Genomic DNA, 229,033 nt, shown 5'->3' on the forward strand with positions numbered 1-229,033 from the left:
CCCTTCTTCAAGTCGCCGCTGCGCGACGGCGGTTACGACGTCTCCGACTACACCGCCGTCCTGCCCGAGTTCGGCGACCTCGCCGACTTCGTCGAATTCGTCGACGCCGCCCACCAACGCGGCATGCGCGTCATCATCGACTTCGTCATGAACCACACCAGCGACCAGCACCCGTGGTTCCAGGAATCCCGCGCCAACCCCGACGGCCCCTACGGCGATTACTACGTCTGGGCCGAGGACGACAAGCAGTTCCAGGACGCCCGAATCATCTTCGTCGACACCGAGGCCTCCAACTGGACCTTCGACCCGGTCCGCAAGCAGTACTACTGGCACCGCTTCTTCTCTCACCAGCCGGACCTCAACTACGAGAACCCGGCGGTCCAGGAGGAGATCATCTCCGCGCTGCGGTTCTGGCTGGACCTCGGCATCGACGGCTTCCGCCTCGACGCGGTGCCGTACCTCTACCAGCAGGAGGGCACCAACTGCGAGAACCTCCCGGCGACCCACGAGTTCCTGAAGCGGGTCCGCAAGGAGATCGACGCGCACTACCCGGACACGGTGCTGCTGGCGGAGGCGAACCAGTGGCCCGAGGACGTCGTCGACTACTTCGGCGACTACCAGTCCGGCGGCGACGAATGCCACATGGCCTTCCACTTCCCCGTCATGCCCCGCATCTTCATGGCGGTCCGCCGCGAATCCCGCTACCCGGTCTCCGAAATCCTCGCCAAGACGCCCGCGATTCCGTCCAGTTGTCAGTGGGGCATCTTCCTCCGTAACCACGACGAGCTCACCCTCGAAATGGTCACCGACGAAGAACGCGACTACATGTGGGCCGAATACGCCAAGGACCCCCGCATGCGCGCCAACATCGGCATCCGGCGGCGGCTCGCGCCCCTCCTCGACAACGACCGCAACCAGATCGAACTGTTCACCGCCCTCCTGCTGTCCCTCCCCGGCTCGCCGATCCTCTACTACGGCGACGAGATCGGCATGGGCGACAACATCTGGCTCGGCGACCGTGACGCCGTACGCACGCCGATGCAGTGGACGCCGGACCGTAACGCAGGTTTTTCCTCCAGTGATCCCGGGCGGCTGTATCTGCCGACCATCATGGATCCCGTCTACGGCTACCAGGTCACCAACGTCGAGGCCTCCATGAGCAGTCCGTCCTCGCTGCTGCACTGGACCCGCCGCATGATCGAGATCCGCAAGCAGAACCCGGCGTTCGGCCTCGGCTCCTACACCGAACTCCAGTCGTCCAACCCGGCCGTGATCGCGTTCCTCCGCGAGTACGAGGACGACCTCGTCCTGTGCGTGCACAACTTCTCCCGCTTCGCGCAGCCCACGGAGCTGGACCTGAGCACGTTCAACGGTCGGCATCCGGTCGAGCTGTTCGGCGGGGTGCGATTCCCGGCCATCGGGGAGCTGCCGTACTTGCTGACGCTGGCGGGGCACGGCTTTTACTGGTTCCGGCTCCGCAAGGACGCCGTCTGAGAGCCCGGCGGGGCGGAGTTCCTCGGTTTCTCCCGTCCCGCCCGGGGCACGCATCAGTAACACCCCGTCCACCCGGGGAAAGGACGCGACGCCATGTCGGAAGCCGTCACCCGTACCGCCACGACAAGCCCCGCCCTCCTGGCGTCACTTGATCCACTGCTGCGGGAGTGGCTGCCGAGGCAGCGCTGGTTCGCGGGCAAGGGCCGTCCCGTCACCGGGTTCACCCTGGTCGCGGCGACCGAACTGCTTCCGGCCGACGGCAAGCTGGGCCTGTACCACCTCCTGGTCCAGGCCCATCAGCCCATGACCCGCGGCGACTGCTACCAGCTCCTCATAGGGGTGCGCGAGGCGCTGCCACCCCATCTGGCGCCCGCGCTGATCGGCCACCTGGAGGAGGGCCCGCTCGCCGGACGCACGGTGTACGAGGCCCTGTACGACCCCCGGCCCGCCGAGGTGCTCCTGGAGGCGCTGCGCTCCCGGGCCCGGATCGGCGGGCTGCGCTTCGAACGGGACCCGGGCCAGGAGATCCGGCCCGGTCTGGTGCCCCGCGTGCTGGCCGCCGAGCAGTCGAACTCGTCGGTCGTCTACGGAGATACGTTCATCCTGAAACTCCTCCGCCGGATCGTGCCCGGCGTCAACCCCGACCTGGAACTCCCGCTCGCGCTGGCCCGCGAGGGCTGCCCGCGGGTGCCCGCGCCGACGGGGTGGATGCTCGCCGAGCTGGACGGGGAGTCGTACGTCCTCGGGGTGCTCCAGCCCTTCGTGAAGGGCGCGGCGGACGGCTGGGAGCTGGCGCTGCGCGAGCTGGCCAAGGGCGAGGACTTCACCGCGGAGGCGCGGGCGCTGGGGCGGGCCACCGCCGAGGTGCACACGGCGCTCGCCCGCGCGCTGCCCTCGGTGACCCTCGGCCACGCCCAGCTGCGGCTGCTGGTCGACGGCATGATCGAGCGCCTCGACGCCGCCGTGCAGGCGGTGCCCGCGCTGCTGCCGTACGCCGCCGGGCTGCACTCGGCGTTCACGGCGCTGGACGACCTGGCCGCCGAGGGCCGTACCTGGACCGCCCAGCGCATCCACGGCGATCTGCATCTCGGGCAGTGCCTGCGCTCGCCCGCCGGGCCCTGGTCGCTGATCGACTTCGAGGGCGAACCGTCGAAGCCGCTGGCCGAGCGCCGGATGCCGCAGCCTCCGGCCCGGGACGTGGCCGGCATGCTGCGCTCCTTCGACTACGCCGCCCTCTCCGCCGACCCGCCCGCGCCCGGCTGGGCCCACGCCTGCCGGGCCGCCTACTGCTCCGGGTACGCCGAGGTCGCCGGCGCGGATCCGCGTACCGACCCCGTGCTGCTGCGCGCCTACGAGACGGACAAGGCGATCTACGAGGTCGTCTACGAGGCCCGGCACCGCCCCGACTGGCTGCCCGTGCCGCTGGCCGCGATCGAGCGGTACGCCACATCCGACCTGATCTGATCCGACCCGCACAGCCGAGGAGGCTCCACCAGTGACCCCCCGCCCCCCGTCCAGCGATCCGGATCCGAAGAAGTCGGCCAAGAAGGCCGCGAAGAGCGTGAAGAAGGCAGCGGAGAGGGAGACGTCGGCGGTCAAGAAGGCAGCTGCCAAGACGCCCGCCGTGAAGAAGGCAGCTGTGAAAAAGGCCGCTGTGAAGAAGGCCGTCGCCAAGAAGGCCGCTGCCAAGAAGGTCGGCACGAAAAAGGCAGCCACCGAAAAAGTCGCCTCACCCACCCCTGCGCTGCCGCCGGAGGCATCCGCCCTCGACGCCCACGACCGCGACCGCCTCCGCGCCGGCACCCACCACGACCCGCACGCCGTCCTGGGCGCCCACCCGCTGCCCGGCGGCATCGCCTTCCGTGTGTTCAAGCCGTACGCCCTGTCCGTCACGGTCGTCGCCGACACGTTCCGGGCCGAGTTGCACGACGACGGGGACGGCTTCTTCTCGGGCCTGCTGCCGCTGCGGGAGGTCCCGGAGTACCGGCTGCTCGTGGCGTACGAGGGGAGCGCGCAGGACACCGAGGACGCGTACCGTTTCCTGCCCGCGCTGGGCGATCTGGATCTGCATCTGATCGGCGAGGGCCGGCACGAGGAGCTGTGGCGGGCGCTGGGCGCGCAGCCGATGACCCACCAGGGCGTGCCCGGCACCCGGTTCACGGTGTGGGCGCCGAACGCGCGCGGGGTGAGTCTCGCCGGCACCTTCAACTTCTGGGACGGCACCGGATATCCGATGCGCTCGCTCGGCTCCTCCGGGGTCTGGGAGCTGTTCGTGCCCGGCATCGGCGAGGGCGAGCTGTACAAGTTCGAGATCACCCGGCCGGACGGTTCGAAGACCCTGCGCGCGGACCCGCTGGCCCGCCGCACCGAGGTCCCGCCGAACACGTCGTCGATCGTGCAAGCCTCGCACCACGAGTGGGGGGACGCGGCGTGGCTGGAGCAGCGGGCCGAGACACCCGCGCACGAGGGGCCCTTCTCGGCGTACGAGGTCCATCTGCCCTCCTGGCGCCCCGGGCTGACGTACCGTCAACTGGCCGAGCAGCTCCCCGCGTACGTCAAGGATCTCGGCTTCACGCATGTCGAGCTGATGCCGGTCGCCGAGCACCCCTTCGGCGGGTCGTGGGGCTACCAGGTCACCGGGTTCTACGCGCCGACGGCCCGGCTGGGCACGCCGGACGACTTCAAGTACCTGGTGGACGCGCTGCACCAGGCCGGGATCGGCGTCATCATGGACTGGGTTCCGGCCCATTTCCCGCGCGACGACTGGGCGTTGGCGGAGTTCGACGGGCGGCCCCTGTACGAGCACGAGGATCCGCTGCGTGCCGCGCACCCGGACTGGGGGACGCTGGAGTTCGACTTCGGGCGCCGTGAGGTGCGCAACTTCCTGGTGGCGAACGCCCTTTACTGGTGCGAGGAGTTCCATATCGACGGGCTGCGGGTGGACGCGGTCGCCTCGATGCTCTACCTCGACTACTCGCGCGAGCCGGGCCAGTGGCTGCCGAACGAGCACGGCGGCCGGGAGAACCTGGACGCGGTCGCGTTCCTGCAAGAGATGAACGCCACCGTGTACCGGCGGGTGCCGGGCGTGGTGACCATCGCCGAGGAGTCGACGGCCTGGGACGGCGTCACGCGGGCCACCCACCACATAGGCCCGGGCGGTTTCGGGGGTCTGGGGTTCGGGCTGAAGTGGAACATGGGCTGGATGCACGACTCGCTGGACTATGTGCAGCATGAGCCGGTCCACCGCAAGTACCACCACAACGAGATGACGTTCTCGATGGTGTACGCGTACAGCGAGAACTATGTGCTCCCGATCTCGCATGACGAAGTCGTGCACGGCAAGCGGTCGTTGGTGTCGAAGATGCCGGGCGACTGGTGGCAGCAGCGCGCCAACCACCGCGCCTATCTCGGCTTCATGTGGTCTCACCCGGGCAAGCAACTCCTGTTCATGGGCCAGGAGTTCGCGCAGGGAGCGGAGTGGTCGGAGGCGCACGGCCCGGATTGGTGGCTGCTCGACCCGGCGTACGGGGCGGAGGCGGATCACCGTGGCGTCCGGGACCTGGTCCGCGACCTCAACATCGTCTACCGCCACACCCCGGCCCTGTGGCAGCGGGACACGACCCCCGACGGCTTCCAGTGGGTCGTCGGTGACGCGGCGGACGACAACGTCTTCGCCTTCCTGCGCTTCGACGCGGAAGGGGTCCCCCTTCTGTCCGTCTCCAACTTCTCCCCCGTCGTCCGCCCCGACTACCGCCTCGGCGTCCCCGACGACATCCCCGCCTGGCACGAGTCCCTCAACACCGACCTCGCCAAGTACGGCGGCGGCGACGTCACCAACCCGGACGCCGTGAAGCCGGAGGCGACACCGTGGCACGGTCACCCGGCCAGCATCCAGCTGACGCTGCCGCCCCTGGCAACGGTCTGGCTACGGCCCGCGTAGCCGCGAGCGGCGCTTCCTTAGAGTGGTCCGGGTCGATGTCCGTGCCCCACGGGGGAGTTGAGGGCTCATGCGATCCGGAGGCAAGCGCGGGGCGGCCGCGGCCGCCCCGCTCTGCGCGCTCGCCGTACTGCTTCTCGGCGCGTGCGGGACCCAGGTGGCGGGCCAGGGCGGCCCCACCCCGTCGGCCACCGAGCCGCACTGGACGCTGTCGGCGCCCACGCGCTCCCAGATCACCGGCGCCGAACTCGGTACCGACGGACGCACGGTGACCATCGCCGTGGACGTGCCCAGTGGCCCGAACCCGTGTGTGCGCGACCTCAAGGCGGAACTCACCGAGCCCGTCGCGAACACCGTGCCGGTCCAGGTCACCTTCACCTCGCCGTCCGGGGACCGCGGCTCCGGCTGCACGAAATCCACCACGGCGAAGGCCCGGGTCAAGCTCCCCGAACCCCTGGGAGACCGCGAGCTGGTGGTCGGCTACCCCGGCGCCGTCTTCACCGCCGACGGCGCCAAGCCGCCCGCGCTGCGACTCTGCGGCGATCTGGGCTGCACGCCGGCGGCCACCGGCTGCACCACCGGCTCCTACGAGCAGGCGGTGAAGGCGGTCGACTCACCCGCCCACACTTACCGCGACGCGGAACACTGCGACGGCAAGTGGCTGGTCCTGGACATCTCCTGGCCCACCGGCCCGGTCTGCGGCGACCCCGGGAACGACGGTTGCGCGCCCCATCTGGGCGACCGCTGGTTCTACAAGGCCGAGGAGTCGGGCTGGAAGCCGTTCTTCCGGACCGCGACAGGGGGCTGCCAGGCGGTGCAGGACAGGGAGCCGGACTTCCCGACCGCCCTGTGCGCGCCCCTGGAGCCCCTCGCCCCGTCCCTGCACCCGAACTACGCCTCCTCGGCGCCCCCGTCCTCCTGATCGGCCAGCGCCCTGGGCAACCGCCCCGTGTGCAGCACCCCCAGTCGCTGCGTGGCCCGGGTCAGCGCCACGTACAGGTCGCTCGTGCCGTACAGCCCCGGCTCGACCACCAGCACCGAGTCGAATTCGAGGCCCTTGGACTGCCGGGGGTCGAGGAGGACGACGGTCCGGGTCAGGTCGGGCTCGGCGCCCGCGGTCACTCCGTCCAGGTGGGCGGCCAGCCTGCCGTGGAGATGGCGTGGGGCGATGACCGCGAGCCGGCCCTCGGCGGGGGTCAGCTCAGCGACCGCCTTGGCGACGGCGCCGGGGAGGTCGTCGGTGGCGCGCACCCAGGGCCGTACGCCTGTCGAGCGGACCGAACTCGGCGGTTCGAAGTCGGGGTGCTCCGCCCGTACGACGGCCGCCGCCAGCTCCATGATCTCCGCGGGCGTGCGGTAGTTGACGCCGAGGCGGGTGTGCTCCCAGCGGTCCTCGACATACGGTTCCAGGATCTTCCGCCATGACCCGACGCCCGCCGCCTCCGCGGTCTGCGCGGGGTCGCCGACCAGGGTCATCGAGCGCGTGGGGCTGCGCCGCATGAGCAACCGCCAGGCCATCGGCGACAGTTCCTGCGCCTCGTCGACGATGATGTGCCCGAACGCCCAGGTCCGGTCGGCCGCCGCGCGTTCGGCGGCGCTGCGGTGGTCGTCCTCCTCCTGCCGCTCGGCGAACCGCTCGGCGTCGATGATGTCGTGGGCCGACAGCACCTCGGAGTCCTCGTCGTCGATGTCCTCGAACTCGTAGGTCCGGGAGGCGTACGACACGTCCAGCACGCCCTGCGCGTAGGCGACCTGCGTCTCCCGCTCGCGCTCGGCCCGCGCCCGCGCCAACCGCTCGTCCACGCCCAGCAGTTCGGCGGCCTCGTCGAGCAGCGGTACGTCGGACACGGTCCACGCGCGGGTCACCGGGCGGCGGATCGCGGCCGCGTCCTCGTCGGGGAGGTAGCCGACCGGGTCGGCGAGGAAGTCCGCGACCAGGCGCTGCGGGGTCAGGCGCGGCCACAACTGGTCGATGGCGGCCCAGACTTCACGGTTCTCGGCGAGCTCGTCCCGGATCTGCGTGATGTCGCTGGCGTCGAGCAGGCTGGAGCCGTCGTACGGGTCGGTGCCGACGCGCTCGGCGTACAGCTCGGTGAGGGTGTTGAGGATGTGGCCCTCGAAGTGCTCGCGGGCGACGTTGTGCGGCAGCTCGGCCTCGCGTGTGCGTTCGCGGGCCACCCGCACCAGGTCGTCGTCGAGCATGAGGATCTCGCGTTCGTGCTCGATCGCGATCACCGGGTCGGGCAGCGACTGCCAGTCGCGTACGGCTTCGGCGAGCACGTCCGCCATGTCGGCGCGGCCCTTCACCGCGGCCGCCGCGCGAGTGTCGGCGGCCTTCGCCCGTACGCCGGGGAAGAGTTCGCCGACCGTCGCCAGGAGCACGCCGGTCTCGCCGAGTGCGGGCAGCACCTCGCCGATGTAGCCGAGGAAGGCGGGGTTGGGGCCGACGATGAGGACGGCGCGCTTGGCGAGCAGCTCCCGGTGTTCGTAGAGGAGATACGCGGCCCGGTGCAGGGCGACGGCCGTCTTGCCGGTGCCGGGGCCGCCCTCGACGACCAGGATCCCGCGGTGCGGGGCGCGGATGATCTCGTCCTGTTCGGCCTGGATGGTCTGCACGATGTCGTGCATCCGGCCGGTGCGGGCGGCGTCGAGCGCGGCGAGCAGCACGGCGTCGCCGGTCGGGTCCTCGTGCCCGGTGCGCTCCTCGTCGCCGAGGTCGAGGATCTCGTCGTGCAGGGCGGTGACCGTCCGGCCCTCGGTGGTGATGTGCCGGCGCCGCCGCAGGCCCATCGGGGTGTGCCCGGTGGCGAGATAGAAGGGCCGGGCGACATCGGCCCGCCAGTCGATCAGGACCGGGGTGCGTTCGGCGTCGTCGGTGCGCAGCCCGATGCGGCCGATGTGGTGGCTCGTGCCCGGGGTCAGGTCGATCCGGCCGAAGCACAGCGACCCGTCGACGGCGTTGAGCGCGGCGAGCAGCCCCGACCGCTCGGCGACCAGGATGTCCCGCTCCAGGCGGGCCTGCATGGGCGTGTTGCCCTGGGCGAGGGCGTCGGTGACTCCGGCCTCGGTGTGACCGCGCAGGGCGTCCACGCGCGCGTACAAGGTGTCGATGAATTCCTGCTCACGCCGCAATTCATCGTCTGGAAAACCGGTGTTTGACAATTCCACTCCCGCCCGGATATACTGTGCCTACTGAACTTCTCCACGACTCAATTCCCGTAAAGTCGCGAACCATTGAGTCTAAGCAAAAGAATCCCCCCGGCGCAATTGCCGAGGGGATTTTTTCGTTATGCGGGTAGCTAGATGACGTCGGCTAGTTCCTCCAGCAGACGGCGCTTCGGCCGGGCCCCCACCATGGACTTCACGGGCTCACCGCCACGGAAGACCATGAACGTGGGCATCGAGAGAACCTTGTAGGCATTCGTGGTCAGCGGATTGTGGTCCACGTTCAGCTGGACGACCTTGAGCCGGTCGCCCTCCTCCGCCGAGAGCGCGCGCAGCACGGGCCCCATCTGCCGGCACGGCGGGCACCAGTCCGCCGTGAACTCCACCAGCACCGGCAGATCGGCGCCGATCACTTCCGCCGCGAAATCCTCGTCCGTCACATCGATCACAGCTCATGCCCTCCCAGTTCGCACACAGGTGGTTCGCCATCGGCCGCGGCCAGCCGTACGCCGATCTGCGCGCGCACGGTCTGCAAGTCGCCGATCAGCTCGTCCAGTTCCGCCAGCTTGCGCCGGTACACCGCGATCGACGCGGGGCACGAGTCGCCCTCCGGGTGCCCGGAGCGCAGACACTCCACAAAGGGGCGCGTCTCCTCCAGGTCGAACCCGAAGTCCTGGAGCGTCCTGATCTGCCGCAGCAGCTTCAGGTCGCTCTCGTCGTACGTCCGGTATCCGTTGCCGCCCCGCCGGGCGGGCAGCAGTCCGCGTGACTCGTAGTACCGCAGCGTCCGGGTCGTGGTCCCGGCCCGCGCGGCCAGCTCGCCGATTCGCATGTCCACGAACGTAATCCTTTACGCCGACGTCAAGGCAACAGCGGTTTCCGCTCCACCGGAGAGGTCAGCACGATCGAGGTCGTGGTGCGGCCCAGCGCGGACACCTGCTCCAGGACCTCCTCCAGATGGACGGTGTCCCGGACGGCGACCTTGAGGATCCAGCAGTCCTCGCCGACCGCGTGGTGCACCTCGATGATCTCGGGGCGTTCGATGAGCTCCAGGGTCCTGGGGTGCTTCAGGTTGTAGCCGCCGTGCGGATTGACCCGGATGAACGCCTGGATGCCGTACCCGAGCCGGCCCGGCACGACATGGGCGCCGTACCCGCTGATCACCCCCGCCGCCTCCAGCCGCCGCACCCGCTCGGTGACCGCCGCCGGACTCAGCCGCACCCGCCGCCCCAGCTCGCTCAGCTTGATCCGTCCGTCGGTCTGGAGGAGCTGGAGGATCTGCCGGTCCAGCTCGTCGAAGGCCACCGAGGTTTCGCTGGCGGCGGGGCGCAGATGCCGGGGTTCTTTCGGTACGGCGGCCGGAACTCCCATGGTTCCCCCTTCAGGACGTGGATGTACGCCGGGAGAATTATGGTCATGGAAGAGGCACGGGAGATACTGGTCATCGGCGGCAGCCGCTATTTCGGCAAGCGGCTCATCACACGTCTGCTGGCCGCCGGGGACCGGGTGACGGTACTGAACCGCGGCTCGTCCGCCCCGCCGCCCGGCGTGACACACCTCGTCGCCGACCGGAACGACGAGAGGTCCCTCACCGAGGCGCTCGGCTCCCGCACCTTCGACGTCGTCGTCGACCAGGTCTGCTACACACCGAGGCAGGCGGAGATCGCCCGGCGGGTCTTCACGGGACGGACCCGGCGCTATGTGATGACGTCGACGGTCGAGGTGTACGAGTACGAGGACTCCATCACGCCGGTCCGCGAGGACGCCGTCGATCCGCTGACCGTGCCCGTCGATCTCGAACTCCCCTGGGAGGACCCGGAGTTCCTCGACTCCCACTACGGCGAGGGCAAGCGGCAGGCGGAGGCGGTGTTCGCGGCCGCCCCGGACTTCCCGTACGTGGCGGTCCGGGTGGCCCATGTGCTGGGCGGGGCCGACGACTTCACGGGCCGTCTCGACCACTACGCCTCCCGGATCCGGGCCCGCGAGCCGATCGCCGTGCCCTTCTCCAACCAGCCCGCCACCTACATCCACGTCGAGGAGATCGCCGACTTCCTGGTCTGGGCGGCCGGCGCGGACTTCACGGGCCCGGTCAACGCGGCCTCCCACGGCCCGCTGACCACCGTCGACCTGTGCGAGGCGATCGTCGCGCACATACCCGAGGGCAAGGTCGTCCTCCAGCTCGTCGAGGTCGGCGAGGTCTCCCCGTTCTCCTTCTTCCGCTCCTACGGCATGGACAACTCCCGCGCCACGAAGCTCGGTTTCGTCTTCCGCGCCGCACCGGCCTGGCTGTCGGCAGCCGTCGCGGAGACCCTCGAAAAGGACGACAACTGACATGCGGTACCGCGCACTTGGCGACCTGAAGGTGAGCGCCGTGGGGCTCGGCGCGATGCCGCTGTCCATCGAGGGGCGGCCGGACGAGGAGCGGGCTCTGGCGACCGTACGGGCCGCCCTGGACGCCGGGGTGACCCTGTTCGACACCGCCGACTCCTACCAGCTGCCCGGCGCCGAACCCGGCCACAACGAACGGCTCGTGGCCCGCGCCCTCGCAGATGCGGGCACGGAGGTCCTGGTGGCCACGAAGGGCGGCCGGGGCCGGCCGGCCGACGGCAGCTGGACGGTGAACGGCGACCCCCGGCATCTGAAGCGGGCCGCCGAGGGATCCCTGAAGCGCCTCGGCGTCGAGGCCATCGGCCTCTACCAACTCCACAAGCCGGACCCCGCCGTGCCCTTCGAGGAGTCGGTCGGCGCCCTGCTCGAACTGCTCGACGAGGGCAAGATCCGGCTGGCCGGGGTCTCCAACGCGGACGCGGAGCAGATCCGTACGGCCCGAGCGATCCTCGGTGACCGTCTGGTGTCGGTGCAGAACGAGTACTCACCGGCCGTACGGTCCGCCGAGGCGGAGCTGCGGCTGTGCGCGGAGCTGGGGCTGGCCTTCCTGCCGTGGAGTCCGCTGGGCGGGATCTCGCGCAGTTCGCTGGACGGGCCGTCGGGGCTGCCGGGGACGGGGCGGGTCGGGCGGTACGGGCGGTTCGGGGCCTTCCACGAGGTCGCCGGCGAGCGCGGGGTCAGTCCTCAACAGGTGTGCCTGGCCTGGCTGTTGGCGAAGTCACCGACTCTGATTCCGATCCCGGGGGCGAGCCGTCCGGAGACGATCCGGGACTCGGCGGGGGCGGCGGAGCTGGTGCTGAGCGCGGAGGAGCTGGCGCGGCTGGACGCGGTCTAAGCGCTCCGCTGGATGTGCGGCGACGTGTCGGCGTTCGTCTGCGGCGCCGTCGTGGCTGGTCGCGCAGTTCCCCGCGCCCCTTAGCGGCGCTGCCGTACCGCAGCCGACTTCACCGGGTCCGCTTAGAACGAGGGCGGTGGGCCAGGGGGCCGTGGGGGGTGGATGCGAGGCGGACCGGAGGGCGGCGGACCGAAGGGGGGCGGGTCGTAGAGCGGCGGCTCGTGGGGAGGCGGGTCGTGGGGAGGCGGACCGTAGACGCGGGCGGGGGCCGAGCCGCCGCGGGCGTGCGGGCCCGTGGGCTCGGGCGGCTCATCCCCCGGCATCCAGTACTGGCCGCCCTCGACGTCCTCGTCGCCCTCGACGTCCTCCGCGCCCCGCACCCCGAGCAGCCGCCGCGTCAGCCGGTCGTGGTCGGACAGCAGCTCGTCGAGGGCCTCGCGGACGTCCCGCGGTTCCGTACGCGCCGACTCCCGCTCGGCGGCGACGAGCACGGACCGCCGTACCAGCTCCTTGGTGAAGGAGGCGGTCGTGCCCTCCGTACGGGCCACCACTTCTCCGACGATCTCCGCGTCGAGGCCGAGCCCGCGGCCGTAGAGGTCGAGGAGCCGGGCCCGGCCCTCGGCGTCGGGGAGCGGGATCTCGACGGCGAGGTCGACGCGGCCCGGGCGCTGGGCCAGGGCGGGTTCGAGGAGGTCGGCGCGGTTGGTGGTGAGGAGGAAGGCGACGTCGGCGTCGTCGCCGAGGCCGTCCATCTCGTTCAACACCTGGAAGAGCAGGGGCTGTTCACCGCCGCCGAAGTGCCGGGCCTCCGCGATGAGGTCGCAGTCCTCCAGGACGACGAGGGCGGGCTGGAGCATCCGCGCCAGGGCGCAGGCGGGGGCGATCGCGCCGATGGTGACGCCGGAGAGGATGACGGCCGTGAACTCCGGGAGGTGGGAGAGGAGATAGCGGACGGTGTGGGTCTTGCCGGTGCCGGGCGGGCCGTAGAGGAGAAGCCCCCGGCGCAAGTGCTGCCCGGCCGCGCGCAGTTGCTCGCGGCGCCGGGCCACACCGACGACCTGCCGGTCGACGCGGTCCAGCAGACCGGTCGGCAGCACGATCTCCGCACGGGTCAGGCCGGGCCGACGGTGGAAGCGGAACGGTCCGAGGCCGTGCCCGAACTCCGAGCCCTCGAAGGACAGCACCTGACCACGGAAGACGTTGAGTTCATGCACGAGCACGTCGATCTCGGCGAGCACCCGGTCCGAGAACTCCTTCTCCGCCGCGATGACCTCGATCTCGACCTTGTCGCGCCCGTACTCGTCGGCGGGCCCGCGCAGCAGTACGGCGAACCGCTCACCGCCCTCCTCTCCGAGGAAGAACCCGCAGGACACGCAGGCGAGTTCGGCGTCCGGGGAGACCGGCAGATGGGCGTACTCGACGGCGCCGATGGTGAACCGGTCGTGGCGGTCGGCGGACTCGATGATGTCACCGAGGGAGAGATCACCGCGGTGCCGTGAGCCGCGCAGCCCGACCAGCTCGTGGCAACGGCCGTCGGCGGCGAACCAACTCTCCAGCGCGAGATGCACGTTGGGAAGGTCGTACGACGGATAGGCGGCCTTGACGACGGGCCACCCGGACGGATCCGACCCCAGATGGTCCCGCAACCGCCGGCTCAGATTCCGGCCGTCCTCCCGAGCCTGATCCACCGGCCGGGCGACCGCCATGAGGAACTCCGTGAACAGTTCCTCGATCCGGTCGAGCGACTGCGCCGCGACGGGCTCCACCGCCCCCACGGACACGACCGCATGCCCCGCCCCCGTCCCCGTCCCCTGCGTGGCCCCATACACCTCGGACTCCCCCATGGCCGCCTCCGTACGTCCGGTGCCGAGGCTTTCCAGCGTGCGGCCGAACGGGCGGGCGGGTCAAAGGATGTGGGGCAAGTGGCGGCGAAGGGTCCGGAAAGGGGCGGGAGGTGTCGGCCGACATGTCACTGAGGAACTGACCGAGGGCGTCACCGACGGCGTCAGCGACGAGGCAAGTGAGGACGTCACCGGGGAGCCATGCCCCCCGTCCACGGCTCCCCGGCGCGCTCGGCCCACTCGCGGGCCGCGTCCGGGCGGCCGGTGAGCAGGAGCAGCAGTGCCGAGACGGGACCGCTGATCTCCGCCCCCTCGCCCCGCGTCCACTCGATGTCCGTGGCGACGAGCCGTGCCTTCGGCAGGGGCCAGGGCCGGGGCGGGAAGCGCATGGTCCACACGCGGTCGGCGGAGTCGCGGGCGGCGGTCGGGGGCATCTCGCGGTGGTGGCCGAGGGCGAGGGCGATGTCCTGGCCGTGGACGAGGAGGTCGAGGAGGGGTTCGCGGGGTGAGGTGGTGGGGGCGAGGCGGCGGGAGCCGACGATCGAGCGGAGGTTGCCGACGATGTCCTCGACCGGCAGCGCGGCCTCGCGTACGGCGGAGTCGTGGATCATCCGGTTCCAGTCGCCACGGGCCCGGAGCATCTCCCGTACGACCTGCCCGTAGGTGAAGCGCGCGGCGATCGTCAGATGCGCGGCCACGTCCCGGACCCGCCAGTCACCGCACCGCGTCCGCGTCTCCCACTCCTCCGGGCTCAGCCCGTCCAGCAGATCGGCCAGGCTCTCCCGCTCCCGGTCGACGATCTGCCAGAGCTCGTCGGTGTCCAGCGCGGCTTCCGATACGGCACCCATGGGAATCACCCACCCAAGTGGTAAGCTTCTCTGACCAAATTAGTCAGAGACTCTGACCAATGTCAAGCACCTGAACTGGAGACGGCGACCATGGCGACGGAGAGCGACCTCAACACGGGCGTGCTCCTGTTCCTCCCGTACCGGGCCCTGGAGAACCGCGTCTTCGCCGCCCTCGCCGAGGCCGGTTTCGACGACTTCACGCCCGCCCAGGCCCGGGTCATGCAGCGCATCGGCCCCGAGGGCACGCGGCTGACCGAACTGGCCGAACAGGCCCAGATCACCAAGCAGACCGCGGGCTTCCTGGTCGACCAGCTGGAGAAGACGGGCTATGTACGACGCGTCCCGGACCCGACCGACAAGCGGGCCCGGCTGGTGTGCGGCGCGGAGAAGGCGTGGGCGGCGAAGGAGGTCGCCGACGGGGTGGTCGCCGCGGTCGAGAGGGAGTGGGAGGAGCATCTCGGCAAGCGGCGGATGAAGCAGCTGCGTGAGGCGCTGGCGTTGTTGCGGGAGATCACTGACCCCTGGGCCTGACGTCCCGCCGGGTCAGGCGGGCACCTTCGCCGCCTCCTCGACCTCCAGCAGTGACGCGCTCCGCCGTTCCGCCTCGAAGGCGCGGTGGCCGCCGCGCAGCCCGAACAGCCGCTTGGCCAGCAGGATGTAGAGGACGGCGAGGATGTTCAGGACCAGCGTGCCGATCTTCAACCAGCTGATGTGCTCGGTGAGTTCGTAGATCTCCAGGGGGAGGAAGGCGGCCGTGGCGACCACCGTCAGATACTCCGCCCAGCGCTTGGCGTACCAGAGGCCGACCGCCTCGACGAGTTCGATCACCGCGTAGGCGAGCAGCAGCACCGCCACCAGGACAAGGGTGTCGTGGCGGTAGCCGAAGGTCTTCTGGAGGGTGCCGACGACCGGTGAGTGGTCGAGGTCGTAGTGGAAGTGCTTGAACACCGGGCGGAAGACGTCCAGGTACTCGTCGAAGAGCCGGCGCACCGCGTCCTGGCTGTTGCTGAACTTCCACACCGCCAGCGCCACCAGCACGATGAACACCCCGCGCACCGCCCGCTCGACCGCGAGGAAGCGCAGGACGAACAGGTCGCGCAGCACCTTGCCGCGCGGCACAAGCGGGGCCTCGGAGGCCGGTCCCGAACCATGCGGCTCGCCCAGCGCGAAGTCCCCGCAGCGCAGACAGCGCCAGACCTCCCCGAGCGCGGTCTCGGCGTGCAGCCGGATCCGCAGCCGGGGGTCGTCCGGCGCGTACGTCACATGCCCGCGCCGCGCACACGTCCGCCGGTCCCAGTCGATCGCCATCCCCCGTGCCTCCACCGAACGAACGTGCCGCGCCTGTACGGACTACTGACAGACGCGGCACGCTAGTGGGAGCGGGTAAGAGTTCGGTGAGTCAGCGCCTGCCGGCCGGCTCCTTCTCCTTCGCCTCCTCCGTCGGAGCCTCCGTCGACGCCTCCACCGGCTCCTCCATCGACTCCGCCCCCTTCTTCCGCCCCGGCAGCAACACCGCGACCAGGACGGTCCCGACGCCGAGGATCACCGCGCCGATGAGGCTGGTGTGCGCGACCGCGTCCGAGAAGGAGGAGCCGACGGCCTCGGCCATCTGCCGTGCCCCGCCCGCGAGTTGCTCGGCCTGCGCCTTCAACTGGGCCGCCTGCTGGGGGTCGGTGGCCTGCGCCGCCTGCCCTGCCAGCTGCTGAGCCTTCTCTCCGATGCCCTGCGCGACCGCGTACCCGGCGCCGACCGAGTCCTGGGCCGTGGCCAGGGTGGACGCGGGGAGCTTGCTGCCGCTCGTCGCGTCGGACAGGTGGTCCGCGTACGAGGTCGCCAGCAGCGAGCCGAGGATCGCGATGCCGAGCGAGCCGCCGAGTTCGATCGAGGTGTCGTTCACCGCGCCGCCGACCCCCAGCTCGGACTCCGGGAACGCCCCCATGATCGCGTCCGTGGCGGGTGAGAGCGCGAGCCCGATCGCCAGGCCCAGGACGATGAGAGGGGCGACGAAATCGCCGTACGACGAACTCGCGTCGACCTGCGTCAGCAGGGCGAGCGCCGCCGTGCCGCCGACCATGCCCGCGGTGACCGTCCACTTCATGCCGACGCGCGGGGTGAGGAACCCGGTCAGGGCCGAGCCGGCGAAGACGGCACCGGCGAGGGGCAGCATGCGCAGGCCGGTCTCCAGGGCGCTGTAGCCGAGGACGAACTGGAGGTGCTGGGTGAGGTAGTAGAAGGCGCCGAAGACGGCCAGGAAGAACAGCGCGACGGCGAGGTTGGAGCCGGCGAAGCCGCGGTCGGCGAAGCGGCGGACGTCGACGACGGGACGCGGGTGGCGCAGCTCCCAGACGACGAAGGCCAGCAGTCCCGCCCCCGCCACGACCGCCGCGGTGATCGCCTTCACGCCCCAGCCGAAGTGCGGCCCCTCGATGATCATGTACACCAGCGAGCCGATCCAGATCACCGACAGCAGTCCGCCGACGTAGTCGATCCGGCCGTGCTTCGCGGCCTTGGACGGCGGTACGAGGGCGAGGGCGGCGACGATCGCGACGGCGGCGATCGGGACGTTGATCAGGAACGTCGACGACCAGCTGTAGTGCTCCAGGAGCGCGCCCGCGACCAGCGGACCGGCCGCGATCGCGACGCCCGAGGTGGCGGTCCAGACGGTGATCGCCTTGGCGCGTTCGGCGCGCGGGAAGGTGGCCGCGAGCAGGGAGAGCGTCGCGGGCATGATCATCGCGGCGCCGAGTCCCATCACGGCGCGGGCCGCGATGACCGTCGTAGAGCTGTCGGCGAAGTAGCCGAAGACGGATCCGCCGCCGAAGACGGTGAGGCCGAGGAGGAGGGCGCCGCGGCGGCTGTACTTGTCGCCGATCGCGCCGAGCAGAAGCATCAGCGCGGCGTACGGGACGGTGTAGCCGTCGATGACCCACTGGAGGTCCGCGCTGGAGAGGCCGAGGTCCTCGGTCATGGCGGGCGCGGCGACCGTGAGGGCGGTGTTGGCCATCACGATGATCAGCAGGCTCAGGCAGAGGACCAGGAGTGCCCACCAGCGGCGGGCGTAGGGGCGGTCCGTCCTCTCGACCGGTTCGGTCATGACGAGTCGCATGGCAGGGGTGGCCTTCCTCAGCGGACTTGCACAGGGCTGTGCATTTTCACAACAGTGTGCAATGTACGCCGATTGCACAGCGGTGTGCAAGTCCATGGGCGAGAGGGCACAATGGCGTCCATGACCACGGGTAACACCAGCCGCGCCGACGCCAACCGCCGTCGCATCCTCGACGTGGCGCTCGCCGAGCTGCTGCGCGACCCCGACGCGTCCATGGACCAGATCGCACGCGCCGCGGGGGTCGTACGGCGGACCGTGTACGGCCACTTCCCCAGCCGGGAGGCGCTGGTCGGCACCCTCGTCGACGGCGCGGTCGAGGCGGTGGCGGCGGCGCATGCGGCCGGGCGCGGGGACGCGGAGGATCCGGAGCGGGCGCTGGCCGGGTCGACCCTGGCGGTCTGGGAGGTCGCCGACCGCTACCGCATCCTCGTCGCGCTGGCCCAGCGGAGCGTGACGATGCAGGGCATCCGGGAGCGGCTCGCCCCGGTGCGGGAGTCCTGCGAGGCGCTGCTGCGGCGCGGTCTGGAGGAGGGCGTGTTCGACTCCCCGCTGCCGCCGGCGGCCCTCGCGTACGTCCACGAGCAGCTGCTGTTCGCCGTGATGGAGGCGGTGAACGACGGCCTCCTCACAGCCGAAGAGGCGGGCCGCTCCGCCGCGGTCACTGTCCTGACCGCGGCGGGCGTACCCGCCTCTCGTGCCACCGAGCTGGTGGCGAAGCTGAGCGATTGAGTTGTTGCTGTAGGGGATGCCCGGGCGGCTGAGCGACGGGGGAGCAACTCAGCCGCCCGGAGTCTGTGGAACTAGGCCTTCGCCAGTTCCTTCTCGCCGCCCTGCTCCGGTACGTCCGCGTGCTCCTGGTCCTCGTCCAGCAGTGTCTTCTCGTCGAAGGGGAGGTGTCCGGCGAGGACCTGGTCGACGCGCTGGCGGTCGATCTCCTTGGTCCAGGTGCCGACCAGCACCGTGGCGACGGCGTTGCCCGCGAAGTTGGTGAGGGCGCGGGCCTCGCTCATGAAGCGGTCGATGCCGACGATGAGGCCGATGCCGTCCACGAGGGCGGGCTTGTGGGACTGGAGGCCGCCGGCGAGGGTCGCGAGACCGGCACCGGTGACACCCGCGGCGCCCTTGGAGGCGACGAGCAGGAAGAGCAGCAGCGGGATCTGCTCACCGATCGACATCGGCGTACCCATGGCGTCGGCGATGAACAGCGAGGCCATGGTCATGTAGATCATGGTGCCGTCGAGGTTGAAGGAGTAGCCGGTCGGGACGGTGATGCCGACGACGGGCTTGCTGACGCCGAGGTGCTCCATCTTCGCGATGAGGCGCGGCAGCGCGGACTCGGAGGAGGAGGTCGACAGGATCAGCAGGAACTCACGGCCTAGGTACTTGAAGAGCGTGAGGATGTTGAGCCCGGCGACGACCCGCAGCAGCGTGCCGAGGACGATGAAGACGAAGAGGAAGCAGGTGACGTAGAAGCCGAGCATCAGGACCGCGAGATCCTTCAGCGCGTCCACACCGGCCGAACCGACGACCGCGGCCATCGCGCCGAAGGCACCGATCGGGGCCGCCCACATGACCATCGCGAGGATGCGGAAGACGAGGCGCTGGATGTGCTCGACGCCGCGCAGGATCGGCTGTCCGGCGGAGCCCATGGCCTGGAGCGCGAACCCGGCGAGCAGCGCGATCAGCAGGGTCTGGAGGACCTCGCCCTCGGTGAAGGCGGACACGAACGTCGTCGGGATGATGCCGAGGAGGAACTCGGTGGTGTCCTTGGCCTCCGCGTCGACCTGTGCGTGACCGACGTCCTTGACCGCGTCGGTGACGGCGAGGCCGGAGCCCGGGTCGAGGATGTTGCCGACGATGAGGCCGATACCGAGCGCGACCAGCGACATGACCAGGAAGTAGCCGAGGGCGATACCGCCGACGGCGCCGACCTTGGCGGCCTTCCGTACCGAGCCGATGCCCAGGACGATCGTGCAGAAGATGATCGGGGAGATCATCATCTTGATCAGGGCCACGAACCCGGTGCCGATCGGCTTCAGCTCGACGGCGAAGTCCGGCGCGACCATGCCGACGACGATGCCGATGGCGACCGCGACGATGACCGCGATGTAGAGATAGTGGGTGCGGTCCTTCTTGACTGCGGTTGCCGTATCGGGGGATGCGGGGGTGCTGGCGGCCACGGCTGCCCTCCTTCTGACGTCTTCGTCGGCACAGACCGGAGTGCGGCTCACGTCCGGGCTTTTGAGGAATGCCGTGACTATCTCCTGCCCTGTGAGGGCGGTCACCCTTCCGTTCATTTAGTTCACACTTAACCTGCGAGGCACACTGACGACATGCGCATCCCCGTCCCGAGACCCCGCAGCCTGGCAGGCCAGCTCTTCGCGATGCAGGCCGTGCTGATAGCGGTGCTCGTCGCGGGCTACGCGCTCTTCACGTACGTCAGCGACCGCAGCCAGGCCGAGGACGCGGCGGGCCGGCAGGCCATGGGCGTGGCCCGCGCGGTCGCCGACGCCCCATCGGTGCGGGAGGCCATCCGTACGCCGGACCCGTCGGCGAAGCTCCAGCCGTATGCCCTGCGGGTCATGCACGACGCCGACGTCGACTTCGTCACGATCATGGATCCGAAGGGCATCCGCTGGACCCACCCCCGCGAGGACCAGATCGGCAAGCACTTCCTGGGCAACATCAACCCCGCCCTCGGCGGCGACTCCTTCACCGAGACCTATACGGGCACCCTCGGCCCGTCGGTCCGCGCGGTCACCCCGATCAAGGCGAACGGCCAGGTCATCGGCCTGGTCAGCGCGGGCATCAAGGTCGAGGCGATCAGCAAGCGGGTGCAGGGCCAGCTGACGGCCCTGCTCGGGGTCGCCGGGGGCGCGCTGGCGCTGGGCGCGATGGGCACGTACATCGTCAACGCCCGGCTGCGCCGCCACACCCACGGCATGAACGCGACCGAGCTCAGCCATGTGCACGACTACCACCAGGCCGCGCTGCACGCGGTGCGCGAGGGCCTGCTGATGCTGGACGGCCAGTACCGGGTCGCGCTGATCAACGACGGCGGCCAGGAGCTGCTGGGCGTCGCCGGTGACGTGGTCGGCCGCTCGGTCGCGGAACTGGGCCTGCCCGCACCGCTGACGGGCGCGCTGCTGGCCTCGGAGCCGAGGGTGGACGAGGTCCATCTGACGGCGGACCGGGTCCTGGTGGTGAACACCTCCCCGGTCTCGGGCGGCGAACGCCGGGGCACGGTGGTCACCCTGCGCGACGTCACCGAACTCCAGTCGCTGATGGGCGAGTTGAACTCCGAACGCGGCTTCACCCAGGCCCTGCGCTCCCAGGCCCACGAGGCCGCGAACCGCCTCCACACGGTCGTGTCCCTCATCGAACTGGGCCGGGCGGAGCAGGCGGTGGACTTCGCGACGGCCGAACTGGAGCTGGCCCAGGCCCTCACCGACCAGGTCGTGGCGGCGGTGAGCGAACCGGTGCTGGCCGCCCTGCTGCTGGGCAAGACGGCCCAGGCGAACGAGCGGGGCGTCGAGCTGGTGGTGTCGGAGGACAGCCGCCTCGACGACGGTCTGCTCCCGGAGTCCCTCCCCGCCCGGGACCTGGTGACGATCCTCGGCAACCTCATCGACAACGCCGTCGACGCGGCCCAGGGCAGCGTCCGGGCCCGGGTGACGGTGACGGCCTACACGGACGGCAGCGAGCTCGTCCTACGGGTCTCCGACACGGGCGAGGGCGTGGACCCCGCGCACACGGAGGCGGTGTTCCAGCGCGGCTTCTCGACGAAGCCTGCGGGGCCGGGCGGACGCGGGCTCGGCCTGGCCCTCGTGCGGCAGGCGGTGACCCGGCACGAGGGGACGCTGACGGTGGCGGAGGCGGCCGGGGGCGGGGCGGAGTTCGAGGTGCGGGTGCCGCTGCGGGGGGACGGGGTGCGGGGCGAGGGCGCGCGGGCCGGAAGGGGGGCCGGGGGTGCGGCGCGGACGGGCGTGCCCGAAGATGCGTCGACGACAGGTGCCGAGCCGCGGGACACCGAGCCGCACGCCCCGGAGCCGGAGGGCGCGGGCACGCGAGGCACCGGTCCGCATGGCGCCGGTCCGTCCCGGCGTACCGCTTCTGGAGGTGACGCATGACGGGTGAGCAGGGTGTGCAGCCCATCCGTGTCCTGGTCGTCGAGGACGACCCGGTCGCCGCCGACGCCCACGTCATGTACGTCAACCGGGTGCCGGGCTTCACGGCGGTCGGCAAGGCGCACACCGGCGCGGAGGCCCGCCGCCTGCTGGACCGTACGCCGGTCGACCTGCTGCTCCTCGACCTCCACCTGCCGGACGTCCACGGCCTCCAGTTCGCGCGCTCGCTGCGCGCGGCGGGCCACCAGGCGGACGTAATCGCGGTGACGTCGGCACGGGACCTGACGGTGGTACGGGAGGGGGTGTCGCTGGGCGTGGTCCAGTACGTCCTGAAGCCGTTCACCTTCGCGACCCTCCGAGACCGGCTCGTGAGGTACGCCGAGTTCCACGCGGCGGCGGGCGAGGCGAGCGGCCAGGACGAGGTGGACCGGGCGCTGGCGTCCCTGCGGGCACCGGGCCCGGCGGCACTGCCGAAGGGCTTGAGCGCGCCGACGCTGGAACGCGTGACATCGGCGCTGCGGGACTCGACGGAAGGGCTCACGGCGACCGGCCTGGCGGAGGTCGTGGGCATCTCCCGCATCACGGCCCGCCGTTACCTGGAACACCTGGTGGACGCGGGACGGGCGGCACGGGCCCCGCAGTACGGGACGGTCGGCCGCCCGGAGCTCCAGTACCGGTGGGTCAAGGGCCAGCGGTGACCTGCGGCTGCTGCCCGAACGGCCGCGCGTAGAGCACGACTTGGACCCCGAGCCCGATGACGCTGAGGGCTTCGAGCACGGACAGGAAGAGCAGCCCGGCGACACCTCCCCCGGCAGCCCAGTAGACGGTGAGCCCGGCGAACGGCACGACACAGAAGGCGAGCAGATCGATCCCGCACTGGATAACCTTGCGGGAACGCCGGCGCGGGTCGGACCGATGGGCGACCTCCCACCCGAACACACCCTCCGTCTGCGCGAGTTGGGCGAGCCGAGGCCCGAGCCCCTCCCGTATGTGCTTGCCGATCGCCGAGATCTTCTCGTCGTTGACGAGATAGGTCCACCCGAGGACCACACACACCGGCGGCAGCGCGAGCAGCATGTCCGGCCGCTTCGCCTGCGCGGTGGCGGCGATGACGGCGGCGACGACGGTGAGCGTCACATAGAGCAGATTGTCCCGGAACCCGATCCGTGTCTTCTGCTCCTCCTTCGCGGTCTGGTACTCGGCGAGGAGCAGCTGCCCGACGGTGACGTCGTTGGGGCTGGGCATGTCGTACGTCCTCCTCATGTCTTACGTGTCTTACGTGTCTTACGTGCTCCTCGGTCGGCGCCAACCACGTCCCGCCGCAGGTCACTTGGCCGTACCTTATGGGAGTGACTCGACCCATCGTGGCGGTGCTGACCGCGTTGTCGCTGGAGTACACGGCCGTACGACAGCACCTGACGGACGTCCGGAAGACCGAGCACCGCCGGGGCACCCGCGCCGAGGTGGGCCGGTTGCCAGGCACCCCATGGTCGGTGGCGCTGGTGGAGATGGGCGAGGGAAATCTGACGGCCGCCGCGCTCACGGAGCGGGTGATGTCGTGGCTGGAGCCGGAGGCGGTGTTCTTCGTCGGGGTCGCGGGAGGCCTGAAGAGCGACATCGCGTTGGGGGATGTGGTGGTGGCGACCAAGGTGTACGCCGTCCACGGCGGCAAGGAGACCCCGGACGGCTTCCTCGTACGACCGGACGCCTGGCGCGCCTCCCACCGGCTGGCCTCGGCGGCGCGGGACGCGTTGCGGGACGATCCCCGGGCGCACCTGAAGCCGATCGCCGCGGGGGATGTCGTACTGGCCGCGGGGTCGTCGTCCGCGCTGGCCGAGCATCTGCGCAGGAACTACAACGACGCCGCCGTCATCGAGATGGAGGGCGCGGGGGTGGTGAGTGCGGTGGACCTCGCGGGTGGGGACGCGTTGGTGATCCGGGGGATCAGCGACCGGGCGGACGGGGACAAGTCCCGGGCGGACGGGGAGGGTTGGCAGCCCCGGGCGGCGGCGAGCGCGGCGTCGGCGGTGGTGGCGGTGTTGCGGGAGCTGCGGCCGTTTCGGGGGCGGGGCGGCTCCGCCGGTTCGGGTGAGGCCGAGGACTCTGAGGAGGGGCCCCATCGCGGAAACGGCGTTCGCGGGTCCGGGTCCGTCTATGGAGGGGACCACTTCGACTTCCGGAACAGCACGTTCTTCGGGCCGTACGTGGCCAAGCGGGTGGAACGGGGCGAGCGGGGGGACGGGGAGCGGTAGACGGGGTGCCGTGCACGGACCGGTGCCGGTGGCCACGGCCGCGTTGCCCGCGGTGCCGGCGGGGTTCACCGGGCGGGAGGAGGATCTGGCTCGCTTGATGCCGGTGCTGGATCCGGGGAGTGCCGAGTCCGATCTGCCGGTGGTGATCTGTGCGGTGTCGGGGTTGGGCGGGATCGGGAAGACGTCGTTGGCGTTGTGTGCGGCGCATCGGGCGGTGCGGGAGGGGTGGTTTCCCGGGGGGACGCTGTTCGTGGACTTCCGGGGGTACGACGAGGATCCGGTGACGGCGGATCAGGCGGTCGTGGCGTTGTTGGACGGGATGGGGGTTCGGGGGGCGGAGCTGCCGCAGACGGTGGCGGGCCAGTACGGGCTCTATCGGCGGCTGTTGGCCGAGGAGGGGCGGTCGATGCTCCTGATCCTCGACAACGCGTCGGACCCGGGACAGGTCGCTCCGCTCTTCCCCTGGACCGATCACCACCGGGTGCTGATCACATCACGGGACCGGCTGACGAACCTGGACGCACGGCTGCTCGACCTGGACGTCCTCAAGCCGGAGGCCGCGGCTCTGGCTGTCGACCGGCTGCTGCGGCTGGCCGACGGTGGAGATGACCGGGCCGCCCGAGAGCCGGAGGCCATCGCCGAGCTTGCCGAGCTGTGCGGGCATCATCCGCTGGCGCTGCGGATCGCGGGAGGCATGCTGCGCAAACGCCGGTACCGGACCATCGCGTCCCTCGTGGACGAGTTGCGGGAGGCCGAGGATCGGGCGGGGGCCTTGGGGGTCAGGCCGGTCTTCGAAGTGGCGTACGAGCAACTGCCGCCGGAGCAGGCGAGGTTGCTGCGTCTGGTGTGCCTGGCTCCTACCGCCGAGGTCAGTGGTGAGGCGGCGGAGGCGCTGGCGGGGCTGGGGGGTCAGCGGACGGTCGGGCTGTTGGAGGAGCTGGCCTCCTCGCATCTTGTGACGCCGGTGCCGTCGGGTGGGGATGTGCGGTGGCGGTTGCATGACCTGGTGCGGGCGTTTGGGATGGCTGTGGTGGCGGGGGACGCCGGGTTGCGGGAAGAGGGAGAGCAGGCGCGGGAGCGGTTGCTGGGGTTCTACTGGCGGCGGGCGAATGCGGCCAATGACCGGTTGCGGTGGCTGCCGGGGAGGCCCGAGCCGGAGCAGTTCGGCGACCGGGCGGGGGCGCTCGCGTGGCTGGACGGGGAGCGGGCCGGACTGGTGGGGGCGGTGGACTGGGCGGGTGAGGAGCGGCATACGCGGCATGCGGTGCGGTTGGCCATGTGTCTGGACACGTATTTGCAGTGGCGGAGGTACTTCGATGACGCGATCGCCGTGGCGCGGGCTGCTCGGGAAGGTGCCCACCGGATCGGGGATCGCGCATGCGAGGCAGGAGCGTGGAACAACCTCGGCAGCGCCCTGCAGGATGCGGGCCGGACGGACGAGGCGATCGACACCCTCACCCAAGCCCGGGACCTGCATCAGACCGCCGGGGATCGCCAGCGCGAGGCCAACGCAATGGCCCTCCTCGGCCTCGCCCTACGGGATGCGGGCCGGGGAGAGGAAGCGATCGAGACTTACACCTGTGCCCTCGACCTGTACCAGGTTCTGGGGGATCGCCGTGGCGAGGGCATGGCGTGGAACAACCTCGGCAACCTCCTGCAAGATGCGGGCCGGTTGGAGGAAGCAATCGATGCCCACGTCCGCGACCGCGACGTGTGCCAGGTTCTGGGGGATCGCCATGGCGAGGGCGCAGCGTGGAACAACCTAGGCGTCGCCCTGCAGGATGCGGGCCGGGTGGAGGAAGCGATCGAGGCGTACGGCAAGGATCTGGAGATCTGTCGTGAGTTCGGGGACTGGTACGGGACCGGCCAGACCCTCAGCAACCTGGCCCGCGCCAACCGGGACGTCGACCGCCCCGCCGAAGCCCGCGCCTACTACCTCCAAGCCGCCGACGCCTTCACCCAAGCCAACGCCCCCACCGAAGCCGCCAACGCCCAATCCGCCGCAGACGCATTGACCTGACTAGACCACCCCACCTACGTTCACCAGGCACCCATCCCGCGCGACACCCCCACGTGAGCCCGCAGGAGGTCATGCCCGTGCGCCCCACCGCCGTCCGCTCCGCGCTCCCCGCACTCCTCGTCACCGCCGCCCTCACCGCAACGACCCTCACGGCCTGCGGCAGTTCGGGAAGCGACCCGGACACGCTGAAGGTCTCCTTCAAGCAGTCCACGGACAACTCGATCAAGGTGATGGACGAGTTCCTCGCCGGCGTCAAGAAGCAGTTCGAGAAGGAGAACCCGGGCAAGAAGGTGGAGTTGATCCCCATCAAGGCCCCGGACTCGGAGTACTACACCAAGGTCCAGCAGATGCTCCGCTCCCCCAAGACGGCGCCGGACCTGGTCTACGAGGACACGTTCCTCATCAACTCCGACATCACCAGCGGCTACTTGAAGCCCCTCGACGCCTACCTCGCCAAGTGGCCGGACTGGAACCAGTTCATCGACACGGCGAAGACGGCGGCCAAGGCCGAGGACGGCAAGACGTACGGCGTCCCGGACGGCACCGACACCCGGGGCCTCTGGTACGACAAGGGCATCTTCGCCAAGGCAGGCCTCCCCACCGACTGGCAGCCGAAGACCTGGGACGAGGTCCTGGACGCGGCCCGCACGATCAAGAAGAAGGTCCCCGACGTCACCCCGCTCAACGTCTACACCGGCAAACCCGCAGGTGAGGCGGCGACAATGCAGGGCTTCGAGATGCTGCTGTACGGCACGGGCGACGGCACCACGGACCCCCTCTACGACTCGGCGACCAAGAAGTGGATCGCCGGAGGCGAGGGCTTCAAGGACGCCCTGTCCTTCGTCGAGACGGTCTACAGGGAGAAGCTCGGCCCGGACATCGAGACCGCCCTCGACCCCAACATCCAGACCATCGTCCGCGGCGACCTCCTCCCCCAGGGCAAGCTCGGCATCGACCTGGACGGCTCCTGGCTCCCGCAGGACTGGCTGGCGGGCAGCGGACACGAATGGCCGGAGTGGTCAAAGAAGTTGGGCCTCGCCTACATGCCCACCCAGCACGGCCAGGCCCCCGGCAAGGTGAGCATGTCCGGCGGCTGGACCTGGGCGATCCCCGCCAAGGCGGCCAACCCCGACCTGGCCTTCGACTTCATCAAGACGATGCAGACGAAACCGAACGCCCAGAAGTGGTACATCGCCAACTCCGGCATCGCCGTCCGCAAGGACGTCGCCGCCGACCCGTCGTACGCCGAGGCCCAGCCCGGCATCAAGTTCTTCACGGACCTGGTGGCCAGCACCCACTACCGCCCGGCGTTCCCGGCGTACCCGAAGGTGTCGACGGCGATCCAGGAGGCGATGGAGGGAGTGACGACGGGCGATAAGTCAGTGGAGGAGGCGGCGAGGGATTACGACGAGGAGCTGAAGACAGCGGCAGACAACCAGGTGATCGAGAAGTGAGCCGCGCGCGATGAAGCGAACCGTCGCCCGCGCCCTCCCTCACGCCCTCCCCCGCCCCGTCCTCCGGGCCCTCCCCCTCACCCCCGCCACAGCCCTCCTGCTCCTCTTCCTCGCCGGCCCCATCGCGTACTGCGCCTACATCGCCTTCACCGACCTCCAACTCACCGGCCAGGCCCAGGAGTCGTTCATAGGCTTCGAGAACTTCCGCACGGCGTTCAAGGACGAGGCATTCCTCAACGCGGTATGGCTGACGCTCCTCTTCACGGTCATCTCGGCCCTGCTCGGCCAGAACACCCTGGGCCTCGCCCTGGCCGCCCTGATGCAACGCGCCTCGAAGCCCGTCCGCACGCTCGTAGGCGCGGTGGTCATCACGGCCTGGGTCCTGCCGGAGGTGGTCGCCGGCTTCCTCCTCTACGCCTTCTTCCGCCGCGAGGGCACGTTGAACGCCATCCTGGACTGGCTCCATCTCCCCACCCAGAACTGGCTGTTCAGCCTCCCGATCCTCGCGGTGTCCTTCGCAAACGTCTGGCGGGGTACGGCCTTCTCAATGCTGGTCTACTCAGCAGCCCTGAACGAGATCCCGAGGGAAATCACCGAGGCGGCAGAGGTGGACGGCGCGGGCGGCTGGCGCCGCATGTGGCACATCACCCTCCCCATGATCCGCCGCTCCATCGGCACGAACCTCATGCTGATCACCCTCCAGACCCTGTCCGTCTTCGGCCTGATCTGGGTGATGACGAGGGGAGGCCCGGGCGGCAAGAGCCAGACGCTCCCGCTGTTCATGTACGAGGAGGCGTTCCAGAAGAGCATGATCGGTTACGGCACGGCGGTCGCGCTGCTCCTGCTGCTGGTGGGCTCACTGTTCTCGCTGCTGTACATACGCCTCCTGCGAACGGAGGTCTGAGGCTGATGCCGTCCCGCAGAACCACGACCCACCGCCTGGCCGCAGACGCGGTCCTCTTGCTGCTGGCCGCCGTGTTCCTGCTCCCCTTGGCGTGGGTGCTCCTGTCCTCGGTGGACCCGGAAGCGAACCTGAAGGTGAAGCTGCCGTCGGGAGTGACCCTCTCCAACTTCGACGCGATCCTCACCCCGGAGATCACCTTCACCCCCCTCCTCAACAGCCTCCTCCTGTGCGGCGGAGGAACGGCCCTGACGGTCGCCTGCGCGGCGCTGGCGGCGTACCCGCTGTCCCGCTACCGCTCCCGCCTGAACCGCCCCTTCCTCCTGACGATCCTCTTCGCAACAAGCCTGCCCATCACGGCCATCATGGTCCCGGTCTACGCGCTGTTCGTCCGCGTGAACCTCATCGACACCCTCCAGGGCACGATCTTCTTCTTCGCCGCCTCCCAACTCCCCTTCGCCATCTGGCTGATGAAGAACTTCATGGACGGCGTCCCGAAGGAGTTGGAGGAGGCGGCATGGACGGACGGCGCATCGTCGTTCCAGGGGCTGGTACGGATCGTGCTGCCGCTGATGGGGCCGGGCGTGGCGGTGGTGACCGTCTTCTCGTTCGTCATGATGTGGGGCAACTTCTTCGTCCCGTTCATGCTGCTGCTGACGCCGGAACAGATGCCGGCGGCGGTGAGCATCAACGAGTTCTTCGGGAACCGGGGGATGGTGGCGTACGGGCAGTTGGCCGCGTTCTCGGTGATCTACTCGACGCCGGTGGTGCTGCTGTATGTGCTGGTGGCGCGGCGGGTGGGTGGGGGGTTTGCGTTGGGTGGGGCGGTCAAGGGGTGAGGAGTTTGGATGCTGCGGCTTGGGCTGCGGCAACCCCGTCGGGGGCGTTGGCTCGGCCAAACGAGGCTGCAGCTTGGAGGTAACAGATGCGGGCATCAAGAAGACGGTGAGTGGCCGCATGAGCGAGGGCCAAGTTGAAGAGCGTCTGTCCCGCCCTGTACCAGTCCTCAAATTCCCTGAAGATCCCCAGGGCCCTGCCGTATGCCTCGACTGCATGCTCGATTCGACCCGCATGCCGCAGGGCGAGGCCGAGGTTGTGCCACGCACTAGCCTCGCTATGGCGCCCCCCAGCGACCTGACACAAGTCGCGGGCACGCGTATGGGCAACGATCGCCTCCTCAAGCCGACCCACCTCGTCCAGGGAGCTGCCGAGATTGTTCCAGGTATCGGCCTCGCGGACCCGGTCGCCGACTTCCCGGTAGAGGTCGCGGGCTCGGATGTGGGCGACGATTGCCTCCTCGGCTCGCCCAGCCGTCAGCAGAGCGTTGCCAAAGTTGTTCCAGGCAGTGGCCTCACCCTCTCGATCCGCATTGGCCCGATGCAGATCGAGAGCGTGTCTCAGTGCGTCGAGCGCCTCCTCTGCCCGCCCCACCTCCCGAAGGGCGAAGCCGAGATCGTTCCACGCGCAGGCTTCCGCAAAGCGGTCCCCAGCATGGTGGGCAGCCTCCAGAGCGACACGCGCCACCGTGGCCCAGTCGTCGAAGTACCGCCGCCACTCAAGGTACGACCCGAGACACCCAGCCAGAGCAACTGCCCTCTGCCTATGGGCCTCCTCGTTCGCCCACTGGACCGCTGCCACCAAACTGGCCCGCTCCCCATCCAGCCAAGCCAACGCCTGTCCTCGGTCCACGAAGCGAGCCGGCACAGATCTCCCCGGAAGCCACCGCAGCCGATCATCCGCCGCGCCCGCCCACCGCCAGTAGAACCTCAGCACCCGCCCCCGAGCCTCCTCACCCTCCTTCATCCACCCTGCATCCCCCGTCACCACACCCACCCCAAACGCCCGCACCAAGTCATGCAACCGCCACCGCCGGCGCCCACTCTCCCGCCCTCGCTCAACGAGATGGACCCGGACCAGGGCCTCCAGATCCTGGATCGGGGTGTCGTCCACCCCGACAAGCACGGCGACCACCTCATCAGCTACATCCGGCCCCGGCGCCAGGGCCAGCAGCCGCAGCAGCCGGGCTTGCTCGGCCGGCAGCCGCTGATAGGACAGGTCGAAAGCCGCGCGGACATTGCGCTCGCCATCGTCGAGGTGGCCAAGCAGATCACGGGACGCGGCCAACTCAGCGGCGAGTTCGGCGACCGGTTTGTCCGAATCCACCACCAGTTGCGCCGCCGCGATCTGAAGGGCCAGCGGCAGGTGCCCACAGAGGGCAGCAAGTCGCGCAGCCTGCTCCGAGTCGTCCGTGACGCGGCTGTCCGCAGGTCGGGCGGTCCGCAGGGCAAGGTCGAGCAGCTCGTACGCCTCCCCCGGCAATAGCTCGCCCAACGCCAGTAGCCGTCCCCCCAGTTGGGGCAGCCGCCCCCGAGAGGTGACCAGCAGCCGATGCCCCGCACCACCACCAGGAAGCAGCGGCCGAACCTGAGCCGACGAGGACGCATTGTCGGCCAGGATCAGCACCGCCCCCCGTTCACGGGCCCGCGCAGCCAGCACCGAGCGAAAAAGCCCAGCCCGCGCATCCACCCCGCCCGGAATGTGCTCCGGCTCCGTGCCCAGCGCCCGCAGCAACGCCTCCAGGGCCTGCTCCGCCGTAACAGGTTCCTCGTCATACCCATGCAGGTCCACGAAGAGCACACCACCCGGGAACCAGCCCTTCCCGCGCGCTGCATACCCCGCCTCGATCGCGAGCGCGGTCTTACCGATGCCACCAAGCCCGGAGACCGCAGCGACCACAACCGCCTCTGGTCCGCCCGCTGCCACCGAGGGGTCGAACGCATCGAGCAGTTCCCCCAGTTCACCGCCCCGACCGGCGAATCCGACGGCCCGCGCAGGAAGGGCGTCCAGCGCAGTGGGCGCCGCGGCACGCTCGCGGTACTCCGCTTTCGCAGTGAAGGGCCCCGTGAACTTCGCGCCCCCGAAGTCAAGATGATCCCCGCCATACCCGTTAGCCATCACGCCGTCCCCCATGCAGCCTCACCCGACATCAAGGTACTGCCGCACCACCCCGCCCAACCCTCCCTCCGCGAACCCCACTTGGCAGTACCGTAAAACCGTGTCGGAGACAGAACCCACGGTCGTGATCCTGACCGCCCTCCCCTCGGAATACGACGCCGTACGGGCCCACATCCCGGACGCGGAGGAACGCGTACACGACGAGGGAACATACGTGGAGTGGGGCCGCCTCCCCGACACCCCCTGGCACGTAGCCATCGCCGAACTGGGCCCAGGCGCCCTGAACGCAGCCGTCCTCACAGAGCGAATCGTCAACTGGCTGCACCCCGACGTCCTGCTGTTCGTCGGAGTCGCAGGCAGCCTGAAGAAGAAGGACATCAAACTCGGCGACGTCGTCGTGGGCACCAAGGTGTACGGCATCCACGGCGGCAAGTACACCTCCGACAACGGCTTCGAGGTCCGCCCAGAAGCCTGGCACTCCTCGCACCGCCTGGAACAGGCAGCCCGCTTCGCCCTGCGCGGCAAGGTCCATCTCAAGCCGATCGCAGTGGGCGACGTAGTCCTGGCCGACGCGAAGTCGGACATCGCCGAACACCTACGCAAGCACTACAGCGACGCCGCCGCCATCGAGATGGAGGGCTCGGGCGTAGTCCACGCGGCGCACCTCAGCAGCGGCTTGGACGCCCTGGTGATCCGAGGAATCAGCGACTACGCCGACGCCGGCAAGTCACGGGCCGACGCGAAGGGCTCCCAACCCCGCGCCGCCGACGCGGCAGCCGCAGCGGCGGTAGCCATCCTCCGCAAACACCGCCCGACCAGAGGCCGCGCCCCCGCACCGACCGCCTCCGACGACCCTCAGGAGGGCCCCTTGCCCCCTGCCACCTACGCCGGCGACCACCTCGACTTTCGAGGCACCACCATCACCGGACCCTTCACCGCCAAGTCCGTCAACCACCGCCGGGACGACACCGACTAACCACGGCCCGGTTCCGGTCGCGACGACCACCCTCCCACCCCGTCCGGCAGGCTTCACGGGCCGAGTGGCAGCGCTGTCCCGCCTCCGCCCCCACCTCGAACCGGCCCCGGAGGGTACGCCCGCTCCCCCGCTCCTCATCTTCGCGGTGACCGGCATGGGCGGCATCGGCAAGACGGCACTGGCGTTGGAGGCGGCCCACCAGGCACGTTCCGAGGGATGGTTCCCGGGCGGGACGCTCTTCGTCGACCTGCGCGGGTACGACGACAACCCGGTGACGTCAGACCAGGCGGTATTGGCGCTGCTGGACGCGCTCGGCGTACACGGGACGGATCTGCCACCGACGGCCGCACGGCAGTACGACATGTACGGCACGCTGCTGGCAGAGCGCCGGGAGCGCATGCTGATCATCCTGGACAACGCGTCGGACCCGTCTCAGTATCTGCCGCTGTTGCCCGCCATAGACCACCACCGAGTGATCATCACGTCCCGCAACCGCCTGGATTCCCTCTCCGTGCGGTACGTCGATCTGGAGACACTGGACCCGGCGGAGTCGATCGCCCTCATCACCACCGCCCTGAGCAACGACCCGGACGACGACCGCCCGTCCCACGAGCCGGAGCCTCTCCGTGAACTGACCGACCTGTGCGGCCACTTGCCCCTGGCGCTCCAGATCGCCGCCGCGATGCTACGCAGACGCCGGCACCGTGACATCTCCATGCTGGTCGCCGAGATCCAGGCAGCCGCGGACCCAACAGCGGTCCTCATCCACGACGGCGGCCGAGGCACCGACCAGTACGGCCGCTCCCTCACCCTGCGCCCGGTACTGGAGACCTCGTACCGTCGCCTGCCGCCCGACCTGGCCCGACTGCTGCGCCTCCTCGCCCTCGCGCCCGGCGCCGACACGAGCACGGAGGCTGCGGCAGCGCTGACGTATCTGGACGAGGGTGCCGTCACGGGGTTGTTGGAGGACTTGGCTGCCGCTGGGCTCGTCACTGCCACGAGGGCGGGTGGGGGTGTGCAGTGGCGGTTGCATGACTTGGTGCGGGCGTTCGGGGCGGGTTTGGTGACGGGCGATGCGGGGTTGCGGGAGGAGGGGGAGCAGGCGCGGGAGCGGTTGCTGGAGTTCTATTGGCGGTGGGCGGATGCGGCGGATGACCGGTTGCGGTGGCTGCCGGGGTTGCCGGAGCCGGAGCGGTTCGAATACCGGGCGCAGGCGCTGGCGTGGCTGGATGGAGAACGGGCCGGGTTGGTGGGGGCCGTTCAGTGGGCGGGCGAGGAGCGGCACGCTCGGCAGGCAGTGGGACTGGCCGGATGCCTGAGGGTGTATTTGGAGTGGCGACGGTATCTCGACGACTGGATCGCCGTTGCTTGGTCCGCAAGGAAGGCTGCCCACCGGGCCGGAGACCGCGAGGGCGAGGCCATCGCATGGAACAACCTCGGCCTCGCCTTGCGGGAGGCGGGCCGGACAGACGAGGCGATCGACGCCCACACCCACGCCCACGACCTGCACCAAACCACCGGGGACCGCCAAGGCGAGGCCGACGCGTGGAACAACCTCAGCGTTGCCTTGCGGGAGGCGGGCCGGACAGACGAGGCGATCGACGCCCACACCCACGCCCACGACCTGTACCAAACCACCGGGGACCGCCAAGGCGAAGGCATGGCGTGGAACAACCTCGGCAACGCTCTGGAGGAGGCGGGCCGGACAGACGAGGCGATCGACGCCCACACCCACGCCCACGACTTGCACCAAACCATCGGGGACCGCCACAGCGAGGGCATGACATGGAACAACCTCGGCGTCACCCTGTGGAAAGCGGGCCGGACAGACGAGGCGATCGAGGCGTACGGAAAGTCTCTGGAGATCTTCCGCGAGTTCGAAGCCTGGCATCGGGCCGGCCACACCCTCTTCAACCTGGCTCTCGCCCACGAGGGCATGGACAGTCCCGACGAAGCCCGCGCCTACTACCTCCAGGCCGCCGACGCGTACACCCGCGCCAACGCCCCCGCGGACGCCGCTGACGCTCGCACTCAGGCCGACTCCCTCCCCTAATCACCCCATCCCCCCGCCACCCCCACCCGCGGCAAAACCACCCACATCCGAGTCCCACCCCCAGGCTCCCGAGCCTCCCCGAACCCCCACTCCCCCTCACACACCCGCACCACGCACCCCAACACCCGCAACGCCGCCCGCCTCCGCGCATCGCAAGCCTCGACAAGCCGCGGATGACTGTGCCGCGGATGCCCGTCATAGAGGCTCACCCGCAACGCCCCGTCCCGGAACCGCAGCGACACATACACCTCGGCATCAGGCGTGAACCGACAAGCACAGGCGGCGAGTTCGGCAACGACCTGCACGGCGGCGTCGCCCATGTCCTCCAGCTCATGCACTTGCAGGACAACCCGAGTCGCCGCCCGGGCAACCCGCGAACTCATGGGCCCAGCAGGCAACGTGAAGCTGTAGGCGAGCGACTCGGGCGACGGCGGCGCGGCCTCCCGTACGTCGTCGGAGAGCGGGCAGGCGGAGACGGACGAGACGGCGGACATGGCAACTCCCTTGTTCCCGGCGGACATTTGACGGCCGGCGCAACACCCGGTGGCCTGTCGCACGAACGCAGGCAGGCTCGCGCGATGCACTTCCGGACGACGCCGCACCGTAAGCACCTCGTCACCGAAGGTAGAGCATTCAGGGGAACGTGTGCCACATGAACTCCCGCATTACCTCCGGCGATTTGGCCCCTCCCACCCGAACCATGCAGACTTAGCCCGTCCACGACGGGGAGGAAGGTGCTGATGCCAACAAGGCCCGCACCGACGGAACGCCAGAAGCGCCTGGGCGCCGAGCTGCGCAAAATGCGGCTCGCGGCGGGCCGGACCACGGAGTACGCCGCCGGGCTGCTCGGTCTGGACCGCACGAAGGTGTCCAACATGGAGTCGGGAGTACGGGCCACCTCACCCGAGCGAGTGCGCATACTCGCCAGCAACTACGACTGCGCCGACGATGCTTACATCGAGGCGCTGGCCACCATGGCTGACGCGCGAAAGCGCTGCTGGTGGGACCAGTTCAGGGGAAACCTGCCACAAGGCCTCCTGGACGTGGCCGAGTTGGAGTGGTTCGCCTCCCGACTGCGCAGCTACCAGACCGTCCACATTCCCGGCCTGCTCCAGCTCAGCAGCTACGCCCGCGCCATCTTCGCGGCAGCCCTGCCTCCGCTGCCGAAATCAGAGGTGGAACTGCGCGTGATGCAGCGCATGCAGCGGCAGCAGGTCCTCGACCGGGACACCCCCGTCGACTACGTCGCGTACGTGCACGAGTGGGCCCTGCGCATGCAGTTCGGAGGCCGCCGCGCCATGCGTGAGCAGCTGCTGCACCTGTGCGAGATGTCCGAGCACGACAACATCGAGCTACGCGTACTCCCCGTCGAGGCCGGAGCCTTCCCAGGCGCCGGACATGCGGTCCTGTACGCCGAAGGCCCCGTACCCCAACTCGACACCGTCCAGCTCGACTCCGCGCACGGCGGCGAGTTCACGCACAGCGACGCCCAACTCGGCAAGTACCGCGCCCATATGGAGTGGTGGCACACCCACACCATGAACCCGCAGGACTCACGCGACCTCATGCACGCCATCGCCCAGCAACTCTGAGGAGATCCCCCATGCCCGAGATCACCTGGGAAGAGCCCTTCTGCGCCGAAGGAAACAACTGCTTCCGCCTAGGCACCGACTCCCAAGGCAACGCCTACATAGCCATAGCCGGCCGCGAGCACGAACCCCTCACCGACACCCGCGAAGCCCTCCGCACCCTCATCCAAGACATCAAGGCCGGCAAAGCAGACCACCTACTCTGACCCGCCCGCCCCCTCCCCCAGCACCCCCGCCCGAAACGGCTCCACCCCCACAACCCTCCGCACCTTCACCGGCTCGATCAACAACATCACCCGCCGCTCCCCGGGAAGAAGCCACGGATACCGCTCCTCCCCGATGTACTTCCGCGTAAGCCGATCCATAGACCGCTCCGCTTCCTCCCCCTCCACGAACCGCACCACCCGCCCCCGGATCTCCACCCGGTCATAAGGGTTCTCAGGGTCATGGTGAGAAAGAGAAACGGCGGGATTGCGCCGAAGATTCTCCTCCTTCACGCGCCCGATCGCCGTGTTGACCATGACGTACTCCCCTTCGAGATCCGCCCACATGGGCGAGACCTGCGGAGACCCGTCCGCCCCGACCGTCGCGAGGTGCCAGAAGTTCGGCGCCAGCAGTCGCTCGCGAATATGCCCCTCTACCTTGCCATTCACCTCGTACACGAAGATCCACGCACCTTCCCGGCCACCGGAACAACCGACTCCGCGCCATCCTCGCGACCGCCTCCACCTCCCGACAGACGATCTTCAGCCACCCCCACCAGGGCCGAAACCGTACGTTCCTACAATCCGTGATCCTGGCCGAACAGACCGTAGTCACCACAGCCCCGCACCCCTACGTTGTGCCCGTGCGCCGACCCCCAGCCCTACCGAACCAGCCAGGCCCTCCCTTCAACGCCCCCGCCGCCCGCCGCCTGAGAGCCGCCCTGAACATGGGCCCCGAACATGTCGCCTACGGCATGCGGGCCTCGTACGGTCTCCCCTACGTCACCCCGGACCTGGTCATCGCCTGGGAACGCGGCATGACGAACCCCACCAGCCCTGAACTCACCGCCCTCGCAGGCGTGTTGTGGTGCTCCCCCGGTGAACTCATCGGCAAGCCCCGCACGTTGCGCGAACACCGCATCAGCCGCGGCCTGGCCCCCGAGGACATCGCCCACGCCCTCGGCCTCGAACTCCTCGCCTATCTACGCATGGAGGAGAACAACGACTGGCGCGGCAACGACCGTCAGTCCGCCGTCCTCGCCGAGACACTCGACCTGTCCCTGCCGGACTTCGTCACGGTCACCGGGCGTGAGGCCAGACTCGCCGAGCACCTCCGCAGCTCCGTCACCACCCGCTGGCAGGCCTACGTCCGCCCCATCGCCAAACTCATCCCCCTGGACCGGCGCCTCCTGGAGGACGTCCTCCAGGGGCTGCACTCGGACTACCAGGGGCAGATGGTCGCCACGCTGAGCTGGGGAGAAGGAAACGCGGCCGGTGACTCCAGTCACTCGGGCCGCGACTTCCTCGACAGGATCGTCGATAACTTCTGGACGAACGTCCAGAAAATCACCGGCTAAAGGGCCGGGGAACCCCCGGCAAAAGACCCCCAGGCAAACAGCCCTTAGAAGACCGACTCCGCCTCGTCCATCCGATCCTTCGGCACCGTCTTCAACTCGGTCACCGCCTCCGCCAACGGCACCATCACGATGTCCGTCCCGCGCAGCGCGGTCATCCGCCCGAACTCCCCCCGATGCGCCGCCTCCACCGCATGCCACCCGAACCGCGTCGCCAGCACCCGGTCGTAAGCCGTCGGCACGCCACCCCGCTGCACATGCCCCAGAATCACCGGCTTGGACTCCTTGCCGAGCCGCCGCTCCAGCTCGTACGCGAGCGCCGTACCGATGCCCTGGAACCGCTCATGTCCGAACTGGTCGATCTCACCCTTGCCGTAGTCCATCGACCCCTCGGCGGGGTGCGCGCCCTCGGCCACGCAGATCACCGCGAACTTCTTGCCGCGCGAGAAGCGCTCCTCGACCATCTTCACCAGGTCGGCCGGATCGAACGGGCGCTCGGGCAGGCAAATACCGTGCGCTCCCGCCGCCATCCCCGACTCCAGCGCGATCCAGCCCGCGTGGCGGCCCATGACCTCGACGACCATCACCCGCTGGTGGGACTCGGCCGTCGTCTTCAGGCGGTCCATCGCCTCCGTGGCGACCCCCACCGCCGTGTCGAAACCGAACGTCCGGTCCGTCGACGAGATGTCGTTGTCGATCGTCTTCGGGACGCCCACCACCGGCAGTCCCGCATCGCTCAGCATCCGCGCCGCCGTCAGCGTGCCCTCGCCGCCGATCGGGATCAGGGCGTCGATGCCGAAGTCGCGGGCGATGTCGGGCGCGTTCTCGCAGGCCTCGCGGAGGCGGTCCCGTTCCAATCGCGAAGACCCCAGAATCGTGCCGCCGCGGGCGAGGATGCCGCTCACCGCGTCGAGGTCGAGGGTGCGGTAGTGGCCGTCCAGGAGGCCCGCGTACCCGTCCTCGAAGCCGATGACCTCGTCGCCGTACTGCGTGACCGCTCGGTGCACGACCGACCGGATCACTGCGTTCAGGCCGGGGCAGTCGCCGCCTGCGGTGAGAACTCCGATACGCATCGTGCTGTGTCTCCTGCTCGCTGTTGATACCGGTGAGCCAGCACGATTGTTTCACGATCCTCAGGTCGATGACGATTCCGTACGGTTTCCGTACGGTCCGTCCTGGTAGGCCCCGGAGGCCTTTCGTCCGGTCTCCGGGCCCTTGGTCCTGACGGGCGCCTTATCTACCTGCGGGGGTACCGTCAAGAGGGTCCCGCTCACCCCGGTGGGCGATTTTTGTGGCCCTCTTTGTGAACTGTGCCCCCTCTTTTGAACTGCGCCCCCTCTTTCTGAACGGAGAGCACGCGTGACCCGCAGCGTGTACGTGACCGGAATCGACCGCGGCGACGGCCGCCAGGTCGTCGAGCTGGGGGTCATGGAACTCCTGACCCGGCAGGTCGACCGGGTGGGTGTCTTCCGGCCCCTCGTCCACCACAGTCCCGATCGCCTGTTCGAACTGCTGCGCGCGCGTTATCGCCTCTCCCAGGACCCGGCCACCGTCTACGGCATGGACTACCACGAGGCGTCCGCCCTCCAGGCCGAACAGGGGACGGACGAGCTGGTCTCCACGCTCGTCGACCGGTTCCATCTCGTCGCCCGGGACTACGACGTCGTACTCGTCCTGGGGACGGACTACGCCGACACCCAGCTGCCCGACGAGCTCTCCCTCAACGCCCGTCTCGCCAATGAGTTCGGCGCCTCCGTGATCCCCGTCGTCGGCGGCCGCAAGCAGCCCGCCGAGTCCGTGCTCGCCGAGACCCGCAACGCCTACCGCGCGTACGACGGCCTCGGCTGCGATGTCCTCGCCATGGTCGCCAACCGGGTCGCCCGCGAGGACCGCGATCTGATCGCCGAGCGGCTGGACTCCTCGCGGCTGCCGGTGCCCTGTTACGTCCTTCCCGACGAGCCCGCCCTCTCCGCGCCGACCGTCTCCCAGATCGGCCAGGCCCTCGGCGCCAAGGTGCTGCTCGGCGACGACTCGGGGCTCGCCCGGGACGCGCTCGGGTTCGTCTTCGGCGGCGCCATGCTGCCGAACTTCCTCGGTGCCCTGACCCCCGGCTGTCTCGTCGTGACCCCGGGCGACCGGGCCGACCTCGTCGTCGGCTCGCTCGCCGCGCACAGCGCCGGCACCCCGCCGATAGCCGGCGTCCTGCTCACCCTCAACGAGGTCCCCAGCGACGACGTCCTCACCCTCGCCGCCCGCCTCGCCCCCGGCACCCCGGTCCTCTCGGTACCCGGCAACAGCTTCCCCACCGCCGAGCAACTCTTCGCCCTGGAAGGCAAGTTGAACGCGGCCACCCCGCGCAAGGCGGAGACCGCGCTCGGCCTCTTCGAGCGGTACGTCGAGACCGGCGACCTCCTCAAGCGGGTCTCCGCGCCCAGCAACGACCGCGTCACGCCGATGATGTTCGAGCACAAGCTCCTCGAACAGGCCCGCTCCGACAAGCGCCGCGTCGTCCTCCCCGAGGGCACCGAGCCCCGCGTCCTGCACGCCGCCGAGGTGCTGCTGCGCCGCGGGGTCTGCGAACTCACCCTCCTCGGCCCCGTCGACCAGATCCGCAAGAAGGCCGCCGACCTCGGCATCGACCTCGGCCAGGCCCAGCTGATCGACCCGGCCACCAGCGAACTGCGCGACTCCTTCGCCGAGAAGTACGCCGCCCTGCGCGCCCACAAGGGCGTGACCGTGGAGCTGGCCTACGACGTCGTCAGCGATGTGAACTACTTCGGCACGCTGATGGTCCAGGAGGGGCTCGCCGACGGGATGGTCTCCGGGTCCGTGCACTCCACCGCCGCCACCATCCGGCCCGCCTTCGAGATCATCAAGACCAAGCCCGACGCCGACATCGTCTCGTCCGTCTTCTTCATGTGCCTCGCCGACAAGGTCCTCGTCTACGGCGACTGCGCCGTCAACCCCGACCCCGACGCCGAGCAGCTCGCCGACATCGCCATCCAATCGGCCGCCACCGCCGCGCAGTTCGGGGTGGAGCCGCGGATCGCGATGCTGTCGTACTCGACGGGTACGTCGGGGTCGGGCGCCGATGTCGACAAGGTGCGCGAGGCGACCGATCTGGTACGGCTGCGGCGGGCCGATCTGAGGATCGAGGGGCCGATCCAGTACGACGCCGCCGTCGAGCCGACCGTGGCCGCCACCAAGCTGCCGGAGTCCGAAGTCGCCGGTCAGGCAAGCGTGTTGATCTTCCCCGACCTCAACACCGGCAACAACACCTACAAGGCCGTGCAGCGTTCGGCCGGCGCGATCGCCGTCGGCCCGGTCCTCCAGGGGCTGCGCAAGCCGGTCAACGACCTGTCCCGGGGCGCCCTCGTCCAGGACATCGTCAACACCGTCGCCATCACGGCCATCCAGGCCCAGTCCCCCGCCCCGTCCCCGACCGAGAAGGCAACCGCCCAGTGAGCTCGTCCCGCGTCCTCGTCCTCAACTCCGGCTCCTCGTCGGTGAAGTACCAGCTGCTCGACATGAGCGACAGCAGCCGGCTGGCCGTGGGGCTCGTCGAGCGGATCGGCGAGGAGACCTCCCGCCTCAAGCACACGCCCCTCACCACAGGCACCGCTCGTGAGTGGACCGGGCCGATCCCCGACCACGAGGCCGCGCTGAAGGCCGTAGCGGAAGAACTCGCCAAGGACGGGCTCGGGCTGGATTCGCCGGAGCTGGCCGCCATCGGGCACCGGGTCGTGCACGGCGGGCAGACCTTCACCGCGCCCACCGTCATCGACGACACGGTCCTCGCCGAGATCGAGCGGCTCATCCCGGTCGCCCCGCTGCACAACCCGGCCAACCTCACCGGCATCCGCACCGCCCAGGCGCTCCGTCCCGACCTGCCGCAGGTCGCCGTCTTCGACACCGCGTTCCACACGACGATGCCGGAGTCGGCCGCCCGCTACGCGATCGACACCGCGACCGCCGACCAGTACCGCGTCCGCCGTTACGGCTTCCACGGGACCTCGCACGCGTACGTCGCCCGGGCGACCGCGAAGCTGCTCGGCAAGGCGCCCGAGGACGTCAACGTCATCGTGCTGCACCTCGGCAACGGGGCGTCCGCCTCCGCCGTACGAGGTGGTCGTTGCGTGGACACCTCCATGGGGCTGACGCCATTGGAGGGGCTCGTGATGGGTACGCGCTCCGGTGACATGGATCCGGCCGTCATCTTCCATTTGATGCGTGTTGGCGGAATGTCCACGGACGAGATCGACACTCTTCTCAACAAGAAGAGCGGTCTCATCGGGCTGTGCGGGGACAACGACATGCGGGAGATCCGCCGCCGGGTGGACGAGGGTGACGAACAGGCGCAACTCGCCTTCGACATCTACATTCACCGTTTGAAGAAGTACATCGGCGCGTATTACGCCGTGCTCGGCCGGGTGGACGCGGTCGCCTTCACAGCGGGAGTCGGGGAAAACGCGAGCCCGGTGCGAGAAGCTGCGGTGGCGGGCCTGGAGGAGCTGGGCCTCGCGGTGGACGGCGAGCTGAACACCGTACGGAGTGACGATCCGCGGCTGATCTCGCCGCCGCACGCGCGCGTGGCCGTAGCCGTGGTGCCCACCGATGAAGAACTGGAGATCGCGACACAGACCTACGCACTGGTCGGAATGAACACTTGAGGGATTACACGGCAGTAACACGACTGAGCGCATTGCCGCCCATTTGTATCTTCCACCAGACGGAATATTCCGTAGCGAAACAAACCGATAGGATCGCCCCATGCGCCGTTCGAAAATCGTCTGTACTCTCGGCCCCGCGGTCGACTCCCACGAAATGCTCGTGTCCCTGATCGAAGCCGGCATGAACGTGGCCCGCTTCAACTTCAGCCACGGCTCGCACGCCGAACACCAGGGGCGGTACGACCGCGTCCGCGCCGCCGCCAAGGAGACCGGCAAGGCCATCGGTGTCCTCGCCGACCTCCAGGGCCCCAAGATCCGTCTGGAGACCTTCGCCGAGGGCCCGGTGGAGCTGGAGCGCGGTGACGAGTTCGTCATCACCACCGAGGACGTCCCGGGCGACAAGTCCATCTGCGGGACCACCTACAAGGGCCTGCCGGGCGATGTCTCGCGCGGCGACCAGATCCTCATCAACGACGGCAACGTCGAGCTGAAGGTCCTGGACGTCGAGGGCCCCAGGGTCAAGACGATCGTCATCGAGGGCGGTGTCGTCTCCGACCACAAGGGCATCAACCTGCCCGGCGCGGCCGTCAACGTGCCCGCGCTGTCCGAGAAGGACGTCGAGGACCTCCGCTTCGCGCTGCGCATGGGCTGCGACATGGTCGCGCTGTCCTTCGTCCGGGACGCGAGCGACGTGCACGACGTGCACAAGGTGATGGACGAGGAGGGCCGCCGGGTCCCCGTCATCGCCAAGGTGGAGAAGCCGCAGGCCGTGGCGAACATGGAGGACGTCGTGATGGCGTTCGACGCCGTGATGGTCGCCCGTGGTGACCTCGCCGTCGAATACCCGCTCGAAAAGGTCCCGATGGTGCAGAAGCGGCTCATCGAGCTGTGCCGCCGCAACGCCAAGCCGGTGATCGTGGCGACCCAGATGATGGAGTCGATGATCACCAACTCCCGCCCCACCCGCGCCGAGGCCTCCGACGTGGCCAACGCGATCCTGGACGGCGCGGACGCGGTCATGCTGTCGGCGGAGTCCTCGGTCGGCGCGTACCCGATCGAGACCGTCAAGACGATGTCGAAGATCGTCCAGGCGGCCGAGCAGGAGCTGCTCTCCAAGGGCCTCCAGCCGCTCGTCCCGGGCAAGAAGCCGCGCACGCAGGGTGGTTCGGTCGCCCGTGCCGCCTGCGAGATCGCCGACTTCCTCGGCGGCAAGGGCCTCATCGCCTTCACCAAGTCCGGTGACACCGCCCGCCGGCTGAGCCGCTACCGCGCCGCCCAGCCGATCATCGCCTTCACCACCGACGAGGGCACCCGCAACCAGCTGGCGCTCAGCTGGGGCGTGGACTCGTACGTCGTGCCGTTCGTCAACAGCACCGACGAGATGGTCGACCTGGTCGACGGCGAGGTCTCCAAGCTGAACCGCTTCAGCGAGGGCGAGATCGTCATCATCACCGCCGGCTCGCCCCCCGGCGTCCCCGGCACCACCAACATGGTCCGCGTCCACCACCTGGGCGGGGAGAAGTAAGCCGCAAAGGCTGCTGTACGGCGCTGAGGGCGCCCCCTGGATCAGGGGGCGCCCTCAGGCGTGTTGCGGCTCCCGAACGGGCTTGTGGGGACGCTCAGTCGGTCTGGTAGCTGTGCAGCCCGGGCACGTGCAGGGTGCCACCGAACTGGCCGGCCTGCACGACCGTCACCTTCGTGAAGTAGATCAGCGGGATGTTCAGCGGCGGCGGGTTCTCCGGGCTGAACGTGATCGGGATCAGGCCCAGCAGATTGCCGGAGATGCTCTCCGTGTACATCACCGTGTCACCGTCACGGATCGTCGACGTGGAGCCCTTGGCCGCCTGCACGTGGTAGGTCTTGCCGGACTGCTTGTCCTTGACCGTCTGGTGCAGGTCGCCGATGTCGGTGCCGTCGGAGATGACGTACTTCAGCACCTCCTTGGTGGTGCCGTTGGCCGTCTTCACCTTGACGATGCCCTTGTAGTCGGCACCCTTCAGCAGCAGCGAGCTGGCGTTGAGGTACCAGGGGTCGTCCGGCAGCGGAACGACGTTGTCGACACCGCCCTCCGCGTCCGTGGCGATCGGGCAGTCGTCCGGGTCCGTGGTGGAGCTCGCGGACGGCGACGGGCTGGCGGTCGCCTCCTCGGCGGCCTCCTTCACCGCGTCGGTGGTGTCCTCGGCGGCCTTGGACGCCGCGTCGGTCGTGTCCTTCACGGTGTCCTCGACCGTGTCGGTGACCTTCTCGGTGGTGTCCTTGACGGCGTCGTCGGCATCGTCCGTCGCGGAGGCCGAAGCCGACGGGGTCGGGCTCGCGCTCGCGCTCGCGGACGGGGACGCGCTCTCGCCGCCCGTGAAGATGCCCGTGATGGCGTCGCCGATCTGGTCCAGCACGTTCTCGCTGCTCTCGGAGGCCGAGGGCGTGGGCGTGGCCGTGGAGCCGGACTGGGTCCCGCTGGACGCGCTCGCGGAAGCGGACGGCGTGGGCGTGGCCTCGTCGTCGGAACCTGAATCCGACGAAGAGCCGCTGCCCGAGTCGGAGGAGTCCGAGGAACCGGACGCCGACGCGGAAGGGGTCGCCTCCGTCTCGTCGTCGTCCTTCGACTCACTGGCGCTCGCGGACGGCGAGGCCGACGCGGAGGCGCCGTCCTCCAGGGCCGCGACGCAGTCCTTGTACTCGTCCGCGGTGAGGCTCTTGGCGGCGGGCTGGTCCTCGGCGTTGGCGAGCGTCGGCGTGAATCCCATCCCCATGAGGACCGCCGTCGGCATCGCCGCCAGGGCTATCGCCTTTCCTGCCGGCATGTGGAACCGGGTGAACAGCGGCTTCTTGGGTGCCGCATGGCGCGGCCCGGTTCTCGCACGGGACTCGTCCACATCAGTCCCGTGGGTCACCTTGTCAGCCGGCACTGTGCCTCCCGTTCGCCCCGTTCGCCGGGCTCGTTCCTGACAGATCGTTCGGCTCACCGCCGTCGTACGCGTCCTTGGAGAGCGTGGGGACCGCTCCCTGGGGCGCGTCGTCCTCCTGCGTGGTGGCCTCCGGCGCCGGCTGCGCCTCGGGCTCCGCACCCGGGACCCACGCCACGGCCATCGCTCCGCCGATGAGGGCGAAGAGGAAGCCGATGAGGAAGCCGCCGAGGTTGGACACGGGGATCGACACCAGGGCCAGCAGGATCGCCGCGACGCCCGCGAAGGTGCGGACGTGCTTCTGGAACCAGAGGCTGACACCGAGGACGACCAGCAGCACGCCGATGATCAGGGAGCCCGCGCCCGCCGTGGTGGCCATCGCCAGCGTCAGATGGCCGACCTGGAGGTGCGCGTACGGGAAGTAGGCGATGGGGAGTCCGCCGAGCATGACGAACAGGCCGGCCCAGAACGGACGCTCGCCCCGCCAGGCGCGGAACTTCCGCTTGATGACCCGGATGTAGTGCTCGTCGCGGCCGGGTACGGCAGGAGTCTCGGCGCTCATGGAAAACAGCTCCCTGTTACGGCGTTGCTGTGGTGGTGAGTTGTGCTGTGTGCGGCCGCTTGTGGAGAACCTGCGAACAGCGGCCGGAGAGTGGACAGGCGGGGGCGCCATCGGCTCCCCCGCCCGTCACGGAGTGCTTAGTAGCACTCCTTGGTGCCCGTCGACAGCGACATCTTCAGGCCGCTGAGCTTGAAGGTTCCAGCGGTGGTCGCCCACGCCGTCTGCTTCACGTCGGTCAGCGTGGCCTTCTCGGCCTGCTGAGCGAATCCGAACGGGTTGGCCGTGTCGCCGCTCTTGATGCCCGGACCCTTGCTGGCGTCCTTGGCCGCAACACCGATGTCGATGTTGGTGAACGTCGCGTTGGCCTCGAGTTCCTCGATGTCGACATAGAGGTTCTCGGCCTCGACCGGCGTACCGCCGCCGCCGGCCTTCAGCGTGAGGCTGACGGTACCGAGGAGCGGGATGTTCGGGGTGACCACCGACTGGCACATGTTGGTGAGCTCCGCGCTCTTGAACGCGGAGACCGCGACGGGGTGAGCCGTCTTCTTGCCGTCGAGGGTGTACCCCGAGTCAATGGCGCCGTACTGGGCGAAGCCCGTACCTTCGAGCTTGTCGGCCGTCACCTTGAACGACTGACCCGACACACTGAACGACGCGGCGAGAGCGCCCTGCGCGAGGGCGACACCTATCGCGGCCGTGGCGGCCACGCTGGGCACCATCACGACGGCGAACCGCTTCCATCTGGTCCCGCCACGCACCTGGGACTCCATATTTCCTCCTTCTCGGACGTACATCTCCTGACCCTGACTGCCCCTGTCGAACAAGACGGCCCAGCCGGGCAGGGATGGGAGAAGTGCTACGTCCTCGGTAAGGAGAGCGCCCGTACTCAGGCGCGAATCGCGCACCGATCACCGGCGATCACCCCCGAGCGACAACCACTGGTCGCGCCTGACGCACATCACGCACAACCTTGCTGGACAGGCTTCGCCGGAAGGCGAAGACCCCCCTGCCCAAGAGCCGGCGCCACTGCCGCCGGCTCTGCTCGGTGGGGACCCAGGAGTTCCCGCGGTCCCGACCGGCTGTCGGGGATACGGGAATGGACCGAGCGTCGCCGATCGTGGTGCATTCTCGCCGCCCGCACAAGGGGCTTCGTTACTCGGTAGTAACGGGCGGATAACCGAACAACGACCCGCTGGTCTCGGACGACGACTCTGGGTGGTCCGTGGGGGCCGGACAAAGACGTTGATGATCGGACAGAATCCGACAGAACAACGCCCAGAACTTACTTGCAGTAACAGCGGCCGCGATTACCAAGATTTGGTAAAGCGCGGCCGCAGTGACGCTCCGACGGCAAATCTTTCACTCGGGCACCACAAGCCCGGGTGTTTAGGGACTGGTCAGAACGGGGCTCGCACCCCGGTCAGAACAGCGCGCGAGCGAGGGCCCGCCGCGCCGCGACCACCCGCGGATCATCGGCCCCCACGACGTCGAAGAGCTCCAACAGCCGTACACGTACGGCATCCCGGTCGTCACCGAACGTGCGCCGCACGGTGTCGATGAGCCGCCCGAAGGCGTCCTCCACATGTCCGCCGACGAGATCCAGGTCGGCCGCGGCGATCTGCGCCGGTACATCGGCCGGCTTCTCGGCCGCGTCCTTGCGCACCTGCTGCGGGTCGAGCCCCTGCACCCGCTGGAGCAACTCGGCCTGCGCGAGACCGAGTTTCGCCTCGGTGTTGCCCGGGTCGTCGCTCAGCACGTTCTTGTACGCCTGCACCGCACCGCCGAAGTCCCCCGCGTCCAGGGCCTGCACGGCGGCTTCGAGGAGCGCGTCGTACGGTCCCGCCGGTACGGCCGGGGCGGCGGCCCGCTCGGCACCGGGCTCGGCGTCGGGGTCGACGGTCAGGCCGGTCAGCCCGAACCGCTGCTCGGCGACCTGCACCAGCTGGTCCAGGGTCTGCGCGATCTGCTCCTTGCCGGCGGCGCCCTGGAAGAGCGGCAGGGCCTGCCCGGCGACGACCGCGAAGACGGCCGGGATCCCCTGGACCCCGAACTGCTGCATCAGCATCTGGTTGGCGTCGACGTCGATCTTGGCGAGGAGAAGGCGTCCGTTGTACTCGAGGACGAGCTGCTCAAGCACGGGGCTGAGCTGCTTGCAGGGCTCGCACCACTCGGCCCAGAAGTCGATGACGACGGGCACCTCGGTGGAGCGCTGAAGGACGTCACGCTCAAAACCGGCCTCGTCGACGTCGATGACGAGATCGGCGGGCGAGACGGCGCCGGGGCCACCGCCCTGCCGGGCGGCCTCGGCCCGCGCCTGCTCCGCCTTCGCCTTGGCCTCTTGGGCCGCCTTCACCGCGGCGAGGTCGACGACTCCGCTCATGGACATGTTCCGTGGCTGCATGCCGTCTATCCTCCCCCGTCGGCGCGCGCAAGCGAAAAGCGTTGAGAAAAGCCGGTCCTGCTTCGATCGTGCTGCGGTCGTGCTGCGGTAGTGCTCGACGTCGGGTCCCCACCCACGCCAGTGGTTTCGCTACGAGTCGTAGCGTAATGGCACTGAGTGCCTCCGGGACACCACTTGCTGGTGATCTCCCTCACGGCCTCACAGGAACCGCCGGTTATGGTCTTGGGATGCAGAGCCGCACTCCCACCCCACGCGTCACAGGACGCCCCCGCAGCGCCGCCGCGGACGCCGCGATCCTGGCGGCCACCCGGGAGGCGCTGGTGGAGCAGGGCTGGTCCAAGCTCACACTGGGAGACGTGGCGACGCGGGCCGGGGTTGCGAAAACGACGATCTACCGCCGCTGGCCGGGCAAGAACGAGCTGGTCGTGGACGCGGTAGCGGAACTCTTCGACGAGTTGGAACTCCCCGACCGCGGCACCCTCGCCGCCGACATCGAGGGCGTGGTCCTCCAGTTCGCGGCCCTGCTGGCCCGCCCGGAGGCGAAGAGCGGCCTGATGGCGGTGGTGGCGGAGTCGATCCGCGACGACGCGCTCCGCGAACGCATCCGCTGCTCCATCGTCGAACGCCAGAAACGCCTGGTCCTGGAGGGCCGCGCCCGAGCCGAGGCCCGCGGCGAACTCCCCCCGGAATCCGACCCGTCCGAGGCCGCCCGCACGGTCGACCTCATCTTCGACGTCGTCGCGGGCGCGGTGGTCCACCGCACCCTGGTCAGCGCGGAACCGGCGGACGAGGAGTGGGCCCACAGCTTCACGAGGGTCCTGCTCCTCGGCCTGACCGGCGCCGCGTAGAAGTCTCGGAGTCCGGGACGGTCAGAACCCGGCGGGCTCCGTGTACACCCCCCACTCGTCCCGCAGCACCCCGCAGATCTCCCCGAGCGTCGCCTCCGCCCGTACGGCGTCCAGCATCGGCCCGATCATGTTCCCGCCGTCCCGCGCGGCAGCGAGCATGGCATCGAGGGCTTCCCGTACGACGACGTCGTCCCGCGCAGCCTTACGGGTCCCGAGTTCCCGTACCTGCTCCCGCTCCACCTCATGGCTGACCCGCAGGATCTCCAGGTCCCCGGTGACGGACCCGTGATGGACATTGACGCCCACCACCCTCTTGTCGCCCTTCTCCAACGCCCGCTGGTACTGGAACGCGGACTCGGCGATCTCCCCGGTGAACCACCCGTCCTCGATCCCCCGCAGAATCCCCGAGGTGATCGGCCCGATGGGGTGCCGCCCGTCCGGATGCGCCCTGAGCCCGCGCTCCTTGATCTGCTCGAAGATCTTCTCGGCGTCGGCCTCGATGCGGTCGGTCAGCTGCTCGACGTACCAGGAACCCCCCAGCGGATCGGCCACGTTGGCGACCCCGGTCTCCTCCATGAGCACCTGCTGCGTCCGCAGCGCGATCTCCGCGGCCTGCTCGCTCGGCAGCGCGAGGGTCTCGTCGAGGGCGTTGGTGTGCAGCGAGTTGGTACCGCCGAGCACGGCGGCGAGCGCCTCGACGGCGGTGCGTACGACGTTGTTGTAAGGCTGTTGGGCGGTGAGCGAAACTCCCGCGGTCTGCGTATGGAACCGCAACCACTGAGCCTTCTCGGACCGGGCCCCGTACACATCCCGCATCCACCGGGCCCAAATCCTCCTGGCGGCCCGGAACTTGGCGATCTCCTCGAAGAAGTCGACGTGGGCGTCGAAGAAGAAGGAAAGGCCCGGAGCGAACACATCCACATCAAGCCCGCGGGAGAGCCCCAGCTCCACGTACCCGAACCCGTCGGCGAGCGTGTAGGCGAGCTCCTGAGCGGCCGTCGACCCCGCCTCCCGGATGTGATACCCGGACACGGAGAGCGGCTTGTAGGCGGGGATCCCGGCGGCGCAGTACTCCATCAGATCCCCGATGAGCCGCAGATGGGGCTCGGGCTGGAAGAGCCACTCCTTCTGGGCGATGTACTCCTTGAAGATGTCGGTCTGAAGCGTCCCGTTGAGCACACGAGGGTCAACCCCTTGCCGCTCAGCAGCAACGAGATACATACAGAAGACGGGAACAGCGGGCCCACTGATGGTCATGGAGGTGGTGACGTCCCCGAGCGGGATGTCCTTGAACAGCACCTCCATGTCGGCGGCGGAGTCGATGGCGACCCCACAGTGCCCGACCTCCCCGAGCGACCGCGGATCGTCGGAGTCCCGCCCCATGAGGGTAGGCATGTCAAAGGCCACGGACAGCCCCCCACCCCCATTCGCGAGGATCATCTTGTACCGCTCATTGGTCTGCTCGGCGTTCCCGAACCCGGCGAACTGCCGGATCGTCCAGGTCCGCCCCCGATACCCGGTCGCGTAGAGCCCCCGCGTGTACGGAAACTCCCCGGGCCACCCGATCCGCTCGAACCCCTCGTACCGATCCCCCGCCCGAGGCCCGTACACGGGTTCCACCGCATCCCCGGACAACGTGGTGAAGTCCGCCTCCCGCTTACGAGAGGCGTCAAACCGGGCCTGCCACCGTCGGCGGCCCTCTTCGATGGCGTCAGCGTCCATGCTTCGAATTTACTAGGACGTCCTAGTAAATGTCGATGGACAACCGCCGCGAGTCCTCTCGCGGCGGTGGAGTTACGCCTTGGCGACGGCCGCGTCGGCCTCGGCGACCTGGGCCTCCAGCTCGCGGGTGACCTGGCGCTCCACGAAGAAGGCCGCAGTCGGAATCGTTCCTGCGAGCAGGACCCAGAGCTGCTTCTTGACCGGCCACTTGGCCTTGGAGCCCAGGTCGAAGGCGAAGACCAGGTAGATGACGTACAGCCAGCCGTGGGCGATGCCGACGACGCTGGTGAAGCTGTCCGCGCCGTCCATCTCAAGGAGGTACTTGGCGATGACGCCCAGGGTCAGCAGGACGAGCAGCACGCCGGTGACGTAGGCCATGACGCGGTAGCGGGTCAGCACGCTCTTTTTCATGGAGACGAGCGTAACCGCCGGTTTCGAACGATCTTCCGGCACCCCTGAGAGGCCCTGGGTGTGTCCGTCAGTCCTCGTCGAAGTCGTTCGCCGAGACCCGGAGCGGGCGGAGCATGGCGAAGATCTCTCCGCATTCCTCCGCGTCGTAGACGCCGAGGCCGAAGTCCATGGCCATGAGGTCGCGGGTGGCGGATTCGACGACCTCGCGGCCCTTGTCGGTGATGACGGCGAGGGTGCCGCGGCCGTCGTTGGGGTTGGGTTTCTTGTCGACCAGGCCCGATTTGACCAGGCGGTCGACCGTGTTCGTCACCGACGTCGGGTGGACCATCAGGCGTTCGCCGATCTTGGACATGGTCAGCTCGCCCGCCTTGGAGAAGGTGAGGAGGACCAGGGCCTCGTAGCGCGCGAAGGTCAGTCCGTAGGGCTTGACCACCGCGTCGACCTCGGCCAGCAGAATCTGGTGAGCGCGCATGATCGACGTGATCGCGGCCATGGACGGCACGTTTCCCCAGCGCTGCTTCCAGAGTTCGTCGGCGCGGGCGATGGGATCGAAGGGGAGACTGAGGGGCTTCGGCACGGCACCAGACCTTACCGGCCGGTCACATCGTGGTCAGCCCCGTCTTGTCATTCGGTCCGCCGAGCGGCCACGGCCAGCAGCACACAGCACGCCGTCCCCATCAGCCCCGCCCCGGCCACGGTCGCCGCGACCCCCGCGAACTCCGCCACCACCCCCGCCAGCGCCATCCCCACCCCCTGGATCGTCATCAGCCCGGCCGTGAGCAACGTCATCGCCCGGCCCCGCACCTCCTCCGGCACCGCCCGCACGAACCACTGGTCCAGGCCGAGCGTGTACGCCGACCCCGCCCCCGACAGCAGCAGCACCAGCAAGGAGACGGGCAGGTTCAGATGCAGCGCGTACGCCGCGTACGGCACCAGCGTCACGCACACCAACGGCAACGCGATCCGCTCCCGCGCCGTCGGCCGGAGCCTCGCCCCCGCCCACAGCTCCCCCGCGATCGTCCCCACCGGCAGCGCGCACATCAGCAGCCCGAGACCCACCGACCCCGCCCCCAGCTCGTCCGCGTACGGCGCCGCCAACGCCTCCGGCACCACCGAGAACATCGGCGGCAGCCAGAACAACAGCAGCAACACCCGGACCCTGCGGTTCGCCAGCACCTGCCTCGCGCCCCGCAACGACTCCGTCACCAGCGCTCCCCCGCCCACGGCCCGCGCCGGCCTGCGCCGCGTACCGAAACGCAGCAACAGCGCCGACGCGCAGAACGTGCCCACCGTGATCAGCAGCGCATGACGTGGGGACACGACCGTCAGCAGCAGCCCACCCACCCCGTACCCCGCCAGCAGCGCGCTCTGCGACACGATCCGCAGCAGCGAACGCCCGAGCACGAACAGGTCACCGTCCCCCAGGATGTCCGCCAGCGTCGCCATCCGCGTCCCCTGGAACACCGGCGCCACCACCGCCAGCGCACACCGCAGCGTCAGCAGCAGCCCGATCCCCATCCCGGGCGCCGTCATCGGGAGCACGCACGCCGCGCACACCAGGTCGAACACCACCAGGACCCGCCGGGCCGGGAAACGGTCGGCGACCCCCGCGAGAAGGGTCCCGCCGACGACGTACGGCAGAAAACCGAGCGCGAACGCCAGCGCGCTCATCAGGGGCGAGCCTGTGAGCTCGTAGACGAGGACGGAGAGCGCGATCTCGCTGATCACGACACCGAGGAGGGAGAGGATGTGGGCGGTGAAGACCGCCCGGAACTCGGGTACGGCGAAGACCCGGGCGTATCCGGTGGGGGGTGGGGCGGTCGTGGTGGCGGTCGTGTCGTCCGTCGTCATGGGCAGCAGCGTGCCTACGGCCCGGGCTACCGCCTAAAGTTTCGGGCACAGCCGAATCTTCGCCCTCCTCCCGACCATCGACCATCGACCATCGACCCTCAACCATCCACGGATCTCCATGCCCTCCCGTCTCCACTTCCGCGAGGACGACTTCCTCCGGTGCCGTTTCGCCATCTCCCCGCTCTGGGAGACGCTGGAGGTCGTCCGCACCCTCAAACGGCCCGAACGGCACGGCTATCACGCGCCCTGGCTGCGCCGGATCCGTACCGCGGCCGCCGGGCTCGACCTCACTCCGCTGTGGCTGCTGATGCCCCGGCGCGGTCACTCCCCGGACTGGCTGGGGGCGCCGCCGCTCGGGCCCGGGGCCACCTTCGAGGAGGAGATCGCGGCCGTGCGGGCGAGTGATCCGGTGGCCGCGCGCGAGGACACCGCGAAGTCGCTCGTGTGTACGCCGGGCGCGCTGGAGTCGGCGCACGGGCAGGCCTGGATGCGGGATCCCGTACGGATGGTGCGGGAGCTGTCCGACGCCACGGAGGAGGTCTGGCGCACGCTCGTCGCCCCGGACTGGCCCCGGCTCCGGGCCCTCCTGGAGGCCGACGTCGCCTTCCACTCACGGCGACTGGCCGAGGTGGGGCTCGGTGGGCTACTGCCCGAGATCCACCGGGGGTTCGGGTGGGAGGCGGGGACGCTGACCGTCCAGCACCGGGGCGAGCACGAGCGGCGACTGGATGGGCAGGGGCTGGTGCTGATGCCGAGCGTCTTCATCTGGCCGGACGTCGTCAGCACCTTCGATCCGCCGTGGCAGCCGACGCTGGTGTATCCGGCGCGGGGCATCGGGGGGTTGTGGACCGAGCCCGACGAGCGCACGCCGGACTCACTGGTACGGCTCCTGGGGCGGGGGCGGGCCACGGTCCTGACAGCCCTGGACGAACCGGCCACGACAACGAGCCTCGCCCACCGGCTGGGCCTGGCCCCGTCGTCGGTGTCCGCGCACCTGACGGTCCTGAGGGAAGCGGGACTGCTGACGGCGAGGCGATACGGCCACCAGGTCCTGTACGAGCGGACACCTCTGGGGATGGCCTTGAGCCGAACTAGTTAGGGGCGCGAGGAACTGCGCGACCAGCCACCACGCACCCGCACCCGCACCCGACACACGACCCTCCCGGCGGTGCGTCATCCCACTCGGACATGTGATCCATGTGACGATTAGTAACACACCCTTACCCACCGTTACTCTCGCGCAAGGGAGCAGCATGCCCCGGCTGACCCACACCCTCGCGGCCCTCACCACCCTCGCCCTCGCGACCGGCTGCACAGCCTCGTCCGACGTGGACGAAGCCTCCATCGCCGCCGCGGCGAGCGGGAAGGCGAGCCCCGACCCGGCCTCCCCCTTCTGGGTGGACCCGAACAGCTCCGCCGCCGAGCAGATCCAGCTGTGGCAGCGGGAGGGCCGTACCGAGGACGCGGCGCTGCTCCAGAAGATCGCGGACCAACCGGCGGCGCTGTGGCCGGCCGGGGAGATCGACCCCGGTCCGACCGTGCGGGCGGCGACCGCGTCGGCCGCGGCGGAGGACCGTACGGCGCTGTTCGTGGCGTACAACATCCCGCACCGGGACTGTGGTCAGCACTCGGCGGGCGGGGCGGCGGACGCGGACGCCTACCGGGCGTGGATCGGGAAGTTCGCCGACGCGCTGGGCTCCGCGAAGGCGCTGGTGGTGCTGGAGCCGGACGCGGTCGCGCACATCGTGGACGGCTGCACGCCGGGTGAATACCACGCGGAGCGGGAGCAGTTGCTGAGCGAGGCGATCGACCGGCTGAAGCAGCAGCCGAACACGAAGGTGTATCTGGACGCGGGCAACCCGTCCTGGATCAGGGAGCCTTGGAAGCTGGTCGAGCCGTTGCAGCGGGCGGGGGTGGAGAAGGCGGACGGCTTCTCGCTGAACGTCTCCAACTTCCAGACGGACGCGGTGACGAAGACGTACGGGCTGCATCTGTCGAAGGATCTCGGCGGCAAGCACTTCGTCATCGACAGCAGCCGCAACGGCAACGGGCCGCTGCCCGGGGCGTGGTGCAATCCGCCGGGCCGGGCGCTGGGCACCCGGCCGACGACGAACACCGGGGAGTCGGCGCTGGACGCCTATCTGTGGGTGAAGCGGCCCGGCGAGTCGGACGGGACCTGCGAGGGCGGTCCGGACGCCGGGCAGTGGTGGCCGGAGTACGCCCTGGGGCTGGCGCGCAACTCCCCGACCCGGTAGATCACTTCACCTGGATCCACTTCGCTTCCGACGGCGTCCCGTCCGCGTCCGTCACGAACAGCATGTACCAGCCGGGCGGCACGAGGGCCGGGTCCTTGGGTACGTCGAAGGTGACGGCGTTGGCGTTCTTGGTGACGCCGAGTTCGATGGAGCGCTGCTCGACGTCGGTGGTGTGGGTCACCGCGCTGGGCCGCATCAGGCGGGCCTTGGTGATCCGGTCCGCGTCGTCGGTGCGGAAGGTCGCCCGGTGGTCCTCGTCGAGTTCCTTCGGTCCGTCCTTGAGTACGGGGCGGTCGGCGCCGCCTCGGTGCAGGGCGGGCGGGGTGAAGATCTCCATGCGCTGCTCGAAGTGGCCGAGCTTGGTGTTCTGCTGGTCGTCGTAGAGCGGGTCGGAGCCGAAGCTGGCGACCCGTCCGTCGGGCAGCAGCAGCGCCTCGGAGTGGTAGTTGCGGCCGACCGTCGGGGACGCGGCCTCGTGGAAGACGTTGCCCTTGGGGTCGTAGAACTGCGCCTTGAGGATGTTGCTGGCGCTGCGGCCGCGGTAGTCCTCGGAGCCGTTCGAGGTGAAGACGGTGTCGTCCGGCATGATCACGCTGTTCAAGTACCGCGTGCCCTGCGGGAGGTTGGGGCCGTCCTCGAAGACGGGGTTGTCCTTCTTGAGGTCGACGACGGCCGTGCGCGGGGTCGACTTCTTGGACTCGCCGACGCCTCCGCCGCCGAGGATCATGACCTTCTGGTCCTGCGCGGGCGGGAGGAGCAGGGAGGCCGAGGTCTCGGTCTCCTCGGGGTCGCGCAGGCCGGGGACCTTGGTGAAGGTGTTGGTCTTCAGGTCCCAGAGGCCGGGCTCGCGGCCTTGGTCGGCGGGCCCGTAACCGGCGTTGGAGGCCGGGTAGAAGAGCTTGCCGCCCTTGGTGAGGAAGAGGGCGGGGTACGTGGGGAAGTACCGCTTGGGGCCACGTGACCACTTCTTGGTCTTCGGGTCGTAGATCTCGTTGTCGCCGGGGTCGATGACGCCGACGTCGTCCAGGCCCGAGACGGCGAGGACACGGCCGTCGTCGAGGCCGACGAGGGTCGGGTACCAGCGGGCCTTGTCCATCGGGTCGACCGGGATGTACTTCTCGGCGACCGGGTCGAACTCGTAGGCGGCGCGGATGCCTTGGAAGTCCTGCTTGTCGAGGGTGATCTTCTCGGAGAGGCCGTAGGCGTTGTCCGCGTCCTTGCCGGTCAGGCCCACGATCTCGTACTGGGCCTGCTTCTCGGTGACGGACATCGGGCCCTTCTCGGCGGCCTCGACGAAGACGCGCGCCTCGGCGGCGGTCACCTTGGTCTGCCAGGGCTGCATGACGCCGCGGGCGTTGTAGGTGACCTTGAAGGACTTCTTCGCCTTGGGGACGGTGACGTCGAACTTGGTGACGTACTCGACCCCGGCGGGCGAGCGGAAACGGGTGCCCTTCTTCAGGAACACCGCCTTGTCGGGGCTCTCGTTCTTCACCCGCATACCGCCGCCGGCCCGGTCGACCTCGCCGTCGAGGAGCTCGTAGCGGGCGGTGCCGCCGGCCACGAGGAGGCGGCCGTCGGGGAGTTGGGCGTGGCCTGAGCAGAAGAAGTCGTCGGGGGTGGGGATCTTCTTGAACGTGTTGGCGACCGGATCCCAGAGGACGGTGTCGAAGGAGCCCTCGTCGAATTTCTTCTGCTCGTTGCCGGAGCCCGCGACGATGAGCACCTTGCCGGTGTGCAGGAGCGCCGCGTGGATGGCGTTGGTGCGGTACTCCTCCGGGATGTCGACGCGGTTCCAACTCCCGTACTTCGCCTTGTACTCGGGCTGGGCGATCTTGTACGCGTTGTACTGCTCGCCGGCGAAGTCCAGTGCGGCCGGGGCGTTGAGGCCGGCGAGGATGGCGATGCCGCCGATGCCGAGGACGGTCTTCTTGGTGCGTTGGGACGGCTGGTAGGCCATGGCCTAGTTGCCTCCTGTCGTGGTGCTGGAGGTGGTGGCGAGGGCGGGCTCGGCGCCGTCGACGGAGCGGGCGGTGGCGGTGGCCGTGGAGCGGTGGGCCTGGCGTTCCTTCAGCCGCGTGGAGAGCCACACCGCGACCGGCGCCAGCGAGATGGCCATCGCCAGGACCGCCCAGGTGCGCATCGCCACGTGCGTGTGGTCCAGGACGACCGAGGCGGCGAGGGAGGTCGCGAGGAGGGTCGCCCAGAAGAGGTGGATGCGGAAGGTGAGCAGGCGGTCGGGGCTGGCGTCGGCGCCCTTGGGGGTGACGACGAACCGGCTGGGCCGGCGGATGAGGGCTTCCCCGAAGGACTTCAGGTAGATCGGCGCGGAGAGGGCCGACATCGCCATGCCCGCGAGGCCGCCCGAACCCTCGGGTTCGTGGGGCGAGACGTTGTGGCGGCGGTTCCAGAGGTAGAGGCCGATCTGAAGGGCGGCGGCGTCGCTGTAGAGCATCAGCCATACGGAGGCGGCGACTTGGGTGCCGGACGCGCCGAACCAGAGGAAGAGGAAGCAGCTCAGGATGCCGAGGAACCAGTTGACGGCCGTCATCGGGTAGTAGACGAGCATGAGGGTGTACGAGAACAGCCGCCCGGGGGGCATCGTGAACGGAGCCTTCCAGTACTGCTTGAGAAGCGTCTCGTACGTGCCGCGCGACCAGCGCATCTGCTGCGTGAAGAAGTCGGTCCAGGAGGCGGGGCCCTCGCCGACGGCGAGTACGTCGGGGGTGTAGACGCTGCGCCAGTGGTGCCGGGTCTTCGGGTTGCGGTGGCGGTGGAGCTCGAAGCCGGTGGCCATGTCCTCGGTGATGGAGTCGTAGAGTCCGCCGATCTGCTTGACGGCGGCGATGCGTACGACGTTGTTGGTGCCGACGAACATGGGTGAGCGGTAGCGGTTGCCGGCGCGCTGGATGAGCGCGTGGAAGAGGAACTGCTGCGACTCGGCGGCCTTGGTGACGGGGTTGTGGTAATTCCCGTACACCTGCGGTCCGACGACGAACGCGACGTCCGGGTCCCTGAAGTAACCCATCATCCGCTCAAGGAAGTTGGGGAGCGGGACGTGGTCGGTGTCGACGGAGGCGAAGAAGTCGTAGTCGCCGCCGTGCATCGCGATCCAGGCGTTGTAGTTCCCGTGCTTGGTACGGGCCTTGTGAACACCCTTGGGCCGGTTCCACTCGGGGATGCCGCTGCGGGTGAAGTGGCGGACGCCGAGTTCGGCGCAGAGGGCTTTCGCCTGTTCGTCATCTCCCTCGTCGAGGAGCCAGACGTCGAGCGGCCCGGTGTGGGTGATCTTCGTGGCGCCTTCGAGGGTGGCGCGGACCATGGAGAGGGGTTCCTTGCCCGGGACGTACGTCGTGAGGAACGCGACGCGGGTGCCGGGTTCGGGGGTGACGGGGACGGGGTCGCGGGCGACGAGGGTCGCGTGGGCCACGGAGGCCACGTTGACGACCATGAACAGCTCGATGAGCCCGATGGCTATCAGCATCGCGATGTCGAGCCAGACCATCCACCGGTCACCGCCCTCGCGCTCGACCCAGTGGGTCGGCCACACGAGGTAGACCAGCAGGACGCCGGTGAGGATCGGCGCGAGGGTCATGAGCAGGATCGCCCGTATTCGATGCGGCTCGCCCGAGAGGAGTGAGGTGTACTGCACCCGGTAGTCCTCGGCGGACGGCTCCGTGAGCGGTCCGGCAAGTCGGCTGTGGGTGTCGTAGTCGTAGCCCTCCGGCCGCACAGCGCCCTCCAGTTTTCGAACGAGCCGATATCCACACACAAGTGGAGATTCCCGGGCGTGTCGAACTGGGGGGGTCCAGGTGGGTGTGCGGGCGCCTCCGGCGGCGCGACGGTGATGATCTGCGGGGCGGTGGGGGCGGGCGTTCGCGGTGGGACCGTGACGATCTGCGGGTCGGTGGGGGCGGGCGTTCGCGCAGTTCCCCGCGCCCCTGAAGTGCCTGCGGCGGCCTGCTCGGGTCCAGTGGGGGTTCGCGTCGCGCACCACCGTTGCGTTGGGGGTCGGGGCCGCGCCGGGGGGTGTCCGTCCTCGGTCGGGCGGCTCGGTCTCTTGAGGGGTGCGCGGCGCTTGACGCCCGCCGCTGCGGGCGGACACCCCCCGACACGTCCCCTGCTCGCCGTTGCGCCGGTGCGGGTGGCGTCCCGCCTGGGGCCGGGCGAGCCAATCGACGCCGGTCCGGTCCGCATTGTTCAGCCCGTCCGACCTCCGGGCGGAGGTCAGGCCGTCCCGAACCCCCACCCACCCGCTGGCGGCCGAGCTGCTCAACGCCGGTCCAGGCTTCTCAGCCGGTTCGGCGTCCGGGGCCGGGGCTTTGCCGTCCCGATCCCCCCACCCACCCGCTGGGGGCTGAGCTTCTCGCTGCCGGCCCAGTTAACTTCAGCCCGTCCGGCGTTTGAGGCCGGGGCTTTGCCATCCCTATCCCCCACCCACCCGCTGAGGGCTGAGCTTCTCGACGCCGGCCCAGGTAACTTCAGCCCGTCCGGCGTTTGAGGACGAGGCCCCTTCAGGGCCGAAAAGGCGGGGTCTGGGGGCGCAGCCCCCAGGGAGCGGCGGGGTTGAAGGGGCGGCAGCCCCTGGGGATGGGACGGGTAGGGGCGGCGGGGGCGAGGAAAGGACAGGTCAGCGGCGGGTCGTGCGGCGCAAGTGGTGGCGTACCGCCCGCTGGGCCACCGGCCCGAGTTCCTCCAACGCGGCGACAAGGACGCCTAGTTGCTCCAACGCATCCAGCGCGGCCGTAGCCCCCGGCATGTCCACGCCCTCGTACAGCTCGATGCCCACGAAGGACGCGGCGACCGCCTTCGCCAGCCCCGCCGGATCGGTGAACTCCCCGAAGGGCGTCCCGGCGAGCACCCTCCGCAGGACCTTCTCGATCTCGACGATCCAGGACTCCAGCCCCGCCGCCGTGGCCACCGCGAGGCTCTGATGGGTCTGCGCGCCCGCCAACAGCTGGCCGAGGAGGGCTACATGACCCCCGGAGCGCTCCTCTTCATGGATCTGCCGTCCCACCACCAGGAGTTCGGACAGCGAGCCCACCTTGTCGAAACGGGGGCGGTAGCGGGACACCGCCTGTTCCGCGCCGTATCGGCAGGCCGCCGCGAGGAGTTCGTCGACGGAGCCGAAGTGGTAGAAGACCAGCGCCTGGTTGACGCCCGCCGCGGAGGCGATCGTACGGGCCGACGCCTTCGCGATGCCCTGCTCGACCAGCGTCCGCAGGGCCCCTTCGAGAAGCTTCGTCTTCGTCTCCACGGACTTCGCCGTCTCCGGACTCACGCGCGCGACTCCTCACGGACGGGCCGCAGACCACGCCGGACCCCGCACGCGCGGATGTCCGTGTACGTCGCCTCGAAGCTGCCCGAGTAGCCGAAGAGGGGCCCGAAGTAGTCGTTGACGACCCTGACCTGGATCCGGAAGCGGTCCGTCGCGTCGTCGTACGACTCCCGGACCTCGGCCGTCGCCCCGATCAGCTCCGGTACACGCACGTCCACCACACCCTCCCGGAACCGGTGTTCCCCGGACCGGATGAGCAGCGAACCGTCCGGCTCGGCGTGGAAGTGGAGGTCGCTGGCCAGGTGCTGATGGGTGCCGAGGTAGTCGAGGATGCGGTCGCCCTTGGGGCTCAGGACCATCTGGGCGTCGAAGCGGCGGGGCCGGCCGGGGAGGTGGAAGGTGCGCACGAAGGTCACCGTCTCACGGCCGTAGGTGTCGGCGTAGGGCACGTTCTCGATGACGAAGGGGACGTTGCGGCCGGTGCGCGGGACGAGGATGTTGCGGGTGGCGCCGAGGGCGAGGAAGGGCTTCACGAAGGCGCCGCCGTGCCAGATGTGGTCCATCACGCCTCGGCCGACACACGCTTCGCCGCTGACGAGACCCACCGAGAAGCGGCGCTGGAGCTGAGGGTGGAGGTCTTCGAAGGCCGCCCCCATCACCGTACGGAAGATCGAGGTCATCGCGGCATCTCCAGGGTGCGCAGGAGGCGAGGGGCCCGGGCCCGGCTGGGAGGCCGGCGGAGGCAGCGGCGGGCCGCGGGGGTGCAGGGGAGCGGCGGTGCGCAGAGGGCCGTGAAGAACGCGACCGTCAGGAGCAGGGGCCAGCAGAACGCCATCAGCACGGCGAGCGGCCCGAAGGCGGGGAGTACGGATTCCGCGACGAGACCCGCACCGGTCGCCATCAGGGTCAGGGACCGGACGAACAGTTCCACCAGCCAGTTCAGGCGCGCCCGTTCGGGGCTGATGCCCTGCTCCAGCCACAGCCTCAGCCGGTCGAAGGACCACGCCGTCGCCCACCCCATCAGCGGGCGGAACACGCAACGGTCGGCCACCGCGCCGAACACGCCCCACCGCGGGCGGTAGTCGTACCCCGTGAGAAAGCGCACTCCCTCGCCGTCGGGGACGTAACGCCAGTAACCGCTGCCCTCGGCCAGCAGCGACAACGGATGCGGCGAGCTGAAGCGGAGCGCAGAGGTGCGGGTGCCGTCCGGACGTTCCTTCTCCCCCGCCGAGACTCCGGTCCCGGCGATCGTGAGGCCGGGCAGGACACGAGTGGCGTACCGGAAGCGCTGCGGCTCCCCCTCCACGCGCGCGAGGTAGTCGATCTCGCTGAAGCGGAGGTCCCAGCGCTGGTGCTGGCCCGGGTCCTGGGTGCGGATCCAGAGGTCATCGAGATCGGCGTGAATCCGTGCCTCGACGTAGAGCCCCTTGTACTGCCCCATGCGAATCCCCCTGTGAGCTGCTCTTCTCAGTGCCCTCAGTATTTTTTGAGCGACTGCTCAAACCTTATGAACGGGACCGTACACCTCTTTGAGCGATCGCTCAAACATGGGACACAAGAAAACCCCGGTCCGCGCGGGACCGGGGTTCACTGGGCGCAGGTACGTACTCTCGCCGCGCCTACTCGGCGAGGAGGTGCCGCTCCACAGTCGCCACCTTCGAGCTGAGACCGTCCGTGACACCGGGACGGATGTCCGCCTTGAGGACGAGTGACACGCGCGGGGCGCGCGCCTCGACCGCGGCGACGGCACGCTTCACGACGTCCATGACCTCGTCCCAGTCGCCCTCGATGGAGGTGAACATCGCGTCGGTGCGGTTGGGCAGGCCCGACTCACGGACGACACGCACGGCGTCGGCGACGTACTCCCCGACGTCCTCGCCGACCCCGAGCGGGGTGACCGAGAAGGCGACGATCACGAGGTCTTCACCGCCTGCTCCTGCCGGGCACGGGAGGCGATGACCGCGTCCTCGGCCTCACGGCGCAGCTTGCGCTCGGCGAAGAAGCCGCCGGTGGGCAGGACCGAGAGGACGAAGTAGAGGGCGGCGGTACCGAGGGACCACTTCGCCCGGCTCCAGGCGTCCGCCCAGAAGATCACGTACAGGATGAAGAGGACGCCGTGGACCATGCCCATCACGGGCACCGCGTTGAAGTCCGTGGTCCGCTTCAGCACCGAGCAGACGAGCAGAAGGAGGAACGAGACCGCCTCGGGGGCGGAGACGAGGCGGAGGCGGCGCAGGGCGCCGGCGGTCTTGAGGTCCACAGGTCACCTTCGGTGGAGAGGCATCGACGCTTTGTGAATGCGTGCACAAACGTTCGTCCATTGTGGCAAACGCCCGACGGCATCCGGGCAGGGGGGCCACGAGCCGCGAGCCGCGTACGGCGCGCAGGGGCCGGGGTGGGGGGTGTCCGCCCGCAGCGGCCGGCGTCCGTCATCCAGCACATCCCGACAGACCGAGCCGCCGGACCGAGGACGGACACCCCCCACCCCGGCCCCGACCCACCCACCGCCCCCGACGCGCTCCACCAGCCCCCACCGAGCCCGCGGCTGCGCCGCAGGCACCCAGGGGCGCGGGGAACTGCGCAAAACGCCCGCCCCCACCGAACCCGCACACACCCCCGAGCCCCGAAGCCGATCTCAGGGTCCCCCTCCACCCGTTCTCAGGGTCCGTCTCCACCCACGGACCCTGTCGGCAAGGCCTTTCACCGGGCTACCGTCACCCCGTGGCGATGTTCCGACTTCAAGGCACCAAGGTGCTAGCCGTCGAGATGACCGGGGACTTCGTGAAGGCGAAGAACGGCTCGATGGTCGCGTACGACGGACAGATGGCGTTCAAGAAGCTCAGCGGCGGCGGTGAGGGCATCCGGGGAATGGTGACCCGGCGGATCACCGGTGAGCAGATGACGGTGATGGAGGTGAGAGGCCAGGGCACCTGCTGGTTCGCCGACCGCGCCTCCGAGATCAACCTCGTCGGCCTCCAGGGCGACAAGCTCTACGTGGAGTCGAGCAACCTGCTCGCGACCGACGGCGGCCTCAGGACAGGCACGAGCTTCACCGGCCTGCGCGGCGCCTCACAGGGCAACGGACTGTTCACGACCACCGTCGAGGGCCACGGACAGGCGGCGATCACCTCGGACGGCCCGGCCGTGGTGCTGCGGGTCAGCCCGCAGTACCCGCTGAGTGTGGACCCGGGGGCGTACATCGCCCACCAGGGCAACCTCCGGCAGTCCTTCCAGTCCGGTGTGACCTTCCGCACCTTCATGGGAGAGGGCGGCGGCGAGGCCTTCCAGATCCGCTTCGAGGGGGACGGTCTGGTGTACGTACAGCCCAGCGAGCGCAACACGATCGCGGGGGACGTCTGACATGGCCTTCCGGGAACTCAACTCGAAGATGGTCGAGGCGACCGTCATGCCCGGCCAGCGCCTGTTCAGCCAGCGCGGCGCCATGCTCGCCTACAAGGGCGAGGTGTCCTTCACACCCAACATGAGCGGCGGTCAGGGCGGGATCATGTCGATGATCGGCCGCCGGGTCGCCAACGAGGCGACTCCGCTGATGACCGTGGAGGGCAGCGGGACCGTGCTGTTCGGGCACGGCGGCCATCACGTCCAGGTGATCAACCTCACCGGCGACACCCTGTACGTCGAGGCCGACCGGCTCCTCGCCTTCGAGGGCACCCTCAACCAGGGCACGATGTTCATGGGCTCGCAGGGCGGCGTCATGGGCATGGTCCGGGGCCAGGTCACCGGGCAGGGCCTGTTCACCACCACCCTCAAGGGCCACGGCTCGGTGGCCGTGATGGCCCACGGCGGTGTCATCGAGCTCCCCATCACCCCCCAGCGCCCGGTCCATGTCGACCCGCAGGCCTATGTCGCCCACCACGGGGACGTCCGCAACAAGCTGTCGACGGCGCTCGGCTGGCGCGACATGGTGGGCCGCGGCTCCGGCGAGGCCTTCCAGCTGGAGCTCAGCGGCAACGGAGCGGTGTACGTCCAGGCCTCGGAGGAGAAGCTGTGAGCACCTACCCGGGCGCGGGGCCGACCGTGTACGACCCCGCGACGCTGCCCGTCGACGACAACGTCAACAAGTACACCTTCTGCGTGGAGCTCAAGGGGAGCCAGTGGTTCCTGCAGAAGGGGAAGATGATCGCCTACTACGGCTCGATCGACTTCAACGGCATCGGGCACGGGCGACTGGACCGACTTGTCCGTACGTCCTTCCATTCGCCTCTGCACGCGAGCGACTGGGTCGTGGCCGAGGGCTCGGGCAAGATGCTCCTCGCCGACCGGGCCTTCGACGTGAACTCGTACGACCTTGAAGACGGCAACCTGACCATTCGCTCGGGCAACCTCCTCGCTTTTCAGCCAAGTCTCGCGCTCAAGCAATCGATCGTGCCGGGTTTTCTGACCCTGATCGGAACCGGAAAGTTCGTGGCCGCATCTAACGGTCCGGTGGTGTTCATGGAACCGCCGATCAGGGTGGACCCGCAGGCGCTGGTCGGCTGGGCCGACTGTCCGTCGCCGTGCCATCACTACGACCACGGTTACATGACCGGCCTGATGGGCGGTCTACGTGCGATGACGGGCCTCGGCGGGGCCTCCGGGGAGGAGCATCAGTTCGAGTTCGTGGGAGCCGGAACCGTGCTGCTGCAATCGTCCGAGGTGCTCATGGCGGAGCAGGCCACGGGCGCGGTCCCGCAGCAGGCCGGAGTCCCTGGTTCCGGGGTACCGTCCACAGGCCCCGCACAGCAGCCCGGGGTACCGCGCCTTCCCGGACAGCTGGGAGACCTCCAGCGTCGCTTCGGGCTGTGAGCGGTAGTCTGCGGAGTGTGACGTCGAACGTGTGCACGCCGTCACATCAAAACCCTCACTAGTTCGCCTTTCAACTTCTTAGGTAGACTTCATTCATGGAGACCGAGACGGCCACGCGCTGGCTGACCGATGCGGAGCAGTGCGCCTGGCGCACCCACCTGGAGGTCAACAGGCTGTTGACGTACCAGCTCGAAAAGGACCTGCAGCCGTTCGGCCTGACAATGAACGACTACGAGATCCTGGTGAATCTCTCCGAGGCGGAGGATGTACGACTGCGGATGAGCGACCTCGCGTCCGCCACCCTCCAGTCCAAGAGCCGCCTCTCGCACCAGATCACCCGCATGGAGAACGCGGACCTGGTGCGCCGGGAGAACTGCGAGTCGGACCGCCGCGGTCTGTACGCGGTCCTGACCGAGCACGGCATGGAGACGATGAAGAAGGTCGCGCCACACCACGTGGCGTCCGTGCGGCGGCACTTCATCGATCTGCTGAACCCCGACTCCATGGCGGAGCTCGACAAGTCCCTCAAGCCCATCGCGGAGCACCTGCGCGGACAGCGCGGGCGTCCATAACCCACCTGGTCAGACGGCGAGCGGCAGGCGGAGTTCGAACAGGGCTCCGCCTGCCGGCGCGTCACGGACCGTGAGCGTGCCGCCATGGCGGGCGGCCACGTCCCGGGCGATGGCCAGCCCGAGCCCGGCACCGCCGTCGTCCCGGCTGCGCGCCTCGTCGAGCCGTACGAACCGCTCGAAGATCCGCTCCCGGTCGGCCCCGGGCACCCCGTCCCCGTCGTCGGCGACCTCCACGACCGCCCACGCCCCGTCCCGCCGCACGCTCACCGTGACCGCCGAACGGGCGTGCCGCTGACCGTTGTCGAGCAGATTGCCGATCACCCGCTCCAACTGCCCCCGGGACCCCGCCACTTCCACACCCTCGGATTCCACACCCTCGGAAGCCTCCACCGTCACACCGTCCCGCCCCCGCGCCTCCCGCCGCGCCACCTCCGCGAGGTCGAGCCGCGTGGCCCCGGGCCCCTCCCCCGCGTCCAGCCGGGCGAGCAGCAACAGATCGGCGGCGAGCCGCTGAAGTCGTACGGTGTCCTCGACCGCGCCCGGTACATCCAGCAACTCCGGGTGTGCGGCGCCCACTTCGAGCTGGGTGCGCAGGGACGCGATCGGGCTGCGCAGCTCGTGCGAGGCATCGGCGACGAACCGGCGCTGCCGCTCCACGGAGGTCTCCAGGGCGGCCAGCGTCTGGTTGGTGGTGCGGGCGAGGCGGGCCACCTCGTCGTGGGTGTCCGGCTCGGGCACCCGGCGGGCCAGGTCCTCGGAGGCGGTGATCGCGGCCATCTCGCGGCGGATGCCCTCGACGGGGCGCAGGGCGCGGCGGGTGACGAGCCAGGTCGCCGCCGCGACGACGCCGAGCAGCAGCGGGAAGCCGATCAGCATGACGGTGAGCGCGGTGTTCACGGCGCTCTCCTCGGTCTCCAGGGACTCACCGGCGTAGACGGTCAGCCGGTCCCCGTCCCGCGTCTCCACCTGGAGGGCGGCGAAGCGGTAGTCGGAGGTCTCGCCCTCGACGGTCGCGGTGCCGTCGGTGAACGTGGCCTCGTCGTCGATCTCGCCGGGTTCGAGTGCGGTGTCGCCATCCGAGTCATCCGCGTCGTCGTCGGAGTCGCCGTCACCGGAGTCACCCGTACCGCCGGCCGACGCCACCGGCTTCACCGCGTCGGTCGCCGTGCCGCTGATCTCCTCCAGACCGTCGCTGACCGCGAGCAGCGTGCCGTTCGCGGCGACGACCTGCACCGGGTTGTCCTCGTCCAGGTCCAGCTTGTCGTACGCCGTCCCGTTCGAGAGCAGCCCGGCGACGCTGCGCGCCGAACGCTCCGCCTGGGTGTCCGCCTGGTCGATGAGGTTGGACCGCAGCGACAGCAGTACGGCCGCCCCGGCCATCGCCAGCGCCACGGCCACGACGAGCGCGGCCCCGAGCGTCGCCCGCGCCCGTACCGACCCGAAGAGGCGTCTCATCGTTCCGTCTCCAGCCGGTATCCCGCGCCGCGGACCGTCTTGATGAGCCCGGCGCGCAGTTTGCGGCGCAGGGTGCTGATGTAGACCTCGACGATGTTGGGGTCGCCGTCGTAGGCGAAGTCCCAGACGTGCTCCAGGATGTGCGCCTTGGACACGACCTCGCCGGGCCGCGTGACGAGCTGCTCCAGGACCGCGAACTCCTTGGCGGTGAGGGTGACTTCGCCCTCCCCGAGGAAGACCCGGCGGGCCGCGCTGTCCACCTTGAGGTCGCCGTGCACGAGCACGGGCGAGGCCCCGGCGCCGCCCTGCGCACGCCGCCGCAGCAGCGCTTTGACGCGGGCGACGAGGACGACGTACGAGAACGGCTTGGTCAGGTAGTCGTCCGCGCCGGTGTCCAGGCCCTCCGCCTCGTCGTACTCGCCGTCCTTGGCGGTGAGCATCAGGATCGGCACGTCGTGCCCGGCCGCGCGCAGGGCGCCGCAGACCTTGTAGCCGTTGAGGCCCGGCAGCATGATGTCGAGGATCACGAGGTCGTACGCCCCCTCGGAGGCCCGGTGCAGGCCCTCCCGGCCGTCGTGGACGACATCCACGGCGTATCCCTCGGCGGCCAGCCCCTTCGCGAGCGACAGGGCCAGCCGCTTCTCGTCCTCCACGATCAACAGGCGCATGGGTAAAGGGTCGCAAAGCGAAGCTGAAGATCCCTTCAGGTGGCTTCAGGTTCCGCTCAGCGTCGGTCGGCGATGTTGGGTCATGTCGAAAGCGAGCGAATCGCTGAAAGCCGATCCAAGTCGACTGAAGAGGCAGGAATCTCCATGAAGCGGAACATCGTCATCGCCACCCTCACCGCCGCCGTCCTCGCCACCGGCGGCACCGTCGCGGCCTTCGCGGCGGGCGACGACGAGACGGCGACCCAGCGGCACACGGCCACCGGCACCGGCACCGGCACCGGCACACAGGTGGTGGCCGACCGGGACGACGACACGGACGACGCCGACGACCGTACGGACTCCGAGGACCGTACGACGGTCAGCGCCGCGAACGTCACCGCCGCCGACGCCATCGCCGCCGCCCTGAAGCACACGCCGGGCACCGTCGTCTCCGCCGAGCTGGACGACGACGGCCGTGACGCCTGCACCTGGGACGTGGACGTGGTGAAGGGCGACGGCACCGAGTACGGCGTCGAGGTCGCCTCGGACACCGGCAAGGTCCTCGGCGCGCACCGCGACACCGACGAGGACGACGACGCCGACGACCGCGCCGAGCTGGCCGCGCTGAAGGGCGCCGCGTTCGACGCCCGCGAGGTCGCCCTGGCGGCCGCGGCGAAGGGCACGGTCACCGAGATCGGCGCCGACGACGACCACGGCACCGTGGCCTGGTCGGTGGAGACGGTGAAGGGCGGCACGGCCTCGGAGTGGAAAGCCGCCCTGGACACGGGCGAGCTCACCCAGGACCAGGACGACTGACCTCCCTCTCCTCCACCGCGGCCGTACCGGCCCGAAGGGCGCCCTTCCCCCGGGCGCCCTTCGCCGCGATCGGCGCCACCAGTACGACGGCCGCGCCGGCCAGCGCGAAGCACACGGCGACCGGAAGGCGCCCGGCGAGAACACCGGCCGCCGCCGTTCCCGCCGTGCTCCCGGCGTTGATCGCCGTGTTGACCCAGGCGCCGGCCCGGGTGCGCGCCTCGTCGGTGACCCTTTCGTCGGCGATGAGGTAGGCGGTGGTGATGGCGGGCGAGACGAAGAGTCCGGCGATCGTCATGGTCAGGGTGAGGAGGCCGAGGCCCGGGGCGAGAGCGGCGCCGAGCAGTGCGGCGCCGAGGCCCGCCGTGAGCAGGGCGAGCCGGGTCGGGGCGGGCGTACGCCAGTCGACGGCTCCGTTGAGCAGGCCGCCGACGGCGCTTCCGGCGGAGAGCGCGGCCAGTACCCAGGCCACGCTCGCCCCGCTGTGGTGATGCCGCTCGGCGAACACCACGACCAGCAGGTCGAGCACGCCGAGCGCGACGCCGACGGCCAGGGCGGCGGTGACGGGCCGGGCGATGCGCCGCAGCACGGGTCGGCCGGCCTTGCCGTGAGCGGACGTCCCGGCGCCCCCGGCGGGTGCCATGTCCCGCACCGCCGGTGACGACACGAACCCCACCGCCCCGGCCACCATCAGCACTGCGCCCACGACGATCCCGGCCGCGGGCACGGCGACCCCGACCAGCACCCCCACCAGCAGCGGCCCGGTGACGAAGAGGAGTTCCTCGGCGACGGCGTCGAGGCTGTAGGCCCGTTGCAGCAGCGCCCGGTCCGGGGCGAGCCGGCCCCAGACGGTCCGCATGGTCGGTCCGAGCGGCGGTACGCAGGCCCCCGCGAGGGCGGTGAGGGCGCCCAAGAGGTACGCGGGTGCGCCCGGACGCCAGACGGCCGCGGTCAGCAGGGCCAGCGAGGACGTATAGGCGACGAGCAGCGGCACGAGTGCGCGGCGCGGGCCGTGCCGGTCGATCAGGGCGGCCCGCGCGGGGGCCAGGAAGACGACGGTGCCGCCGAAGAGCGCCATCACGGTGCCCGCGACGGCGTACGAGCCGGAGGCGCGGGTGACGGAGAGCATCACGGACAGCGGGACGATGCCGTAGGAGAGCCTGCCGGTCAGGGCGGCGGCGAAGGTGCGGCGGGCATGCGGGAGGCGCAGCACGCGCGCGTAGGACGCGGACATGGTGGGTTCCTCGGAGAAGAGGCGGAAGAGGGGACACCGAGGAGCCGAGGGAGCGGTGGGCTCGACCTCGGCTCGGTGTGCGCTCTATGCCAGGAGGAGGAACATGTGGATCAACGTATCAGCGGCGTCCGGGGGTTGACGAGGGGCCGAGGCCGGGATCCGGCCCGGCTCAGGCCTGCGTCAGGCCCGTCACCAGTTCGTCCGAGGCCCGGTAGGGGTCCAGTTCACCGGCGACGATCTTCTCCGCGAGGGTGTCGAGCCGGCGGTCCCCGTGCAGGTCGCCGATCCGCTGCCGCAGGGCCGTGACGGCGATGGTCTCCACCTCGCGGGCGGCACGCGCGCGGCGGCGCTCGGCCAGGACGCCGTGCTCCTCCATCCACGCGCGGTGCTTCTCCAGCGCCTCGACGACCTCGTCGACACCCTCCGCGCGCGCGGCGACCGTCTTCACGATCGGCGGGCGCCAGTCGCCGGGGCCGCGGGACTCGCCGAGGCCCAGCATGTGGTTGAGCTCGCGGGCGGTGGCGTCGGCCCCGTCCCGGTCGGCCTTGTTGACGACGTAGACGTCGCCGATCTCCAGGATTCCGGCCTTGGCGGCCTGGATGCCGTCGCCCATGCCGGGGGCGAGGAGGACGACGGAGGTGTCGGCCTGGGAGGCGATCTCGACCTCCGACTGCCCGACGCCGACCGTCTCGACGAGGACGATGTCGCAGCCCGCCGCGTCGAGGACACGGATCGCCTGGGGGGCGGCCCACGCCAGTCCGCCGAGGTGGCCGCGCGTGGCCATGGAGCGGATGTAGACGCCGGGGTCGGAGGCGTGGTCCGACATCCGTACCCGGTCGCCGAGCAGGGCGCCGCCGGAGAAGGGCGAGGACGGGTCGACGGCCAGGACGCCGACCCGCTTGCCCTGCTTGCGGTACGCGGTGACGAGTGCGGAGGTCGAGGTGGACTTGCCGACGCCGGGTGAGCCGGTGAGGCCGACGACGTAGGCGTTGCCCGTGAGCGGGGCCAGGGCCGCCATGACCTCACGCAGCTGCGGGGACGCCCCCTCCACGAGGGAGATCAGCCGGGCCACGGCCCGTGGCCGGCCTTCCCTGGCCTGGGCCACCAGGGTGGAGACGTCCTGCATCACAGCTCCGTTCAGCTAGAACGCGTACGAGTCACCGGGTGGAACGCGTACGGGTCACCGGGAAAACGTACGAGACCTCAGGCCTTGGGTACCCGCACGATGAGCGCGTCACCCTGACCGCCGCCGCCGCACAGCGCGGCCGCGCCGACCCCGCCGCCGCGCCGCTTGAGCTCCAGCGCCAGGTGCAGCACCAGACGGGCGCCGGACATGCCGATCGGGTGGCCCAGGGCGATGGCTCCGCCGTTGACGTTCACCGTTTCGGTGGACACGCCGAGGTCCTTCATTGACTGGACCGCGACGGCGGCGAAGGCCTCGTTGATCTCGATCAGGTCGAGGTCGGAGACGTCCAGGCCCTCCTTCTTCAGGGCGTGCAGGATGGCGTTGGACGGCTGGGACTGGAGGCTGTTGTCCGGGCCCGCGACATTGCCGTGGGCGCCGATCTCGGCGATCCACTCCAGGCCCAGCTCCAGCGCCTTGGCCTTGCTCATCACGACCACGGCGGCGGCGCCGTCGGAGATCTGCGAGGACGTGCCCGCGGTGATGGTGCCGTCGCGGGTGAAGGCCGGGCGGAGCTTGCCGAGGGACTCCACGGTGGTGTCGCCGCGGATGCCCTCGTCCTTGCTGAAGACGACCGGCTCGCCCTTGCGCTGCGGGATCTCGATCGGGGTGATCTCGGCCTCGAAGATGCCGTTCTTCTGCGCGGCGGCGGCCCGCTGGTGGGACAGGGCGGCGATCTCGTCCTGCTCGGGGCGCTGGATGCCGAGGCGGGTGTTGTGCTTCTCCGTGGACTCGCCCATGGCGATGTTCTCGAAGGCGTCGGTCAGGCCGTCGTACGCCATGGCGTCGAGCATCTCGATGGCGCCGTACTTGAAGCCCTCGCGGGACTTCGGGAGCAGGTGGGGGGCGTTGGTCATGGACTCCTGGCCGCCCGCGACGATCACGTCGAACTCGCCGGCGCGGATCAGCTGGTCGGCCAGCGCGATCGCGTCGAGGCCCGACAGACACACCTTGTTGATGGTGAGCGCCGGGACGCCCATCGGGATGCCGCCCTTGACCGCGGCCTGGCGCGCCGGGATCTGCCCTGCCCCGGCCTGGAGCACCTGGCCCATGATCACGTACTGCACCTGGTCGCCACCGATCCCCGCACGGTCGAGGGCGGCCTTGATCGCGAATCCGCCCAGATCCGCGCCGGAGAACGACTTGAGGGAGCCCAGCAGCCGACCCATCGGGGTACGGGCGCCCGCGACGATGACGGACGTCGTGCTGTTCGAACCAGACATGAGGTGCGATCCCCTTTCAGCTGCACAGCTGAGGAGTGAACGAGGGTTTACTTCGAATGTACTGAGTGGCACTCCGTGCCGTCACCGGGCCGTCGGTGTGATCGCGCGCACGTTGCGTAACCACCGCTTCAGCGCTCCACTGAACTCCATGCTGACGCGAATCGACCACATCGGGATCGCCTGTTTCGACCTGGACAAGACCGTCGAGTTCTACCGGGCCACCTACGGCTTCGAGGTCTTCCACTCCGAGGTCAACGAGGAGCAGGGCGTGCGCGAGGCCATGCTCAAGATCAACGAGACCTCGGACGGCGGCGCCTCCTACCTCCAGCTCCTCGAACCGACCCGCGACGACTCCACGGTCGCGAAGTGGCTGGCCAAGAACGGCGAGGGGGTCCACCACATCGCTTTCGGTACGGCGGACGTCGACGCCGACGCCGCCGACATCAAGGACAAGGGCGTACGCGTTCTGTACGAGGAGCCGCGACGCGGCTCCATGGGGTCACGGATCACGTTCCTGCACCCAAAGGATTGCCATGGCGTACTGACAGAACTGGTCACTTCGGCGCCTGTTGAGTCACCTGAGCACTGACCCTCGTACATATGGGCCGGTAGGGTTGGGGGCGGTCGCCGCTCGAGCCAGGGCGATCGCTTGCCGGGGTCCGGTTTTCGGGGGACGAGCGTCGGGGCTGCAGCCCATGCTCCGCCGTTGATCTGACACCATTCCCCGGGGGCCCCGTTCGGCGGATGGACGGAGCTCGTTTGGCCAGACATGCGACCAGGGGACGGATGGGACCGCGCAGTGCGGGGCTACGAACGCCAGGAGCGAGAGCCGGCGGCTGACGTCGACCACCTCTCTCGGTTCGAGGCCGAGATGGATCGGCTGAAGACCGAGCGGGAGAAGGCGATCCAGCACGCCGAGGACCTCGGCTACCAGGTCGAGGTGCTGCGCGCCAAGCTGCACGAGGCGCGCCGCACCATCATGTCCCGGCCCGACTTCGCCGGCGGTGACATCGGCTATCAGGCCGAGCAGTTGCTGCGGAACGCGCAGATGCAGGCCGACCAGCTGCGCCAGGACGCCGAGCGCGAGCTCAGCCAGGCCCGCGCGCAGACCCAGCGGATCCTCCAGGAGCACGCCGAGAACGCGGCGCGCCTCCAGGCGGAGCTGCACCAGGAGGCGGTCACCCGCCGCCAGCAGCTGGACCAGGAGCTGGCCGAGCGCCGGCAGACCGTCGAGTCGCATGTCAACGAGAACGTGGCGTGGGCCGAGCAGCTGCGCGCCCGCAGCGAGCAGCAGGCCCGCCGGCTCCTGGAGGAGTCGCGCGCCGAGGCCGAGCAGGCCGCCGCGGCCGCCCGTGCCGAGGCCGAGCGGCTCACCAGCGAGGCCCGGCAGCGCCTTCAGTCCGAGGCCGAGGCGGCCCGCGCGGAGGCCGAGCAGCTGCTGCGCCGGGCCCGCACCGACGCCGAGCGGCTGCTGAACGCGGCGTCCACGCAGGCCCAGGAGGCCACCGACCACGCCGAGCAGCTGCGCAGCTCCACGGCGACCGAGTCGGACTCCGCCCGCCGTCAGGCGACCGAGCTGAGCCGTGCCGCCGAGGAGCGGATGGCGGAGGCCGAGGAGGCGCTGCGCAAGGCGCAGGCCGAGGCCGAGAAGCTGGTCACCGAGGCGAAAGCGACCGCCGAGAAGTCGCTCTCCAGCGCCGAGTCGGCGAACGAACAGCGCATGCGGACGGCCAAGGAGCAGGTCGCCCGGCTGGTCAACGAGGCCAACCAGGAGGCCGAGACCACCAAGGCGGCCGCCGAGGAAGTCGTCGCGGACGCGCGCGCGGAGGCCGAGAAGATCGTCGCCGAGGCCTCCGAGAAGGCCCGCACGATCACCGCCGAGGAGACCGCGTCCCAGCTGGGCAAGGCGGCCAAGACCGCCGAGGACGTCCTGAACAAGGCATCCGAGGAGGCCCGTAACACCACCAAGGCGGCCGCCGAGGAGGCCGAGCGGATCCGTTCCGAGGCCGAGGCCGAGGCGGACCGGCTGCGGGCCGAGGCGCATGACATCGCGGAGCAGCTCAAGGGCTCGGCGAAGGACGACACCAAGGAGTACCGGGCCAAGACGGTCGAGCTCCAGGAGGAGGCCCGCAGGCTGCGCGGCGAGGCCGAGCAGCTGCGCGCCGACGCGGTCGCCGAGGGCGAGAAGATCCGCGCGGAGGCCCGCAAGGAGGCCGTCCAGCAGATCGAGGAGGCCGCCAAGACCGCCGAGGAGCTGCTCGCCAAGGCCAAGCAGGACGCGGACGAGCTGCGCCAGACGGCCACCACGGACAGCGAGAAGGTCCGCACCGAGGCCATCGAGCGCGCCACGACGCTGCGCCGGCAAGCCGAGGAGACCCTGGAGCGCACCCGCGCGGAGGCCGAGCGGCACCGCGCGGAGATCGTCGAGCAGTCCGAGGGCATCAAGGCGGACGCCGAGCGGGCCGCCTTGGAGCTGCGCGAGGAGACCGAGCGGGCGATAGAGGCCCGTCGTGTCGAGGCCGCCGATGAGCTGACCCGCCTTCAGACGGAGGCCCAGGACCGTCTCGTCGCCGCCGAGCGGGCGCTCACGGAGGCCCGTGAGGAGGCCTCGCGGATCCGTCGTGAGGCCGCCGAGGAGACCGAGCGGCTGCGTTCCGAGGCCGCCGAGCGGATCCGCACCCTCCAGCAGCAGGCCGAGGCGGAGGCCGAGCGGCTGCGGGACGAGGCCGCGTCCGACGCGTCCGCGTCCCGCGCGGAGGGCGAGGCCATCGCCGTACGCCTGCGTTCGGCGGCGGCGGCCGAGGCCGAGCAGCTGAAGGCGGAGGCCCAGGACACCGCAGACCGGGTGCGCGCGGAGGCGCAGGCCGCCGCCGAGCGGCTGGCGACGGAGGCGTCCGAGACGCTGGCTGCCGCCCAGGAGGAGGCCGCCCGGCGCCGCCGTGAGGCGGAGGAGACCCTCGGTTCGGCGCGTCAGGAGGCCGACCAGGAGCGTGAGCGGGCCCGCGAGCAGAGCGATGAGCTGTTGGCCGCGGCGCGAGGCCGCGTGGAGGAGGCGCAGGCCGAGGCGCTGCGGCTGGTCGAGGAGGCCGACCGGCGCGCCACCGAGATGGTGTCGGCGGCCGAGCAGCACGCCCAGCAGGTACGGGACTCCGTGGCCGGGCTGCACGAGCAGGCCCAGGAGGAGATCACCGGGCTGCGCAGTGCCGCCGACCACGCGGCGGACCGCACCCGGCGCGAGGCCCAGGAGGAGGCCGACCGCGTCCGTGCGGACGCCTACTCCGAGCGGGAGCGGGCCACCGAGGACGCCAACCGCATCCGGCGTGAGGCGAACGAGGAGACCGAGGCCGCCAAGGCGCTGGCCGAGCGCACCGTCTCGGAGGCGATCGCGGAGTCCGAGCGGCTGCGCTCGGAGACCGCCGAGCACGCCCAGCGGGTGCGCACGGAGGCCTCGGACGCGCTCGCCGAGGCGGACGCGGCCGCGTCCCGGACCCGTGCGGACGCCCGTGAGGACGCCAACCGCATCCGTTCGGACGCCGCCACGCAGGCCGACACGCTCATCACCGAGGCCCGTAACGAGGCCGAGCGGCTCACCACCGAGACGATCACCGACACCGACCGGCTGCGCCAGGACACGGTCGCGGAGGCGGAGCGGCTGCGCCAGGACACGGTCGCGGAGGCGGAGCGGCTGCGTCTGGAGACCGCGGCCGAGGCCGAGCGGGTGCGCAACGAGGCGGTCGCCAAGGCCGAGAAGCTCATCGCGGACGCCACCGGGGACGCGGAGCGGCTGCGCGCCGAGGCCGCCGACACCGTCGGCTCCGCGCAGCACCACGCCGAGCGGATCCGCAGCGACTCCGAGCGTCTCAAGTCCGAGGCGGCGGCCGAGGCCGAGCGGCTCGTCAACACCGCGCGCGAGGAGGCCGAGCGCACCCTCGACGAGGCCCGCAAGGACGCCAACAAGCGGCGCCAGGACGTGGCCGAGCAGGTCGACACGCTCATCACGGAGACCACGGCCGAGGCCGACAAGCTGCTCACCGAGGCGCAGCAGCAGGCCCACAAGACCACCGCCGAGGCGGAGGCGCAGGCCGACACCATGGTGGGCGCGGCCCGCACGGAGGCCGACCGGCTGGTCGCGGAGGCGACGAACGAGGGCAACGCCCGGGTGGAGAAGGCCCGTACGGACGCGGACGAGCTGCTCGTCGGTGCCCGCCGGGACGCCACCGCCATAAGGGAGCGGGCCGAGGAGCTGCGCGACCGGATCACGTCCGAGATCGAGGAGCTGCACGAGCGGGCCCGCCGCGAGGCCGCCGAGACGATGAAGTCGACCGGCGATCGCTGCGACGCGCTCATCAAGGCGTCCGAGGAGCAGCTGGCGAAGGCTCAGGCCAAGGCGAAGGAGCTGGTCTCGGAGGCCAACTCCGAGGCGGGCAAGGTCCGGATCGCCGCCGTGAAGAAGGCCGAGGGGCTCCTGAAGGAGGCCGAGCAGAAGAAGTCGGCGCTCGTGCGGGAGGCCGAGGAGCTCAAGGCGGAGGCGATCCGCGAGGCCCGGCGCACGGTCGAGGAAGGAAAGCGCGAGCTGGAGATCCTGGTGCGGCGCCGTGAGGACATCAACGCCGAGATCTCCCGTGTCCAGGACGTCCTGGAGGCGTTGGAGTCCTTTGAGGCCCCAGCGGCGGGCAAGGACGGTGGCGTCAAGGCAGGCGTCTCGGTCGGCGCCCCTCGTTCGGGTAAGCCTTCGGACAGCTAACCGACAGGTTGAATTCCGGTGTCATCTGGGGCCTTTGACCAGGTTTTTGGCAAGCCGTCCAAGGGTTAGCCACTCAAAAGGGGTGTCATTCTCCAGATCAAACACGTATCCGCTCGATGACACACCGCTTCGGCCCCTAGGATTCCCCCTATCACCTCACCGGTCTCATTTGACAGGAACCCCATGAGCGACACTTCCCCCTACGGCTTCGAGCTTGTGCGGCGTGGGTACGACCGCGCTCAGGTGGACGAACGGATCTCCAAGCTCGTCTCCGACCGTGACAGCGCTCTCTCCCGCATCACCGCTCTGGAAAAGCGCATCGAGGAGCTCCACCTCGAAACGCAGAACGCCCAGGCTCAGGTCTCCGACGCCGAGCCGTCGTACGCGGGTCTCGGCGCGCGTGTCGAGAAGATCCTCCGCCTCGCCGAGGAGGAGGCCAAGGATCTGCGCGAGGAGGCCCGTCGGGCGGCCGAGCAGCACCGCGAGCTCGCCGAGTCGGCGGCCCAGCAGGTGCGCAACGACGCGGAGTCCTTCGCCGCGGAGCGCAAGGCCAAGGCCGAGGACGAGGGCGTCCGGATCGTCGAGAAGGCGAAGAGCGACTCCTCTCAGCTGCGTCAGGAGGCGCAGAAGGACGCGCAGCAGAAGCGCGAGGAGGCGGACGCCCTCTTCGAGGAGACCCGCGCCAAGGCCGCCCAGGCCGCCGCGGACTTCGAGACCAACCTGGCCAAGCGTCGCGAGCAGTCGGAGCGCGACCTGGCCTCGCGTCAGCAGAAGGCCGAGAAGCGCCTCGCGGAGATCGAGCACCGCGCGGAGCAGCTCCGCCTGGAGGCCGAGAAGCTGCGCACGGACGCCGAGCGCCGCGCCCGCCAGACGGTGGAGACGGCTCAGCGCCAGGCCGAGGACATCGTGGCCGACGCCAACGCCAAGGCCGACCGCATCCGTTCGGAATCCGAGCGCGAGCTGGCCGCCCTCACCAACCGCCGCGACAGCATCAACGCCCAGCTGACGAACGTGCGCGAGATGCTCGCCACGCTCACGGGCGCCGCGGTGGCCGCGGCCGGTTCGCCGGCCACGGACGACGAGCCGATCTCTCGTGGGGTTCCGGCTCAGCAGTCCCGGTAATCAGCAGTACCGCTGGTCAGTAGTACCGCTGGTCAGTAGCGCGTTCCAGAGGCCCGTACCGTCTCCCCCGAAGGTGCGGGCCTTTGGCGTGCCAGCGGCAGGAACACGTCGTCGACGATCCCTTCCAGGGTGGCTTCCGTGACCGGCTCCCGGCTCAGCAGGATCTCGTGCCGCAGCAGATCCGCGGGCAGGGTGAGGACCCGCGCGGGCAGTTCGGCCGTCTGGATCTCCCCCCGCGCGGCGGCCCGCTCCACGATCGTCCGCAGCACGCCCCGCATGATCCCGAAGAACGACGGATCCACGTCCCGCGCCTCCGCGAGCAGCCCGTGCAGCGTGTCCGGCCCGATCTCCCGCTGCCGCTCCGCGCCCGCCCGCAGCACTTCGAGTACGTCGTCCCGCAGCGCGCCCGTGTCCGGCACCCGGTCGGCGATGGACCCGGTGCGGTGCCGCATGGCGGCGATGACGAGTTCGGCCCGATTGCTCCAGCGCCGGTAGAGGACCTGCTTGCCGGTACGCGCGCGTGCGGCGACGCCCTCCATGGTCAGCCGGGCGTAGCCGACCGCCTGCAACTCCGCCCAGGCCGCGTCCAGCAGATCGGCCTCCAGGGCGGCACCGCGCCGCCGCGTGTTCTCCACGGACGCCTCCTCAAGACACCTTAAGAGACCTTGCGTCTCCTACCCGGGCAAGCCTATCGTCGACCTTAGAGACGGAACGTCTCTTAAGGAGTGCTCATGCCCTCAAGCGTGTACAAACTCGCCGGCATCCTCGTCCTCGGAGCCATGGCCCCGCTCCTGGACAGCACGATCGTCTCGATCGCGATCCACACCCTCGGCCACGACCTCGACGCCTCCACCACGGCGGTCCAGTGGGTCAGTACGGCGTACCTGCTGGCCCTCGCCGCCGTAGTCCCCGTCTCCGGCTGGGCCGTCGAGCGCTACGGCGCCCGGCGCGTGTGGCTGGGCTCGCTGAGCCTCTTCCTCACCGGGTCGATGCTGTGCGGGCTCGCGTGGAACATCGGCTCGCTGGTCGTCTTCCGGATCGTGCAGGGCGTCGGCGGCGGGATCATGCTGCCGGTCCTCCAGACCCTCGTGATGCGTGCAGCGGACGGCCGTAACCTCGGCCGCCTCATGGCCGTGATCACCCTGCCCGCACTGATCGGCCCGATCCTGGGCCCCGTGCTCGGCGGCCTGATCGTCGGCCACCTCAGCTGGCGCTGGATCTTCTACGTCAACCTGCCCCTGTGCCTGCTCGCCCTCGCCCTGGCTCGGCGAGGCATCCCCAGGGACGGCCCGGGCCCCGCCCACCGCCTCGACACGACCGGCCTGCTGCTTCTCTCCCCCGGCCTCGCGGCGCTCGTGTACGGCCTCTCGGAGGACGGCACCGTCCGGGCGACGGCGATCCCCCTGGGCGCCCTGCTCGTCGCCCTCTTCACCGCCCACGCCCTCCGCTCCCCCGCCCCCCTCGTCGACCTCCGCCTCTTCCAGGACCGCGCCTTCGCCGTCTCCTCGACGCTGATGTTCCTGGGCGGCCTCGCCCTGTACGGCGGGATGTTCCTGCTGCCCCTCTACTACCAGCAGGCGCGCGGCGAGAGCGTGGTCGCCGCCGGCCTGCTCCTGGCACCCCAGGGCCTCGGCAGCCTGCTCGCGCGCGTGACGGGCCCGCTCACCGACCGCGTCGGCCCCCGCCCGGTCGTCCTCGGCGGGATGCTGCTCTCGGCCCTCGGCACCCTCCCCTTCGCCCTCCCGCACCCCGCGCCCGCCCTCCTCCCCGCCGCCCTGGCCGTCCGCGGCCTCGGCATGAGCGCCGCCAACCTCGCCGTGAACGTCGGCGCCTACCAGGGCCTGAGCCCCGACCGCATCCCGCACGGCAGCACCACCGTCCGGATCGTGCAGCAGCTCGGCGGCTCCTTCGGCACCGCGGTCCTGGCCGCCGTACTCGCCCGGGGCGGTTTCCCGTCCGCCTTCCGCTGGTCGACGGCCTTCACCATGCTCGCCGCACTCGCCGCACTCGCCCTGCCCGCCCACAACACATGAGCACCGCCCACCTCCCCAGCAACGTCCGCGCCCACCAGAGCCTCACCCCCGACCACACGCGCCGTCCTGGCCGCCGTACTCGCCCAAGACGGCTTCCCGGACGCCTTCCGCTGGTCGACGGCTTTCACCGTTCTTGCCGCTCTCGTCGGGCTCTGTTTGCCCGCACGAGTGGCAGCCGCAAAGACCCCGTCTTAGCGTGGCCGCATGATCGAGCTCGAGGGCCTGACGAAGCGGTACGGCGAGAAAGTCGCGGTGAACAACCTGACCTTCACCGTCAGACCGGGCATCGTCACGGGCTTCCTCGGACCCAACGGCGCCGGCAAGTCGACGACGATGCGGATGATGCTCGGGCTCGACCGGCCGACCGCCGGTGACGTGCGGATCGACGGACAGCACTACGACCGTCTGAAGGACCCCCTCAAGTACATCGGCGCCCTCCTGGACGCCAAGGCCATGCACGGCGGCCGCAGCGCCTTCAACCACCTCCTCTGTCTCGCGCAGAGCAACGGCATTCCCCGGAAGCGGGTCGACGAGGTCCTCGACACCGTCGGACTGACCTCCGTGGCGAAGAAGAAGGCCAAGGGGTTCTCGCTCGGCATGGGACAGCGGCTCGGCATCGCGGGCGCGCTGCTCGGGGATCCGCGGATCCTGATGTTCGACGAGCCGGTCAACGGGCTCGACCCCGAGGGCATCCACTGGATCCGCAATCTGATGAAATCGCTGGCCGCCCAGGGCCGTACCGTCTTCGTCTCCTCCCACCTCATGAGCGAGATGGCGCTGACCGCCGACCACCTCGTCGTCATCGGACAGGGGCGGCTGCTCGCCGACACCTCCATGGCCGAGTTCATCGAGCAGAACTCACGGTCGTACGTCCGGATCCGCTCGCCCCAGCGCGAGCGGCTGCTCGATGTGCTGCACGGGGCCGGGATCACGGTCGTGGAGACCGGGAACGGCTCGCTGGAGGTCGACGGCGGCAAACCCGAGCACATCGGGGAGCTGGCCGCACAGCACCAGATCGTGCTGCACGAGCTGAGCCCGCAGCAGGCCTCCCTTGAGGAGGCGTTCATGCAGCTGACCGCGGAGTCGGTCGAATACCACGCACACGCCGACACACCCGTCGCCGCCGCGCCTCCGCAGCAGTGGGGCGACGGCTGGAAGGGGAACTGACCATGGCGGCGATCCAGGTCGTACGGTCCGAGTGGACCAAGATCCGGTCGGTGGCCTCCACGGTGTGGACGCTCTCCCTGGCCGTGGTCGTCACCATCGGGCTCGGGATCCTGATCTCGGCCCTGTCGAAGAACGAGTTCGACAAGATGAGCCGCAAGGACCAGCTCTCCTTCGACCCCACCTTCATCAGCTTCGCCGGGATGAGCCTCGGTCAGCTCGCGATGATCGTGTTCGGGGTGCTCGTGGTGTCGAACGAGTACAGCACCGGCATGATCCGCACCTCGCTGGCCGCCGTGCCGCAGCGCGGCACCTTCCTGTTCAGCAAGATCGCGGTGGCGACCGGGCTCTGCCTCGCCGTCGGCCTGGCCACCAGCTTCGTCACCTTCTTCCTCGGGCAGGCGATGCTCGGCGACCACCGCGCGGAGATCGGCGACCCGGGCGTGCTGCGGGCGGTCATCGGCGGCGGGCTCTACATGACCCTCATCGCCGTGTTCTCGATGGGCGTCGCCGTGATGCTGCGCTCGCCGATGCTGTCGCTGGGCATCCTGATGCCGTTCTTCTTCCTGATCTCCAACATCCTCGGCAATGTCTCCGCGACGAAGAAGATCGGCCGGTATCTGCCCGACCAGGCCGGCAGCAAGATCATGCAGGTGGTCACGCCGATCGACGACGACACCCCGTACGGGCCGTGGGGCGGGCTCGCCATCATGGTGCTCTGGGTCGTCCTGGCGCTCGCCGGCGGTTACACCCTGCTGAAGAAGCGCGACGCCTGAGGCTTTTCTGCTGGGGGTCCGGGGGTTATCCCCCGGGAAGATGCAGCGCTCGCTCTTGAGTGGAACCGTCAGCGCCCCGATAAGCTCCTAACCCTTACGGGGGCGTGCGCCCTGCTGTCCTGAACCTTTCGATGGGTGCGGAGCATGATCGAGGCAGTCGGCCTGACCAAGCAGTATGGCGACAAGACCGCTGTGTACAACCTTTCCTTCCAGGTGCGGCCCGGTGCCGTCACCGGCTTCCTGGGCCCCAACGGCTCGGGCAAGTCGACGACGATGCGGATGATCCTCGGCCTGGACAACCCCACCTCGGGGCAGGTGACGATCGGCGGCTACCCGTACCGCAAGCTGCCCAACGCCCCCCGCCAGGTGGGCGCGCTCCTCGACGCCAAGGCCGTGCACGGCGGCCGGCACGCCCGTAACCACCTCCTCTGCCTGGCCCAGCTGTCCGGCATCCCGGCCCGCCGGGTCGACGAGGTGCTCGGTGTGGTCGGCCTCCAGGACGTGGCGCGAAAGCGCTCCAAGGGCTTCTCCCTCGGCATGGGCCAGCGCCTCGGCATCGCCGCCGCGCTGCTCGGCGACCCCCAGGTCCTCCTCTTCGACGAGCCGGTCAACGGCCTCGACCCCGAGGGCATCCTCTGGGTGCGGAACCTGATGAAGTCGCTGGCCGCCGAGGGCCGTACGGTCTTCGTCTCCTCGCACCTCATGAGCGAGATGGCGCTGACCGCCGACCACCTGATCGTGATCGGCCGCGGACAGCTCCTCGCCGACATGGGCGTGCAGGACTTCATCGCCGCGAACTCCGCCGGCTTCGCGCGCGTGCGCACCCCCGACACCGACCTGGAGCTGCGCGAGAAGCTGACGTCCGCGCTGACGGAGGCGGGCGGCCACGTCCTCCCGGAGCAGGACGGCGCGCTGCGGGTCACGGGCCTGCCCCTCCCCCGCATCAGCGACATCGCCCACGACACCGACGTACGCCTGTGGGAGCTCTCCCCGCACCAGGCTTCCCTGGAAGAGGCGTACATGCGGATGACCCAGGGCGCCGTCGACTACCGCTCGACGATCGACCAGAAGGCGGGCCTCCAGCAGCCCCTCCCGCCCGGCGCCCAGCCCCCGATGCCGGTACCGGGCCAGGGCCAGCCGGGCTGGTACGCCCCTCCGCCCCCGCAGCAGGGCGGCCAGCCGTTCGCAGCGCCCGCAGGGGCGTACGGCGCCGGGCAGCCCCCGGCAGGCCCGTACGGCGCCCCGGCCGCCCCGGGAGCCGGCAACCCGAACCCGTACGCCCAGGGCGCGCCTCAGGCGCCTCAGGCGCCGCAGGGACAACCTCCGGCCGCCGCTCCCGCCGCCCCCGCGCCGTCGGCCCCGCCCGCCGCAGGCGCCCCCGCCGCCGACCTGACGAAGCCCGAGGACGCCCGATGAGCACCCCCCAGCCCCCGATGCCGCAGGCCGCCGCGCCCAACTGGCAGGCGGCGCCCGCCCCGTCGTACCCCTCGTACACCTCGCCGATCCCCGTGGTGCGGACGCATCTCGGGCATGCGCTCGCCTCGGAGTGGACGAAGATCCGGTCGGTGCGCTCGACGATGTGGACGTTGGGCGTGTTCGTGCTGCTCGTGGTCGGGATCGGGCTGCTCGCCGCCGCGGTGGTGTCCAGCAGCGCGGGCGAGACCGATCTGTCCGGTGAGAACCCGCTGTCGTTCGGCTTCTTCGGGCTGCTGCTCGGCACGATGTGCATCATCACGCTCGGCGTGCTGACCACCGCCTCCGAGTACAGCACCGGCATGATCCGCACCACGATGACCGCGTGCCCGAGCCGTGGCCGGGTGCTGGCCGCGAAGGCCATCGTGTTCTTCCTGGTCGCCTTCGTCGTGACGTTCGCGTCGGTCCTGCTGGTCGCCCTCGCCGACGTGGCCCTCCTCGACAGCACCGGCGTCAAGGACCCGTCCGGCAGCGAGTGGCTCAAGGGCACCTTCGGCATCTCGCTCTACATCGCGCTGCTCGGCCTGCTCTCGCTGATCGTCGGCTCGATCATCCGGCACTCGGCGGGCGCGATCACCATCATGATCGGCCTGGTGCTGGCCCCGCTGGTCATCGCGCTGTTCATGTTCTCGTCCTCGCTGGAGGACCTGCGCACGGCCCTGTTCGAGTACTCCATCCCGAACCAGCTGAGCGTCTTCTACTCCAACTCGCTCACCGAGACCGGCCCGTCCGGCTGGGACCCGCTGTGGATCATCACGGGGGTGACGGCCGCGGCTTTCGCGGGCGCGTTCGCCCTGCTGAACCAGCGGGACGTATGAACCAGCGAGACGTATAGAGCGCGCTCAGAATCTCGGCGCGTTACGGGACCGCTGCACCCGCGAGGTGCGGCGGTCCTTCGCGTTCCAGCACGCCTTGTGCCAGTGCCGGCGCTCGTCGACCCCCGAGTGGTCCGGCCAGGCCACCACATGCGGGACCCCGTCCGGGATCAGCTGGTCGCAGCCCGGGCAGCGGTACGACTTGCCCTGCGAACTCGCCCCCGCCACATGCCGGACGTTCCACTCCTCGCCCTGCCAGCTCTCCGTGGACTGGAAGCCCCCGTAGCGGCCGGAGCGGTCGTCCCCGCCCGGGCCTGACGGGTCGGCTCCCTTGGGACGGTTGCGACGCGGGGACACGGAACACCTCACGGGGCTATACAGGAAGCACGGGCCGTGTCCAGCCTACGCGGCGCGAACCGGGGTACGCGTAGGGGACCAACCCCCACAAGTGCCCCGTCACTCGGATCGATTCTGAAGACAATCCGAGTATCTCCGCGCCAAGCCGTGTCCTCGGCACGTGTCAGACGGTTATGCCGGGTGGGGGAGCTCCGCGTCGGAGCCAAGGAAGCAGGAAAAGCACTATGCGCGTTGGAAGTTTCGTGTTGGCGGCCCAGTTCCCGGGGCAGGGCCAGGGGGAGGCGCTGCACCGCGCGGTCCGCTCCGCCGAGGTCGCCGAGGAAGCCGGTCTCGACTCGGTCTGGCTGGCCGAGCACCACTTCGTGCCGTACGGCACCTGCCCGTCGGCCATCACCCTGGCCGCGTTACTGCTCGGCCGCACCCACCGGCTGAGGGTCGGCACAGCGGTGAGCGTGCTGCCCACCGTCCACCCGGTGCACCTCGGCGAACAGGCCGCGCTGCTGCACATCACCTCCGGCGGACGGTTCTCGCTGGGCGTGGGACGCGGCGGCCCCTGGGTCGACCTGGAGGTCTTCGGCTCGGGTCTGGAGGCGTACGAGAAGGGGTTCCCGGAATCACTCGATCTGCTGGTGCGCTGGCTGCGCGAACCCTCCGTCGGGGCCTCCGGCGAGCACTTCAACTTCCGTGAAGTGCCCGTCGTACCGCGCCCGTCGGAGTCGCTGTCGGAGGCGCCGGGCCCGGAGGTCGTCGTCGCCTGCACCTCCCCGGCGAGTGTCCGGCTGGCCGCCGAGCGCGGGCTGCCGATGCTCCTGGGGATGCATGTGGGGGACGAGGAGAAGGCCGAGATGGTCTCTCTTTGGCGCAACCACGCGCGCGCTGCGGGCCGTTCACCGGAGGAGATCCAGGGCGCGGCCCATGTCTCCGCCGGGGTCTGCCAGATCGCGGACCGGCGCACCGACGCGGTCGAGACCCTGGTGAAGGCGATGCCGGGCTGGCTGCGGCAGGGCCTGGAGGCCCATGTCACGGTCGACGGCCGCCATCGCTCGATGCGCGACCCGGTGGCGTACACCGAACTGCTCTGCGGACTGCACCCGGTGGGCACCCCGCGGCTCTGCGCCGACCGGCTCGCGGCGACCAGCGAGCGCACCGGAATCTCCCGCTTCGCCCTGCTCATGGAGGGCTCGGGAGATCTCGCGGCGACCGAGGAGAACGTACGGCGGCTGGGCGCCGAGGTGCTCCCCCACCTCGGCTGACCATGCGTACCGCACCCGACGTGCCTGCCGCCCCGGTACTTTGATGCACCTCCCGCGTACGGAGCGGCAAGCATGCGGCCCGCTGACTCAGCAGTCCCGGAACTCCGGTGACTGGTTGAGCAGCTGGCTACGGACGGAGGTGAAACGGGCCAGCGTCTCGTCCACCGAGGCGTCCAGCGGGAACACCGCCACTCGGTGGCAGTTCTGGAAGGCCAGTCGCACTCCGAAGTGCCGTTGCAGCGCGCCGCGTATCGCGTCACTCGCAAGCGCACGCAGCAGCTGACCGCGTGCCCGCTCGTCCGGCGGAGGCGTCTGGTTGTCGGCGAACGCACCGCCGTCGACCTTCAGCTGGGCCACCAGGGAGCTGATCATCTCCCATGCGTAGGGCAGGGAGGTCCGGACGCAGTCGACGAATTCCGCTTCGTCGACCTCGCCTCGCTCGGCCTTCTCGAGTAGGGCCGGTGAGACGTCGAGCGACATGGGTTCTCCTCTCGCACCCCCGAACAGGCATTCAGGGGTTGCCGGACAGGTAAGGGAGTTCGCGAATTCGAACACGCTGAGTGCACGCACCGCGACCTCCCGGTTACTACGGTAAGCAACGGACGGTGACGGCACCAGGAGAATGCGTACATACAGCGCCCTGGTTGGGCCCACAATCGGCCACAAACGAACATCGCGTTTCTGGGGCGAATCGCGTGGACCCACGCCCGTCGAGTAGCGTTGCCGACCATGCGTCTCGTCATCGCCCGGTGCTCCGTCGACTACGCGGGCCGGCTCACCGCCCACCTCCCGTCCGCGCCCCGTCTCATCCTCGTGAAGGCGGACGGCAGTGTGTCGATCCACGCGGACGACCGGGCCTACAAGCCCCTGAACTGGATGTCGCCGCCCTGCACGTTGAAGGAGGAATCGGGGGACTTTCCCGAGGGTGCCGTCGGCCTCTGGACCGTCGTCAACAAGGGCGGCGAGAAGCTGATCATCACGATGGAGGAGATCCTCCACGACTCCTCGCACGAACTGGGCGTGGATCCCGGCCTGATCAAGGACGGCGTGGAAGCACACCTTCAGGAGCTCCTCGCCGACCGCATCGAAACCCTCGGCGACGGCTACACGTTGATCCGCCGCGAGTACATGACCGCCATCGGCCCCGTCGACATCCTCTGCCGGGACTCCGAGGGCCAGACCGTCGCGGTCGAAATCAAGCGGCGCGGCGAGATCGACGGTGTGGAGCAACTCACCCGCTATCTGGAGCTGTTGAACCGCGACCCCCATCTCGCCCCGGTCCGCGGCATCTTCGCGGCCCAGGAGATCAAGCCCCAGGCCCGCGTCCTCGCCACCGACCGCGGCATCGGCTGCACGGTCCTCGACTACGACGCGCTGCGCGGCATCGAGGACGACAAGCTGCGCCTGTTCTGACGGGTTCCCCGCTCCCGGGGTTCTTCTTCTACGACGACGAGGGCCGGGTCCTGTTTCCAGGACCCGGCCCTCTCTGTGCTGTGCTGCCGTACCGGCGTCAGATCACCGCGTTCGACGCCGAGCCCGAGGCGCTGGGCGTACCCGCCGAACTGCTCTCCGGGGCGCTGGCCGAGGTACTGGCCGGTGCGCTGGAGGAGGCGGGGCCGCTCGCGGAGTCGGAGGTGGACGGCTCCGACGGCGAGCTCGTCGGAGTCTCGGACGGGTCCGCCGACGGGGAGGCCTCGGACTCGCTCGGCGTCGGGTCCGGCGACGCCGAAGACGACGGAGACGACGGACTGGACGACGGCGGCTTCGACGTGGGCGACTTGGTCGGCGAGCTGGACGAGCCTCCGCCGGTCCCCTTCGTCCCACTCGGGTCGTCCGAAGGCTCCGCCGTGTCCGTAGGCGTCGGGTCGTCGGACGTGCCGTAGGTGCCGTCGGGGCCCGGGTCGGTCGGCCGGCTGGTGGCTTCGCCGGTGTCGCCGGAGCCGTCGTCGTTCTTCGGGACGTCGGCGCCCAGGCTGCCGTCGTCCGCGCCCTGGCTGGCCGACGGGTTGACGCCGACCTTGGTGGACGGGTCGTCGCCGTCCTGGTTGGACGTGGCGCCGAGGGTCACGACCGTGCCGAGCACGGCGGCGAGCAGGGCGCCCGCGCCGGCCGCGACGAGGTTGCGGCGGGCGAGGCCCTTGAGGCCGCCCCGGGCCTTGCGGTTGGGGGCGGAGGACGCCGGGACCCGGTTGGTGACGAGGGTCGAGTGGTCGAGCGGCGACTGGAGCGGCGGGAAGCCGGCGAGTGCGGTCGGCACACCTCCGGGCGGCGACTGCGACTCCTCATGACGGGCGTCGGGCACTTCCTCGCCCGCCGTGGCGGATATCCCGAGCGGCGTGCCGGAGCGGTCGGAGACCAGCGCGAGCGCCCGGCGTCCGGCGACCGTGCCGCGCTTGTCGGCGAGAGCCCCGCGCAGCCCGAGGGCGGCCTCCAGCTCGGCGCGGGCCTGGTCCAGCTGCCCGGAGCAGAGCGCGAGGACGCCCAACTCATGGAGGAAGTAGGCCTGTTCGGCGACCTCGCCGGAGACCCGGGAGGCCTCGGCGCCGAACCGCAGGGTCCGCTCCCAGGCGCTCCAGTGCAGTCCCGCGGCGAACGCGGGCGCCGCGGTGCGGGCCAGCTGGACGCTGACGCTCTCCTCCCCGTCGACGGGCGGGACGGCGGCCGGCACCAGGACGGCGAGGGCCGCGAGCACGGCGTCCGCCTCGGCGCACACGCGCTCGGGGGTGACCGAGGGGTGCCCGGTCCACCAGGCGTAGTGCTGGGCGGCGGCCAGGGCCTTGGCCTCGATGTCCTCGCCGTATCCGGCGGCCGCGAGCTGGGCCTGGACGCCGGCGGCGAGCCGGTAGCGGGAGCCGACCGGGGAGACCAGGGCGCAGCCGAGGAGTTCACCGAGGGCGGCGTCCGCGTGGGTGTCGCCGACGAGGGCGGGCAGATGCGCCTGGTGCGGCACCTCGCCGCCGAGCGCCACGGCGAACCGCAGCGCGGCGCGCGCCGAGTCGCTGAGCCGGGTGGCGAGCAGGGCGGCGGGCGCGGCTCCCTCGGCGATCGAGGGCAGCGGGACGTCGTGTCCGTCGCCGGCGTCGAAGGGGGCGTCGACCTGGGCTTCCTGGAAGACCCCGAACTCGTCGAAGGCGTCCGCGCTGGCCCGCAGTTCGTCGCGCTGCCGCAGCAGGGCGCCGGCCTGGACGAACCGCAGCGGCAGGCCCTCGGACTCGAACCAGAGGTCGCCGGCCCAGTTGGACTCCTCCTCGGTGAGGACCCGGCCGACCCCGCGCTCCAGGAGCTCGACGCCGCCGGCCCGGTCCAGGCCGCTGAGGAAGACCTCCTCCAGGGCCGAGTCGGCGGACGGGGCGGGCACGTCCGGCGTCGCGGCGACGAGGAAGGCGCACTCGGGGGTGGCATCGAGGAACTCGTCGAGCGCGGCGCCGCCGAACTCGATGTCGTCCAGGACGACGACCGCGCCGATCTCGCGGACGTACCCGAGCAGCTCGTCCCGGTCGGGCCGGTGCAGGGGGGCGCCGAAGACGGCGTAGAAGAGGTCGTAGAGCAGGTCGTCGGGGGTGCGGTGGAAGCCGCTGAGCCGGACCACGCCGTCGGGGGCGAGGTCCGAGCAGTCCTCGGCGACGAGGTCGAGCAGGCTGGTGCGGCCGGAGCCGGCGGGACCGGTGAGCCGTACGGAACGACCGCGGGCGAGCAGCCGTACCAGCCGTTCGCGTTCCTCCTGGCGGGCCAGGAGGTGGAGTCTGGGCCGGTTGAGACCGGCCGGTACGGGCGGCCTGGCCGCGCGCTCGGCCTCGGCGCGTTCGGCGGCGCTGAGCTTCTGGGGCCGCGAGGGCCTCTCGCCCGGCGGGCAGGCCTCTATCTCGCTGCCGTCGACGGGGTTGACGGTGAGCAGGTAGTCGCCGGACACCAGCTGCACCGTGCGGGCCAGGGCGGGCGTGCTCTGGCCGAAGTCGGGTGTGAGGGGGTCCCTGGGCGGGCGCTGGCGCGGCGCTGTGCCGTCACCGTCATGGCCGTACTCCTCGGGTCCCCGGTTGTTCGGGTCCATAGGTTCAAGCCCCCCAAAAGCGTCGTGTGCCGAGCCCCTCCCGGCCTTGCTGCACACCGCGCTGTCGCTTCTGGTCCGGGCCCGCTCATTCAGGGATGTTCACTCAGCGGGCGACCGAACCCTAAACCTTCGCACAGTATCTACGACAGCCCGGGGTACCGCGCCGTCCGAGACGTCACAGTCTCGTGAGGATTGTGCGCGACCTGCGTTTCACAGAGGCCGCACCCGGCCCTCACACCGCGTCCACACAAGGGTTCACACCCGGGGAAGTGACTCCACCCCGATACCGCCCTCGATCGCCAGGATCCGGTGCAGCCGGGTGGCCACCAGCAGGCGCTGCATCTGCGGCGGTACGTCGCGCAGCACCAGGCGTCGGCCACAGCGGCCCGCCCTGCGATGGGCCCCCATGATCACCCCGAGTCCGGTGGCGTCCCAGGAGTCGAGCTCGGACAGGTCCAGCACGAGATCGCCGACTCCGTCGTCGACGGCCGTGTGCAGGACCGTACGGGCGTCCGCCGCGCTGCGGACGTCGAGGCGGCCCCCGACGACCAGCTCGGCGTGGTCGCCCCTGATGAACATATGCGCTCCCCGTGGTGCGTCTCGTGCTCCGCGAATGTGATGTCCGGTGACGCAACCTCTGACTGCCCGAGGCGGTCAGAGGTTGCCGTCTGTAAGCGAACCGATACCGAATTCACCCCTGGGTGTGAGACTCCAGGGACGTGTGCGGTTTCGGTGCTTGGTCTTGGTGCCTGATGGTGCTGATGCTCAGTGCTTGTAGAAGCCCTGCCCGCTCTTGCGCCCGATGTCACCGGCGTCAACCATCCGGCGCATCAGCTCCGGAGGGGCGAACTTCTCGTCCTGGGTCTCGGTGTAGATGTTGCTGGTGGCGTGCAGCAGGATGTCGACGCCGGTGAGGTCGGCGGTGGCGAGCGGGCCCATGGCGTGCCCGAACCCGAGCTTGCAGGCGAGGTCGATGTCCTCGGCCGTCGCCACGCCGGACTCGTAGAGCTTGGTGGCCTCGACGACGAGGGCGGAGATGAGCCGGGTGGTCACGAACCCGGCCACGTCCCGGTTGACGACGATGCAGGTCTTGCCGACGGACTCGGCGAACTCCCGTGCGGTGGCGAGGCTTTCGTCGCTCGTCTTGTAACCGCGGACCAGCTCGACGAGCTGCATCATCGGCACCGGCGAGAAGAAGTGCACACCGACGACCCGCTCGGGGTGCTCGGTGGCCGCCGCGATCTTGGTGATCGGGATGGCGGAGGTGTTGGAGGCGAGGACGGTGTCCTCTCGCACGATCTTGTCGAGCGCGCGGAAGATCTCGTGCTTCACTTCCAGCTTCTCGAAGACCGCCTCGACGACAATGTCGGCGTCCGCAGCGGCGTCCAGATCGGTGGTCGCGGTGATCCGGCCGAGGGCGGCGTCGGCGTCGTGCGCCTCCAGCTTGCCCTTGCTGACGAACTTGTCGTACGAGGCCTTGATGCCGTCGGTGCCACGCCGGAGAGCCTCGTCGGTGACGTCCCGCAGGACGACGTCCCAGCCCGCCTGCGCGGAGACCTGGGCGATCCCGGAACCCATCAAGCCGGCGCCGATGACGGCTAGCTTCCGTGCCACTGTCGCGACTCCCCTTTTGGTACGCCTTACCCGCTGTTTACGTATCCCTCTTCGGCGGACCTTAGCGGGAGTGAGGTGCTGTGTGACCGGTTAGTAATGCGCGTCACGTCTGCTTCCCGTGTGTGCTTCGTCGCTGCTGCACGGACGGGTGAATTCGCGCTGCGCCCTGTTGAGCTTGTTCGCTCTCCGCAAGTGCTGGAGTCCTGGACCGGCAGTCTGGTCCGGTGGCGATCGGTCCGTTCCTGGATGAGCTGCCGCACCCTCATATGTGGGGTGTACAGGGTGATGTCGGTGTCACCGTCTCGTTCCAGGACGTTGATCGCTGCCGCGTGGTCTGCCTGCCACACCGCCCCGCACCGGGTGCAGTGAAGCCGGTCCCCTTTGCGCGTGCCGAGGATCCGACAGCAGGGGGCGACTTGTGAGGTGTAGGCCGCGTTGACCAGCGACAGCGCAGAACCTCTGCGCTCCGACAAGCTGTTGAGCGCCTCGGCCGTGACGCCCTTGGTCCAGGCGGCGAGGCGGCGGTTGGTGTCCTTGCCCAGCTTCTTCCTCGTCGGGATGGTTCGCGTGAGGTCCTCAGCCACCACATGGTTCGCCATGTCGAGCACGGCGTGAACAGCGGTGAAGGTCACCGTGCGGACTCTGGCCTCGAAGGCGCGGCGTCGGCGGTTGCGTTTGGTGGTGCCGAGGTTGTTTCGAATGATCCGGTCGGCCTTCGCTGAATCACCGGCTGCACGAGCCTTCTCGGCAATGGCCTGAATCTTGGCTCGGCGAGCGTTCTTGGTCTTGAGGAAGTCCGACTCCACCTGCAGCAGGCCACCGAGTTCCTGGCCGTGGTGGTTGCCTTCGGAGTCCGTGAGGACTTCCGAGTACCCCTTGTCGACACCTACCTTGGCGGTCCCGCAAAGCCGCTGGCTGGACTTCAGGGAGCGTCCGTCGATCTGATAGTGCACTTCCACCCGGCCATCGCGCAGGATCAGTCGCAGCGTTCCCGTGGGGGCGACCGTTGTGTTCAACGGGATGACGATCTGCTGTCGCCGTACCAGCGAGGGCACAGCAAGCCAGACATCACCGCCCTCGGCCAAGGTGAACGTGCGGTACAGGTCGGAGCGGACCACAATCTGATTCGCTGTCCGGTTGCGGCCGTGCTTCCAGTGCTTGCGCATCAAGCGCGAGAGGTACGGATCGTCCATCCATTGATCGCACTTGAGCACAGTAAAGAGGCGTTTCCGCTCGCCCTGGTCACTAGTGCGACGCCAGATTGCCTGCCGGACCGAGACTTTGGCAGCCTCACGGTTCGCCTTGACATCGGCAACCGCGTCCCTCAGCGTCTCCTTCCAAGCGTTCGCCAGCACCCCGAAGGTGTCCGCGGTACCGTCCTTCATCCACTGATCCCGAATGCCCCGGTCGCCGACACCGACACCGGCCAGCGCCCCGTACTTCCGCCACACCAGGGACCGCACCTGCCCAAGACGGCGGGCCTGCTCGGCAAGCTGCTCGTACTTCTGGGCGTTCAGGTTCTTGCTGTACGCGATGCGCGTGACCTTCACCAGCCGCCTCCCCTGTTGCCCCCGAAGCTCCGTCACCGCATGCAACGATGAGCCACGCCAAAGGTCACCCGTTCGCCACACGAACTCTCATTCCCACTCCATGACGAACGGATGTTCCGGTGTCTCTGGTGGCGTCTACGCTGACCTCATGGTCAATCTGACACGCATCTACACCAGGACCGGCGACCAGGGCACCACCGCCCTCGGCGACATGAGCCGGGTCGCCAAGACCGACCTGCGGATCTCCGCGTACGCCGACGCCAACGAGGCGAACGCGACGATCGGCACGGCGATCGCGCTGGGCGGGCTGGACGAGGAGGTCGTCAAGGTCCTCACCCGTGTCCAGAACGACCTCTTCGACGTGGGCGCGGACCTGTCCACGCCGGTCGTGGAGAACCCGGAGTTCCCGCCCCTGCGGGTCGAGCAGTTCTACGTCGACAAGCTGGAGGCGGACTGCGACCGCTTCAACGAGCGCCTGGAGAAGCTCCGGTCCTTCATCCTGCCGGGCGGGACGCCTGGTGCCGCGCTCCTGCATCAGGCCTGCACGGTCGTGCGGCGTGCGGAGCGGTCGACATGGACCGCGCTGGAGGTCCACGGAGAGGTCATGAACCCGCTGACGGCGACCTATCTGAACCGGCTCTCGGACCTACTGTTCATCCTCGCGCGCACCGCCAACAAGGACGTCGGGGACGTGCTCTGGGTCCCGGGCGGGGAGCGCTGAGGCCGGTTCCCTCTTGGGCCAGAGGGTGTACGACAGGGCGATCAGGCCGTAGACGCCGACCGCCCGCAGCGCCACCCACTGGAACGAGCGCAGTGAGCTGACATCGCCGGAGTCCCCGACGTACCAGACGGCGAGCTGGAGGAGCCCGGCCGCCACCGCGCCCCCGTACACGGCCCGCAGCCACAGCTTCGCCTCGTGGGCGGCGCGGGCCCGGCCGTACCGCGGAGGCTTCGGCGGCCGCGGGCCCCCGGCCAGCCGATGCGCGGCGTGGCCGTCCAGCCAGCGGATCGTGTAGTGGCCGTACGCGACGGTGTAACCGATGTAGAGCGCCGCCAGCCCGTGCTCCCAGCTCGGTTCGGCGCCGTTCTTGAGGTCGATCGCCGTCACGGCGAACAGGACCAGCTCCAGCACCGGCTCGCACAAGAGCAGCGCCACACTGGTCCGGCGCCGCTTCAGCAGGTACCGGACGGCCAGGCCCAGGGCCAGCAGCACCCAGAAGCCCACTTCACAGGCGATGACCAACGTGACGACCACGACTCGCTCCTCACCGGGGATGCGGGGGATTCACCCGCCCTTCCAGGCTCCCGTCGGCAACGGCCCCTCTCGTCGTCGGCGGTGACGAACTCGCGGTACATCGAAAGATGCAGTCCAGGACCCGTCCTGGGCATCAGGCGGAGCGCCCGGCTCGCGTGTTGGATGGGGTCATGGCCGTACGACTCCCCCGCCCGCACCGGTTCGACGTGTACGTCGCGGCCGGCGGGCTGCTCGGCGGTCTGCTGCTCGTGCTCCTCGGCCTCGGCACGCGGCGGTCCGACGACCCGATCACCCTCTTCGACGGCCCCTGGCCGGTGCTGCTGCCGCTCACCGTGCTGGCCGGCTGCGAGCTGCTGCGCCGCAGCGCACCGCGCGCGGCCCTGCTGACCGGCACGGTCGCGATCTGCGCGGACCTGGTGACCCAGGGCAGCCTGGCGTCGGTGCTGATGTTCACCGACCTCGTCTACGCCGCCGTCCTGTACGGCCCGCTCGCCTCGGCCCGCCGCATCCAGTGGATCACCGGCCTGCTCACGGTGGTCGCGACGCTGGTGCCGTTCGCGGTGTGGCGGGTGCCGGAGGCGCTGCTGATCGGGGTGGTCGTCGGGGTCGTGGCGTACGGGCCCGCCGCCACCGGCTGGATCGTCCGCAACCACCGTGACGCCGCCGAGGCCGCCCGGCTGCGCGCCGAACAGACCGCGCTGCTCGCCGAGATGGACCGCGCCCAGGCCGTCACCGCCGAACGCGCCCGGATGGCGCGGGAGTTGCACGACATGGTCGCCAACCACCTCTCCGCGATCGCCATCCACTCCACGGCCGCCCTGTCGATCGACGACCCCTCGACCTCCCGCGAGGCCCTCGCGGTCATCCGCGAGAACAGCGTCGAGGGACTCACCGAGATGCGCCGCCTCATCGGCATCCTGCGCGACACCGGCGGCGACACCGAACCGGCCGCCGCGCCCACCCTCGACAGCCTGGACACCCTGGTCGAGGGCGCCCGCGCCAACGGCCTCGACGTCCACCTGGACACCGCGCACGGTACGGCGGTCGCGGCGGCCCCCGCCCCCGTCGAACTGGCCGCCTACCGGATCGTCCAGGAGTCCCTGACCAACGCGCTCAAGCACGCCTGCCCCGGCCGTGTCACCGTCACCCTCGCCCGCCGCGACGGCTCGCTCGACGTGCTCGTGACCAGCCCGTACGGCCACCGGGACGGCCCGCGCGCCCCCGGTTCCGGTGCCGGTCTGGTCGGGATGCGGGAGCGGGTCGCGCTGCTGGGCGGCACATTCGAGGCGGGCCCCGAGGGCGACTCGTGGACCGTACGGGCCCTGCTCCCGCTGACCGAAGGAGACGCCGCATGATCCGCGTGCTGGTGGCGGAGGACCAGTCCGCCGTACGCGCCGGGCTCGTCCTCATCCTGCGCAGCGCACCCGACATCGAGGTGGCCGGTGAGGCCGCCGACGGGGAGCAGGCGGTGGCGCTGGCCCGGGAGCTGAGGCCGGACCTGGTCCTCATGGACATCCAGATGCCACGCCTGGACGGGGTGTCGGCGACCCGGCAGGTCACCGAGGAAGGGCTCGCGGACGTCCTCGTGCTGACCACCTTCGACCTCGACGAGTACGTGTTCGGGGCGCTGCGGGCGGGGGCGGCGGGTTTCCTGCTGAAGAACACCGAGGCGAAGGCGCTCATCGACGCGGTGCGTACGGTCGCCCGCGGCGAGGGGATCGTCGCGCCGGCCGTCACCCGCCGTCTGATCTCGGAGTTCGCCGCCAAGCCCGTACGGCGGCCGGGCGTCGATCCAGCGGTCCTCGACGCTCTCACCCGGCGTGAACGCGAGGTGCTGTCCTGCCTGGGCGAAGGCCTGTCCAACGCGGACATCGCGAGCCGCCTCGACATGGCGGAGGCGACGGTGAAAACGCACGTCAGCCGACTGCTCGGGAAGCTGGAGCTGCGCAGCCGCGTACAAGCCGCCGTGCTCGCCCAGGAGTTGGGGATCTAAGCGGTCGCATACAAGAGTGGTCCAGACCTATTGACCTGTGGTCCAGACCTTTCTATTCTCGCCGCACCGTGGCGTGAAGGCTCAGTCACGCCCCTACACCCCCAAGGAGGCGCGGCATGCGCTTCAGACACAGAGTCGCGGCAGGGATCGCGACCCTGATGCTCCCGTTCGCCGGCCTCGTCGGCCTCGCGAGCCCCGCCGAGGCGGCGACGTCCGCGACCGCGACCTACACCAAGACCCAGGACTGGGGCACCGGTTTCGAGGCCAAGTGGACGGTCACCAACACCGGTACCACCAGCCTCAGTTCCTGGACCGTGGAGTGGGACTTCCCCTCCGGCACCTCGGTCACCTCCGCGTGGGACGCCGACGTCACCTCCTCCGGCACCCACTGGACCGCCAAGAACAAGTCCTGGAACGGCACCCTCGCCGCCGGCGCCTCCGTCTCCTTCGGCTTCAACGGCACCGGCTCCGGCTCCCCCTCCAACTGCCTCCTCAACAGCGGCAGCTGTGACGGCGGCACCACGAACCCGACCGACAGCGCGCCGAGCGCCCCCGGCACCCCGACCGCCTCCGGCGTCACCAACACCTCGGTGACCCTGTCCTGGAGCGCGGCCACCGACGACAAGGGCATCAAGAACTACGACGTGCTGCGCAACGGCACCAAGGTCGCGACCGTGACCTCGACGTCGTACACGGACACGGGTCTGACCGCCGGCACCTCCTACTCGTACACGGTCCAGGCCCGCGACACCGCCGACCAGACCGGCCCGGCCAGCGGCGCGGTCTCCGTGACCACCACGGGCGGCACCACCGACCCGGGCACCGGCAGCAAGGTCAAGCTCGGCTACTTCACCGAGTGGGGCGTCTACGGTCGCAACTACCACGTGAAGAACCTGGTGACCTCGGGCTCCGCCGCGAAGATCACCCACATCAACTACGCGTTCGGCAACGTCAAGGACGGCAAGTGCGTCGTCGACGACACCTACGCCGCCTACGACAAGGCCTACACCGCCGACCAGTCCGTCTCCGGCGTCGCCGACACCTGGGACCAGCCGCTGCGCGGCAACTTCAACCAGCTGCGCGAGCTGAAGGCCAAGTACCCGAACATCAAGGTGCTGTACTCCTTCGGCGGCTGGACCTACTCCGGCGGCTTCGCCCAGGCCGCCGCCAACCCGGCCGCGTTCGCCGCCAGTTGCAAGTCCGTCATCGAGGACCCGCGCTGGGCGGACGTCTTCGACGGCATCGACATCGACTGGGAGTACCCCAACGCCTGCGGTCTGACCTGTGACACCTCCGGTGCGGCGGCCTTCAAGAACCTGATGTCCGCGCTGCGTTCGGAGTTCGGCAGCGACTACCTCGTCACCGCCGCGATCACCGCCGACGCCTCGGACGGCGGCAAGATCGACGCGGCCGACTACGGCGGCGCCTCGGCCTACGTCAACTGGTACAACGTGATGACGTACGACTACTTCGGCGCCTGGGACAAGACCGGCCCCACGGCCCCGCACTCCCCGCTCACCTCGTACTCCGGCATCCCGAAGGCCGGCTTCAACTCGGCCGACGCGATCGCCAAGCTGAAGGCGAAGGGCGTGGCATCGAGCAAGCTGCTCCTCGGCATCGGCTTCTACGGCCGCGGCTGGACCGGCGTCACCCAGGCGGCTCCCGGCGGTACGGCGACGGGCCCGGCGACCGGCACCTACGAGGCGGGCATCGAGGACTACAAGGTCCTCAAGACGTCCTGCCCCGCCACCGGCACCGTCGGCGGCACGGCGTACGCCTTCTGCGGCAGCAACTGGTGGTCGTACGACACCCCCGCCACCATCGGCACCAAGATGACCTGGGCCAAGAACCAGGGTCTGGGCGGGGCGTTCTTCTGGGAGTTCAGCGGTGACAGCTCCAACGGCGAGCTGGTCAGCGCGATCAACAGCGGACTCAGCTAGCGGTAACTAGGCGACATTGACGCGCTGACCGGGCGGGGCTGCTTCCAGCCACGCGAGAAAACCGGTCAGCGCGTCTTCGCTCATGGCGAGTTCAAGACGCGTGCCCCGGTGCAGACAGGTCAGGATGACGGCGTCGGAGAGCAGCGCCAGCTCCTCCTCGCCCTCGGGCAGCCGGCGCCCGGCCACCTCGATCGCGGCGCGCTCCAGGACGCGGCGCGGGCGGTAGGCGTAGGAGAAGACCCGGTACCACTCGATGCGGTCGCCGTTGTAGCGGGCGACGCCGTAGCTCCAGCCTTTGCCGCTGGTGTCGGTCTTCTCCGGGACGTCCCAGCGCAGCGAACAGTCGAAAGTGCCGCCGGAGCGCTGGATGAGCCTGCGCCGAAGGCCGAAGACGAACAGTCCCAGCACCACGAGCGCCACGACGATTCCGCACACAGTCAGAGCGAGGACCATCGGCACCGACCTCCTCGTCTACTCGGTAACGGAATGGAAAAAACATCCACATTTGCCTCAGCCGCGACCAGGGCCGGATTCCTCCGGTCCCAGCCGCGGCTGAGTCACGTCATAAGCGAACGCGCTGGGGTCAGCGCGTCGCCGCCGCACGGATACGTACGTCCGCACGGCGCTCGGCGGCGGCGTCACCCTCCGCCTTCGCACGCTCCAGCTCGCGCTCCGCGCGCTGGACGTCGATCTCGTCCGACAGCTCGGCGATCTCGGCCAGCAGCGACAGCTTGTTGTCCGCGAACGAGATGAAACCGCCGTGCACCGCGGCGACGACCGTTCCACCATCACTCGTACGGATGGTCACCGGGCCCGACTCCAGCACACCGAGCAGCGGCTGGTGACCGGGCATGACGCCGATGTCGCCGGACGTGGTGCGCGCGACGACAAGGGTGGCCTCGCCGGACCAGACCTCTCGGTCGGCCGCGACCAGCGCGACGTGCAGCTCAGCAGCCAAGGTGGCTCCTCGGGTCACCACCCGGCGGTTGTGCCGGGTGTTGGTTACAAGTCTAGTAGGCGTGAAAGAGGGGGCGGGACGTACCCCGCCCCCTCAGTCGAACTCGGTCAGCGAGTTCAGGAGACGCCGAGCTCCTTGGCGTTGGCCTTGAGGTCCTCAATGCCACCGCAGAGGAAGAACGCCTGCTCCGGGAAGTGGTCGTAGTCGCCGTCGATGATCGCGTTGAACGCGGTGATCGACTCGTCCAGCGGCACGTCCGACCCGTCGACGCCGGTGAACTGCTTGGCGACGTGGGTGTTCTGGGACAGGAAGCGCTCCACGCGACGGGCACGGTGGACGACGAGCTTGTCCTCTTCGCCCAGCTCGTCGATACCGAGGATCGCGATGATGTCCTGAAGGTCCTTGTACTTCTGGAGGACCGTCTTGACGCGCATCGCGGTGTTGTAGTGGTCCGCCGCGATGTACCGCGGGTCGAGGATGCGGGACGTCGAGTCCAGCGGGTCCACGGCCGGGTAGATGCCCTTCTCGGAGATCGGACGGGAGAGAACCGTCGTCGCGTCGAGGTGGGCGAAGGTGGTGGCCGGGGCCGGGTCGGTCAGGTCGTCCGCGGGGACGTAGATCGCCTGCATCGAGGTGATCGAGTGACCACGGGTCGAGGTGATGCGCTCCTGGAGGAGACCCATCTCGTCGGCCAGGTTCGGCTGGTAGCCCACCGCGGAGGGCATACGGCCGAGCAGGGTCGACACCTCGGAACCGGCCTGCGTGAAGCGGAAGATGTTGTCGATGAAGAACAGCACGTCCTGCTTCTGCACATCGCGGAAGTACTCCGCCATGGTCAGACCGGCGAGGGCCACACGCAGACGGGTGCCCGGGGGCTCGTCCATCTGACCGAAGACCAGGGCGGTCTTGTCGATGACGCCCGAGTCGGCCATCTCCTCGATGAGGTCGTTGCCCTCACGCGTGCGCTCACCGACACCGGCGAACACGGAGACACCGTCGTGGTTGTTGGCGACGCGGTAGATCATCTCCTGGATGAGCACCGTCTTGCCGACGCCGGCACCACCGAACAGACCGATCTTTCCACCCTTGACGTACGGGGTGAGAAGGTCGATGACCTTGACGCCGGTCTCGAACATCTCGGTCTTCGACTCGAGCTCGTCGAAGTTCGGGGCCTTGCGGTGGATGCCCCAGCGCTCGCCCTCGTACTTCTCGTCGACGTTCAGCACCTCACCGAGGGTGTTGAACACCTTGCCCTTGGTGAAGTCGCCGACCGGGACCGTGATGGAGGTGCCGGTGTCGGTGACCGGGGCCTGGCGGACCAGACCGTCGGTGGGCTGCATCGAGATGGTGCGGACCAGGCCGTCACCCAGGTGCTGGGCGACCTCCAGGGTCAGCGTCTTCTTCGCGCCGTCCTGGGCCGGGTCGGCCACCTCGACGTGAAGGGCGTTGTAGATGTCGGGCATGGCGTCGACGGGGAATTCCACGTCGACGACCGGGCCGATGACCCGGGCGACGCGGCCCGTGGCAGCGGCCGTCTCAACTGTCGTCGTCATTACCTGTCACTCCCCGCGGTCGCGTCGGCCAGGGCTGCGGAGCCACCGACGATCTCGCTGATTTCCTGGGTGATTTCGGCCTGGCGGGCCGCGTTGGCAAGACGGGAGAGCGTGGTGATCAGCTCGCCCGCGTTGTCGGTCGCCGACTTCATCGCGCGCCGCGTGGCGGCGTGCTTCGAAGCGGCCGACTGGAGAAGCGCGTTGTAGATGCGGCTCTCCACGTAGCGCGGCAGAAGGGCGTCGAGGACGTCCTCCGCCGAGGGCTCGAAGTCGTACAGCGGAAGGATCTCGCCCTTGGGCGCGGCCTCCGCGGCGACCTCTTCGAGGCTGAGCGGCAGCAGGCGGTCGTCGAGCGCCGTCTGCGTCATCATCGAGACGAACTCGGTGAAGACGATGTGGAGTTCGTCCACGCCGCCCTCGGCCGTGTCCTTCTCGATGGCCTCGATCAGCGGACCCGCGACCTTCTTCGCGTCCGCGTACGTGGGCTCGTCGGTGAAGCCCGACCACGACTCCACGACCTTGCGCTCGCGGAAGTTGTAGTGAGCCAGACCGCGGCGGCCGACGATGTACGTGTCGACCTCCTTGCCCTCGGCCTCAAGACGCTCCGTCAGCTTCTCGGCCACCTTGATGGCGTTGGAGTTGAAGGCGCCGGCGAGACCGCGGTCGCTCGTCAGGAGCAGCACCGCGGACCGCGTGACCGTCTCGGCCTGCGTGGTCAGCGGGTGCTTCGTGTTCGAGCCGGTACCGACCGCCGTGACCGCGCGGGTGAGCTCGGTCGCGTACGGCGTGGAGGCCGCCACCTTGCGCTGCGCCTTGACGACGCGCGAGGCGGCGATCATCTCCATCGCCTTGGTGATCTTCTTGGTCGCGGTGACGGTTTTGATGCGACGCTTGTAGACCCGGAGCTGCGCTCCCATGAGTCAGGTCCCTTCCGTCGTCACTTGCCGGCGGCGGCCGGGGCGTCCTCGCCGAGAAGCTTGCCGTCCGAGGTCTCGAACTGCTTCTTGAACTCGGCGATCGCGTCGGCAACAGCGGTGAGGGTGTCGTCCGACATCTTGCCGCCCTCCTTGATGGAGGTCATGAGGCCCTGCTCCTTGCGGTGCAGGTACTCAAGCAGCTCCTTCTCGAAGCGGCGGATGTCGGCGACCGGGACGTCGTCCATCTTGCCGGTGGTACCGGCCCACACGGAGACGACCTGGTCCTCGGTCGGCATCGGCTGGTACTGAGCCTGCTTGAGCAGCTCGACCAGACGCTGACCGCGCTCCAGCTGGGACTTCGACGCGGCGTCCAGGTCGGAACCGAAGGCGGCGAACGCCTCCAGCTCGCGGTACTGGGCCAGGTCGAGGCGCAGTCGGCCGGAGACCTGCTTCATCGCCTTGTGCTGCGCGGAACCACCGACTCGGGAGACGGAGATACCGACGTTCAGCGCGGGGCGCTGACCGGCGTTGAAGAGGTCCGACTCCAGGAAGCACTGGCCGTCGGTGATGGAGATGACGTTGGTAGGGATGAACGCCGAGACGTCGTTGGCCTTCGTCTCGACGATCGGCAGACCCGTCATCGAACCGGCGCCCAGGTCGTCCGAGAGCTTCGCGCAGCGCTCCAGCAGACGGGAGTGCAGGTAGAAGACGTCACCCGGGTAGGCCTCACGCCCCGGCGGGCGGCGCAGCAGCAGCGACACGGCGCGGTAGGCGTCGGCCTGCTTCGACAGGTCGTCGAAGATGATGAGGACGTGCTTGCCCTCGTACATCCACTGCTGACCGATGGCCGAACCGGTGTACGGCGCCAGGTACTTGAAGCCGGCCGGGTCGGACGCCGGGGCGGCGACGATGGTCGTGTACTCGAGCGCGCCGGCCTCTTCGAGGGCGCCACGCACGGAGGCGATGGTCGAGCCCTTCTGGCCGATGGCGACGTAGACGCAGCGGACCTGCTTCTTCGGGTCGCCGGAGCGCCAGTTGTCGCGCTGGTTGATGATCGTGTCGACGGCCAGGGCGGTCTTGCCGGTCTGGCGGTCACCGATGATCAGCTGACGCTGGCCACGGCCGATCGGGGTCATCGCGTCGACGGCCTTGTAGCCGGTCTCCATCGGCTCGTGCACCGACTTACGGGCCATGACGCCCGGAGCCTGCAGCTCAAGGGCGCGACGACCGCTGGTCTCGATCTCGCCGAGGCCGTCGATCGGGTTGCCGAGGGGGTCGACGACACGGCCGAGGTAGCCCTCGCCCACGGCGACCGACAGGACCTCGCCGGTACGCGTGACCGGCTGGCCCTCCTCGATGCCGCTGAACTCACCGAGGACGATGGCGCCGATCTCGCGCTCTTCCAGGTTGAGCGCGAGGCCGAGGGTGCCGTCCTCGAACTTCAGCAGTTCGTTGGCCATGGCCGAGGGGAGACCCTCGACCTTCGCGATGCCGTCGCCGGCAAGGGTGACCGTACCGACCTCCTCGCGCGAGGCCGCGTCCGGCTTGTACGACTGGACGAAGTTCTCCAGCGCGTCCCGGATCTCCTCCGGCCGGATCGTGAGCTCCGCCATCTGGGTTCCCTGCTCTCCTTGTTGGGCCCGAAGTTTCAACTTGGGGGGATGGGGACTCCCCCTCAAAGAAGGTGAATCCTCTGCACGGCCCAACCGGGCCGTCTGTACGTACTGCTTATGAAGTTGCTGCTCAGCCCGCCAGGCGGCGGCCGGCGTCCTCGATACGGTCCGCGAGGGAGCCGTTGATGACCTCGTCACCGACCTGCACCCGGATACCGCCGAGGACCGCGGGGTCCACGTCGATGTTGAGGTGCATCGTGTGGCCGTAGAGCTTCGCGAGAGCGGCGCCCAGGCGCTGCTTCTGCGTGTCGCTCAGCGGCACCGCCGAGGTGACGACGGCGACCAGCCGGTCGCGGCGCTCGGCGGCGAGCTTGGACAGGGACTCCAGTCCCGTCTCCAGGCTACGTCCCCGCGGCGCGGTCACAAGACGCGTCACCAGACGCTCGGTGGTCGCATCGGCCCGGCCGCCGAGCAGGCTGCGCAGCAGCTCGCCCTTGGCCGACGCCGTCGCGGCGCGGTCGGTCAGCGCGGAGCGCAGCTCGGTGTTCGAGGAGACGATCCGGCCGAACCGGAACAGCTCGTCCTCGACGTCGTCGAGCGCGCCGCCCTGCTGTGCGGCGGTGAGGTCGGCGATGTTCGCCAGCTCCTCCAGGGCGTCCGCCAGGTCGCGGGACTGCGACCAGCGGGAGCGCACCAGGCCGGCCACCAGATCGGCGGTCTCGCCGCCCACCTGGCCGCCGAGGAGGCGCTTGGCCAGTTCGGCCTTGGCCTCGCCGGCCTGCGCCGGGTCGGTGAGGACCCGACGCAGCGACACCTCGCGGTCGAGCAGCGCGGTGACGGCGGCCAGCTCGTCGGCGAGCGTGCCGGCGTTCACGGACGTGTTGTCCGTCAGCGCGTCGAGACGCTCACGTGCCGAAGCCGCAGCCTCGCGGCTCGCTCCGTGCGCTGTCATCGAGCCGCCTCGGCCTTCTCCTCGAGCTCGTCGAGGAAGCGGTCGATGACGCGGGACTGCCGGGCGTGGTCCTCGAGGGACTCGCCGACGAGCTTGCCGGCCAGGTCGGTGGCGAGCTTGCCGACGTCCTGGCGCAGCGCGGAAGAGGCGGCCTTGCGGTCGGCCTCGATCTGCGCGTGACCGGCGGCGACGATCTCCTCGCGCTGCCGCTGGCCTTCCGCGCGCATCTCGGCGATGAGCGTGGCGCCCTGCTCCTGCGCCTCCTGGCGCAGCCGCGCGGCCTCGTGACGGGCCTCCGCCAGCTGGGCCTTGTACTGCTCGAGGACGCTCTGGGCCTCGGTCTGTGCGGCCTCGGCCTTCTCGATACCGCCCTCGATGGCCTCGCGCCGCTCTTCCAGAACCTTGTTGATGGTCGGGAGGAGCTTCTTGGCGAGGAAGCCGAAGACGATGACGAAGGCGATCAGGCCGATGACGAGCTCCGGCCACGGCGGAACGAGGGGGTTCTCCTTCTCCGCCTCGGCCGCAAGCTGAACCAGTGCGTGGTTCACATCAGTGCCTTTCGTCGAATGGGGCTGTCGTCAGGGCTCGTCTTAGTAGACGAACGGCATGACGAGGCCGATGAGGGCCAGCGCCTCACAGAACGCGAAGCCGAGGATCTGGTTGGCGCGGATGAGGCCGGCCGCCTCGGGCTGGCGGGCGAGAGCCTGGGTGCCGTTACCGAAGATGATGCCGACGCCGACGCCCGGGCCGATCGCGGCGAGGCCGTAACCGATGGAGCCGAGGTTGCCTTCGACCGCAGCGAGGGTCTGGAGAGCGGACATGCCGGTTCTTCCTTCTCTTTCAGTGACCGGTGGGGGTTGGCCACCGGATGTCTCTGGGGGGGGTGTTGCGGGGCGGGCGGTGCTCAGTGGTGCTCGGCGAGCGCGCCCTGGATGAAGGTGCAGGTCAGGAGGACGAAGACGTACGCCTGAACCGCCTGGATGAAGAGCTCGAAGGCCGTCATGATGATGACCATCACGAAGGAGACCGCCGAGTAGGCGATACCGATGCCGTTGAGCATGTACCAGCTGGCGATCGTGAACAGCAGCAGCAGGGTGTGACCGGCGAACATGTTCGCGAAGAGTCGCACCGCGTGCGTGAACGGACGGACGATCAGGTTCGAGAAGAACTCGATGGTCATCGCGAGCGGGAGCACCGGGCCCAGCGACTTGTCGTAGCCGGTGAAGTTCTTGAAGGCACCGACGAAGCCGTGACGCTTGAACGTCAGCGGGACCCAGACCAGGTAGACGACCGCCGCCAGCACCATCGGGTAGGCGATGATCGAGGTCACCGGGAAGGAGGCGAGCGGCACGATGGACCAGAGGTTCATGATCCAGATGAAGAAGAACAGCGAGACGGCGAGCGGTACGTACTTCTCGCCCTCCTTCTTGCCGATCGTCTCGTAGACGATGCCGCGGCGTACGAAGTCGTAGCCGGCCTCGGCGACCATCTGGAGCTTCCCGGGGACCAGCTTCGGCTTCGCGAACGCGGCCCAGAAGAAGCCCACGATGATGATGGAACCGAGGAGGGCCAGCAGCATCGGCTTGTTGAAGTAGAGGCCGTTGCCGTCGGCGTCGCCCCAGAGCGGCTCGAACAGGAACGAGTGCAGGCCCGGAGCCGGGAAGCCGCACCCGTCGAACAGGTGACAGCTCGTGTCGAAAGCGAGCGTCTGCGTCGGGTCAGCACTCACCGCGGGCTCCTTCATCGTGGCGCATAGGTACGGCAACCTCGTTGTGTCGGCGCGGCGCGGGGCCGCGATTCGGCACGGGACTGGTGTTACGGATGTGGGGGCGGCTGGGGGGCATCTCGCCTCGCGATTGAGCAGGCGTCAGCTCAGATGCCCGCGCCCGCGATGCCGCAGTTGGCACCGGACGATAGCAGGGTCTCTCATGCACATTTATCCCGCCCCTACCTCTCACGACGAGTGCCCGGACTTTTCGGACTTGTTGCCCGAATCGGGTTCGACGTAGAGGATCTTGGACTTCATGTGCGCACGCGTCTGTGCGGCGATCCACGTGAGGGTGCCGACGACGAGCGTGAGAGCGAAAGCCTTGGGGTGGAACAGCGTCGTGTTCTTGAACGCCGCGACAAAGATGAACAGCAGCAGGATCTGAGCCGCGTAGAGCATCAGACCCATCGCCTGGAACAGGTGCGGAAGCGATTTGGCAGTGCGCTGCAGAACGTAGAGGCCGATCCCCATGAAGAGGATCACGATCGCTGTCGCGACGAGCGCCCCGATGGCCCCTTTGCCGCCGGCGACCACACCACTGACGACGGCGGCAATCGCGCCGACGGCAGCCGTGGGCACGGCAGCCTGGGCCAGGATCCGGACGTCGTTGGACGGCATGGCGGCAACTCCGCTTTCAAAGGGGGAAGGGGTGTCGTCATGGACGAGCGTAGTCCCGGACTGAGAGGGGACCTCACACCAATGGACCGTCGCACTACGGTCCTTCGGCTCTACCCGGGGTTCTCGTGAACCGTATCACAAACTATTTGATGAGGTCTTTACCTGGTTGGTGTGCTCGCTGTCACACATGAGAGTGACCGTGCGCGTCTGTGCGGAAACAGGGCCAACTTGTCTGGTATTGGAGCGCTTTGCTCCCCCACGACTTGGCAATGCTCTAGTCAGATTCTTACCTTGCCGCGTCAGCGCGACGACCCGGCTTTCCGCCTGTCCAGGAAGCGCGAACGGGCGCCGATGGCGGTCGCTCCGTTGACGCCGGATACCCCAGAGACACTGACGGCGACCGGCGTGCGCTCCTGCTCCTCCTCCAACACCGGGGCGACCGGGGCGGGTTCCACGGCGGCCCTGCGGCGGCGGTAGCGCGGCGGCACGAACGCCTGGGCCCACTTCGGGGCACGCGGCGTGAAGCGCGGCAGCAGCAGGAGGATCAGCCCGATCGCGCTGAGGAACACCACACCGAGCACGATCCACATCGACGCCGAGTTCACGGAGTAGGCGAGCGCGCCGAACGCGATCAGCGCCGACCAGAAGTACATGATCAGCACCGCGCGGCTGTGCGAGTGCCCGATTTCCAGGAGCCGGTGGTGCAGATGCCCGCGGTCGGCGGCGAACGGCGACTGACCGCGCCAGGTGCGGCGCACGATGGCGAGGATCAGGTCGGCGGCCGGGATCGCGATGATGGTCAGCGGCAGCAGCAGCGGGATGTAGACCGGCACCGTCTGCTGCACGGCCTCGCGCTCGGACCCCGCGAACAGCTTCAGCGCGTCCGGGTCGACCTGCCCCGTGATGGAGATCGCACCGGCGGCCAGCACCAGGCCGATGAGCATCGAGCCGGAGTCGCCCATGAAGATCCGCGCCGGGTGCATGTTGTGCGGCAGGAAGCCCAGGCACATGCCCATGAGGATCGCCGAGAACAGCGTCGCGGGGGCGGCGGCCTCGATGCCGTACGACACCCAGACCCGGTAGGCGTAGAGGAAGAACGCGGCGGACGCGATGCACACCATGCCCGCGGCGAGGCCGTCGAGGCCGTCGACGAAGTTGACCGCGTTGATGGTGATGACGACCAGCGCCACCGTCAGCAGGGTGCCCTGCCACTGGGTCAGCGCGACATTGCCCACACTCGGGATCGGCAGCCACAGGATCGTCAGACCCTGCATGACCATGACGCCGGCGGCGATCATCTGGCCGCCCAGCTTGATCAGGGCGTCGATCTCGAACTTGTCGTCCAGGACGCCGATCAGCCAGATCAGCGCGGCGCCGCTGAGCAGCGCCCTGGGCTCGTTCGACTTGTCGAAGACCTCACTGAGGTTGGTCAGGTGGTCGGCGACCAGCAGTCCGGCGCACAGGCCGAAGAACATGGCGATACCGCCGAGCCGCGGAGTCGGTTCCCGGTGCACGTCACGGGCCCTGATCTCCGGCATCGCTCCGGCCACGATCGCGAACTTCCGTACCGGCCCTGTCAGCAGATACGTCACCGCGGCCGTGATGCAGAGCGTCAGCAGGTATTCACGCACGGGCTTCCCCACAGGTCTCGCTGGCCATCTCAGCCCCACACCCTAGCGATGCGCGCATATGGATGGGGACTTCCGGGTAGCGACGATGGTTGCACGTGTGGCTGTGCGCCCAGGTTGCATCCAGGTGTACGAGGGTGCGGTTACCCCCGCTCAGCCGGGATACGGCGGAAATCCCCCGACCAGCTCCCGCACTTCTTCACGTACTTTCTGGGCCTCGCTCTCGCCCCGGAGCACCCCCGCGAGCAGGACGGCGATCCGCGCCGTCTCCGCCTCCCCCATCCCCTGCGTGGTCGTGGCCGCCGTGCCCAGCCGCAGGCCCCGGGCGTCCGCGTGCGGCAGCGCGCAGCAGTCGAGGACGACCCCGGCCGCCGCGAGCCGCCCTCTGGCCGTCCGTCCGTCGACGCCGAGCGGGGCGGGGTCGGCGGTGACCAGGTGGGTGTCGGTACCGCCCGTGGTCACGACGAGCCCCTCGGCGGCCAGCCCCGCCGCGAGAACCCTCGCATTGGCGACCACCTGATGGGCGTACGCCGTGAAGGCCGGTGTTGCCGCCTCGCCGAACGCGACGGCCTTGGCGGCGATGGTGTGCATCTGCGCGCCGCCCTGCGTGAACGGGAACACCGCCCGGTCGACCCGCTCGGCCAGCTCGCCACCGCACAGGATCATGCCGCCGCGGGGGCCGCGCAGCACCTTGTGGGTGGTCGCGCAGACGACATCGGCGTACGGCACCGGGCTGGGCGCGGCTCCCCCGGCGACGAGCCCGATGGGGTGGGCGGCGTCGGCGATGAGATAGGCGCCGACCTCGTCGGCGACCTCGCGGAAGAAGGCGTAGTCGATGTGGCGTGGGTAGGCGATGGACCCGCAGACGATGGCCTTGGGCCGGTGATTCCGTGCGAGCGTGCGCATCTGCTCGTAATCGATGAGCCCGGTCTCCGCGTCCACCCCGTACGGCACGAAGTCGAACCAGCGGCCGGAGAAGTTGGCGGGCGAGCCGTGGGTGAGATGCCCGCCGTAAGGCAGCCCGAGGGCGAGGACGGTGTCCCCCGGCCGCAGCAGCGCGGCGTACGCGGCCAGCACCGCGGAGGACCCGGAGTGGGCCTGCACATTGGCGTGCTCGGCCCCGAACAGCGCCTTCGCCCGATCGACGGCGATCCGCTCGGCGACATCGACGATCTCGCACCCACCGTGATGCCGGGCCCCCGGATACCCCTCGGCGTACTTGTTGGCGAGCGGCGACCCCAGAGCCGCCAGCACCGCCGGCGAGGAGAAGTTCTCGGCGGCGATCAACTGCAACGACGTCGACTGCCGGTCCAGCTCCCCGAGCAGGATCTCCGCTAGCTCGGGGTCCTGCCGCCGCAGGGCGTCAACGGTCTCGGGGGCATGGGTGACCGACATGATGGACTCCGGGGCGTCGACGGTGACGTACGTCCAATGTAGGCCCGGGACCCGTGGGGTGCTCGGTCGTCACGTCCTCGCAGGTACTCCAGTGAGCGCAGTGACCACCGGAACCCAATCCCTGACTCGGCTCCGGCCCGCGTCACATCCGCGCAGGCACACCCGTCAGCGCCGTCACCACCGGATCCACCGCCTGATGTATCTCGTCCCCGATCGACCTAAAGAACGTCAGCGGTGCCCCGTACGGGTCGTACACCTCGTCCGCCTCCGCCGTCGGGGCCAGAAGCCACCCGCGTAGAGCCGCCGCCGCGCGTACCAGGGCGCGGGCGCGGGCGACCACGCCGTCCTCCAGAGGGGGCAGCGTGGTGGGGTCTATCGCGCGGACCAGGCGGGTGAACTCCTTCAGGGTGAAGGTGCGCAGGCCCGCCGAGTGGCCCATGGAGATGACCTGCTGGCGGTGGTCGCGGGTGGCGGTGAGGACGAGGTCGGCCATGATGACGTGTTCGTCGAGGAGCTCGCGGCCGGTGAAGCCGGTCGCGTCCGCGCCGAAGTCGGCCAGCACGGTCTCCGCGTTGGCCTCCATGGGCGCGCCTTCGTGACCCCAGGTGCCCGCGCTCTCCACGAGCAGCCCGCCGCCGAGGACGCCGAGCCGCTGGTGCACGTAATGGCGGGTGAGGCGCTCGGTGATGGGCGAGCGGCACACGTTGCCGGTGCTGACGTGGAGGATGCGGAAGGTGTCACGCGGGAGGCCCACGAACGTGGTCGTGATCTCCGCCGCGCTTTCCCCGTTGCCTATGCCACGCCCCGCTTCAGGGGCTGTCAATTGGCCACCTCGAGGTCTGGTACGACCTTCCGCAGCTCCTCCGCGGAGATCGCGCCCGCGCGAAGGAGCAGCGGTACCTCGCGCGTCACGTCGACGATCGACGACGGGACGTTGCCGGGGGTGGGGCCGCCGTCCAGGTACACCGAGACCGAGTCGCCGAGCATCTCCTGCGCGGCGTCACAGTCCTCGGGGGCGGGGTGGCCGGTCAGGTTCGCGGAGGAGACCGCCATGGGGCCGACCTCCGTCAGCAGCTCGATCGCCACCGGGTGCAGCGGCATACGGACGGCCACCGTGCCCCGCGTGTCCCCCAGGTCCCACTGGAGCGACGGCTGGTGCTTCGCCACGAGGGTCAGCGCGCCCGGCCAGAACGCGTCGACCAGCTCCCAGGCCCGCTCGGAGAAGTCCGTGACCAGACCGTGGAGGGTGTTCGGGGAGCCGATGAGGACAGGGGTCGGCATGTTGCGGCCCCGGCCCTTCGCCTCCAGGAGGTCCTGGACGGCCTCCGAGGAGAACGCGTCGGCGCCGATGCCGTACACCGTGTCCGTCGGGAGGACCACCAGCTCGCCACGGCGGACGGCGGACGCGGCTTCGCGCAGACCGGTCGAGCGGTCGGTCGCGTCGTTGGTGTCGTATCGCCGTGCCATTTAGCGGGCCTCCTCGTACACGTACTGCTGGCTGAGAGTCTGGGGGACGGTCACGGCAGCGCCTTGCGGGCCGTCGCGAACCGCGGGCGGTTGTTGAGGTCCGGGTGGTCGGCCGCGTCGGCCCAGCCCCGTTCCTCGGTGAAGATCCACGGCACCTGGCCGCCCTGGGTGTCGGCGTGCTCGATGACGACGACGCCGCCCGGACGCAGGAGCCGGTGGGCGGTGCGTTCCAGGCCGCGGATCAGGTCGAGGCCGTCCTCCCCTGAGAACAGGGCGAGTTCGGGATCGTAGTCCCGCGCCTCGGGAGCGACGTACTCCCACTCGGTCAGCGGGATGTACGGCGGGTTGGAGATGACCAGGTCGACCTGGCCGTCGAGGTCCGGGAAGGCGTCCAGGGCGTTGCCCTGACGCAGGTCGACCCTGGACCCCTCGACGTTCTTGCGCGTCCACCGGAGGGCGTCCTCGGACAGCTCCACGGCGTGCACGCGGGAGCGCGGGACCTCCTGGGCGAGGGCGAGAGCGATGGCGCCGGAGCCGGTGCACAGGTCGACGATGCAGGGCTCGACGACGTCCATGGCGCGTACGGCGTCTATCGCCCAGCCGACCACGGACTCGGTCTCGGGCCGGGGCACGAAGACGCCGGGGCCGACCTGGAGCTCCAGGTAGCGGAAGTAGGCGAGGCCGGTGATGTGCTGGAGCGGCTCGCGCTGCTCACGGCGGGCGATGACCTCCCAGTACCGGGCGTCGAAGTCCGCGTCCTTCACGGAGTGCAGCGCGCCCCGCTTCACACCGTGCACGAACGCGGCGAGCTCCTCCGCGTCGTTGCGCGGCGAGGGCACGCCGGCGTCGGCCAGCCGCTGGGTGGCCTGGGCCACCTCTGCGAGCAGCAGGTTCACGCAAGTCCTCCGTGTCGTACTCGGTCGTACGTTCTTACGCGGCCGCCAGCTTCGCCGCCGAGTCCGCGTCGACGCAGGCCTGGATCATCGCGTCGAGGTCGCCGTCCAGGACCTGGTCCAGGTTGTACGCCTTGAAGCCGACGCGGTGGTCCGAGATGCGGTTCTCCGGGAAGTTGTACGTACGGATCTTCTCGGAGCGGTCGACGGTGCGGACCTGGCTGCGGCGGGCGTCGGCGGCATTCTTCTCCGCTTCCTCCTGCGCCGCGGCGAGCAGCCTGGAGCGCAGGATACGCAAGGCCTGCTCCTTGTTCTGCAGCTGGCTCTTCTCGTTCTGGCAGGAGGCGACGACTCCGGTGGGAATGTGCGTGATGCGCACGGCGGAGTCGGTCGTGTTGACGGACTGGCCGCCGGGACCGGAAGAGCGGTACACGTCGATACGGAGGTCGTTCGGGTTGATCTCGACGTCGACCTCCTCCGCCTCGGGGGTCACGAGGACACCGGCCGCGGAGGTGTGGATACGGCCCTGGGACTCGGTCGCCGGCACGCGCTGCACGCGGTGCACACCGCCCTCGTACTTCAGCCGGGCCCAGACGCCCTGTCCGGGCTCGGTGGCGCCCTGGCCGCCCTTGGTCTTCACGGCGACCTGGACGTCCTTGTAGCCGCCCAGCTCGGACTCGGTGGCGTCGATGATCTCGGTCTTCCAGCCGACGCGCTCGGCGTACCGCAGATACATGCGCAGGAGGTCGCCGGCGAACAGGGCCGACTCGTCGCCGCCCGCGCCCGCCTTGATCTCCAGGATCACGTCCTTGTCGTCGCTGGGGTCGCGCGGCACCAGGAGCAGCCGCAGCTTCTCCGTCAGCTCCTCGCGCGTCCGCTCCAGGTCCTTGACCTCGGCGGCGAAGTCGGGATCGTCGGCGGCGAGTTCCTTCGCCGTGTCGATGTCGTCGCCGGTCTGCTTCCAGGAGCGGTACGTGGCGACGATCGGGGTGAGCTCGGCGTAGCGCTTGTTCAGCTTGCGCGCGTTGGCCTGGTCGGCGAAGACCGACGGGTCGGCGAGCTTCTTCTCCAGGTCGGCGTGCTCACCGACGAGTTCCTCGACGGCCTCGAACATCTTGGGGCTCCTGTACTGCGGATGAAGGGGAAGGCGGGCGACCAAAAACGCCGGTCCCGGCGCGCCTGTGAAGGGCGCGGCCGTGGACCGGCGAATTGGAGCTCGCTACTTCTTGGCAGCAGCCTTGCCGAAGCGGGCCTCGAAGCGGGCCACACGGCCACCGGTGTCGAGGATCTTCTGCTTGCCCGTGTAGAACGGGTGGCACTCGGAGCAGACCTCGGCGCGGATGGTGCCGCTCTCGATCGTGCTACGGGTGGTGAACGACGCGCCACAGGTGCAGCTGACCTGCGTCTCGACGTACTCGGGGTGGATGTCGCGCTTCAAGGTGTCTCCTAGTTTCGGGAGGGCACCGGGTCGCCGTCCGCGGGCTGCGGGGGCGTGAACCGGGGCCGACGTACCAGTCTGCCAGGACTGGCCGCATCCCCCAAAACGGGGGGCGGCCGTGATCTATTCCCGGCGGCCCTCGACGCCCCTACGACGCGGTCACGACGCCCTTGGCCTGGCCCGTGGCGGTGCCTTCGGTGGCCGACTTCGGGATCGCCTGGTCGTTCTCCAGCGCCTTCCAGACCAGGGCCGCCTTGTCCTTGTCCACGAGGACGCGGTTGCCGTCGGCGGGGTCGTACTGGACGGGCATCGTCACCATGGTCATGTTCTTCGAGCTGATGCCCTTGAGGCCGTTGGCGAAGGACATGAGCTTGTTGACCGAGCCGAGGTCGGAGTCGGTGGTGACGGTCTTGGTGGCGGTGTCGGCGAGGTCGTACAGCTTCTTCGGGTTGCCGAACACGTCGACGTTCTTGATCTGGTTGATCAGCGCCTTGATGAACGCCTGCTGGAGCTGGATGCGGCCGAGGTCGGAGCCGTCGCCGACGCCGTGCCGGGTGCGGACCAGGCCGAGGGCCTGCTTGCCGGTGAGGGTGTGGGTGCCGGCCTTCAGGTTCAGATGGCTCTCGGAGTCGCTGATGTCCTGGGTGGTGGTGACCTTGACGCCGCCGAGCTCGTCGATGAGCTTCTGGAAGCCGGAGAAGTCGACCTCCAGATAGTGGTCCATGCGAATGCCGGTGAGCGACTCGACGGTCTTCACGGCACAGGCGGCGCCGCCCGTGGAGTACGCGGAGTTGAACATCACGCCGGTCGCGGCGTCGTGGACGGTGCCGTCGGTGTCGGTGCACTCGGGGCGGTCGACGAGGGTGTCGCGGGGTACGGAGACCACGCTGGCCTTCTTGTGGCCCTCGTAGACATGCACGATCATCGCGGTGTCCGAGCGGGCGCTGCCGTCGTCGGTGCCGCCGCCGAGCTTCTTGTTGGAGCCGGAGCGGGTGTCGGAGCCCAGGACGAGGATGTTCTCGGAGCCGTTGTCGACCTTGGTGGGCCGGTCGGTGCCGAGGGCCTGGTCGATGTCGACGCTCTTGATGTTGCCGTTGAGCTTGAAGTACAGGTAGCCGGCGCCGGTGCCGCCCAGCACGACGATGCCCGCGGCGGTCCAGGCCGCGATCACCAGGCCCTTGCGCTTGCCGCGGGTCTTGCGGCGGCGGCCCTTGGCGCGGTGGCGCGGGCCTGCGGTGCCGGTCTCATCCGGTATGCCGGACTCCGGCGTGCTCTCGGGGGACATGTGCTCCTCGTTCTTCGTCCGGTCGGTTACCCCCTGCTTTCAGGGTCAGACGTGGTCGTTACGACCCGAACCTCACCATGGTCGCTCCGTCGGGTCAGACGGGGAAACCGGAGAAAGGGTTGCACAACGCACTGTGCCCACCCGGTGGACGGGTGGGCACAGTGCGTAGTCGTCGAACGCGGGCGTACCGCGCTCACCTGCTATTTCATCCGAAGATGTCGTACTGCTTGAAATCGGTACCGACGGAGATCCTTGTGGCGAAGATCTCGCTGGTGGCCTTGCCGGTGCCCTTGTACAGGTAGAGCGTGCCGCCGGGCGTACGGGCCAGGAAGTCGGCCTTGCCGTCGCCGGTGATGTCACCGATGGCGTCGAAGGCGTTGTACGTCGTGTTGCTCCAGGTGCGGACCTTCACGCGGGCGGAGAAGGGGCTGGTGGCCTTGCCGGTGCCCTTGTACAGGTAGATCGCGCCGGTGCTCTTGTTGCGGGCGATCAGGTCGGCCTTGCCGTCACCGTTGAAGTCACCCTTGCCGCGCAGCATGTTGTACGAGTTCCAGCCCGTGCCCGTACCGATCTGCTTGCGGGCCGCGAAGGTGCCGTCGCCGTTGCTCGGGTACAGCCACGCCTTGCCGGCGGAGTCCACGGAGACCAGGTCGGGCTTGTAGTCGCCGGTCAGGTCGCCAGGGGTGATGATGCGCGTGCGGGTCTTCCAGCCGGAGAAGATCTTCTTCTCGGACCACGAGTCAGTCGACCACACGTAGCGCAGCCAGTAGACGTCACCGGTGGAGCTCTGGCGGTACACGATGTCCTGGACGCTGTCCCGGTTCAGGTCGGTCTGGACGACGAGGTTGACCCCGCCCCAGTCGCCGAGGGACTGGCGGGCGCCGAACGAGGTGCCCTTGGAGTCCTTCTCGAAGGCCTCCTTCGTCGACGACTTGCGCACGAACAGGTCGGCCTTGGCGTCCGTGTAGCTCAGGTTGGCGTCCTCGACCTGCGCGTAAGCGGCGCCGAGGTAGGTGCTGACCTTCGAGAAGACGCTGTAGGAGCCCTTCTCGACACAGTCCACGACACCCCACGAGACGACACCCACGATGCGGCCGCCCACGACGAGCGGACCACCGGAGTCACCGTTGCAGGCGGACGTCGTGCCCGTGTCGCTGCCGGTGGCCGGGGTGCCGGCGCAGACCATGTGGCCCTTGATGAAGTCGGCACCGTAGTAGCCGGCGCACGTGGCGTCCGACTGGATCGGCAGCGTGGCCGTCTTCAGGGTGTCGGAGACGTCCTCGGTGGTGGAGGTGGTACGGCCCCAGCCGTAGACCTTCGCACTGGTCCCGGCCTTGTACGAGGTGGTGTCGGTGGACGTCGTCATACGGATCGGCGTCGCCTTGACCGGGTGGTTCAGGGTGATGACGGCGATGTCGTTGTCGATGGTCCGCGAGCTGTACGACGGGTGGCTCCACTGGCGCACCGCACCGGTGACCGTGCCGTTGGTGTTGCCGGCCGCGTCGGGCATCGTCGTGGTGCCGGTGACGACCGCGCCGTACTTGGCCCAGTTGTAGCCCTTGACGCAGTGCGCGGCCGTGAGGATCTTCGTCGGCGAGACGACGGCGCCGCCGCAGAAGAAGTTCACGTTGTTGGTGGAGTCCTGGTAGAAGAGCTGAGCCATCCAGGGCGCCGAGCTGATCGTCGTGGTGGTACCGCCGATGATCTTCGCGTCGACGGTGCCGCTGCTGGTGCTGGAGCTCAGCGACGACTTCGAGGTCGTCTGCCCCGCGATGTCACCACCGGCGAGACCCCCCGCGACCCGGGCCTGAAGCTCGGCCTGCGACACCGTGCTGATGGCGGGCGTCTTGAGCGTCCGCTCGGACGCCGTGGCCGCCCCGGCCGACGTGGTGACGAGCGCGGCCGCGACAGCGGCGGCTATCCCGGCCGCGGCGACCGGCAGCCCGATCCTCAACCGCCGTCTGTGCCGCCCGCCCCCGGACATGGCTGTACCCACTCAAGTCCCCCCTCGGGATCAGAAGTTCAGTGGTCGAAAAAGCGACCGAAGAGCGAGATCGTACACCGCCCCGCTGACAGCCAAGCGGGCCACCCTGACAACAGAGAGGGCCACCCTTTCCACAAGGGTGGCCCTCTCAGGAAAACTCGCGTCAGTCACCGTTACCGGGCGTCGGCGTCGTCTTCTGGATCTGCATCAGGAACTCGGCGTTCGACTTCGTCTGCTTCATCTTGTCGAGGAGCAGTTCGACCGCCTGCTGCTGGTCGAGCGCGTGCAGCACCCGGCGCAGCTTCCAGACGATGGCGAGCTCGTCGCTGGCGAGCAGGATCTCTTCCTTACGGGTACCGGACGCGTCCACGTCCACCGCCGGGAAGATCCGCTTGTCGGCGAGCTTGCGGTCGAGCTTGAGCTCGGCGTTGCCGGTGCCCTTGAACTCCTCGAAGATGACCTCGTCCATGCGGGACCCGGTGTCCACCAGGGCGGTGGCGAGGATGGTCAGCGAGCCGCCGTCCTCGATGTTGCGGGCCGCACCGAAGAAGCGCTTCGGCGGGTACAGGGCGGTCGAGTCGACACCACCGGACAGGATGCGGCCGGAGGCGGGCGCGGCGAGGTTGTACGCACGGCCCAGACGCGTGATCGAGTCGAGCAGCACGACCACGTCGTGGCCCAGCTCCACCAGACGCTTGGCGCGCTCGATGGCGAGCTCGGCGACCGTGGTGTGGTCCTCGGCCGGGCGGTCGAAGGTCGAGGAGATGACCTCGCCCTTCACCGACCGCTGCATGTCGGTGACCTCTTCCGGACGCTCGTCGACCAGGACGACCATCAGGTGGCACTCGGGGTTGTTGTGCGTGATCGCGTTGGCGATCGCCTGCATGATCATGGTCTTGCCGGTCTTCGGCGGGGCCACGATCAGACCGCGCTGGCCCTTACCGATCGGCGCGACGAGGTCGATGATGCGGGTGGTGAGGATGCCCGGGTCCGTCTCCAGACGGAGGCGGTCCTGCGGGTACAGCGGCGTCAGCTTGTTGAACTCCGGCCGCCCGCGCCCGGATTCGGGCGCCATGCCGTTGACGGAGTCGAGGCGCACGAGCGCGTTGAACTTCTCGCGGCGCTCGCCGTCCTTCGGCTGACGGACCGCACCGGTGACGTGGTCGCCCTTGCGCAGGCCGTTCTTGCGGACCTGGGCGAGGGAGACGTACACGTCGTTGGGGCCCGGGAGGTAGCCCGACGTACGGATGAAGGCGTAGTTGTCGAGGATGTCCAGGATGCCCGCGACGGGGATCAGGACGTCGTCGTCGGCGAGCTGCGGCTCGGCGGCGCCACCCATCTCGTCACGGCCACGACGGCCCCGACGGTCCCGGTAGCGGCCGCGACGGCCACGGCGGCCGCCGTCGAAGTCGTCGTCGTCCTGCGGGCCGGCGTTGCGGTCCTGACGGCCGCCGCCCTGCTGCTGGCTCTGCTGCTGGCCGCGCTGGCCGCCCTGCTGCTCGTCGCCCTTGCGACGGTCGCCGCGGTCACGGCCGCGGTCCCCACGGTCGCCGCGGTCACGGCGGTCGCGACGGCCACGGCCCTCGCCGTCACCGGCGTCGCCCTTGGGCTCGCCCTGCGCCTGCGCGGGCGTCTCGGCCTTCGGCTCGCTCTTCGCCTCGGCGACCACCGTCTCGGGGCTGCCGGCGTCGGCCGTGGCACGGCGACGGCGGCGCTCGGCGGGAGCGTCGTCGGAGGCCGGCTGGCCGGGGATCTCGATCTGCTGCTGGGCCACAGCCTTGTCGGCGGGGGCCTCGGCCTTCGCCTCCGCCTTCTTCTCGGCGGCCTCGCCGGTGCGGGCCTTGGAGGTGGCGCGGCGCTTGGGCTTGGTCTCGGCAGCGGCATCGGCCTTGGGGGCCGCGGCACCGCCTCCGGCCTGCGCCTCCTTGATGACCTCGATCAGCTGGCTCTTGCGCATCCGCGCGGTGCCCCTGATGTTGAGGCCCGAGGCGACCTGCTGCAGCTCGGCCAGCACCATGCCCTCGAGGCCGGTACCGCGGCGCCGCCGGGAGCCCGCACCACTGGCAGGCGCGGCGTCCGTGGCGGGCGCGGCAGCGGTGTCCTCGACACGTGCGCCCATCAGATCGGTGGTGTCGCTCACGAAGGGTCCTTCCCTGGAGCGGACGTCGGCCTGTCTGGCTCGGCGACCGGTTGTGCTGTCCGACGTCGGTCCCATCCTTGTGGACCGTGCCGGGGCGGTGGTCCGCCTGGGCGGCGGAGGAATCTGGTGATGGCGCTTCCCAAAGCAGTGACACCGACGGTCTGTGTCACGAGGCTTGGTCGCACCGGTTCCGGAGCGTGCCCGGCAAGTCGCTCAGTGCTCGCGTACGAGGTACTGCCCGCGTACGTCGTACGAAACACAGTGCGGCTTGGGAGGCTCCCGGAAGAATGTCTGTCCCGGACGGGGACGTGAAGCACCTCGCCATGGTGGGGTCGGGTGCAGACTTGAGGTTAACACTACCGGATCCAACAAACATTCCCCCTCTCCAAATCCGGCAACCGCCGGCTTCAGATGTCACTGCTTCAGATGTCACTGCTGGAAGCGAGCGGCAGCACGCTCGCCCCCTGGGCATCGAGTGCGAGCCGGTTCGCGGCCCAGCCCTCGCCCGCCAGATGGGCCACCTTGTCCGCGCTGGCCTCGTCGACCAGTGCGAGAACGGTGGGACCCGCTCCGGAAATCACCGCCGGGACTCCGTCCGCCCTCAAGCGCTCGACGAGCGCGGCGCTCTCCGGCATGGCCGGAGCCCGGTACTCCTGGTGCAGCCGGTCCTCGGTCGCGGGCAGCAGCAGCTCGGGGCTCCTGGTGAGGGCCTCGACGAGCAGTGCGGCGCGGCCCGCGTTGGCGGCGGCGTCGACATGCGGCACGGTGCGCGGGAGGAGGCCGCGCGCGGTCTCCGTCAGTACCGGCTTTCCGGGCACGAAAACCACCGGAACGATGGAATCGGAGGGCTCCAGCCTGATGGCCCGGGCGGCGCCGGACTCCATCCAGGCGATGGTGAAACCGCCGAGCAGACACGGGGCCACGTTGTCGGGGTGGCCCTCGATCTCGGTCGCGAGTTCAAGGAGCGCGGTGTCGTCGAGCTTGGACTCGCCGCCTATGGTCACGGCGCGCGCGGCGACGATGCCCGCGCAGATGGCGGCGGAGGAGGAACCCAGGCCGCGGCCGTGCGGAATGCGGTTGGCGCACACGATCTCCAGACCGCGCGGCTGTCCGCCGAGCAGGTCGAAGGCGGTGCGCAGGGACCGTACGAGGAGGTGCTTCTCGTCGCGCGGGAGGGTCTCGCTGCCCTCACCGGCGATGTCGATGTGCAGCCCTGAGTCGGCCACCCGGACGACGACGTCGTCATAGAGCCCCAGCGACAGGCCGAGGCTGTCGAAGCCCGGGCCGAGGTTGGCGCTGGTGGCGGGGACGCGCACCCGGACGGCGGCGGCGCGGAACGCTGGACCGGCCATCGCTCGATGACTCTCCTTGAGCTGCGTGATTGTCGAATGACATTCGATACGTACGGGGAGACCCTCAGGCCACTGTCGACGAGCCCTGTAAGACCGCTGTCGACGGCGCGGCACCGCGGCATATGCGGCGGGCGGGTTCAGTACAGCCTATCGAAGGAAGGTTCTGTGGCGACATAGGGCGCACAGGAGGCGCACGATGCGTGTCGTAAGCCCCCTGTGCACCCCCTATAGGGATGTCGTGGGGATGTCGCCCGATGGTCCCGCTATGCGAGGCCGAGGCGGTCGGCCGCCGTGGCCGCGTCGACCGGGACGGTGACCGGCTGCGGGGCGCCGGCGACGGCCCAGTCGGGGTCCTTGAGGCCGTTGCCGGTGACGGTGCAGACGATCTTCTGCCCCGGGTCGACCAGGCCCTGCTCGGCGGCCTTCAGCAGACCTGCCACGGACGCGGCCGAGGCGGGCTCGACGAAGACGCCCTCCTGCGCGGCCAACAGCCGGTAGGCGCGCAGGATCTCACGGTCCGTCACCTCGTCGATGAGGCCGCCGGACTCGTCGCGCGCGGCGAGCGCGTACTGCCAGGACGCCGGGTTGCCGATGCGGATGGCGGTGGCGATGGTCGACGGGTCCTTGACGACCTCGCCGCGCACGATCGGGGCACTGCCGGAGGCCTGGAAACCCCACATTCGGGGGGTCTTGGCGGCGATGCCGTCGGCGGCGTACTCCTTGTAGCCCTTCCAGTACGCGGTGATGTTGCCCGCGTTGCCGACCGGGAGGACGTGGATGTCGGGCGCGTCGCCGAGCATGTCCACGATCTCGAAGGCGGCGGTCTTCTGACCCTCGATACGCACCGGGTTGACCGAATTGACCAGTGCGACGGGGTAGTTGTCGCTCAGGGCGCGGGCGAGCGTGAGGCAGTCGTCGAAGTTGCCGTCGACCTGGAGGATCTTCGCGCCGTGGACGAGCGCCTGGCCCATCTTGCCGATCGCGATCTTTCCCTGCGGAACGAGTACGGCGGAGACCATGCCGGCGCGCACGGCGTACGCGGCGGCGGAGGCCGACGTATTGCCGGTGGAGGCGCAGATGACCGCCTTCGCGCCCTCCTCCTTGGCCCTGGTGATGGCCATGGTCATACCGCGGTCCTTGAAGGACCCCGTCGGGTTGGCGCCCTCCACCTTGAGGTGGACCTCGCAGCCCGTGCGCTCGGAGAGCACCTGCGCGGGCACGAGGGGCGTGCCGCCCTCACGGAGCGTCACGACCGGGGTGCTGTCGGAGACGGGCAGCCGGTCCCGGTACTCCTCGATGATTCCGCGCCACTGGTGGGTCATTGCTGGTTACTCTCCTTCAACCCGCATGATGCTGGCGACACCCCGCACGGTGTCGAGCTTGCGCAACGCCTCGACGGTCCCGTTCAGGGCGGCGTCGGAGGCCCGGTGGGTGACGACGACGAGGGAGGCCTCGCCGTCCTTGCCCTGCTGGCGAACCGTATCGATCGAAACCCCGTGCTCGGCGAACACGGTGGCAACCTGGGCGAGAACACCCGGTTTGTCCGCCACGTCAAGGCTGATGTGGTACCGCGTGACGACCTCGCCCATGCCCGAGACGGGCAGGGCGGCGTACGCGGACTCGCCGGGACCGGTCGCGCCATTGAGCCGGTTGCGGCAGACGGCGACGAGGTCGCCGAGGACTGCGGAGGCGGTCGGGGCGCCGCCGGCGCCGGGACCGTAGAACATCAGCTGGCCGGCCGCGTCGGACTCGACGAAGACGGCGTTGTAGGCGCCGCGCACGGACGCGAGCGGGTGGCTCAGCGGGATCATGGCGGGGTGCACGCGCGCGGTGACGGAGCCGCCGTCCTCGGCCCGCTCACAGATGGCGAGCAGCTTGATGGTGCAGCCCATCTCCTTCGCGGAGGCGAAGTCGGCGGCGGTGACCTCGGTCATCCCCTCGCGGTAGACGTCGTCGAGACGCACGCGCGTGTGGAAGGCGATACCGGCGAGGATGGCGGCCTTCGCGGCGGCGTCGAAGCCCTCGACGTCGGCGGTCGGGTCGGCCTCGGCGTACCCCAGGGCGGTGGCCTCGTCGAGGGCCTCCTGGTAGCCCGCCCCCGTGCTGTCCATCTTGTCGAGGATGAAGTTCGTCGTCCCGTTGACGATGCCCAGCACCCGGTTGACCTTGTCACCGGCGAGGGACTCGCGCAGCGGGCGGATCAGCGGGATGGCACCGGCGACGGCGGCCTCGTAGTAGAGGTCCGCGTCGTGCTCCTCCGCCGCCGCGTGGAGGGCGGCGCCGTCCTGGGCGAGGAGGGCCTTGTTGGCGGAGACGACGGAGGCGCCGTGCTCGAAGGCGGTGGTGATGAGGGTCCGCGCGGGCTCGATACCGCCGATAACCTCGACGATGACGTCGATGTCCCCGCGCTTGACGAGAGCGGTCGCGTCGGTGGTCACGAGGGCCGGGTCGATGCCCTCACGGACCTTGGACGGGCGTCGTACGGCGACCCCGGCGAGCTCGACGGGGGCGCCGATGCGCGCGGCGAGGTCGTCGGCGTGCGTCGTCATGATGCGCGCCACCTCTGAGCCGACCACTCCACAGCCCAGCAGCGCCACCTTCAGCGGACGCGTACGCATCATCCGACCTCGTTTCCTCATACCGTCTACGGTTGGACCAGTCTCACTCACCGGACGGGAGTTTCTACCCTTCGTCCGGATCGTGAGATATCTATTTCATGTGTACGGGCCCGGAAGACAGGAGATCTTCCGCTCCCCGGCTCCGCCTTCGCCCGACTCACCCGACGTCGAGCCGCAGCAGATCCTCCTCCGTCTCACGCCGGACGATGACCCGGGACGCACCGTCGTTGACGGCGACGACCGGGGGCCGCAGCACGTGGTTGTAGTTGCTGGCCATGGACCGGCAGTACGCGCCCGTGGCCGGTACGGCGATGAGGTCGCCCGGCGCGACATCGGCCGGCAGGAACGCGTCCTTGACCACGATGTCCCCGCTCTCGCAGTGCTTGCCGACGACGCGCACCAGCATGGGCTCGGCGTCGGAGGTGCGGGAGACGAGGGCGACGCTGTACTCGGCGTCGTACAGGGCGGTCCTGATGTTGTCGGACATGCCGCCGTCGACGGAGACGTAGGTGCGCAGGCCGTCGAGGGGCTTGATGGTGCCGACCTCGTAGAGCGTGAAGGCGGTGGGGCCGACGATGGCGCGCCCGGGCTCGACGGAGATGCGCGGCGTGCGGAGCTTGGCCGACTCGCACTCACGGGTGACGATCTCGGTGAGCGCCTTGGCGATCTCGTGGGGCTCGCGGGGATCGTCGTCGCTGGTGTAGGCGATACCGAGCCCGCCCCCGAGGTCGATCTCGGGCAGCTCGACGCCGTGCTCGTCCCGGATGTCCTTGAGCAGCCCGACGACGCGGTGGGCGGCGACCTCGAATCCGGACATGTCGAAGATCTGTGAACCGATGTGGGAGTGGATTCCGATGACATCAAGGGAGTCGAGCTGAAGGGCGCGGCGAACGGCTTCGGCGGCCTGTCCGCCGGCGAGCGGGATCCCGAACTTCTGATCTTCATGGGCGGTGGCGATGAACTCGTGCGTATGTGCTTCCACGCCGACGGTGATACGGATCTGGACGCGCTGCCGCTTGCCGAGCTCCCGGGCGATGTGGGCGACGCGGACGATCTCCTGGAAGGAGTCGAGAACGATACGGCCGACACCGGCGTCGATGGCGCGGGTGATCTCGTCGACGGACTTGTTGTTGCCGTGGAAGGCGATGCGGTCGGCGGGCATACCGGCGGAGAGGGCGGTGGCGAGCTCGCCGCCGGAGCAGACGTCGAGGTTGAGCCCCTCCTCGTGCAGCCAGCGGACGACGGCGCGGGAGAGGAAGGCCTTGCCGGCGTAGAAGACGTCGGCGTCATGCCCGAAGGCGGTCCGCCAGGCGCGGGCGCGGGCACGGAAGTCGGCCTCGTCGAGGATGTAGGCGGGCGTGCCGTGCTCCTCGGCGAGGGTCTTCACATCGATGCCGCCGACGGTGACGACGCCGTCGGTGTCACGCGCGACCGTCTGCGCCCAGACCTTCGGGTCGAGGGTGTTGAGGTCGGCCGGCGGAGCGGAGTAGTGGCCCTCGGGAAGGACGTCGGCGTGACGAGGCCCGGCGGGGTGTGCGGAACGGCTCATGGTCTGTGGCTGGCTCTCTAGATGTGGTCGGGTGCGTCGATGCCGAGCAGGGTCAGGCCGCCGGCCAGCACCGCCCCGACGGCTTCGGCGAGCGCGAGCCGGGCACGGTGGGCGGCCGAGGGTTTCTCGTCGCCGCGCGGGAGGACGGTGGGCAGGAAGGGAAGCGCCGCGTCGGCGACGGTGACGAGGTGGCGGGCCAGACGGTCTGGGGTGCGGTGGGCTGCGGCTTGGGCCAGGACGCGGGGGTGGTCGGCGAGGGTGGTGATGAGGACGCCGAGGGTGCGGTGTGCGTCGCGGGGTTCGCCGGGGTGGGGCTCTGCTGTACGGGGCTCGCCGGAGTGACGCTCTGCGGGGTGGAACTCTGCCGGGTGGGCGTCTCCGACATGGGGCTCGCCGAGCTGTACGTCTCCGGGGACCGCCTCGAATCCCAGGTCCGCGGCGTTGCGGCTGAGGGCTCGGGTGCGGGCGTGGGTGTAGCGGATGCGGAAGAGGGGGTTGCTCTCGCGCTGGACGAGGTGTTCGTCGGTGATGCGGGGCCGGTCGTGGGCGGCGGGGTAAAGGAGTGCCCAGCGGGCGGCGTCGCGGCCGAGCGGGAGGGGGTCGACGGGCGCGGGGACGGGGCGCACGGGGAGGTGCAGCTGCGGGGCGTGCGGCTTCTTCGGGGGATGCCCGTCGACACGTACGCCCAGGACATCGACCCACTGCGCCGAGGGCTCGGCCGCGCACCAGGTGTGAACGGCGGCGCCCTGGGACCGCAGGATCCGGGCGACGGCATCCATCACGACGACGGCACGCACCTCCTCCGGACAGGCCAGCCGCAGGAAGTCCGGGGAAGGGCCGCGGGAGTGTCCGTACCGCTTGCCGCGCCGCAGGATCTCCTCGACGAGGGCGACGGACGCGGTGTCCCCCAGGCTGATGTTGAGGAAGCCGGGCCCGGTGACGGTGACGTCCGTGACGCCGGGGGCGTCGAGGAGGTAGGGCCGCAGAATCTCGGCGACCTGTTCGGAGGGCCGGCCGGCGGGGCGGGCGAGTTGGAGGGCCACGTTGGTGGCGTAGTCACCGCTGCCGCCGGGCCCGGGACGCGTGACGACGGCCCGCTCGGGAACGGCCACGCTCAGCTCCCCACCGTCGACAGCGCGACGGACCGCGCGCAGCACGGTGCGGGAGAGCTCGACGGGGGTCACGGGACAAGCGTAGGGGAGGAGGGGGGTGGGTAGGCGAGTCAGTTTGGGCGATGGTCCGGGATGTGGACGGGGCCGGACGACGGAGCTGATGACGACCGGGGCGAATGACGGAGCCGGATCACGGAACTGGATCACAGAGGCGGATGACGGGGCCGGATGAACCGGGCTTCAGCCGCCGGCGCGCCCGGCCCGCTCGGTCTCCCCCGCACCGAGGACACTCCCGAAGACGCTGTCGCCCTCCGTGCTCGGCTCCCCACCGTGCCTGCGCTCGATCAACTGCCGTACGAGCTGCACCAGTTCGGCAGGCTCGAAGGGCTTGGCGAGGAACGCGTCCACGCCGACATCGAGCCCGCTCTCGACCTCGTACTGCGTACAGGCGCTGACGATGGCAAGGGGAAGATCACGAGTCCGCGGATCCGAACGCAACCGAGCGGCGGTCCGAAGCCCGTCAAGCCGGGGCATAACCACATCAAGCGTCACCACATCGGGCCGCACCTGATGAACGACATCCAGACACTCGGCACCATCAGCCGCGGTCACGACCTCGATGCCCTCCAGCTCGAGATTGACCCTGATCAACTGCCGGATGACCTTGTTGTCGTCCACAACAAGCACCCGACCCGACGCGCCTGGCACAACACCGAGAGTAGGTCCGGACCGGCCACCGCGTCCGGGTTTTGCCTACTTCTGCCCCGCACGAGGAAACGAACAAGATCGACACCCCCCGACACCGCCCCTGCCGGGCCCCCAAAACCGGTTCATGAACACCCCGACCGAGCTGGTAGTGTTCTACCCGTCGCCGCGAGCAACGCGACCGACACGCCCCCGTAGCTCAGGGGATAGAGCAACGGCCTCCGGAGCCGTGTGCGCAGGTTCGAATCCTGCCGGGGGCACCCGATATGAGGTGCCCAAGGACCCCGTAATCAGCGGAGACGCTGAGTGCGGGGTCTTCGCGTGTGTGCAGCCGTATGCCGCCCTGAGCGGCCGCAAGCATTTTGCGTTTCAGGCTCCTGGAGCTAGGGCTTCTACTTCAGGAACTGCGCGATGCGCCTGGCTTGAGTCGGCACGTGCAGTCGTGGCCCCCCGCCCGGGCCTGTTCTCGCGTGGAGCGAGTTGTAGGTTGGCGAGCGCCCGGGGCGGCAGGGCTGGGGTGTCGGTGCTTCGCTGTTCTTTCCGGGCCATGTCGCGTTCGGGGGGCGTGGCACACTCCGGCGCATGAAACTCGATCAGGCGTTGGTGGACGCGGCTGTGGAACTTATGGACCGACGCTGGCCTGCGGGCGAGCCTGGTGGGGCGGCCGCTGTGCGGCTCGCTGACGGTGGTGTTCTGACCAGTGTCGGGCTCGACAACATGAACGGGTCCGTGGCGCTCTGCCAGGAGACAGGGGCGTTCATCCAGGCCTTCACTCAGGATCGAACCGTCACCGCCTCCGTCTGCGTCTGCCGTGACTTGGAGCGCGGCAGGGTTCTGATCTTGCCGCCCTGTGGCGTCTGTCAGGAACGGCTCGCGCTCTGGGGGCCGTCCGTCGAAGTCGCCGTTCCGCGGGAAGGCGATCCGACCCGTTGGGAGGCGCGCACCCTCGCGGAAGTGAACCCCTACTACTGGGGCGTGCAGTTCGCCGAGGGGCGGTGGCCTTCCCGAGCAGAGCATTCCGGGTGATCGCACCCTGGGTGGTGGGGCTGCGGCCGTTCGGGCGTTGCCGTGGTGGCGGTTGTCCTGTTCGTCGGGCCCCTGGTGGGGGTGGCGCAGGCGCGGGCCGATCTGGACTGCGGGGACGAGGTGCTTCCCCATCGGGGGTCCGTCAGCGTGGCGACAGTGACTGCGACTGAGACTGCCACTGCGACTGCTGCGCCCACTCTTGGCGTTCACGGGGGAATCGGTGGCGGTACCGGGCCCACGGACGCGAGCGGGGGGCTGCGCGGGCACTGAGGGAGGGCGGGTCGCGGATTGCGGGGTTGGTGTGGCTCGCCTTTGCCAAGTCGCGGCCGTTTTCCGTTAGTTGGTGGCAGCATCGTCCGGCATGGGGAGAGATCGGTACGTCGACTTCCTGCGGGCCTGGGCGATTCTGCTGGTTGTGGTGGGGCATTGGCTCATCACCGCGCTCGTTCGGGAGCCGGGCGGGGAGATATGGGCGCCTGAGTTGCTTGCCGAGGTGCCGTGGACTCAGTGGCTGACGCTGGGGTTTCAGGTCATGCCGTTGTTCTTTTTCGCGGGTGGGTACGCGGCGGGCGGGTCGTGGGGGGCGGCCGGCGGGGGTGCTTCGGGGTGGGTTCGGCGGCGGGCGTTGCGGTTGTTGGGGCCGGCCGGGGTGTACAGCGGGCTGGTGCTGGTTGCCGTGGGGGTGTGTCAGGGGGTTGGGGTCGAGGGCGGGACGCTGGAGCTGGTCGGGTGGGCCATGGCCATGCAGTTCTGGTTTCTGCCGGTGTACTCGGTGATCAGTGCGGTCACTCCGCTGCTGTATGCGGCGCATCTGCGGTGGGGGGTGCTCGTACCCGGCGGGATGGGGGTCGTTTCCGTCGTCGCCTCGTGTACGCCTCATCTCGGGGTGCTTAATTACTTCCTCGTCTGGGGCGTCGCCTATCAGCTCGGCTTCTGCTGGCGGGATGGGCTATTGCAGAGGGGGACGGGGGGTGTGCTGGCGGTGTGCGGTGGGGTGGCGTTCGTCGGGCTCGTTGCCCTTGGGCCCTATCCCGTCAGTCTTATCCGGGTCACCGGGCAGACGCCGAGCAACACCGATCCGCCCTCCCCCGCGATGCTCGCCTGGGTGGTCGCGCAGGTGGGGGTGTGTCTGCTTGTTGCGCCGCTCGTCCGGCGGGTGCTGGAGCGGGAACGGGTCTGGCGGGTGGTGCGTGGGGTCGGGGGTGCCAGCATGACGCTCTACCTGTGGCACATGCTGCCCGTACTCGTTGTCGCCGCCGCCTTCTATCTCACCGGGCTCGCGCCCCAGCCCGCCCTCGGCTCACTCGGCTGGTGGGGGCTGCGGGTGCCCTGGCTGGTCGTGCTCGGGGTGGTCCTGGTGGGGGTGGTGGCGGGGGTTCGAGGGGTGGCGATGAGGCTTCGGCCGACCCCCACACTTCGGCCGACCTCCAGGCTTCGGCGGACCTCCACGTCTCCGCCAGCCTCCACGCCTCCGCCAGCCTCCACGCCTCCGCCAGCCTCCACGCCTCCGCCAGCCTCCACGCCTCCGCCGACCGCCACGCCTCTTCCGGCCCCCACGCCTCGGCTTCCGCTTCCGCCCTGGCTGATGTGGCTGGGCCTCGGCTCCTGCGCCGTGTCGCTCAGCCGGTTCGCCGTGTACGGATTCGCTCCCGACGGGCAGTTCCCCGTGCTGCCCGCGCTGGGGCTGGCGATGGGGGTCGGGATGGTGGGGCTGGGTGGGCGAGGTGTGTGCGACCGTGAGCTTTCACACAGATCATCTGCGGGGCCCGCCGGTAAGTCGGCCGCGTTCGAGGGGAGTTGACGGGGGCTCCGGAATCCCGGGCGTTTGCTAGGTGTAAGAAACCGGGCATGTTTCCCTTTCAACTATGGCCTTTCCGGCTTTCGTCCAGTTCACTCGGGACGGTCTGCCGCAAGGTAGTTCGGACCACAGGAAGCATGCACGGATATGTCCAAATCATCCGAGATTTCCCAAGTACCGATAAATCCCCATCCCGTTAGCGCCGCCGAGGTCATCCCGGGGGATCTCGTCGCTCTGTCGCCGGAGGATGTCGAGCAGCCTCGGTGGTACGTCGTCACGCACACCCTTCCCGAGTCGCCGGAGACGATCCGGCTGAGCCTGCGGCCGCCGCTCGGTGGGGTGGATCGCGATGAGGTGCTGGGGCGGGAGCGGCTGGTGACCGTCGCCTGCCGGCGGATGGATGTCGCCACCGTGCCCTCGCTCTCCTCGCCGCCTCTCGACGACGTCGAGTTCCGCGACGGGGATCAGGTGGGGCGCCTGCGGGCCGTGGATCCCGTCGCCGTCGAGGTGACCTTCGTACGGCGGTGGGGGGTCTGGCACCGGGATCTCGACCACTGTGTCGAGGCGCCGGTGGCTGATGGGGAGGTGCGGCGGTGGGCCGCCGATGCGGATCGGGACGGGTTCGTCGTACGACATCGTCCTCGCCCCTCGTCCGCGCAGGAGGGGGTCGCCGGGCCGCCGCCTCGGCGGGTTGTCGTCACCGGGCTCGGGGCCGTTACGCCGCTGGGGGTCGGGGTCGGGGAGTTGTGGCAGGGGCTGCTCGACGGGCGGCACGGGATACGGGAGTTGGACGGGGAGGAGTTCCGGGAGCTGCCTGTGCGGGTGGCCGGGACGGTTCCTGTCGATCCCGCCGCGCTGTTGCCCCGGGCCGCCGCCCGGCGGATGAACCGGGCCGCCCAGTTCGCCGTGCTCGCCTCGCGGGAGGCCTGGCGCGATGCCGGGTTCGGGGATGGAGGGACTCTTGAGAGCGGGCTCGATCCGGCGCGGGTCGGGGTGAGCCTCGGGGCCATTCTCGGGGATGCCTCCGTGCTGGTCGGCGGGGACCGGAAGCTGCGGGACAAGGGGCCCCGTGGGGTCTCGCCGCTCACCACGCCCATGACGGTGCCGTCGCAGGCCGCCTCTCAGGTCTCCCTCGATCTGCACATCACCGGAGAGGCCCGTACCGTCACGAGTGCCTGTGCCTCCGGGACCGAGGCCATCGGGCAGGCCATCGACCGCATACGGTACGGCCGGGTCGACGTCGCTCTCGCGGGTGGCGCGGAGGCTGTCGTCACGCCGGCGATCATGGCCTCGTTCGCCTCCATGCGGGCCCTGTCGCGGGCCGGGCTCGACGAGGGGTCGCCTTCTCGGCCGTTCGGCAAGGACCGGGACGGCTTTGTGAACGGGGAGGGGGCGGGGGTGCTCGTCCTTGAGGCCGAGGAGCATGCCCTTGCCCGTGGGGCGCGGATCTACTGCGAGGCCGCGGGGTGGGGGCTCTCCGCCGATGCGCATCACATGGCCGCGCCCGATCCCTCCGGGAGCGGGGTCGCTCTCGCGCTGCGGCGGGCGGTGCGGGACGCGGATGGGTACGTGGTGGACGTCGTCCATGTGAACGCTCATGCGACGGCCACGGTGGAGGGGGATCTCGCGGAGGCGTTGGCGTTGCGGGGGGTGTTGGGGGTGCGGTCCGTGCCGGTGACCGCGCTGAAGGGGCACCTTGGGCATTTGCAGGGGGCCGCGGGTGGAGTGGAGGCGATCGCCGCTGTGCTGACGCTGCATCACGGGGTGGTGCCGCCGACCGTGGGGGGCGAGGTCGTCGATGACGCGGTGGAGCTGGATGTGGTGACCGGGGGGCCGCGGGAGTTGCCCGGGGACGGGGATCTGGTGCTCAGTAACTCGTTCGGGTTCGGGGGGCACAACGCGGTACTGGCTCTGCGGCGGCGGGTGGGGGTGCAGTAGGGCGGGGGCGCTGGGGTCACGCCGAGCGCTTGCGGGGCGTTGCCGTCTTCGCTGCCGTTTTCTTCGCTGTCGTCTTCGCTGCCGTCTTCTTCGCCGTCGTCGCCGTGGATTTCGACGCCGTGGACTTCGACGCCGTCTTCTTCGTCGCCGTCGACTTTCTTGCCGATGCCGTCGTCTTCTTCGCCGTGGCCGTCTTCTTCGTCGCCGTCGACTTCTTGCCGCTCGCCTGCTTCGGCGTCGCCCTCGCCGACTTGCGTGCGGGCAGGCGGCGTACCTCCGCCGTCTCTTCCGCCGTCTCCTCCTCCGTCTCCTCGCCCCGCGACTCCTTCGCGTCGCGGACGCTCTTCTCCAGGGCGGCCATGAGGTCGAGGACCTTGCCGCCCTTCGCGGGTTCCGGGGCCTCGGGGACGGTTTCGCCGGCCGCCTTTGCCGCCACTACCTCCTCCAGGGCCTCGCGGTACTCGTCGTGGAGGTCCTCGAGGTCGATCTCGCCGAGGGTGTCCATCAGGGCGTCGGCGAGGTCCAGTTCCTTGTCGTTGACCGTGACCTTGGTGTCGGGGGCCACGCCCTGGGGGGCTCTGACCTCGTCGGGCCAGAGGAGGCCGTGCATGGCGATGGCGTCCTCGACCACGCGCAGCATGCCGAGGCGTTCCTTGCCGCGGAGGGCGAATTTCGCGATGGCCACCTTGTTGCTGCGCTTCAGGGCTTCCCGGAGGAGGGTGTACGGCTTGGCCGCCGGGGCGCCGCCCGCCGCCAGGTAGTACGCCGCGTCCATCTGGAGGGGGTCGATGCGGTCGGCCGGTACGAAGGCGACGATCTCGATGGTCCTGGCCGTGGGGAGGGGGAGGTGGGCGAGGTCCTCGTCGGTGATCGGGATGATCGTGCCGTCGGCGTCCTCGTAGCCCTTGCCGATCTCGGCCGAGCTGACCTCTTTCTCCTCCAGCTCGCAGACCTTGCGGTAGCGGATGCGGCCGCCGTCCTCCAGGTGGATCTGGCGGAAGGAGATCGAGTGGCTCTCGGTGGCGTTGACCAGCTTGATCGGGATGCTGACCAGGCCGAACGAGATGGCGCCGTTCCATATGGATCGCACGGTCGATACCTTTCGGGTCGTTGAAACCCCATATCAGCCTAATTCCATGCAATTCTCATCGTATGACGCCGATCACCGAGGTGGACGGGCACCGGCTCGCGCTCAGCAATCTGGACAAGGTGCTGTATCCCGCGACCGGGTTCACCAAGGGCGAGGTGCTGCACTACTACGCGACCACCGCCGACGCCCTGCTCCCCCATCTGCGGGACCGGCCGCTGTCCTTCCTGCGGTATCCGGACGGGCCCGACGGGCAGGTGTTCTTCGCCAAGAACGTGCCGCCGGGTACGCCCGACTGGGTCACCACCGCGGAGGTGCCGAGGTCGGAGGGGCCGGCGCGGATGGTGCTCGTGCAGGATCTGGCGAGCCTGATGTGGGCCGCGAACCTGGTCACCGAGTTCCATACACATCAGTGGGTGATCCAGGAACCGGGCGTCGCCGACCGGCTGGTCTTCGATCTCGATCCCGGGCCGCCCGCCACCGTCGTCCACTGCTGTGAGGCCGCGCTGTGGCTGCGGGAGCGGCTCGCCGCGGACGGGATCGACGCGTACGCCAAGACGTCCGGGTCGAAGGGGCTGCATCTGCTGGCCGCCCTGCACCCGACGCCCTCCGAACGGGTGACCGAGTACGCCAAGGAGCTCGCCGTCGCCGCCGAGCGGGCCCTCCCCCGGCTCGTCGTGCACCGGATGACCAAGAGCCTGCGGCCCGGGAAGGTCTTCGTCGACTGGAGCCAGAACGCCGCCCGCAAGACCACCGCCACGCCCTACACCCTGCGCGCCCGGCCCGAGCCCACCGTGTCCGCCCCCGTCACCTGGGAGGAGGTCGAGGAGTGCCGGTCACCCCGTCAACTCACCTTCCTCGCAACGGACATCGCGCCCAGGCTCCAGGACTACGGCGACCTCCTCACCCCCCTCTTCGAAAACACCGACGCCGCTCAACTGCCCTAGCTTCGATCTGCTCCCAAACGGGCACAGATCATGATCAACAGGGGGATCTCTCATCACCTGTGCACAGAACACGGAGCAAGGAGCAAAGAGCCGCATGCGAGCACGACCACCTTCCCGGACCCTCCGCCGCGCCCTTCTCGCCGGTCTCACCGGACTCACCGCCCTCTCCCTCGCCGCCGCGCCCTCGGCGTCCGCGGCCGACCCCGGGGAGACGCCGAACGCCGAGGTCATCACCGACTGGAACCTGACCGCCGTACAGGTCGTCGCGGACGACGCCAAGCGGCCCACCGCCGAGCCCTTCCTCTGGTACGGGTTCGTGTCGGCCGCCGTGTACAACGCCGTCGTCGGCATCGAGGGGCGTTACGCCGAGTACAAGTGGGACGTACGTGGTCCCCGGCACGCCTCGTCCGAAGCGGCTGCCGCTGCCGCGGCCCATCGCGTGCTGCTGACGTACTTCCCGAAGTCCCAGGCGCGGATCGACGCCGCCTACGCCGACTCGCTCGCGAAGATCCCGGACGGGACGGCCGAGGACCAGGGCGTCCGGTTCGGGGAGCGGGCCGCCGAGCGGATCATCGAGCTGCGGGAGGACGACGGGCGGGACAGTCAGGTCGCCTTCAGTCCGACGCCCGGTCCCGGGGTCTGGCAGCCCGCGCCGCCCGACTACCGGCCGGCCGCGATCCCGTGGCTCAGCAAGGTGCGGCCGATGACCTTCGACTCGCCGGAGGAGTTCGTGCCGGGGCCGCCGCCCGCGCTGACCTCGGCGACGTACACGAAGGACTTCGCCGAGGTGAAGGCGGTCGGGAAGAAGGACAGCGCCACGCGGACGGCCTGGCAGACCGAGACCGCGCTCTTCTTCTCCCATCCGCTGCCTCAGCAGCTCCAGGCCGGGTACCGGGACTACACCGAACGGCACGAGCTCGACATCGTCGACGCGGCCCGGTACTTCGCCGCCGCCAACGTGGCCTCCGCCGACGCGACGATCACCACCTGGAGCTCCAAGTTCGGGTACGCCTTCTGGCGCCCCGTCACCGCCGTCCGGCAGGCCGACACCGACGGCAACCCCGACACCACGGCCGACCCGAACTGGCTGCCGCTGCTCAACACGCCTCCCTACCCGGAGTACATGGGCGGGCACTGCGCCAACGACGGGGCCGTCATGGCCGTACTCGACCGGCTCACCGGCGGGGACATCGACCTGCGGCTCTCCTCGACGCCGACCGGCACCACCCGGACGTACACGAACTCGGCGGACTACAACCGGGACGTGATCGACGCGCGGGTCTGGAGCGGGATCCACTTCCGTACCGCCGACCTCGTCGGCAACGCGGTCGGGCGGGACATCGGGAACCGGGCGCTCGACCACTACTTCCGGCCGCTGCGGTGACGGATCACACCCGCGTCCAGGTGTGGCGGTCACGTGCCATCGCGTGCAGGGCCTCCACGTCCGCCGGTTTCAGCATGCCGCCGAGCCGGGACAGGGTCTCCAGCTCCGTGTCCGTGATGATCCGGACCTCCCGCAGCGGGGCGGTGATCCGGACGTCCGTTGGGCCGACGAGGGCAAGGACGGGGTGGACCTCGGCGGTCAGGGCGTAGGAGGCGCGGGCGGCGTCGGCGCGGACGCGGCGCAGCAGCGGGTGGGGATCGCGGCGGCCCAGGGTGACCATGGGGTCGGCGACCGTCACCCGCTGCTTGCGGGCGTACAGGGTGTGGACCGCGAAGAGGCCGCCGGGACCGATCGCCAGGTGGTGGACGCGGTCGCCGCCGGGGAGCGGGACCGAGTGCAGGGCGTGCCAGCCGGCGCCGTCCAGGCGGTCCAGGGCCTCCCCCACCGTCTGCTCGGCCAGCAGGGCCCTGCGGCGGGGGTCGGGGCGGAGGCGGTGCGGGGGTCCCGGGTCGCGGTCGAGGGCGATCTGGAGGGCCTCGCCGGGGCGGTTGGGCGCCAGGTCGTCGTCGGGGTGGAGGGTGAGCCGGGCGAGTTCCGCGGGGGTCGGGACGGGGGGCGGCCCCACCGCCACCGGGCCCGTCAGGAACGGGCCGAGCACTTCCAGTACGTCGTCCCTGCGGTCCTCGCTGAGCAGGTTGACCCGGGCCGCCTCCCTGTCGTACCAGGCGACGTTCCGCCCGTCGGTCAGGCACACGTAGAGCCGCTCCTGGCCGTGCCGCCAGGTCGGTATGACGCGCAGTCCGCTCATGCACCATCACCCCCTGACCATGGGAACAGGCGGGGTGCTCCAGGGGCAAGAAGGCGGTTACCTTTGGGGAGAGTTGGGAGGGGGAGTTGGGGAGGCGTTATTGCGTACCCGCAGGAAGCAGCCCGACGTACCGGCCCCGGACAGTCCGTGGAATGAGATCGTGCCCGGACTGTGGATGGGCGGTCATGAGTTCCGGGGGAACTCGGGACAACTGGAGTTCGCCGTCGTAAGGGACGAGTTCGATCTCGTCCAGACTCTGCTCAGGCTTCCGGGGCACGGGCCCGACCCCGGGGTGGAACACCACATCTGGCCGATACCCGACGGGCCCCTGGACGGCACCCAGCTCGCGGGCGTGATACGCCTCGCGCAGGCCGCGAGCGAAGCACTGGACGAGGGCCGCAAGGTCCTCGTCCGCTGTTACCACGGCTACAACCGCTCGGGCCTGGTCATCGCGCACGCGCTGATCCGGAGCGGGCACTCCGCGGAGGAGGCGATCCGGACCATCCGGGCCCGCCGCTCGCCGTGGGCCCTGCACAACGACCTGTTCGTCGACTATCTGCGGGCGGGACTGCCGACCGCCCGGCTGTTGGAGGAGCTGGCAGAGTAGGTCCCCGCCAGACACACCTGGTGCGCAAAAAGGACTTCCGTACGAATAAGGTGTACGGGCCGGTCATCGCCCCCCGTCCGCCTCTGGAGCACAGTGCCACGCCCCGTCCGTACCACCGTCGCCGCAGCCCTGGTGCTGGCGACCGCCGCGGGTTGCGGTGACGCGGGCGGGCTGCACGGCGCGGGGCCGACCCCGACCGCCACCAGCCCGGCGCGGCTGTGGCCGGAACTGACCCCCGCGACCAGTCCCGCCTGGAACTACGACAACGGTGAGTCCGAGGTCATGAAGGGCATCACCGCGCCCGGCGACGACGTCCGCAAGGTGGACCCGGTGGACGTCGTGCAGGCCGAGATCGCCCAGCATCCGGATGAGTACGACGGCCCGAAGGCGCAGTACCGCGAGACCGCGAGCCGTATGCGGTACTGCGGGCAGACACCGGCCGACAGCAGATGCCCGCTGCTCAAGGCGTACTACCGCGACCTCACCGGCGACGGACACGCCGATCTCACCCTGGGGTTCCGGCTGCTGCCGGGCAACCAGACGGCGGTCCGCGTCTACACCTTCGAGAGCGGCCGCCTCGTCCAGGTCATGGCCAACGAGGACGCCGTGAGCGGGGTCGAGCTGGCCGGGCACTCCGTGATCATCCACGCGCCGTCCGACCTCGCGGACTACGAGTACCGGTTCCAGTGGACGTGGGATCCCGAGCAGCACGTCATGCTGCTCACCCATGACGAGATGCTGCACATCGGCAAGAGCCCGTCCCTTTCTTCCTCGTCCCCTTCCCCCTCGTCCCCTTCTTCCTCGTCCTCCGCGAGCTCGCGATGAGGCTCACGCTCCCCCGGTGGGCCGGCACCCTCGCCGTGAAGGCCGCCGTCTTCATCACGGTGATGTGCTGTGCGCTCGCCGCGCTGCTCGGCGTCCTCGTGCATGTCTCGGTGACCAACCAGACCGTGGGCCAGGCCCGTGACCTCGCACTCTCCCGGCTGGAGGACGCGACCACGGCGTACGAGGCCGGGGACACGCTCGGCCGGTTCGCGGGCGTCGATCCACCGGGCCTCCCGGAGTCCCTGCGGGAGCTGGCCGTCGCCGGGGACCGCGGCACCATGGTCGCCGAGCACGAGGGGCGCCCCGCGATGTGGGCGGCCGGGCCCGCCAGCGGTGACCGGGCCCTCGCGGTCCAGGTCGACTACGCCCAGCAGGAGCGGACCATCGCCGCGCTCGACCGGTCGATCATCTGGTCGTCGGTGCTGGCGATCGGGGCGACGCTGCTGGTGGGGGCGTTCGCGGTGACGCGGGTGACGCGGCGGCTGCACGCCACGGCGCGGGTGGCTCGGCGGATCAGCGCGGGGGACCTGGACGCGCGCGTGGACGATCCGCGGACCCAGGATGCGTCCCGGCCTCAGGATGAGGTGGCCGCGGTGGCCGCCGCGCTGGACTCCATGGCGGCTTCTCTCCAGGGGAAGCTGTTGAGCGAGCAGCGGTTCACCGCCGATGTGGCGCATGAGCTGCGGACGCCGTTGACGGGGCTGCATGCGGCGGCCGAGCTGCTCCCTCCGGGGCGGCCGACCGAGTTGGTGCGGGATCGGGTGGGGGCGTTGCGGACGCTGACCGAGGATCTGCTGGAGATCTCCCGGTTGGACACCGGGCGGGAGAAGCTCGATCTGGACACGGAGCGGGTTGCTGCGCTGGCTGAGCGAGTGGTGCGGGCGTCCGGGACGGAGACGGAGGTGGTCGTCGTACGGGATGTGTCCGTGGAGACGGATCGGCGCCGGTTGGAGCGAGTGCTGGGAAATCTTGTGGCCAATGCGCATCGGCATGGGCGCGGGCCGGTGGTGCTGACCGTCGATGGGCCCGTGGTCTCTGTGCGGGATCACGGGGACGGGTTTCCGGAGTATCTGGTCGAGCATGGGCCGCAGCGGTTTCGGACGGAGGGGGGAGCGAGGGGGCATGGGCTGGGGTTGACCATTGCGCTGGGGCAGGCGGAGGTTCTTGGCGCGAAGCTGAGTTTTGAGAATGCGGTGGATGGTGGGGCGATCGCGACGTTGGTGTTGCGGTAGTTCGCGGGCTCACGGTTCTGTGTGGCTGGTCGCGCCCACGCGGCGGAGCCGCACATCGGATACAGCCCCGCGCCCCTTCGGGGCGCTTCACCTATGGCCCAGTCTGGAAGGCACCCCCTGACCACCCCTCCTAATGTGGCGAATAGTCAAGTTCGTCCCGTTCGTGGAGGTTCTCCCCCATGTCCCTGCGCTCTCGTCTCTCCATAACCGTTGTCGCCGGCGCTCTTCTCGCCGCCGCTGCCGCCGCTCCCGCCGTCGCGAATGACGACTGGGGAGACTCTCGCGGCGAGTGGGGGCATCACCACCACGAGAACCCTCGCCTGTACAAAGGCGTCGTCACGGCCGGCACGCTGAATCTGCGCAGTGCGCCGAACCGGGGTTCGCAGATCATCCGGACCGCCTACAAGGGCGAGATCGTGTCGATCTTCTGCAAGACCGGCGGCGAGACCATCCAGGGCAACCCCCTCTGGTACCTCCTCACGGACGGCACCTGGGCGTGGGGTGCGGCCCGGTACATCGACAACATCGGGGCCGCGCCACGCTGGTGCTGACGGGCTAGGAAGACAACCTGGCCCATTTGGGTAAGTTCCGGACATGACCAAGGCCGGAACCACCGTGGCTCAAGCGGATCGACCCGCTCCCGCTGTACGCCTCCCCCGGCGCCGTGGCATCGAACTCGCCCTCATCGTCGTCGCCGTACTGCTCTCCGTGTACGGGTACTGCGATGTCGGCCTCGCCAAGAACGGCACCGTCCCGCCCGGCGCCGCCGGTTACGGCGCCGGGCTCGGCGTGCTCGCGCTGGTCGCGCATCTCGCGGTGCGGTACCGGGCGCCGTACGCCGATCCGCTGCTGCTGCCCATCGGGGTGCTGCTGAACGGGCTCGGTCTGGTGCTCATCTACCGGCTCGATCTGGAGACGCCGGGCGATCGGGCGGCCCCCACCCAGCTGGTGTGGTCGACCGTCGGGGTGGCGCTGTTCATCGTGGTCGTGCTGCTCCTGCGCGACCATCGGGTGCTTCAGCGGTATGCGTACGTCTGTGTCGCCGCCGCTCTGGTGCTGCTGACGCTGCCGATCTTCTTTCCCTCCGTGAACGGGGCCCGGATCTGGATCCGGATCGCCGGGTTCTCCATCCAGCCAGGCGAGTTCGCGAAGGTGCTGCTGGCCGTGTTCTTCGCGGCCTATCTGGCGGCCAACCGCAACGCCCTCGCGTATGCGGGGCGGCGGGTGTGGCGGCTTCAGCTGCCCACCGGGCGGGTGCTCGGGCCGATCGTCGCGATCTGGCTGCTGAGTGTCTGTGTCCTGGTCCTTGAGCGGGATCTCGGGACCTCGCTGCTGTTCTTCGGGCTGTTCGTGGTGCTGTTGTACGTCGCCACCGGGCGCACGGGGTGGATCGCCGTCGGGCTGCTGCTCGCCTCGCTCGGGGCGGTCGCGGTGGGGTGGCTGGAGCCGCATGTGCACAGTCGGGTGGAGGACTGGCTGGATCCGTTCGCCTCGATCGAGGCCGGGCAGGGGCCCAATCAGCTGGCGCAGTCGCTCTTCGCGTTCGCCGCCGGGGGGATGCTCGGCACGGGCCTTGGACTCGGGCACTCGATCCTCATCGGGTTCGCCGCGAAGTCGGACTTCATTCTGGCCACCGCCGGGGAGGAACTGGGGCTCGCCGGGCTGTCGGCGATCTTTCTGCTGTACGCGCTGCTCGTGGAGCGCGGGGTCCGGGCCGGGCTGTCCCTGCGCGATCCCTTCGGGCGGCTGCTCTCCGTCGGGCTCGCCTCGATCGTGGCGTTGCAGGTGTTCGTCATCGCGGGCGGGGTGACCGGGCTGATCCCGCTGACCGGGATGGCGATGCCGTTCCTGGCGCAGGGCGGCTCGTCGGTGGTCACCAACTGGGCGATCGTCGCGCTGCTGATCCGGGTGAGCGATTCGGCCCGCGGTCAGTACGACGGTGAGGTGGCCCGGTGACGGACCCGGTGACCGGCCCGGTGGCCGGGGACAAGACCCTGCACATGACCCGCTACATCCGGCACGCCGCCTGCTTCTGCGCCCTGCTGCTCGTGGCACTGCTCGGCAACGCGACCCGCATCCAGGTGTTCCAGGCCCCGTCGTACGACGACAACCCGGCCAACCGCCGTTCCTCCATCGCCCGTTACGGGCAGCCGCGCGGCGACATCCTGGTCGGCGGGGAGTCGGTGACCGGGTCGCGGGACACGAAGGGGCGGCTGCGGTTCGAACGGACGTATCCGAAGGGGCCGTTGTACGCCCCGGTGACCGGGTTCGCGTCGCAGATCTACGGCACGACGCTGCTGGAGCACGCGGAGGACGGGGTGCTGTCGGGGGACGATCCGATGCTGTCCGCGTTTCCGCTGTGGAACGACTTCACCCGGTCCCGGAACCCGGGCGGGGACGTCGTCACCACCATCAACGGGGCCGCGCAGGAGGCCGCTTACGCCGGGCTCGCCGGGCGGAAGGGCGCGGTGGCCGCCATCGAGCCGTCGAGCGGGCGGATCCTGGCGCTGGTGTCGAGTCCGTCGTACAACCCCGGGGTGCTGTCCGGGAACGACGAGGCCGTGGAGCGGTCCTGGACGGGGCTGAACGAGGACCCGGACAAGCCGATGCTCAACCGGGCGATCCGGCAGACCTATCCGCCGGGGTCGACGTTCAAGGTGGTCACCGCGGCGGCCGCGCTGGACGCGGGGGTGGTGACGGACCTGGACGAGGCGACCGACTCGCCGGACCCCTATCTGCTGCCGGGGACCTCGACCTCGCTGGTCAACGACGCGACGGGGTGCGAGGACGCCCCGGTGCGGGCGGCGTTCGTGTGGTCGTGCAACACGGTGTTCGCCAAGCTGGGGGTGCGGGTGGGGGTGGCGGACATGGCGGCCACGGCGGCCGGGTTCGGCTTCAACGACCAGGGGCTCGGCATTCCGTTCTCGGTCGCCGAGAGCACCTTCGACGTCTCCGTGGACAAGGCGCAGCTCGCGCTGTCGTCGATCGGGCAGTACAACACCCGTGCCACTCCGCTCCAGATGGCGCTGGTGTCGGCGGCCGTGGCGAACGGGGGGCAGGTGCGGTCGCCGTATCTGGTGGAGCGGACCACCCGGTCGGGGGGTGCGACGGTGTCGACGGCCGGGTCGCGGCCGGTGCGGCAGGCGATGCATCCGGCTACGGCGGTGCGGTTGAAGGAGCTGATGGAGGCCGTGGTGACGGAGGGGACCGGGACCAACGCGGCGATTCCCGGCGCGATCGTCGGCGGCAAGACCGGGACCGCTCAGCACGGGATCGGCAACGCGGGGACGCCGTATGCCTGGTTCATCTCCTGGGCGCAGGGGGAGCGGGACATGGAGCCGAAGGTGGCGGTGGCGGTGGTGGTGGAGGACGCGGAGGCGGACCGGGGGGAGATCAGCGGGGGCGGGGACGCGGCGCCGATCGCCCGGGCGGTGATGGAGGCGGTTCTCAACTCCTGAGACGGGCCTACCGGTTCGCGCGGCCCCCGACCTACCGTTCGGTACATGACTTCAGCCGCCGCGTACGAACTCGCCCAGGTCAACATCTCCCGCCTCAAGTTCCCGCTGGACTCCCCCGAGTTGAAGGATTTCGTCGACGCGCTGGACCCGGTCAACGCGTCCGCTGAGGCCGCCGACGGGTATGTCTGGCGCCTCCAGTCCGAGGGCGGCGACGCGACCGACATCAAGGTCTTCGGCGACGACTGGCTGATCATCAACCTGACGGTGTGGCGGGACACCAACGCGCTGACGGCCTTCATGTATCAGGGGCAGCACCGCGAGATGCTCTCGCGGCGGCGCGAGTGGTTCGAGAAGGTGACGGAGGCGATGACGGCGTTGTGGTGGGTACCGGCGGGCCACCGGCCGACGGTCGCGGAGGCAGAGTCCCGGCTGCTGCATCTGCGGGCCAATGGGCCGACGCCGTACGCGTTCACGCTGCGGACGTCGTTCCCGGCGCAGGGGGCGGAGGCGGTCATTGGCAAGGCGCCAGAGGGGCTGGGCTGCTCAGTCTGAGGAGCGCCTGCAACGGATCGAATTGCAGGGGCCCGACTCTCCCGATTGATGTGGTTGCGCCACGCGCGGCGACGTCACACATCGGAACATTTGTTTTTGGGTCGAATGCGTGACCAGATGGGCAGCTGTTCGTTGAAGGGGAGGGCGAGGCCGTACTGCACGGGTGGGGAGGTGGCGGGGGTTGGCGAGGTTTCGGATGTATCCGACACGCGACCAGGAACAACAGCTGTTGCTGCACTGTGCGCATGCTCGATACGTGTGGAACCTCGCCGTCGAACAGCACGCCCATTGGCAACGCGGCAGGAGACCCGCTCCAGGCTTCGCGGAGCAGTGCCGGCAGCTAACTGACGCCCGGCGGGAGAACGATTGGCTTCGGGCGGGGAACACAGATGTTCAGCAGCAGGCGCTGAGGGACTTCGCCAAGGCGAAGGCAGCGCGGTTCATCTCCGGGTTCGGCGAGCCGACATGGCGCAGGAAGCACCAAGATGAGGGCTTCCGCGTCATCGGCATCGACCGGGTCCCGGAGTTCGACGAGGAGGGTGCGCCGAAACTCAACACCAGGACCGGCAAGCAGGTCATGGGCAGGTCAGTGGCGGTTCAGCGACTCAACCGCCGCTGGGCGCAGGTTAAGATCCCCGGTTGCGGCTGGGTCCGCTTCCGTCTCACGCACGCCGAACCCCCACTGGCGAAGACTTTCCGAGTCACGTACCGGAATGGCCAGTGGCACCTCGCCTTCGCCGTCATCCCTGATCCCATCGCCGCGCCGGGCACGGGTGAGGTCGTCGGTGTCGACCGAGGTGTGACCATCACCGCCGCCCTGTCGGACGGACGGAAGCTGAACTGCCCACAGCTCACCACCCGGGAGCGGGCACAGCTACGCAAGCACGAGCGGCGCGCGGCACGGGCGAAGAAGGACAGTCCGGAGAAGGCTGCCGAGTACGCACAGGTCGCCCGCCTGAAGGCGCGGGAGGCGAACCGGCGCAAGGACTGGTGCGAGAAGACCAGCACCATGCTCGCCCGGACATGCGACCTGATCCGGTTCGAGAAGCTGAACATCAAGAACATGACTCGCTCGGCCAAGGGGTCAGCCGAGCGGCCCGGCCGCAACATCCGGCAGAAGGCCGGACTGAACCGGGCGATCCTCGCCCAGGGCTGGGGACTGCTGCGGCAGCGCACCGGGCACAAAGCCCCCGGGCGGGTCGAGGACGTCCCCGCCCCCTACACCAGTCTGCGATGCAGCGCCTGCTGGGGGCACCTCCCACGCCTTTAAGGCAGTGGGGGAGGATCGAGAAGAACTCGCGCAAGAACCAAGCCGAGTTCATCTGCGTATCCTGCGGCTTCACCTGCAACGCGGACGAGAACGCAGCCATCAACGTCGCGGCAGGACAGGGCGGCATTCCCCGCCCCAGGCGCCAAGCCTGTGCCGGAGGGACGACAGCGCCCACACAGCGGTCGAGCGTCCGTGAACCCCAACCCACATGGGTTGGAATCCTCCTGTTTTGAAACAGGGGGAGGATGTCAATGCTTGTCCTTGCCCTTCAGGCAGAACGCGGACGGCCCCTTCCGTCGCCGAACCCTGCAGCGCCCCGTGCCAGTCACCGACACCTGCCCGAAGCGGTCCCCCGGGTTCATGGCGTACATGTCGCGCGTCGGCATCTACCGCAGACCCCTACGTAGACGCAGGGTCAACAAGTCGTGCGCGAGGGATTGACGAGCTTGCTGACAAGCAGTCTCATAACAGCATGACGACGCTGACGGACGCCGACGCGCTCGCGGGCCTGCGCGACGCACTCGGCCTGCTCAAGGACCGGGAGCAGGTGGCCCAGCGGCTGCTCGACTCCTCCGCCAAGCACTCCTTCGACCCCGACAAGGAACTCGACTGGAACGCGCCCTTCGAGGAGGGCAAGTGGTTCTGGCCGCCGGAACTGGTGTCCCTGTACGACACCCCGATGTGGAAGCGGATGAGCGAGGAGCAGCGGATTCTGCTCTCGCAGCATGAGGCCGCGGCGCTGGCTTCGCTCGGGATCTGGTTCGAGCTCATTCTGATGCAGCTGCTGGTGCGGCACATCTACGACAAGGCGGCGACGAGTGCGCATGTGCGGTACGCGCTCACCGAGATCGAGGACGAGTGCCGGCACTCCAAGATGTTCGCGCGGCTGATCTCGCACGGGGACACGCCCTGGTATCCGGTGAGTCGCGCGCACCAGCAGCTGGGCCGGCTGTTCAAGACCATCTCGACGACCCCGGGGTCCTTCACCGCCACGCTGCTCGGTGAGGAGGTTCTCGACTGGATGCAGCGGCTGACGTTCCCCGACGAGCGGGTGCAGACGCTGGTGCGGGGAGTGACCCGGATCCATGTCGTGGAGGAGGCCCGCCATGTGCGGTACGCCCGCGAGGAGCTGCGGCGGCAGATGGTGACCGCTCCGCGGTGGTCGCAGGAGTTCACTCGCGTGACGTCCGGGGAGTTCGCCCGGGTGTTCTCGGTGGCCTTCGTGAATCCCGAGGTGTACACGAATGTGGGGCTGGACCGGCGGGAGGCCGTGGCGCAGGTGCGGGCTAGTGGGCATCGGCGGGAGGTCATGCAGACGGGGGCTCGGAAACTGACGGACTTCTTGGATGACATCGGGGTGCTGCGGGGTGTGGGGCGCCGGTTGTGGAGGTCCTCGGGGTTGCTGGCGTAGGTGGGTCCGGCGGGGTTTTCGCTTGCCCGCGCGGGCGGGGTGCCGCTGCGCCCACCCGTGCCGCCCCAGCGGCACGACTGCCCGCAGCTACGCAGGGTGCAAACGGTTACGCTGCACCCCATGACCCCCGCCGCCCCCGCCTACCGTCGCCTCAGCGTCGAGGAACGCCGCAGCCAGCTTCTCGAAGCCGCGCTCGGCCTCTTCGCGCACCGCGCCCCCGAGGACGTCTCCCTCGACGACGTGGCAGAGGCGGCCGGAGTCTCCCGGCCCCTGGTCTACCGGTACTTCCCCGGCGGCAAGCAGCAGCTCTACGAGGCCGCTCTCCGCTCCGCCGCCGATGAGCTCCAGCAGTGCTTCGACGAACCCCGTGAGGGCCCGCTCCTCGACCGTCTCTCCCGCGCCCTGGACCGCTATCTCGCCTTCGTCGACCAGCACGACGCCGGGTTCAGCGCGCTGCTCCAGGGCGGCAGCGTCGTCGAGACATCCCGTACGACGGCGATCGTGGACGGCGTCCGCAGGGCCGCCGCCGAGCACATCCTGAGCCATCTCGGGGTCACCGAGCCGGGGCGGCGGCTGCGGATGACCGTGCGGATGTGGATCACGGCGGTCGAGGCGGCCTCGCTGATCTGGCTGGACGACGAGAAGGAACCGCCCGTCGACGAGTTGCGGGACTGGCTGGTCGAGCAGTTCGTCGCCGTGATGTCCGTGACCGCGCGCCGCGACCCGCAGACCTCGGAGCTGGTGCTGGCCCTCGCGACGGATGTCTGACACTGGTCCTGTGAAGAGCGAAGACACCCCCTTCGAGGGCGGTCCGATGGACGGTCGCGTACTGCCCGTCCTCCTGGGCCCGACCGGCCACCCCCCCAAGCACTACCGCATCCCGGTCCCGGACGCCGCCGGCGGCCCGCCCACCGTGCTGGTCTACCGTCGCGTCCCGCGCGGCCAGTCCAAGCGGCTCGGCCTCCAGCAGGGGTGGAAGTACGCGTACGAACCCGAGGGCAGGCCGAGCCGGCTGAAGTGGCCCTGGTCCAAGCCGGAAGCCACGCCGGACACCAAGCCGGACGCCACGCCGGGCGGCAAGCCGGAGAACCCCGACGAGTGACGCGATTGGGCTGAACCGAGCACATCCGGCGCGCGCGGACCGCCGTCCCCGTCTCATGCTCGCCGTGCGGGGCAGAGGGGCTGTCCCCGCACCGGAGGTGATGACGTGTCAGGAAGGCTTCTGCGTCTGGTGTGTACGGCGGCGGTGGCGGCCGGCGCGGTCCTCGCACCCGTGCCCGCGACCGCCGTACCGGAGCCGCGCGAACCTGGTGAGCAAGCCGTCGCCGAACCCGGTGAGCGCACGGTCGCCGAACTGCTGACGGACCTTCAGCGGCTGTACCGGGAGGCAGAGCGGGCCACCGAGACGTACAACGCGACCGAGGAGAAGCTGAGGGAGCAGCGGGCGGAGGTGCGCCGGCTGGACACCGCGCTCTCCCGGGCCCGGCTCTCCCTGCACGACAGTCGCGGCGCGGCCGGGCGGCTGGCCCGGCAGCAGTACCAGAACAGCACCGACATCTCGCCGTATGTGCGGCTGCTGCTGGCCCGCGATCCCCAGCACGCGCTCGATCAGGGGCATGTGATCGGGCAGTTGGCGCGGGAGCGGGCCGAGACGGTCGGGCGGCTGACCGGCAGCGAGAAGAAGGCCGACGATCTGGCGACCGAGGCCCGTAAGGCGCTGGACGGCCAACTCACGCTCGCCGCCCGGCAGAAGAGGGACCGGGACGACGTACGGAAGAAGCTGAAGGAGGTCGAGGAGCTGCTCGCGTCTCTCACCGAGGAGCAGCTGACCGCGCTCGCCGCGTTCGAGAAGGACGAGATCACCGCGGCGCAGGACGAGTTCATCGCCTCGGGCGCGCTCAGCCATGACGACCGCAAGCCCTCGGACCAGGGCGGGAAGGCGGTGCGGTACGCCATGGAGCAGCTCGGGAAGCCGTACAAGTGGGGTGCGGAGGGGCCGAAGGAGTACGACTGCTCGGGGCTGACGTCAGAGGCCTGGGGGCATGCGGGAACGCCCATCCCCCGGACCAGTCAGGAGCAGTGGGCGCGGCTGCCGCGTGTCCCGCTGAACGAGCTGCGGCCCGGTGACCTCGTCGTCTACTTCCCGGACGCCACCCATGTGGGGATGTATCTGGGGAAGGGGAAGATCGTCCAGGCCCCGAGGACCGGCGAGAAGGTCAAGGTGTCCCCCATCGCCTCCCACCCGATCCTCGGGGCGGTGCGTCCCGACGAGGCTCAGGACAGGGACGCCAGGTAGGCCGCCGTCTTCTCCGGCTCGTAGAAGAAGTTCTCGAAGTCCGCCGGGTCGTCGAAGGCGTTGGCGAAACGATCAGCCGCCGGCTGCAACTGCCCTGCCGCGCCGATGAGGTTGAGGATGTGCTCCGGCGGCGGGGACAGCATCGCGTTGGTCCACTTGGTGACGTGCTGGGCGGTGTCCCAGTAGCGGTCGAAGGTGGACCGCATCCACTCCTCGTCGAACTCCTTCTCGCCGCGCTCCAGGATCGACGCGAGGTACGAAGCGGCGCACTTGGCCGCGGAGTTGGAGCCCTGGCCGGTGATGGGGTCGTTCGCGACGACGACGTCGGCGACGCCCAGGACCAGCCCGCCGCCGGGGAGGCGGCCGATGGGGTTGCGGACGGTGGGGGCGTACCGGCCCGCCAACACCCCGCCCGCGTCGGTGAGTTCGACCTTGGTGGCCCGCGCGTGCTCCCAGGGTGTGAACCGCTCCATGAGTTCCAGGGTCAGGGAGAGGTGCTCCGCCGGGTCCTTGACGCCGTTGAAGGCGTCGAGCGGGCCGCCGGGTATGCCCTCCCAGAACAGGATGTCGGCGCGGCCGGTCGTGGTGAGCGTCGGCATGACGAACAACTCGCCGACGCCGGGGACCAGGTTGCAGCGGACGGCGTCGTAGTCCGGGTGCTCGGGGCGGGGGCCCAGGCCGTGGACGTAGGACACCGCGAGGGCGCGCTGCGGCTCGGTGTACGGGGAGCGGGACGCGTCCCGGCCGAACATCGAGACCAGCTCGCCCTTGCCGGCCGAGACCAGGACCAGGTCGTACGTACGGGAGAAGTAGTCGAGGTCGGAGACGGCCGCGCCGTGGATGACGAGCTGTCCGCCGCGCTGGGCGAAGGTCTCCATCCAGCCGGCCATCTTCACGCGCTGGTCGACCGACTGCGCGTACCCGTCGAGCCTGCCCACCCAGTCGATGGCACGGGCCGCGGGGCCCTCGGCCCACGAGCCGGGGGCCGCGACCGAGACGCCGAGTCCTTCGATCTTCGGGGCCTGGGACTCCCAGAAGTTCAGCTGGAGATCGCGCTCGTGCTGAAGTGCCGTGTGGAACATGCACTGCGTCGACATGACCCGGCCGGAGCGGATCTCGTCCGCGGTCCGGTTGGACATCAGGGTGACCTCGTACCCGTGCGACTGGAGTCCGAGGGCGAGCTGGAGACCGGACTGGCCGGCTCCTACGACGAGTATCTTCCGCATACGGGTGGTGGCTCCTAGTTCGGATTACTCGGGGGTTTCGTCCAGCGCGTGTCCGACCAGGGACAGGAGGGTCTCGATCACCGAGATCCGGCGGCGCGCATCCATGATCATTACAGGTATGTGCGCCGGGATCGTCAACGCCTCCCGCACGTCCTCCGGTTCGAACCGCTCGCTGCCGTCGAAGTGGTTGACCGCGACGACGTACGGCATTCCGCAGCTCTCGAAGTAGTCGAGCGCGGGGAAGCAGTCCTTCAGGCGCCGGGTGTCGGCCATCACGACCGCGCCGATCGCGCCGCGCACCAGGTCGTCCCACATGAACCAGAAGCGCTGCTGGCCCGGCGTACCGAAGAGGTAGAGGACGAGGTCGTCGTCGAGGGTGAGGCGGCCGAAGTCCATGGCCACGGTGGTGGTGAGCTTGCCGGGCGTGGCGGTGAGGTCGTCGGTCTCCTCGCTCGCCTCGGTCATCAGCGCCTCGGTCTGGAGGGGCGTGATCTCCGAGACGGCGGTGACGAGGGTGGTCTTGCCGACGCCGAAGCCGCCGGCCACGACTAACTTCGTGGCGACCGGGGCCCGGGTGCGATCCGTCTGCCAGGGCTGTACGGGCCCCTCTTCGGCGAGGAGCGGGGTGACGCCGTAGGAAGCGGCGGCGTCAGAGACGACGGAGTCCACTCAGCACCCTTTCGAGCAGAGCGCGGTCCGGGCGGCCGGTGCCGTGACCGGTGCCGGTGCCGTACACACGGATCTTTCCCTGGTCCGCGAGGTCGCTGAGGAGCACGCGGACCACGCCGAGCGGCATCTTCAGCAGCGCGGCGATCTCGGCCACCGTGCGCATACGGCGGCAGAGTTCGACGATGGCCCGCATCTCGGGCATGACCCGGGAGTTGAGGGAACCATTCGTCAGTTCCTTGCGCTCCTCAGGGGCTTCGAGCGCCGCGACGAACGTCTCCACGAGGAGGACGTGGCCGAAGCGGGTACGGCCGCCGGTGAGCGAGTAGGGGCGTACGCGGGCGGGCTTGCGGTCGCCGCCGCGGACGGGGAGGTTCGGCCTGTCGGTCATCGGGCGCTCCCCGGCGACTCGTTCTCCAGTGACTGCCGTAGCTCGCTGCGGAGTTCGGGGGTCAGGACGTGGCCGGCGCGGCCGACGAAGAGCGCCATGTGGTACGCCACCACGCTCATGTCGCAGTCCGCGGCGCCGTGCACACCGAGCAGCGAGCCGTCGCTGATCGACATCACGAACAGGCTGCCCTCGTCCATCGCGACCATCGTGTGCTTCACCCCGCCGTACTCCATGAGCTTGGCGGCGCCGATGGTGAGGCTGCCGATGCCGGAGACGATGGTGGCGAGGTCGGCCGACGATCCGCGCGGGCCCCTGGTCTCGGGGGTGCGGGTGCGGGCCTCGTCGTTTCGGCCGGGGTCGGAGGAGAGCAGGAGCAGGCCGTCCGATGAGACGACCGCCACTGACTGGATGCCCGGCACCTCCTCGACCAGGTTCGTCAGCAGCCAGTGCAGGTTGCGGGCTTCACTGCTCAGTCCGAAGGTACTGGGCGCGGTCAACTGCTTGCCTCCTCGGGAGTGCCCCCCGTGGCTTCTTCGGAATGTGCGGGCGTCCTCGTCTGCCCCGTCTGTTCGGCGATCTCTGCTTCTACGTCGCGGTAGCCGGCCTCCGCCCCCCGGCGGAAGCCGCCGAGCCTGCGGCGGAGGGCTTCGGCGTCCACGCCCGCGCTGCGCTGGCGGGGCGCCTGGGTGGTGGGTGCGGTGATCTTGGGGGTGCGCTTGGGGAGGCCCTTTGCGGTGAGCTGGTCCTCGTCGTCGGCGCGGGTGTGTTCCGTCTCGGCTTCGCCTTCGACGGATTCGTTCCCACCCGCACCGCCCGTGCTGCTTTCGTCGTCGGGTGCGGGTGGCCCCTGTGGGGCGAATTCGCCGTCGGCGACAGCGGGTTCGCGGGGCGTGTCGGGGGTCGCGGGTTCGGGAGCTGCTCCGGGGACCGCGGGTTCGCGTGCTGCTCCGGGGACCACCGGTTCGGGTGTTGCTCCGGGGGCCGCAGGACCGGGGGCTGCCTCGGGGGCCGCAGGACCGGAGACCGCCCCAGGGACCCCAGGACCAGGAGCCGCCCCAGGGACCGCAGAACCAGAGACCGCCTCAGGGGCCGTAGGACCGGGAGCCGCCTCGGGGGCCGTCGGTACCGGGGCCAGCAGCTCCATCGTCGTCTCGGCCGGGCTTTCCTCGCCCGCCGTCTCCCGCCTCCGTACCGCCTGTTCGGCCAGGGCCACCAAGGCGTCCCCGGTGGCGGTGCGGGTGCCCGGCAGGACGTTGGAGTTGGCCTCGGCGTCGGCGCCCGGGAGGGAGAAGGTGGGGGTGGTGCCGGCGGCGGGTGAGGACGAGGCGGACGGGACCGCTGCCGTCGGGGCCGGGGCCAGGAGGCCCTTCGGCAGGACGACCACCGCCGCGATGCCGCCCTGCTTCTGCTCGCGGAGCTGGACGCGGACGCCGTGGCGGTGGGCGAGGCGGGCGACGACGTACAGGCCGAGGCCGAGGCCCTCCTCGCCCTCCTGGTCGTACGGCGAGTCCGGGTCGAACTCGGCGAGGCGGGAGTTGAGGCGGGTCAGGCGCTCGTCCGTCATGCCGATGCCCTCGTCATGGACGGAGAGCATGACCTCGCCGCTCTCCAGCAGCCAGCCGGAGACCTCGACGGGCATGTCCGGCGGAGAGAAGGAGGTGGCGTTCTCCATCAGCTCGGCGAGGAGGTGGGAAAGGTCGTCGGCGGCGAAGCCGGCCACGTGGGCATGCGGGGGCAGCGCGGCGATACGGACCCGCTCGTACCGCTCGATCTCGCTCACCGCGGCCCGTACGACGTCCACGAGCGGGACCGGGCCCGCGTGCTGCTGGACGTGTTCGGTGCCGGCGAGGACGAGGAGGTTCTCGCTGTGGCGGCGCATGACCGTGGCGAAGTGGTCGAGCTTGAAGAGGGTGGCGAGGCGGTCGGGGTCCTGCTCGCGCTCCTCCAGGGCCTCGATGACGGCGAGTTGGCGTTCCACCAGGCCGAGGGTGCGCAGGGCGAGGTTGACGAAGGTGCCGCCGATGCTGTCCCGAAGGCGGCCCAACTGGGCGGCGGAGTCGGCGAGTTCGGTGCGGAGCTCCTCGCGGGCGTCGGCCATCTTCTGGCGCTGCGCGACCAGGTGCTTGCGGTCGGCCTCCAGGGTGGTGATACGGCCCTGGACGGCGACGACATGCCCGTGCAGGGCGTTGACGGAGCGGACGACCTGGGCGAACTCGTCGTTGCGGCCGGTGAACTTGACGGGTTCCTCGGTTCCCGGGTCCTCGGCCTGTGCGAGCCGGGCGGAGCCGAGGCGCAGGACCGCGAGGGGGCGGGTGAGGGTGCGGGCCATGGCGGTGGCGATGCCGACGGCGAGCAGCATGAGGGCGCCGAGGATCGCGATGCGCAGCTCCAGCGCGGTGACGTCGTCGTCGCGGAGCTGGGCGAGGTCCTTGGTGCGCTGGCTGTAGAGGGCGGACTCCACGCCGCGCATCAGGTCGACCCGGGCGGAGAGGGCGGCGTCGGCCTTCTTGGCGCTGGTGCCGAGTTCGCCGTCGGAGAGGGTGGGCTGGTCGGTGAGGGCGGCGAGGTACTTCTCGGCGGAGTTGACCTCCGGGCCGGTGACCGTGGAGTCGTAGCTGTTCTTCGCGGCCTCGGGGGCCGTGTCGTGGAAGTCGGCGAGGGCGGCGTCGGAGCGCAGCCGGGCCTGCTGGGCGGCGGCGGTGAGGGCGTCGCGCTGCCGGGCGTCGGCCTTGGAGGTGGTCTCGACGGTGGAGGTGAGCCCGGTGATCGGGTCGGTGACCGTCTGGGTGGTGCGGGGCACGTCGAGGGCGGCGAGGAGCAGTCCGCGGGCGGCGGCGGCCTGCTGGACGGCGGAGTCCAGCTCGGCGAGGGCGTAGGCGCCGGAGCCGGCGCTGGGCGGCATCTGCTCGGCCAGCCGCTCGGCGAGGCGGTGCAGTTCGTTGATGGCCGCGGAGTAGGACTGATGGACTTCGAGGGCGCCGCTCTTGCCGGTGAGCGCGGCGCGGCGCAGGGCGGCGATGCCGTCGAGGTCGGTGCGGAGGTCGGCCTGGTCGGCGATGTCCGGGTCCGTCTCGGCGCGCAGTTCCTCGACCTGCCGGTCGACGCGGGCGCTGCGCTGCTCGGTGGGCGCCTTGGACTTGGCGCGCCCCGCGGCGACGTACACGGTGACCTCGTCCCGCTCGTCGGCGAGCGAGTGCGCGAGGGCGAGCGCGTCCTGGGTCTGCTCGGCGAGGGTCACCAGGTCCTGGGAGTCGCTCAGCTGCCCGGAGGCGGCGAGGACGGAGGGCGTACCGGCTCCGGCGATGGCGGCGGCCACGACGGCGGCGGCGACGATGAGCCGGTTGCGTACGTGGGTGGGGCGGCCTTTGCCGACTTCCCCTTGCCCGGCGCCGCCGGTGGTGGCGGGATCGGCGGGGGCCGTCTGCTTGCTCGTACGACGAGGCCGCGTCTTCTGCACCGGTGCTCGCATTCCTGACTCGTGTACCCATGGGCCCGGGTGACGCTCCGTCAACTGGAGTCACACACCGGGTACGTTTCCCGACCCTCCCAGTGCCGCTGGGCAGCGGGCGCGCATCACCCGACCCGCCACCCGAAGGAGTGAACCCCGGAGGGGAGTTGGCGAGCAAGTTCCCGTGGCACGGTCAGGGGCCTTGTGCGGCAGGCCGGTTGGACGTCGGCGGCAACCGATGGCATCATCCGCCGCCACGCCTCCCCGGACTGAACGATTCCACCCCAAACCAGACGCCTGACCTGCGTGAGTGGGTCAATCCGGCAACCGATGTCAGTCTTTCGTGAACCCTGTGAAGGGCTCGTGCAGACTGGCCGAATGCGTACCGAACTTGTCTCCGAGCCCGGCGACCGGGCCCGCCCCAACGAGGACTTCGCGGCCGTCGCCCTTCCGGCCTCAGGACAGGGCGGGGTGGCGGTGCTCCTGGACGGCGTCACACCGCCGGCGGGCGAGACGGGCTGTCTGCATTCCGTCCCCTGGTTCACCGCCCGCCTGGGCGGGGCACTGACCGAACTGGCCGTTTCCTGCCCGGATGTTCCGCTGGCCTCGATCCTTGCCCTCGCCATCACGCGTACCTCCGAGGCCCATTCACACTCCTGTGACCTTTCTCACCCACGAACACCGCAGGCGACGGTGGTTGTGGTGCGGTGGTCGGAGGGGGGTTCGCCGGGGAGTTCGCAGGGGGGTTCGAAGGCGGCTGTGGAGTACCTGGTGCTCTCCGACTCCGTGTTGCTGGTGGAGTCGGGGGGTGGCGTGGTGACGGCGGTTCTGGACGACCGGCTGTCCCGGCTGCCGCGGGCCTCGCTGGCGACGGACGCGATCGTGGACTCGACGGTCCGGAACAAGGAGGGCGGGTTCTTCACGGCCGCGGCGGATCCCGCGGTGGCGGGGCGTGCGGTGACGGGCGTCTTCGACAGGGGGGCCGTGCGGGCGGTGGTCGCGCTGACGGACGGGGCGAGTCGGTGGGTGGAGAAGTTCCGGGAAGGGGGTTGGGGGGACTGCTTCACGTTTGTGCGGAAGGAGGGGGCGGGGGCGCTGGTCGAGCGGGTGCGGGAGTTGGAGGCGGGGGATGCGGAGGGGCGGGTGTTTTTGGGGCGGAGTAAGACGCATGACGATGCGTCGGTGGTGTTTGTGGAGTTGTGACGGTTACGGTTCCTCGGTCTTCGTTCTCGGAGCCGTGGCCGTCAAGATCTGTGCCGCGTAGGCATCGGGCAGGTGGGTCAGGAGTACGCGCTCGAAGAGGCCGTCTCCCAGCATGGCGCGCTGTCGGCTGAGCCAGTAGATGTCCGCGGCGAAGTCGATCCCCATGTCCGCGCGCAGAATGAGGGCTTGGGCATTGCGGGGGACGCCTTGCGCGGGCTGGTTCTGCTTGGTCAGCAGGGCACCGAGCTGACTGGTGGTGGTGGCGAAGTTGGCTCGGTCGCCGATTGCTTCGCTGATGTCGAGCGAGCCGCGGTAGTACTCCTCGGCCTCGGCGAACTTCCCCTGCCTCTCCGCCATGGTGCCGATCTGGTGGAAGCTGGCGGCGGCGCCGGCCGGATTGCCGAGTCGCTCCTCGATGGCGAGTGAATTGCGATGGTGCTGCTCGGCCTCGGCGAGCTGCCCCCGCTCCTCCGCGATCACTCCGAGATGGTGATAGCTGGCGGCCATGCCGGTCAGGGAGCCGTCTTCCTCGCTGATGGCGAGTGACTTGCGGAAATACTGTTCGGCCTCGGCGTATTCCTGCCGACGCTGCGCGAGCACCCCGAGATGGTGATAGTCGGCGGCGACGCCGACGCGGAGACCTAGTTCCTCACTGATGGCGAGCGACCTGCGAAAATACTCTTCGGCCTCGGCGTGCCGGCCCAACTCCTGTGCCACCGTTCCGAGTTCGTGATGGATGATGGCGACACTGTCTCGGAGGCCGAGTTCCTCGTTGATGGCAAGCGACCGGCGGAGGCCCTGTTCGGCCTGCACGTACTCTCCTCGGCTGATGGCGACAAGCGCCAGCAGGTGCCGGAGCCGGGACTCGGCCGCGGTGCCGACCGGACACCAGGTGAGGCTCTCCTCCAGCAGCCGCTGTTCCCAGTCCCACGCACCCCAGACGTGCAGTTGCTCGGCGGCTCGGCGTGTCGCCACGAACGCGTGGCCGAGGTCGCCGGCCTGTCGATGATGGCGGGCGGCTTCAATGAGCTCCACGATGCCGGCGACGTCATGGTGCATCCGCACATCGAACCGCCACCGCCAATAGGCGGCAGCCCTGAGATGAGCCGCCTTGAGCGTCTCAGGGGTATTGCGGTGCTCGATGGCGTCGGCGGTCCATCGGTGCACCAGGAGGCCGCTGGGCCGACTGCCCGCCTCGTCCTGCGGCAGCGGCGCCGGGGCGACCAGCCCCAGTTCGAGCAGGAGCCGCAGGGCGTCCTCAGCCTCGCCGTCCAGCTCGACCGGCGGCGCGGCGTACTCAGCGCAGTCCCGCAGGAACTGTTCGACGAGCTCGGGAGGCAGACCCCAGCCGTCCTCGGGCCCTACTCCCGCCGCCTTCGCGTCCTCGATCTGCTGGTTCACCCTCCCCATCCGCTCCATCATCACCGGATCACGCTCCGGCGACCCGATCAGATCCGACAACAGCCACGCGGCCCCGGTCCGATCCACCGGCCGCCGATACACCGCCAGCCCGTCCAGCAACCGCCGCGCCCCCGCCACCCCCTCCAACCGCCCCAGCAACGTATCGAGCAGTACGTCGTCCACGGCCAGCGTGACCGTCTCGGCGAGCGCCTTGTCCAGGTCCCCCTCGACCCCCGCCAGCCACCGCTCCGGATCCCGCACCCCCCGCCGCTCCAGCGCCTCCTCCATCCGATCGGCGATGTCGGGGAACCGCGCCTCACCACCCCGCAGCAGCGCGTCCAGGTACTCCAACGCCCGTGGATGCCCTCCGACATCGGTGTACGCCCGCTGCAACTCCGCCGCCCCCAGGGCATCGAGCCCCGGCAGCCGCCAGATCAGCTTGCGGGTCTCGGCGAGCGACAGCGGGCCGAGGTGATGTGCGGTCAGCCGTCGGTGCATCCGCTGCGGCAACCCGAACGGATGGCGGCTGGTGATCAGCAGCCGTGAGCGAGGCGCTGCGCCCGCCAACGAGGCCAGGAACGCGGCCAGTTCGGGGTCGGACAGCTGCCGCCCCCCGCCGTCGGAGGCGGAGTCGGTCAGCAGGTCCTCGGCGTTGTCCAGGACCAGGAGCAGAGGCAGCCTCGGCAGGACGACCTGCTGGATCACCTCCCAGCGGTCCCGCCACGGCGGCGAGGCGTCGACGAGCATGGCCGCGACCCGGCGCAGCGGATCGTCCTCGGGCAGCCCGGCGGACACGCAGTGCACGAGGAGCCGTTTCCGCAGGGTCTCCAGAACCGAGTCCACCGTGGGAGCGGTGGCGGCCGGGACCGGGACCACCAGCCCCGCCTCGGAGCCCAGGTGGTGCAGCAGTTCGGCCGTGAGGGTCGACTTGCCGACCCCGCCGATGCCATGGATGAGCACACCGGCCTGGCGGGAGTCGCGCAACGCGGCCAGCAGGCGCCGCAGTTCGGCACGGCGGCCCACGAACTCGCCGACCTTGCGCACCACCATCCCTTCCTCCAGCACCCGTTCCGGCGCCGGTCGCACCTGCTCCACCCCTTGCCCGGCGTCGAACAGCGGCAGCGGCGGCCCCGCGAGGAAGAGTGAGGGCGTGGCCCACTCCGGCCAGGCGGCCCACGGATCACCGGCCGGCAGCTGCTGCCGTACGGCCTCCAGTCGCCGTCGCGCCCGGGACAGCGCGGTCAGCGGTACGGCGTGCTCGGCCCGTGCCAGCTCCTCGTACACCTGGGCGGCCAGCTCGGTGGCGTAGCGGTCGGTGACCGCCTCGGTCATGGCCAGCACGCTCGGAACCCCGCGGCCCAGAAGCTCGCGCGCCATCCCCGTACGGGCCTCGGAGGCGTCGTCGGCCTCCGGCGCCAGTGCCGTCGAACAGCCGGCCAGGACCACCAGCGGCACCCCGCGGCCCGGGGGCAGCACCTCGTCCATGAACCGCTGTGCGTCGACCCGGTCCACACCGCCGTCGTCCTTCTCCAGGTACAGCACACCCGGGCCGGCGTGGCACGACAGATGCAGTACGTGGAAGCGCTCCTCCTCCAGCGCGGCCCTGATCTCGGCGACGCTGCCCCAGTTCAGTACGCGGACGTACGCGCCCTGCCGGGTCCGTGCCGAGCCCACCGCGTCCAGGATCTGGGCCAACTCCCACTCGTAGTCGAGCAGTTCGCCCTCACCCGCCTCCGGGCTCGCGACGACGGCGAGAATCCGCAAAGGGCCCGGGATCGACATCGCGACGGGCGGGGTGTCCCGGCGCACCCTGCGGTACAGGTCGACGTTCTCGGACAGCACCAGCGGGCTCGGCGCGCCCGGCACCACCAGGCTCTCCCAGGGCAGGTCCCGCCACTGCTCGGCATCCACCTGGAGCCCGATCCGCAGCGGGGCGTTGCAGTCACGGGCGAGGGCGGCCTCGCGGCGCAGCGCGGCCCCCACCTCGCCGTTCACGGCCCACTCGCCCAGGGTCCGGCCGACGGCGGCCAAGGCGCCGTTCACACCGCCCGAGAGGGCCGGACCGTCCGTCACGGGTGCGGTCCGGGTCACGCGGTCGCCGCGCACCCGCTGCCGTGCGCGGCGCAGTTCGCGGAGCCGCTCGTCCAGCTGCCGGGCCGCCGGGTCGGGCCCGTCCTCCGTGACCTCGGCGCCCCCGGTGGAGAACACCACCGCGTCCGTCCCGATCCGTAACTCGGCGTGGAGGGGCCCGTCCGGCCGGTAGCGCAGGCCCTCCGGCGGAACCACCACGCCCGAGGCCCTCGGCCGTTCCCCGGGCGGCAATCCCCGTACGGCACGGGCCAGTTGCCGCACCTTAGCCTCGTACTCCCCCGGCGCCGCCACCGTACGGAAGTCGACGTACAGGCGGGAGGCGATGAAGGGCGGCACCGTCGCCACGTCGCCCCACAGCACCGGGATCAGCCGCTGGCGGCCGTCCGCCGAGGCCGTGATGGCCGCCGCGAACTCCTCGCCGCACCACTCGGAGGCGATCCAGCGGGGAGTGACCACGGCGACCACGGCATCGGCCCGGGTCAGACCGTCCTGCAACCGCGCGGCCACCCGCTGCCCGGCGGCCATCTCCCAGGCGTCGAGCCAGACGTCCAGTTCCAGCCGCTGAAGATTCTCCGCGAGCGCGACGGGCCACTGCCCGTCCCCGTGCGCATAGGAGAAGAACACGTCGAACCGCTCCACCACACCGCACCTCCCCCGAGGTCGAAGCCTGAATGCCGGGGCCGGTGAACGGGCCACCGTGGATCCCTCCACACTCGTATCACCCCGATTCCCCTCATGAGGTGCGATGTACCAGGTCCCGGGACCTTATTTCTCCATCCCCAGGTTCAACTGGTGCAACAACCGCGCCAGTTCCGACACCTCCGCCGGATTCCAGTCCGCCAGCCGCCCCGCGTACCGGGCCCGCCGGGCGTTCCGCACCCGCCCCACCCGTGACCGCCCCTCCTCGGTCAGCTCGACGAGCCAGGCGCGGCCGTCGGCGGGATCGGGTGCGCGGGTGACGAGGCCGAGTTCTTCCAGGGCGCGCAGCTGGCGGGACATGGTCGCCTTGCCGACGCCGATGTAGGCGGCCAGCTCCGTGGCGCGCTGCTGACCGCACTCGTCGAGCCGCACGAGCAGCCCGTACGCCGAGGACTCCAGGTCGGGATGGACCTCGCGCGCCATCTCCCCCTGGTTGGCCCGCGCGCGCCGCAGCAGCACGGTCAACTCGCGTTCCAGGGCGAGGAACTCGGGCTGGTCCACAGCACCACTTCCGTCTTCGCGCACGTCAGTCCCTGCCTCGGTTTTCCGGGTTGTGAAAGTTTCCGCCAAAAGCCGTCATCGTCGCAGCTCGGCCAGTATTTCGCAGGTCAAGACCAACGGCAGCCTCCGGGCCCTCTTCCCACCCGCTGACCGACGTACGTAGCTTCCTTACCAAGGCAATTACTGGCATGCCCACGCCAGTCCCGCACTGCCATTCCCACCCCCGTCCCACCCACCTCACCTCATCCCACCTGTATTCGGAGGCACGCATGCCCGTGCACAGACCCGGATCGGTACGCCTCTCCCTCGCCGGCCTGCTGATCGGCGCCGTCGCCCTCGTCCTCGCCACCCCGGCGTCCGCCGCCGACACCCCCACCCGCGGCTCCGCCTACATGGGCATCGGCGTCCTCGCCCACGACGGCCAGAACGGCCTCCCGCGCGACACCCGCGCCGCCCAGACGGAGGGCGTCGACGTCTCCTCCCACCAGGGCAACGTCGCCTGGTCCACCCTCTGGAGCAGCGGGGTGAAGTGGGCCTACGTGAAGGCGACCGAGGGGACGTACTACACGAACCCGTACTTCGCCCAGCAGTACAACGGCTCCTACAACGTCGGCATGATCCGCGGCTCCTACCACTTCGCCACCCCCGACACGACCGGCGGCGCCACCCAGGCCGACTACTTCGTCGACCACGGCGGCGGCTGGTCCCAGGACGGGAAGACGCTGCCCGGCGCGCTCGACATCGAGTGGAACCCGTACGGCGCCTCCTGCTACGGCAAGACGCAGAGCGCGATGGTGACCTGGATCCGTGACTTCCTGAACCGGTACAAGGCCCGCACCGGGCGCGACGCCGTCATCTACACCGCCACCAGCTGGTGGACCGAGTGCACGGGGAACTACGGCGGCTTCGCCACCGCCAATCCGCTGTGGATCGCGCGGTACGCGTCGACCGTGGGGACGCTGCCCGCCGGATGGACGTACTACACCATGTGGCAGTACACCTCCTCCGGGCCGACCGTCGGTGACCACAACAAGTTCAACGGGGCGCTGGACCGGGTGCAGGCCTTGGCCAACGGCTAGTGCAGCGCCGCCCCCGGCTGGGGGTCTGGGGGTTATCCCCCAGAAGATGCAGCAACGGGGCCCTCGACCGGGTGCAGGCCTTGGCCAACGGCTAGTGCAACGCCGCCCCCGGCTGGGGGTCTGGGGGTTATCCCCCAGAAGATGCAGCAACGGGGCGCTGGACCGGGTGCAGGCCTTGGCCAACGGCTAGTGCAACGCCGCCCCCGGCTGAGGGTCTGGGGGTTATCCCCCAGAAGATGCAGCAACGGGGCCCTCGCCAACGGCTGAACCCCGCCCCTCCGCGCGTACGGCGAAGGCCCGGGCCTCCCTCACGAGAACCCGGGCCTTCACCTCATCCGATGGCGTCCGTCACGCCGCCACCGGAACCTCCGGCGTCGCCCCGTTCGTGGCCGGGGCCAGCGCCAGCTCCAGGACCTGGCGGACGTCGGTGACGGGGTGGACGTCGAGCTTGTCCAGCACCTCCGCCGGGACGTCGTCCAGGTCGGCCTCGTTGCGCTTCGGGATGATGACGGTGGTGACGCCCGCGCGGTGCGCCGCGAGCAGCTTCTGCTTCACGCCGCCGATGGGCAGCACCCGGCCCGTCAGCGAGACCTCACCCGTCATCGCCACGTCGGTGCGGACCAGCCGGCCGCTCAGCAGCGACGCCAGTGCCGTCGTCATCGTGATGCCCGCGCTCGGGCCGTCCTTCGGGACCGCGCCCGCCGGGAAGTGGATGTGCACGCCCCGGTCCTTCAAGTCGCCGACCGGCAGCTCCAGTTCAGCACCGTGCGAGCGGAGGAAGCTCAACGCGATCTGCGCGCTCTCCTTCATCACGTCACCCAGCTGGCCGGTCAGAGTCAGACCCGCCGCGCCCGTCTCCGGGTCAGCGAGCGACGCCTCGACGTACAGCACGTCACCACCCGCGCCCGTCACCGCCAGGCCCGTCGCCACGCCCGGCACCGCCGTGCGGCGCTCGGCCGGGTCCTGTGCCGACTCCGGCACGTGGTGCGGGCGGCCGATCAGGTCGCGCAGCTCCGCGTCCGTCACCGTGAACGGCAGCTTCCGCTCGCCCAGTTCGTGCTGGGCGGCGACCTTGCGCAGCAGCCGCGCGATCGAGCGCTCCAGGGTGCGGACGCCCGCCTCGCGGGTGTACTCGCCGGCGAGCTTGCGCAGGGCGCTCTCCTCCAGCGTCACCTCGTCCGCCTGGAGTCCGGCCCGCTCCAGCTGGCGCGGGAGCAGGTGGTCACGGGCGATGACGACCTTCTCGTCCTCGGTGTAGCCGTCGAGGCGGACCAGCTCCATACGGTCGAGCAGGGCCTCCGGGATGGCCTCCAGGACGTTGGCCGTCGCGAGGAACACCACGTCGGACAGGTCGAGTTCGACCTCCAGGTAGTGGTCGCGGAAGGTGTGGTTCTGCGCCGGGTCCAGGACCTCGAGCAGAGCCGCCGCCGGGTCGCCCCGGTAGTCGGACCCCACCTTGTCGATCTCGTCGAGCAGGACCACCGGGTTCATCGACCCGGCCTCCTTGACGGCCCGCACGATCCGGCCGGGCAGCGCGCCGACGTACGTACGCCGGTGACCGCGGATCTCGGCCTCGTCCCGCACACCACCGAGGGCGACCCGGACGAACTTGCGCCCCATCGCGTGCGCGACGGACTCGCCGAGCGAGGTCTTGCCGACGCCGGGCGGACCGACCAGGGCCAGTACGGCACCGCCGCGCCGGCCGCCGACGACCCCCAGCCCCCGCTCACTGCGCCGCTTGCGCACCGCCAGGTACTCGGTGATCCGCTCCTTCACGTCCTCCAGGCCCGCGTGCTCGGCGTCCAGGATCGACTTCGCGCCCTGGATGTCGTACGCGTCCTCGGTCCGCTCGTTCCACGGCAGTTCGAGCACCGTGTCCAGCCATGTCCGGATCCACGATCCCTCGGGCGACTGGTCGCTGGACCGCTCCAGCTTGTCGACCTCCTTGAGGGCCGCCTCGCGGACCTTCTCCGGGAGGTCGGCGGCCTCCACGCGCGCGCGGTAGTCGTCGGACTCCTCGGCCGCGTCCTTGGAGTCGCCGTTGAGTTCACGCAGTTCCTTGCGTACGGCCTCCAGCTGGCGGCGCAGCAGGAACTCGCGCTGCTGCTTGTCGACGCCTTCCTGGACGTCCTTGGCGATGGTCTCGGCGACGTCCTGCTCGGCGAGGTGGTCGCGGAGCTGCTGGGTGGCGAGCTTCAGCCGGGCCACCGGGTCGGTGGTCTCCAGGAGCTCGATCTTCTGCTCGGTGGTCAGGAACGGCGAGTAGCCGGAGTTGTCGGCGAGCGCGGAGACACCGTCGATGGCCTGGACCCGGTCCACGACCTGCCAGGCGCCGCGCTTGCGCAGCCATGCGGTGGCGAGGGCCTTGTACTCCTTGACCAGTTCGACGAGGTGGCCCGGCAGCGGCTCGGGCACGGTCTCGTCGATCCGGATGCCCTCGACCCACAGCGCGGCACCCGGCCCCGTGGTCCCGGCGCCGATGCGCACCCGGCCGCGAGCGCGGATCAGCGCGCCCGGATCACCGTCGGCCAGCCGGCCGACCTGCTCGACGGTGCCGAGGACACCGGTGCTCGGGTAGGCGCCGTCGATCCGCGGCACCAGCAGGACCCTGGGCTTCCCCGGCTCCGAGCGGGCAGCGGCCTGCGCGGCCTCGACCGCGGCGCGTACGTCGGGGTCGTTCAGGTCGAGCGGAACCACCATCCCGGGCAGCACGACCTCGTCGTCGAGCGGCAGCACAGGCAGAGTGAGCGATGTGGACGTCGAAGCCATGATCTCCCCTTCGGCATTCAAGTTGAGCTATGCCGACTCAATGCACGTGAGCCCTCGAATGTTCCCCCGGCGCTGTTCGCCGTGAGCGATCAGACCGGAGCAGCAGGTGAGGAGGGGTCTCGGGAGGGTCTCCTGTGGTGCTTCAGCCCGTACGGGCCAGAGTTTCTTCCCTGGGCTCCCTGAGTTCCCCGGGCGGCTGTGCCAGCCGGCGCCAGACGTCGTCCACCGCCGACCAGCGGTTCTCCGCGCCGCACGCGACCAGGCCCGCGTGCGCGAGCTCAGTAAGGGCGGTCGCGCAGGCGTGGGGAGCGAGGTCCAGGCGTTCCGCGATGCCCGGGACGGTGTCGGGCCGCAGGACCAGCGCGCTGTGCACGGCACGCCGGGTGTCGTCGGCCAGTGCCGCGAGGATCGCCGTCGGGTCCGCCGCTGGTCGTGCCGGGCGCGCGGCCAAGAGGGGCGCCCGCGCGGACCCGTCCTCGCCCAGTGCCTCCAGTTCCTCGGCGAACGGCACCCCCCGGTCGCGCTCGTCCGTGCCGTGCTTGCGCAACAGCAGCAGGCCGGTCTGGCGGTGCTTGTGGGGTTCGGCGAGGGCGAGGACGTCGAACCCGGCGTCGGGGGCGGCCGCCTGGCGGCGCAGTTCCTGGAGCAGCGGGGTGGGCACGACCTGGCACGCCACCCGCCCGCCGCGCGGTCCGCCGTACGTCTCGCCCGGTCCGCCGTACGTCTCCACCGTGGTGGCCAGATACGGCTCGTGGAGCACGACCGTGCCACCGGCCGGCACCCGCGGCCACAGCGAGGTGAGGAACCCGGCGTCGTCGGCCTGGGTACCGGCGTCGAGCCAGACCAGGTCCAACGGCCCCCAGGCGTCGAGCTCCTGGCCGGTCAGGTCGAAGAAGTCCCGCTCGATAAAGGTGATCATGTCGTCGAGGCCCAGCTCGCGGGCCGCCTCCCACACCTGGTGCGCGGAGGTGCCGGCCACGGAGAGGTCGTCGACGACCAGGAGCCTCGGCTCATAGGCGTCGAGGGCGGACCGCGGGTGCAGGACCGAGGCCCGTTCGGCGGCCGTCGTCGCGCCGCGCACGATCCGGGCGTCCTCGGCGGCCTCCGCGCGGGCGTCGGCGAGCCCGAGGAGCAGGTGCAGTGTCGAGGAACCGGCGCCCACCTCCACCACGGTGCGCGGTCTGAGCATCCTGGCCAGCACACGCAGCGCGGGACCGGCGTTCTCGGTTCCCATGCCGGGGCGTGCGAGGGCGTCCAGCGCCTCGCCGGGCCGATCGTGCATGGCTCGTCCTCTCTCCTCGACAGCTCTCTCAGTCCCGTACGGCCCGGAGCATCCCGGCCGACAGCATCCGGTCCGCCACCGGGTGCAGCTTCCCGGGCAGCCGGTCGTACCGGACTCCGTGCCGCTCCCCGGCCTGCCGCCACAGCCCGAGGGCGGCGGTACCGACCCTGAGGAAGGCGCCGGTCGGGGTGTGGGCGAGGACGTGCACCCCGGATTCCGGTTCGGTCGCCCGTACCCACGCCTCCTGGACCGGCACGCGCGCGTGCCGCTGCTCGGGCCGGTCCAGGGGCGCCGGTCCGCCGCTCAGCAGGCCGAAGCGGAGCAGGCCCACGAGGGCGTGGTCGACTGCGCCCGTTTCCCGCCCCCACGCCCGGCGGACGTCGGCCACCGAGGGGCCGGACGGCAGCAGCGCGCCGACGGCCTCGGGTACTTCGACGAAGGCGGCCGGATCCGTGCCGAACAGCACCGCGACGGGCCCGCCGTCGTGCGGCAAGTCATGCCGGAAGTCGTGCGGCGAGTCGTGCGGCGGGTCGTTCAGGAACGGGACAGGGGTGTGGTCCAGGCGTACCCCCGGCGGCACCCCGATCCGTGCGCCGGGGTCCAGCCGACGGGGCCAGGTCGCGCGGTCCACCTCGCGGGGCGGGGGCGGCGGGGTGAGTCTGACCGGGGCGGCCCCGGACCGTTCCGACCAGGCGAACTCCCAGGCGAGGGGCAGTGCGGCGCCGGTCTGGGCGCAGTACCGGGGGATCACCGGGTCGACCTCGGTGTGCCGCAGGCTCATGACCGGCCTCCTGCCGCTACCTGTCCGGGGATCAGGGGCACGTCCTCGTCCGGCATCGGCGTGAGCGAGCGCGCCCGGCCCCGCGACCAGCCGACCGTGCCCGCCGCGAAGCCCACCGCGCCGCCCGCGACGATGCCCCAGCGAGCCCAGTCGGCGGGCACGAGTCCGGCCAGCGCGAACCCGACGGCGACCGAGCTCTGCAGGGTCGCCCCGTACGCGGCACCGACCCGGCCCCGTACGTCGGGCGGGCAGTCGGACATGACGTACGTCCGCAGCGCCACGTTCTGGACGGCGTTGGCCATGCCGCCGAACAGACAGGCCGTCAGCATCAGCGGTACGAGCGGGCGGGCGCCGACCACCAGGTAGGCGAGCCCGATGACCGTCGTGGCCAGGACGGCGGTCGTCGCGGTGGGCCGCCGGGCGAGCCGGCCGCGCAGGGCGAACGGGCCCAGTACGAGGCCGACGCTCCAGACGGCGAGGACGAGACCGTAGGTGGCCCTGCCGCCGGGCACGTCCTCGGTGAAGAAGGGCAGCAGGACGTTGATGCCGGAGGTCGCCGCGACGGTGACGACGATGGTGGTGAGCGTGGTCCGCCGCTGGGCCCCGGCCCAGAGCAGCGCCAGGCCGGTGCGCAGGCCGCCTTCGGTCTTCGCGGTGGTGGCCGTGTTCTCGGCGGCCACGTCGTCGTCAGCCCCCGCCGTCTCGCTGACCGGCCCGGCCGCCCTGGCGAGCCACAGGCTGATCACCGGTACCGCCGGGAGCGCGACCGCGAAGGTGCCCGCGTCGGCGGCGAGCGCGAGCCCGGTGCCGCCGTGGGCCGACAGCAGGCCCGCGGCCAGGGGGCCGACGACGTATCCGGCGTTCCGCATCGACTCCATGACGCCGTTCACCCGCAGCTGGACGCCGGATTCCGGGAACAGCTGCGGTACGAGGGCCATCACGCAGGTCTGGGCCACGGCGCCCAGCGCGCCGAGGAGCAGCATCGTGGCGACGAGCAGCACGACACCGTCCGCGACCGCGGCGGCGGCCGCCGCGACCAGGCACTCCAGGGCCAGCGTCACGCCGAGGACCGCGTCCGCGCGGTGGCGGTCGACGATCCGTCCGATGGGGCCGCCCAGGAGGATGCCGGGCAGCAGTCCGGCGAGCATCTGGGCCGACACGACGGAGGTCAGCCCCGACTGGTCGGCGCCGCGCAGGGCGAGGGCCACGAGGGCGATCTCATCGCCCACCGTGCTGATGAGCAGGGCGGTCAGCACGAGGAGCGTCGCCGCCCGGCCGCGCCGCGCGGGCGTCGGTGCGAGCGTCATGCGGCGGCCTCGATCTCGACGGCACCCCAGGTCCGCAGCCTCAGCAGCACGGCGTGGAGCAGGGGTACGGCGGTGTCGTCCGCCCGGCGTTCCCACCGGGCGAGGTCGAGGGTGTCCCCGGCGGCGAGGGCGGTGACGGCGGTCTCGACCTGGGGGTGGTCGGCGACCTTCAGGGTGTGTCCCTGGGCGGCGACGGCCCGGCGGCCGTCGGTGAGGAGCCGCTGGTGGACCACGACGCCGGCGGGGATCCGCACCCGGGCGTCACGCGGCACGGAGACGGGCGGTACGGCGGGCCGGCCGACGCCCAGTCCGGCGGAGGTCGCCGAGCGCATGTGGTGTTCCCAGACGACGTCCTCGATCTCGCCGCCGGAGAGTTCCGCCAGCGCCGTGAGCGTGGCCGCCGCGGCGGGCGGGATGCCGTCGGTGGCGGGGCCGCCCGGGTCGTCGGCGCGGCGGCGGGCGAGCAGTCCGTCGACGGCCTCGACGACGAGGGCCGCCGGATCGCTGCGGGTGAAGAACGCGATGTTGACGTTGACGGCGACGGCGTCGGGGGACTCCCCCACATGCAGCTGCTCGGAGGGGAAGTACGTCAGCGCGCCGGGCTCACCGACCAGGACGTCGGCGAAGTCGCGGGCCGAGGCGTAGTCGGCGGTGTGCTGGGGGACCCGCTCGGCCTGCTCGGGCGGCCAGGTGAGCAGGACCTTGCGGCCGCGCAGGGTGAAGCCGAAGTTCCCGGCGTGGTCGACGTGCACGCCGACGTTGGTGGAGGTGTAGCGGCCGATGAAGGTGTCGATGTCGACGCGGCCCGCGACCCGGGTCCCGGTGGCCCGGTAGACGTCGTCGGACAGCCGCTTGGCCCGGTCCCACAGGGGTGCGTCGACGGCGTGCAGTCCGGAGACGGCGACGGCCCATTCGTGGTCGCGCATCAGCTCGTCGACGCGGGCCGTGTACGCGTCCAGGGTGTCGTCGCCGGGCAGCGGCAGGAAGGGCCGGGTGTCGATGGGCTGGGTCCGGCCGTCCACCGTGACCACGACCCTCGGCAGGGCCGAGCCCTTGGGCCGGTTGTTCTTGTCGGCCGCGAGCGCCAGGGCGCGCAGCAGTTCCGCGCCGTCGACGTCGAGCCGGAGGGGGGCGTCGGGCAGGGAGAGCGGCCGCTGCTCCCAGTGGCCGGCGGCGAACTCCTTCCAGAAGCGCTCCGTTTCGGCTTCTGGGGGCGAGACCGGGTGAGACACGGGGGAACTCCTGTACTCGGGCCGCGGGGTGCGGCGGTTCGACCTGGACTCGGACGGGCCGTCAGGGGACGGGCTGCGCGGCCGGGACCGGCACGGCCTGTTCCAGCAGCGCGGGGTGGAGACCGGCCGCCGCGATCACCTGATGGGCGGCCAGGGAGTCGAGGAGCGGACCCAGTCGCGGTTCCGGCAGCCGGGACCGGGCCGACAGTTCGGCGGCCGTCGCGCCGTCGGCGGCGAGCAGCCAGACGAGCCGGCCGGCGGCGGAGACCCTGACCCGGTTCTGGGTCTCCGGGGAGACCAGCAGACAACTGCCGTCGGCGCGGCTGTCGGTCACCTCGTGGGGCTGGGAGGTGTACCAGAGCGGCCGCGGCCCGGCGACGGGCGTGAGGGTCACGGCGTGGTGGGCGGCGAGCCGTGCCAGGGAACTCGCGGCGGCTGTGGCCGAGGGGAAGTTCTCCCACAGCTCGGCCACGGGGTGCGGCCGCCCGTCGAGCAGGGGACCCCACTCGCGCGGTACGGACAGCAGGGCATCGCCGGACGGGACGTGCAGCAGGATGCCCCGCCCGGTGACCGAGGTCCTGGCCCGCACTCCGTCCGCGAGCCGTACCGTCGTCGTGGCGTCCACGTGCGCGTACGGCGCGGGAGGCGCGGTGAGCTGCCGGTCCGGCAGCTCCGCCTCGGCCATCGCCCACAGGAACGACCACTCCTCGGCGTCCCCGATCCAGGTCCCCCGGTGGAACGCGGCGCCCGCGGCGACCGCCCCCGGTCCACCCGAGGTGAGCCGGGCCGCGTCCTCCTGGGTGAGGCCCTCGCTGACCGTGTAGTCGAGGTCGAACGCCAGGTCCTCGCCCTCGCCGGGCGGGATCAGCTCGACACCGAACAGATCGGGGCGCTCCCCGACCGGGGAGAGCACGTCGAGGATGAACGGTCCGTTGGCGGCCGTGGAGTACGGCACGTCGAACTCCTCGGTGGAGCGGCGCAGCGCCTCCGCCGCGAACTCCTGGGTGCGCAGCGCCTCTTCCTCGGTCTCGCCGGGGAACCCGGTCATGCAGAACAGGTGCACCGGCACCTTGTTCCCGAGCAGCGCCTGGAGCGACGGCTCGATGTCGGCGACCTTGGTGCCCTTGCGCATCAGATCGAGGACCCGCTGGTTGTACGACTCCAGGCCGAGGTCGAGCCGCCGGCACCCGGAGTCCCGCAGCGCCTTCGCGAGCTCGTCGTCGAGCCCCTTGCTGAAGCGGGTCTCGCCGTACCAGTGGAAGTCGTGGTCGCCGTCGACGAGTTGCCGGGAGACTCCGCGCAGCGAGGTGAGGGTCATGATCTCGTCGACGAACATGAAGGTGCCGCCGCCGTGTTTCGCGGCGAGGGCGGCCATGTCGTGGACGACCTGGTCCGGGCGCCGGATGCGGTACTTGTTGCTGGCGAACGGGATCGAGCAGAACGCGCAGTCCCAGGCGCAGCTGCGGGAGGCCTGGAGGGGCAGGACCAGTCCGGGTGCGAAGTACTTGTCGAGGGGCAGTCCGTCGAAGTCGGGCGTGGGCAGGTCGGACACGTCGACCATGGCCGCCGGGGTCCGCAGCAGTCCGCCGCGGCCGTCGCGTTCCAGCAGCCCGGGGATGGTCCGGTCGTCGGCGCCGGTGATCCGGTCGCACAGGGCGGGCAGCGCGTCCTCGCCCTCGTAGGAGATGAAGGAGTCCACGTAGGCGAAGAAGGGGTGCTCCTCCTGCCAGCGGCTGACCATGCGGGTGGTGAGGTTGCCGCCCATGACCACATGGACGTCGGGCCGTCGGGTCTTGACATGGCGGGCCACGGTGAGTGCGGCGATCAGCTGGGTGTCGGCGGACACGGAAATGCCGACGACGGCGAGATCGCTGTCGTCCAGTTCGGGAATCGGGCGCTGTTCCAGGGCCCATCCGTAGACATTGCGATCCGTCGAACCGGCCGCTTCGAGAACGGAATCCGAGCGCCGCCGGGAGAAGCAGGAGGAATTGGCCCGCAGATCGAAATTCAGGCCGGGGAAGGAAGCCGATACGCAGGCGAGTCCATTGCGGACGACCGTGGCCGCGTTCACGAAAGCGTGCGGGTCCGTCAGAATGTCCCGGGATTTGAGCGCGGCCCTGGCGTCGTCCACGCGGGCCGCCGTGTCGCCGAACACCGCGAGGATCTCCTCGTGCGCCCGCCGCTCGTCGAAGGACAGGCCGCCCAGCCGGCGTTCGGCGAGGGGGAGGAGGGCCAGCAGTCCCTCGGTGGACAGCAGCCAGTCCGTCTGCTCGATGCTCAGATCGAGGGACGACACCTGCCAGCCGTGCCGTCGCATCACCGCGGCCAGCAGGGGAACCGCGAGGTGCGGCGCGTAGACGTTCCAGATGGGCGGATTGACGAGAAGAATGCGAGGCTGCGGCATGTGAGCCCTCGTGAGGTCCGATGCTGGACGGGGGTCGAATCGCGGTCGGAAAGAGCCGGATCGCGGGCGGGAAAAGCGCGCGGGCGGCTGTTTCGGCCAGAGGGCCGAAACAGCCGCCCGTCGGCCAGGTCGATCAGGCGTCGCCCTCGGGCAGGATGGCGTACTTGCTGTTGGCCCGCTTCGGCTTGACCGCCTCGACGGAGAGCGACTCGTCCTCCTCGGAGAGGGCGAGAACGGCCTCGGCGTCCAGGTCCTTCGAGTTCTCGGTGCTCATCGGTTGCTCCTCTGAGTGATGGATGGTGCCCTGTGGAATCCGAAGCCAGGTGGATCAACTAGGAGCCCACTCGAATCGCTCCACAGCCCCACCACAGCCACAGTTCCGCAAGGTCACCGCGACGTTCCCGCAACGGGGTTCACAGGAAGTCGCTGCACACTGCAAGCTCGTTCACAGGTTGCAAGCCCGGTCTTACGGGCATTTACGGGGACTTGGGGAAGCGGATGACCGAGGGGCAGCGGCGGGGGCCGGGACGGCGCGCGCTGATCGCGGGGGCCGCGGTCGCGGCGACCGGGGCGGCGATCCCCTTCGTCACCAAGGGCGGGTTCGGCAGCGAAGGAGGCGGAGGCGGCAGCACCCCGGTCGCGAACACACCCCGTACGGCCGCCCCCGTGGCGAGCCGCGCCGCCGCCTCCCCCACCACCCCCGCCGTCCCCCGCCGGGACACCCGCCCCAACATCCTCCTGGTCCTCACCGACGACCAGCCGAAGGAGACCGACTGGGCGCTGAAGCAGACCCTGGACTGGCTCGGCGGCAACGGGACGACCTTCGCCCGCGCGCACGCCAACACCCCGCTGTGCGCCCCGTCCCGCGCCTCGATCATGTCGGGCAGGTACGCCCACAACCACGGCCTCCTCGACACCCGCCACCCCGCCCACCTGGACCAGCGCACCACGGTCCAGCGCCAGTTGCACGAGGCCGGCTACCGCACGGGCCTGTTCGGCAAGTACCTCAACTACTGGCACCCCGGCGACAACCCGCCGCACTTCGACGAGTGGCTGCTCCAGGAGCCGGTGGCGTACTACAACGGCCACTACAACGACAACGGCACCGTCCGGAACATCCGCGGCTACAACACCACCGTCATCAAGAACCGCGCCCTCGCCTTCATCGACCGCTCCCGCACCGACGACCGTCCCTGGTTCGCGTACGTCGCCACGCGCGCCGCGCACGAGGTCAACATCCCGGAGAAGCGGTACGCCCACACGCGCGTGCCTGCGTGGGAGGGCCGCCCGTCGGTCTTCGAGAACGACAAGGGCGACAAGCCGCCGTTCCTCCGCGCGGCCCACCACACCTTCGCCCAGGGCAAGGCGCTACGCACCCGCCAGCTCCGCACCCTGCTCTCGGTGGACGACGCGATGCGCGACTTCCGCGACAAGCTCCGCGAGCTGGGCCAACTGGAGAACACCCTGGTCCTGTTCACCAGCGACCACGGCCTCTGCTGGGCGGACCACGGCTGGCTGCGCAAGTCGGTCCCGTACCGCCCGAGCCTGGAGGTCCCGTTCCACCTCTCCTGGCCGGCCGGCGGCCTGGGCACGGGGAGCACCGACGACCGCCTGACGGGCCACATCGACATCGCCCCGACCCTCCTCGACGCGGCCGGCGTCACCCCCGACACCCCCCACGACGGCCACTCCCTCCTCGACCCCGCCAACGACCGCACCCACCTCCTCGCCGAGTGGTGGTGGAACCAGCAGGACCAGCAACCGATCCACACCTGGGCGTCCTTCATAGGCAAGTCGCACCAGTACACCGAGTACTACCGCACCCGCCTCGGCGCCGACGGCCGCCCCCGAGGCGACGGCAGACTCCTCTTCCGCGAGTACTACGACCTGCGCGCCGACCCCTACCAGCTGCGCAACCGCCTGCACGGGGCGAGCGAGGCGGACGAACAGCGGCTCGGGGTACCGGGGTTGGCGAAGCAGTTGGCCGCGGCCAGAGAGGCCTAGGAAGAAGACCCAGGAAGGCCTACGACACCTGCGGGACGGCGTTCGGCCCGCCCGCCCCGGAGACCCGCGCCCACCGCCTGACCACCGGCCAGGTCGCGACCCCGATCGCCAGTGAGAACAGGTGCCCCCACTCCGTCATCGGATCCGTGAACGCCAGCAGATCCTGCACCAGCATTCCCCCGAACAACCCCAGCAACGGCCACCGCACCCACGGCGACAGCAGCCCCGCCAGCGCCCCCGTCCCCGCCGCGACGCCGAAGCTGATGCCGTAGTCGAGGCGGTGGAGGGAGCTGTCGGGGAGGTGGCCGGCCAGGACGGCGAGGCCGACGGGGAGTTCGGTCAGGAGGGTGGCGAGGACGTGGCCGAGGAGGAAGACACCGGCCGTGCGCAGACCGCCGATCCGGCGTTCCAGGGCGGTCATGACGAGGAGGAAGCCGACGACGTACGGCGAAGCGATGCCACCCGCGATCCACAGCGCGCTGGCGAGCAGGACGAGCACCGGCGTGCGGATCAGATGGGCCACGTCCGTGCTGGAGCCCTGGAGGAGGGAGTGGACGAGGGTGGGGTCGGCGTATTCCGTGACGAGGGAGGTCGCGGCGAGGACGGCGGCGTAACCGAAGGTGAACGGGGTGCCGGTGGGGGTGGGGAGGAGTCGCCAGGGGCGGATGCGGGGGCGTCGTCGCTCAGGAGCCGCGGCCGCGGGGGCAGTCGCTGCCGGGCCGCCGCGCTGGCTCGGGATGCCGTCCAGCAGGCCGGAGACATCAGGGAGAGCCGGCTCAGTCCGTTCCACCGTGAGGCGCTCCTTCCGTTTCACCCCAGCCTTCGCGCCCCACACCCCCGCTGTCTGTGACCGGCGCCACGCCAACGCCGATTCACAGGCACTTCTCAAGAACCGCCCCTGGTCGTCCCGTAAGTTTCTGTGCCCCCGTCACCGAACTGCCAAGATGGGCCGATGCCCATCTCGTACGACATCCCCGAAATCCTGGACCGTCGCGAGGGCCCGCACGGTGAGGTCGTGCTGCGCCGGCACGGTGAGTTGCTCCAGATCATCGCCAACGGGTGCTTCCTGATGGACACTTCGGACGGGCGCTCGGAGCGGCTGCTGGTCGATGTGGCGCTCGACGCGCTGGACGGCCGGGCGGAGCCGAGTGTGCTGATCGGGGGGCTCGGGGTCGGGTTCTCGCTCGCACATGCCGCCGGGAATCCGCGCTGGGGCCGGATCGCGGTCGTGGAGCGGGAATCCGCCATCATCGACTGGCATCGCCACGGCCCGCTGTCCGCGCTCTCCGCGGCCGCCCTCGCCGATCCGCGCACCGGGATTCTGGAAACCGATCTTGTCACTTATCTGAATGAGACATCGGACACGTACGACGCGCTGTGCCTGGACATCGACAACGGACCCGACTGGACCGTCACCGAGGGCAACGACGGCCTGTACTCAGGCGCCGGACTCGCCAGCTGCGCAAGGGCGTTGAGGCCCGGCGGGGTGCTCGCCGTGTGGTCGGCGCAGCCTTCTCCGGAATTTGAAGGAACCCTATGGAATGCCGGATTCCAACGGGTGCGTACCGAAGAGGTCCCGGTTGCCCGGGGCGTTCCGGACGTCGTACACCTCGCTGTCCGACCTGGATAGCCGTGGCGTGGTGACTCCCCGTACTCTGCTTCCCTGGCGCAGATCATTCAAGCGTCAATCGCAAGCATGCACAGGCACAAGCCAGTAAGCGGGATCACCCCACTGATTCCGGAAAGCAACCCTTGGGGCGGGCGATGGAGCAGACACACACCTCCCACAACGGCACGGCTACGGCCACTCCCGGCGCACAGCGACGGGTGCTGGTGGTCGAGGACGACCCGACGATCGTGGAGGCCATCGCGACCCGCCTGCGAGCCGAGGGATTCCTCGTGCAAACCGCGGGCGACGGTCCGGCGGCGGTCGACACGGCCGAGGCCTGGCAGCCCGATCTGCTGATCCTCGACATCATGCTGCCCGGCTTCGACGGTCTGGAGGTCTGCCGCCGTGTGCAGGCCGCCCGTCCGGTGCCGGTGCTGATGCTCACCGCGCGCGACGACGAGACCGACATGCTGGTCGGACTCGGGGTCGGCGCCGACGACTACATGACCAAGCCGTTCTCGATGCGGGAGCTCGCGGCGCGGGTGCACGTCCTGCTGCGCCGTGTGGAGCGGGCCGCGCTGGCCGCCGCGACGCCCAGAAGCGGCATCCTGCGCCTCGGCGAGCTGGAGATCGACCACGCGCAGCGCCGGGTGCGGGTGCGGAGTGAGGATGTTCACCTCACCCCCACCGAGTTCGACCTCCTGGTGTGCCTGGCGAACACCCCGCGCGCGGTGCTCTCCCGAGAGCAGCTGCTCGCCGAGGTGTGGGACTGGGCGGACGCCTCCGGCACCCGCACGGTCGACAGCCACATCAAGGCGCTGCGCCGGAAGATCGGCGCCGAGCGGATCCGCACGGTGCACGGCGTGGGCTACGCCCTGGAGACGCCGACGCCATGAGCGGCGGTCCGGCCGGACGGAGAGGTCCCGGGGAGCAGTGGAAGGGCTCCGGTGAGCCCTGGGGCAGCGTGCGCCCGTTCTCGATCAAGACCAAGCTGGGGGCGCTCGTCGTCGCCTCGGTCCTGATCACCACGGGCCTGTCGATGATCGCGGTGCAGACCAAGACGGAGATCCGTTTCATCACGGTCTTCTCGATGATCGCCACCCTGCTCATCACCCAGTTCGTGGCGCACTCGCTCACGGCCCCGCTGGACGAGATGAACGCGGTCGCGCGCTCCATCACGCACGGCGACTACACGCGTCGGGTGCGGGAGAACCGCCGGGACGAGCTGGGCGACCTCGCCGAGACCATCAACCGGATGGCCGACGACCTGGAGGCCCAGGAACAGCAGCGCAAGGAGCTCGTGGCGAATGTCTCCCACGAGCTGCGCACCCCCATCGCGGGGCTGCGGGCGGTGCTGGAGAACATCGTGGACGGGGTGTCCCCCGCGGACCCCGAGACGATGCGCACGGCCCTCAAGCAGACCGAGCGCCTCGGCCGGCTGGTCGAGACGCTCCTCGACCTCTCCCGTCTCGACAACGGCGTCGTCCCGCTGAAGACGCGCCGTTTCGAGGTGTGGCCGTATCTGTCGGGCGTGCTGAAGGAGGCCAACATGGTCGCCTCGGCCCGCGCGGGCATCGCTTCCGGTTCCGGCAGCCATACGCGCACCGACGTCCATCTGCACCTGGACGTGTCCCCGCCGGAGCTGACCGCGAACGCGGACCCGGAGCGGATCCACCAGGTCGTGGCCAATCTGATCGACAACGCGGTCAAGCACAGCCCGCCGCACGGCCGGGTCACCGTGAAGGCCCGGCGCGGGGACCAGCCCGACTCCCTTGAGCTGGAGGTTCTCGACGAGGGCCCCGGCATCCCGCGCTCGGAGTGGCATCGCGTCTTCGAGCGGTTCAACCGGGGGGCCGTGAACCGGCCGCACGGTCCGGGCAGCGACGGCGGCACCGGGCTCGGCCTGGCGATCGCGCGCTGGGCGGTGGATCTGCACGGCGGCCGGATCGGGGTGGCCGAATCCGAGCGGGGCTGCCGGATTCTTGTCACCCTTCCGGGACTTCCATCTCTGCCAAGTTGACGTAAAGTTCGAACCGGAGCCACAAGATCCACCACTGTCCGCGCTGCCGGACACGTGTGATCGGCCACTGCTCGGCCACAGGCCCGCGCCATCGGCGCCCGGGGCCGTGCTCACCCCTTGCCAGTTGACGCCGTGAGAAGCGGAACCACGCTTGTTTCCCGCCATTTCTGGCCCCGAAACACACTTTCCGATGTGACTTACGCGACGATGACCTTGCCCGGCCTGACCTTCCCGGCCAGGGAGGCGTAGCCTTTATTCCCGCTGTCCATCACCTTGTGAAGCGGAAGAGGGCGGTTGCCGCCGTGTCGCCACAGTCCCCCAGTAACTCGAGCATCTCGACCGACACCGACCAAGCAGCGGGCAAGAACCCCGCTGCGGCGTTCGGTCCCAATGAGTGGCTCGTCGACGAGATCTATCAGCAGTACCTCCAGGATCCGAACTCGGTAGACCGAGCCTGGTGGGACTTCTTCGCCGATTACAAGCCGGGCGCCGCCGCCCCGGCTGCGGCTGCTGCTCCGGCCCCCGCGGCTCCGGCCGCGCCCGCCGCCCCGGCCGCCCCTGCGGCCCCCTCGGTGCCCGCTCCGGCTCCTGCGGCCGCGCAGCCCGCCGCCGCGGCGCCTGCGGCGCCCGCGAAGGCCGCCGCCCCGGCCGCTCCGGCTCCCGCCGCGGCCCCGGCGAAGCCGGCTCCTGCGGCCAAGCCGAAGGCCGCGCCCGCCGCCGCCTCCGCGGACGGCCCGGAGCTGATCACCCTGCGCGGCCCCGCCGCCGCCGTGGCGAAGAACATGAACGCCTCCCTGGAGGTGCCCACGGCCACGTCCGTGCGCGCCGTCCCGGTGAAGCTGCTCTTCGACAACCGCATCGTGATCAACAACCACCTGAAGCGCGCCCGGGGCGGGAAGATCTCCTTCACGCACCTCATCGGCTACGCGATGGTGCAGGCGATCAAGGCCATGCCGTCGATGAACTACTCCTTCACGGAGAAGGACGGCAAGCCGACCCTGGTCAAGCCCGACCACGTGAACTTCGGCCTCGCCATCGACCTGGTGAAGCCCAACGGCGACCGCCAGCTGGTCGTCGCGGGCATCAAGAAGGCCGAGACGCTGAACTTCTTCGAGTTCTGGCAGGCCTACGAGGACATCGTCCGCCGCGCCCGTGACGGCAAGCTGACGATGGACGACTTCTCCGGTGTCACGGTCTCCCTGACCAACCCCGGCGGCCTCGGCACCGTCCACTCGGTCCCGCGTCTGATGCCCGGACAGTCGGTCATCATGGGCGTCGGCTCCATGGACTACCCGGCGGAGTTCCAGGGCACCAGCCAGGACACCCTCAACAAGCTCGGCATCTCGAAGGTCATGACGCTCACGTCGACCTACGACCACCGGGTCATCCAGGGCGCCGCCTCCGGCGAGTTCCTGCGGATCGTCGCGAACTTCCTCCTCGGTGAGGGCGGCTTCTACGACGACATCTTCGAGGCCCTGCGCATCCCCTACGAGCCGGTCCGCTGGCTCAAGGACATCGACGCGTCGCACGACGACGACGTCACCAAGGCCGCCCGTGTCTTCGAGCTGATCCACTCCTACCGGGTCCGCGGCCACGTCATGGCCGACACCGACCCGCTGGAGTACCGCCAGCGCAAGCACCCCGACCTGGACATCACCGAGCACGGCCTGACGCTCTGGGACCTGGAGCGCGAGTTCGCGGTCGGCGGCTTCTCCGGCAAGTCCCTGATGAAGCTGCGCGACATCCTCGGCGTGCTGCGCGACTCGTACTGCCGCACCACCGGCATCGAGTTCATGCACATCCAGGACCCCAAGCAGCGCAAGTGGATCCAGGACCGCATCGAGCGCCCGCACTCCAAGCCGGAGCGCGAGGAGCAGCTGCGGATCCTCCGCCGCCTGAACGCGGCGGAGGCTTTCGAGACCTTCCTCCAGACCAAGTACGTCGGCCAGAAGCGCTTCAGCCTGGAGGGCGGCGAGTCCGTCATCCCGCTGCTCGACGCGGTCCTGGACTCGGCGGCGGAGTCCCGTCTGGACGAGGTCGTCATCGGCATGGCCCACCGCGGCCGCCTCAACGTCCTCGCCAACATCGTGGGCAAGTCGTACGCCCAGATCTTCCGTGAGTTCGAGGGCAACCTCGACCCGAAGTCGATGCACGGCTCCGGCGACGTGAAGTACCACCTGGGCGCCCAGGGCACCTTCACCGGCCTGGACGGCGAGCAGATCACCGTCTCGCTGGCCGCGAACCCGTCCCACCTGGAGACGGTCGACCCGGTCATCGAGGGCATCGCCCGCGCCAAGCAGGACATCATCAACAAGGGCGGTACGGACTTCACGGTCCTGCCGGTCGCCCTGCACGGTGACGCGGCCTTCGCGGGCCAGGGTGTGGTGGCCGAGACCCTGAACATGTCGCAGCTGCGGGGTTACCGCACCGGCGGCACGGTCCACATCGTCATCAACAACCAGGTCGGCTTCACGGCGGCGCCTGAATCCTCCCGCTCGTCGATGTACGCGACGGACGTGGCGAGGATGATCGAGGCCCCGATCTTCCACGTGAACGGCGACGACCCGGAGGCCGTGGTCCGTGTGGCCCGCCTGGCCTTCGAGTTCCGTCAGGCGTTCAACAAGGACGTGGTGATCGACCTCATCTGCTACCGCCGCCGCGGTCACAACGAGTCGGACAACCCGGCCTTCACCCAGCCGCTGATGTACGACCTGATCGACAAGAAGCGCTCGGTGCGCAAGCTCTACACCGAGTCCCTCATCGGTCGCGGCGACATCACCCTGGAAGAGGCCGAGCAGGCGCTCCAGGACTACCAGGGCCAGCTGGAGAAGGTCTTCACCGAGGTCCGCGAGGCCGTCACGGCCCAGCCGGCCGCGGGCCCGATCTCCGACCCGCAGGCGGAGTTCCCGGTCGCCGTGAACACCGCGATCTCCACCGAGGTCGTCAAGCGGATCGCCGAGTCCCAGGTCAACATCCCCGACACCTTCCACGTCCACCCGCGTCTGCTGCCCCAGCTCCAGCGCCGGGCGGCGATGGTCGAGGACGGGACGATCGACTGGGGCATGGGCGAGACCCTCGCCGTCGGCTCGCTGCTGCTGGAGGGCACCCCGGTCCGCCTGTCGGGCCAGGACTCCCAGCGCGGCACCTTCGGCCAGCGCCACGCGGTCCTCATCAACCGTGAGACGGGCGAGGAGTACACCCCGCTCCAGTACCTCGCCGAGGACCAGGCCCGCTACAACGTCTACAACTCCCTGCTTTCCGAGTACGCGGTCATGGGCTTCGAGTACGGCTACTCGCTCGCCCGCCCCGACGCGCTCGTGATGTGGGAGGCGCAGTTCGGCGACTTCGTCAACGGCGCGCAGACGGTGGTCGACGAGTACATCTCGGCGGCGGAGCAGAAGTGGGGCCAGACGAGCGGTGTCACGCTCCTCCTCCCCCACGGCTACGAGGGCCAGGGCCCGGACCACTCCTCGGCCCGTGTCGAGCGCTTCCTCCAGCTCTGCGCCCAGAACAACATGACGGTCGCGATGCCGACGCTCCCCTCGAACTACTTCCACCTCCTGCGGTGGCAGGTGCACAACCCGCACCACAAGCCGCTGGTGGTCTTCACCCCGAAGTCGATGCTGCGCCTCAAGGCCGCCGCGTCGAAGACGGAGGAGTTCACGTCGGGTCAGTTCCGCCCGGTCATCGGCGACGCGTCGGTGGACCCGGCCGCGGTCAAGAAGGTCGTCTTCTGCGCCGGCAAGGTCTACTACGATCTCGACGCCGAGCGTCAGAAGCGCGGCATCACGGACACGGCGATCATCCGCCTGGAGCGCCTGTACCCCCTCCCGGGTGCCGAGCTCCAGGCCGAGATCGCCAAGTACCCGAACGCCGAGAAGTACCTGTGGGCCCAGGAGGAGCCGGCGAACCAGGGTGCATGGCCCTTCATCGCCCTCAACCTGATCGACCACCTGGACCTCGCGGTCGGCGCGGACATCCCGCACGGCGAGCGGCTGCGGCGCATCTCGCGCCCGCACGGCTCGTCGCCGGCGGTGGGTTCGGCGAAGCGCCACCAGGCGGAGCAGGAGCAGCTGGTGCGTGAGGTGTTCGAGGCGTAAACCCTCGGAGCGTTTGCTGAAGGGCCCGGTCCTCGTCGTGGGGACCGGGCCCTTCAGGTCTGAGTGAGAGAGCGTTGATGAGCGAGCGACACATACGGAGGATGCTGCGCCGGATGGCAGCGGGGGAGCCCGTGCAGGCCGGTGCCGGCACCTTCGGGCAGGCGTTCGCCCCGCTCGTCTTCTACGCCCAGCAGTTCGGGTACACGTACACGGATGTCACCGTCGGCAGAAGGCAGTTGCTGATCCGGTTCGAGCCGGATCCGAGTCCGCAGGCCCAGGCACGGGCCGCGGAGAACCGGGCGCGGTACCAGGACGCCGCCGACGGGGGCGAGCTGCCGCCGCTGGACCCCGACGCGGTCGCCCTCATCAAGGCCCAGGGCTACTTCGCGATGGATCACGGAATCGGAGAAAAGGCGAAGATCGGCCTCTCGGTGTTCCTGGTCAGCCTCGTGTCCCTGGCGTTCGCCGGCCGGTTCGGCCTGGGCGTCGGCGCACTCGTCTGGATCGGGTCGATGGCCCTCGTCACCGTGGGGGTCTTCTCCAACCGGCGCTCCCACGCCAGGAACACCGCCCTGCTGGAGGCCGCCGGGTACACCCTGGACACCGGCCCGCGCGGGCGACGGCGGTTCCTCCCGCCGTCCGACCGCTAGTACCGACTAATCGTCGTCCTCGTCGTCGTCCAGCCGCGCCAGCCACGTCGCGAGCCGCTCCACCGGCACCTCGAAGTCCGGGTTGAGATCGACGAACGTCCGCAGCTGCTCGGCGAGCCACTCGAAGGTGACCTCCTCCTCGCCGCGCCGCTTCTCCAGCTCTTCGATGCCACGGTCGGTGAAGTACAACTCTCGCTCCTGATACGGACGGGCAGTGCCCTGGGACCTACTCCCTCAGGGTATGCCGTACGTCAGTCCCGGGGACGAGCGAGGTCGTACGCCAGCCCCAGCGCCCCGTGCGCCAGCAGCAGCGCCCCCGCCGTGACCCAGCCGCCGCTGCGGTGCCGTAGGCCCCAGGCGGCGAGGGGGAGGCCGGTGGCGACCTGGGCGAGGGCCAGGGCGCGGGCCTTGGGGGTGCCCGCCCAGGGGAGCCAGGGGCCGAGGCGGCTGCTTTCGACGACGTCGAGTTCCGCGCGGACCGCGTCGCGCCAGCCGGGCCATTCGACGGGGCGGGCGTCCGGCTGGACGCGGGCGACCTCGCGGAGGCGGTCGGCGGGTTCGCCGGGGGTGAGGCCGGTGGGGAGGGTGAGGCCCGCGCGCGTGAGGACGGCGAGGAGGCCGCGGAGGCGGGCGCGGGCGTCGGCGGCGGTGTCCGGCTGGGTGAGGGCGTCGAGGGACTGCACGTCCAGGACCGGGTCGAGGCCCAGGCGGGCGGCGAAGGTGCGCATGGCCTCGTCCTCGCCGGCCGGGGTGCCGTTGGCGAGCCAGACGTAGCCGACCGTGCGGCGGAAGCCGGAGGCGAGGGTGTAGCCGCTGCGCTCGGCGTCCCACCACAGGGCGAGGACGGGCCAGGGGGCGCCGACGGCGAGGGCGGTGGCCCAGCCGGTGAGGACGCGGTCGACCGGTTCGCCGCCGTTCTGCCAGGGCTTTCCCTCGGGGACGAGGACGCTCCACTCCGCGCCCGCGCTCGTGAGCAGCATGCGCTCGCGCAGCAGCTGGGCGGCGGGGGCGACGGACTCGGGCTCGGCGCGGCAGAGCAGCAGGGCGCCGGGGGCGGGGCCGGTGCGCGGGGCACCGGAGCGGGGGGCTTCCGTCGACGACATGCTCACACGCTAGGGGGGTTTGTGTGGTTTGGGCATTTTGGTGGAGTCCGGTGTCCCCAGAACGGGTGTCTTGACTTTCCATGGGCGCGATATATCGTGAATAGCGGAAGATGCGATATGGCGTGTGTGGTGTCACGGGGAGGTCTGCACCATGTCCGAGTGGTCCGTAACGGAACCGCGAAAGCTCACGTTCGACGAGCCGGTGAGCCGGCTCCACGTGCGCATCGTCAATGGAACGGTGAACGTCGTGGGCACCGACGAAGGTTCCGCCCGCCTGGAGGTCTCGGAGCTGGAGGGCCCGCCCCTGCTGGTGTCCCAGGAGGGCGGCACCCTCACGGTGGCCTACGAGGACCTGCCCTGGAAGGGCTTCCTCAAGTGGCTGGACCGCAAGGGCTGGCGGCGCAGCGCCGTCGTCTCGCTGGCCGTGCCCGCCGACACCCGCGTCGAGGTCGGCGTGGTGGGCGCCGGGGCCGTGGTCTCGGGCATCGACGGACACGCGGAGGTGAAGGGCGTCACCGGCGACACCACTCTGGTGGGGCTCACGGGACCCGTCCGCGCCAACACCGTCTCGGGGAACCTGGAGGCGCAGGCCCTGCGCGGCGACCTCCGCTTCAACTCCGTCTCCGGGGATCTGACCGTGGTCGAGGCGGGCTCCTCGGTCAAGGCGGAATCGGTGAGCGGCTCGATGATCGTCGACCTCGACCCGACCAGCCGTCCGACCGACATCAACCTGACGAGCGTCTCCGGCGAGATCGCCATCCGGCTCCCCCACCCGGCCGACGCGGAGGTGGAGGCGAACACCGCGAGCGGCTCGGTCTCCAACGCCTTCGAGGATCTGCGGGTCGGCGGCCAGTGGGGCGCCAAGCGGATCACCGGAAGGCTCGGCGCGGGCAGCGGCAGCCTCAAGGCGACCACGGTCTCGGGCTCGATCGCCCTCCTGCGCAGGCCTCCGGCCGAGGACGCGCCGTGGGACGTGGACCCGGAGGACATAGGCCAGGAGGACATGGGCCCAGGCGACTTGGGCTCAGGCGACTCGGGCCCGGAGGACGCGCGCCCGGTGACCGACGAGACGGACACCCCGGACACCCCGGCGGCCGAGCCGCGGAGCGACTCGGGGGACAATTCCGTTTCCGGCCCGGGTGACGCCGCCGACACCGCCGACGCGGCTGCCGACGACGCGGACACCGACGACTCCCCGGCCGACGGCACGACCGACAAGAAGGTGCTCTGACATGCCTCCCGTCTTCGCCCACGGCCGCCTCCGCCTCTACCTGCTGAAGCTGCTCGACGAGGCCCCTCGCCACGGCTACGAGGTGATCCGGCTGCTGGAGGAGCGCTTCCAGGGGCTCTACGCACCGTCGGCCGGCACCGTCTACCCGCGCCTCGCCAAGCTGGAGGCCGAGGGCCTGGTCACTCACACCACCGAGGGCGGCCGCAAGGTGTACGCCATCACGGACGCGGGCCGCGCCGAACTGGCCGACCGCAGCGGCGAGCTGGCCGACCTGGAGCTGGAGATCCGGGAGTCGGTCGCCGAGCTCGCCGCCGAGATCCGGGCCGATGTGCGGGGCGCGGCGGGTGATCTGCGGCGCGAGATGCGGGCGGCGGCCTCGGAGGCGCGGCGCGGCACCGGCACCGGCACGGGCACCGGCGCCGGCGCCGAACAGGAGGGCTCCCTCGGCGACTTCGGGGACTACGCCGACAAGGAGTCGTGGCGCGCCGCCAAGGAGGAGATGCGCCGCGTCAAGCAGGAGTGGAAGGAGCAGGCCCGGCGCGCCAAGGACGAGAGCCGGCGGGCCCGCGAGGAGGCCCAGCGGGCCCGGCGCCAAGCCAAGGAGGCCCAGGAGCGGGCCCGGGTGCAGGCCCAGGAGGAGGTGCAGCGCATCGCCCGACGGGTCCAGGAGCAGGTCCAGGACCACTTCGCGCGCGGCGACTGGCCCACCGGGGTGCGCGAGGGGCTGACCGAACTGGCCAAGGAGTTCGGCGAGTTCGGGCGGGACTACGGCCGGGAGTTCGGCAAGGACTTCGGCTTCGGCCAGGGCCACGACGGACGGCACGGGAACGCGGAGAAGGACACCGCGAAGTCGGCGCCGAGCACACCGGAGTACTCCCGGACCCCGGAGGACTTCCCCGCCGACTACGAACCCGCCTGGGCCCACGAGGACGGCACCGGTGACCCGGCCCGCGACCTCGACCGCCTCCTCGACCGCTTCCGCGACGACATCCGCGACGCCTCCCGGGACCACGGCATCACCCCGGACCAGCTCCGCGACGCGCGCCGCCATCTGTCGACGGCGGCGGCCCACATCGGGGCGCTGCTGCGGACGCCGAAAGGCTGACGGGGCGGCTGGCGGGGGGCTGACAGTGTGGCTGACAGGGCGCGCGCCCGACGTCAGCCGCACTGCCAGAGAAAGCGCCCCTCCTTGCCGTCCGGGGAGAGGAAGGCGTACCCGATGCCCGCGTCACCGAAGTTGACGTAGAAGGGCAGATCCTCGGCGTCGAGCTGAACCACCAGGCTCCAGCCCTCGCCGGGGGTCTCCGGGTTCTGGAGCCAGTGGGGCCGCACACCCACCCCGCCGAGGAACTGCCAGGGCCCGCCCTCACCGTTCTCGTCACCCGCGTCGCGCCCCGCCTCGTCACCGCCCTCGCGCTCCCCGGCTCCCGGCAGCTGATCGGACCCCACGCTCGGCCCCTCCGCACGCGCCTCGACCGTCACGAAGTCCGGGATGCGGCCCCCGGGCTGGACGAGGAGGGCGTTCTCCCCGCCCTCGGGCTCATAGGTGCCGTCGACGAATTCATCCTCGTCGCCGGTCATGAAGAGGTAGGCGAGCCGGCCGCCGTCCAGGGCGAACTGCCCCAGGAACTGCATGGGTTCACCGGTCTCCAGGGACACCGGCCACTGCGGGGCCTCCAGCCACACCGGCTGCCCGCCCATCTTGGTCACCGCCTCGCGCACCACCCCGTCGGCCGGGACGAAGGAGAGCGGCACGGGCTCGGAAACGGACACGAGAAATCCCCCCAGGAGGTGTGACGGGCCAGGTGGGCCCAGGTACGGCTCACCCTAGGACCCGCCACTGACATCCTCTCAGCCATCCCCTCAGCCCGCCTTCGCCTCTCCCCCGCCGTAGAGGACACGGACCAGCGACTCGTACGTCACCCTGTGGTCGGCGAGCACCTCGCCCGGTACTCCGGGGCGGGTGGTGAGGGCGAGGAGCAGGTGTTCGTCGCCGATGTGGCGGTCATGGTGGGCGGTGGCGGTGCGGAGGGAGCGTTCCAGGACCTCCCTGGCGCCCCGGCTGAAGGGGCGGCGCCCGGACAGACCGTCCTTGCCCTTGCCCTGCCCCTTCCCCCTGCCCCTGCGGTCGCCCGACATCGCCCCGACCCCGTGCACCTCCTCCACCCGGGCCACGATCCCCGCCACGTCGATCCCCAGCCCCGCGAGGGCGTCGGACTCGGCCCGGGAGAGGCCGGCCCGTCGTCGGGACTCGGCGAGTGCCTGCCGTACCGACTCCTTGCGCTGGTCCGTCAGCCCCAGCGAGGCCAGGGCGAAGGAGGCGCGGCTCGCCTCGCGTTCGAGGAGCGCGAGCAGGATGTGCTCGGCGTCGACAGCGGTCGCGCCCACCCCCACGGCCTGCTCCACCGCCGCCTGGACCACCGCGCGGGCGTCCTTCGTGAACCGCTCGAACATCAATGCCTCCCGTACTTCTTGTGCACGGCCTGCCTGCTCACACCGAGTTCCGCGGCGATCTCCTGCCACGACCAGCCCTGATTGCGCGCGCTGCGCACCTGCACCGACTCCAGTTGCTCCAGGAGGCGGCGCAGCGCGGCGACGGCTCGCAGGCCGACCCGTGGATCGCGGTCGCCCGCACGCTCGGCGAGATCCGTTGCTTCGGTCATGATGTCAACCTACGTTGACACGCCTCGCTTGTCAATCAAAGTTGACGGCCTCGGCACGAGAAAGGCGGGCCCGGCACCCCGGACCCGCCTCGCCCCACCCGCTTCTCCCCGCCTGCCGCCCTCTACAACAGGCGCGCGTACGTCAGGAGTTCGTGAGCACGATCTTCCCGAACTGCTCCCCCGACTCCAGCCGTTCGAAGCCCTCCCGGGCCCGGTCCAGCGGCAGCACCTCGTCGATCACCGGACGGACCCCCGTGGCGGCGCAGAAGGACAGCAGGTCCTCCAGCTCGTCCTTGGTGCCCATGGTCGAGCCGACGACCTTGAGTTCGAGGAAGAAGATCCGGGTGAGCTCGGCGTGCGAGGGCCGGTCGCCGCTGGTCGCGCCGGAGATGACGAGCGTGCCGCCCGGCTTCAGGGACTTCACCGAGTGGGACCAAGTGGCCGCGCCGACCGTCTCGATGACGGCGTCGACCCGCTGCGGCAGCCGCGCCCCCGACTCCAGCGCCTCCACCGCGCCCAGCTCGACGGCCCGCTTCCGCTTGGCCTCGTCCCGGCTGGTCGCGAAGACCCGCAGTCCGGCCGCCTTGCCGAGCACGATCGCGGCGGTCGCGACACCGCCGCCCGCGCCCTGGACGAGGACCGAGTCACCGGGCCGTACACCCGCGTTGGTGAAGAGCATGCGGTACGCCGTCAGCCACGCCGTGGGCAGACAGGCGGCCTCCGCGAAGGAGAGCTCCTTGGGCTTGGGCAGGATGTTCCAGGTCGGCACGGCGACCTGCTCGGCGAAGGTGCCCTGGTAGTGCTCGGTGAGGATCGAGCGCGGCTCCTTGGGGCCGACGCCGTGGCCGGACTGGCCGATCACGGAGTGCAGGACGACCTCGTTGCCGTCCGCGTCGACACCGGCGGCGTCACAGCCGAGGATCATCGGCAGCTTGTCCTCGGACAGGCCGACGCCCTTGAGGGACCAGAGGTCGTGGTGGTTGAGGGAGGCGGCCTTGACGTCGACGACGCTCCAGCCGGAGCGGGCCTCGGGGGCCGGGCGCTCCCCCAACTCCAGTCCGTTGAGCGGCTGGTCACGGTCGATGCGGGCGGCGTAGGCAGCGAACATGACCTTGACGATAGGGTCCGATGCCGCTCGGCGGAACCGGGGAGCCCTGTGACACACGCCCTCTTGTCACCGACGGCACCACCACCCGAACGGCCCCACCCCACCGTAAAAAGTGATCCGCACCGGAAAAGCGACTCCCACCGCAACAAATGACCCTCAGCGCAAAAAGTGACCCCGCCCGGCTACGCACCGGACGGGGTCGCCCACAAGCTCACTCACCTCAGCGGCGAGCCACACCCTCCGCGCGGGCCGCGGCCGCGACCGCCGCCGTGACGGCCGGGGCCACCCGCTCGTCGAACGGGGACGGGATGACGTAGTCGGCCGCGAGGTCGTCGCCGACCACCGCCGCCAGCGCCTCCGCCGCCGCGATCTTCATGGCCTCGGTGATCCGGGAGGCCCGCACCTGGAGCGCGCCGGCGAAGATGCCGGGGAACGCGAGGACGTTGTTGATCTGGTTCGGGAAGTCGGACCGGCCCGTGGCCACGACCGCCGCGTACTTGTGCGCGACGTCCGGGTGCACCTCGGGGTTCGGGTTGGCCATGGCGAAGACGAAGGCGCCCTCCGCCATCGACGCGACCGCCTCCTCCGGCACGGTGCCGCCGGAGACGCCGATGAAGACGTCGGCGCCCGCGAGCGCCTCCTCCAGCGAGCCCTTCAGCCCGGCCTTGTTGGTGAAGCCGGCCAGCTCCCGCTTGACGTCCGTGAGGTCGTCGCGGTCCGCCGAGACGACGCCCTTGCGGTCGGCGACCGCGACGTCCCCGATCCCGGCGTCGACCAGGATCTTGGCGATGGCGACACCGGCCGCGCCCGCGCCCGAGATGACGGCGCGGAGCTCGCCGAGCCCGCGCCCGGTCAGCCGCGCGGCGTTCCGCAGGGCCGCCAGGGTCACGACCGCCGTGCCGTGCTGGTCGTCGTGGAAGATCGGGATGTCGAGGGCTTCCTGGAGGCGCTTCTCGATCTCGAAGCACCGGGGTGCCGAGATGTCCTCCAGGTTGACGCCGCCGAAGGACGGGGCGAGCCGGACCACGGTCTCGACGATCTCGTCGACGTCCGTGCAGGCCAGCGCGATCGGGACCGCGTCGACGCCGCCGAACTGCTTGAAGAGGATGGCCTTGCCTTCCATGACCGGAAGGGAGGCCTCGGGCCCGATGTCACCGAGTCCCAGCACCGCCGTACCGTCGGTGACGACGGCGACGACCGAGGACTTCCACGTGTAGTCGTGGACGAGGTCGGGCTGCTCGGCGATGGCGCTGCACACCTTCGCCACGCCGGGCGTGTACGCGAGGGACAGGTCGTCCTTGTCGCGGATCGGCACGGTGGCTTGCACTGCCATCTTGCCGCCGCGGTGCAGCGCGAACGCGGGGTCGAAGGAATCGAGGGGCTCCGCCCCGTCCTGGCCCGTATCGCTGTCGCTGCGAGGATTGACGATCTCCGCTGCCACTGTGTTCTACCCCTTAGATATTCATGGTTTGAGGGTGGCCACTCCTGGTTGAGAAGTGGGCGGGCACCGCGTACGGCCCTGTCGGTGATGCGTACGGGCCGTGCGCGACGGGCGCGCCGCACACGCGCCCTGAGCCCCGGATGAGGGGTGTAAAGAACCTTCTTACCGGACGGACGGCACCCTCGACGAGTCCATAAGTGCAAGGTCACATGTCGGGACCCGTAGGTCACATATCGGTGACATGAATCATGGCCAAATGTAGGGACTCGTCCTCGGCTGCCTCTTGACAAGGACTCGAACAGGTCGTCGAGCCGTCAAGCCGTCGCTCGCATCGTGAGATGTGCCGAAGATCCTCCGGCCGGAAGGAGAGATTCCCGCAGAAGGTGCGGCCGTGGTGGCCGTCCTGATGCGGTTCGGGGGTCACCCGTTATCCGATTTTGACATGGCTGGCGCCCCGAATGGCGCAGTCCGAATGGCAAGATGCCGTAATCACACGAGGTCGCGGCACTCGAAGGCGTGTGCTCTCGTCGACCTAGGAAACCAAGGCCCCTGCCGACCCCGTCGGCAGACGCCCGCCCCATCGGCAACTCCACCCATCCGCCGGAGGAACCCACCATGACCGCAAGCTCCACCCGTCGTACGACCGCCGCTCGCTCCCGGCTCGCAGCGGTCGGCTCGATCGCGGTCGCAGGCGCCCTGATTCTCACCGGTTGCGGTGACCAGACGGACAGCGGCAAGGACAGCGGCTCCTCGGAGTCGGCGTCCTCCAGCAAGGCCCCGCTCTTCGACAAGCTGCCCGCGGACATCCAGAAGGCGGGTGTCATCAAGGCCGGCACCAACGCCGAGTACGCGCCCATGGAGTACCAGGAGGGCGGCAAGATCGTCGGCGTCGACATCGACATCGCCAACGCCCTGGGCGAGAAGCTGGGTGTGGAGTTCAAGTTCACCTCCGGTTCCTTCGACGGTCTGATCACCGCCCTGAACTCGGGCCGCTACCAGGTCGCGATGTCCTCCATGACGGACACCAAGCAGCGCCAGGAAGGCCTGGACGACAAGGGCAAGAAGCTCGGCCCGGGCGTCGACTTCGTCGACTACTTCCAGGCCGGCACCGCCGTCTACGTCCAGAAGGGCAACCCGAAGGGCATCAAGTCCATCGAGGACCTCTGCGGCCTGACCGTCGCCGTGCAGCGCGGCACCACGTACGAGGCCGCCCTGCAGACCCAGTCCAAGGCCTGCACGGACGCCGGCAAGAAGAAGCTCGACATCGAGTCCTTCGAGAACGACACCGAGGCCCAGACCCGCGTGAAGTCGGGCGGCGCGGTCGCCGGTGTCAACGACTACCCGGTCGCCATCGACCTGGCCCGCAAGGCCGACAACGGCAACGCCTTCGAGGTCGTCGGCGAGCAGGTCGACGCCGGTCCGTTCGGCATCGCCGTGAACAAGGACAACAAGGAGCTCACCTCCGCGCTGGAGGCGGCCGTCAACGCGATCATCGAGGACGGCACGTACAAGAAGATCCTCGACAAGTGGGGCGCCCAGTCCGGCGCCATCGACAAGGCCGCGATCAACGGCGGCAAGTGACCGACCCGGCATCACTGAAGGGCAGTCACGGTGACTGACAAGTTCGAGAAGGAGCCGGCGGACGCGACGCCGCCGGTCTCCAAGGAGGCCCCCGCCGCCTCCGACGCCTCTCTCCCGCCGGAGGCGATCAAGGCCGTCCCCGTCCGCCACTGGGGCCGTTACGTCAGCGCGGTCGTCGTGCTGGCGCTCGTCGGCCTGCTGATCAACGCCTTCGCCACGGCCGACAAGATCCAGTGGTCCGCGGTCGGCGACTACGTCTTCGACGAGACGGTCCTCCAGGGCGCAGGGCGCACCCTGCTGATCAGCGTCCTCGCGATGGTCATGGGCGTCGTCCTCGGCGTGATCCTGGCCGTCATGCGGCTCTCCAAGAACCCGGTGACCAGCTGGGTGGCCTGGGTCTACATCTGGTTCTTCCGCGGCACCCCGGTCTACGTCCAGCTCCTCCTCTGGTTCAACCTGGCGCTGATCTTCCCCACGCTGAATCTCGGTCCGATCTACAAGGACGAGATGGTCGACGTCATGACCCCGTTCATGGCCGCGCTCCTCGGCCTGGGTCTGAACGAGGCCGCGTACATGGCGGAGATCTGCCGCGCCGGCCTCCTGGCCGTCGACGAGGGCCAGACCGAGGCCTCGCACGCGCTCGGCATGAGCCACGCCAAGACGCTGCGCCGCATCGTGATCCCGCAGGCGATGCGGGTGATCGTGCCGCCGACCGGCAACGAGTTCATCAACATGCTGAAGACCTCGTCGCTGGTGTACGCGGTGACGTACAACGAACTCCTGCGCGCCACGTCGACGATCGGCTCCACGTCGTACGCCGTCATGGAGATGCTGTTCGTGGCGTGCATCTGGTACCTGGTCATGACCAGCGTGTTCAGCGTCTTCCAGTTCTACCTGGAGCGGCGTTACGCCCGGGGCACCTCCCGGAGCCTGCCCGCGACACCGTGGCAGAAGGTCAAGGCCAACATGATCTCCCTCTCCAGCTGGCGGCGATGACCATGAACGCAATGGTGAAGTCCGAGGGCGTGCACAAGTCCTTCGGCCCGGTGGAAGTCCTCAAGGGCATCGACCTGGAGGTCAAGCAGGGCGAGGTGTTCTGCCTCATCGGCCCCTCCGGCTCCGGCAAGAGCACGTTCCTCCGGTGCATCAACCACCTGGAGAAGATCAACGCCGGGCGGCTGTACGTCGACGGCCAGCTCGTCGGCTACCGCCAGAAGGGCGACAAGCTGTACGAGCTCAAGGACAGCGAGGTCGCCCTCCAGCGCCGGGACATCGGCATGGTGTTCCAGCGGTTCAACCTGTTCCCGCACATGACGGCTCTCGAGAACGTCATGGAGGCGCCGATCCAGGTCAAGGGCACGAGCAAGTCCCAGGCCCGCGAGCGGGCGGGCGAGCTCCTGGAGCGCGTGGGCCTCGCCGACAAGGCGAAGAACTACCCCTCGCAGCTCTCCGGCGGCCAGCAGCAGCGCGTGGCCATCGCCCGCGCGCTGGCGATGGACCCGAAGCTGATGCTGTTCGACGAGCCGACCTCGGCCCTCGACCCGGAGCTGGTCGGTGACGTCCTCGACGTCATGCGCGACCTCGCCGAGTCCGGCATGACGATGGTCGTCGTCACCCACGAGATGGGCTTCGCCCGCGAGGTCGGCGACAGCCTCGTCTTCATGGACGGCGGCGTGGTCGTCGAGTCCGGCAACCCGCGCGACGTCCTGACCAACCCGCAGCACGAGCGGACGCAGGCGTTCCTGTCGAAGGTCCTGTAGTCCGTCGCACGACGGCAGAAGGGGCGGTACGGGCTTCCCGTACCGCCCCTTCGTCATGCCGTCGCCTGACTCTTCATGCCGTCACTTGACCGCGAGCAGCAGGGTGTCCGAGGGCGAGGCCCAGACCGCCCGTGCCTCCCCGAAGCCCTTCTCACGCAGTACGCGCGCGTGCCAGGCCGGGGAGGGCATGTCGCCGTCGGCGTGCTCGCCGTAGATCTCGAAGCGGCGGGCGGTGGGTTCGGCGAGGACGGGGTCCTGGGCGGCGACCTGCCACCACTCGGCCCAGTCGAGGGCGCCGTCGGCCGTGGCCTGATCCATGCGGGCGTGGCGCTGGGCGCGTTCGGCCGCGTTGATCCGGGGCGTCGTCTCGTCGATCATGTGGTCCGCGTTCATGAAGACACCGCCGTCGCGGACGAGTCCCGCGACCTGACCGTAGAGGACCGCCAGGGGTTCGCTGTGGAGCCAGTGCAGGGCCGTGGCGGTCAGGACGGCGTCGTAGGAGTCGTACGGCAGTCTCGCGGGCCACTGCGGGTCCTTGAGGTCGGCCGTGACGAAGGTGGCGCGGTCGTCGCCCGCGAAGGTGCCCTCGGCGATGGCGAGGAGCGCCGGGTCGAGGTCGACGCCGGTGCTGACGGCCTCCGGGAACCGGGCGAGCAGCCGGGCCGTGATACTTCCCGTGCCGCACGCGAGATCGAGTACCCGGGGCCGGGGTCCGACGAGGGCCTCGACCATGTCGAGCATGATCCGGAAGCGTTCCTCGCGGTCGGGCATGTACACCTCTTGCTGCCGGTCCCAGCTCTCCTGCCAGGCCTGCCAGTCGGTTCCGGTACCGGTGGTCATGGGAGCCCCCTCTTCAGATGCTTACGTAATACCCTGGAAGCACGATCAGCTGTTACCGCTCGACCGCACGACGACCATAGAACGTCTCTGTAAGGACTACAAGTGGAACTGGCCTATTACTCGGACTACGCCGTGCGCCTCGTCAACACCGAGGACACGGCCCGGGGCAAGGACTCACTGACCTCGGTCGAGGCGGTTCGTGACCTGTTCGGCGGCGGCCAGGACGCGGCCCGCCGCACCACCGAGGCCGACGTGAGCCGTTTCCGCTCGGTCCGCGCCCGCCTGCGAGCCGTCTTCGAGGCCGCGGACGACGGCGACGAGACCCTCGCGGTGAACCTGCTGAACTCGCTCCTCCTGGAGTTCCCGGTCAGCCCGCAGATCTCCGGGCACGACCACCGCGACGACAACGGCCGCCCGCTGTGGCACATGCACCTCGCCGACCACCCGTCCAACGCGACCGCCGGCTACGCGGCCATCGCCGCGATGGGCCTCGCCTTCCACCTCACCGAATACGGCGTCGACCGCCTCGGCCTGTGCGAGGCCTCCCCCTGCCGCAACGCCTACCTGGACACCTCGACCAACCGCTCCCGGCGCTACTGCTCCGACCGCTGCGCCACCCGCGCCAACGTCGCCGCCTACCGCGCCCGCAAGCGCCTGGAGGCCGACCGGTCGGAGAAGACGGGCCTGGCCGCCGACAGCACCCAGCGCGCCAGCGCGAGCGGCGAGCGCTGACCGGACGCGGGCGGCCGGTACCGGAAGCGGACCTTGCCCAGGATCAGGTCGTCGGGTACGACGCCGAAGTCGTTGCTGTCGGTGGTCGTGCCCCACGGGTTGTCGGCGAGCACCCACCAGCCGCCCTGCCGGCGCTCCGCCGCCCGCTTCACGACGAGCAGGTTCTGCTGGAGGGGATGCCGCAGCACGACGATGTCACCGGGCCTGACCCGCCCCGTGTAACGCACCAGAAGCTGGTCCCCGTGATAGAGCGTGGGCACCATCGACGGCCCGGTCACCTCCACCCACCCGAAGGGCGGGAGCGCGGCCCCGTGTTCGGTCTCCTGCGACAGCTCCGGCATCCCCGGCACCTCCCCGGTACGTTCATCCACCAGTCTCAGTCTCACCCCGGACTTTTGTCCTAAGCCCATGGGGGCACTCGCGAAAACCCCTCTCGCAGGGAGTAATGTCCCACCTGAGAAGACGATCACGAGGAAGGAACGCTCCATGCTTTCCCGCCTGTTTGCCCCCAAGGTCAAGGTCAGCGCACACTGCGACCTGCCCTGCGGTGTGTACGACCCGGCCCAGGCCCGCATCGAGGCGGAGTCGGTGAAGGCCGTACAGGAAAAGATTGCCGCCAACGACGACCCGCACTTCCAGGCGCGTGCCACGGTCATCAAGGAGCAGCGCGCCGAGCTCGCCAAGCACCATGTCTCGGTGCTCTGGAGCGACTACTTCAAGCCCCCGCACTTCGAGAAGTACCCGGAGCTGCACCAGCTGGTCAACGACACCCTGAAGGCCCTCTCGGCCGCCAAGGCGTCGACGGACCCGGCCACGGGCCAGAAGGCGCTGGACTACATCGCCCAGATCGACAAGATCTTCTGGGAGACGAAGAAGGCTTGATCTATGGCTAGGCCGTCTGACCTGCGATTACGCGGGTCGCATCGCCTACCTGTCCGCACCCGGTCCGCAGGCCGCCGAGAACGGCGTCCATGACGGTCCGGGTGCGGTCTTCTTCGCCCGGCCACAGGTGGGCGTAGATCCGCAGCGTGATGACGGCGGACGCGTGGCCGAGGACCAACTGGACCTGCTTGACGCTCGCTCCGCCGGCGATGAGGGCGGAGGCGTAGAAGTGGCGCAGGTCGTGGGTCACCATGTGCGGCAGCTCGACGCGCTTGCGGCCCTCGCGCTCGGCTGCCTCGTTCTCCGCCGCCTGGAGCGCCCTGCGGGCGCAGTTCCACTCCGTCTTCCAGCGGCGGTAGTTGAGGGGCTCACCCTCCTCCATCGTGAACAGCCACTCCTTGGAGGGGCGTGCGGCGAGGTGCGTGAGTAGAGCGTCCGTGACGACCTCGCCGACCGGGACCGTGCGCCGCGACTTGGCAGTCTTCGGCGGGCCGATCTTCCCGGACTGGAGTCGCTGACGCTCGACGCGGATAGTGCCGACCTTGAAGTCGACGTCCGAGACCTTGAGACCGAGCAACTCACCTATTCGCAAGCCTGATCCGGCAAGTGTGACGATCGCCGCGCGGATGTACGGCGGCATCTCGCGGGCCATGGCCTCGACCTGGGCGACCGTGGGCGGGGTGACCTCCTCGTCCGGCATGGGCGGAAGGGTGATCCGGCGGCACGGGCTGGAGGCGATGACCTTGTCCTCGACGGCCGCCGTCATGAGGCGCACGAGGACGTCGTAGACGTTGCGCACGCTGCCGGGGCCGAGTAGCTCGGACAGGCTCTTGAAGAGCACCTGGAGGTCGTTGCGGCGTATCGCCGCCATGGCGCGGGCGCCAAGTGCCGGGACGAGGTGGAGACGGAGCGCGTTGTCGGTGATGCGCTCGCCCGCCTCGCTGGCGATGAGCGACTCCTCCCACTTCTTCGCGTACTTCTCGAACGTGATCCGTCCGGCCTGTGGGTCGACGTACTGGCCGGTGACGATGCTGGCCGTGACCTCGTCGAGCCAGCGCTGGGCGTCGAGCTTGCGGTCGAAGTGGCGGGCGTGCTCCTTGCCGTCGAGGTCGCGGTAGCGGGCCCTCCATTTGCCGTTGGGGCGCTTCTGGATGTTCGCCAAGTGGCTTCTCCCTTGGGTTGGTTATCGGTGGTAGCCGCCACCCTCGATGTGCTCGGTGAGGGTGCGGGCGTCGCGCTCGTCGCCCATGAGGCGAAGGCACTGCTCGTGGATGGCCCGTGAACTGTCGGGGTGGGCCTGGATGTAGTCGGCGATGCCGACGACGGCATGGTGCAGGCGGTCGTCAGCGTCGCGTGTCTCGTAGTACGCCTCGACGGCTTCCTGGACGAGCCGTCTGCTGTCGAGGTCCAACCCTTCCAACGGCGGGGACATCAGCTCTTCGAGGGGCAGCTCGAAGACGCGGGCAAAGGCGAGGGCTTCGTCGACGTTGATACGGCGGCGTGGGGTGCCGTTCTCGATGCGCCAGACGGCGGTCTGGTTCATCTTGACGCCGGCCTTGGACACACGGTCCGCCAGCTCGATCGTGCTCCATCCCCTGACCTCGCGCTCCAGCGCCACCCGCGCGGCGATGTTGCCCTCGCTGTAGAGCAGCGGCACCTCACCGCCGTCGGCCTTGTCGCCTGTCATCGGACCTCCATCCTGACCATAGCTTTTCAAATTGTAACATCACCTTGCCGATTTGGCTGACCGGCGATCGTCGAGTACAAATTATGCAGACCGGATTGCCGCCTAGTCGATTGGGAATGCATGCGATACCTGACCACCGCCGAGGTCGCCGAGCGCTACCGCACAGCGGAGAGCACCGTCCGCTACTGGCGCCAGATCGAGAAGGGCCCGCGCGGCATCAAGATCGGCAAGCGGGTGCTGTACCCCGAGGCCGAGCTGCTGCGCTACGAGCGGGCGCTGATCGAGGGCCGAGACGAGTGGGGTCTGGCCTCCTGAACCGCCGGAGGCCCGGGACACGGAAACGGCCCTCGGCGCGCCAACGCCGAAGGCCGGAGAGTCCCCCGCACACCGCCCATCCCTGAACGAACGAGCCGACGAGGGGCTGGACCTTGCCCGTCCTGCCCCTCGTCCGAGAGGAACGTCTATGGAGGACTCTACGTCCCCCACCAACCCGAACACGGTCCCCAAGGTCAGCTGGCCCGAGGTCGCGGTCCCCGGCCAAGGTGTCCCCGGACGCCGCGGGGACGAGCATTCTGCTGCCGCGGTCTCAGGGGACCGTCCCCGCGATACATCCGCTCTCCTGTCGGCGCAACCTACCGTCCTCATATCCACATCCGTTGGAGACGTGCAGGTCAGCGGCATCGGCGCGCCAACGGGGACCAGTCCCCAAGACTCTGGAGTTGCACCAGGGGACCGCACCGGGGACCGGGACAACGGCCCTCACCTGTCGCCGGGGACCGACGTCCCCGTGGAGCGGGCCGAGCAGCAAGAGATCGCAGCCACCGGTGGCGGGACGCGCGCCGGCGGCCATGAAGGCGCCGGTGCTCAGGTAGCCGCTGAGGGGGTCGCGCTGCTGGACGAGTTGCGGGCAGCGATCGGCAAGTACGTGGTGCTGCCCAACGAGGAGGCGCTGACCGCTGTCACCTTGTGGGTAGCGGCCACGCACATCCAGACGGCTCTGCAGCATGCTCCGCGTCTGGCGGTGGTGAGCCCGACGAAGGGGTGCGGCAAGTCCCGGGTTCTGGACGTACTCCACGAGACAGTGCAGCAGCCGATGATGACGGTGAACACCTCCCCGGCGGTCATCTTCCGGATCATCGGCAAGAACCCGCCTACCCTGCTGGTGGACGAGGCGGACACCATCTTCGGCCCCAAGGCGAGCGGTGACAGTGAGATCCTGCGCGGCCTGCTGAATGCCGGGCACCAGCGCAACCGGCCCGCCTGGCGAATCTCCGGTCCGGATCACAAACCGACCCCGTTCCCCACCTTCGCCATGGCTGCCATCGCGGGTATCGGCGACCTGCCGGACACGGTCATGGATCGGGCGGTCGTTCTGCGGATGCAGAAGCGTAAGCCGGGCGAGAAGGTCACCCCGTTCCGCTCCCGGTATTCGGTGCCGGAACTCAACGCGCTGCGTGACCGGCTGACCGCCTGGCTGGGTCCCCTGCTCGGGCAGGCTGCCCGAATGGTGCCGCAGATGCCGGTGGAAGACCGGGCGGCGGACACCTGGGAGCCGCTGGTCATCATCGCCGACCTGGCAGGCGGCCAGTGGCCCGCTCAGGCTCGTGCCGCCTGCTTGGCCATGACCCGCCACGAGGCAGCCCAGGACGAGCAGAGCAGCCTGAAGACGCGGCTCCTGCGCGACATCCACCGCATCTTCGCGCAGGCGGACAACCCCGAGGCCCTGGCCACTCAGGATCTGGTCGCCTCGCTGCTCCAGGACGCTGAGGCCCCGTGGGCGGAGTACGGCACCAAAGGGCTGAACGCGTACCACCTGAGCAACCTGCTGCGGGACTTCAACATCAGCCCGGCCAACTACCGGTTCGACAAGGGCAGGCAGGCCAAGGCGTACATGCGCAACCGATTCCTGGATGCCTGGGCCCGCAACTGCCCCGACCTCGTCGAGGCGGCACCCGAGCCCGAACGCGGCGCCGCCCCCGCCCGCATGCCGCAGGGCAGGCCGCCCGCCGCCCCGGCGGGGACGCTGCCTGTCGGCCCGCCCGGTGGCCCCGCCGGACCGAAGCGCGCTCTCTGATCCCACCGGGTCCTATCACTCCGTCGCATCCGTCCCCGCGCAGGTCAGCGCGGGGACGGACTCTGTCGCCGGGACGGAGTTCTCCGTACCTGCCCGCGTCTCCGTACCTGCGTTGACCAGGCATGCGACGGATGCGACGGACGTGACACAGCCCGATCCCCCTCTCCTGCGGAGCACCACCATGCACACTGAGAACGACACGAACCCCTCTTCGTCCCGCCGCTGGGGTTGGTTCAGCCGGGACCGACGAACAGCAGCAAGCTGGAGCGAACGAGCCCCTAACGGGGCTTCGTCCGCGCTTGCCTCCGCCCCTGGGGTGGCGGCGGGCGAGGGGGCCGGGCGCCAGCGGGCGCCCGAGCCTGAAGAGGGGGTGAACGAGCCCCGCGCCGCGTCGACCGCCGACAGCGCCGAGCAGCCCGTCCCTGACTCCAGCTCCCCACACGCCGAGCCGTCTGCCCGTCAACCGCCCGCCGCCGTTGAGCAGCCCTCGTGGCGTGAGCCTGACGCCCCCGCGCTGCCCGCGCGGATGAACCGCAAGCGCACCATTGAGAAGCGCGACCAAGAGAAGAAGATCCGCTTCACGCCGACCGCAGTCCGTCTCATCGACGCCGAGGCCAAGCGGCGCCACCAGAAGTTCGCAGGCTTTGTCGGCGACGCCGCCCTCGCCGTCGCGCTCGGCAAGGCGGGCATGGTCGGCAGCCCAGAGGACGACCCCATCCGCCCGCTTGTGGAGACCATCGAAGCGCACACCAAGGCGCTGAACCGGATCGGCACCAACCTCAACCAGATCACAACAGCCATCCACTCCGGCGCGATACCCGAGCGCACCGAGGCCGTCCTCGACCGCATTGAGCAGGCCGCCCAGGCCAGTTACGCACTCATGGACCGGCTCCTGGCGGAAGGAGCCGGTCATGGTGCCTGACGTCTCCACCGGCTCCAGCACCCTCGGCCTGATCAACTACCTCTTCGGCAAGGGGCGGCGCGACGAGCACACGGCCCCCCACATCGTGGCCGCCTGGGACATGGCCGGCGCCCCCGACCCCGGCCGCGACCCCACCGCCACCTACACCCAGCTCGCCCGGCGCCTGGACCACCACGTCGACCTCCGCACCCGGGAACTCGGCGGAAAGCAGCCACCGCAGCATGTGTGGCACTGCCCCGTACGCACCGCGCCCGGCGACCGCTACCTCACCGACGCTGAGTGGGCCGAGGTTGCCCGCCGCGTCGTAGCCGCCACGGGCATCGCCCCCGAGGGAGACGACAAGGCGTGCCGCTGGATCGCGGTCCGGCACGCCGACGACCACATCCACATCATGGCCACCACCGTCCGAGCCGACGGCCGCCGCCCTCGTACGAACCGGGACGGCTGGCGGGCACAGCTGGAATGCCGCAAGATCGAGGCCGAGTTCGGGCTGCGCCGCCTGAAGTCCGGTGACCTCACCGCCCCGCGTACCCCGACCGGCGCCGAGCGGGCAAAGGCGGAACGCCAGGGCCGGGAGGAGACCGCGCGGGAGTGGCTGCGCGAGCAGGCGTACGCGGTCGCCGCCGCCGTACGCAGCATCGACGAGTACTTCACCGTGCTGCGCTCCCTCGGCATCCAGGTCAAGCCGCGCATCGGCCCCGAGACCGGCGAGGTGACCGGCTACAGCCTGGCCGCGCCCGGCGACACGGCCAACGGCGAGCCGGTCTGGTACGGCGGCTCAAAGCTCGCCCCCGACCTGTCCTGCAACCGTCTGCGCGAACGCCTCCCGCCCCAGGAGCTGGTCGACCGCCCTCAACCGGTGGCGGACCCGGCCGAGCCGTGGCACCGCGCCGAAACCGCCATCCGCCACGCGCACGCCGTTCTCGACTCAGGTGGCGAGGCCGTGGCCCAGGGCCACCTGGATGCCTTCGGCGACACCCTCCACAACCTGGCCCTCGCCAGCCATGGCCCGCACCGGGCCGAACTACAAGCAGCGGCACAGGTGTTCAACCGCGCCCGCCGTTCGGCGATCCGGGCCGACCATCAAGCCGCCACCGCTCTGCGGGAAGCCGCCAAGGAACTCGCCTACGCCACACACGATCCGGGCGGACTCGCCATCGCCCTGATCTTTGCCGCACTCCAGTTGGCGCGGGCAGCCGCCAAGTGGCACGAACAACGCGGCCACGAGCAGCAGGCCGCCGCGGCTGAGCAAGCCTTCCGTCACCTACAGCTCGGTTACCAGGCAGGTGCCGCGCCGGTCCTGGCAGATCTCACCCGACGCGCACCACGCTCCGCCACCATCAGCCGCTTCGAGCAGGATCTACGCACGGCCCTCCCCGGCCAGGCCGACCGCATCCTTACCGATCCCGCCTGGCCAGCCCTGACCACAACCCTCGCCCGCGCCGAGACCGCCGGCCACAACCCCCGGCGCCTCTTGGCCGAAGTCGCCGCCCTGCGAGAACTCGACACCGCCGAACGCCCCGCCGAGATCCTCAACTGGCGCATCACCCTCCAGCCGAACAGGCGAGCACAGGCAGCACGCAAGCGAAGCAGCACACCGGGAGCGTCCTCTCGCCCTATGGCGGTCCAGCCCTCGGCCACGACGCCGGCCTCCAGGCCCGAGGAACGTGGACGACATCGATAGATCAAGCAGTTGGCTCTCGGACGGTATTGACGTCCTGCTCTGTGATCACTTCAGGCTGCTTCGGCTCCAGGAGCAGAAGCGGATTCGCTGGTTGGCACGACGGACAAGCGGCCAACCCATTCCATGACTTCAGCCAGGTGCTCGGCCAACAACCCGATGTGGGGATCAGGCTGGACCAAGAACGTCGCCATGCCCCGCGCCGTGCGCTCTGCTGCCCAGGCATGGTCGAGGGCAGTGAAGTCATCGTCGACCCAAGCAACAGGCATGTTGCCCAGCCAGACATCGACATGGTCTCGTTTCCAGAGATAGCCGTTGGGGTGGCTGGTGGCGATCTGCGGACGCGGGAGGTCGACGTATGGCAGGGACGGGAGGCCGAGGAGCGGCCCGATCAGTGTGGTGGCGTCCTGGCGCCAGCTGGTGCACCAGACCGGGGTGACCAGGCCGGTCCGTATCACGTCCATGAGCAAGGGGCCATGGCTCGGGCTGAGCCAGACGGTGACCGGATCGTCGGCGCTACGGCCGGTGGGAACGACATCGTGGCGGTCGTGGGTGGCCGGACTGGTCCCATCGGCGTCCGGGAAGGGGATGAGGACGCCGTCGACGTCGAGGAGCAGATAGGGCGGGCGCATCGGTTTCTCCCAAGAGACGGCGGAGCGGGGGTCAGAGCTTGCGCGCGGTGATCAGCAACGTGGTGGGCCAGAGGCCGCGGCGGGCGTCGTGGAACTCCTGGGCCGAGGTGAGCCAGAGACCGGCGCGGTCGAGGTGCTTCTCCCAGCGGTCGGCATCGAAGTCCCAGCGGGCGATGGGCAGTCGGGTGCGGTCAGGGAGGGTGACGTAGTCCCGGCGGGGTCGGTCGTCGGCGGTGGGTCGCAAGCCGCCGCGCTTGGGGTGGGGGACGGAGAAGGCGAGGGTGCGCCCGGGTTTGAGGTGCTGGGCGATGGCCGGGAGCAGAAGCTCGGGGGCTACCAAGCCGATGGCCCCGAAGACGGAGTAGATGGCGTCGAACTGCTCGTCGGAGGCTTGCAGGTAGTGCAGGACATGGCCGGCGACGAAGGTCAGATTGTTCAGCCGCCCGTAGTGCGACCGGGCCCGGCGGACCTGCAGGCCGACCAGATCGACGCCGGTGACCTGGGCTCCGTAGCGGGTGGCAAGGTGGGCGGCGTTGTGACCGGGGGCCGCAGCCGAGTTCCAGCAGCCGCTTGCGGCGCAGGTCTGTGCCGAGGATCTCGGCGCCGGGGCCGCTGCCGGGCCGCGTTGTCCATTCCATCCGGGCGGGTACTGACAGCGGCTCGGCGGGACTGGCCGTGGTGCGCTGGAGGGCGTGGACGTACCAGGGGGACGCCTGGGCGAGCACGTCAGACCTCCAGGAGGTGGAGGACGTCGGTGAGATGACGGCGTACGGCTTTGATGTAAGCCGGGTCGGTGGCCGGGTCGTTGATCCAGTGGACGGACTGCTCCATGAACCACTCGATGGCCCACATGCGGTGCCAGCCCAAAGCCCAGTTCTCGGCGGTCAGTCCGCCGCGTCGGGTGAGGGCATCGGGGGTGCCGCCGGCGGTGACGTACTGCTCCAGGAAGACCCGCAGACGTACGGGGTCGGGGGTGTCGAGGGTGCCGTGCCAGCTGGCGAGGTCGAGCAGGCCGGGGCCGGTGAAGGCGCGGGCGAAGTCCAGCAGCCGCCAGCCGTGTTGGCCGATGTGGAGGCTGGTGGGGTGGAATTCGGAGTGCACCCAGCCGAACGGGGCCACCGTCGTACCAGCCGAGCGCGCCTCGGCGGCCTGGGCGATCCGATCGAGCGCGTCCTCGACGTCGTCCGTCTCCTGCCAGCGTTCGGCCTTGCGGAGCAGGGCGAGGTGTTCCAGGGCCCGGTTCGGCAGTGTGCGGAGGCGGGCCTGGTCGAGGACGGGCAGGGCGGCAGCCGTACGGGTGCCGTGCAGGACCACGGCCGCGGCGGTGCCGTCGAGGTCGTCGGCGTCGCGGACGGCGGGGCCGAGGTCTTCCATGAGCATGCCGAGCCAGCCGTCCAGGACGGCGGAGGCGTGGACCTGCGGGACGGGGACGCCGAGCGTGCGCGCCAGACGGAGGGCCCGGTCCTCGCCGTCGAAGGGCCGCTTCGCGTACTTGAAGATCGCGGTGCTGGCGTCGGGGAAGGTCAGGCGCTCGACACCGGACATGGACCACACGCGCACCTCCTCGCGCACGGCGGTGGTCCGTCCGGCCATGGTGAGCAGGTTGTCGAGGAGTTCGACGCTGGGGTTCGCGGTCACGTGGGGGCTCCAGAAAGGTTGAAGGCGTCCGGGGCGGGCGAGAGGTGCCGGCCCGCCCCGGAACCTGGCGTGAGGTGTGGTGCTACGCGGCAGGGCTCACGCGGTGGGCGTAGACCTGCTCGATCCAGCCGGACTTGAAGGCCGCGAGGTCGTCGCGGAAGGCGGTCATCGACGCACCGTAGGGCGCGACGACTCCGCCGGACTGGTCCGGCACGGACTGGCAGCCGTGCACGAGCCGGCCGCCGAGGGCGGCGTGGGCCTTGATGGACTCGATACGGCGGTGCTCGTTGAACCAGCCGCCGTGGTAGACCTCGTCGAGCGTCCCGCCCATCTCGTCGTCCAGGTCGAAGACGACGGAGGTGGCGGCGGGGAAGAACCAGCACGGGCCGACGTTGGAGATGTGCCCGTCCAGCTCCACCTTGTTCAGCGCCATCAGCGTGGCCGCCTCGCGCAGCATCCGCAGGTGCTCGGCGGTGATCTGCGGCAGGCCGAGGCTGGCGAGATGCTCGTCGCGGAAGAGGTAGGCGTACACCTCGTACGCGGTGGACAGGACTCGGGCGGCGTCCGAGGTAGAGGCGGCGTGGGCCTTGATGAAGTCCAGCGCGAGCTGCTCGACCGCACTCTCGGTGGTCTCCTCCACGTCCAGGAGCTGGGACTTGACCAGCTCCCAATCGGCGACGAGCCAGGTGTTGGACTCGAAGCGGAAGAAGTACTCGGCAGGGTCGATGGTGATGCGCCGGCCGTCGACCTGGATGCCGGGCAAACGGCTCCAGCGCTCGTCGAACGCCTCGGGCAGTACGACCGTGATGGCGGCCTTGGTGTCGATGGTGGTCACCGTGTCTCCGTCTCTGATCGGCCGGGTTCGGGCACAGGAATGCCCGAACCCGGTGTAGGCGTACGGAACTTCGGGGACCGCCCGACCGAAGGGGGGAGCCTGGTCACGGTGTTGGACCGGGGCCGGGCGGCTGATGTTTAGTGAACCCTCCGTCACGCACAGTGGGTACGGTGAGAGGCAGTTGAAGCGGTATACGCGGTTTACAGCTCCGGAGCGGAGGCGATCGTGGAAGCGCCGAGAGGTCCCAACTCCCGCCTGCGTGAGGTGATCCAGGGGATCGGCTGCACCTTCGAGGCTCTGGCGAAGGACATCCGGCGTATCGCGGCCGAGAACGGCGAGATCCTCCAGACCAACAAGTCGGCCGTCTCCCACTGGGTGAACGGCACACGCCAGCCGACTGGACGGACCGGCCAGTACCTCGCTGAGACACTGTCCCGCCGAGCAGGCCGCACCATCACCTTGGTCGAGATCGGCCTTCGCGCACCCGAAACTGCGGTGTCGGAGGAGCCCGACCCGGTTCTGGCCGCGACCGATCTGGGCCGAGCTGACGTCGAACGCCGCCGCTTCCTCGCCGTCGCCGCCTTCACCACTGCTGGCGTCGCCATGCCGCTCCTCTACGACCACGAGGCCACCGCCCGCATGCTGCGGGCCCGCGTCGGCAGCTCTCTGGTCGGAATCGAGGACGTAGATGTCGTACGGCAGATCACCGCGGCCTTCAGCGCGGCCGACGAACGCCTCGGTGGCGGCCACGGCCTGACCACGGTCACCGCCTACCTCGCCGACACCGCCGCCCCCATGCTCCGCGGCCGTTTCCCGAACGAAGGCTTACGGCAGGCCGCCTTCGGCGCTGTGGCGGAACTCGCCTACCTCGCCGGGTGGAAGCACCACGACCTCGGCCAAGAAGGCGCCGCCCAGCGCTACTACCAGGTTGGCTACCAGCTCGCCTGCGAAGCCGACCCACGCGGCCACGCCTCCTGGATGATGCGTGCCCTCGCCCATCAGGCACTGAGCCTCAAGCAGCCCCACCACTGCGTCGACCTCGTCGAAGGCGCCCTCACCCGCGGCCTCGGCCACGTCGACGGCCAGACCGAGGCGCTACTGCACATCACCCACGCCCGCGCCTACGCCGCGGTCGGCGCGAAGCCCGCAGCGGCCCGCGCCCTGCTCGCCGCCGAAGACGCCCTCCTACGCGACGACGGGCCCCAGCCCAGCTACTCCCGCGTCAGCGGCCCGGCCGCCGGCACCGTCGCCAGCCACACCGCCCGCACTCTGACCGACCTCGCCGACCACGTCGGCACCGAACAACAACACCGCGATGCCCTGGTGCGTTGGGACCCCGAGAAGTACAAGCGCGTCCACGCCCTCACCTACGCCGACCTCGGTGACAGCCTCGCCGCCCAGGCCCGAGCCGACGAAGCCGTCGCCGCCTGGTCACAGGCCCTGACCCTGATGGAGGGAATGACGTCCGACCGCACCCGCAAAGCGATCACCTCGCTCCGCTCCACCCTCTCCATCTACCAGCGCCGTAAAGTGCCCGGAGCCGCCGAACTCGCCCGCCGCGCACGCGAAGCGCTGGCCTAAGCTGCCACCATCCGGCCGACGAAGGGACACAAGCCGTGGCTCAGCGGACAACCGACGACCAGCCCAAAGCCCTGCCGCCCGCCCTCGAATCCATGACCCTGCTGGTCGCCGCCGTCATCGTCCACGACAAGGCCACCAACCGCGTCGTCCTCCTCCAGCGCAGCCAGAACGCCAAGTTCGCCCAGGGCATGTGGGACCTCCCCGTCGGCAAGAGCGAACCCGGCGAGCCCATCACCGAGACGGCAGTGCGGGAGTTGTACGAAGAAACCGGTCTGACCGTGAAGCCGGAGTCTCTGAAGGTCGCGCACATCATCCACGGCGCCTGGGGTGTGGAGGCCCCCAACGGCTTCCTCACCGTCGTCTTCACGGCCCACGAATGGACGGGCGAGCCAGAAAACCGCGAGCCGCGCAAGCACGCCCAGGTACGCTGGATCGACGCCACCGCCATCCCCGAGACGTTCGTCGACACCACGGCCAGCGCCCTCCACCGCTACCTCACCGACGGGCCCCAGGTGTCGCTCGACGGCTGGAAGTAGGCGAGGGCGAGCGGACGCTGTCGTGGCTCACCGCCCACCGGCGTCTGGTGCGGGACTACCTGTCGGCAAGTGCATGGTCGCCGGGGAGGCCCCGTCGAGCCCCGCCGACGTCAAAGGCCCTTGAGGACACGATCAAGTGCGGACCGGCCTGCGGGCCCCCAGTTCGGCTTGCCGCCAGGCAGGCCGCGATCCCCAGCTTGGCCCATCGCCATCAGGAACAGGCTCCTCATCGCGGCCAGTCCGCGCGCCCGGCACACCGCTGCCTCGTCCGCCTGTGCGTAGCTGTTGAAAAACCGTGCGGCGCCGCCCGCGGGGAGGAGCAGCCAGGCGGCCACGAGGTCCCACGCCGGGTCGCCGGCGACCAGCGCGCCGAAGTCGACGACACCCGCCAATGTCCCGTCCGCGACGACGACGTTCGCGGGATGCAGGTCGCCGTGCACCCACACCGGTGGGCCCTCCCACCCCGGGGCCGCCACCGCTTCACCCCAGACTTCACGGATCTCGTCGGCGAGGTCGGCAGGGGCAACAACCTGGAAGAAGTGCTCGAAGCCGTCCGTGCACTCCCTGGGGTGAGCGCCGAAGTCCGAAGCGGTCGGTGCGTCGGCAGGCGCCTCCACGTGCAACGCCCTGAGGAAACCCGACAGCGTCTCGGCCGCGTGGTCGCCGCGCGTGATCGAGCCGTGGTCCAGCGGCGTGCCCTCGACCCATGTCATGACGGTCCAGATCTTGGGGAAGCGCTCGGACGGCACACCGTCCCGGAGGGGGACAGGAATCGGCAGCGGCAGGCGCGCGGCCAGGGTCGGCAGCCACCGGCGCTCCTTGAGTTGCAGATCGGGGCTCGTGTCCATCCGCTGCATCCGGACGGCCAACTCGCTACCGAGGCGCCACATCTGGTTGCCCCAGCCGCCCGCCACTTCCCGGATGGGCAACTCGGCCAGGTCCGGATGCTGTTCCCGAAGCAGGTCGCGGACCAGGCCCTCGCTGATCTCAATCTCGGACTCGATCATGCCGAGTCACCGTACTTGAGGTAGGCGGAGGCCACCTTGCACTTTCGGAGATCCAGCTCCCAGGCTGGATCTCCCGAGCCCTCTGAGGAATCCGCAGGCAAGCGCTGCAGGCCGTGCTCGCCCGCCAACTGATGCGCTCGGCTCCACCAACTGTGGGGCTCATCCGACCGCCACCCGCAACCAGCACCTGGCCAACATCCGCGCCATCTACCCACCGAGTAAGGATGCCCTCGGCGCCCTCGCCATCGAGATCCATCGCGCTGCTGCATGATTCGACCCGGGAGGAGGACACTCCCATCTCCAGCGTCGACTGGGCTGCTGGCGGCCTTGCCCGAAGTAGATGTGCCGATCGGAACTCAGAAGACGAGACACGCCCGGTGCGCATCCAAAACGCCTCTGACCTGCGACGATACTTCTGCGGTTACGGTGACGCAGTCCCAGCTTGCAGATGCCCCGGAGCACCCATCCAATGGGTGAGATGCGGCTGGACGGTGCCCCCGTCTGGACCTCACCCCCGCCAGGACACAACCAGTCCCTCGGCCGGCGATCTGCGACACGTCGAACAATGGATCAATCTTGAAGCACCTCTAGCCTCGCTGACCGTAACCGCGTAACTTCTAGTGGTCACGAGGGATTAGGGGGAGCAGGCTTGGACGTGCCCTGGGAGCTCATGCATGAGCCAGCGGAGGACAGTGGAAGCGACACCGGGGATAGGTATCGGTTTCAGTACCAGGCCATAGCCAGGCATTGTTGCGAGTTCGGATCAAGCGAACTGCTCTGGATTCTCTGCGAGTGGCACACGGACTACATCTTGGCGCTATCGGGCAATAGGTACGTGCTGGTCAGCGTCAAGCACCGCGAGAAGAGCCAAGGCAGCTGGACCATCGCACGTCTGTGCGGCGATGGAGGGCTCGACACACTATGTGCCCGATGGATGGAATGCCGAAAGCCGGATCAGGCACGCCTCGTCACCAATGGGGGTCTCGATCCTACAGCAAAGAAGCTAGCAAAGGCATGCGCCGCTGGCGATACACGCCTCCTCGCGGAATTTTCCGAACAGCTCTACACCAAACTCGGGTGCACCGACTCGAATGAAGCTCAAGAATTTCTGGCAAGGTTAAGGATCGAGGATGGCATCCCATCGCGGAGACACATAAGGGCGCAAAACATAGAAGAGTACGCGCGCCCCATGTTGAGGCGGATCGGTAAAAGGAACCTTGATGCAGGCCGGGTTTATGACGCACTCGTCCAGGTCGTGGAGGATGCATCTCGCTCCGTGGCGACCGAGCGGGAAGACGTCACTTGGGCGCTTTCGTGTTTCGACTCACTCGATCATGATGTTCTCCAGCAGGAGGATATGAAGCGAAGGCTCATAACTCCAGACCGTATCGAGATTTCCATTTCGACCGTGCCCGAGTTCGGGACCCAATTGCTGCAGACTGGGTCCATGCCTGCAGAACAAGCTGAAACAAGATTGTCAAGGAAGCTGCGGCAAGGCGCGATCGGCGAAACGACGATTCAGTCGGCCAGAAGGACCCGAAGTTCTTGGGCAAGATTTTCCGCCCAGTTTAGTTCACCCCTGCCACACCAAGACGACCTAGTGGATGATCTCACTACACGGGTGCTCCATGAAGCCGGAATGGCCGAGATGGAGACCATGCAATCTGATGCTCCCTACGGGCGACAGATGCTCGCGAATCTCAGCGAGAGACTAGCTCCGGAGCGAATGGGGACACCACCAGAAGTGCCGGTGGATCGACTTCACCTGCTTGGGTTGGCCTACCAGCTAACCGATGAATGTAAAGTTTGGTGGTCGCCGAAATTCGACATACCGGATGAGGATGATGGGGAGGTGGCGTGATGCGAGCGGATGAAAGCTATGAGTATCACATGGCTCGCTTACTTATCCTTCTGCATCATTTCGGTAAGCCGAACTCAAGCGGTCTCGACGGCCTAACCAAGTTGGCCAAGCTTGACTTCCTTCTCAGATACCCATCTTTCACCGATCGCCTGCTTCCCGAGAGGGATGCCAGTTGGCCCCCTGGCTGTGAGCCGAATCCTGACGAACGCAATGCAGTAGAAAGTCGAATGATTCGATATAAGTATGGACCCTGGGATAATCGATATTACCCTTTGATTGGAAAATTGGTTGGTTGCGGGCTCGCCGAAATTGTTCGCGGGAAAGGACGTATCTGCATTCGCCTAACGGACACCGGCGATCAGATGGCTGGCGAATTGGGCGCAAGTCCGGAGTGGCGCATTGTTTTCGAGCGCTCCAAAATGCTGCGACGCCGTTTCAATCTTTCGGGAAATCGCCTGAAGGGAATGATTTATGAGTCACTTCCGGACGCAGTGAATCGTCCCCATTGGGAGGAGATCTAGTGGGCTCTACCATTCGAATTCACCAGCTTACCGTGAAGACGAACTCCGAACAGGCCGTTTACCGATTTGAGCATCAGGTCACTATCGTGACCGGCAGCATTGGAGTGGGCAAAAGTAGTCTGCTCGAACTGATTAAATTTGGCCTCGGGTCGCAAAACGCCAAACTTATGCCAGCAGTCAGGCAGCACGTCACCTCGATAGAGCTACGGATTATCCTTGGCGAGCGCAGGTACAGACTCATCAGGGAGATGAATCAGAACACCATCGATGTGGTCGATGAGTCTACCGGGGAAATTATCGGCCCGTGGGCCGTGACCAACCGAAAGTATATGCCTAAGGCTAGTCAGCAATTGCTGGCAGCGTTGGGGCTTCCTCCTGACCTTCGGATTCCAAGGAAGCGCACGAAACCGACCAGCGAGACCGTCGGATTGAGTTTCTTCGACCTATATCGTTATGTCTATCTCGGGCAAAATGAGATCGACACGCAGGTAGTTGGACATGGAAATACCCACCTCGACCTTAAACGCCGCGCCGTCTTCGAGCTCGTGTACGGACTGAATTCGCCCGAACTGATCGACCTGGCCATCATGAGAGGTAAGTGGGTAGATCGCGCCGCGCAGTTGAAAGTCAGAGCAGAGGCAATTAAGGACTTCCTTGTCCAAGCAGAAGAGCCGGAACCAGATCGATTGCAGGATCTGGAGGGAGAGGCGAGGCGTGCTCTTGAAGAGGCCACGTCGCTACTTAATGCCGTTCGGACTGAAAGCGGGGCTGCCCTTGAAGCGCAACGCAGTACGCGCGAGCGGGTGAGCCAACTACGGGCTCAGTTAAGCGAGCTAATTGCCGTACACGACGCCACCGCAGCTGATGTTCTCAAAAGCAGGTCCCTAATGGCGCAACTTCGCTTGGAACAGCAAGCCCTAGAGCGTGCAGAAGTCGCGAATAGGGCGTTGAGTGGGCTCGAATTCACATCATGCCCACGTTGCCTCCAGGATTTGACGCACCGCGAGGTACCGAGCGGGCATTGTCTGCTCTGCACCCAGTCCGAACCAACAGCCAACGAGTTTGACAGCGGAGAAATGAAGCGCCTGACGGCGCAAATTCGTGAGACACAGTCTCTGCTGGACGAAGATGAAGAGGCTTTGGAAGGACAGCGGGAGCAGGTTCGTTCTGTAGAGTCGGAACTGGCCGAAGTAAGCATCGAGCTGGAGCGAGCTGCCTCGGAGCTGATCAGCCCGCAGCTTGAAGAGGTGCAGACACTGGCTATGGAGATTGCCCGACTTGAAGGCCAATTGGAGCGGCTAGAAGCGTCTGGAGCGCGCTGGAGTAATTACCAATCCACAGTAGAGGCTGCGCAGGACGCCGAAGTAGAAGCTAGCCGAGTATCTGAGCGAGAAAACGCGCTGCAGGACGATCTAGCCCGTAACCAGGAGCGGATCGAAGCGCTATCAGACGTATTTAACGAGATCGTTCGTTCTCTTCAGCTTCCGTGGTACACGAGCGCGAAAATTGACGAGGATACGTACCTTCCTATCGTGAATGGAGAGGCATTCGACCAACTTTCAGTTGGCGGAGCCCGAAAGACGATAGTGAACCTCGCATATCACCTGGCGAACTTGAAATATGGACTCCAGCATGAAGGTATTCCGTACCCTACGCTCTTGATTGTCGATAGTCCACGTAAAAATGTGGGGCAGACGCCTGAAGACTCGGCAGTAGCAGCAAAGGTCTACGAGTACATAATGCAACTGCAGCGAGAATTCAGCGGGTCATTCCAAATGATCATTGCGGATAATAGCGTCCCTACTGAGGCGCCGAATGAATACGGCGAACTACACTTCACCTACGACCATCCGTTGGTTCCTGGTGTTCCCCATCCAGGCGAGGGGGTAGAAACGGTCTAGGTGCCGGCGGCGCATACAGAGTCATCACCTCTACCCATATCCCGATACTCGGCGCTGAGTACTACACCGGCTATCGGCCCGATCCAGCGTCGCAATAGATCAAGTAGAGAGACCTCCGTGGCGATTGCTGCCTCCACTCCGGCGTCACGGATCGTGTACGGCAGAGGTGCCGAGCGTTCTGCAGCCACCGGGACGGCGCCCCCTGTACCCGCAGGATGAGAAGTGCCGTCGTCCTTGACTATGAGGCAGCCATGAGTTCGTTCGGCGGCTCCGCCGCAAAAGGAACTCCTTCTACAGCACGAAGGATGAGGTCCTGGATCGGCCGGTGAATGACGGTCACAGGGCCCTGCATCCGTCACCAGAGCGACGCCATGTCTGTAATCACGGAGAACGCCGAGCCGCCGTCAGTCCGCACATAGTCCGCAAGACACCCGCTCAAGACCGTCGCACCCCATCGCCACCAATCGCCAAAAGGCCAGGTCAGCGCTCCACAGGAAAGATCCCCGCAGGTCACCGACCTGGCCCATTACTAGGAGACCAAGAAGGCCTGATCCTGGCCGACTTCCCGGACCGGCGATCGGTGCACCATCGCGGGTCAGGGTCTTCCCGAAGGGGCCCGTCCGGTTCGCCGGGCGGGTCCCTTCGGCGTCAGGCGGCGGCGTCGGGGGCGGCGGCGTCAGCGGCGGAGGGTGGTGGACGGGGTGGTGCCGTAGGCCCTGCGGTAGGCGGCGGCGAAGCGGCCCGGGTGGGGGAAGCCCCAGCGTGCGGCGATGGCCTCGACCGTGGCTCCTCCGCCCTCGGCCGCGGACAGGTCCTGGTGCGCCAGGGCGAGGCGCACCCTGCGCAGATAGGTCATCGGCGTCGTGTCCAGCTGGGTTCGGAACGCGTATTGCAGGGCGCGTATGGACACATGGGCGGCCGCGGCGATCTCCGCCACGGACAGCGGCTGGTGGGGGTGGTCCTCGATGTAGGCGACGGCCCGTCTGAGGGTGGCGGTGTGGGCGTCGTTGCGGTCCTGGGCCAGCGGCTCGGTGCGCGCGGTGTTCGGGAACGCGGTGAGGATGCTCGCGGCCAGCAACTGGCTGCTGGCTGCGGCGATGAGCGGCTCGGCGGCGGTGGCCGGGTCGGCCAGGATGTGGTCGCGCAGGTAGGTAATAGTGTGCGTCAACTGGCGGGCCGCGGCCGGTGAGTGCGGGCGGTGCCCGGTCAGCCGTATCGGCTCGTGGGACGGGTGAGGGCCGGCGGCGACCAGGGCCAGCACGGCGGGGTCCAGCATGGTGATGTTGTAGCGGGCCGTGCGGATCCGCCCCGCGTAGGGGAGGTCGGGCGGTGCGAGGAGGACCATGTCGCCGGGGCCGAAGGAGTCCCGTACGCCGTGGAAGGTGTGGTCCTGGATGGTGCCCTCGTGCACCAGGCAGAGGCAGATCCGGCCCAGCGGGGTCACCGCGTAGCTCATGTCGAAGGCCAGATCGAGCTCGTCCACGCTGACCATCGGCAGGGTCTCGCGCCGGATGCTGGTCCTGCTCTCGCGCGGAGTGCCGCTGCTGACCCGCATGCGCGCGTACGCCTGGCAGAGGAAGTCCTCCACCTGTTCTATGTCGTCGCTCTCGAACACCTGCGAACCCATGGGTCAACCGTCCCCTGGCACGGCCCGGTTCCTCGCGCAGCCACCACCGGGACTCCCCGCCGACTCGGCCTTCTCCTCACGTTACGCGCTTCCGTGACGCAGATCACTGCGTTCTTACCGAGGACAACAACCGCGTTGCCCGAGTTGTGCACTTTGTGGACGTTGCCCTACGCATACCTTTCCCCTTGGCATCACACCTGTGATGTCTCTGGGGGCACTGTTGCGAAAGGTGTGCGCGTCGACATGAGACGTCGTTGGTGGGGGGCGGCCGCGTTGACGGCGGCCACGGTGACCGGGGCCCTGGTCGTCCAGGGTGTGAGCGGAGGGTCCACGGGCAGTGCGGCGGACGACGAGAAGGCGTCGCAGCCGGTCAGGACGAGTACCCGCACCGCCCAGTTGACCATCGACGCCGACGGCACCTCGGCCACGCTGGGCAAGCGCGACACCGCGCCGTTCAGCATGCTCGGCCTCACCTGGTCCGACACGTCCGCGCGAGTGAACGCCACCATCGAGGCCCGTACCCGGGACGCCGAGACCGGCGCTTGGTCGAAGTGGCTGACGCTGGAGGGTGATGGCGGCGAGGGCGAGGAGGGGGCCACGCGGGCCGGGACCGAGCCGTCCTGGGTCGGCGCGTCCGACGGCGTGGAAGTACGCGTGGACGGCAAGACCTCGGCCAAGCTGCCGAAGGGGCTGCGCCTCGACATGGTCGACCCGGGCTCCGGCACGGTGTCGGACCTGGAGCCGGCCGCCTTCGTCATGGAGGACACCGCCTCGCCCAGCGCCACCGCGAGCGAGGACGTCACGGCCACGCCGTCGACGAGCGCGAGCGGCGGCACGGAGACGCCGACCGCCTCCGCGAGCGCGTCGCAGACGCCGACCGCTTCCGCGAGCACGTCACCGACGGCCTCCGCCTCGGCGTCCGCCTCCCCGACCTCGACCGCGCCCTCCGCGCCGGCGTCCACCGTGCCGGAGCCGCCGATCACCTCGCGGGCCGGATGGGGCGCCGACGAGTCGATCAGTCCCGAGGAGCCCACCTATCTGCCGGGCGGCAAGGTCAAGGCGGTCACGGTCCACCACACCGTGAACTCCAACGACTACACCTGCGCCGAGGCCCCGGCCCTCATCCGCGGCATCTACACGTACCACGTGAAGTCGCAGGGCTGGAAAGACATCGGCTACAACTTCCTCGTCGACAAGTGCGGCACGATCTACGAGGGCCGCAAGGGCGGCGTCGACCTCCCGGTGCTCGGCGCGCACACCTACGGCTTCAACAGCCAGACCGCCGGTATCGCCGTGCTCGGCACCTACACCGACACGAGCGCCAGTACGGCCGTGCTGAGCTCGGTCGCCCGGCTCGCCGCGTGGAAGCTCGGCCAGTACGGCGTCGACCCGAACGGCACGACCACGCTGACCGCGGGCGCCGACGGCAACAACTACTTCGGCAAGTCGTGGACCCTGGGCACGCAGTTGACGTACCCGACGATCATCGGTCACCGCGACGCCTACAACACGGAGTGCCCGGGCACCTCCCTCTACGCCCAGCTGCCCACGATCCGCTCCTGGGCGGCGGGCCCGGTCGCCGGGCTCACCCTGAAGTCGGTCACCGGCTCGGGCGCGGTCGGTACGACGGCGTACACCAAGGCCTCCGCCACCCTGAACTGGTCGGCCACCACGCCGTCCGCGCTGATCTCCAAGTACGAGCTCCTGGTCGACGGCAAGGTCGCCGCCACCGCCGCGGGCACCGCCACCTCCGGCAAGGTCAGCCTGGCGGTCGGCAGCCACAAGGTCGCCGTACGGGCCGTCCACCAGTCCGGGAAGACGGCGACCACCGCGACGGCGACGGTCGTCGCGGAGACCACCGCGCCCACTTTCTCCACCAAGCCGAACCTGGCTCTGCGCACCGGCACGGTGAGCACCACGGCCGTGCCGCTCACGCTGAAGTGGAAGGCCACGGACACGGCCGCGCTGAAGGAGGTCCGGCTGACCGCCCCGGGCACCGCGACCTACGGTCCCACGACGACCAGCACCGTCCAGAGCGCCAAGCCCGGTACGGCCACCACCTGGTCGCTGAAGGCCTACGACCAGGCCGGCAACACCGCCACCGCCTCGGTCAGCGGCACCCCGGTGATCCTCCAGGAGACCTCGGCGACCAAGTCGGGGACCTGGACGGCCAAGTCCTCGTACAGCTACCTGGGCGGCAAGTCGTACACCAGCAAGACCAAGAACGCCTCGCTGAGCTGGACGTTCACCGGCCGCTCGGCGGCCTGGGTGGTCTCGCGGGCCTCGACCTCCGGGCAGGCGTACGTGTACGTGGACGGCGCGAAGGTCGCCACGGTCGATCTGAAGTCGACGACGACCGCGTACCGCAACGCGATCTGGACGAAGACCTGGTCGAGCAGTGCCAAGCACACGGTGAAGATCGTGGTCGTGGGCACGAGCGGCCGGCCGACGGTGACGACGGACGGCCTGGTGTACCTCAAGTAGCGGCGTGCTGATCGTGCCCCGGGCTCAGTGGAACCGGGGCACGGTCAGCGCGATGCCGGCCACGTGCGGCGAGGCCGGAAGGCTTACCGGGAATGCCGGCCTCCGTGCGATGCTGACGACGTGAACCGTGAGGATTTGGTGCGTCTGCGCAAGGCCCGCGACCGTATGGACCGCGAGTACACCGAGCCCCTCGACGTGACCGCCCTCGCGGGCACCGCCCTGATGTCCCCGGGCCACTTCCAGCGCAGCTTCAAGGAGGCGTACGGCGAGACCCCGTACGCCTATCTCATGACCCGCCGGGTCGAGCGCGCGAAGATGCTGCTGCGCCGGGGCGACCTCTCCGTGACGGACGTCTGCATGGCGGTCGGCTGTACGTCGCTCGGCTCCTTCAGTGCGCGTTTCACCGAGCTGGTGGGCGAGACGCCGAGTTCTTACCGCGCCCGCTCGCACGAGGAGAGCGCGGAGATCCCGCCGTGTGTGGTGCGGGCGTACACGCGGCCGAGACGGGCATAGGACCGCGTTCGGGGCGGGCGTGGCGCCGGGATCGGCCGTAGGTTGGGCCCATGGACCTGAGACTCCACAACTGTTTCATCGCCGTCGACGACCACGACAAGGCCGTCGCCTTCTACGTCGACGTGCTCGGCCTGGAGATCCGCAACGACGTCAAGTACGAGGGGATGCGGTGGGTGACCGTCGGGTCGCCGCTTCAGCCGGACGTGTCGATCGTCCTGGAGCCGCCCGCCGCGGACCCGGGCCTCTCCCCCGCCGACCGCGAGGTGATGGAGCAGCTCCTGGCCAAGGGCGTGCTGCGCGGGGTCAATTTCACCACCGAGGACTGCGACGCCCTCTTCGCCCGGGTCCAGGAGTCCGGCGCCGAGGTGATCCAGGAGCCGACGGACATGCCGTACGGGATGCGGGACTGCGCGTTCCGGGACCCGGCCGGAAATATGCTGCGGTTCATGCAGACCCGCTGATCTACGATCCCCGTCTACGATCCCCGTCTACGATCCCCGTCTACGATCCCCGGCATGAGCATCCGCTGGACGTACGCCTTCGTCGACCGGCCCGCCGGACGGTTCGAGCGGGCCAGTGAGTTCTGGACTGCGGTTACGGACACACGGCTTTCCGGACTCCGGGGAGAGCAGAAGGAGTTCGCGACCCTGCTGCCCGGCGCCGGGGCCGACGCCTGCGTGAAGATCCAGGGGGTGGCGGCCGGTCCTGGCGGTGCCCATCTCGACTTCGCCGTGGACGACGTACGGGAGTTCACGGGGTCGGCGACCCGGCTGGGGGCTCAAGTGGTCGCCGATGAGGGGACGTTGGTCGTACTGCGGTCCCCCGCCGGGGAGTTGTTCTGCGCGGTGCCCTGGGACGGCGAGTCCGTCCGCCCGCCCGTCGTCCACGGCAGCCGCCTGGACCAGGTCTGCCTGGACGTCCCGCCGTCGCGCTACGCCGCCGAAGTCGCCTTCTGGACGGCCCTGTTGCCCGACTGGACGTCCCGCCCGGGCTCGCTCCCCGAGTTCCACGTCCTCGCACCGCCGCCCGGCCTCCCGGTCCGCGTCCTCCTCCAGCGGCTCGACGAGGAACCCGCCCCCTCCGCCCACCTCGACCTGGCCTGCGCCGACATCGAGGCGACCCGGGTGCGGCACGAGGAGCTGGGCGCCGAGACGGTCGCCCACGGCCGGCACTGGACGGTGATGCGGGACCCGGCGGGCGGCACGTACTGCCTGACGGGCCGGGACCCGGAGACGGGCGGGCTGCCCCCGCGCTCCGCTGGGGGTGCCGCGACAGGCCGTTAGTCAGCTGCGGCACCGTCGTGGCTGGTCGCGCCCGCGCGGCGGAGCCGCACATGACACAGCCCCGCGCCCCTTTGGGGCGCGATCATGCCCCCTGTTCCGACCAGAACCGTCCCGTCACCCCCACGCCTGCACGTCCACCACGGCGTCCACCGGGAGCGGCCCGTAGATGTGCGGGAACTCCTCGGCGCCGGGCTCCGGGGCCTCGTACTTCAGGGGGACGCCGAGCCGGTCGGGGTCGATGACCAGGAGGACCAGTTCGTCGGGCCCGTCGTAGGAGCCGTAGAGGAAGGCGGCGACCTTGGGGAGCTGCGCGCGGGTGGAGCAGTGGATGAAGCCCTCCTCCTGGAGGGTCTTGCCGCGCGTCGACATCTCGTAGGTGCCGCGGGCGCGGGCGGCTTCCCAGAGGGAACGCTCGGTCAGGTGCACGATGGGCGTGGACATGCCCTCACGTTAAGCCCTGAGCCGTGCCGCCCGCGCCTGCAAATAGCGCCGTTCGGGCAGGCTCAGAGCCTGCGCCGCCGCCGACTCATAGGCGGCGCGCGCCTCGTCGTACGCCCCCGCCCGCTCCAGCAGATGACCGCGTACGGCATCCCGGCGGTGCCCCAACGCACCTTCCAGGGCGTCCAGTTCGGCGAGGCCCGCCTCCGGTCCGTGGAGCATGGCAACGGCGACCGCGCGGTTGAGGCGTTCGACGGGGCCGGGGACGAGGCGGACCAGGAGGTCGTAGAGGCCGAGGATCTCCCGCCAGTCGGTGGCCTCGGCGGACGGTGCCTCGTCGTGGACGGCGGCGATGGCGGCGCGCAGCTGGTAGGGCCCGGCGGGACCTTGTCGCAGCGCCCGGGTGATCAGGGCGACGCCCTCGTCGATCGCGGCCTTGTCCCAGCGGTCGCGGTCCTGCTCGTCGAGGGGCACGAGGTCGCCGTTCGCGGCCGTGCGGGCCTCGCGGCGGGCGTCGGTGAGCAGCATCAGGGCGAGCAGTCCGGTGACCTCACCGGCGTCCGGGAGGAGACGGTGGACGGCACGGGTCAGCCGGATCGCCTCACCGGCCAGTTCACGGCGTTGCAGCACGGGTCCCGAGGACGCCGTATAGCCCTCGTTGAAGATCAGGTAGAGCGTGTGGAGGACGGCCGGAAGCCGCGCCGCCCAGTTGTCGGGCCGCCCGAAGCGCGCGCCCTTCACCTTCTGCTTCGCACGGCTGATCCTCCCCCACTGCCTTAAGGGCGTGGGAGGTGCCCCCAGGCCATGGTCGGCTCGGGCACGAGATAGGCGCGGGCGATCTCGGCCGTCGTCAGACCGCCGACCGCACGGAGAGTGAGCGCGATCTGGGCGGGCTGGGGCAGGTCGGGGTGGCAGCAGAGGAAGAGCAGGGAGAGGGTGTCGTCCTCGCGCGGCGCCCGGTCCGCCCCGGGCGCCAGGCGTACGTCGAGCGCCACCGCCCGCTCCTCCCGGGCCCGCCGCGCGTCCTCCGCCCGCAACGCGTCCACCAGCCGCCGCGAGGCCACCTTGATCAGCCACCCGCGCGGATTGTCCGGGACCCCGCTCTCGGGCCACTGCCCCGCCGCGGCGAGAAGGGCCTCCTGTACGGCGTCCTCGGCGGTGTCGAAATGGCCGTACCGCCTGACCAGCGCGCCGAGGACCTGCGGCGCGTGCAGGCGCAGCAGGTCCTCGGTCGGGGTCGTCCGTCTCACGGGGCTGTGAGGTCTCCGGCACCGTCCGGGATGGGGCGGATCACCACCGGGTAGTTGGGGGCACCCTCGGGCTGCGGGCATCGCGAGACGCGTTCGGCGATCTCCGTGACCCGCTCCAGGCTCGCGCAGTCCAGGACCCAGTAGCCGGCCAGCAGCTCCTTGGTCTCGCTGTACGGGCCGTCGGTGATCACGGCCTTGCCGTCCGCGTCGAGGCTGACGTGCCGGGTCTGCGTGGGCTCGGCGAGACCCTGGGCGTCGACCAGTTCGCCGCTCTCGGCCAGGTCGTCGTTGATCGCGCCCATCCAGGCGAACATCGCCTGGATGTCCTCCTCGTTCCAGGCGGCCGGGGAGTGCACGGAGGTCTTGCCCCGCATGGCCTCGTAGTCGGCCTGGGTTCCCTGCACCATGACCAGGTACTTCATGACTGAGCTCCTTCGGCTCCGGCCACCCCTGACGGGCGGCTCTCACAGGGGACGTCGGAGCCCGGCCCGGTTTCTCGACAGGGTCAGCTTTCCGGGCTTCATGATTCTTTCGCGGTGGCGGATTTCCCGCCGGTCTTCTTCGCGCGCTCGCCCTCGGGCTCGGCGCCCTCCTCGACGTAGGCCTCGCACTCCGGATTCCGGCACGGCCCGGCCACCCAGACCGGAACCCACGCGCCGAGCGTCTTGTGACGCTTGACGACCGTCCCGACGGACTGTCCACAGGAGGGACAGACGTGTTCTTGACTGTCCATGCCTTCAGGGTAGGGCGGCGCGGCCGCCAGCGCTTCCTGCTCGTCAGGGCTTCCTGCTGTACGTCCGCACGAAGACGCCGTTCTTGAAGAGCCGGAACTCGTCGAGCCCGAACTCGGTGATCGAGAAGCCGGATCCGAACATCGGCATGCCTCGGCCGATGGTGACCGGGTAGGTCTTGATGACCAGTTCGTCGATCTCGCCGAACAGTTCACCGGCGAGCTGCGAGCCCCCACAGAGGTAGATCCCCAAGTCACCTTCCTCGGCCTTGAGTTCACGGACCTTGCCGAGCAGGTCGTCGGCGATGATCTCGACGTGCGGGTCGGGTGACTCGGTGAGGCTGCGGGAGGCGACGTACTCGCGCAGCTGGCTGTAGGGGCTGGTGTGCCCTTCCTTCAGCCCCACCTCGTAGCTGCCGCGACCTTGGATCACGGTGTCGAACCGCTTGTTCTCCAGGTGATGGACACCGAGGGCGCGGCGGCCATGGGCCGCGATGGTCTCCGGGTACTCGGCCTTGAGGAACTCCAGGAACTCCTCGTCGACGAACGGGTACATGAAGGACGCGTCGCCGCTCTCGTCACCGATGAAGCCGTCGATGGAACAGGCGACGAAGTAGGTGAGCTTTCGCAAGCTGGTTCTCTTTCCGTAGGCTGCGTTCTGCTGGTCGAACCACATCATCTGTAGTGCTTCAGATGAAGTACTTCAGTTGTAGTGCTTCACTTGTAGTGGTCGCAAGGGTGTTGCGGCGGTCGGTTCAAGTGGGAGAGGGGATTCCGTATGGCGAGCAATCCGGAGCGGCGGGCCGCACTGGTGGACGCCGGGGTCGAGGTGCTCGCGCGGGAGGGGGCCCGCGGGCTGACGTTCCGCGCGGTGGACGCGGCGGCGGGGGTACCGGTGGGGACCGCGTCCAACTACTTCACCGGGCGCGGCGACCTGCTCCGCCAGATAGACACCCGGCTGCACGTACGCCTCGCCCCCGACCCCTCGGTCCTCGCCGAACTGACGGCGAGACCGAAGGACCGGGCCCTGGTCACGGCGTTCATGCAGGACCTCATGACCCGCGCGACCCACGACCGCACCGGCTACCTCGCCCTCTTGGAGATGCGCCTCGAAGCCACCCGCCGCCCCGAACTCCGCGAGTCCTTCACGAAGTCGCTGCGCGGCGACCTGGAGGAGGGCATGGAGTTCCACCGGGACATGGGGCTGCCGGGGGGTGACGAGACGGTCGTGGTGCTGTATCTGGCCATGCTCGGGCTGATCCTGGAGCACCTGACGCTGCCGGGGGTGCTGGAGGGGGTGCTGCCGGGGGTGGGGGTGCCGGAGGGGTTGGTGGAGCGGGTGGTGGGGGTTGTGGTGGGGGAAGGGTAGGGGGGCGGGGGGTGGCTGGGGCCTGGGGGTTCGGGGGGTGGCTGGGGCCCGCGGATTCGGGGGGGGGGGTGGCTGGGGCCCGGGGATTCGGGGGATGGCTGGGGCCCGCGGATTCGGGGGATGGCTGGGGCCCGGGGATTCGGGGGATGGCTGGGGCCCGCGGATTCGGGGGATGGCTGGGGCCCGGGGATTCGGGGGATGGCTGGGGCCCGGGGATTCGGGGGATGGCTGGGGCCCGGGGTCCAGGGGCCGCCGAGGTTCGGGGTGACCGGAGGTCCGGATGCGCCGGGCCTGGTTCCGGGTGACCGGAGAGACAGGCGGCCAGAGGTCCGGAGGCGGCGGGATCCGGGATCCGGGTGGCCAGAGGTCCAGGCGGCCGGGGTCCGGAAGCGGCCGGGATCCGGGGTGGCCGGAGGTCCGGAGGCGGGATCCGGGCTCCGGGCGGCCGGAGGTCCAGGCGGCCGGGATCCGGGGTGGCCGGAGGTCCGGAGGGGGCCGGGGTCCAGGCGCCGAGGGCGCAATTGGCAGCTGCGTCCCACGGCTGGGCCCAGTCACCTGCGGTTTTGCCGACTGCGACGCGGACGCATCCGCCAATTACCTCCCTACCGGCACGCCGCCCGACCTGCGGGGACCCGGGCGACCGAGGCCCGGGCGAACGGGGGTCACCCTCGCGGGTCGCGCCACATCGGCCACATCTTCGGGCCGTCCGGGAGGGTCAGGGCTGGGCCCGTCTGTTCGAAGCCCAGGCGTTCGTAGAGGGCTCGGCTGCGGGGGCTGCTTGCCTCCAGGTAGGCGGGGAGGCCCTCTCGGTCGCAGCGGTCGGTGACCGAGCCGATGAGGGCGGCGCCGAGGCCCTGGCCCTGGTTTCCCGGGGTCACGCCGATCATCCAGAGGTACTCGTGGGCGCGCCCGGCGGGATGGATCTCGGCCGTCAGCCGACCGAGGATCTCCACGCGCTCGTTCTCCGGGTCGACCGCGGCGCGGACCTGCCTGAACCCCTCGCCGCCGTCGTCGTGCACCTCGTCGGGCATGGGGAGCCAGAGCGCGCAGGCGCTGCCGTCCTCGGTCAGGTCTATCCGGCCCTCCGCGAGCACGATGTCGGCGAACGCGGCCATGAGGAGCGGCTGGGTCTCCCGGCGGTACTCGACACCCGGGAAGATCCAGCCACTGACCGGGTCGTCCTGGAACGCCGCGCTCAACACCCGTACGACCAGCTCGCGATCGCCCTGACCCGCCGCCCGGATCGCCACACCCATGCCCCGCCCCTTTGCGTCAACTCGCCTTGTCCGTGCGGGCGTTGACTCTATAGGAAGCAGGAAGCACGGCTGGGGCGGGTGTGACGTGAACAGGCGAGGCCCGCACACCGTGGGGATGTGCGGGACCCGCCGGACCGGAGCCCCACAGGACCGTGCGGGGTCAGGAGCCGCAGGGCCCCGGGGGCTCCGGGGTTCAGGACGACCGCGTGCGCAGCCGCATCCGGGCCGCATCGCATCCGCATCCAGGTCGCATCCGCATCGCATTCGGATCCGCGGCCGCATCCGGGCCGGCGTCGGCACCAACTCCGAGCCCACGCCACGACCGCATCCGCATCCGCATCCGCATCCGCAGACCAATACGGCCTCTTCACCTACCAGCGCTCAACCACTCCGCCGTGTCACGAACTCCGCGAGCGCCAACAGCCCTTCCGCCGCCTCCGGTTCCGGCACCGCGCGGGACAGTTCGCCCATCGCTCGGGCCATCCGGTCGCCGGCCTGGACCTGGGCCCAGTCGCGTCCGCCGGCCCGTTCGACCGCGAGTGCCGTGCGGTCGAGGTCCTCCTTCGCGCAGGGAGCCGCGTAGAGCGCCGCCAGTTCCGTGGCCGCCGGGGTGCCGGAGGTCAGCGCGGCGACCACCGGCAGGGACTTCTTGCGGGCGGCGAGGTCCGCTCCGGCCGGTTTGCCGGTGCGGCTCGGGTCGCCCCATATGCCGATGACGTCGTCGATGAGCTGGAAGGCGAGCCCGGCCTCCCGGCCGAACGCGTCCAGCGCCCGGACGTCGTCCTCCGACGCGCCCGCGTAGAGCGCGCCCAGCGCACAGGCGCAGCCGAGCAGCGCGCCCGTCTTGGCCTCGGCCATGGCGAGCACCTCGGCGAGGGTGACCTCGTCGGGGCCCTGCTTCTCCATGGTCGTGTCCGCGTGCTGGCCCTCGCACAGTTCGACGACACAGGCCGCGAGCCGAGCGGCGGCCCGCCCCGCCGCCGGATGCGGATCCTCCGCGAGCAGTCCGAGGGCCAGTGCCTGGAGGGCGTCCCCGGCAAGGATCGCGTCGGTGTCGCCGAACACGGTCCAGGCGGTGGGCCGGTGGCGCCGGGTGGTGTCGCGGTCCATCACGTCGTCGTGCAGCAGCGTGAAGTTGTGGACCAGCTCCACCGCCGCGGCGGCCCGTACGGCGGCCTCCCGGGCCGGGGCTCCGCCCAGTGCGGCGGCCGCGGTGAGGACGAGCGCGGGCCGTATCGCCTTGCCCGCGTTGCCCGCCGCCGGTGTGCCGTCCGCGTGCTCCCAGCCGAAGTGGTAGAGCGCGATCCGGCGCATGGACCCGGGCAGCGTCTCGATCGCCGCGCGCAGCACGGGGTCGACCGAGACCCGGGTCCGCTCCAGGATCACCGCCGCCTCGTGCCCGTCGAGCGGCCCTGTCCCGGCAGGACCCTTCCCGGCAGGCCCCTTCCCGGCGGGGCGCGCGTCGGCGGGGCCCTCGCCCGCAAAGCGTTCCCCGGCGGGGGGCTCCCCGGCAGCGTGCCGCTTCGCCTCCCTGATCAGCTCGGTCATGAGGGTTCCCCTCGGCGTGTCCGCGGGCGGTGGCGCTCCGCTGCGGCTGGGCGCGTACGACCGGGATGTACCCGCCCTTGCGGGCGGGGACACCGCTCCCAGCTGCAGAAACGTCACCTCCAGCGGCCGATCTCGACGTTCTCCAGCACGCCGAGCGCGTCCGGCACAAGGACCGCGGCCGAGTAGTACGCCGTCACCAGGTACTTGATGATCGCCTGCTCATTGATGCCCATGAACCGCACCGACAGGCTCGGCTCGATCTCGTCCGGGATGCCGGCCTGCTGGAGACCGATCACGCCCTGCTCGGCCTCGCCGGTACGCATCGCGATGATCGAGGTCGTACGGGCCTCGGTGACCGGGATCTTGTTGCACGGGTAGATCGGGATCCCGCGCCAGGTGGGGATGCGGTTGCCGCTCACGTCGATGGTCTCGGGGACGAGTCCGCGCTTGTTGAACTCACGCCCGATCGCGGAGATCGCGCGCGGGTGGGCGAGCAGGAACTTGGTGCCGCGCCGCCTGCTGAGCAGTTCGTCCAGGTCGTCGGGGCTGGGCACACCGTCGTGCGGCTGGAGCCGCTGGTCGTACTCGCAGTTGCTGAGCAGCCCGAACTCACGGTTGTTGACCAGCTCGTGCTCCTGGCGCTCCTTCAACGCCTCGACGGTGAGCCTGAGTTGCTGCTCGGTCTGGTTCATCGGCTGGTTGTAGAGGTCGGCCACGCGCGAGTGGATGCGCAGCACGGTCTGGGCGACGCTCAGTTCGTACTCGCGCGGCCGGGCCTCGTAGTCGACGAAGGTGTGCGGGATGTCCGGCTCGCCGGTGTGACCGGCCGCGAGGTCGATCGCCTTCTCGCCGTACCTGTTGGTGCTCTGCTCCGGGATCGCGCGCTGCTCCTGGAGGTGGTCGCGCAGGGAGTCGGTGCGCTCGGCGACCTGCTCGACGGCGTCGCGCGGCAGGACGAGCACGGTGCAGGCGGTGACCGCGCGCGCGGTGTACTCCCAGATGGCCTCGGGGTCGAGGAGCGCCTGGTCGCCGAAGTAGGCGCCGTCGGCGAGGACTCCGAGGACCGCGTCGTCGCCGTACGGGCCGGTGCCGATCGTCTCCACCCTGCCGTGCGCCAGCAGGAAGACCTCGTCGGCGCGGCTGCCGAACTCGGCGATCACGTCACCCGCGCCGAACTCGCGCTGCTGGCAGCGCCGGGACAGTTCGGTGAGCACCTCCTCGTCCTCGTACGACCGCAGCGCCGGCAGTTCGCACAGTTCCTCGGGGATGACCTCGACCCGGTCACCCGTCTTCACAAAAGTGACCCGGCCGTCCCCCACGGCGTAGGTCAGCCGCCGGTTCACGCGGTACGTACCGCCTTGAACGTTGACCCAGGGCAGCATGCGCAGCAGCCAGCGGGAGCTGATCTCCTGCATCTGGGGTGCGGACTTGGTGGTGGTGGCCAGGTTCCGCGCGGCCGCAGTGCCGAGACTCTGCTGCGGCCGGCCCTGCTCCGTGCGGACCTCTTCGCCTACCGACATATGAGAATTGCCCTCCCGGTCATGCTCCCGCGCCGGTCTGCGCCGGGGCATCGATCTGCGGGCAAGCCTTCCATCACTCAGTGTGTCGGTGCTATTACACGAAAGGGTTGGACTGGATCTTCGATAACTGGGCAATGGCCGAGATCTCGTACGCCATTCCCGGCCCCGTGTCCGAAACGGCTCGCACACCGTACGAACCGGGTGGTTCCGGGCGTTCTTCTCCGGTACAAGCAGCGGTACGAGGCGACCGCGAGGGGCGGCCGTCGCGCACGCGAAGGAGGCGGAATGTCCCCACCCATGTCCGCGAGCAGTTTCCTGGACGCCCTGCGGGACGAGGGTGTCACCGTCGTCGAGGTGGGCGACTGGAGACATCACAACCGCAACCACAAGGGCCCCTGGGGGCCGGTGCACGGCGTGATGATCCATCACACGGTCACCAAGGGCAGCGAGCGCACCGTCGAACTCTGCCGCGACGGCTACGAGTCCCTCCCGGGCCCCCTGTGCCACGGCGTCATCACCAAGGACGGCCGCGTCCATCTCGTCGGCTACGGCCGCGCCAACCACGCGGGCCTCGGCGACGACGACGTCCTGCGCGCGGTGATCGCCGAGAAGGCCCTCCCGCCGGACAACGAGGCGAACACCGACGGCAACCGCCACTTCTACGGCTTCGAGTGCGAGAACCTCGGCGACGGCGAGGATCCTTGGCCCGACGCCCAGCTGGACGCGATCGAGCGGGTCTCCGCCGCGATCTGCCGCCACCACGGCTGGTCGGAACGGTCGGTCATCGGCCATCTGGAGTGGCAGCCCGGGAAGGTGGACCCGCGCGGCTTCACGATGACGTCGATGCGGGAACGGATCAGGGACCGCCTGAAGTAGCCGCCGTCACGGCACGGATGTCCCGGGGGTGACGACGGGGGCGACAATGGGGGCGTGACCAGCCCCGACCTCGCCGCCCTGCGCCCCCGGCTCCCGTCGCCGCTGCGGGAGATCGAGGACGACCGCTTCGCCCGCCGGGGCGTCCGGCTGCTCCTGAAACGCGACGACCTGATCCACCCCGATCTCATCGGCAACAAGTGGCGCAAACTCGCCCCCAACCTCACGGCCGCCGCCGGCCGCGCGGTCCTCACCTTCGGCGGCGCCTACTCCAACCACCTCCGCGCGACGGCCGCTGCCGGACGCCTCCTGGGCCTCCCCACGATCGGCGTGGTCCGCGGCGACGAACTCGCCGGCCGCCCCCTGAATCCCTCCCTGGCCCGCTGCGCGGCCGACGGCATGCGCCTCCACTTCGTCGACAGGTCGACGTACCGCCGCAAGTCCGAGCCGTCGGCCCTGGCGGAGATGCTGAGCGCCGCGGGGGCCGAGGACGCGTACGTCGTACCGGAGGGCGGCAGCAACGCGCTCGCGGTACGGGGATGCCGGGCGCTCGGCGAGGAGCTGCGGGGGCGGGCCGATGTGGTCGCGGCGGCGTGCGGCACCGGGGGCACCTTCGCGGGGCTGGCGGCCGGACTGGGGGGCGGTCAGCGGGCGTTGGGGATACCGGTGCTCAAGGGCGGTTTCCTCACGGCCGACATAGAGGGTCTCCAGCGGGAGGCGTTCGGGGCGCGGGTCGGCGACTGGTCCCTGGACGACCGGTTCCACTTCGGGGGGTACGCGCGCGCGACACCCGAACTCGACACGTTCGCGGCGGACTTCGAGGAGCGCCACGGCCTGCCCGTCGAACGTCTCTATGTCGCCAAGTTGCTGTACGGACTTGTCGCCCTGGCGGAGGAGAACGCCTTCAGGCCGGGGACCACGGTGGCCGCCGTGATCACCGGGGCCCCGTTCGGCGGCTGACCGTTCGCCGTCGTCAGGCTGCCTCCCGGTACGCCGCCGCCTCCTCCAGGTCCAGCCTGCGCAGCAGCGTCCGCAGCATCTCGTCGTCGATGTAGCGCCCGTCGCGCAGCTTCACGAAGACCGCGCGTTCGGCGCCGATCATCTCGCGGGACAGCCGCCGGTAGGTGTCGTCGACGGTCTCGCCGGTGATCGGGTTGACCTGGCCGAGGCGTTCCCAGACGGCGTTGCGACGGCGTTCCAGGACGCTGCGGAGGCGGTCGGCGAGGGGTTCCGGGAGGCTGTTGCGTTCGTCGGAGAGGAGTTCGTCCAGACGGCGTTCCGCGGCCCGGGAGGCCTGCGCCTGGGCGTTGGCCTCGGCGAGGGTCTCGGCCTGGGCGTCGCGGCCGGGCAGCTTCAGCACGCGGATCAGCGGCGGGAGCGTGACGCCCTGGACGACCAGGGTGCCGATGACCGTCGTGAACGTCAGGAAGAGGATCAGGTTGCGGCCGGGGAAGGGCTCCTCGCCGCCGTGCAGGGTCTCCGGGATCGAGAAGGCGATCGCCAGCGAGACCACGCCTCGCATCCCGGCCCAGGCGATGACGAACGGGCCCTTCCAGGTGGGGTTGTCCTCGCGTTCGCGGATCCGCGCGGAGAGGAGCCGCGGGAGGAACGTCGCCGGATAGACCCAGACGAACCGCGACACCACGACCACCAGGAAGACGGCCACCGCGTACCAGACGGCGCGGACACCCTCGTACTCCCCCAGATCCTTGAGTACGACGGGCAGTTGCAGGCCGATGAGGGCGAACACCGACGACTCCAGGACGAAGGCGACCATCTTCCAGACGGCGTCTTCCTGGAGGCGCGTGGCGAAGTCGACCTCCCACGCGCGGTGTCCGAGGAAGAGGGCGACCACGACGACCGCGAGGACTCCGGAGGCGTGGAACTGTTCGGCCGCCGCGTAGGCGACGAAGGGGATCAGGAGGGAGAGGGTGTTCTGGAGGAGGGGTTCCTTGAGGTGGGTGCGCAGCCAGTGGATCGGGACCATCAGGACCAGGCCGACCGCCACGCCGCCGACCGCCGCGAGCAGGAACTCGCCGATGCCGCCCGCCCAGGACGCGCCCTCGCCTACCGCGGCCGCGAGGGCGACGCGGTAGGCGGTGATCGCGGTGGCGTCGTTCACGAGGGACTCGCCCTGGAGGATCGTGGTGATCCGGGAAGGCAGCCCCACGCGGCGTGCCACCGCCGTCGCCGCGACCGCGTCCGGCGGCGCGATCACCGCGCCGAGCACAAGTGCCCCGGTCAGCGACAGGTCCGGCACGATCTCGTAGGCGGCCCAGCCGACCGCGAAGGTCGCGAAGAGCACGTACCCCACGGACAGCAGCGCGACCGGGCGCAGTTGGGCCCGCAGGTCGAGATAGGAGCTGTCGGTGGCCGCGGAGTGCAGCAGCGGGGGCAGGACGAGCGGCAGGACGACGTCCGGGTCGAGGGTGTACTCCGGGACCCCCGGGACGTACGAGAAGACCAGCCCGGCGGCGACCAGCAGCAGTGGCGCCGGCACCGGGGTGCGCCGGGCCGCCGCGGCGACCGCGGCGCTGCCCGCCACCAGCAACAGCAGTGGCATCACGTCCATGACCCTCGCCCGCCCTCGTTCATCGTCTTCGTGGTCTTCATCGTCGGCCGCCCGCATCGTTTTTCCGCGCGGGCTTCCGCACAGCCGACGTAATCTGGCAATCATGAAACAGTGCACGCACGCCGACGCGCTGCCGCACCCGGAACCCGTGCCGTTGAACGACACGTGCCCGGAGTGTCTGAAGCTCGGCCAGCACCCGGTACAGCTGCGGCTGTGCCTCGACTGCGGTCATATCGGCTGCTGCGACTCCTCGCCGGGAAGACATGCCACGGAGCACCACAAGGAGTCCGGGCATCCGATCATGCGCACGTTCGAGCCCGGTGAGAGCTGGCGCTGGTGCTTCCTCGACCACGTACTCGTGTGAGCGCGGACCGCCGCGGGACGACTCCGGTTCTGGACGGTTCGACGGTCTGACGTCTGGGTACGTCAACCCGGCGCGCGTTCTTCCCAATTGGAGCCGCAGACCCCTAGACACGGAGCGTATCCACAGTTTTACTGTGAGTGACGCCGAGGGGTTGGGGTCCTGGGGACAGGAAAGTTGAGAGCGCGATAGCGTCACCGTCGAACCACACTTCGCGTTACCCCGAGGGGCGACCCTCGGCCCCGAAATGCTTGTACCACCTTGGAGGTGAGGGTGTCCCAGATCGCAGGCGAGCCCGCGACCCAGGACTTCGTGGAAGTCCGGCTGCCGGCTGCGGGTGCCTACCTGTCGGTGCTGCGTACGGCGACCGCCGGACTCGCGGCCCGTTTGGACTTCACCCTCGACGAGATCGAGGACCTGCGCATCGCGGTGGACGAGGCCTGCGCGATCCTGCTCCAGCAGGCCGTGCCCGGCTCGGTGCTCAGTTGTGTGTTCCGCCTTGTCGACGACTCGCTAGAGGTCACCGTGTCGGCCCCGACCACGGACGGTCACGCCCCCGCGCGTGACACCTTCGCCTGGACCGTCCTGTCCGCGCTCGCGGGCAAGGTCTCCTCGGCCGTGGACGACGACAAAACCGTTTCGATCAGCCTCTACAAACAGCGCGGCGCGGGACCCGGGCCGGCGTGAGGACAGGGGACGGGCCGGTGCGTGACGAAGAGCGCGGCACACGGGAGCTGCCGGCCGAGGGCACAGGCGGGTCCCGACGCATGGGGGACGGAGTCAACGGCATCCCCGAACAGGCCCGGCAGCATCCGGTGGACGACGCGCCGGAGGCCGGCTTCCTGGACGACGGGCAGCGGGATCAGGAAGGTGCCGTGCAGAGCTCGCCTCTGGACGGACGGATCGGGGTCTCCCCTGTCCGAGCAGAGACGAGGGCTCGGGGAAGGGCGACGGGCGGGACGATGAGCGAGCACGAGCGAGACGATCAGCAGGGCGAGCGGAGCGGGCAGGCCACGCAGCACGACCCTCAGGACCGCAGCGGGGCGCGCGCGCTGTTCATCGAGCTGCGCAAGCTGAA

At 69.8% G+C, this 229,033-nt stretch carries 205 protein-coding genes, 1 tRNA gene and 3 pseudogenes (1 of these 209 cut by a window edge); 99 read left to right on the forward strand and 110 right to left on the reverse strand.

Annotated features, from left to right (window positions below):
* The 4 genes from treS to ABZ928_RS35445 form a co-directional block, all read left to right on the forward strand.
* On the forward strand, positions 1-1,494 hold a 1,494-nt coding region (treS, locus tag ABZ928_RS35430), incomplete at its 5' end, for a maltose alpha-D-glucosyltransferase (protein WP_361528001.1).
* 93 nt (positions 1,495-1,587) lie between these two features.
* Entirely contained in the window at positions 1,588-2,958 is a 1,371-nt protein-coding gene (locus ABZ928_RS35435) for a maltokinase (RefSeq protein ID WP_361528003.1), read from the forward strand.
* Between the two features lie 31 nt (positions 2,959-2,989).
* Positions 2,990-5,434, forward strand: coding sequence for a 1,4-alpha-glucan branching enzyme (glgB, locus tag ABZ928_RS35440; RefSeq protein WP_361528005.1), 2,445 nt, complete (start codon positions 2,990-2,992; stop codon positions 5,432-5,434).
* A gap of 67 nt (positions 5,435-5,501) precedes the next feature.
* Positions 5,502-6,353, forward strand: a complete 852-nt coding sequence (locus tag ABZ928_RS35445) for a hypothetical protein (RefSeq protein WP_361528007.1) — start codon at positions 5,502-5,504, stop codon at positions 6,351-6,353.
* On the opposite strand, the gene ABZ928_RS35450 is transcribed toward ABZ928_RS35445, so the two are convergent.
* The 4 genes from ABZ928_RS35450 to ABZ928_RS35465 form a co-directional block, all read right to left on the reverse strand.
* Positions 6,323-8,563: a UvrD-helicase domain-containing protein gene (locus ABZ928_RS35450; RefSeq protein ID WP_361528009.1), complete on the reverse strand. Its 2,241-nt coding sequence runs from the start codon at positions 8,561-8,563 to the stop codon at positions 6,323-6,325. The two genes, ABZ928_RS35445 and ABZ928_RS35450, sit on opposite strands and share 31 nt — an antisense overlap.
* Before the next feature lie 167 nt (positions 8,564-8,730).
* Positions 8,731-9,045 (reverse strand): thioredoxin domain-containing protein, encoded by a 315-nt coding sequence (locus ABZ928_RS35455; protein WP_361528011.1) that lies wholly within the window; start codon positions 9,043-9,045, stop codon positions 8,731-8,733.
* Positions 9,042-9,428 (reverse strand): MerR family transcriptional regulator, encoded by a 387-nt coding sequence (locus ABZ928_RS35460; RefSeq protein WP_361528513.1) that lies wholly within the window; start codon positions 9,426-9,428, stop codon positions 9,042-9,044. Before ABZ928_RS35460 ends, ABZ928_RS35455 begins: the two co-directional genes overlap by 4 nt.
* 29 nt (positions 9,429-9,457) lie before the next feature.
* A complete protein-coding gene (locus ABZ928_RS35465; protein ID WP_361528013.1) occupies positions 9,458-9,967 on the reverse strand; it encodes an Lrp/AsnC family transcriptional regulator in 510 nt (169 codons plus the stop codon).
* A gap of 39 nt (positions 9,968-10,006) precedes the next feature.
* Here ABZ928_RS35465 and ABZ928_RS35470 point away from each other — a divergent pair, with 39 nt between their 5' ends.
* On the forward strand, positions 10,007-10,927 hold the full coding sequence (locus tag ABZ928_RS35470) for an NAD-dependent epimerase/dehydratase family protein (protein ID WP_361528015.1): 921 nt from the start codon (positions 10,007-10,009) through the stop codon (positions 10,925-10,927).
* 1 nt (position 10,928) lies between these two features.
* The gene (locus tag ABZ928_RS35475; RefSeq protein ID WP_361528017.1) at positions 10,929-11,819 is read left to right on the forward strand and encodes an aldo/keto reductase; all 891 of its coding nucleotides are present in this window, start codon (positions 10,929-10,931) and stop codon (positions 11,817-11,819) included.
* 122 nt (positions 11,820-11,941) lie between these two features.
* On the opposite strand, the gene ABZ928_RS35480 is transcribed toward ABZ928_RS35475, so the two are convergent.
* Positions 11,942-13,663: an ATP-binding protein gene (locus ABZ928_RS35480; protein ID WP_361528019.1), complete on the reverse strand. Its 1,722-nt coding sequence runs from the start codon at positions 13,661-13,663 to the stop codon at positions 11,942-11,944.
* Between the two features lie 185 nt (positions 13,664-13,848).
* On the reverse strand, positions 13,849-14,508 hold the full coding sequence (locus ABZ928_RS35485) for a maleylpyruvate isomerase family mycothiol-dependent enzyme (protein ID WP_361528021.1): 660 nt from the start codon (positions 14,506-14,508) through the stop codon (positions 13,849-13,851).
* Positions 14,509-14,598: 90 nt separating this feature from the next.
* On the opposite strand from ABZ928_RS35485, the gene ABZ928_RS35490 reads away from it, so the two are divergent.
* A complete protein-coding gene (locus ABZ928_RS35490; RefSeq protein WP_361528023.1) occupies positions 14,599-15,039 on the forward strand; it encodes a MarR family transcriptional regulator in 441 nt (146 codons plus the stop codon).
* A 12-nt stretch (positions 15,040-15,051) separates the two neighbouring features.
* Here the strand turns inward: ABZ928_RS35490 and ABZ928_RS35495 are convergent, their stop codons facing one another.
* Both ABZ928_RS35495 and ABZ928_RS35500 read right to left on the reverse strand, forming a co-directional pair.
* Complete coding sequence (locus ABZ928_RS35495) at positions 15,052-15,816, reverse strand: DUF2127 domain-containing protein (protein WP_361528025.1); 765 nt, start codon at positions 15,814-15,816, stop codon at positions 15,052-15,054.
* A gap of 91 nt (positions 15,817-15,907) precedes the next feature.
* Positions 15,908-17,614, reverse strand: coding sequence for an MFS transporter (locus ABZ928_RS35500; RefSeq protein WP_361528027.1), 1,707 nt, complete (start codon positions 17,612-17,614; stop codon positions 15,908-15,910).
* Between the two features lie 111 nt (positions 17,615-17,725).
* Here ABZ928_RS35500 and ABZ928_RS35505 point away from each other — a divergent pair, with 111 nt between their 5' ends.
* On the forward strand, positions 17,726-18,343 hold the full coding sequence (locus ABZ928_RS35505; RefSeq protein WP_361528029.1) for a TetR/AcrR family transcriptional regulator: 618 nt from the start codon (positions 17,726-17,728) through the stop codon (positions 18,341-18,343).
* A gap of 71 nt (positions 18,344-18,414) precedes the next feature.
* Here ABZ928_RS35505 and ABZ928_RS35510 read toward each other — a convergent pair whose 3' ends face one another.
* A complete protein-coding gene (locus ABZ928_RS35510; protein ID WP_361528031.1) occupies positions 18,415-19,794 on the reverse strand; it encodes a cation:dicarboxylase symporter family transporter in 1,380 nt (459 codons plus the stop codon).
* A gap of 153 nt (positions 19,795-19,947) precedes the next feature.
* Between ABZ928_RS35510 and ABZ928_RS35515 the strand changes: the two genes are divergently transcribed.
* Together ABZ928_RS35515 and ABZ928_RS35520 are read left to right on the forward strand one after the other, a co-directional pair.
* Complete coding sequence (locus tag ABZ928_RS35515) at positions 19,948-21,744, forward strand: sensor histidine kinase (protein ID WP_361528033.1); 1,797 nt, start codon at positions 19,948-19,950, stop codon at positions 21,742-21,744.
* Positions 21,741-22,439, forward strand: a complete 699-nt coding sequence (locus tag ABZ928_RS35520; RefSeq protein ID WP_361528035.1) for a response regulator — start codon at positions 21,741-21,743, stop codon at positions 22,437-22,439. The genes ABZ928_RS35515 and ABZ928_RS35520 overlap by 4 nt, the downstream gene beginning before the upstream one ends.
* On the opposite strand, the gene ABZ928_RS35525 is transcribed toward ABZ928_RS35520, so the two are convergent.
* Complete coding sequence (locus ABZ928_RS35525; protein WP_361528037.1) at positions 22,423-22,986, reverse strand: hypothetical protein; 564 nt, start codon at positions 22,984-22,986, stop codon at positions 22,423-22,425. The two genes, ABZ928_RS35520 and ABZ928_RS35525, sit on opposite strands and share 17 nt — an antisense overlap.
* 98 nt (positions 22,987-23,084) lie before the next feature.
* On the opposite strand from ABZ928_RS35525, the gene ABZ928_RS35530 reads away from it, so the two are divergent.
* The 5 genes from ABZ928_RS35530 (at position 23,085) to ABZ928_RS35550 (ending at position 29,207) form a co-directional block, all read left to right on the forward strand.
* Positions 23,085-23,993: a 5'-methylthioadenosine/S-adenosylhomocysteine nucleosidase gene (locus ABZ928_RS35530; RefSeq protein ID WP_361528039.1), complete on the forward strand. Its 909-nt coding sequence runs from the start codon at positions 23,085-23,087 to the stop codon at positions 23,991-23,993.
* 28 nt (positions 23,994-24,021) lie between these two features.
* Positions 24,022-26,013 carry a tetratricopeptide repeat protein gene (locus ABZ928_RS35535; RefSeq protein WP_361528041.1) on the forward strand — a complete coding sequence of 664 codons (1,992 nt, stop codon included), beginning with the start codon at positions 24,022-24,024 and terminating at the stop codon, positions 26,011-26,013.
* Between the two features lie 71 nt (positions 26,014-26,084).
* Positions 26,085-27,467, forward strand: coding sequence for an extracellular solute-binding protein (locus ABZ928_RS35540; protein ID WP_361528043.1), 1,383 nt, complete (start codon positions 26,085-26,087; stop codon positions 27,465-27,467).
* A 10-nt stretch (positions 27,468-27,477) separates the two neighbouring features.
* Positions 27,478-28,371: a sugar ABC transporter permease gene (locus tag ABZ928_RS35545; RefSeq protein ID WP_361528045.1), complete on the forward strand. Its 894-nt coding sequence runs from the start codon at positions 27,478-27,480 to the stop codon at positions 28,369-28,371.
* 5 nt (positions 28,372-28,376) lie between these two features.
* Positions 28,377-29,207, forward strand: coding sequence for a carbohydrate ABC transporter permease (locus ABZ928_RS35550; protein WP_361528047.1), 831 nt, complete (start codon positions 28,377-28,379; stop codon positions 29,205-29,207).
* Here ABZ928_RS35550 and ABZ928_RS35555 read toward each other — a convergent pair.
* On the reverse strand, positions 29,197-31,338 hold the full coding sequence (locus ABZ928_RS35555) for a tetratricopeptide repeat protein (RefSeq protein WP_361528049.1): 2,142 nt from the start codon (positions 31,336-31,338) through the stop codon (positions 29,197-29,199). The two genes, ABZ928_RS35550 and ABZ928_RS35555, sit on opposite strands and share 11 nt — an antisense overlap.
* An 85-nt stretch (positions 31,339-31,423) precedes the next feature.
* Here ABZ928_RS35555 and ABZ928_RS35560 point away from each other — a divergent pair, with 85 nt between their 5' ends.
* The 4 genes from ABZ928_RS35560 to ABZ928_RS35575 all read left to right on the forward strand — a co-directional run bounded on the left by ABZ928_RS35560 (position 31,424) and on the right by ABZ928_RS35575 (position 36,147).
* Positions 31,424-32,299, forward strand: coding sequence for a 5'-methylthioadenosine/S-adenosylhomocysteine nucleosidase (locus tag ABZ928_RS35560; RefSeq protein ID WP_361528051.1), 876 nt, complete (start codon positions 31,424-31,426; stop codon positions 32,297-32,299).
* A 154-nt stretch (positions 32,300-32,453) separates the two neighbouring features.
* Entirely contained in the window at positions 32,454-34,352 is a 1,899-nt protein-coding gene (locus tag ABZ928_RS35565; RefSeq protein ID WP_361528515.1) for a tetratricopeptide repeat protein, read from the forward strand.
* A 740-nt stretch (positions 34,353-35,092) separates the two neighbouring features.
* Positions 35,093-35,944, forward strand: coding sequence for a helix-turn-helix transcriptional regulator (locus tag ABZ928_RS35570; protein ID WP_361528053.1), 852 nt, complete (start codon positions 35,093-35,095; stop codon positions 35,942-35,944).
* 11 nt (positions 35,945-35,955) lie between these two features.
* The gene (locus ABZ928_RS35575) at positions 35,956-36,147 is read left to right on the forward strand and encodes a hypothetical protein (protein WP_361528055.1); all 192 of its coding nucleotides are present in this window, start codon (positions 35,956-35,958) and stop codon (positions 36,145-36,147) included.
* Here ABZ928_RS35575 and ABZ928_RS35580 read toward each other — a convergent pair.
* Positions 36,139-36,603, reverse strand: coding sequence for a PPOX class F420-dependent oxidoreductase (locus ABZ928_RS35580; protein WP_361528057.1), 465 nt, complete (start codon positions 36,601-36,603; stop codon positions 36,139-36,141). The two genes, ABZ928_RS35575 and ABZ928_RS35580, sit on opposite strands and share 9 nt — an antisense overlap.
* Before the next feature lie 185 nt (positions 36,604-36,788).
* Between ABZ928_RS35580 and ABZ928_RS35585 the strand changes: the two genes are divergently transcribed.
* A complete protein-coding gene (locus ABZ928_RS35585; protein WP_361528059.1) occupies positions 36,789-37,502 on the forward strand; it encodes an XRE family transcriptional regulator in 714 nt (237 codons plus the stop codon).
* A 44-nt stretch (positions 37,503-37,546) separates the two neighbouring features.
* Here the strand turns inward: ABZ928_RS35585 and ABZ928_RS35590 are convergent, their stop codons facing one another.
* Positions 37,547-38,572, reverse strand: coding sequence for an ATP-dependent 6-phosphofructokinase (locus ABZ928_RS35590; protein WP_361528061.1), 1,026 nt, complete (start codon positions 38,570-38,572; stop codon positions 37,547-37,549).
* A 286-nt stretch (positions 38,573-38,858) separates the two neighbouring features.
* On the opposite strand from ABZ928_RS35590, the gene pta reads away from it, so the two are divergent.
* The 3 genes from pta to pyk all read left to right on the forward strand — a co-directional run bounded on the left by pta (position 38,859) and on the right by pyk (position 43,694).
* A complete protein-coding gene (gene pta, locus ABZ928_RS35595; RefSeq protein ID WP_361528063.1) occupies positions 38,859-40,964 on the forward strand; it encodes a phosphate acetyltransferase in 2,106 nt (701 codons plus the stop codon).
* A complete protein-coding gene (locus tag ABZ928_RS35600) occupies positions 40,961-42,169 on the forward strand; it encodes an acetate kinase (protein ID WP_361528065.1) in 1,209 nt (402 codons plus the stop codon). The genes pta and ABZ928_RS35600 overlap by 4 nt, the downstream gene beginning before the upstream one ends.
* Positions 42,170-42,269: 100 nt before the next feature.
* Positions 42,270-43,694, forward strand: coding sequence for a pyruvate kinase (gene pyk / locus ABZ928_RS35605; RefSeq protein ID WP_361528067.1), 1,425 nt, complete (start codon positions 42,270-42,272; stop codon positions 43,692-43,694).
* Between the two features lie 94 nt (positions 43,695-43,788).
* Here pyk and ABZ928_RS35610 read toward each other — a convergent pair whose 3' ends face one another.
* The 4 genes from ABZ928_RS35610 to ABZ928_RS35625 form a co-directional block, all read right to left on the reverse strand.
* A complete protein-coding gene (locus ABZ928_RS35610; RefSeq protein WP_361528069.1) occupies positions 43,789-45,075 on the reverse strand; it encodes a hypothetical protein in 1,287 nt (428 codons plus the stop codon).
* Positions 45,065-45,634 (reverse strand): DUF6114 domain-containing protein, encoded by a 570-nt coding sequence (locus ABZ928_RS35615; RefSeq protein ID WP_361528071.1) that lies wholly within the window; start codon positions 45,632-45,634, stop codon positions 45,065-45,067. The genes ABZ928_RS35610 and ABZ928_RS35615 overlap by 11 nt, the downstream gene beginning before the upstream one ends.
* A gap of 137 nt (positions 45,635-45,771) precedes the next feature.
* On the reverse strand, positions 45,772-46,404 hold the full coding sequence (locus tag ABZ928_RS35620; protein WP_361528073.1) for a DUF6230 family protein: 633 nt from the start codon (positions 46,402-46,404) through the stop codon (positions 45,772-45,774).
* Positions 46,405-47,054: 650 nt separating this feature from the next.
* A complete protein-coding gene (locus ABZ928_RS35625) occupies positions 47,055-48,035 on the reverse strand; it encodes a tetratricopeptide repeat protein (protein WP_361528075.1) in 981 nt (326 codons plus the stop codon).
* A 227-nt stretch (positions 48,036-48,262) separates the two neighbouring features.
* Between ABZ928_RS35625 and ABZ928_RS35630 the strand changes: the two genes are divergently transcribed.
* Positions 48,263-48,883, forward strand: coding sequence for a TetR/AcrR family transcriptional regulator (locus tag ABZ928_RS35630; RefSeq protein WP_361528077.1), 621 nt, complete (start codon positions 48,263-48,265; stop codon positions 48,881-48,883).
* A 21-nt stretch (positions 48,884-48,904) separates the two neighbouring features.
* Here ABZ928_RS35630 and ABZ928_RS35635 read toward each other — a convergent pair whose 3' ends face one another.
* The 4 genes from ABZ928_RS35635 to ABZ928_RS35650 all read right to left on the reverse strand — a co-directional run bounded on the left by ABZ928_RS35635 (position 48,905) and on the right by ABZ928_RS35650 (position 52,867).
* The gene (locus ABZ928_RS35635) at positions 48,905-50,605 is read right to left on the reverse strand and encodes a methylmalonyl-CoA mutase family protein (RefSeq protein WP_361528079.1); all 1,701 of its coding nucleotides are present in this window, start codon (positions 50,603-50,605) and stop codon (positions 48,905-48,907) included.
* Between the two features lie 72 nt (positions 50,606-50,677).
* On the reverse strand, positions 50,678-51,016 hold the full coding sequence (locus tag ABZ928_RS35640) for a DUF3817 domain-containing protein (RefSeq protein ID WP_361528081.1): 339 nt from the start codon (positions 51,014-51,016) through the stop codon (positions 50,678-50,680).
* Positions 51,017-51,083: 67 nt separating this feature from the next.
* Entirely contained in the window at positions 51,084-51,593 is a 510-nt protein-coding gene (locus ABZ928_RS35645; protein WP_361528083.1) for a MarR family transcriptional regulator, read from the reverse strand.
* Positions 51,594-51,640: 47 nt separating this feature from the next.
* Entirely contained in the window at positions 51,641-52,867 is a 1,227-nt protein-coding gene (locus ABZ928_RS35650; RefSeq protein WP_361528085.1) for an MFS transporter, read from the reverse strand.
* A gap of 118 nt (positions 52,868-52,985) precedes the next feature.
* Here ABZ928_RS35650 and ABZ928_RS35655 point away from each other — a divergent pair, with 118 nt between their 5' ends.
* Positions 52,986-53,966, forward strand: a complete 981-nt coding sequence (locus ABZ928_RS35655; protein ID WP_361528087.1) for a DUF5937 family protein — start codon at positions 52,986-52,988, stop codon at positions 53,964-53,966.
* 154 nt (positions 53,967-54,120) lie between these two features.
* Complete coding sequence (locus tag ABZ928_RS35660; RefSeq protein ID WP_361528089.1) at positions 54,121-55,122, forward strand: glycoside hydrolase family 6 protein; 1,002 nt, start codon at positions 54,121-54,123, stop codon at positions 55,120-55,122.
* 1 nt (position 55,123) lies between these two features.
* On the opposite strand, the gene ABZ928_RS35665 is transcribed toward ABZ928_RS35660, so the two are convergent.
* The 7 genes from ABZ928_RS35665 to ABZ928_RS35695 all read right to left on the reverse strand — a co-directional run bounded on the left by ABZ928_RS35665 (position 55,124) and on the right by ABZ928_RS35695 (position 62,657).
* Positions 55,124-57,079: a kelch motif-containing protein gene (locus ABZ928_RS35665; protein ID WP_361528091.1), complete on the reverse strand. Its 1,956-nt coding sequence runs from the start codon at positions 57,077-57,079 to the stop codon at positions 55,124-55,126.
* 3 nt (positions 57,080-57,082) lie between these two features.
* Complete coding sequence (locus ABZ928_RS35670) at positions 57,083-58,852, reverse strand: glycosyltransferase family 2 protein (protein ID WP_361528093.1); 1,770 nt, start codon at positions 58,850-58,852, stop codon at positions 57,083-57,085.
* 897 nt (positions 58,853-59,749) lie between these two features.
* Positions 59,750-60,400: a TetR/AcrR family transcriptional regulator gene (locus tag ABZ928_RS35675; protein ID WP_361528095.1), complete on the reverse strand. Its 651-nt coding sequence runs from the start codon at positions 60,398-60,400 to the stop codon at positions 59,750-59,752.
* Positions 60,397-61,077 (reverse strand): DUF4166 domain-containing protein, encoded by a 681-nt coding sequence (locus ABZ928_RS35680; RefSeq protein WP_361528097.1) that lies wholly within the window; start codon positions 61,075-61,077, stop codon positions 60,397-60,399. Before ABZ928_RS35680 ends, ABZ928_RS35675 begins: the two co-directional genes overlap by 4 nt.
* Positions 61,074-61,838: a hypothetical protein gene (locus ABZ928_RS35685; protein ID WP_361528099.1), complete on the reverse strand. Its 765-nt coding sequence runs from the start codon at positions 61,836-61,838 to the stop codon at positions 61,074-61,076. Before ABZ928_RS35685 ends, ABZ928_RS35680 begins: the two co-directional genes overlap by 4 nt.
* 178 nt (positions 61,839-62,016) lie before the next feature.
* Positions 62,017-62,313: an MTH1187 family thiamine-binding protein gene (locus ABZ928_RS35690; RefSeq protein WP_361528101.1), complete on the reverse strand. Its 297-nt coding sequence runs from the start codon at positions 62,311-62,313 to the stop codon at positions 62,017-62,019.
* Positions 62,310-62,657: a DUF3817 domain-containing protein gene (locus ABZ928_RS35695; RefSeq protein WP_361528103.1), complete on the reverse strand. Its 348-nt coding sequence runs from the start codon at positions 62,655-62,657 to the stop codon at positions 62,310-62,312. Before ABZ928_RS35695 ends, ABZ928_RS35690 begins: the two co-directional genes overlap by 4 nt.
* A 467-nt stretch (positions 62,658-63,124) precedes the next feature.
* Here ABZ928_RS35695 and ABZ928_RS35700 point away from each other — a divergent pair, with 467 nt between their 5' ends.
* The 4 genes from ABZ928_RS35700 (at position 63,125) to ABZ928_RS35715 (ending at position 65,775) form a co-directional block, all read left to right on the forward strand.
* On the forward strand, positions 63,125-63,757 hold the full coding sequence (locus ABZ928_RS35700; protein WP_361528517.1) for an AIM24 family protein: 633 nt from the start codon (positions 63,125-63,127) through the stop codon (positions 63,755-63,757).
* A gap of 1 nt (position 63,758) precedes the next feature.
* A complete protein-coding gene (locus tag ABZ928_RS35705) occupies positions 63,759-64,409 on the forward strand; it encodes an AIM24 family protein (protein ID WP_361528105.1) in 651 nt (216 codons plus the stop codon).
* Positions 64,406-65,203, forward strand: a complete 798-nt coding sequence (locus tag ABZ928_RS35710) for an AIM24 family protein (RefSeq protein ID WP_361528107.1) — start codon at positions 64,406-64,408, stop codon at positions 65,201-65,203. The genes ABZ928_RS35705 and ABZ928_RS35710 overlap by 4 nt, the downstream gene beginning before the upstream one ends.
* A 95-nt stretch (positions 65,204-65,298) precedes the next feature.
* Positions 65,299-65,775, forward strand: a complete 477-nt coding sequence (locus tag ABZ928_RS35715) for a MarR family transcriptional regulator (RefSeq protein ID WP_361528109.1) — start codon at positions 65,299-65,301, stop codon at positions 65,773-65,775.
* 9 nt (positions 65,776-65,784) lie between these two features.
* Here ABZ928_RS35715 and ABZ928_RS35720 read toward each other — a convergent pair whose 3' ends face one another.
* Together ABZ928_RS35720 and ABZ928_RS35725 are read right to left on the reverse strand one after the other, a co-directional pair.
* Positions 65,785-67,230: an ATP-binding protein gene (locus ABZ928_RS35720; protein WP_361528111.1), complete on the reverse strand. Its 1,446-nt coding sequence runs from the start codon at positions 67,228-67,230 to the stop codon at positions 65,785-65,787.
* Positions 67,227-67,898: a response regulator transcription factor gene (locus ABZ928_RS35725; protein ID WP_361528113.1), complete on the reverse strand. Its 672-nt coding sequence runs from the start codon at positions 67,896-67,898 to the stop codon at positions 67,227-67,229. Before ABZ928_RS35725 ends, ABZ928_RS35720 begins: the two co-directional genes overlap by 4 nt.
* Before the next feature lie 144 nt (positions 67,899-68,042).
* On the opposite strand from ABZ928_RS35725, the gene ABZ928_RS35730 reads away from it, so the two are divergent.
* The gene (locus tag ABZ928_RS35730; protein ID WP_361528115.1) at positions 68,043-68,693 is read left to right on the forward strand and encodes a PepSY domain-containing protein; all 651 of its coding nucleotides are present in this window, start codon (positions 68,043-68,045) and stop codon (positions 68,691-68,693) included.
* Here the strand turns inward: ABZ928_RS35730 and ABZ928_RS35735 are convergent.
* The 3 genes from ABZ928_RS35735 to ABZ928_RS35745 form a co-directional block, all read right to left on the reverse strand.
* Positions 68,671-69,924 carry an MFS transporter gene (locus tag ABZ928_RS35735; RefSeq protein ID WP_361528117.1) on the reverse strand — a complete coding sequence of 418 codons (1,254 nt, stop codon included), beginning with the start codon at positions 69,922-69,924 and terminating at the stop codon, positions 68,671-68,673. The two genes, ABZ928_RS35730 and ABZ928_RS35735, sit on opposite strands and share 23 nt — an antisense overlap.
* 169 nt (positions 69,925-70,093) lie before the next feature.
* On the reverse strand, positions 70,094-71,050 hold the full coding sequence (meaB, locus tag ABZ928_RS35740; RefSeq protein ID WP_361528119.1) for a methylmalonyl Co-A mutase-associated GTPase MeaB: 957 nt from the start codon (positions 71,048-71,050) through the stop codon (positions 70,094-70,096).
* 77 nt (positions 71,051-71,127) lie between these two features.
* The gene (locus ABZ928_RS35745) at positions 71,128-72,330 is read right to left on the reverse strand and encodes an acetyl-CoA C-acetyltransferase (protein ID WP_361528121.1); all 1,203 of its coding nucleotides are present in this window, start codon (positions 72,328-72,330) and stop codon (positions 71,128-71,130) included.
* A gap of 148 nt (positions 72,331-72,478) precedes the next feature.
* Between ABZ928_RS35745 and mce the strand changes: the two genes are divergently transcribed.
* The 3 genes from mce to ABZ928_RS35760 all read left to right on the forward strand — a co-directional run bounded on the left by mce (position 72,479) and on the right by ABZ928_RS35760 (position 78,196).
* Complete coding sequence (gene mce, locus ABZ928_RS35750) at positions 72,479-72,919, forward strand: methylmalonyl-CoA epimerase (protein ID WP_361528123.1); 441 nt, start codon at positions 72,479-72,481, stop codon at positions 72,917-72,919.
* Between the two features lie 210 nt (positions 72,920-73,129).
* Complete coding sequence (gene scy, locus ABZ928_RS35755) at positions 73,130-77,074, forward strand: polarized growth protein Scy (RefSeq protein WP_361528125.1); 3,945 nt, start codon at positions 73,130-73,132, stop codon at positions 77,072-77,074.
* A gap of 183 nt (positions 77,075-77,257) precedes the next feature.
* On the forward strand, positions 77,258-78,196 hold the full coding sequence (locus ABZ928_RS35760) for a cellulose-binding protein (RefSeq protein WP_361528127.1): 939 nt from the start codon (positions 77,258-77,260) through the stop codon (positions 78,194-78,196).
* A 32-nt stretch (positions 78,197-78,228) separates the two neighbouring features.
* On the opposite strand, the gene ABZ928_RS35765 is transcribed toward ABZ928_RS35760, so the two are convergent.
* On the reverse strand, positions 78,229-78,831 hold the full coding sequence (locus tag ABZ928_RS35765) for a TetR/AcrR family transcriptional regulator (RefSeq protein WP_361528129.1): 603 nt from the start codon (positions 78,829-78,831) through the stop codon (positions 78,229-78,231).
* A 96-nt stretch (positions 78,832-78,927) separates the two neighbouring features.
* Between ABZ928_RS35765 and ABZ928_RS35770 the strand changes: the two genes are divergently transcribed.
* From ABZ928_RS35770 to ABZ928_RS35790, 5 genes are all read left to right on the forward strand, one after another.
* Positions 78,928-80,229, forward strand: a complete 1,302-nt coding sequence (locus ABZ928_RS35770; RefSeq protein WP_361528131.1) for an MDR family MFS transporter — start codon at positions 78,928-78,930, stop codon at positions 80,227-80,229.
* A 204-nt stretch (positions 80,230-80,433) separates the two neighbouring features.
* Positions 80,434-81,396: an ABC transporter ATP-binding protein gene (locus ABZ928_RS35775; RefSeq protein ID WP_361528133.1), complete on the forward strand. Its 963-nt coding sequence runs from the start codon at positions 80,434-80,436 to the stop codon at positions 81,394-81,396.
* A gap of 2 nt (positions 81,397-81,398) precedes the next feature.
* Positions 81,399-82,169, forward strand: coding sequence for an ABC transporter permease (locus ABZ928_RS35780; RefSeq protein WP_361528135.1), 771 nt, complete (start codon positions 81,399-81,401; stop codon positions 82,167-82,169).
* Between the two features lie 144 nt (positions 82,170-82,313).
* Positions 82,314-83,585, forward strand: a complete 1,272-nt coding sequence (locus ABZ928_RS35785; RefSeq protein ID WP_361528137.1) for an ABC transporter ATP-binding protein — start codon at positions 82,314-82,316, stop codon at positions 83,583-83,585.
* A complete protein-coding gene (locus ABZ928_RS35790) occupies positions 83,582-84,460 on the forward strand; it encodes an ABC transporter permease (RefSeq protein WP_361528139.1) in 879 nt (292 codons plus the stop codon). Before ABZ928_RS35785 ends, ABZ928_RS35790 begins: the two co-directional genes overlap by 4 nt.
* A 24-nt stretch (positions 84,461-84,484) precedes the next feature.
* Here the strand turns inward: ABZ928_RS35790 and ABZ928_RS35795 are convergent, their stop codons facing one another.
* A complete protein-coding gene (locus ABZ928_RS35795) occupies positions 84,485-84,814 on the reverse strand; it encodes an ATP/GTP-binding protein (RefSeq protein ID WP_361528141.1) in 330 nt (109 codons plus the stop codon).
* 224 nt (positions 84,815-85,038) lie between these two features.
* Here ABZ928_RS35795 and ABZ928_RS35800 point away from each other — a divergent pair, with 224 nt between their 5' ends.
* Complete coding sequence (locus tag ABZ928_RS35800) at positions 85,039-86,067, forward strand: LLM class flavin-dependent oxidoreductase (protein WP_361528143.1); 1,029 nt, start codon at positions 85,039-85,041, stop codon at positions 86,065-86,067.
* Positions 86,068-86,154: 87 nt separating this feature from the next.
* Here ABZ928_RS35800 and ABZ928_RS35805 read toward each other — a convergent pair whose 3' ends face one another.
* Complete coding sequence (locus tag ABZ928_RS35805) at positions 86,155-86,547, reverse strand: SCO5389 family protein (protein WP_361528145.1); 393 nt, start codon at positions 86,545-86,547, stop codon at positions 86,155-86,157.
* A 249-nt stretch (positions 86,548-86,796) separates the two neighbouring features.
* Here ABZ928_RS35805 and nucS point away from each other — a divergent pair, with 249 nt between their 5' ends.
* Positions 86,797-87,480, forward strand: a complete 684-nt coding sequence (gene nucS / locus ABZ928_RS35810; RefSeq protein WP_361528147.1) for an endonuclease NucS — start codon at positions 86,797-86,799, stop codon at positions 87,478-87,480.
* Between the two features lie 97 nt (positions 87,481-87,577).
* Here the strand turns inward: nucS and ABZ928_RS35815 are convergent, their stop codons facing one another.
* The 4 genes from ABZ928_RS35815 to ABZ928_RS35830 all read right to left on the reverse strand — a co-directional run bounded on the left by ABZ928_RS35815 (position 87,578) and on the right by ABZ928_RS35830 (position 93,279).
* Positions 87,578-90,115 carry an ATP-binding protein gene (locus tag ABZ928_RS35815; RefSeq protein WP_361528149.1) on the reverse strand — a complete coding sequence of 846 codons (2,538 nt, stop codon included), beginning with the start codon at positions 90,113-90,115 and terminating at the stop codon, positions 87,578-87,580.
* 255 nt (positions 90,116-90,370) lie between these two features.
* Complete coding sequence (locus ABZ928_RS35820) at positions 90,371-90,694, reverse strand: STAS domain-containing protein (protein WP_067029557.1); 324 nt, start codon at positions 90,692-90,694, stop codon at positions 90,371-90,373.
* 186 nt (positions 90,695-90,880) lie between these two features.
* Positions 90,881-91,729: a 3-hydroxyacyl-CoA dehydrogenase family protein gene (locus tag ABZ928_RS35825; RefSeq protein WP_361528151.1), complete on the reverse strand. Its 849-nt coding sequence runs from the start codon at positions 91,727-91,729 to the stop codon at positions 90,881-90,883.
* Positions 91,730-91,755: 26 nt separating this feature from the next.
* On the reverse strand, positions 91,756-93,279 hold the full coding sequence (locus ABZ928_RS35830; protein ID WP_361528153.1) for a transposase: 1,524 nt from the start codon (positions 93,277-93,279) through the stop codon (positions 91,756-91,758).
* Between the two features lie 148 nt (positions 93,280-93,427).
* Between ABZ928_RS35830 and ABZ928_RS35835 the strand changes: the two genes are divergently transcribed.
* Positions 93,428-94,000, forward strand: coding sequence for a cob(I)yrinic acid a,c-diamide adenosyltransferase (locus ABZ928_RS35835; RefSeq protein WP_361528155.1), 573 nt, complete (start codon positions 93,428-93,430; stop codon positions 93,998-94,000).
* Here ABZ928_RS35835 and ABZ928_RS35840 read toward each other — a convergent pair.
* A complete protein-coding gene (locus tag ABZ928_RS35840; RefSeq protein ID WP_361528157.1) occupies positions 93,926-94,534 on the reverse strand; it encodes a hypothetical protein in 609 nt (202 codons plus the stop codon). The two genes, ABZ928_RS35835 and ABZ928_RS35840, sit on opposite strands and share 75 nt — an antisense overlap.
* Before the next feature lie 170 nt (positions 94,535-94,704).
* Between ABZ928_RS35840 and ABZ928_RS35845 the strand changes: the two genes are divergently transcribed.
* The 3 genes from ABZ928_RS35845 to ABZ928_RS35855 all read left to right on the forward strand — a co-directional run bounded on the left by ABZ928_RS35845 (position 94,705) and on the right by ABZ928_RS35855 (position 98,467).
* Positions 94,705-95,889: a histidine kinase gene (locus ABZ928_RS35845; RefSeq protein ID WP_361528159.1), complete on the forward strand. Its 1,185-nt coding sequence runs from the start codon at positions 94,705-94,707 to the stop codon at positions 95,887-95,889.
* Positions 95,886-96,527: a response regulator transcription factor gene (locus tag ABZ928_RS35850; RefSeq protein WP_361528161.1), complete on the forward strand. Its 642-nt coding sequence runs from the start codon at positions 95,886-95,888 to the stop codon at positions 96,525-96,527. The genes ABZ928_RS35845 and ABZ928_RS35850 overlap by 4 nt, the downstream gene beginning before the upstream one ends.
* 116 nt (positions 96,528-96,643) lie before the next feature.
* On the forward strand, positions 96,644-98,467 hold the full coding sequence (locus tag ABZ928_RS35855; RefSeq protein ID WP_361528163.1) for a glycoside hydrolase family 18 chitinase: 1,824 nt from the start codon (positions 96,644-96,646) through the stop codon (positions 98,465-98,467).
* Between the two features lie 6 nt (positions 98,468-98,473).
* Here ABZ928_RS35855 and ABZ928_RS35860 read toward each other — a convergent pair whose 3' ends face one another.
* The 26 genes from ABZ928_RS35860 to ABZ928_RS35985 all read right to left on the reverse strand — a co-directional run bounded on the left by ABZ928_RS35860 (position 98,474) and on the right by ABZ928_RS35985 (position 126,385).
* A complete protein-coding gene (locus tag ABZ928_RS35860) occupies positions 98,474-98,920 on the reverse strand; it encodes a DUF2550 domain-containing protein (protein ID WP_289922516.1) in 447 nt (148 codons plus the stop codon).
* 130 nt (positions 98,921-99,050) lie between these two features.
* On the reverse strand, positions 99,051-99,425 hold the full coding sequence (locus ABZ928_RS35865) for a F0F1 ATP synthase subunit epsilon (RefSeq protein WP_046262507.1): 375 nt from the start codon (positions 99,423-99,425) through the stop codon (positions 99,051-99,053).
* Between the two features lie 116 nt (positions 99,426-99,541).
* Complete coding sequence (atpD, locus tag ABZ928_RS35870) at positions 99,542-100,978, reverse strand: F0F1 ATP synthase subunit beta (RefSeq protein WP_361528165.1); 1,437 nt, start codon at positions 100,976-100,978, stop codon at positions 99,542-99,544.
* Positions 100,978-101,895: a F0F1 ATP synthase subunit gamma gene (locus ABZ928_RS35875; protein WP_361528167.1), complete on the reverse strand. Its 918-nt coding sequence runs from the start codon at positions 101,893-101,895 to the stop codon at positions 100,978-100,980. Before ABZ928_RS35875 ends, atpD begins: the two co-directional genes overlap by 1 nt.
* Positions 101,896-101,915: 20 nt before the next feature.
* Positions 101,916-103,508 (reverse strand): F0F1 ATP synthase subunit alpha, encoded by a 1,593-nt coding sequence (atpA, locus tag ABZ928_RS35880; protein WP_361528169.1) that lies wholly within the window; start codon positions 103,506-103,508, stop codon positions 101,916-101,918.
* Positions 103,509-103,638: 130 nt separating this feature from the next.
* Entirely contained in the window at positions 103,639-104,460 is an 822-nt protein-coding gene (locus ABZ928_RS35885) for a F0F1 ATP synthase subunit delta (protein ID WP_361528171.1), read from the reverse strand.
* Complete coding sequence (locus ABZ928_RS35890; RefSeq protein WP_361528173.1) at positions 104,457-105,008, reverse strand: F0F1 ATP synthase subunit B; 552 nt, start codon at positions 105,006-105,008, stop codon at positions 104,457-104,459. Before ABZ928_RS35890 ends, ABZ928_RS35885 begins: the two co-directional genes overlap by 4 nt.
* Positions 105,009-105,050: 42 nt before the next feature.
* Positions 105,051-105,281, reverse strand: a complete 231-nt coding sequence (gene atpE, locus ABZ928_RS35895; RefSeq protein ID WP_006381669.1) for an ATP synthase F0 subunit C — start codon at positions 105,279-105,281, stop codon at positions 105,051-105,053.
* Between the two features lie 83 nt (positions 105,282-105,364).
* On the reverse strand, positions 105,365-106,204 hold the full coding sequence (gene atpB, locus ABZ928_RS35900) for a F0F1 ATP synthase subunit A (RefSeq protein WP_361528175.1): 840 nt from the start codon (positions 106,202-106,204) through the stop codon (positions 105,365-105,367).
* A 210-nt stretch (positions 106,205-106,414) separates the two neighbouring features.
* Complete coding sequence (locus ABZ928_RS35905) at positions 106,415-106,846, reverse strand: hypothetical protein (protein ID WP_361528177.1); 432 nt, start codon at positions 106,844-106,846, stop codon at positions 106,415-106,417.
* Positions 106,847-107,145: 299 nt separating this feature from the next.
* Positions 107,146-108,477, reverse strand: coding sequence for an MraY family glycosyltransferase (locus ABZ928_RS35910; RefSeq protein ID WP_361528179.1), 1,332 nt, complete (start codon positions 108,475-108,477; stop codon positions 107,146-107,148).
* Between the two features lie 150 nt (positions 108,478-108,627).
* Positions 108,628-109,869, reverse strand: coding sequence for a serine hydroxymethyltransferase (glyA, locus tag ABZ928_RS35915; protein WP_361528181.1), 1,242 nt, complete (start codon positions 109,867-109,869; stop codon positions 108,628-108,630).
* Positions 109,870-110,011: 142 nt separating this feature from the next.
* Positions 110,012-110,692 (reverse strand): protein-tyrosine-phosphatase, encoded by a 681-nt coding sequence (locus tag ABZ928_RS35920; protein WP_361528183.1) that lies wholly within the window; start codon positions 110,690-110,692, stop codon positions 110,012-110,014.
* Positions 110,689-111,336, reverse strand: coding sequence for an L-threonylcarbamoyladenylate synthase (locus ABZ928_RS35925; protein WP_361528185.1), 648 nt, complete (start codon positions 111,334-111,336; stop codon positions 110,689-110,691). Before ABZ928_RS35925 ends, ABZ928_RS35920 begins: the two co-directional genes overlap by 4 nt.
* Positions 111,337-111,386: 50 nt before the next feature.
* Positions 111,387-112,232 (reverse strand): peptide chain release factor N(5)-glutamine methyltransferase, encoded by an 846-nt coding sequence (gene prmC / locus ABZ928_RS35930; protein ID WP_361528187.1) that lies wholly within the window; start codon positions 112,230-112,232, stop codon positions 111,387-111,389.
* 34 nt (positions 112,233-112,266) lie between these two features.
* A complete protein-coding gene (gene prfA, locus ABZ928_RS35935) occupies positions 112,267-113,343 on the reverse strand; it encodes a peptide chain release factor 1 (RefSeq protein ID WP_361528189.1) in 1,077 nt (358 codons plus the stop codon).
* A 105-nt stretch (positions 113,344-113,448) separates the two neighbouring features.
* Positions 113,449-113,667, reverse strand: coding sequence for a 50S ribosomal protein L31 (gene rpmE / locus ABZ928_RS35940; protein WP_079311057.1), 219 nt, complete (start codon positions 113,665-113,667; stop codon positions 113,449-113,451).
* 148 nt (positions 113,668-113,815) lie between these two features.
* Positions 113,816-114,952, reverse strand: coding sequence for an LCP family protein (locus tag ABZ928_RS35945; protein ID WP_361528191.1), 1,137 nt, complete (start codon positions 114,950-114,952; stop codon positions 113,816-113,818).
* 205 nt (positions 114,953-115,157) lie between these two features.
* Entirely contained in the window at positions 115,158-116,936 is a 1,779-nt protein-coding gene (locus ABZ928_RS35950) for a trypsin-like serine protease (RefSeq protein WP_361528519.1), read from the reverse strand.
* Between the two features lie 163 nt (positions 116,937-117,099).
* Entirely contained in the window at positions 117,100-119,076 is a 1,977-nt protein-coding gene (gene rho, locus ABZ928_RS35955) for a transcription termination factor Rho (RefSeq protein ID WP_361528193.1), read from the reverse strand.
* 422 nt (positions 119,077-119,498) lie between these two features.
* On the reverse strand, positions 119,499-120,428 hold the full coding sequence (gene thrB, locus ABZ928_RS35960) for a homoserine kinase (RefSeq protein WP_361528195.1): 930 nt from the start codon (positions 120,426-120,428) through the stop codon (positions 119,499-119,501).
* Between the two features lie 263 nt (positions 120,429-120,691).
* A complete protein-coding gene (gene thrC, locus ABZ928_RS35965; protein WP_361528197.1) occupies positions 120,692-121,750 on the reverse strand; it encodes a threonine synthase in 1,059 nt (352 codons plus the stop codon).
* A 6-nt stretch (positions 121,751-121,756) separates the two neighbouring features.
* Positions 121,757-123,049 (reverse strand): homoserine dehydrogenase, encoded by a 1,293-nt coding sequence (locus ABZ928_RS35970; RefSeq protein WP_361528199.1) that lies wholly within the window; start codon positions 123,047-123,049, stop codon positions 121,757-121,759.
* 154 nt (positions 123,050-123,203) lie between these two features.
* Positions 123,204-124,595, reverse strand: coding sequence for a diaminopimelate decarboxylase (gene lysA, locus ABZ928_RS35975; protein WP_361528201.1), 1,392 nt, complete (start codon positions 124,593-124,595; stop codon positions 123,204-123,206).
* 17 nt (positions 124,596-124,612) lie between these two features.
* Positions 124,613-125,779 carry an ArgS-related anticodon-binding protein NrtL gene (gene nrtL, locus ABZ928_RS35980; protein ID WP_361528203.1) on the reverse strand — a complete coding sequence of 389 codons (1,167 nt, stop codon included), beginning with the start codon at positions 125,777-125,779 and terminating at the stop codon, positions 124,613-124,615.
* A gap of 168 nt (positions 125,780-125,947) precedes the next feature.
* Positions 125,948-126,385, reverse strand: a complete 438-nt coding sequence (locus ABZ928_RS35985; protein WP_361528205.1) for a response regulator — start codon at positions 126,383-126,385, stop codon at positions 125,948-125,950.
* Positions 126,386-126,600: 215 nt separating this feature from the next.
* Here ABZ928_RS35985 and ABZ928_RS35990 point away from each other — a divergent pair.
* From ABZ928_RS35990 to ABZ928_RS36005, 4 genes are all read left to right on the forward strand, one after another.
* Positions 126,601-126,672: transfer RNA gene (locus ABZ928_RS35990), tRNA-Arg, on the forward strand.
* A gap of 322 nt (positions 126,673-126,994) precedes the next feature.
* Positions 126,995-127,438, forward strand: coding sequence for a cytidine deaminase (locus ABZ928_RS35995; RefSeq protein WP_361528207.1), 444 nt, complete (start codon positions 126,995-126,997; stop codon positions 127,436-127,438).
* A gap of 361 nt (positions 127,439-127,799) precedes the next feature.
* Complete coding sequence (locus ABZ928_RS36000) at positions 127,800-129,239, forward strand: acyltransferase (protein ID WP_361528209.1); 1,440 nt, start codon at positions 127,800-127,802, stop codon at positions 129,237-129,239.
* 144 nt (positions 129,240-129,383) lie between these two features.
* Entirely contained in the window at positions 129,384-131,174 is a 1,791-nt protein-coding gene (locus tag ABZ928_RS36005) for a beta-ketoacyl-[acyl-carrier-protein] synthase family protein (protein ID WP_361528211.1), read from the forward strand.
* Between the two features lie 16 nt (positions 131,175-131,190).
* On the opposite strand, the gene ABZ928_RS36010 is transcribed toward ABZ928_RS36005, so the two are convergent.
* Complete coding sequence (locus tag ABZ928_RS36010) at positions 131,191-132,264, reverse strand: Ku protein (protein WP_361528213.1); 1,074 nt, start codon at positions 132,262-132,264, stop codon at positions 131,191-131,193.
* Between the two features lie 62 nt (positions 132,265-132,326).
* On the opposite strand from ABZ928_RS36010, the gene ligD reads away from it, so the two are divergent.
* Positions 132,327-133,208: a non-homologous end-joining DNA ligase gene (gene ligD, locus ABZ928_RS36015; protein ID WP_361528215.1), complete on the forward strand. Its 882-nt coding sequence runs from the start codon at positions 132,327-132,329 to the stop codon at positions 133,206-133,208.
* 94 nt (positions 133,209-133,302) lie between these two features.
* Positions 133,303-134,592, forward strand: a complete 1,290-nt coding sequence (locus ABZ928_RS36020; protein WP_361528217.1) for a vanadium-dependent haloperoxidase — start codon at positions 133,303-133,305, stop codon at positions 134,590-134,592.
* A 4-nt stretch (positions 134,593-134,596) separates the two neighbouring features.
* Here the strand turns inward: ABZ928_RS36020 and ABZ928_RS36025 are convergent, their stop codons facing one another.
* Positions 134,597-135,400, reverse strand: coding sequence for a nuclease-related domain-containing protein (locus ABZ928_RS36025; RefSeq protein WP_361528219.1), 804 nt, complete (start codon positions 135,398-135,400; stop codon positions 134,597-134,599).
* Positions 135,401-135,500: 100 nt separating this feature from the next.
* Here ABZ928_RS36025 and ABZ928_RS36030 point away from each other — a divergent pair, with 100 nt between their 5' ends.
* From ABZ928_RS36030 to ABZ928_RS36090, 13 genes are all read left to right on the forward strand, one after another.
* Complete coding sequence (locus ABZ928_RS36030) at positions 135,501-136,007, forward strand: dual specificity protein phosphatase family protein (protein WP_361528221.1); 507 nt, start codon at positions 135,501-135,503, stop codon at positions 136,005-136,007.
* Between the two features lie 93 nt (positions 136,008-136,100).
* A complete protein-coding gene (locus ABZ928_RS36035; RefSeq protein ID WP_361528223.1) occupies positions 136,101-136,832 on the forward strand; it encodes a hypothetical protein in 732 nt (243 codons plus the stop codon).
* Positions 136,829-138,064 carry a HAMP domain-containing sensor histidine kinase gene (locus tag ABZ928_RS36040; RefSeq protein WP_361528225.1) on the forward strand — a complete coding sequence of 412 codons (1,236 nt, stop codon included), beginning with the start codon at positions 136,829-136,831 and terminating at the stop codon, positions 138,062-138,064. Before ABZ928_RS36035 ends, ABZ928_RS36040 begins: the two co-directional genes overlap by 4 nt.
* Before the next feature lie 179 nt (positions 138,065-138,243).
* The gene (locus ABZ928_RS36045; RefSeq protein ID WP_361528227.1) at positions 138,244-138,615 is read left to right on the forward strand and encodes an SH3 domain-containing protein; all 372 of its coding nucleotides are present in this window, start codon (positions 138,244-138,246) and stop codon (positions 138,613-138,615) included.
* A 43-nt stretch (positions 138,616-138,658) separates the two neighbouring features.
* Entirely contained in the window at positions 138,659-140,020 is a 1,362-nt protein-coding gene (locus tag ABZ928_RS36050; protein WP_361528229.1) for an FtsW/RodA/SpoVE family cell cycle protein, read from the forward strand.
* A 44-nt stretch (positions 140,021-140,064) separates the two neighbouring features.
* Positions 140,065-141,522, forward strand: coding sequence for a penicillin-binding transpeptidase domain-containing protein (locus ABZ928_RS36055; protein ID WP_361528521.1), 1,458 nt, complete (start codon positions 140,065-140,067; stop codon positions 141,520-141,522).
* A gap of 45 nt (positions 141,523-141,567) precedes the next feature.
* Positions 141,568-142,074, forward strand: a complete 507-nt coding sequence (locus tag ABZ928_RS36060) for a DUF3291 domain-containing protein (RefSeq protein ID WP_361528231.1) — start codon at positions 141,568-141,570, stop codon at positions 142,072-142,074.
* 196 nt (positions 142,075-142,270) lie between these two features.
* Positions 142,271-143,344, forward strand: a complete 1,074-nt coding sequence (locus tag ABZ928_RS36065; RefSeq protein WP_361528233.1) for a transposase — start codon at positions 142,271-142,273, stop codon at positions 143,342-143,344.
* Complete coding sequence (locus ABZ928_RS36070; protein WP_361528235.1) at positions 143,308-143,577, forward strand: zinc ribbon domain-containing protein; 270 nt, start codon at positions 143,308-143,310, stop codon at positions 143,575-143,577. The genes ABZ928_RS36065 and ABZ928_RS36070 overlap by 37 nt, the downstream gene beginning before the upstream one ends.
* A gap of 239 nt (positions 143,578-143,816) precedes the next feature.
* Positions 143,817-144,755: a diiron oxygenase gene (locus ABZ928_RS36075; protein ID WP_361528239.1), complete on the forward strand. Its 939-nt coding sequence runs from the start codon at positions 143,817-143,819 to the stop codon at positions 144,753-144,755.
* 120 nt (positions 144,756-144,875) lie between these two features.
* Entirely contained in the window at positions 144,876-145,523 is a 648-nt protein-coding gene (locus ABZ928_RS36080; protein ID WP_361528241.1) for a helix-turn-helix domain-containing protein, read from the forward strand.
* Positions 145,524-145,533: 10 nt separating this feature from the next.
* The gene (locus ABZ928_RS36085) at positions 145,534-145,857 is read left to right on the forward strand and encodes a hypothetical protein (protein ID WP_361528243.1); all 324 of its coding nucleotides are present in this window, start codon (positions 145,534-145,536) and stop codon (positions 145,855-145,857) included.
* Between the two features lie 105 nt (positions 145,858-145,962).
* On the forward strand, positions 145,963-147,051 hold the full coding sequence (locus tag ABZ928_RS36090; protein ID WP_361528245.1) for an NlpC/P60 family protein: 1,089 nt from the start codon (positions 145,963-145,965) through the stop codon (positions 147,049-147,051).
* Here the strand turns inward: ABZ928_RS36090 and ABZ928_RS36095 are convergent.
* From ABZ928_RS36095 to ABZ928_RS36115, 5 genes are read right to left on the reverse strand one after another with little or no spacing between them, the layout of a single operon-like run.
* Positions 147,030-148,277, reverse strand: a complete 1,248-nt coding sequence (locus ABZ928_RS36095) for a styrene monooxygenase/indole monooxygenase family protein (protein ID WP_361528247.1) — start codon at positions 148,275-148,277, stop codon at positions 147,030-147,032. The genes ABZ928_RS36090 and ABZ928_RS36095 overlap by 22 nt on opposite strands.
* A gap of 24 nt (positions 148,278-148,301) precedes the next feature.
* The gene (locus tag ABZ928_RS36100; protein WP_361528249.1) at positions 148,302-148,946 is read right to left on the reverse strand and encodes an ATP/GTP-binding protein; all 645 of its coding nucleotides are present in this window, start codon (positions 148,944-148,946) and stop codon (positions 148,302-148,304) included.
* Positions 148,927-149,334 (reverse strand): DUF742 domain-containing protein, encoded by a 408-nt coding sequence (locus tag ABZ928_RS36105; protein WP_361528251.1) that lies wholly within the window; start codon positions 149,332-149,334, stop codon positions 148,927-148,929. Before ABZ928_RS36105 ends, ABZ928_RS36100 begins: the two co-directional genes overlap by 20 nt.
* A complete protein-coding gene (locus ABZ928_RS36110) occupies positions 149,331-149,831 on the reverse strand; it encodes a roadblock/LC7 domain-containing protein (RefSeq protein ID WP_361528253.1) in 501 nt (166 codons plus the stop codon). The genes ABZ928_RS36105 and ABZ928_RS36110 overlap by 4 nt, the downstream gene beginning before the upstream one ends.
* Positions 149,828-152,791 carry a nitrate- and nitrite sensing domain-containing protein gene (locus tag ABZ928_RS36115; protein ID WP_361528255.1) on the reverse strand — a complete coding sequence of 988 codons (2,964 nt, stop codon included), beginning with the start codon at positions 152,789-152,791 and terminating at the stop codon, positions 149,828-149,830. Before ABZ928_RS36115 ends, ABZ928_RS36110 begins: the two co-directional genes overlap by 4 nt.
* Before the next feature lie 369 nt (positions 152,792-153,160).
* Here ABZ928_RS36115 and ABZ928_RS36120 point away from each other — a divergent pair, with 369 nt between their 5' ends.
* Positions 153,161-153,985: a hypothetical protein gene (locus ABZ928_RS36120; RefSeq protein ID WP_361528257.1), complete on the forward strand. Its 825-nt coding sequence runs from the start codon at positions 153,161-153,163 to the stop codon at positions 153,983-153,985.
* A gap of 3 nt (positions 153,986-153,988) precedes the next feature.
* On the opposite strand, the gene ABZ928_RS36125 is transcribed toward ABZ928_RS36120, so the two are convergent.
* Positions 153,989-158,116, reverse strand: a complete 4,128-nt coding sequence (locus ABZ928_RS36125) for a tetratricopeptide repeat protein (protein ID WP_361528259.1) — start codon at positions 158,114-158,116, stop codon at positions 153,989-153,991.
* A gap of 126 nt (positions 158,117-158,242) precedes the next feature.
* The gene (locus ABZ928_RS36130) at positions 158,243-158,677 is read right to left on the reverse strand and encodes a MarR family transcriptional regulator (protein WP_361528261.1); all 435 of its coding nucleotides are present in this window, start codon (positions 158,675-158,677) and stop codon (positions 158,243-158,245) included.
* A 269-nt stretch (positions 158,678-158,946) separates the two neighbouring features.
* Between ABZ928_RS36130 and ABZ928_RS36135 the strand changes: the two genes are divergently transcribed.
* Complete coding sequence (locus ABZ928_RS36135) at positions 158,947-159,756, forward strand: lysozyme (RefSeq protein WP_361528263.1); 810 nt, start codon at positions 158,947-158,949, stop codon at positions 159,754-159,756.
* 348 nt (positions 159,757-160,104) lie between these two features.
* Here the strand turns inward: ABZ928_RS36135 and lon are convergent, their stop codons facing one another.
* From lon to ABZ928_RS36170, 7 genes are all read right to left on the reverse strand, one after another.
* On the reverse strand, positions 160,105-162,525 hold the full coding sequence (gene lon / locus ABZ928_RS36140; protein ID WP_361528265.1) for an endopeptidase La: 2,421 nt from the start codon (positions 162,523-162,525) through the stop codon (positions 160,105-160,107).
* 142 nt (positions 162,526-162,667) lie between these two features.
* Positions 162,668-163,807, reverse strand: coding sequence for a class I SAM-dependent methyltransferase (locus tag ABZ928_RS36145; protein WP_361528267.1), 1,140 nt, complete (start codon positions 163,805-163,807; stop codon positions 162,668-162,670).
* 28 nt (positions 163,808-163,835) lie between these two features.
* Entirely contained in the window at positions 163,836-164,588 is a 753-nt protein-coding gene (locus ABZ928_RS36150) for a hypothetical protein (RefSeq protein WP_361528269.1), read from the reverse strand.
* A complete protein-coding gene (locus ABZ928_RS36155; RefSeq protein WP_361528271.1) occupies positions 164,585-165,895 on the reverse strand; it encodes an MFS transporter in 1,311 nt (436 codons plus the stop codon). Before ABZ928_RS36155 ends, ABZ928_RS36150 begins: the two co-directional genes overlap by 4 nt.
* Positions 165,892-167,127 carry a hypothetical protein gene (locus tag ABZ928_RS36160; protein WP_361528273.1) on the reverse strand — a complete coding sequence of 412 codons (1,236 nt, stop codon included), beginning with the start codon at positions 167,125-167,127 and terminating at the stop codon, positions 165,892-165,894. The genes ABZ928_RS36155 and ABZ928_RS36160 overlap by 4 nt, the downstream gene beginning before the upstream one ends.
* Before the next feature lie 61 nt (positions 167,128-167,188).
* Positions 167,189-169,531, reverse strand: a complete 2,343-nt coding sequence (locus ABZ928_RS36165; RefSeq protein ID WP_361528275.1) for a radical SAM protein — start codon at positions 169,529-169,531, stop codon at positions 167,189-167,191.
* A gap of 133 nt (positions 169,532-169,664) precedes the next feature.
* Positions 169,665-169,805 carry a hypothetical protein gene (locus ABZ928_RS36170; protein WP_361528277.1) on the reverse strand — a complete coding sequence of 47 codons (141 nt, stop codon included), beginning with the start codon at positions 169,803-169,805 and terminating at the stop codon, positions 169,665-169,667.
* 224 nt (positions 169,806-170,029) lie between these two features.
* Between ABZ928_RS36170 and ABZ928_RS36175 the strand changes: the two genes are divergently transcribed.
* Complete coding sequence (locus ABZ928_RS36175) at positions 170,030-171,535, forward strand: sulfatase (protein WP_361528279.1); 1,506 nt, start codon at positions 170,030-170,032, stop codon at positions 171,533-171,535.
* A gap of 19 nt (positions 171,536-171,554) precedes the next feature.
* Here ABZ928_RS36175 and ABZ928_RS36180 read toward each other — a convergent pair whose 3' ends face one another.
* Positions 171,555-172,325, reverse strand: coding sequence for a rhomboid-like protein (locus tag ABZ928_RS36180; RefSeq protein WP_361528281.1), 771 nt, complete (start codon positions 172,323-172,325; stop codon positions 171,555-171,557).
* 162 nt (positions 172,326-172,487) lie between these two features.
* On the opposite strand from ABZ928_RS36180, the gene ABZ928_RS36185 reads away from it, so the two are divergent.
* The 5 genes from ABZ928_RS36185 to ABZ928_RS36205 all read left to right on the forward strand — a co-directional run bounded on the left by ABZ928_RS36185 (position 172,488) and on the right by ABZ928_RS36205 (position 179,914).
* Positions 172,488-173,165, forward strand: coding sequence for a spermidine synthase (locus tag ABZ928_RS36185; RefSeq protein ID WP_361528283.1), 678 nt, complete (start codon positions 172,488-172,490; stop codon positions 173,163-173,165).
* A gap of 134 nt (positions 173,166-173,299) precedes the next feature.
* Positions 173,300-174,040 (forward strand): response regulator transcription factor, encoded by a 741-nt coding sequence (locus tag ABZ928_RS36190; RefSeq protein WP_046261291.1) that lies wholly within the window; start codon positions 173,300-173,302, stop codon positions 174,038-174,040.
* On the forward strand, positions 174,037-175,164 hold the full coding sequence (locus ABZ928_RS36195) for an ATP-binding protein (RefSeq protein WP_361528285.1): 1,128 nt from the start codon (positions 174,037-174,039) through the stop codon (positions 175,162-175,164). The genes ABZ928_RS36190 and ABZ928_RS36195 overlap by 4 nt, the downstream gene beginning before the upstream one ends.
* 302 nt (positions 175,165-175,466) lie before the next feature.
* The gene (locus tag ABZ928_RS36200) at positions 175,467-179,264 is read left to right on the forward strand and encodes a multifunctional oxoglutarate decarboxylase/oxoglutarate dehydrogenase thiamine pyrophosphate-binding subunit/dihydrolipoyllysine-residue succinyltransferase subunit (RefSeq protein ID WP_361528287.1); all 3,798 of its coding nucleotides are present in this window, start codon (positions 175,467-175,469) and stop codon (positions 179,262-179,264) included.
* A gap of 77 nt (positions 179,265-179,341) precedes the next feature.
* The gene (locus ABZ928_RS36205) at positions 179,342-179,914 is read left to right on the forward strand and encodes a hypothetical protein (RefSeq protein ID WP_361528289.1); all 573 of its coding nucleotides are present in this window, start codon (positions 179,342-179,344) and stop codon (positions 179,912-179,914) included.
* Between the two features lie 6 nt (positions 179,915-179,920).
* On the opposite strand, the gene ABZ928_RS36210 is transcribed toward ABZ928_RS36205, so the two are convergent.
* Together ABZ928_RS36210 and ABZ928_RS36215 are read right to left on the reverse strand one after the other, a co-directional pair.
* A complete protein-coding gene (locus ABZ928_RS36210) occupies positions 179,921-180,103 on the reverse strand; it encodes a DUF6104 family protein (protein WP_361528291.1) in 183 nt (60 codons plus the stop codon).
* 62 nt (positions 180,104-180,165) lie between these two features.
* Entirely contained in the window at positions 180,166-181,017 is an 852-nt protein-coding gene (locus tag ABZ928_RS36215) for a hypothetical protein (protein WP_361528293.1), read from the reverse strand.
* Between the two features lie 151 nt (positions 181,018-181,168).
* Here ABZ928_RS36215 and ABZ928_RS36220 point away from each other — a divergent pair, with 151 nt between their 5' ends.
* Together ABZ928_RS36220 and ABZ928_RS36225 are read left to right on the forward strand one after the other, a co-directional pair.
* Positions 181,169-182,248 carry a DUF4097 family beta strand repeat-containing protein gene (locus ABZ928_RS36220; RefSeq protein ID WP_361528295.1) on the forward strand — a complete coding sequence of 360 codons (1,080 nt, stop codon included), beginning with the start codon at positions 181,169-181,171 and terminating at the stop codon, positions 182,246-182,248.
* Between the two features lies 1 nt (position 182,249).
* Entirely contained in the window at positions 182,250-183,353 is a 1,104-nt protein-coding gene (locus ABZ928_RS36225) for a helix-turn-helix transcriptional regulator (RefSeq protein WP_361528297.1), read from the forward strand.
* 53 nt (positions 183,354-183,406) lie between these two features.
* Here ABZ928_RS36225 and ABZ928_RS36230 read toward each other — a convergent pair whose 3' ends face one another.
* The 5 genes from ABZ928_RS36230 to ABZ928_RS36250 all read right to left on the reverse strand — a co-directional run bounded on the left by ABZ928_RS36230 (position 183,407) and on the right by ABZ928_RS36250 (position 187,460).
* A complete protein-coding gene (locus ABZ928_RS36230; protein WP_361528299.1) occupies positions 183,407-184,021 on the reverse strand; it encodes a hypothetical protein in 615 nt (204 codons plus the stop codon).
* 90 nt (positions 184,022-184,111) lie between these two features.
* Positions 184,112-184,702 (reverse strand): Clp protease N-terminal domain-containing protein, encoded by a 591-nt coding sequence (locus ABZ928_RS36235; RefSeq protein ID WP_361528301.1) that lies wholly within the window; start codon positions 184,700-184,702, stop codon positions 184,112-184,114.
* The gene (locus tag ABZ928_RS36240) at positions 184,702-184,911 is read right to left on the reverse strand and encodes an HTH domain-containing protein (protein ID WP_007384656.1); all 210 of its coding nucleotides are present in this window, start codon (positions 184,909-184,911) and stop codon (positions 184,702-184,704) included. The genes ABZ928_RS36235 and ABZ928_RS36240 overlap by 1 nt, the downstream gene beginning before the upstream one ends.
* Before the next feature lie 142 nt (positions 184,912-185,053).
* Positions 185,054-186,019 (reverse strand): zinc-binding dehydrogenase, encoded by a 966-nt coding sequence (locus tag ABZ928_RS36245; RefSeq protein ID WP_361528303.1) that lies wholly within the window; start codon positions 186,017-186,019, stop codon positions 185,054-185,056.
* A gap of 220 nt (positions 186,020-186,239) precedes the next feature.
* The gene (locus ABZ928_RS36250) at positions 186,240-187,460 is read right to left on the reverse strand and encodes an NADP-dependent malic enzyme (RefSeq protein ID WP_361528305.1); all 1,221 of its coding nucleotides are present in this window, start codon (positions 187,458-187,460) and stop codon (positions 186,240-186,242) included.
* Positions 187,461-188,075: 615 nt separating this feature from the next.
* On the opposite strand from ABZ928_RS36250, the gene ABZ928_RS36255 reads away from it, so the two are divergent.
* The 3 genes from ABZ928_RS36255 to ABZ928_RS36265 are packed head-to-tail and all read left to right on the forward strand — an operon-like array spanning position 188,076 to position 190,801.
* On the forward strand, positions 188,076-189,041 hold the full coding sequence (locus ABZ928_RS36255; RefSeq protein ID WP_361528307.1) for an ABC transporter substrate-binding protein: 966 nt from the start codon (positions 188,076-188,078) through the stop codon (positions 189,039-189,041).
* A gap of 30 nt (positions 189,042-189,071) precedes the next feature.
* Complete coding sequence (locus ABZ928_RS36260) at positions 189,072-190,037, forward strand: amino acid ABC transporter permease (protein ID WP_361528309.1); 966 nt, start codon at positions 189,072-189,074, stop codon at positions 190,035-190,037.
* A gap of 2 nt (positions 190,038-190,039) precedes the next feature.
* Complete coding sequence (locus tag ABZ928_RS36265; RefSeq protein WP_361528523.1) at positions 190,040-190,801, forward strand: amino acid ABC transporter ATP-binding protein; 762 nt, start codon at positions 190,040-190,042, stop codon at positions 190,799-190,801.
* A gap of 81 nt (positions 190,802-190,882) precedes the next feature.
* Here the strand turns inward: ABZ928_RS36265 and ABZ928_RS36270 are convergent, their stop codons facing one another.
* Entirely contained in the window at positions 190,883-191,641 is a 759-nt protein-coding gene (locus ABZ928_RS36270) for a class I SAM-dependent methyltransferase (protein ID WP_361528311.1), read from the reverse strand.
* 102 nt (positions 191,642-191,743) lie between these two features.
* Here ABZ928_RS36270 and ABZ928_RS36275 point away from each other — a divergent pair, with 102 nt between their 5' ends.
* Positions 191,744-192,373: a CGNR zinc finger domain-containing protein gene (locus ABZ928_RS36275; RefSeq protein ID WP_361528313.1), complete on the forward strand. Its 630-nt coding sequence runs from the start codon at positions 191,744-191,746 to the stop codon at positions 192,371-192,373.
* On the opposite strand, the gene sodX is transcribed toward ABZ928_RS36275, so the two are convergent.
* Complete coding sequence (gene sodX, locus ABZ928_RS36280) at positions 192,277-192,714, reverse strand: nickel-type superoxide dismutase maturation protease (RefSeq protein WP_361528525.1); 438 nt, start codon at positions 192,712-192,714, stop codon at positions 192,277-192,279. The genes ABZ928_RS36275 and sodX overlap by 97 nt on opposite strands.
* A 145-nt stretch (positions 192,715-192,859) precedes the next feature.
* Between sodX and sodN the strand changes: the two genes are divergently transcribed.
* Positions 192,860-193,255, forward strand: a complete 396-nt coding sequence (sodN, locus tag ABZ928_RS36285) for a superoxide dismutase, Ni (protein ID WP_059192389.1) — start codon at positions 192,860-192,862, stop codon at positions 193,253-193,255.
* A 7-nt stretch (positions 193,256-193,262) separates the two neighbouring features.
* Here the strand turns inward: sodN and ABZ928_RS36290 are convergent, their stop codons facing one another.
* Together ABZ928_RS36290 and ABZ928_RS36295 are read right to left on the reverse strand one after the other, a co-directional pair.
* Positions 193,263-194,417, reverse strand: a complete 1,155-nt coding sequence (locus ABZ928_RS36290; protein WP_361528315.1) for a site-specific integrase — start codon at positions 194,415-194,417, stop codon at positions 193,263-193,265.
* Positions 194,418-194,438: 21 nt separating this feature from the next.
* Positions 194,439-194,942: a helix-turn-helix transcriptional regulator gene (locus ABZ928_RS36295; RefSeq protein ID WP_361528317.1), complete on the reverse strand. Its 504-nt coding sequence runs from the start codon at positions 194,940-194,942 to the stop codon at positions 194,439-194,441.
* A gap of 120 nt (positions 194,943-195,062) precedes the next feature.
* Here ABZ928_RS36295 and ABZ928_RS36300 point away from each other — a divergent pair, with 120 nt between their 5' ends.
* The 4 genes from ABZ928_RS36300 to ABZ928_RS36315 all read left to right on the forward strand — a co-directional run bounded on the left by ABZ928_RS36300 (position 195,063) and on the right by ABZ928_RS36315 (position 199,622).
* A complete protein-coding gene (locus ABZ928_RS36300; RefSeq protein ID WP_019889361.1) occupies positions 195,063-195,257 on the forward strand; it encodes a helix-turn-helix domain-containing protein in 195 nt (64 codons plus the stop codon).
* Between the two features lie 574 nt (positions 195,258-195,831).
* Entirely contained in the window at positions 195,832-197,016 is a 1,185-nt protein-coding gene (locus tag ABZ928_RS36305) for a DUF3631 domain-containing protein (RefSeq protein WP_361528527.1), read from the forward strand.
* 370 nt (positions 197,017-197,386) lie between these two features.
* Complete coding sequence (locus ABZ928_RS36310; protein WP_361528319.1) at positions 197,387-197,938, forward strand: hypothetical protein; 552 nt, start codon at positions 197,387-197,389, stop codon at positions 197,936-197,938.
* The gene (locus tag ABZ928_RS36315) at positions 197,928-199,622 is read left to right on the forward strand and encodes a mobilization protein (protein ID WP_361528321.1); all 1,695 of its coding nucleotides are present in this window, start codon (positions 197,928-197,930) and stop codon (positions 199,620-199,622) included. Before ABZ928_RS36310 ends, ABZ928_RS36315 begins: the two co-directional genes overlap by 11 nt.
* Before the next feature lie 50 nt (positions 199,623-199,672).
* Here the strand turns inward: ABZ928_RS36315 and ABZ928_RS36320 are convergent, their stop codons facing one another.
* The 4 genes and pseudogenes from ABZ928_RS36320 to ABZ928_RS36335 all read right to left on the reverse strand — a co-directional run bounded on the left by ABZ928_RS36320 (position 199,673) and on the right by ABZ928_RS36335 (position 202,724).
* A complete protein-coding gene (locus ABZ928_RS36320) occupies positions 199,673-200,251 on the reverse strand; it encodes an HAD domain-containing protein (protein ID WP_361528323.1) in 579 nt (192 codons plus the stop codon).
* A gap of 31 nt (positions 200,252-200,282) precedes the next feature.
* Positions 200,283-200,976 (reverse strand): annotated as a pseudogene (locus ABZ928_RS36325) (class I SAM-dependent methyltransferase).
* Between the two features lies 1 nt (position 200,977).
* Positions 200,978-201,889 (reverse strand): aminoglycoside phosphotransferase family protein, encoded by a 912-nt coding sequence (locus tag ABZ928_RS36330; protein WP_361528325.1) that lies wholly within the window; start codon positions 201,887-201,889, stop codon positions 200,978-200,980.
* 82 nt (positions 201,890-201,971) lie between these two features.
* The gene (locus ABZ928_RS36335) at positions 201,972-202,724 is read right to left on the reverse strand and encodes a hypothetical protein (protein ID WP_361528327.1); all 753 of its coding nucleotides are present in this window, start codon (positions 202,722-202,724) and stop codon (positions 201,972-201,974) included.
* A 225-nt stretch (positions 202,725-202,949) separates the two neighbouring features.
* Here ABZ928_RS36335 and ABZ928_RS36340 point away from each other — a divergent pair, with 225 nt between their 5' ends.
* Both ABZ928_RS36340 and ABZ928_RS36345 read left to right on the forward strand, forming a co-directional pair.
* On the forward strand, positions 202,950-204,305 hold the full coding sequence (locus tag ABZ928_RS36340) for a tetratricopeptide repeat protein (RefSeq protein ID WP_361528329.1): 1,356 nt from the start codon (positions 202,950-202,952) through the stop codon (positions 204,303-204,305).
* Positions 204,306-204,340: 35 nt separating this feature from the next.
* The gene (locus tag ABZ928_RS36345; RefSeq protein ID WP_361528331.1) at positions 204,341-204,841 is read left to right on the forward strand and encodes an NUDIX domain-containing protein; all 501 of its coding nucleotides are present in this window, start codon (positions 204,341-204,343) and stop codon (positions 204,839-204,841) included.
* A 110-nt stretch (positions 204,842-204,951) separates the two neighbouring features.
* On the opposite strand, the gene ABZ928_RS36350 is transcribed toward ABZ928_RS36345, so the two are convergent.
* Complete coding sequence (locus ABZ928_RS36350; protein WP_361528333.1) at positions 204,952-205,848, reverse strand: aminoglycoside phosphotransferase family protein; 897 nt, start codon at positions 205,846-205,848, stop codon at positions 204,952-204,954.
* A gap of 160 nt (positions 205,849-206,008) precedes the next feature.
* On the opposite strand from ABZ928_RS36350, the pseudogene ABZ928_RS36355 reads away from it, so the two are divergent.
* The 4 genes and pseudogenes from ABZ928_RS36355 to ABZ928_RS36370 form a co-directional block, all read left to right on the forward strand.
* Positions 206,009-206,119 (forward strand): annotated as a pseudogene (locus ABZ928_RS36355) (RNA-binding protein); the annotation flags it as partial.
* A gap of 378 nt (positions 206,120-206,497) precedes the next feature.
* Entirely contained in the window at positions 206,498-207,709 is a 1,212-nt protein-coding gene (locus ABZ928_RS36360; protein WP_361528335.1) for a dsDNA nuclease domain-containing protein, read from the forward strand.
* Positions 207,709-208,230 (forward strand): hypothetical protein, encoded by a 522-nt coding sequence (locus tag ABZ928_RS36365; RefSeq protein WP_361528337.1) that lies wholly within the window; start codon positions 207,709-207,711, stop codon positions 208,228-208,230. The genes ABZ928_RS36360 and ABZ928_RS36365 overlap by 1 nt, the downstream gene beginning before the upstream one ends.
* Before the next feature lie 32 nt (positions 208,231-208,262).
* Complete coding sequence (locus tag ABZ928_RS36370) at positions 208,263-210,131, forward strand: hypothetical protein (RefSeq protein ID WP_361528339.1); 1,869 nt, start codon at positions 208,263-208,265, stop codon at positions 210,129-210,131.
* Between the two features lie 676 nt (positions 210,132-210,807).
* Here the strand turns inward: ABZ928_RS36370 and ABZ928_RS36375 are convergent.
* Positions 210,808-211,758 (reverse strand): AraC family transcriptional regulator, encoded by a 951-nt coding sequence (locus ABZ928_RS36375; RefSeq protein WP_361528341.1) that lies wholly within the window; start codon positions 211,756-211,758, stop codon positions 210,808-210,810.
* A 243-nt stretch (positions 211,759-212,001) separates the two neighbouring features.
* Between ABZ928_RS36375 and ABZ928_RS36380 the strand changes: the two genes are divergently transcribed.
* From ABZ928_RS36380 to ABZ928_RS36395, 4 genes are all read left to right on the forward strand, one after another.
* A complete protein-coding gene (locus ABZ928_RS36380; protein ID WP_361528343.1) occupies positions 212,002-214,242 on the forward strand; it encodes a peptidoglycan recognition protein in 2,241 nt (746 codons plus the stop codon).
* A gap of 120 nt (positions 214,243-214,362) precedes the next feature.
* On the forward strand, positions 214,363-214,755 hold the full coding sequence (locus ABZ928_RS36385) for a helix-turn-helix transcriptional regulator (RefSeq protein WP_361528345.1): 393 nt from the start codon (positions 214,363-214,365) through the stop codon (positions 214,753-214,755).
* A 50-nt stretch (positions 214,756-214,805) separates the two neighbouring features.
* The gene (locus tag ABZ928_RS36390; protein ID WP_361528347.1) at positions 214,806-215,216 is read left to right on the forward strand and encodes a VOC family protein; all 411 of its coding nucleotides are present in this window, start codon (positions 214,806-214,808) and stop codon (positions 215,214-215,216) included.
* A gap of 54 nt (positions 215,217-215,270) precedes the next feature.
* The gene (locus tag ABZ928_RS36395) at positions 215,271-216,038 is read left to right on the forward strand and encodes a VOC family protein (RefSeq protein WP_361528349.1); all 768 of its coding nucleotides are present in this window, start codon (positions 215,271-215,273) and stop codon (positions 216,036-216,038) included.
* A gap of 114 nt (positions 216,039-216,152) precedes the next feature.
* Here ABZ928_RS36395 and ABZ928_RS36400 read toward each other — a convergent pair whose 3' ends face one another.
* The 5 genes and pseudogenes from ABZ928_RS36400 to ABZ928_RS36420 form a co-directional block, all read right to left on the reverse strand.
* A complete protein-coding gene (locus ABZ928_RS36400; RefSeq protein WP_361528351.1) occupies positions 216,153-216,479 on the reverse strand; it encodes a DUF952 domain-containing protein in 327 nt (108 codons plus the stop codon).
* 9 nt (positions 216,480-216,488) lie between these two features.
* A pseudogene (locus tag ABZ928_RS36405) lies at positions 216,489-217,726 on the reverse strand (DUF6596 domain-containing protein).
* Entirely contained in the window at positions 217,723-218,148 is a 426-nt protein-coding gene (locus ABZ928_RS36410) for a YciI family protein (protein ID WP_361528353.1), read from the reverse strand. The pseudogene ABZ928_RS36405 and the gene ABZ928_RS36410 overlap by 4 nt, the downstream one beginning before the upstream one ends.
* 98 nt (positions 218,149-218,246) lie before the next feature.
* Positions 218,247-218,459: a hypothetical protein gene (locus tag ABZ928_RS36415; RefSeq protein ID WP_361528355.1), complete on the reverse strand. Its 213-nt coding sequence runs from the start codon at positions 218,457-218,459 to the stop codon at positions 218,247-218,249.
* Between the two features lie 43 nt (positions 218,460-218,502).
* Complete coding sequence (locus ABZ928_RS36420; RefSeq protein ID WP_361528357.1) at positions 218,503-219,087, reverse strand: dihydrofolate reductase family protein; 585 nt, start codon at positions 219,085-219,087, stop codon at positions 218,503-218,505.
* Between the two features lie 147 nt (positions 219,088-219,234).
* On the opposite strand from ABZ928_RS36420, the gene ABZ928_RS36425 reads away from it, so the two are divergent.
* Complete coding sequence (locus ABZ928_RS36425; protein WP_361528359.1) at positions 219,235-219,825, forward strand: TetR family transcriptional regulator; 591 nt, start codon at positions 219,235-219,237, stop codon at positions 219,823-219,825.
* 662 nt (positions 219,826-220,487) lie between these two features.
* On the opposite strand, the gene ABZ928_RS36430 is transcribed toward ABZ928_RS36425, so the two are convergent.
* The 3 genes from ABZ928_RS36430 to ABZ928_RS36440 form a co-directional block, all read right to left on the reverse strand.
* Complete coding sequence (locus ABZ928_RS36430) at positions 220,488-221,081, reverse strand: GNAT family N-acetyltransferase (protein WP_361528361.1); 594 nt, start codon at positions 221,079-221,081, stop codon at positions 220,488-220,490.
* A 381-nt stretch (positions 221,082-221,462) separates the two neighbouring features.
* Positions 221,463-222,629 carry a family 2 encapsulin nanocompartment cargo protein polyprenyl transferase gene (locus ABZ928_RS36435; RefSeq protein ID WP_361528363.1) on the reverse strand — a complete coding sequence of 389 codons (1,167 nt, stop codon included), beginning with the start codon at positions 222,627-222,629 and terminating at the stop codon, positions 221,463-221,465.
* 113 nt (positions 222,630-222,742) lie between these two features.
* Positions 222,743-224,149, reverse strand: a complete 1,407-nt coding sequence (locus ABZ928_RS36440) for a family 2B encapsulin nanocompartment shell protein (protein WP_361528365.1) — start codon at positions 224,147-224,149, stop codon at positions 222,743-222,745.
* A 285-nt stretch (positions 224,150-224,434) separates the two neighbouring features.
* On the opposite strand from ABZ928_RS36440, the gene ABZ928_RS36445 reads away from it, so the two are divergent.
* Both ABZ928_RS36445 and ABZ928_RS36450 read left to right on the forward strand, forming a co-directional pair.
* The gene (locus ABZ928_RS36445; RefSeq protein ID WP_361528367.1) at positions 224,435-225,025 is read left to right on the forward strand and encodes an N-acetylmuramoyl-L-alanine amidase; all 591 of its coding nucleotides are present in this window, start codon (positions 224,435-224,437) and stop codon (positions 225,023-225,025) included.
* 54 nt (positions 225,026-225,079) lie between these two features.
* Complete coding sequence (locus ABZ928_RS36450; protein ID WP_361528369.1) at positions 225,080-225,982, forward strand: pyridoxal-phosphate dependent enzyme; 903 nt, start codon at positions 225,080-225,082, stop codon at positions 225,980-225,982.
* A 13-nt stretch (positions 225,983-225,995) separates the two neighbouring features.
* Here the strand turns inward: ABZ928_RS36450 and ABZ928_RS36455 are convergent, their stop codons facing one another.
* The gene (locus ABZ928_RS36455; RefSeq protein WP_361528371.1) at positions 225,996-227,594 is read right to left on the reverse strand and encodes a Na+/H+ antiporter; all 1,599 of its coding nucleotides are present in this window, start codon (positions 227,592-227,594) and stop codon (positions 225,996-225,998) included.
* Positions 227,595-227,697: 103 nt separating this feature from the next.
* On the opposite strand from ABZ928_RS36455, the gene ABZ928_RS36460 reads away from it, so the two are divergent.
* The 3 genes from ABZ928_RS36460 to ABZ928_RS36470 all read left to right on the forward strand — a co-directional run.
* Complete coding sequence (locus ABZ928_RS36460; protein WP_361528373.1) at positions 227,698-227,958, forward strand: UBP-type zinc finger domain-containing protein; 261 nt, start codon at positions 227,698-227,700, stop codon at positions 227,956-227,958.
* A 270-nt stretch (positions 227,959-228,228) separates the two neighbouring features.
* Positions 228,229-228,642, forward strand: a complete 414-nt coding sequence (locus tag ABZ928_RS36465; RefSeq protein ID WP_030784224.1) for an anti-sigma regulatory factor — start codon at positions 228,229-228,231, stop codon at positions 228,640-228,642.
* Positions 228,639-229,033: the 5' end (the start) of an RNA polymerase sigma factor SigF gene (locus tag ABZ928_RS36470; RefSeq protein ID WP_361528376.1), read on the forward strand. It continues 703 nt past the right edge of the window; 395 of the gene's 1,098 nt are visible here — the first part of the coding sequence; its start codon is at positions 228,639-228,641; its stop codon lies beyond the right edge, outside the window. Before ABZ928_RS36465 ends, ABZ928_RS36470 begins: the two co-directional genes overlap by 4 nt.

It is taken from the genome of Streptomyces sp. NPDC046909, from assembly GCF_040644695.1.
GTDB lineage: Bacteria > Actinomycetota > Actinomycetes > Streptomycetales > Streptomycetaceae > Streptomyces.

Excerpts from the sequence above, each read along its gene's own strand:
- ABZ928_RS35435 (WP_361528003.1), top strand. The coding sequence starts at position 1,588 with ATGTCGGAAGCCGTCACCCGTACCGCCACGACAAGCCCCGCCCTCCTG.
- ABZ928_RS35445 (WP_361528007.1), top strand. The coding sequence starts at position 5,502 with ATGCGATCCGGAGGCAAGCGCGGGGCGGCCGCGGCCGCCCCGCTCTGC.
- ABZ928_RS35460 (WP_361528513.1), bottom strand. The coding sequence starts at position 9,428 with ATGCGAATCGGCGAGCTGGCCGCGCGGGCCGGGACCACGACCCGGACG.
- ABZ928_RS35465 (WP_361528013.1), bottom strand. The coding sequence starts at position 9,967 with ATGGGAGTTCCGGCCGCCGTACCGAAAGAACCCCGGCATCTGCGCCCC.
- ABZ928_RS35470 (WP_361528015.1), top strand. The coding sequence starts at position 10,007 with ATGGTCATGGAAGAGGCACGGGAGATACTGGTCATCGGCGGCAGCCGC.
- ABZ928_RS35475 (WP_361528017.1), top strand. The coding sequence starts at position 10,929 with ATGCGGTACCGCGCACTTGGCGACCTGAAGGTGAGCGCCGTGGGGCTC.
- ABZ928_RS35480 (WP_361528019.1), bottom strand. The coding sequence starts at position 13,663 with ATGGGGGAGTCCGAGGTGTATGGGGCCACGCAGGGGACGGGGACGGGG.
- ABZ928_RS35485 (WP_361528021.1), bottom strand. The coding sequence starts at position 14,508 with ATGGGTGCCGTATCGGAAGCCGCGCTGGACACCGACGAGCTCTGGCAG.
- ABZ928_RS35490 (WP_361528023.1), top strand. The coding sequence starts at position 14,599 with ATGGCGACGGAGAGCGACCTCAACACGGGCGTGCTCCTGTTCCTCCCG.
- ABZ928_RS35495 (WP_361528025.1), bottom strand. The coding sequence starts at position 15,816 with ATGGCGATCGACTGGGACCGGCGGACGTGTGCGCGGCGCGGGCATGTG.
- ABZ928_RS35500 (WP_361528027.1), bottom strand. The coding sequence starts at position 17,614 with ATGCGACTCGTCATGACCGAACCGGTCGAGAGGACGGACCGCCCCTAC.
- ABZ928_RS35505 (WP_361528029.1), top strand. The coding sequence starts at position 17,726 with ATGGCGTCCATGACCACGGGTAACACCAGCCGCGCCGACGCCAACCGC.
- ABZ928_RS35515 (WP_361528033.1), top strand. The coding sequence starts at position 19,948 with ATGCGCATCCCCGTCCCGAGACCCCGCAGCCTGGCAGGCCAGCTCTTC.
- ABZ928_RS35520 (WP_361528035.1), top strand. The coding sequence starts at position 21,741 with ATGACGGGTGAGCAGGGTGTGCAGCCCATCCGTGTCCTGGTCGTCGAG.
- ABZ928_RS35525 (WP_361528037.1), bottom strand. The coding sequence starts at position 22,986 with ATGCCCAGCCCCAACGACGTCACCGTCGGGCAGCTGCTCCTCGCCGAG.
- ABZ928_RS35530 (WP_361528039.1), top strand. The coding sequence starts at position 23,085 with ATGGGAGTGACTCGACCCATCGTGGCGGTGCTGACCGCGTTGTCGCTG.
- ABZ928_RS35540 (WP_361528043.1), top strand. The coding sequence starts at position 26,085 with ATGCCCGTGCGCCCCACCGCCGTCCGCTCCGCGCTCCCCGCACTCCTC.
- ABZ928_RS35545 (WP_361528045.1), top strand. The coding sequence starts at position 27,478 with ATGAAGCGAACCGTCGCCCGCGCCCTCCCTCACGCCCTCCCCCGCCCC.
- ABZ928_RS35550 (WP_361528047.1), top strand. The coding sequence starts at position 28,377 with ATGCCGTCCCGCAGAACCACGACCCACCGCCTGGCCGCAGACGCGGTC.
- ABZ928_RS35555 (WP_361528049.1), bottom strand. The coding sequence starts at position 31,338 with ATGGGGGACGGCGTGATGGCTAACGGGTATGGCGGGGATCATCTTGAC.
- ABZ928_RS35565 (WP_361528515.1), top strand. The coding sequence starts at position 32,454 with ATGGGCGGCATCGGCAAGACGGCACTGGCGTTGGAGGCGGCCCACCAG.
- ABZ928_RS35570 (WP_361528053.1), top strand. The coding sequence starts at position 35,093 with ATGCCAACAAGGCCCGCACCGACGGAACGCCAGAAGCGCCTGGGCGCC.
- ABZ928_RS35575 (WP_361528055.1), top strand. The coding sequence starts at position 35,956 with ATGCCCGAGATCACCTGGGAAGAGCCCTTCTGCGCCGAAGGAAACAAC.
- ABZ928_RS35590 (WP_361528061.1), bottom strand. The coding sequence starts at position 38,572 with ATGCGTATCGGAGTTCTCACCGCAGGCGGCGACTGCCCCGGCCTGAAC.
- pyk (WP_361528067.1), top strand. The coding sequence starts at position 42,270 with ATGCGCCGTTCGAAAATCGTCTGTACTCTCGGCCCCGCGGTCGACTCC.
- ABZ928_RS35615 (WP_361528071.1), bottom strand. The coding sequence starts at position 45,634 with ATGAGCGCCGAGACTCCTGCCGTACCCGGCCGCGACGAGCACTACATC.
- ABZ928_RS35620 (WP_361528073.1), bottom strand. The coding sequence starts at position 46,404 with ATGGAGTCCCAGGTGCGTGGCGGGACCAGATGGAAGCGGTTCGCCGTC.
- ABZ928_RS35625 (WP_361528075.1), bottom strand. The coding sequence starts at position 48,035 with ATGCAGCCACGGAACATGTCCATGAGCGGAGTCGTCGACCTCGCCGCG.
- ABZ928_RS35630 (WP_361528077.1), top strand. The coding sequence starts at position 48,263 with ATGCAGAGCCGCACTCCCACCCCACGCGTCACAGGACGCCCCCGCAGC.
- ABZ928_RS35635 (WP_361528079.1), bottom strand. The coding sequence starts at position 50,605 with ATGGACGCTGACGCCATCGAAGAGGGCCGCCGACGGTGGCAGGCCCGG.
- ABZ928_RS35640 (WP_361528081.1), bottom strand. The coding sequence starts at position 51,016 with ATGAAAAAGAGCGTGCTGACCCGCTACCGCGTCATGGCCTACGTCACC.
- ABZ928_RS35650 (WP_361528085.1), bottom strand. The coding sequence starts at position 52,867 with ATGACGACGGACGACACGACCGCCACCACGACCGCCCCACCCCCCACC.
- ABZ928_RS35655 (WP_361528087.1), top strand. The coding sequence starts at position 52,986 with ATGCCCTCCCGTCTCCACTTCCGCGAGGACGACTTCCTCCGGTGCCGT.
- ABZ928_RS35660 (WP_361528089.1), top strand. The coding sequence starts at position 54,121 with ATGCCCCGGCTGACCCACACCCTCGCGGCCCTCACCACCCTCGCCCTC.
- ABZ928_RS35665 (WP_361528091.1), bottom strand. The coding sequence starts at position 57,079 with ATGGCCTACCAGCCGTCCCAACGCACCAAGAAGACCGTCCTCGGCATC.
- ABZ928_RS35680 (WP_361528097.1), bottom strand. The coding sequence starts at position 61,077 with ATGACCTCGATCTTCCGTACGGTGATGGGGGCGGCCTTCGAAGACCTC.
- ABZ928_RS35685 (WP_361528099.1), bottom strand. The coding sequence starts at position 61,838 with ATGGGGCAGTACAAGGGGCTCTACGTCGAGGCACGGATTCACGCCGAT.
- ABZ928_RS35700 (WP_361528517.1), top strand. The coding sequence starts at position 63,125 with ATGTTCCGACTTCAAGGCACCAAGGTGCTAGCCGTCGAGATGACCGGG.
- ABZ928_RS35705 (WP_361528105.1), top strand. The coding sequence starts at position 63,759 with ATGGCCTTCCGGGAACTCAACTCGAAGATGGTCGAGGCGACCGTCATG.
- ABZ928_RS35715 (WP_361528109.1), top strand. The coding sequence starts at position 65,299 with ATGGAGACCGAGACGGCCACGCGCTGGCTGACCGATGCGGAGCAGTGC.
- ABZ928_RS35720 (WP_361528111.1), bottom strand. The coding sequence starts at position 67,230 with ATGAGACGCCTCTTCGGGTCGGTACGGGCGCGGGCGACGCTCGGGGCC.
- ABZ928_RS35725 (WP_361528113.1), bottom strand. The coding sequence starts at position 67,898 with ATGCGCCTGTTGATCGTGGAGGACGAGAAGCGGCTGGCCCTGTCGCTC.
- ABZ928_RS35730 (WP_361528115.1), top strand. The coding sequence starts at position 68,043 with ATGAAGCGGAACATCGTCATCGCCACCCTCACCGCCGCCGTCCTCGCC.
- ABZ928_RS35735 (WP_361528117.1), bottom strand. The coding sequence starts at position 69,924 with ATGTCCGCGTCCTACGCGCGCGTGCTGCGCCTCCCGCATGCCCGCCGC.
- meaB (WP_361528119.1), bottom strand. The coding sequence starts at position 71,050 with ATGCAGGACGTCTCCACCCTGGTGGCCCAGGCCAGGGAAGGCCGGCCA.
- ABZ928_RS35745 (WP_361528121.1), bottom strand. The coding sequence starts at position 72,330 with ATGTCTGGTTCGAACAGCACGACGTCCGTCATCGTCGCGGGCGCCCGT.
- mce (WP_361528123.1), top strand. The coding sequence starts at position 72,479 with ATGCTGACGCGAATCGACCACATCGGGATCGCCTGTTTCGACCTGGAC.
- ABZ928_RS35760 (WP_361528127.1), top strand. The coding sequence starts at position 77,258 with ATGAGCGACACTTCCCCCTACGGCTTCGAGCTTGTGCGGCGTGGGTAC.
- ABZ928_RS35770 (WP_361528131.1), top strand. The coding sequence starts at position 78,928 with ATGCCCTCAAGCGTGTACAAACTCGCCGGCATCCTCGTCCTCGGAGCC.
- ABZ928_RS35775 (WP_361528133.1), top strand. The coding sequence starts at position 80,434 with ATGATCGAGCTCGAGGGCCTGACGAAGCGGTACGGCGAGAAAGTCGCG.
- ABZ928_RS35780 (WP_361528135.1), top strand. The coding sequence starts at position 81,399 with ATGGCGGCGATCCAGGTCGTACGGTCCGAGTGGACCAAGATCCGGTCG.
- ABZ928_RS35785 (WP_361528137.1), top strand. The coding sequence starts at position 82,314 with ATGATCGAGGCAGTCGGCCTGACCAAGCAGTATGGCGACAAGACCGCT.
- ABZ928_RS35790 (WP_361528139.1), top strand. The coding sequence starts at position 83,582 with ATGAGCACCCCCCAGCCCCCGATGCCGCAGGCCGCCGCGCCCAACTGG.
- ABZ928_RS35800 (WP_361528143.1), top strand. The coding sequence starts at position 85,039 with ATGCGCGTTGGAAGTTTCGTGTTGGCGGCCCAGTTCCCGGGGCAGGGC.
- ABZ928_RS35805 (WP_361528145.1), bottom strand. The coding sequence starts at position 86,547 with ATGTCGCTCGACGTCTCACCGGCCCTACTCGAGAAGGCCGAGCGAGGC.
- nucS (WP_361528147.1), top strand. The coding sequence starts at position 86,797 with ATGCGTCTCGTCATCGCCCGGTGCTCCGTCGACTACGCGGGCCGGCTC.
- ABZ928_RS35815 (WP_361528149.1), bottom strand. The coding sequence starts at position 90,115 with ATGGACCCGAACAACCGGGGACCCGAGGAGTACGGCCATGACGGTGAC.
- ABZ928_RS35820 (WP_067029557.1), bottom strand. The coding sequence starts at position 90,694 with ATGTTCATCAGGGGCGACCACGCCGAGCTGGTCGTCGGGGGCCGCCTC.
- ABZ928_RS35835 (WP_361528155.1), top strand. The coding sequence starts at position 93,428 with ATGGTCAATCTGACACGCATCTACACCAGGACCGGCGACCAGGGCACC.
- ABZ928_RS35845 (WP_361528159.1), top strand. The coding sequence starts at position 94,705 with ATGGCCGTACGACTCCCCCGCCCGCACCGGTTCGACGTGTACGTCGCG.
- ABZ928_RS35850 (WP_361528161.1), top strand. The coding sequence starts at position 95,886 with ATGATCCGCGTGCTGGTGGCGGAGGACCAGTCCGCCGTACGCGCCGGG.
- ABZ928_RS35855 (WP_361528163.1), top strand. The coding sequence starts at position 96,644 with ATGCGCTTCAGACACAGAGTCGCGGCAGGGATCGCGACCCTGATGCTC.
- ABZ928_RS35860 (WP_289922516.1), bottom strand. The coding sequence starts at position 98,920 with ATGGTCCTCGCTCTGACTGTGTGCGGAATCGTCGTGGCGCTCGTGGTG.
- atpD (WP_361528165.1), bottom strand. The coding sequence starts at position 100,978 with ATGACGACGACAGTTGAGACGGCCGCTGCCACGGGCCGCGTCGCCCGG.
- ABZ928_RS35875 (WP_361528167.1), bottom strand. The coding sequence starts at position 101,895 with ATGGGAGCGCAGCTCCGGGTCTACAAGCGTCGCATCAAAACCGTCACC.
- atpA (WP_361528169.1), bottom strand. The coding sequence starts at position 103,508 with ATGGCGGAGCTCACGATCCGGCCGGAGGAGATCCGGGACGCGCTGGAG.
- ABZ928_RS35885 (WP_361528171.1), bottom strand. The coding sequence starts at position 104,460 with ATGACAGCGCACGGAGCGAGCCGCGAGGCTGCGGCTTCGGCACGTGAG.
- atpE (WP_006381669.1), bottom strand. The coding sequence starts at position 105,281 with ATGTCCGCTCTCCAGACCCTCGCTGCGGTCGAAGGCAACCTCGGCTCC.
- atpB (WP_361528175.1), bottom strand. The coding sequence starts at position 106,204 with ATGAAGGAGCCCGCGGTGAGTGCTGACCCGACGCAGACGCTCGCTTTC.
- ABZ928_RS35905 (WP_361528177.1), bottom strand. The coding sequence starts at position 106,846 with ATGCCGTCCAACGACGTCCGGATCCTGGCCCAGGCTGCCGTGCCCACG.
- glyA (WP_361528181.1), bottom strand. The coding sequence starts at position 109,869 with ATGTCGGTCACCCATGCCCCCGAGACCGTTGACGCCCTGCGGCGGCAG.
- ABZ928_RS35925 (WP_361528185.1), bottom strand. The coding sequence starts at position 111,336 with ATGGCACGGCGATACGACACCAACGACGCGACCGACCGCTCGACCGGT.
- prfA (WP_361528189.1), bottom strand. The coding sequence starts at position 113,343 with ATGTTCGAGGCCGTCGAGGAACTCGTCGGTGAGCACGCCGACCTGGAG.
- ABZ928_RS35945 (WP_361528191.1), bottom strand. The coding sequence starts at position 114,952 with ATGTCCCCCGAGAGCACGCCGGAGTCCGGCATACCGGATGAGACCGGC.
- ABZ928_RS35950 (WP_361528519.1), bottom strand. The coding sequence starts at position 116,936 with ATGTCCGGGGGCGGGCGGCACAGACGGCGGTTGAGGATCGGGCTGCCG.
- thrB (WP_361528195.1), bottom strand. The coding sequence starts at position 120,428 with ATGGCCGGTCCAGCGTTCCGCGCCGCCGCCGTCCGGGTGCGCGTCCCC.
- thrC (WP_361528197.1), bottom strand. The coding sequence starts at position 121,750 with ATGACCCACCAGTGGCGCGGAATCATCGAGGAGTACCGGGACCGGCTG.
- ABZ928_RS35970 (WP_361528199.1), bottom strand. The coding sequence starts at position 123,049 with ATGATGCGTACGCGTCCGCTGAAGGTGGCGCTGCTGGGCTGTGGAGTG.
- lysA (WP_361528201.1), bottom strand. The coding sequence starts at position 124,595 with ATGAGCCGTTCCGCACACCCCGCCGGGCCTCGTCACGCCGACGTCCTT.
- ABZ928_RS35995 (WP_361528207.1), top strand. The coding sequence starts at position 126,995 with ATGAAACTCGATCAGGCGTTGGTGGACGCGGCTGTGGAACTTATGGAC.
- ABZ928_RS36000 (WP_361528209.1), top strand. The coding sequence starts at position 127,800 with ATGGGGAGAGATCGGTACGTCGACTTCCTGCGGGCCTGGGCGATTCTG.
- ABZ928_RS36005 (WP_361528211.1), top strand. The coding sequence starts at position 129,384 with ATGTCCAAATCATCCGAGATTTCCCAAGTACCGATAAATCCCCATCCC.
- ligD (WP_361528215.1), top strand. The coding sequence starts at position 132,327 with ATGACGCCGATCACCGAGGTGGACGGGCACCGGCTCGCGCTCAGCAAT.
- ABZ928_RS36020 (WP_361528217.1), top strand. The coding sequence starts at position 133,303 with ATGCGAGCACGACCACCTTCCCGGACCCTCCGCCGCGCCCTTCTCGCC.
- ABZ928_RS36025 (WP_361528219.1), bottom strand. The coding sequence starts at position 135,400 with ATGAGCGGACTGCGCGTCATACCGACCTGGCGGCACGGCCAGGAGCGG.
- ABZ928_RS36040 (WP_361528225.1), top strand. The coding sequence starts at position 136,829 with ATGAGGCTCACGCTCCCCCGGTGGGCCGGCACCCTCGCCGTGAAGGCC.
- ABZ928_RS36045 (WP_361528227.1), top strand. The coding sequence starts at position 138,244 with ATGTCCCTGCGCTCTCGTCTCTCCATAACCGTTGTCGCCGGCGCTCTT.
- ABZ928_RS36050 (WP_361528229.1), top strand. The coding sequence starts at position 138,659 with ATGACCAAGGCCGGAACCACCGTGGCTCAAGCGGATCGACCCGCTCCC.
- ABZ928_RS36055 (WP_361528521.1), top strand. The coding sequence starts at position 140,065 with ATGACCCGCTACATCCGGCACGCCGCCTGCTTCTGCGCCCTGCTGCTC.
- ABZ928_RS36060 (WP_361528231.1), top strand. The coding sequence starts at position 141,568 with ATGACTTCAGCCGCCGCGTACGAACTCGCCCAGGTCAACATCTCCCGC.
- ABZ928_RS36065 (WP_361528233.1), top strand. The coding sequence starts at position 142,271 with ATGTATCCGACACGCGACCAGGAACAACAGCTGTTGCTGCACTGTGCG.
- ABZ928_RS36070 (WP_361528235.1), top strand. The coding sequence starts at position 143,308 with ATGCAGCGCCTGCTGGGGGCACCTCCCACGCCTTTAAGGCAGTGGGGG.
- ABZ928_RS36075 (WP_361528239.1), top strand. The coding sequence starts at position 143,817 with ATGACGACGCTGACGGACGCCGACGCGCTCGCGGGCCTGCGCGACGCA.
- ABZ928_RS36080 (WP_361528241.1), top strand. The coding sequence starts at position 144,876 with ATGACCCCCGCCGCCCCCGCCTACCGTCGCCTCAGCGTCGAGGAACGC.
- ABZ928_RS36095 (WP_361528247.1), bottom strand. The coding sequence starts at position 148,277 with ATGCGGAAGATACTCGTCGTAGGAGCCGGCCAGTCCGGTCTCCAGCTC.
- ABZ928_RS36105 (WP_361528251.1), bottom strand. The coding sequence starts at position 149,334 with ATGACCGACAGGCCGAACCTCCCCGTCCGCGGCGGCGACCGCAAGCCC.
- ABZ928_RS36120 (WP_361528257.1), top strand. The coding sequence starts at position 153,161 with ATGCGTACCGAACTTGTCTCCGAGCCCGGCGACCGGGCCCGCCCCAAC.
- ABZ928_RS36135 (WP_361528263.1), top strand. The coding sequence starts at position 158,947 with ATGCCCGTGCACAGACCCGGATCGGTACGCCTCTCCCTCGCCGGCCTG.
- lon (WP_361528265.1), bottom strand. The coding sequence starts at position 162,525 with ATGGCTTCGACGTCCACATCGCTCACTCTGCCTGTGCTGCCGCTCGAC.
- ABZ928_RS36145 (WP_361528267.1), bottom strand. The coding sequence starts at position 163,807 with ATGCACGATCGGCCCGGCGAGGCGCTGGACGCCCTCGCACGCCCCGGC.
- ABZ928_RS36150 (WP_361528269.1), bottom strand. The coding sequence starts at position 164,588 with ATGAGCCTGCGGCACACCGAGGTCGACCCGGTGATCCCCCGGTACTGC.
- ABZ928_RS36155 (WP_361528271.1), bottom strand. The coding sequence starts at position 165,895 with ATGACGCTCGCACCGACGCCCGCGCGGCGCGGCCGGGCGGCGACGCTC.
- ABZ928_RS36165 (WP_361528275.1), bottom strand. The coding sequence starts at position 169,531 with ATGCCGCAGCCTCGCATTCTTCTCGTCAATCCGCCCATCTGGAACGTC.
- ABZ928_RS36170 (WP_361528277.1), bottom strand. The coding sequence starts at position 169,805 with ATGAGCACCGAGAACTCGAAGGACCTGGACGCCGAGGCCGTTCTCGCC.
- ABZ928_RS36175 (WP_361528279.1), top strand. The coding sequence starts at position 170,030 with ATGACCGAGGGGCAGCGGCGGGGGCCGGGACGGCGCGCGCTGATCGCG.
- ABZ928_RS36185 (WP_361528283.1), top strand. The coding sequence starts at position 172,488 with ATGCCCATCTCGTACGACATCCCCGAAATCCTGGACCGTCGCGAGGGC.
- ABZ928_RS36190 (WP_046261291.1), top strand. The coding sequence starts at position 173,300 with ATGGAGCAGACACACACCTCCCACAACGGCACGGCTACGGCCACTCCC.
- ABZ928_RS36195 (WP_361528285.1), top strand. The coding sequence starts at position 174,037 with ATGAGCGGCGGTCCGGCCGGACGGAGAGGTCCCGGGGAGCAGTGGAAG.
- ABZ928_RS36205 (WP_361528289.1), top strand. The coding sequence starts at position 179,342 with ATGAGCGAGCGACACATACGGAGGATGCTGCGCCGGATGGCAGCGGGG.
- ABZ928_RS36215 (WP_361528293.1), bottom strand. The coding sequence starts at position 181,017 with ATGTCGTCGACGGAAGCCCCCCGCTCCGGTGCCCCGCGCACCGGCCCC.
- ABZ928_RS36220 (WP_361528295.1), top strand. The coding sequence starts at position 181,169 with ATGTCCGAGTGGTCCGTAACGGAACCGCGAAAGCTCACGTTCGACGAG.
- ABZ928_RS36225 (WP_361528297.1), top strand. The coding sequence starts at position 182,250 with ATGCCTCCCGTCTTCGCCCACGGCCGCCTCCGCCTCTACCTGCTGAAG.
- ABZ928_RS36235 (WP_361528301.1), bottom strand. The coding sequence starts at position 184,702 with ATGTTCGAGCGGTTCACGAAGGACGCCCGCGCGGTGGTCCAGGCGGCG.
- ABZ928_RS36240 (WP_007384656.1), bottom strand. The coding sequence starts at position 184,911 with ATGACCGAAGCAACGGATCTCGCCGAGCGTGCGGGCGACCGCGATCCA.
- ABZ928_RS36245 (WP_361528303.1), bottom strand. The coding sequence starts at position 186,019 with ATGTTCGCTGCCTACGCCGCCCGCATCGACCGTGACCAGCCGCTCAAC.
- ABZ928_RS36255 (WP_361528307.1), top strand. The coding sequence starts at position 188,076 with ATGACCGCAAGCTCCACCCGTCGTACGACCGCCGCTCGCTCCCGGCTC.
- ABZ928_RS36265 (WP_361528523.1), top strand. The coding sequence starts at position 190,040 with ATGAACGCAATGGTGAAGTCCGAGGGCGTGCACAAGTCCTTCGGCCCG.
- ABZ928_RS36270 (WP_361528311.1), bottom strand. The coding sequence starts at position 191,641 with ATGACCACCGGTACCGGAACCGACTGGCAGGCCTGGCAGGAGAGCTGG.
- sodX (WP_361528525.1), bottom strand. The coding sequence starts at position 192,714 with ATGCCGGAGCTGTCGCAGGAGACCGAACACGGGGCCGCGCTCCCGCCC.
- sodN (WP_059192389.1), top strand. The coding sequence starts at position 192,860 with ATGCTTTCCCGCCTGTTTGCCCCCAAGGTCAAGGTCAGCGCACACTGC.
- ABZ928_RS36295 (WP_361528317.1), bottom strand. The coding sequence starts at position 194,942 with ATGACAGGCGACAAGGCCGACGGCGGTGAGGTGCCGCTGCTCTACAGC.
- ABZ928_RS36300 (WP_019889361.1), top strand. The coding sequence starts at position 195,063 with ATGCGATACCTGACCACCGCCGAGGTCGCCGAGCGCTACCGCACAGCG.
- ABZ928_RS36315 (WP_361528321.1), top strand. The coding sequence starts at position 197,928 with ATGGTGCCTGACGTCTCCACCGGCTCCAGCACCCTCGGCCTGATCAAC.
- ABZ928_RS36320 (WP_361528323.1), bottom strand. The coding sequence starts at position 200,251 with ATGCGCCCGCCCTATCTGCTCCTCGACGTCGACGGCGTCCTCATCCCC.
- ABZ928_RS36350 (WP_361528333.1), bottom strand. The coding sequence starts at position 205,848 with ATGATCGAGTCCGAGATTGAGATCAGCGAGGGCCTGGTCCGCGACCTG.
- ABZ928_RS36365 (WP_361528337.1), top strand. The coding sequence starts at position 207,709 with ATGCGAGCGGATGAAAGCTATGAGTATCACATGGCTCGCTTACTTATC.
- ABZ928_RS36375 (WP_361528341.1), bottom strand. The coding sequence starts at position 211,758 with ATGGGTTCGCAGGTGTTCGAGAGCGACGACATAGAACAGGTGGAGGAC.
- ABZ928_RS36380 (WP_361528343.1), top strand. The coding sequence starts at position 212,002 with ATGAGACGTCGTTGGTGGGGGGCGGCCGCGTTGACGGCGGCCACGGTG.
- ABZ928_RS36390 (WP_361528347.1), top strand. The coding sequence starts at position 214,806 with ATGGACCTGAGACTCCACAACTGTTTCATCGCCGTCGACGACCACGAC.
- ABZ928_RS36395 (WP_361528349.1), top strand. The coding sequence starts at position 215,271 with ATGAGCATCCGCTGGACGTACGCCTTCGTCGACCGGCCCGCCGGACGG.
- ABZ928_RS36400 (WP_361528351.1), bottom strand. The coding sequence starts at position 216,479 with ATGTCCACGCCCATCGTGCACCTGACCGAGCGTTCCCTCTGGGAAGCC.
- ABZ928_RS36410 (WP_361528353.1), bottom strand. The coding sequence starts at position 218,148 with ATGAAGTACCTGGTCATGGTGCAGGGAACCCAGGCCGACTACGAGGCC.
- ABZ928_RS36415 (WP_361528355.1), bottom strand. The coding sequence starts at position 218,459 with ATGGACAGTCAAGAACACGTCTGTCCCTCCTGTGGACAGTCCGTCGGG.
- ABZ928_RS36425 (WP_361528359.1), top strand. The coding sequence starts at position 219,235 with ATGGCGAGCAATCCGGAGCGGCGGGCCGCACTGGTGGACGCCGGGGTC.
- ABZ928_RS36430 (WP_361528361.1), bottom strand. The coding sequence starts at position 221,081 with ATGGGTGTGGCGATCCGGGCGGCGGGTCAGGGCGATCGCGAGCTGGTC.
- ABZ928_RS36435 (WP_361528363.1), bottom strand. The coding sequence starts at position 222,629 with ATGACCGAGCTGATCAGGGAGGCGAAGCGGCACGCTGCCGGGGAGCCC.
- ABZ928_RS36440 (WP_361528365.1), bottom strand. The coding sequence starts at position 224,149 with ATGTCGGTAGGCGAAGAGGTCCGCACGGAGCAGGGCCGGCCGCAGCAG.
- ABZ928_RS36445 (WP_361528367.1), top strand. The coding sequence starts at position 224,435 with ATGTCCCCACCCATGTCCGCGAGCAGTTTCCTGGACGCCCTGCGGGAC.
- ABZ928_RS36455 (WP_361528371.1), bottom strand. The coding sequence starts at position 227,594 with ATGGACGTGATGCCACTGCTGTTGCTGGTGGCGGGCAGCGCCGCGGTC.
- ABZ928_RS36460 (WP_361528373.1), top strand. The coding sequence starts at position 227,698 with ATGAAACAGTGCACGCACGCCGACGCGCTGCCGCACCCGGAACCCGTG.